The organism is Pantoea sp. At-9b (genome assembly GCF_000175935.2).
Lineage (GTDB): Bacteria > Pseudomonadota > Gammaproteobacteria > Enterobacterales > Enterobacteriaceae > Pantoea.
Genome location: NC_014837.1, coordinates 3507329 through 3738014, shown reverse-complemented (window position 1 = coordinate 3738014; position 230686 = coordinate 3507329). Strand labels below are relative to the sequence as shown.

The 230686-nt window shown below is 54.9% G+C and carries 201 protein-coding genes, 1 tRNA gene, 1 other RNA gene, 1 pseudogene and 1 riboswitch (2 of these 205 cut by a window edge); of the genes and pseudogenes, 119 read left to right on the top strand and 85 right to left on the bottom strand.

Features of this window, described 5'->3' with window-relative positions:
* The 3 genes in view from PAT9B_RS17110 to hldE are tightly spaced (at most 54 nt apart) and all read left to right on the top strand, a layout consistent with a single transcriptional unit that may run on beyond the window.
* Window positions 1–877, top strand: the 3' portion of a protein-coding gene (locus tag PAT9B_RS17110; protein WP_013510538.1) for an inorganic triphosphatase. The gene continues 434 nt to the left of window position 1, outside the view; only the last 877 of its 1311 coding nucleotides appear in the window; its start codon lies off the left edge, out of view; the stop codon is at window positions 875–877.
* Between the two features lie 31 nt (window positions 878–908).
* Entirely contained in the window at window positions 909–3767 is a 2859-nt protein-coding gene (gene glnE / locus PAT9B_RS17105; protein WP_013510537.1) for a bifunctional [glutamate--ammonia ligase]-adenylyl-L-tyrosine phosphorylase/[glutamate--ammonia-ligase] adenylyltransferase, read from the top strand.
* Between the two features lie 54 nt (window positions 3768–3821).
* Window positions 3822–5246 carry a bifunctional D-glycero-beta-D-manno-heptose-7-phosphate kinase/D-glycero-beta-D-manno-heptose 1-phosphate adenylyltransferase HldE gene (gene hldE / locus PAT9B_RS17100; RefSeq protein ID WP_013510536.1) on the top strand — a complete coding sequence of 475 codons (1425 nt, stop codon included), beginning with the start codon at window positions 3822–3824 and terminating at the stop codon, window positions 5244–5246.
* Window positions 5247–5286: 40 nt separating this feature from the next.
* Here the strand turns inward: hldE and PAT9B_RS17095 are convergent, their stop codons facing one another.
* Window positions 5287–5571: an accessory factor UbiK family protein gene (locus PAT9B_RS17095; RefSeq protein ID WP_013510535.1), complete on the bottom strand. Its 285-nt coding sequence runs from the start codon at window positions 5569–5571 to the stop codon at window positions 5287–5289.
* A 171-nt stretch (window positions 5572–5742) separates the two neighbouring features.
* A riboswitch (FMN riboswitch) is annotated at window positions 5743–5892 on the top strand.
* A 108-nt stretch (window positions 5893–6000) separates the two neighbouring features.
* On the opposite strand from PAT9B_RS17095, the gene ribB reads away from it, so the two are divergent.
* Together ribB and ygiD are read left to right on the top strand one after the other, a co-directional pair.
* A complete protein-coding gene (gene ribB / locus PAT9B_RS17090) occupies window positions 6001–6657 on the top strand; it encodes a 3,4-dihydroxy-2-butanone-4-phosphate synthase (protein WP_013510534.1) in 657 nt (218 codons plus the stop codon).
* A gap of 155 nt (window positions 6658–6812) precedes the next feature.
* Entirely contained in the window at window positions 6813–7598 is a 786-nt protein-coding gene (gene ygiD / locus PAT9B_RS17085; RefSeq protein ID WP_013510533.1) for a 4,5-DOPA dioxygenase extradiol, read from the top strand.
* 42 nt (window positions 7599–7640) lie between these two features.
* Here ygiD and PAT9B_RS17080 read toward each other — a convergent pair whose 3' ends face one another.
* The 3 genes from PAT9B_RS17080 to tolC all read right to left on the bottom strand — a co-directional run bounded on the left by PAT9B_RS17080 (window position 7641) and on the right by tolC (window position 11087).
* Window positions 7641–8804, bottom strand: coding sequence for a glutathionylspermidine synthase family protein (locus PAT9B_RS17080; protein WP_013510532.1), 1164 nt, complete (start codon window positions 8802–8804; stop codon window positions 7641–7643).
* A gap of 8 nt (window positions 8805–8812) precedes the next feature.
* Window positions 8813–9472 carry a DUF1190 family protein gene (locus tag PAT9B_RS17075; RefSeq protein ID WP_013510531.1) on the bottom strand — a complete coding sequence of 220 codons (660 nt, stop codon included), beginning with the start codon at window positions 9470–9472 and terminating at the stop codon, window positions 8813–8815.
* Between the two features lie 142 nt (window positions 9473–9614).
* Complete coding sequence (gene tolC / locus PAT9B_RS17070; protein WP_013510530.1) at window positions 9615–11087, bottom strand: outer membrane channel protein TolC; 1473 nt, start codon at window positions 11085–11087, stop codon at window positions 9615–9617.
* A 213-nt stretch (window positions 11088–11300) separates the two neighbouring features.
* On the opposite strand from tolC, the gene nudF reads away from it, so the two are divergent.
* Genes nudF through PAT9B_RS17035 form a run of 6 tightly spaced genes read left to right on the top strand, consistent with a single transcriptional unit; the run spans window position 11301 to window position 16712 of the window.
* The gene (nudF, locus tag PAT9B_RS17060) at window positions 11301–11936 is read left to right on the top strand and encodes an ADP-ribose diphosphatase (RefSeq protein ID WP_013510529.1); all 636 of its coding nucleotides are present in this window, start codon (window positions 11301–11303) and stop codon (window positions 11934–11936) included.
* Entirely contained in the window at window positions 11933–12358 is a 426-nt protein-coding gene (locus tag PAT9B_RS17055; RefSeq protein WP_013510528.1) for a DUF1249 family protein, read from the top strand. The genes nudF and PAT9B_RS17055 overlap by 4 nt, the downstream gene beginning before the upstream one ends.
* A 43-nt stretch (window positions 12359–12401) precedes the next feature.
* The gene (gene cpdA, locus PAT9B_RS17050) at window positions 12402–13229 is read left to right on the top strand and encodes a 3',5'-cyclic-AMP phosphodiesterase (RefSeq protein ID WP_013510527.1); all 828 of its coding nucleotides are present in this window, start codon (window positions 12402–12404) and stop codon (window positions 13227–13229) included.
* Between the two features lie 3 nt (window positions 13230–13232).
* Complete coding sequence (yqiA, locus tag PAT9B_RS17045) at window positions 13233–13814, top strand: esterase YqiA (RefSeq protein ID WP_013510526.1); 582 nt, start codon at window positions 13233–13235, stop codon at window positions 13812–13814.
* 47 nt (window positions 13815–13861) lie between these two features.
* A complete protein-coding gene (gene parE / locus PAT9B_RS17040; protein WP_013510525.1) occupies window positions 13862–15757 on the top strand; it encodes a DNA topoisomerase IV subunit B in 1896 nt (631 codons plus the stop codon).
* 55 nt (window positions 15758–15812) lie between these two features.
* Entirely contained in the window at window positions 15813–16712 is a 900-nt protein-coding gene (locus tag PAT9B_RS17035) for a LysR substrate-binding domain-containing protein (RefSeq protein ID WP_013510524.1), read from the top strand.
* A gap of 96 nt (window positions 16713–16808) precedes the next feature.
* Here PAT9B_RS17035 and PAT9B_RS17030 read toward each other — a convergent pair whose 3' ends face one another.
* Together PAT9B_RS17030 and PAT9B_RS17025 are read right to left on the bottom strand one after the other, a co-directional pair.
* Window positions 16809–17120 (bottom strand): putative quinol monooxygenase, encoded by a 312-nt coding sequence (locus tag PAT9B_RS17030; RefSeq protein ID WP_013510523.1) that lies wholly within the window; start codon window positions 17118–17120, stop codon window positions 16809–16811.
* A 31-nt stretch (window positions 17121–17151) separates the two neighbouring features.
* A complete protein-coding gene (locus PAT9B_RS17025; protein ID WP_013510522.1) occupies window positions 17152–17733 on the bottom strand; it encodes an NAD(P)H-dependent oxidoreductase in 582 nt (193 codons plus the stop codon).
* A 153-nt stretch (window positions 17734–17886) separates the two neighbouring features.
* On the opposite strand from PAT9B_RS17025, the gene PAT9B_RS17020 reads away from it, so the two are divergent.
* Window positions 17887–18654, top strand: coding sequence for a transporter substrate-binding domain-containing protein (locus tag PAT9B_RS17020; RefSeq protein ID WP_013510521.1), 768 nt, complete (start codon window positions 17887–17889; stop codon window positions 18652–18654).
* A gap of 65 nt (window positions 18655–18719) precedes the next feature.
* On the opposite strand, the gene PAT9B_RS17015 is transcribed toward PAT9B_RS17020, so the two are convergent.
* From PAT9B_RS17015 to PAT9B_RS16990, 6 genes are all read right to left on the bottom strand, one after another.
* Complete coding sequence (locus tag PAT9B_RS17015; protein WP_013510520.1) at window positions 18720–19583, bottom strand: ketose-bisphosphate aldolase; 864 nt, start codon at window positions 19581–19583, stop codon at window positions 18720–18722.
* Between the two features lie 133 nt (window positions 19584–19716).
* Window positions 19717–20568, bottom strand: coding sequence for a class II fructose-bisphosphate aldolase (locus PAT9B_RS17010; protein WP_013510519.1), 852 nt, complete (start codon window positions 20566–20568; stop codon window positions 19717–19719).
* A 9-nt stretch (window positions 20569–20577) separates the two neighbouring features.
* Window positions 20578–21669 carry a PTS fructose transporter subunit IIC gene (locus tag PAT9B_RS17005; protein ID WP_013510518.1) on the bottom strand — a complete coding sequence of 364 codons (1092 nt, stop codon included), beginning with the start codon at window positions 21667–21669 and terminating at the stop codon, window positions 20578–20580.
* Between the two features lie 11 nt (window positions 21670–21680).
* On the bottom strand, window positions 21681–21995 hold the full coding sequence (locus PAT9B_RS17000; protein WP_013510517.1) for a PTS fructose transporter subunit IIB: 315 nt from the start codon (window positions 21993–21995) through the stop codon (window positions 21681–21683).
* 22 nt (window positions 21996–22017) lie between these two features.
* Window positions 22018–22488, bottom strand: a complete 471-nt coding sequence (locus PAT9B_RS16995) for a PTS sugar transporter subunit IIA (protein ID WP_013510516.1) — start codon at window positions 22486–22488, stop codon at window positions 22018–22020.
* Window positions 22489–22506: 18 nt separating this feature from the next.
* Window positions 22507–24066: a transcription antiterminator gene (locus PAT9B_RS16990; protein WP_013510515.1), complete on the bottom strand. Its 1560-nt coding sequence runs from the start codon at window positions 24064–24066 to the stop codon at window positions 22507–22509.
* A 411-nt stretch (window positions 24067–24477) separates the two neighbouring features.
* Between PAT9B_RS16990 and parC the strand changes: the two genes are divergently transcribed.
* The 3 genes from parC to ftsP all read left to right on the top strand — a co-directional run bounded on the left by parC (window position 24478) and on the right by ftsP (window position 29087).
* The gene (gene parC / locus PAT9B_RS16985; protein ID WP_013510514.1) at window positions 24478–26748 is read left to right on the top strand and encodes a DNA topoisomerase IV subunit A; all 2271 of its coding nucleotides are present in this window, start codon (window positions 24478–24480) and stop codon (window positions 26746–26748) included.
* Between the two features lie 49 nt (window positions 26749–26797).
* On the top strand, window positions 26798–27535 hold the full coding sequence (locus PAT9B_RS16980; RefSeq protein ID WP_013510513.1) for a 1-acylglycerol-3-phosphate O-acyltransferase: 738 nt from the start codon (window positions 26798–26800) through the stop codon (window positions 27533–27535).
* Between the two features lie 121 nt (window positions 27536–27656).
* The gene (gene ftsP / locus PAT9B_RS16975) at window positions 27657–29087 is read left to right on the top strand and encodes a cell division protein FtsP (RefSeq protein WP_013510512.1); all 1431 of its coding nucleotides are present in this window, start codon (window positions 27657–27659) and stop codon (window positions 29085–29087) included.
* A gap of 168 nt (window positions 29088–29255) precedes the next feature.
* Here ftsP and dkgA read toward each other — a convergent pair whose 3' ends face one another.
* Window positions 29256–30083, bottom strand: a complete 828-nt coding sequence (dkgA, locus tag PAT9B_RS16970; protein ID WP_013510511.1) for a 2,5-didehydrogluconate reductase DkgA — start codon at window positions 30081–30083, stop codon at window positions 29256–29258.
* Between the two features lie 204 nt (window positions 30084–30287).
* Here dkgA and PAT9B_RS16965 point away from each other — a divergent pair, with 204 nt between their 5' ends.
* A complete protein-coding gene (locus PAT9B_RS16965) occupies window positions 30288–31214 on the top strand; it encodes an AraC family transcriptional regulator (RefSeq protein WP_013510510.1) in 927 nt (308 codons plus the stop codon).
* Here PAT9B_RS16965 and PAT9B_RS16960 read toward each other — a convergent pair.
* From PAT9B_RS16960 to PAT9B_RS16940, 5 genes are all read right to left on the bottom strand, one after another.
* Window positions 31209–31871 (bottom strand): DedA family protein, encoded by a 663-nt coding sequence (locus tag PAT9B_RS16960; protein WP_013510509.1) that lies wholly within the window; start codon window positions 31869–31871, stop codon window positions 31209–31211. The two genes, PAT9B_RS16965 and PAT9B_RS16960, sit on opposite strands and share 6 nt — an antisense overlap.
* 106 nt (window positions 31872–31977) lie before the next feature.
* Window positions 31978–33168 carry a cystathionine beta-lyase gene (gene metC / locus PAT9B_RS16955; RefSeq protein WP_013510508.1) on the bottom strand — a complete coding sequence of 397 codons (1191 nt, stop codon included), beginning with the start codon at window positions 33166–33168 and terminating at the stop codon, window positions 31978–31980.
* 197 nt (window positions 33169–33365) lie between these two features.
* The gene (locus PAT9B_RS16950; protein ID WP_013510507.1) at window positions 33366–34652 is read right to left on the bottom strand and encodes a TRAP transporter large permease; all 1287 of its coding nucleotides are present in this window, start codon (window positions 34650–34652) and stop codon (window positions 33366–33368) included.
* A 15-nt stretch (window positions 34653–34667) separates the two neighbouring features.
* Window positions 34668–35174 carry a TRAP transporter small permease gene (locus PAT9B_RS16945; protein WP_013510506.1) on the bottom strand — a complete coding sequence of 169 codons (507 nt, stop codon included), beginning with the start codon at window positions 35172–35174 and terminating at the stop codon, window positions 34668–34670.
* A gap of 46 nt (window positions 35175–35220) precedes the next feature.
* Window positions 35221–36198 carry a TRAP transporter substrate-binding protein gene (locus PAT9B_RS16940; RefSeq protein WP_013510505.1) on the bottom strand — a complete coding sequence of 326 codons (978 nt, stop codon included), beginning with the start codon at window positions 36196–36198 and terminating at the stop codon, window positions 35221–35223.
* 344 nt (window positions 36199–36542) lie between these two features.
* On the opposite strand from PAT9B_RS16940, the gene exbB reads away from it, so the two are divergent.
* From exbB to PAT9B_RS16925, 3 genes are all read left to right on the top strand, one after another.
* Entirely contained in the window at window positions 36543–37268 is a 726-nt protein-coding gene (exbB, locus tag PAT9B_RS16935; protein ID WP_190274670.1) for a tol-pal system-associated acyl-CoA thioesterase, read from the top strand.
* A 5-nt stretch (window positions 37269–37273) separates the two neighbouring features.
* Window positions 37274–37696, top strand: coding sequence for a TonB system transport protein ExbD (gene exbD / locus PAT9B_RS16930; protein WP_013510503.1), 423 nt, complete (start codon window positions 37274–37276; stop codon window positions 37694–37696).
* A gap of 243 nt (window positions 37697–37939) precedes the next feature.
* Window positions 37940–39256, top strand: a complete 1317-nt coding sequence (locus tag PAT9B_RS16925) for an MFS transporter (protein ID WP_013510502.1) — start codon at window positions 37940–37942, stop codon at window positions 39254–39256.
* Window positions 39257–39305: 49 nt separating this feature from the next.
* On the opposite strand, the gene PAT9B_RS16920 is transcribed toward PAT9B_RS16925, so the two are convergent.
* From PAT9B_RS16920 to PAT9B_RS16900, 5 genes are read right to left on the bottom strand one after another with little or no spacing between them, the layout of a single operon-like run.
* The gene (locus tag PAT9B_RS16920; RefSeq protein WP_013510501.1) at window positions 39306–40283 is read right to left on the bottom strand and encodes a spore coat protein U domain-containing protein; all 978 of its coding nucleotides are present in this window, start codon (window positions 40281–40283) and stop codon (window positions 39306–39308) included.
* The gene (locus PAT9B_RS16915; RefSeq protein WP_190274669.1) at window positions 40280–42721 is read right to left on the bottom strand and encodes a fimbria/pilus outer membrane usher protein; all 2442 of its coding nucleotides are present in this window, start codon (window positions 42719–42721) and stop codon (window positions 40280–40282) included. The genes PAT9B_RS16920 and PAT9B_RS16915 overlap by 4 nt, the downstream gene beginning before the upstream one ends.
* A complete protein-coding gene (locus PAT9B_RS16910; protein WP_013510499.1) occupies window positions 42718–43407 on the bottom strand; it encodes a molecular chaperone in 690 nt (229 codons plus the stop codon). Before PAT9B_RS16910 ends, PAT9B_RS16915 begins: the two co-directional genes overlap by 4 nt.
* 25 nt (window positions 43408–43432) lie before the next feature.
* Window positions 43433–43942 carry a spore coat U domain-containing protein gene (locus PAT9B_RS16905; protein ID WP_013510498.1) on the bottom strand — a complete coding sequence of 170 codons (510 nt, stop codon included), beginning with the start codon at window positions 43940–43942 and terminating at the stop codon, window positions 43433–43435.
* Between the two features lie 29 nt (window positions 43943–43971).
* Window positions 43972–44541, bottom strand: a complete 570-nt coding sequence (locus PAT9B_RS16900; protein WP_013510497.1) for a spore coat protein U domain-containing protein — start codon at window positions 44539–44541, stop codon at window positions 43972–43974.
* A 545-nt stretch (window positions 44542–45086) separates the two neighbouring features.
* On the opposite strand from PAT9B_RS16900, the gene PAT9B_RS16895 reads away from it, so the two are divergent.
* From PAT9B_RS16895 to PAT9B_RS16885, 3 genes are all read left to right on the top strand, one after another.
* Window positions 45087–47186: a bifunctional diguanylate cyclase/phosphodiesterase gene (locus tag PAT9B_RS16895; protein ID WP_013510496.1), complete on the top strand. Its 2100-nt coding sequence runs from the start codon at window positions 45087–45089 to the stop codon at window positions 47184–47186.
* 155 nt (window positions 47187–47341) lie between these two features.
* Entirely contained in the window at window positions 47342–49432 is a 2091-nt protein-coding gene (locus PAT9B_RS16890) for a bifunctional diguanylate cyclase/phosphodiesterase (RefSeq protein WP_013510495.1), read from the top strand.
* A gap of 63 nt (window positions 49433–49495) precedes the next feature.
* Window positions 49496–50908: a PLP-dependent aminotransferase family protein gene (locus PAT9B_RS16885; protein WP_013510494.1), complete on the top strand. Its 1413-nt coding sequence runs from the start codon at window positions 49496–49498 to the stop codon at window positions 50906–50908.
* A 98-nt stretch (window positions 50909–51006) separates the two neighbouring features.
* On the opposite strand, the gene PAT9B_RS16880 is transcribed toward PAT9B_RS16885, so the two are convergent.
* Window positions 51007–51489 (bottom strand): YlaC family protein, encoded by a 483-nt coding sequence (locus PAT9B_RS16880; RefSeq protein ID WP_013510493.1) that lies wholly within the window; start codon window positions 51487–51489, stop codon window positions 51007–51009.
* A gap of 261 nt (window positions 51490–51750) precedes the next feature.
* Here PAT9B_RS16880 and PAT9B_RS16870 point away from each other — a divergent pair, with 261 nt between their 5' ends.
* The 10 genes from PAT9B_RS16870 to PAT9B_RS16825 all read left to right on the top strand — a co-directional run bounded on the left by PAT9B_RS16870 (window position 51751) and on the right by PAT9B_RS16825 (window position 65179).
* A complete protein-coding gene (locus PAT9B_RS16870) occupies window positions 51751–52371 on the top strand; it encodes a hypothetical protein (RefSeq protein ID WP_013510491.1) in 621 nt (206 codons plus the stop codon).
* Window positions 52372–52495: 124 nt separating this feature from the next.
* Window positions 52496–53935 carry a circularly permuted type 2 ATP-grasp protein gene (locus PAT9B_RS16865; protein ID WP_013510490.1) on the top strand — a complete coding sequence of 480 codons (1440 nt, stop codon included), beginning with the start codon at window positions 52496–52498 and terminating at the stop codon, window positions 53933–53935.
* On the top strand, window positions 53929–54858 hold the full coding sequence (locus PAT9B_RS16860; RefSeq protein WP_013510489.1) for an alpha-E domain-containing protein: 930 nt from the start codon (window positions 53929–53931) through the stop codon (window positions 54856–54858). Before PAT9B_RS16865 ends, PAT9B_RS16860 begins: the two co-directional genes overlap by 7 nt.
* On the top strand, window positions 54855–55655 hold the full coding sequence (locus PAT9B_RS16855) for a transglutaminase family protein (protein WP_013510488.1): 801 nt from the start codon (window positions 54855–54857) through the stop codon (window positions 55653–55655). Before PAT9B_RS16860 ends, PAT9B_RS16855 begins: the two co-directional genes overlap by 4 nt.
* Before the next feature lie 20 nt (window positions 55656–55675).
* A complete protein-coding gene (locus PAT9B_RS16850) occupies window positions 55676–56380 on the top strand; it encodes a proteasome-type protease (RefSeq protein ID WP_013510487.1) in 705 nt (234 codons plus the stop codon).
* A 140-nt stretch (window positions 56381–56520) separates the two neighbouring features.
* Window positions 56521–58242 carry a lysophospholipid acyltransferase family protein gene (locus PAT9B_RS16845; protein WP_013510486.1) on the top strand — a complete coding sequence of 574 codons (1722 nt, stop codon included), beginning with the start codon at window positions 56521–56523 and terminating at the stop codon, window positions 58240–58242.
* 71 nt (window positions 58243–58313) lie between these two features.
* Window positions 58314–59381 carry an ABC transporter ATP-binding protein gene (locus tag PAT9B_RS16840; RefSeq protein ID WP_013510485.1) on the top strand — a complete coding sequence of 356 codons (1068 nt, stop codon included), beginning with the start codon at window positions 58314–58316 and terminating at the stop codon, window positions 59379–59381.
* Between the two features lie 6 nt (window positions 59382–59387).
* Entirely contained in the window at window positions 59388–60389 is a 1002-nt protein-coding gene (locus PAT9B_RS16835) for an ABC transporter substrate-binding protein (RefSeq protein ID WP_190274640.1), read from the top strand.
* Window positions 60390–60391: 2 nt separating this feature from the next.
* Window positions 60392–62134 carry an iron ABC transporter permease gene (locus tag PAT9B_RS16830; protein WP_013510483.1) on the top strand — a complete coding sequence of 581 codons (1743 nt, stop codon included), beginning with the start codon at window positions 60392–60394 and terminating at the stop codon, window positions 62132–62134.
* A gap of 195 nt (window positions 62135–62329) precedes the next feature.
* A complete protein-coding gene (locus tag PAT9B_RS16825) occupies window positions 62330–65179 on the top strand; it encodes an EAL domain-containing protein (protein WP_013510482.1) in 2850 nt (949 codons plus the stop codon).
* A 32-nt stretch (window positions 65180–65211) separates the two neighbouring features.
* Here the strand turns inward: PAT9B_RS16825 and ftnA are convergent, their stop codons facing one another.
* The gene (gene ftnA / locus PAT9B_RS16820; protein ID WP_013510481.1) at window positions 65212–65718 is read right to left on the bottom strand and encodes a non-heme ferritin; all 507 of its coding nucleotides are present in this window, start codon (window positions 65716–65718) and stop codon (window positions 65212–65214) included.
* Between the two features lie 502 nt (window positions 65719–66220).
* Between ftnA and PAT9B_RS16815 the strand changes: the two genes are divergently transcribed.
* The 13 genes from PAT9B_RS16815 (at window position 66221) to mrdA (ending at window position 80333) form a co-directional block, all read left to right on the top strand.
* Window positions 66221–66853 (top strand): nucleoside recognition domain-containing protein, encoded by a 633-nt coding sequence (locus tag PAT9B_RS16815; protein ID WP_369700785.1) that lies wholly within the window; start codon window positions 66221–66223, stop codon window positions 66851–66853.
* A complete protein-coding gene (locus PAT9B_RS16810; protein WP_013510479.1) occupies window positions 66843–67316 on the top strand; it encodes a YjiG family protein in 474 nt (157 codons plus the stop codon). Before PAT9B_RS16815 ends, PAT9B_RS16810 begins: the two co-directional genes overlap by 11 nt.
* 10 nt (window positions 67317–67326) lie before the next feature.
* Entirely contained in the window at window positions 67327–68430 is a 1104-nt protein-coding gene (locus PAT9B_RS16805; RefSeq protein ID WP_013510478.1) for an amidohydrolase, read from the top strand.
* 301 nt (window positions 68431–68731) lie between these two features.
* Window positions 68732–70321 (top strand): peptide chain release factor 3, encoded by a 1590-nt coding sequence (prfC, locus tag PAT9B_RS16800; RefSeq protein WP_013510477.1) that lies wholly within the window; start codon window positions 68732–68734, stop codon window positions 70319–70321.
* Between the two features lie 258 nt (window positions 70322–70579).
* Window positions 70580–71194 (top strand): molecular chaperone OsmY, encoded by a 615-nt coding sequence (gene osmY / locus PAT9B_RS16795; RefSeq protein ID WP_013510476.1) that lies wholly within the window; start codon window positions 70580–70582, stop codon window positions 71192–71194.
* A gap of 113 nt (window positions 71195–71307) precedes the next feature.
* The gene (locus PAT9B_RS29765; RefSeq protein WP_013510475.1) at window positions 71308–71469 is read left to right on the top strand and encodes a DUF1328 domain-containing protein; all 162 of its coding nucleotides are present in this window, start codon (window positions 71308–71310) and stop codon (window positions 71467–71469) included.
* Between the two features lie 142 nt (window positions 71470–71611).
* Window positions 71612–72664 carry a patatin family protein gene (locus PAT9B_RS16790; protein WP_013510474.1) on the top strand — a complete coding sequence of 351 codons (1053 nt, stop codon included), beginning with the start codon at window positions 71612–71614 and terminating at the stop codon, window positions 72662–72664.
* Window positions 72661–73437 (top strand): metal-dependent hydrolase, encoded by a 777-nt coding sequence (locus PAT9B_RS16785; protein ID WP_013510473.1) that lies wholly within the window; start codon window positions 72661–72663, stop codon window positions 73435–73437. The genes PAT9B_RS16790 and PAT9B_RS16785 overlap by 4 nt, the downstream gene beginning before the upstream one ends.
* A 280-nt stretch (window positions 73438–73717) precedes the next feature.
* The gene (gene deoC / locus PAT9B_RS16780; RefSeq protein ID WP_013510472.1) at window positions 73718–74497 is read left to right on the top strand and encodes a deoxyribose-phosphate aldolase; all 780 of its coding nucleotides are present in this window, start codon (window positions 73718–73720) and stop codon (window positions 74495–74497) included.
* 34 nt (window positions 74498–74531) lie between these two features.
* Window positions 74532–75854 carry a thymidine phosphorylase gene (deoA, locus tag PAT9B_RS16775; RefSeq protein ID WP_013510471.1) on the top strand — a complete coding sequence of 441 codons (1323 nt, stop codon included), beginning with the start codon at window positions 74532–74534 and terminating at the stop codon, window positions 75852–75854.
* Between the two features lie 95 nt (window positions 75855–75949).
* Window positions 75950–77173: a phosphopentomutase gene (gene deoB / locus PAT9B_RS30650; RefSeq protein WP_013510470.1), complete on the top strand. Its 1224-nt coding sequence runs from the start codon at window positions 75950–75952 to the stop codon at window positions 77171–77173.
* A 33-nt stretch (window positions 77174–77206) separates the two neighbouring features.
* Complete coding sequence (gene deoD / locus PAT9B_RS30645; protein WP_013510469.1) at window positions 77207–77920, top strand: purine-nucleoside phosphorylase; 714 nt, start codon at window positions 77207–77209, stop codon at window positions 77918–77920.
* A gap of 520 nt (window positions 77921–78440) precedes the next feature.
* Complete coding sequence (mrdA, locus tag PAT9B_RS16760; RefSeq protein WP_013510468.1) at window positions 78441–80333, top strand: penicillin-binding protein 2; 1893 nt, start codon at window positions 78441–78443, stop codon at window positions 80331–80333.
* Here the strand turns inward: mrdA and PAT9B_RS16755 are convergent.
* The 5 genes from PAT9B_RS16755 to PAT9B_RS31360 all read right to left on the bottom strand — a co-directional run bounded on the left by PAT9B_RS16755 (window position 80330) and on the right by PAT9B_RS31360 (window position 84631).
* Window positions 80330–81040 (bottom strand): GGDEF domain-containing protein, encoded by a 711-nt coding sequence (locus tag PAT9B_RS16755; protein WP_013510467.1) that lies wholly within the window; start codon window positions 81038–81040, stop codon window positions 80330–80332. The two genes, mrdA and PAT9B_RS16755, sit on opposite strands and share 4 nt — an antisense overlap.
* Window positions 81037–81423 carry a DUF1987 domain-containing protein gene (locus PAT9B_RS16750; protein WP_013510466.1) on the bottom strand — a complete coding sequence of 129 codons (387 nt, stop codon included), beginning with the start codon at window positions 81421–81423 and terminating at the stop codon, window positions 81037–81039. The genes PAT9B_RS16755 and PAT9B_RS16750 overlap by 4 nt, the downstream gene beginning before the upstream one ends.
* A gap of 7 nt (window positions 81424–81430) precedes the next feature.
* The gene (locus PAT9B_RS16745; protein ID WP_013510465.1) at window positions 81431–81982 is read right to left on the bottom strand and encodes a SiaB family protein kinase; all 552 of its coding nucleotides are present in this window, start codon (window positions 81980–81982) and stop codon (window positions 81431–81433) included.
* A gap of 16 nt (window positions 81983–81998) precedes the next feature.
* On the bottom strand, window positions 81999–83222 hold the full coding sequence (locus tag PAT9B_RS16740) for a SpoIIE family protein phosphatase (protein WP_041525854.1): 1224 nt from the start codon (window positions 83220–83222) through the stop codon (window positions 81999–82001).
* 86 nt (window positions 83223–83308) lie between these two features.
* Window positions 83309–84631, bottom strand: coding sequence for a PAS domain-containing methyl-accepting chemotaxis protein (locus PAT9B_RS31360; RefSeq protein WP_013510463.1), 1323 nt, complete (start codon window positions 84629–84631; stop codon window positions 83309–83311).
* 194 nt (window positions 84632–84825) lie between these two features.
* Between PAT9B_RS31360 and PAT9B_RS16730 the strand changes: the two genes are divergently transcribed.
* Window positions 84826–84901, top strand: a tRNA-Phe gene (locus tag PAT9B_RS16730).
* 515 nt (window positions 84902–85416) lie between these two features.
* On the opposite strand, the pseudogene PAT9B_RS30290 reads toward PAT9B_RS16730, so the two are convergent.
* The 3 genes and pseudogenes from PAT9B_RS30290 to PAT9B_RS16715 all read right to left on the bottom strand — a co-directional run.
* Window positions 85417–85848, bottom strand: a pseudogene (locus PAT9B_RS30290) (IS3 family transposase); the annotation flags it as partial.
* Window positions 85849–86036: 188 nt separating this feature from the next.
* Complete coding sequence (locus PAT9B_RS16720) at window positions 86037–86882, bottom strand: NotI family restriction endonuclease (RefSeq protein WP_013510462.1); 846 nt, start codon at window positions 86880–86882, stop codon at window positions 86037–86039.
* Complete coding sequence (locus PAT9B_RS16715; protein WP_150105798.1) at window positions 86879–88000, bottom strand: site-specific DNA-methyltransferase; 1122 nt, start codon at window positions 87998–88000, stop codon at window positions 86879–86881. The genes PAT9B_RS16720 and PAT9B_RS16715 overlap by 4 nt, the downstream gene beginning before the upstream one ends.
* Before the next feature lie 961 nt (window positions 88001–88961).
* Between PAT9B_RS16715 and PAT9B_RS16710 the strand changes: the two genes are divergently transcribed.
* The 4 genes from PAT9B_RS16710 (at window position 88962) to PAT9B_RS16695 (ending at window position 92373) form a co-directional block, all read left to right on the top strand.
* Window positions 88962–89573, top strand: a complete 612-nt coding sequence (locus PAT9B_RS16710) for a helix-turn-helix transcriptional regulator (protein WP_013510460.1) — start codon at window positions 88962–88964, stop codon at window positions 89571–89573.
* A gap of 31 nt (window positions 89574–89604) precedes the next feature.
* Window positions 89605–90459, top strand: coding sequence for a queuosine precursor transporter (locus PAT9B_RS16705; protein ID WP_013510459.1), 855 nt, complete (start codon window positions 89605–89607; stop codon window positions 90457–90459).
* Between the two features lie 11 nt (window positions 90460–90470).
* Entirely contained in the window at window positions 90471–91307 is an 837-nt protein-coding gene (gene queF / locus PAT9B_RS16700; RefSeq protein ID WP_369700784.1) for an NADPH-dependent 7-cyano-7-deazaguanine reductase QueF, read from the top strand.
* A gap of 466 nt (window positions 91308–91773) precedes the next feature.
* Window positions 91774–92373: an N-acetyltransferase gene (locus PAT9B_RS16695; RefSeq protein WP_150105797.1), complete on the top strand. Its 600-nt coding sequence runs from the start codon at window positions 91774–91776 to the stop codon at window positions 92371–92373.
* 55 nt (window positions 92374–92428) lie between these two features.
* Here the strand turns inward: PAT9B_RS16695 and PAT9B_RS16690 are convergent, their stop codons facing one another.
* On the bottom strand, window positions 92429–93175 hold the full coding sequence (locus PAT9B_RS16690; RefSeq protein WP_071883923.1) for a LuxR family transcriptional regulator: 747 nt from the start codon (window positions 93173–93175) through the stop codon (window positions 92429–92431).
* A gap of 515 nt (window positions 93176–93690) precedes the next feature.
* Here PAT9B_RS16690 and PAT9B_RS16685 point away from each other — a divergent pair.
* Window positions 93691–95238: a lytic polysaccharide monooxygenase gene (locus PAT9B_RS16685; protein ID WP_013510455.1), complete on the top strand. Its 1548-nt coding sequence runs from the start codon at window positions 93691–93693 to the stop codon at window positions 95236–95238.
* A 148-nt stretch (window positions 95239–95386) separates the two neighbouring features.
* On the opposite strand, the gene PAT9B_RS16680 is transcribed toward PAT9B_RS16685, so the two are convergent.
* Window positions 95387–96100 (bottom strand): hypothetical protein, encoded by a 714-nt coding sequence (locus PAT9B_RS16680; protein ID WP_041525850.1) that lies wholly within the window; start codon window positions 96098–96100, stop codon window positions 95387–95389.
* A gap of 137 nt (window positions 96101–96237) precedes the next feature.
* A complete protein-coding gene (locus PAT9B_RS16675; protein ID WP_013510453.1) occupies window positions 96238–97911 on the bottom strand; it encodes a M60 family metallopeptidase in 1674 nt (557 codons plus the stop codon).
* A gap of 491 nt (window positions 97912–98402) precedes the next feature.
* Here PAT9B_RS16675 and PAT9B_RS16670 point away from each other — a divergent pair, with 491 nt between their 5' ends.
* From PAT9B_RS16670 to PAT9B_RS16615, 12 genes are all read left to right on the top strand, one after another.
* The gene (locus PAT9B_RS16670; protein ID WP_013510451.1) at window positions 98403–99311 is read left to right on the top strand and encodes a proline dehydrogenase family protein; all 909 of its coding nucleotides are present in this window, start codon (window positions 98403–98405) and stop codon (window positions 99309–99311) included.
* A 341-nt stretch (window positions 99312–99652) separates the two neighbouring features.
* Window positions 99653–100222, top strand: a complete 570-nt coding sequence (locus tag PAT9B_RS16665) for a YfiR family protein (protein ID WP_013510450.1) — start codon at window positions 99653–99655, stop codon at window positions 100220–100222.
* A gap of 1 nt (window position 100223) precedes the next feature.
* A complete protein-coding gene (locus PAT9B_RS16660; protein ID WP_013510449.1) occupies window positions 100224–101438 on the top strand; it encodes a diguanylate cyclase domain-containing protein in 1215 nt (404 codons plus the stop codon).
* Window positions 101435–101908, top strand: coding sequence for an OmpA family protein (locus PAT9B_RS16655; RefSeq protein WP_013510448.1), 474 nt, complete (start codon window positions 101435–101437; stop codon window positions 101906–101908). The genes PAT9B_RS16660 and PAT9B_RS16655 overlap by 4 nt, the downstream gene beginning before the upstream one ends.
* Before the next feature lie 81 nt (window positions 101909–101989).
* Window positions 101990–102943: a LysR family transcriptional regulator gene (locus PAT9B_RS16650; RefSeq protein WP_013510447.1), complete on the top strand. Its 954-nt coding sequence runs from the start codon at window positions 101990–101992 to the stop codon at window positions 102941–102943.
* 233 nt (window positions 102944–103176) lie between these two features.
* A complete protein-coding gene (locus PAT9B_RS16645; protein ID WP_013510446.1) occupies window positions 103177–104637 on the top strand; it encodes an NAD(P)-binding domain-containing protein in 1461 nt (486 codons plus the stop codon).
* Window positions 104634–105116: a CMD domain-containing protein gene (locus tag PAT9B_RS16640; protein ID WP_013510445.1), complete on the top strand. Its 483-nt coding sequence runs from the start codon at window positions 104634–104636 to the stop codon at window positions 105114–105116. The genes PAT9B_RS16645 and PAT9B_RS16640 overlap by 4 nt, the downstream gene beginning before the upstream one ends.
* Window positions 105113–105679 carry a peroxidase-related enzyme gene (locus PAT9B_RS16635; RefSeq protein ID WP_013510444.1) on the top strand — a complete coding sequence of 189 codons (567 nt, stop codon included), beginning with the start codon at window positions 105113–105115 and terminating at the stop codon, window positions 105677–105679. The genes PAT9B_RS16640 and PAT9B_RS16635 overlap by 4 nt, the downstream gene beginning before the upstream one ends.
* Before the next feature lie 31 nt (window positions 105680–105710).
* Window positions 105711–106448: an amino acid ABC transporter ATP-binding protein gene (locus PAT9B_RS16630; protein WP_013510443.1), complete on the top strand. Its 738-nt coding sequence runs from the start codon at window positions 105711–105713 to the stop codon at window positions 106446–106448.
* Window positions 106449–106468: 20 nt separating this feature from the next.
* Window positions 106469–107287: a transporter substrate-binding domain-containing protein gene (locus tag PAT9B_RS16625; protein WP_013510442.1), complete on the top strand. Its 819-nt coding sequence runs from the start codon at window positions 106469–106471 to the stop codon at window positions 107285–107287.
* A 124-nt stretch (window positions 107288–107411) separates the two neighbouring features.
* Entirely contained in the window at window positions 107412–108104 is a 693-nt protein-coding gene (locus tag PAT9B_RS16620; RefSeq protein ID WP_223300487.1) for an amino acid ABC transporter permease, read from the top strand.
* A gap of 19 nt (window positions 108105–108123) precedes the next feature.
* Window positions 108124–108816 carry an amino acid ABC transporter permease gene (locus tag PAT9B_RS16615; RefSeq protein WP_013510440.1) on the top strand — a complete coding sequence of 231 codons (693 nt, stop codon included), beginning with the start codon at window positions 108124–108126 and terminating at the stop codon, window positions 108814–108816.
* A 45-nt stretch (window positions 108817–108861) separates the two neighbouring features.
* On the opposite strand, the gene PAT9B_RS16610 is transcribed toward PAT9B_RS16615, so the two are convergent.
* Both PAT9B_RS16610 and PAT9B_RS16605 read right to left on the bottom strand, forming a co-directional pair.
* Window positions 108862–110106, bottom strand: coding sequence for an LVIVD repeat-containing protein (locus tag PAT9B_RS16610; protein ID WP_013510439.1), 1245 nt, complete (start codon window positions 110104–110106; stop codon window positions 108862–108864).
* Window positions 110107–110114: 8 nt separating this feature from the next.
* Complete coding sequence (locus tag PAT9B_RS16605; RefSeq protein ID WP_013510438.1) at window positions 110115–111179, bottom strand: sugar ABC transporter substrate-binding protein; 1065 nt, start codon at window positions 111177–111179, stop codon at window positions 110115–110117.
* A gap of 203 nt (window positions 111180–111382) precedes the next feature.
* Between PAT9B_RS16605 and PAT9B_RS16600 the strand changes: the two genes are divergently transcribed.
* Window positions 111383–112468 (top strand): oxidoreductase, encoded by a 1086-nt coding sequence (locus tag PAT9B_RS16600; RefSeq protein ID WP_013510437.1) that lies wholly within the window; start codon window positions 111383–111385, stop codon window positions 112466–112468.
* 81 nt (window positions 112469–112549) lie between these two features.
* Here the strand turns inward: PAT9B_RS16600 and uxuA are convergent, their stop codons facing one another.
* Window positions 112550–113614, bottom strand: a complete 1065-nt coding sequence (gene uxuA, locus PAT9B_RS16595) for a mannonate dehydratase (protein ID WP_013510436.1) — start codon at window positions 113612–113614, stop codon at window positions 112550–112552.
* A 370-nt stretch (window positions 113615–113984) separates the two neighbouring features.
* Between uxuA and PAT9B_RS16590 the strand changes: the two genes are divergently transcribed.
* Window positions 113985–114932: a sensor domain-containing diguanylate cyclase gene (locus PAT9B_RS16590; protein WP_013510435.1), complete on the top strand. Its 948-nt coding sequence runs from the start codon at window positions 113985–113987 to the stop codon at window positions 114930–114932.
* Window positions 114933–114978: 46 nt separating this feature from the next.
* Here the strand turns inward: PAT9B_RS16590 and PAT9B_RS16585 are convergent, their stop codons facing one another.
* On the bottom strand, window positions 114979–116847 hold the full coding sequence (locus PAT9B_RS16585) for an amidohydrolase (RefSeq protein WP_013510434.1): 1869 nt from the start codon (window positions 116845–116847) through the stop codon (window positions 114979–114981).
* Window positions 116848–116865: 18 nt separating this feature from the next.
* Window positions 116866–117426 carry an antibiotic biosynthesis monooxygenase gene (locus PAT9B_RS16580; RefSeq protein ID WP_013510433.1) on the bottom strand — a complete coding sequence of 187 codons (561 nt, stop codon included), beginning with the start codon at window positions 117424–117426 and terminating at the stop codon, window positions 116866–116868.
* A 122-nt stretch (window positions 117427–117548) separates the two neighbouring features.
* Between PAT9B_RS16580 and PAT9B_RS16575 the strand changes: the two genes are divergently transcribed.
* The gene (locus tag PAT9B_RS16575) at window positions 117549–118457 is read left to right on the top strand and encodes a LysR family transcriptional regulator (RefSeq protein ID WP_013510432.1); all 909 of its coding nucleotides are present in this window, start codon (window positions 117549–117551) and stop codon (window positions 118455–118457) included.
* A 2-nt stretch (window positions 118458–118459) separates the two neighbouring features.
* Here PAT9B_RS16575 and PAT9B_RS16570 read toward each other — a convergent pair whose 3' ends face one another.
* Window positions 118460–120049, bottom strand: a complete 1590-nt coding sequence (locus PAT9B_RS16570; RefSeq protein ID WP_013510431.1) for an MFS transporter — start codon at window positions 120047–120049, stop codon at window positions 118460–118462.
* A gap of 218 nt (window positions 120050–120267) precedes the next feature.
* Between PAT9B_RS16570 and PAT9B_RS16565 the strand changes: the two genes are divergently transcribed.
* Window positions 120268–121089: an alpha/beta fold hydrolase gene (locus PAT9B_RS16565; RefSeq protein WP_013510430.1), complete on the top strand. Its 822-nt coding sequence runs from the start codon at window positions 120268–120270 to the stop codon at window positions 121087–121089.
* Window positions 121090–121190: 101 nt separating this feature from the next.
* Here the strand turns inward: PAT9B_RS16565 and treF are convergent, their stop codons facing one another.
* The 4 genes from treF to PAT9B_RS16545 all read right to left on the bottom strand — a co-directional run bounded on the left by treF (window position 121191) and on the right by PAT9B_RS16545 (window position 125790).
* Complete coding sequence (gene treF, locus PAT9B_RS16560) at window positions 121191–122849, bottom strand: alpha,alpha-trehalase TreF (RefSeq protein ID WP_013510429.1); 1659 nt, start codon at window positions 122847–122849, stop codon at window positions 121191–121193.
* Between the two features lie 375 nt (window positions 122850–123224).
* Window positions 123225–124328 carry an NADH:flavin oxidoreductase/NADH oxidase gene (locus tag PAT9B_RS16555; protein ID WP_013510428.1) on the bottom strand — a complete coding sequence of 368 codons (1104 nt, stop codon included), beginning with the start codon at window positions 124326–124328 and terminating at the stop codon, window positions 123225–123227.
* Window positions 124329–124346: 18 nt separating this feature from the next.
* Entirely contained in the window at window positions 124347–125297 is a 951-nt protein-coding gene (locus tag PAT9B_RS16550) for an alcohol dehydrogenase catalytic domain-containing protein (protein WP_013510427.1), read from the bottom strand.
* Window positions 125290–125790 carry a lactoylglutathione lyase family protein gene (locus PAT9B_RS16545; protein ID WP_013510426.1) on the bottom strand — a complete coding sequence of 167 codons (501 nt, stop codon included), beginning with the start codon at window positions 125788–125790 and terminating at the stop codon, window positions 125290–125292. Before PAT9B_RS16545 ends, PAT9B_RS16550 begins: the two co-directional genes overlap by 8 nt.
* Before the next feature lie 94 nt (window positions 125791–125884).
* Between PAT9B_RS16545 and PAT9B_RS16540 the strand changes: the two genes are divergently transcribed.
* Window positions 125885–126751, top strand: a complete 867-nt coding sequence (locus tag PAT9B_RS16540; RefSeq protein WP_013510425.1) for a LysR family transcriptional regulator — start codon at window positions 125885–125887, stop codon at window positions 126749–126751.
* Window positions 126752–127007: 256 nt separating this feature from the next.
* Here PAT9B_RS16540 and PAT9B_RS16535 read toward each other — a convergent pair whose 3' ends face one another.
* A complete protein-coding gene (locus PAT9B_RS16535; protein WP_013510423.1) occupies window positions 127008–127862 on the bottom strand; it encodes an SDR family oxidoreductase in 855 nt (284 codons plus the stop codon).
* A 101-nt stretch (window positions 127863–127963) separates the two neighbouring features.
* On the opposite strand from PAT9B_RS16535, the gene PAT9B_RS16530 reads away from it, so the two are divergent.
* Window positions 127964–128335, top strand: a complete 372-nt coding sequence (locus tag PAT9B_RS16530; protein WP_013510422.1) for a helix-turn-helix domain-containing protein — start codon at window positions 127964–127966, stop codon at window positions 128333–128335.
* A gap of 92 nt (window positions 128336–128427) precedes the next feature.
* On the opposite strand, the gene yghX is transcribed toward PAT9B_RS16530, so the two are convergent.
* A complete protein-coding gene (gene yghX, locus PAT9B_RS16525) occupies window positions 128428–129318 on the bottom strand; it encodes a YghX family hydrolase (protein WP_013510421.1) in 891 nt (296 codons plus the stop codon).
* Window positions 129319–129546: 228 nt separating this feature from the next.
* Between yghX and PAT9B_RS16520 the strand changes: the two genes are divergently transcribed.
* From PAT9B_RS16520 to PAT9B_RS16505, 5 genes are all read left to right on the top strand, one after another.
* Entirely contained in the window at window positions 129547–130962 is a 1416-nt protein-coding gene (locus PAT9B_RS16520; protein ID WP_013510420.1) for a cytochrome ubiquinol oxidase subunit I, read from the top strand.
* A complete protein-coding gene (gene cydB, locus PAT9B_RS16515) occupies window positions 130959–131963 on the top strand; it encodes a cytochrome d ubiquinol oxidase subunit II (protein WP_013510419.1) in 1005 nt (334 codons plus the stop codon). The genes PAT9B_RS16520 and cydB overlap by 4 nt, the downstream gene beginning before the upstream one ends.
* 1 nt (window position 131964) lies before the next feature.
* Entirely contained in the window at window positions 131965–132111 is a 147-nt protein-coding gene (locus tag PAT9B_RS29740; RefSeq protein WP_013510418.1) for a DUF2474 domain-containing protein, read from the top strand.
* Window positions 132112–132362: 251 nt separating this feature from the next.
* Window positions 132363–133229, top strand: a complete 867-nt coding sequence (locus PAT9B_RS16510; protein ID WP_013510417.1) for a helix-turn-helix domain-containing protein — start codon at window positions 132363–132365, stop codon at window positions 133227–133229.
* Between the two features lie 177 nt (window positions 133230–133406).
* Complete coding sequence (locus tag PAT9B_RS16505; protein WP_013510416.1) at window positions 133407–133616, top strand: hypothetical protein; 210 nt, start codon at window positions 133407–133409, stop codon at window positions 133614–133616.
* Here PAT9B_RS16505 and PAT9B_RS16500 read toward each other — a convergent pair.
* Genes PAT9B_RS16500 through PAT9B_RS16485 form a run of 4 tightly spaced genes read right to left on the bottom strand, consistent with a single transcriptional unit; the run spans window position 133613 to window position 137037 of the window.
* Window positions 133613–134455 carry a metal ABC transporter permease gene (locus PAT9B_RS16500; RefSeq protein WP_013510415.1) on the bottom strand — a complete coding sequence of 281 codons (843 nt, stop codon included), beginning with the start codon at window positions 134453–134455 and terminating at the stop codon, window positions 133613–133615. The genes PAT9B_RS16505 and PAT9B_RS16500 overlap by 4 nt on opposite strands.
* The gene (sitC, locus tag PAT9B_RS16495; protein WP_013510414.1) at window positions 134436–135308 is read right to left on the bottom strand and encodes an iron/manganese ABC transporter permease subunit SitC; all 873 of its coding nucleotides are present in this window, start codon (window positions 135306–135308) and stop codon (window positions 134436–134438) included. The genes PAT9B_RS16500 and sitC overlap by 20 nt, the downstream gene beginning before the upstream one ends.
* A 2-nt stretch (window positions 135309–135310) precedes the next feature.
* Window positions 135311–136132, bottom strand: coding sequence for a manganese/iron ABC transporter ATP-binding protein (locus PAT9B_RS16490; protein WP_013510413.1), 822 nt, complete (start codon window positions 136130–136132; stop codon window positions 135311–135313).
* A 2-nt stretch (window positions 136133–136134) separates the two neighbouring features.
* Window positions 136135–137037 carry a metal ABC transporter substrate-binding protein gene (locus PAT9B_RS16485; protein WP_013510412.1) on the bottom strand — a complete coding sequence of 301 codons (903 nt, stop codon included), beginning with the start codon at window positions 137035–137037 and terminating at the stop codon, window positions 136135–136137.
* A 373-nt stretch (window positions 137038–137410) separates the two neighbouring features.
* On the opposite strand from PAT9B_RS16485, the gene PAT9B_RS16480 reads away from it, so the two are divergent.
* The 8 genes from PAT9B_RS16480 (at window position 137411) to PAT9B_RS16445 (ending at window position 143977) form a co-directional block, all read left to right on the top strand.
* Window positions 137411–137854 (top strand): heme-binding protein, encoded by a 444-nt coding sequence (locus PAT9B_RS16480; protein WP_013510411.1) that lies wholly within the window; start codon window positions 137411–137413, stop codon window positions 137852–137854.
* Between the two features lie 10 nt (window positions 137855–137864).
* The gene (locus PAT9B_RS16475; RefSeq protein ID WP_013510410.1) at window positions 137865–138590 is read left to right on the top strand and encodes an SDR family NAD(P)-dependent oxidoreductase; all 726 of its coding nucleotides are present in this window, start codon (window positions 137865–137867) and stop codon (window positions 138588–138590) included.
* 20 nt (window positions 138591–138610) lie between these two features.
* Complete coding sequence (locus tag PAT9B_RS16470; RefSeq protein WP_013510409.1) at window positions 138611–139399, top strand: siderophore-interacting protein; 789 nt, start codon at window positions 138611–138613, stop codon at window positions 139397–139399.
* A 92-nt stretch (window positions 139400–139491) separates the two neighbouring features.
* Window positions 139492–140031 carry a PadR family transcriptional regulator gene (locus PAT9B_RS16465; protein WP_013510408.1) on the top strand — a complete coding sequence of 180 codons (540 nt, stop codon included), beginning with the start codon at window positions 139492–139494 and terminating at the stop codon, window positions 140029–140031.
* Between the two features lie 196 nt (window positions 140032–140227).
* Entirely contained in the window at window positions 140228–141709 is a 1482-nt protein-coding gene (locus PAT9B_RS16460) for a UbiD family decarboxylase (protein WP_013510407.1), read from the top strand.
* Between the two features lie 11 nt (window positions 141710–141720).
* Window positions 141721–142299, top strand: coding sequence for a UbiX family flavin prenyltransferase (locus PAT9B_RS16455; protein WP_013510406.1), 579 nt, complete (start codon window positions 141721–141723; stop codon window positions 142297–142299).
* 10 nt (window positions 142300–142309) lie between these two features.
* The gene (locus tag PAT9B_RS16450; RefSeq protein ID WP_013510405.1) at window positions 142310–143032 is read left to right on the top strand and encodes a DUF554 domain-containing protein; all 723 of its coding nucleotides are present in this window, start codon (window positions 142310–142312) and stop codon (window positions 143030–143032) included.
* A 69-nt stretch (window positions 143033–143101) separates the two neighbouring features.
* A complete protein-coding gene (locus PAT9B_RS16445; protein WP_013510404.1) occupies window positions 143102–143977 on the top strand; it encodes a LysR family transcriptional regulator in 876 nt (291 codons plus the stop codon).
* Between the two features lie 41 nt (window positions 143978–144018).
* Here the strand turns inward: PAT9B_RS16445 and PAT9B_RS16440 are convergent, their stop codons facing one another.
* On the bottom strand, window positions 144019–144306 hold the full coding sequence (locus PAT9B_RS16440; RefSeq protein ID WP_021186382.1) for a SelT/SelW/SelH family protein: 288 nt from the start codon (window positions 144304–144306) through the stop codon (window positions 144019–144021).
* Between the two features lie 397 nt (window positions 144307–144703).
* On the opposite strand from PAT9B_RS16440, the gene PAT9B_RS16435 reads away from it, so the two are divergent.
* From PAT9B_RS16435 to PAT9B_RS16415, 5 genes are read left to right on the top strand one after another with little or no spacing between them, the layout of a single operon-like run.
* A complete protein-coding gene (locus tag PAT9B_RS16435) occupies window positions 144704–146953 on the top strand; it encodes a TonB-dependent receptor domain-containing protein (RefSeq protein WP_083810319.1) in 2250 nt (749 codons plus the stop codon).
* A gap of 52 nt (window positions 146954–147005) precedes the next feature.
* Window positions 147006–148037: a hemin-degrading factor gene (locus PAT9B_RS16430; RefSeq protein WP_013510401.1), complete on the top strand. Its 1032-nt coding sequence runs from the start codon at window positions 147006–147008 to the stop codon at window positions 148035–148037.
* Window positions 148034–148858 (top strand): hemin ABC transporter substrate-binding protein, encoded by an 825-nt coding sequence (locus tag PAT9B_RS16425; RefSeq protein ID WP_013510400.1) that lies wholly within the window; start codon window positions 148034–148036, stop codon window positions 148856–148858. Before PAT9B_RS16430 ends, PAT9B_RS16425 begins: the two co-directional genes overlap by 4 nt.
* Window positions 148851–149852 carry an iron ABC transporter permease gene (locus PAT9B_RS16420; RefSeq protein ID WP_041525847.1) on the top strand — a complete coding sequence of 334 codons (1002 nt, stop codon included), beginning with the start codon at window positions 148851–148853 and terminating at the stop codon, window positions 149850–149852. The genes PAT9B_RS16425 and PAT9B_RS16420 overlap by 8 nt, the downstream gene beginning before the upstream one ends.
* Window positions 149845–150624, top strand: coding sequence for a heme ABC transporter ATP-binding protein (locus PAT9B_RS16415; RefSeq protein ID WP_013510398.1), 780 nt, complete (start codon window positions 149845–149847; stop codon window positions 150622–150624). The genes PAT9B_RS16420 and PAT9B_RS16415 overlap by 8 nt, the downstream gene beginning before the upstream one ends.
* 85 nt (window positions 150625–150709) lie before the next feature.
* Here PAT9B_RS16415 and PAT9B_RS16410 read toward each other — a convergent pair whose 3' ends face one another.
* Window positions 150710–151693, bottom strand: a complete 984-nt coding sequence (locus tag PAT9B_RS16410) for an MDR family oxidoreductase (protein ID WP_013510397.1) — start codon at window positions 151691–151693, stop codon at window positions 150710–150712.
* Window positions 151694–151939: 246 nt separating this feature from the next.
* On the opposite strand from PAT9B_RS16410, the gene PAT9B_RS16405 reads away from it, so the two are divergent.
* Window positions 151940–152845, top strand: coding sequence for an Rpn family recombination-promoting nuclease/putative transposase (locus tag PAT9B_RS16405; protein WP_013510396.1), 906 nt, complete (start codon window positions 151940–151942; stop codon window positions 152843–152845).
* Window positions 152846–152969: 124 nt separating this feature from the next.
* Here the strand turns inward: PAT9B_RS16405 and PAT9B_RS16400 are convergent, their stop codons facing one another.
* Genes PAT9B_RS16400 through PAT9B_RS16380 form a run of 5 tightly spaced genes read right to left on the bottom strand, consistent with a single transcriptional unit; the run spans window position 152970 to window position 157409 of the window.
* Window positions 152970–154280 carry an FAD-binding oxidoreductase gene (locus PAT9B_RS16400; protein WP_013510395.1) on the bottom strand — a complete coding sequence of 437 codons (1311 nt, stop codon included), beginning with the start codon at window positions 154278–154280 and terminating at the stop codon, window positions 152970–152972.
* A 17-nt stretch (window positions 154281–154297) separates the two neighbouring features.
* Window positions 154298–155047 carry an amino acid ABC transporter ATP-binding protein gene (locus PAT9B_RS16395; RefSeq protein ID WP_013510394.1) on the bottom strand — a complete coding sequence of 250 codons (750 nt, stop codon included), beginning with the start codon at window positions 155045–155047 and terminating at the stop codon, window positions 154298–154300.
* Window positions 155044–155853 carry an amino acid ABC transporter permease gene (locus tag PAT9B_RS16390; RefSeq protein ID WP_013510393.1) on the bottom strand — a complete coding sequence of 270 codons (810 nt, stop codon included), beginning with the start codon at window positions 155851–155853 and terminating at the stop codon, window positions 155044–155046. Before PAT9B_RS16390 ends, PAT9B_RS16395 begins: the two co-directional genes overlap by 4 nt.
* Window positions 155854–155856: 3 nt before the next feature.
* Complete coding sequence (locus PAT9B_RS16385; protein WP_013510392.1) at window positions 155857–156567, bottom strand: amino acid ABC transporter permease; 711 nt, start codon at window positions 156565–156567, stop codon at window positions 155857–155859.
* A gap of 17 nt (window positions 156568–156584) precedes the next feature.
* On the bottom strand, window positions 156585–157409 hold the full coding sequence (locus PAT9B_RS16380) for a transporter substrate-binding domain-containing protein (protein ID WP_013510391.1): 825 nt from the start codon (window positions 157407–157409) through the stop codon (window positions 156585–156587).
* 191 nt (window positions 157410–157600) lie between these two features.
* On the opposite strand from PAT9B_RS16380, the gene PAT9B_RS16375 reads away from it, so the two are divergent.
* From PAT9B_RS16375 to PAT9B_RS16360, 4 genes are all read left to right on the top strand, one after another.
* Window positions 157601–158401: an IclR family transcriptional regulator gene (locus PAT9B_RS16375; RefSeq protein ID WP_013510390.1), complete on the top strand. Its 801-nt coding sequence runs from the start codon at window positions 157601–157603 to the stop codon at window positions 158399–158401.
* Between the two features lie 93 nt (window positions 158402–158494).
* The gene (locus tag PAT9B_RS16370) at window positions 158495–159199 is read left to right on the top strand and encodes an SDR family NAD(P)-dependent oxidoreductase (RefSeq protein WP_013510389.1); all 705 of its coding nucleotides are present in this window, start codon (window positions 158495–158497) and stop codon (window positions 159197–159199) included.
* 28 nt (window positions 159200–159227) lie between these two features.
* Window positions 159228–160556: an FAD-binding oxidoreductase gene (locus PAT9B_RS16365; protein WP_013510388.1), complete on the top strand. Its 1329-nt coding sequence runs from the start codon at window positions 159228–159230 to the stop codon at window positions 160554–160556.
* A 493-nt stretch (window positions 160557–161049) separates the two neighbouring features.
* Entirely contained in the window at window positions 161050–163197 is a 2148-nt protein-coding gene (locus PAT9B_RS16360) for an ornithine decarboxylase (protein ID WP_013510387.1), read from the top strand.
* Between the two features lie 163 nt (window positions 163198–163360).
* Here the strand turns inward: PAT9B_RS16360 and mltC are convergent, their stop codons facing one another.
* From mltC to mutY, 3 genes are read right to left on the bottom strand one after another with little or no spacing between them, the layout of a single operon-like run.
* Entirely contained in the window at window positions 163361–164440 is a 1080-nt protein-coding gene (gene mltC, locus PAT9B_RS16355) for a membrane-bound lytic murein transglycosylase MltC (RefSeq protein ID WP_013510386.1), read from the bottom strand.
* Window positions 164441–164491: 51 nt separating this feature from the next.
* Window positions 164492–164764 carry an oxidative damage protection protein gene (locus PAT9B_RS16350; protein ID WP_013510385.1) on the bottom strand — a complete coding sequence of 91 codons (273 nt, stop codon included), beginning with the start codon at window positions 164762–164764 and terminating at the stop codon, window positions 164492–164494.
* On the bottom strand, window positions 164764–165849 hold the full coding sequence (gene mutY / locus PAT9B_RS16345) for an A/G-specific adenine glycosylase (protein WP_013510384.1): 1086 nt from the start codon (window positions 165847–165849) through the stop codon (window positions 164764–164766). The genes PAT9B_RS16350 and mutY overlap by 1 nt, the downstream gene beginning before the upstream one ends.
* 155 nt (window positions 165850–166004) lie before the next feature.
* On the opposite strand from mutY, the gene trmB reads away from it, so the two are divergent.
* From trmB to PAT9B_RS16330, 3 genes are all read left to right on the top strand, one after another.
* The gene (gene trmB / locus PAT9B_RS16340) at window positions 166005–166724 is read left to right on the top strand and encodes a tRNA (guanosine(46)-N7)-methyltransferase TrmB (RefSeq protein WP_013510383.1); all 720 of its coding nucleotides are present in this window, start codon (window positions 166005–166007) and stop codon (window positions 166722–166724) included.
* The gene (locus tag PAT9B_RS16335; protein WP_013510382.1) at window positions 166724–167050 is read left to right on the top strand and encodes a YggL family protein; all 327 of its coding nucleotides are present in this window, start codon (window positions 166724–166726) and stop codon (window positions 167048–167050) included. The genes trmB and PAT9B_RS16335 overlap by 1 nt, the downstream gene beginning before the upstream one ends.
* Before the next feature lie 132 nt (window positions 167051–167182).
* Window positions 167183–167899 carry a DUF2884 domain-containing protein gene (locus PAT9B_RS16330; RefSeq protein WP_013510381.1) on the top strand — a complete coding sequence of 239 codons (717 nt, stop codon included), beginning with the start codon at window positions 167183–167185 and terminating at the stop codon, window positions 167897–167899.
* A gap of 92 nt (window positions 167900–167991) precedes the next feature.
* Here the strand turns inward: PAT9B_RS16330 and PAT9B_RS16325 are convergent, their stop codons facing one another.
* From PAT9B_RS16325 to tkt (PAT9B_RS16310), 4 genes are all read right to left on the bottom strand, one after another.
* Complete coding sequence (locus PAT9B_RS16325) at window positions 167992–169368, bottom strand: PTS ascorbate transporter subunit IIC (protein ID WP_013510380.1); 1377 nt, start codon at window positions 169366–169368, stop codon at window positions 167992–167994.
* A gap of 86 nt (window positions 169369–169454) precedes the next feature.
* Entirely contained in the window at window positions 169455–169727 is a 273-nt protein-coding gene (locus PAT9B_RS16320) for a PTS sugar transporter subunit IIB (RefSeq protein WP_013510379.1), read from the bottom strand.
* A 35-nt stretch (window positions 169728–169762) separates the two neighbouring features.
* The gene (locus tag PAT9B_RS16315) at window positions 169763–170224 is read right to left on the bottom strand and encodes a PTS sugar transporter subunit IIA (RefSeq protein WP_013510378.1); all 462 of its coding nucleotides are present in this window, start codon (window positions 170222–170224) and stop codon (window positions 169763–169765) included.
* 33 nt (window positions 170225–170257) lie between these two features.
* On the bottom strand, window positions 170258–172252 hold the full coding sequence (gene tkt, locus PAT9B_RS16310; RefSeq protein WP_013510377.1) for a transketolase: 1995 nt from the start codon (window positions 172250–172252) through the stop codon (window positions 170258–170260).
* Between the two features lie 512 nt (window positions 172253–172764).
* Here tkt (PAT9B_RS16310) and PAT9B_RS16305 point away from each other — a divergent pair.
* Window positions 172765–173499, top strand: a complete 735-nt coding sequence (locus PAT9B_RS16305) for a GntR family transcriptional regulator (RefSeq protein WP_013510376.1) — start codon at window positions 172765–172767, stop codon at window positions 173497–173499.
* Window positions 173500–173540: 41 nt separating this feature from the next.
* Here PAT9B_RS16305 and hemW read toward each other — a convergent pair whose 3' ends face one another.
* Genes hemW through PAT9B_RS16285 form a run of 4 tightly spaced genes read right to left on the bottom strand, consistent with a single transcriptional unit; the run spans window position 173541 to window position 176561 of the window.
* Entirely contained in the window at window positions 173541–174680 is a 1140-nt protein-coding gene (hemW, locus tag PAT9B_RS16300; RefSeq protein ID WP_013510375.1) for a radical SAM family heme chaperone HemW, read from the bottom strand.
* The gene (locus PAT9B_RS16295; protein WP_013510374.1) at window positions 174673–175266 is read right to left on the bottom strand and encodes an XTP/dITP diphosphatase; all 594 of its coding nucleotides are present in this window, start codon (window positions 175264–175266) and stop codon (window positions 174673–174675) included. The genes hemW and PAT9B_RS16295 overlap by 8 nt, the downstream gene beginning before the upstream one ends.
* Before the next feature lie 20 nt (window positions 175267–175286).
* Window positions 175287–175841, bottom strand: a complete 555-nt coding sequence (locus PAT9B_RS16290) for a YggT family protein (RefSeq protein ID WP_013510373.1) — start codon at window positions 175839–175841, stop codon at window positions 175287–175289.
* A 12-nt stretch (window positions 175842–175853) separates the two neighbouring features.
* Entirely contained in the window at window positions 175854–176561 is a 708-nt protein-coding gene (locus PAT9B_RS16285; RefSeq protein ID WP_013510372.1) for a YggS family pyridoxal phosphate-dependent enzyme, read from the bottom strand.
* Between the two features lie 16 nt (window positions 176562–176577).
* Here PAT9B_RS16285 and PAT9B_RS16280 point away from each other — a divergent pair, with 16 nt between their 5' ends.
* On the top strand, window positions 176578–177570 hold the full coding sequence (locus tag PAT9B_RS16280; protein WP_013510371.1) for a type IV pilus twitching motility protein PilT: 993 nt from the start codon (window positions 176578–176580) through the stop codon (window positions 177568–177570).
* Window positions 177571–177574: 4 nt separating this feature from the next.
* Here PAT9B_RS16280 and ruvX read toward each other — a convergent pair whose 3' ends face one another.
* The 8 genes from ruvX to metK form a co-directional block, all read right to left on the bottom strand.
* Window positions 177575–177991, bottom strand: coding sequence for a Holliday junction resolvase RuvX (gene ruvX, locus PAT9B_RS16275; protein ID WP_013510370.1), 417 nt, complete (start codon window positions 177989–177991; stop codon window positions 177575–177577).
* Complete coding sequence (locus PAT9B_RS16270; protein WP_013510369.1) at window positions 177991–178554, bottom strand: YqgE/AlgH family protein; 564 nt, start codon at window positions 178552–178554, stop codon at window positions 177991–177993. Before PAT9B_RS16270 ends, ruvX begins: the two co-directional genes overlap by 1 nt.
* 88 nt (window positions 178555–178642) lie before the next feature.
* Window positions 178643–179587 carry a glutathione synthase gene (gshB, locus tag PAT9B_RS16265; protein WP_013510368.1) on the bottom strand — a complete coding sequence of 315 codons (945 nt, stop codon included), beginning with the start codon at window positions 179585–179587 and terminating at the stop codon, window positions 178643–178645.
* Between the two features lie 90 nt (window positions 179588–179677).
* Window positions 179678–180409 carry a 16S rRNA (uracil(1498)-N(3))-methyltransferase gene (gene rsmE / locus PAT9B_RS16260; RefSeq protein ID WP_013510367.1) on the bottom strand — a complete coding sequence of 244 codons (732 nt, stop codon included), beginning with the start codon at window positions 180407–180409 and terminating at the stop codon, window positions 179678–179680.
* A 74-nt stretch (window positions 180410–180483) separates the two neighbouring features.
* Window positions 180484–181191 (bottom strand): deoxyribonuclease I, encoded by a 708-nt coding sequence (gene endA, locus PAT9B_RS16255; RefSeq protein ID WP_013510366.1) that lies wholly within the window; start codon window positions 181189–181191, stop codon window positions 180484–180486.
* Window positions 181192–181266: 75 nt separating this feature from the next.
* A complete protein-coding gene (locus PAT9B_RS16250; RefSeq protein ID WP_083810336.1) occupies window positions 181267–181779 on the bottom strand; it encodes a SprT family zinc-dependent metalloprotease in 513 nt (170 codons plus the stop codon).
* Window positions 181780–181879: 100 nt separating this feature from the next.
* A complete protein-coding gene (locus PAT9B_RS16245; protein ID WP_013510364.1) occupies window positions 181880–183274 on the bottom strand; it encodes a sugar porter family MFS transporter in 1395 nt (464 codons plus the stop codon).
* Between the two features lie 408 nt (window positions 183275–183682).
* Entirely contained in the window at window positions 183683–184834 is a 1152-nt protein-coding gene (metK, locus tag PAT9B_RS16240; RefSeq protein WP_013510363.1) for a methionine adenosyltransferase, read from the bottom strand.
* Between the two features lie 163 nt (window positions 184835–184997).
* Here metK and PAT9B_RS16235 point away from each other — a divergent pair, with 163 nt between their 5' ends.
* The 9 genes from PAT9B_RS16235 to PAT9B_RS16190 all read left to right on the top strand — a co-directional run bounded on the left by PAT9B_RS16235 (window position 184998) and on the right by PAT9B_RS16190 (window position 210658).
* Entirely contained in the window at window positions 184998–185411 is a 414-nt protein-coding gene (locus PAT9B_RS16235; protein ID WP_013510362.1) for a hypothetical protein, read from the top strand.
* Window positions 185412–185652: 241 nt separating this feature from the next.
* Window positions 185653–187629: a biosynthetic arginine decarboxylase gene (gene speA, locus PAT9B_RS16230; protein ID WP_013510361.1), complete on the top strand. Its 1977-nt coding sequence runs from the start codon at window positions 185653–185655 to the stop codon at window positions 187627–187629.
* Between the two features lie 713 nt (window positions 187630–188342).
* On the top strand, window positions 188343–189104 hold the full coding sequence (locus PAT9B_RS16225) for an EAL domain-containing protein (RefSeq protein ID WP_013510360.1): 762 nt from the start codon (window positions 188343–188345) through the stop codon (window positions 189102–189104).
* Between the two features lie 236 nt (window positions 189105–189340).
* Entirely contained in the window at window positions 189341–204226 is a 14886-nt protein-coding gene (locus PAT9B_RS16215) for an Ig-like domain repeat protein (protein ID WP_013510359.1), read from the top strand.
* A gap of 167 nt (window positions 204227–204393) precedes the next feature.
* Window positions 204394–205752, top strand: a complete 1359-nt coding sequence (locus PAT9B_RS16210; RefSeq protein ID WP_223300486.1) for a TolC family outer membrane protein — start codon at window positions 204394–204396, stop codon at window positions 205750–205752.
* Window positions 205749–207929, top strand: a complete 2181-nt coding sequence (locus PAT9B_RS16205; protein ID WP_013510357.1) for a type I secretion system permease/ATPase — start codon at window positions 205749–205751, stop codon at window positions 207927–207929. The genes PAT9B_RS16210 and PAT9B_RS16205 overlap by 4 nt, the downstream gene beginning before the upstream one ends.
* On the top strand, window positions 207926–209146 hold the full coding sequence (locus tag PAT9B_RS16200) for an HlyD family type I secretion periplasmic adaptor subunit (protein ID WP_013510356.1): 1221 nt from the start codon (window positions 207926–207928) through the stop codon (window positions 209144–209146). The genes PAT9B_RS16205 and PAT9B_RS16200 overlap by 4 nt, the downstream gene beginning before the upstream one ends.
* A gap of 145 nt (window positions 209147–209291) precedes the next feature.
* Window positions 209292–210212, top strand: coding sequence for an agmatinase (speB, locus tag PAT9B_RS16195; RefSeq protein ID WP_013510355.1), 921 nt, complete (start codon window positions 209292–209294; stop codon window positions 210210–210212).
* A 35-nt stretch (window positions 210213–210247) separates the two neighbouring features.
* Window positions 210248–210658 carry a YidB family protein gene (locus PAT9B_RS16190; protein ID WP_013510354.1) on the top strand — a complete coding sequence of 137 codons (411 nt, stop codon included), beginning with the start codon at window positions 210248–210250 and terminating at the stop codon, window positions 210656–210658.
* Window positions 210659–210745: 87 nt separating this feature from the next.
* Here the strand turns inward: PAT9B_RS16190 and PAT9B_RS16185 are convergent, their stop codons facing one another.
* On the bottom strand, window positions 210746–211501 hold the full coding sequence (locus PAT9B_RS16185) for a M48 family metallopeptidase (protein ID WP_013510353.1): 756 nt from the start codon (window positions 211499–211501) through the stop codon (window positions 210746–210748).
* Window positions 211502–211775: 274 nt separating this feature from the next.
* On the opposite strand from PAT9B_RS16185, the gene tkt (PAT9B_RS16180) reads away from it, so the two are divergent.
* The 6 genes from tkt (PAT9B_RS16180) to argO all read left to right on the top strand — a co-directional run bounded on the left by tkt (PAT9B_RS16180) (window position 211776) and on the right by argO (window position 219331).
* Complete coding sequence (gene tkt, locus PAT9B_RS16180; protein ID WP_013510352.1) at window positions 211776–213767, top strand: transketolase; 1992 nt, start codon at window positions 211776–211778, stop codon at window positions 213765–213767.
* A 267-nt stretch (window positions 213768–214034) separates the two neighbouring features.
* Entirely contained in the window at window positions 214035–215054 is a 1020-nt protein-coding gene (gene epd / locus PAT9B_RS16175) for an erythrose-4-phosphate dehydrogenase (protein ID WP_013510351.1), read from the top strand.
* A 51-nt stretch (window positions 215055–215105) separates the two neighbouring features.
* Complete coding sequence (gene pgk, locus PAT9B_RS16170) at window positions 215106–216269, top strand: phosphoglycerate kinase (RefSeq protein WP_013510350.1); 1164 nt, start codon at window positions 215106–215108, stop codon at window positions 216267–216269.
* A gap of 113 nt (window positions 216270–216382) precedes the next feature.
* A complete protein-coding gene (gene fbaA, locus PAT9B_RS16165) occupies window positions 216383–217462 on the top strand; it encodes a class II fructose-bisphosphate aldolase (RefSeq protein ID WP_013510349.1) in 1080 nt (359 codons plus the stop codon).
* Window positions 217463–217650: 188 nt separating this feature from the next.
* Window positions 217651–218526, top strand: coding sequence for a small-conductance mechanosensitive channel MscS (mscS, locus tag PAT9B_RS16160; protein WP_013510348.1), 876 nt, complete (start codon window positions 217651–217653; stop codon window positions 218524–218526).
* A 181-nt stretch (window positions 218527–218707) separates the two neighbouring features.
* Window positions 218708–219331, top strand: coding sequence for an arginine exporter ArgO (gene argO, locus PAT9B_RS16155; RefSeq protein WP_013510347.1), 624 nt, complete (start codon window positions 218708–218710; stop codon window positions 219329–219331).
* On the opposite strand, the gene PAT9B_RS16150 is transcribed toward argO, so the two are convergent.
* Entirely contained in the window at window positions 219310–221586 is a 2277-nt protein-coding gene (locus PAT9B_RS16150; RefSeq protein ID WP_041525844.1) for an FAD-dependent oxidoreductase, read from the bottom strand. The genes argO and PAT9B_RS16150 overlap by 22 nt on opposite strands.
* 59 nt (window positions 221587–221645) lie before the next feature.
* Here PAT9B_RS16150 and PAT9B_RS16145 point away from each other — a divergent pair, with 59 nt between their 5' ends.
* Entirely contained in the window at window positions 221646–222344 is a 699-nt protein-coding gene (locus PAT9B_RS16145; RefSeq protein ID WP_013510345.1) for an IclR family transcriptional regulator, read from the top strand.
* Here PAT9B_RS16145 and PAT9B_RS16140 read toward each other — a convergent pair.
* Window positions 222331–223638 (bottom strand): MFS transporter, encoded by a 1308-nt coding sequence (locus PAT9B_RS16140; protein WP_013510344.1) that lies wholly within the window; start codon window positions 223636–223638, stop codon window positions 222331–222333. The two genes, PAT9B_RS16145 and PAT9B_RS16140, sit on opposite strands and share 14 nt — an antisense overlap.
* A 218-nt stretch (window positions 223639–223856) precedes the next feature.
* Here PAT9B_RS16140 and PAT9B_RS16135 point away from each other — a divergent pair, with 218 nt between their 5' ends.
* The gene (locus PAT9B_RS16135) at window positions 223857–224585 is read left to right on the top strand and encodes an oxidative stress defense protein (RefSeq protein WP_013510343.1); all 729 of its coding nucleotides are present in this window, start codon (window positions 223857–223859) and stop codon (window positions 224583–224585) included.
* Between the two features lie 50 nt (window positions 224586–224635).
* Here the strand turns inward: PAT9B_RS16135 and PAT9B_RS16130 are convergent, their stop codons facing one another.
* Window positions 224636–225541: a LysR family transcriptional regulator ArgP gene (locus tag PAT9B_RS16130; protein ID WP_013510342.1), complete on the bottom strand. Its 906-nt coding sequence runs from the start codon at window positions 225539–225541 to the stop codon at window positions 224636–224638.
* Window positions 225542–225700: 159 nt separating this feature from the next.
* Here PAT9B_RS16130 and rpiA point away from each other — a divergent pair, with 159 nt between their 5' ends.
* From rpiA to serA, 3 genes are all read left to right on the top strand, one after another.
* Window positions 225701–226360: a ribose-5-phosphate isomerase RpiA gene (rpiA, locus tag PAT9B_RS16125; RefSeq protein WP_013510341.1), complete on the top strand. Its 660-nt coding sequence runs from the start codon at window positions 225701–225703 to the stop codon at window positions 226358–226360.
* A 71-nt stretch (window positions 226361–226431) separates the two neighbouring features.
* Window positions 226432–226626, top strand: coding sequence for a hypothetical protein (locus PAT9B_RS30640; RefSeq protein WP_150105794.1), 195 nt, complete (start codon window positions 226432–226434; stop codon window positions 226624–226626).
* Between the two features lie 13 nt (window positions 226627–226639).
* On the top strand, window positions 226640–227878 hold the full coding sequence (gene serA / locus PAT9B_RS16120; RefSeq protein ID WP_013510340.1) for a phosphoglycerate dehydrogenase: 1239 nt from the start codon (window positions 226640–226642) through the stop codon (window positions 227876–227878).
* Between the two features lie 67 nt (window positions 227879–227945).
* Here the strand turns inward: serA and PAT9B_RS16115 are convergent, their stop codons facing one another.
* The 3 genes from PAT9B_RS16115 to zapA form a co-directional block, all read right to left on the bottom strand.
* A complete protein-coding gene (locus PAT9B_RS16115) occupies window positions 227946–228536 on the bottom strand; it encodes a 5-formyltetrahydrofolate cyclo-ligase (protein WP_013510339.1) in 591 nt (196 codons plus the stop codon).
* Window positions 228537–228612: 76 nt separating this feature from the next.
* Window positions 228613–228796: non-coding RNA, 6S RNA (gene ssrS / locus PAT9B_RS29730), on the bottom strand.
* 39 nt (window positions 228797–228835) lie between these two features.
* On the bottom strand, window positions 228836–229165 hold the full coding sequence (gene zapA / locus PAT9B_RS16110) for a cell division protein ZapA (RefSeq protein WP_013510338.1): 330 nt from the start codon (window positions 229163–229165) through the stop codon (window positions 228836–228838).
* Window positions 229166–229335: 170 nt separating this feature from the next.
* Here zapA and PAT9B_RS16105 point away from each other — a divergent pair, with 170 nt between their 5' ends.
* Together PAT9B_RS16105 and pepP are read left to right on the top strand one after the other, a co-directional pair.
* Window positions 229336–229917, top strand: coding sequence for a YecA family protein (locus PAT9B_RS16105; protein ID WP_013510337.1), 582 nt, complete (start codon window positions 229336–229338; stop codon window positions 229915–229917).
* A 51-nt stretch (window positions 229918–229968) separates the two neighbouring features.
* On the top strand, window positions 229969–230686 hold the 5' portion of the coding sequence (gene pepP, locus PAT9B_RS16100; protein WP_013510336.1) for a Xaa-Pro aminopeptidase. 605 nt of this gene lie beyond the right edge of the window; the window shows 718 of its 1323 coding nt (coding positions 1–718); its start codon is at window positions 229969–229971; its stop codon lies off the right edge, out of view.

The window sequence follows — 230686 nt, the reverse complement described above, 5'->3', positions numbered from 1 at the left end:
ATCCGTGGCTGCCGGTGAATTCAGCGAACCGCTCTACGAAGTGGAACTGGAGTTGAAACAAGGTAGCCGCACGGATTTGCTGAATTTTGCCGCCAGTCTGATCGAGATGGGAGGATTGCGTCTTGGTAGTCTGAGCAAAGCCGCCCGCGGTTACCAGCTGGCACAAGGTAATCCGCCACGTCCACTGCGCACCTTCCCGCTGCTAAAGATCCCGGCGAAAGCTACGGTAGAGCAGGGGATGATCAATGCCTTATCAGCGGGGTTGAACCACTGGCAATACCATGAAGAAGTCTGGCTGCGGGGTAATCCGGCAGCGAGAGCTACAGTACAGGAAGCGCTGGAAACGTTGCGTCAGGCGTTCTCGCTGTTTGGCGCATTGGTGCCACGCAAGGCCAGCAGCGATTTGCGCCAGAAATTAACGCGCATTGAAGAGCTGCTGGCAAACCCGGATCAGGACGCGCAGAGCTTGTGCTTTTCTCTGGCCTCCGTTGAAGCCCAGTTGGCGCTGACGCACTGGTTAGTCGAAACCCAGTGGCAAAACTGGCTGGATGACAAGAGTAAAAACAAATTGCAGGGTTCCTTCAAGCGTTTCAGCGACATCATGCTGAGCCGTATCAATGCTGACCTGAAAGATACCTTTGCGGATGTACAGTTGTTTAATGAGTTCCAGGATAAAGCAACCCGCCTGAACCGCCAACTTCTGGCGGTCCATCTGCTGGCGGGAGCGTATCCGGCTGAAGAGGTTAACAACTGGCTGTCAGCCTGGCAGACATTGCAGCACGCGATCTATATCCAGCAGGAGCGTGGTTTGAATACGTTGGTCAATCAGGCTATTAAGCAGGTGCCATTCTGGCTCACCAGCGGCGTTTCGCGTTAACGCGAAGCAGACAATCATTCAGGGAGGGGAGATGTTGTTACCGTTATCAGCGTTGATGCAGGCGCAACTGAACAGTGCGGCCGAAAAATTACAGGTATCGCCAGACGCGCTAACCCCTGAACAGGCGGGCGCGATCGCATTCAGTGACTTTATTGTCGACAACCTGCAACAGCACCCTGAGTGGTGGCAGCAGTTGCAACAACAGGCTCCCCAACCTGATGAGTGGCAGCATTATGCCAGCTGGCTAAACGACGCGCTGGCAGGCATCGACAGTGAAAATGGCCTGATGCGTGAGTTGCGCCTGTTTCGCCGTCATATGCTGGTACGCATTGCGTGGATGCAGTGTCTGCACCAGGCCACCACCACTGAAAGCCTGCAACAGCTGAGCGTGCTGGCAGAAACCCTGATTGCCGCCGCGCGAGACTGGGTGTGGCAGGATTGCTGCCGCGACTTCGGCACTCCCTGCAATGCGGCGGGTGAAGCGCAGCCGATGTTAATTCTCGGTATGGGTAAGCTGGGCGGCAATGAACTCAACTTTTCCTCAGATATCGACCTGATTTTTGCCTGGCCTGAGAATGGCGTGACGCGCGGTGGTCGACGCGAACTGGATAATGCCCAGTTCTTTACCCGCATGGGCCAGCGTTTGATTAAAGTGCTCGATCAACCCACGGTGGATGGTTTTGTCTATCGTGTGGATATGCGTCTGCGTCCGTTTGGTGACAGCGGTCCGCTGGTGCTGAGTTTTGCGGCGCTGGAGGATTACTATCAGGAACAGGGGCGTGACTGGGAACGCTATGCCATGGTCAAAGCGCGCCTGATGGGTGATGACCAGGGACGTTGGAGCCAGGAGTTGCAGCAGATGCTGCGACCTTTTGTCTATCGTCGCTATATCGATTTCAGCGTCATTCAGTCGCTGCGGAACATGAAAGGGATGATCGCACGCGAAGTACGTCGCCGCGGTCTGAAAGACAATATCAAGCTGGGTGCGGGTGGTATCCGTGAAACTGAATTTATTGTCCAGGTATTCCAGCTAATTCGTGGTGGACGTGAGCGCTCACTTCAGTTGCGTTCTCTGCTGCCAACGCTGTCGGCGATTGGTGAGCTGGGATTACTGACCGCCCAGCAGGTTGAGCACTTACGTGAAGCCTATCTGTTTTTACGCCGCCTGGAAAACCTGCTGCAAAGTCTGAATGATGAACAGACGCAGACCCTGCCGGAAAATGCGCTGGACCGCCAGCGTCTGGCCTGGGGTATGGGGATGACGGATTGGCCAACGCTAATCACCCAACTTGAACAACATATGGCGGGTGTGCGTGCCATTTTCGATGAACTGATTGGTGACGATACCCCCGATATCGACGATCAGCGTGAACTGGCGGAATTCGCGGTGTTATGGCAGGACTCGCTGGAAGAGAGCGAACTGGCTGCGCTGGTGCCGCAGTTGGACGAGGCGCAGCGGCAGGTATTGTACGACGCGTTGAACGCTTTCCGTCTGGATGTGGGCCGCCGTACTATTGGGCCGCGCGGTCGCCAGGCGCTCGATCAACTGATGCCGCGTTTACTCAGCGAGGTGTGCCCGCGCAACGATGCGGCGGTCATCCTCAACCGCCTGACCCCACTATTGCTGGGTGTGTTAACGCGCAGTACCTATCTTGAGCTGCTGACGGAATATCATGGTGCTCTGCGCCATCTGATTCGCCTGTGCGCGGCTTCGCCAATGGTCGCCAGCCAGTTGGCTCGTTATCCCTTGTTGCTCGATGAGCTGCTCGACCCGGCGACGCTGTATCAACCGACCGCGACGGATGCCTACCGTGATGAACTGCGTCAGTACCTGATGCGTATTCCCACGGATGATGAAGAACAGCAACTGGAAGCATTGCGTCAGTTTAAGCAGGCACAGCATCTACGTATCGCTGCTGCGGATATTGCCGAAACGCTGCCGGTGATGAAAGTGAGTGATCACTTAACCTGGCTGGCAGAAGCGATCATTGAATCGGTGGTCCAGCAAGCGTGGAACATGATGGTGCAGCGCTATGGCCGCCCGTCGCATCTGACCCGCGACGACGAACGCGGCTTCGCCGTTGTTGGCTATGGCAAGCTGGGTGGCTGGGAACTGGGCTACAGTTCAGATCTGGACCTGGTTTTTCTGCATGATTGCCCGGACGATGCGGTTACCGATGGCGAGCGATCGATTGATGGTCGCCAGTTCTATCTGCGTCTGGCGCAGCGGGTGATGCATTTGTTCAGTACCCGGACCTCGTCGGGCATTTTGTATGAAGTGGATGCACGTCTGCGCCCATCCGGTGCAGCCGGGATGCTGGTCAGCACTTTCGCGGCCTTCGATGATTATCAACGTAACGAAGCCTGGACCTGGGAACATCAGGCGCTGGTTCGGGCGCGCATTGTGTTTGGTGAAGCGGCGCTGTGCGAGCAATTTAATCAAATCCGCCGTGGTATTCTTTGCCTGCCGCGCGATGCCAATACCCTGCAGAAAGACGTGCGCGAGATGCGCGAAAAAATGCGCGCCCATTTGAGCAACAAACACAAAGGGCGTTGGGAAATTAAAACCGATGAAGGTGGTATCACCGATATTGAATTCATCGCCCAATATCTTGTCTTAGGCTACGCCGCTCAACAGCCAGCGTTAACGCGCTGGTCAGATAATGTGCGCATTTTTGAGCTGATGGCGCAGCACGACATTATGCCGGATGAGGAAGCGCGTGCGCTGACACATGCATATGTCACGCTGCGCGATGCCTTGCATCATCTGGCGTTGCAGGAACTGCCTGGTCATGTGGAGCCGGAAGCCTTCGCGGCAGAACGTGCTACGGTCAATGCCAGTTGGCAACGCTGGCTGGCTGGGGCTGAATCTGACAGCGCGGAACACTAAGCCATATGTGCTATTATCCGCGCACTATTTTTATCGCAGTCTGGAGTCTCTGGAATGAAAGTAACACTGCCCGCATTTAACCAGGCCGCTGTGCTGGTTGTCGGTGATGTGATGTTAGACCGCTACTGGTATGGCCCCACCAGCCGTATCTCGCCTGAAGCACCGGTACCGGTGGTGAAAGTGGATACTGTGGAGGAGCGTCCAGGCGGCGCAGCCAACGTGGCGATGAACATTGCAGCACTGGGCGCGGCTTCACGTCTGATTGGCCTGACTGGCGAAGATGATGCGGCTCGTGTGCTGAGTAACACGTTGCAGCAGGTGAAAGTGGACTGCGATTTTGTGGCGGTAAAAAGCCATCCAACCATCACCAAACTGCGCGTTCTGTCACGCAATCAGCAGCTGATCCGTCTCGATTTTGAAGAGGGATTTGACCAGGTTGATCCTGAGCCGATCCATCAACGTCTGCGTCAGTCACTGGCACAGGCGGGGGCGTTGGTGCTATCTGACTACGCCAAAGGGGCACTGAACAGCGTGCAGACCATGATTCAGTTAGCGCGCGAAGCCAAAGTGCCGGTGTTGATTGATCCGAAGGGCACCGACTTTGCCCGCTATCGTGGTGCCACGCTGCTGACTCCGAACCTGTCAGAATTTGAAGCGGTGGTGGGTAAGTGCAAAAGCGAAGAAGAGATCGTCAGCCGTGGTATGCAGCTGGTGGCGGATTACGATCTCTCCGCGTTACTGGTGACTCGTTCCGAAAACGGTATGACGCTGTTGCAGCCGGGTAAAGCGCCGCTGCACCTGCCTACGCAAGCGCAGGAAGTGTATGACGTTACCGGTGCCGGTGATACGGTGATTGGCGTACTGGCTGCGGTGTTGGCAGCCGGTGAAAGCCTCGAAGATGCCTGTTTCCTCGCGAATGCGGCGGCTGGCGTCGTGGTGGGCAAACTGGGTACTTCAACCGTGAGCACGGTCGAACTGGAAAACGCCATTCACGCCCGCCCGGATAGTGGCTTTGGCGTGATGGACGAAGAGCAGTTAAAAGCGGCGGTGGCTCAGGCGCGCCAGCGCGGTGAAAAAGTGGTGATGACCAACGGTGTATTCGACATTTTGCATGCCGGGCACGTTTCTTATCTGGCCAATGCCCGCAAGCTCGGCGATCGCCTGATTGTGGCCGTCAACAGTGATGCCTCAACCAAACGCCTGAAAGGCGAAACGCGACCGGTTAACCCGCTGGAAAATCGTATGATCGTACTGGGTGCACTTGAAGCCGTGGATTGGGTGGTGTCGTTTGAAGAAGATACGCCACAGCGCCTGATTGCTGAGGTGTTGCCGGACCTGCTGGTGAAAGGCGGTGACTACAAGCCGGAAGATATCGCGGGCAGTAAAGAAGTGTGGGCCAACGGCGGTGACGTGCGGGTGCTCAACTTTGAAGATGGTATCTCTACCACCAATATCATCAAAACCATTCGCAGCCACTAAGCTGCACGAAAAAACGGGAGCCTGAGGCTCCCGTTTTTCATTATTTCGCTTCTTCGCTCTTAACTACATCGGCAGCGGGCGGTACGCTACGGCTTTCCAACTGTGCCAGACGTTGTTCCAGCGCGGCCAGTTTCTCCCGGGTGCGCAGTAGCACCTGAGTCTGCACATCAAACTCTTCACGATTAACCAGATCCATACGGGTTAATTGCGCCTGCAACACCTGACGAATTTTCTTTTCGACATCGTCGCCAAATTCGCGAATGCCTTTCGGCATGGCTTCATGCACCTGGCGAGCCAGTTGTTCAATTTTTTTCGTGTCGATCATGATAATTTCCTGGTTACGGGGGCCGATGACAGCGCGTATTCGGTCTTAATAAGCATTAAGTGTAATGCCAGAAACGAAAAGGTTAAACCTGAAATCTGCACAGCAGGAAATGCAAAAGCATTTGCGCTTTTGTTGATTGCCCGACCAGGTGATCGGCGTTATAGTGATCTTGCTTATTCTCAGGGCGGGGCGAAATTCCCCACCGGCGGTAAATCAGCTTCGGCTGAAAGCCCGCGAGCGCTTTCGCTGCAAAGTGAAAGGTCAGCAGATCCGGTGTAATTCCGGGGCCGACGGTTAAAGTCCGGATGGGAGAGGGTAACGACATCAATCGGGCTATGCCCGTGTCACGTTATTGCCATGTGTTTTAAACGCACTCCTAAGCTCGCCCTGATTCTGGTAACTCATATTTTTAAATAAAGGCTTTTTACCATGAATCAGACGCTACTTTCTGAATTTGGCACGCCGGAACAGCGTGTAGAACGTGCTATCGAGGCACTGCGTAATGGTCGCGGTGTGATGGTACTGGACGATGAAAACCGTGAAAACGAAGGCGACATGATCTTCGCCGCCGAAACCATGACCGTTGAACAGATGGCGCTGACAATTCGCCACGGCAGCGGGATTGTGTGCCTCTGCCTCACCGAAGAACGCCGTCAGCAGCTTGACCTGCCGATGATGGTGGACAACAACACCAGCTCATTCGGCACCGGCTTTACGGTAACCATTGAAGCCGCTCAGGGCGTAACAACCGGTGTTTCCGCCAAAGACCGCATCACCACCATCCGTACCGCTATCGCTGATGGCGCAAAACCGAGTGATCTGAACCGTCCGGGCCACGTGTTCCCGCTGCGCGCTCGTGAAGGCGGCGTGCTGGCTCGCGGTGGTCATACTGAAGCGACCATCGATCTGGTGACGCTGGCCGGTTTCAAACCTGCTGGTGTGCTGTGCGAACTGACCAACGATGATGGCAGCATGGCGCATGCGCCGGAAGCCGTGGTGTTTGCGAAGCAGCATGATATGCCCGTGGTGACGATTGAAGATCTGGTGGCCTATCGCCGTCAGCACGAAACACGTCACGCCAGCTAAGTTACCGCTTAGTGAGAAAAGGCCGGATCGATGATCTGGCCTTTTTTTTATTCAAATTCTCTGATGAAGATCATCATAGTTATCAGCGTTAATCCTGACGCAAATCGGCGTATCTTAACGATTAATAAATCGACACTTCTGTCAGAGGATTAATCATGAGCAACACCCGCATGCCAGCCCTGTTTCTTGGTCACGGCAGCCCGATGAACGTACTGGAAGATAACCGTTATACCCAGGCCTGGCAGCAATTGGGGGCGACATTACCGCGTCCACGCGCCATCCTGGCGGTCTCGGCGCATTGGTACACCCGTGGCACTGCGGTGACGGCGATGAACAATCCACGCACTATTCACGACTTCGGTGGCTTTCCGCAGGCGCTGTTTGATGTGCGTTACCCGGCACCCGGTTCGCCGCAGCTGGCGCAGGAAGTGGCAGAGTTGCTGTCACCGGTAATGGTCCACCTCGATCAGGAATGGGGGTTTGACCATGGTTCATGGGGGGTGTTGGCAAAAATGTATCCGGATGCGGATATCCCGGTGGTACAACTGAGTGTCGATGGGACGAAACCGCCTGCCTGGCACTTTGAGCTGGGCCGCAAGCTGGCCGCATTGCGTGATAGCGGCGTGATGATTGTTGCCAGCGGCAACGTGGTGCACAACCTGCGGATGTTACGTTGGGAAGGCGCAACCGAAGCCTATCCGTGGGCGGAGAGTTTCAACCAATATGTGCTGGATAACCTGAATTATCAGGGCGATATCGCGTCGCATCCGCTGGTGAACTATCTACAGCATGAAGGCGCGAAGCTGTCGAATCCAACGCCGGACCACTATCTGCCGCTGTTGTATGTGCTGGGTGCGCGTAGCGAAGATGAAGCGATCGCTATTCCGGTGGACGGAATGGAGATGGGGGCAATCAGTATGCTGTCGGTGCAGGTGGGATAAGACATTTTCCGTCGCGGCACGATGTTTCGTGCCGCAACGTATTTACTCAATAAAGGTGTGCGGATAGAAGCGTGACAGATCCTGGGTGATCAGCGCGCGATCTTCGCGGATGCCGATCCCGGCAGGTTGATCGTCTATCAGCCAGCTACCGATCAGGGTGTAGCTATCGCCAAATTTTGGCAGCGGATGGAACTGCTGCACAATCATACCCTCTTCGCCATAAGGGCCATCCGCACGTGCGATCTCCTGCCCATGTTCAATGATGCGGATATTGGCACCTTCACGTGAAAACAGCGGTTTCACCACATATTTGTCCATCTGCGGCACATTGGCGGCATCGGCAAAATACGCAGGCAGCAAATTAGGATGGTTGGGGAACATCTCCCACAGCAGCGGCAATAGCGCTTTATTGGAGATGATACTTTTCCATGCCGGTTCCAGCCAGCGTACACCTGCATCCGCCAACTTGGTGGAGAACACCTCACGCAGCATAAACTCCCACGGATAGAGCTTGAACAGGTTACTGATTACCTGATCGTTGACGTCCGTAAACTGCCCCTTTTCACCCAGACCAATTTCGTCGATGTACAGGAATTCACTCGGCAGTCCGGCTTCGGTCGCGCAATCCTGCAAATACTGCACGGTGGCGCGATCTTCTTCGGTGTCACGACAGCAGGCAAAGTGCAGCCAGTTAAAACCATGCTGTTGGTGCAGCGCGGCAAAACGCTCAATCAGTTTCTCTTGCAGGCTATTAAACTGGTCGCTGCCCTGCGGCAGGTTGCCGGCATTGAGCTGATCTTCGAGCCAGATCCATTGGAAAAAAGCCGCTTCATACAACGAGGTTGGCGTATCGGCGTTGTTCTCCAACAACTTAGCGTTGCCCTTGCCATCCCAGGCAAGATCGAGACGTGAATAGAGCGACGGCTGGCGTAATTTCCAGGAATCACGCACAAAATCCCAGGTATGTTTTGGAATGCAAAAGCGGGTGAGCAGCGCCTCGCTGTTCACCACGTTATCGACCACTTGCAGGCACATTTGATGCAGCTCTGCGGTGGTTTCTTCCAGTTGTTCAACCTGCGCCAGCGTGAACTGGTAATACGCCTCTTCACACCAGTAGGGCTCGCCGTGCATGGTATGAAACTGAAAACCATACTCGGTGGCCTTGGCGCGCCAGTCCGGGCGCTCGGTAATGGCAATACGTTGCATGGTGCGGCTTAGCCTCCCAGCGAGCGAGTCGTGGTGCCGGTGGCACTGCTACGCTGCATGGTATTTTGTTTGGCGACGGTTTCACCAAAGCCGCCACGGGTGATGGTCGAGGTGGTCGCGGGTTTGGGAGCCATGGCGGTTTTCGGTACGGTCATGGTGCGGCCAGAGGTCGCGGAACCGTAGTTCTTGCCGGATGCATCGACAAACTGGCCGTTAGCCGGACTGTTGGGTGTTTTCGGCGAGAACAGCGGTTGCTGTGCAAACCCGGCTCCACCGCCCATCATACGCCCCATCATATAACCGGCCATCAGCGGCATCCAGAAGCTGCCACTCTGTTGGGCTTCAGCATTGGTACCCGCCTGAGCTGGAGCCTGCTGGCACTGGTTTTCACCAAATTCCGCGACACAATCTTCACGCGTCGCGTACTTCGGCGCGGTACGTTCCGCTTCTTTCAGCGCGTTGTTGTACGCGGTGGTGCATTGCGCGCTCTGGCTCGGATTGGCCTTGCTGCAATCATCTGCATTCTGGTAGAGCGAAACTGTTTCATCACTCTGTTCGCAACCCGCCAGCATAAACACGGCAGTGACCGCGAGTGCGACGGGCGTCAAATGGCGAGCTTGCCAGCTTTTACGAAAAGCGGCATGTCTAATGTTTTTAGTCCGTTTCATTTGTTTTCATCCTGTGCCCAAAGGTGACGCTTAGGATAGGGGATGAGTGGTGGAAAATGAAGCGACAGGCCGGGCTGGAAGGGGATCTTTACGTAGCTATACGTTTGAATGAGAAAGGGGCCGCTTACGGCCCCTACAAGGCTTAGTTACTGAAAGGATTGCTGGTGTTACGTGCCGCTGCCGGACGCGCTTTAGCGGCGGCAGACGCGGAAGAGGCTTTCGGACCATTGTCCACGCGGGAAGCCTGCTGTGTGTTTTCCGGCGCGACGGTTTCCGGCGAGGTAGAGGTCTCTTTACCCAGCTGAGCGTTCAACAGTTGCAGATCCTGCTCATTAAGTGTACCCAGCGCATATTTGATGTTGAGCTGGTTAATCATGTAGTTATAACGCGCATCCGCTAACTGCTGCTTCGCGTTATACAGCGTAGTGGTGGCATCCAGCACATCAACAATGGTACGGGTACCAACCTGATAACCGGCTTCCATCGCATCCAGTGAACTTTGCGATGACACAACGGCCTGTTTGTAGGCATCGATGCTGCTGATTGACGCGTTCACGTTGTTGAAGGAGGAACGCACGGTCTGAATCGCGCTGCGATGCGCGCTTTCCAGCTGTTCGCTGGCGCTGACAAAGCTGTACTGCGCCTGTTTCACCTGTGAGGTCACCGAACCACCGCTGTACAGCGGCAGCGAGAAGCTCAGACCCACCTGGTTAGAACCGGTGATCGAGTCAGAGGTGCTGGAGCTTTGATTCGCACGGCTACCACCGTATTTGCTGTTTGACAGACCGGTTGAGGCAGTCAGATCCAGTGTAGGCATATGGCCAGTTTCAGCGGAACGGATTTGCTCACGCGCCAGATCCTGACTCAGACGGGCTGACAACAGGCTGAGGTTACGGCTTTCAGCCTCTTTCAGCAGCGAGCTGACGGCATCCGGACGAGTCGTTTTGAAGCGATCAATGTTCAGTTCCGCCAGCGACAGGTAATCCATGCCGGTGATCTGACGTAAGGCTTCGACAGCGTTATCGAGGGTGTTACGTGCGGTCACTTCGCTCGCCAGTACGCTATCGTACTGCGCGCGGGCGTTCTGCACGTCGGTGATGGCAACCAGGCCGACGTTAAAGCGTTGCGTGGTCTGATCCAGTTCACGATAAATCGACTGTTTCTGCGCTTCGGTGTAAGACAGGGTATCAATGGCGTTCAACACGTTGAAGTACGCGGTTGCGGTGTTCAGAATCAGATCCTGTTGGGCGATCTGATAGGTGACATCCTGAATACCGGCGGTTTTTTCCTGCAACGTCAACGCACGCCATTTCGACATATCGAAAATCGTTTGTGTTAATTGCAGTGAGCCGCTGGTCGTGTTGGAATGAAGGCCGCTGCTGTCGCGGAAACCGTTGTTATAGGTATAATCTGCACCCAAGCCTAATTGTGGCAGTAACGGGCTGCGCGCTTCATTTATTTTCTCAAATGCGGCATCGCGGTCGGCGGCAGAGGCACGCAGGGTCGGGTTACTTAAACGCGCCTGCTGATAAACCTGCAGCAGGTTCTCTGCCTGGCTGGCAAGGCTGAAACCGCCCAGGCTCAGTCCAATAAAAAGTGGGAGCAGTCTTTTCATTTGCATTCCTTTTGTTGCAGCAAATTGCACTGGTAGCGCTGCAGGTAAGCCAAAAAATAATCGCCGATTCTAGCAGAGACGGCGCGACAGATAAGTTGGCTGAACGTGCCTTCTTCCCCTAATTTACGTAAATAATTCAGAAAGAACCACTCGGACGGAGCACAAGGGTTGGCTTTTCTTCGCTCCATCCCAATCTGCATAAGGAGCCAGAAGATGGCGGATGAAAAAAAATCCCCTGTGACTTTCACAAAAAACGATGTAGAAATTATTGCACGCGAAACACTTTACGACGGTTTTTTTTCTATTGTTCGTTATCGCTTCCGCCATCGTCTGTTTAATGGCGAAATGAGCGGTGAAGTGCAGCGTGAAGTTTTTGAACGTGGCCATGCTGCCGTACTGCTACCCTATGATCCCCTGCGTGATGAAGTTGTGCTGATCGAACAGATCCGCATCCCGGCGCTTGACTCCAGCACCACGCCCTGGCTGCTGGAGATGGTGGCTGGCATCATCGAACCGGGGGAAACCACGGAGCAGGTAGCGCGTCGGGAAGCCGTCGAAGAAGCAGGCCTCAAGGTTGGGCGCACCAAACCGATAGTGAGTTACCTTGCCAGTCCGGGCGGCACCTCAGAACGCCTGTCGATCCTGGTGGGAGAAGTGGATGCCAGCCAGGCAGAGGGAAATCACGGGCTGGAGGAAGAGAATGAGGATATTCTTGTCCATGTGGTCAGCCGCGAGCAGGCATACCGCTGGGTGGAAGAGGGGATTATCGATAACGCAGCGTCTGTCATCGCCTTGCAATGGCTGGCGTTGCACCATGAAAAACTAAGAGAAGAGTGGAAGCCAAAATGAGACAGCGCTACACCCCTGACTTTCCCGAAATGATGCGCCTGTGCGAAACCAATTTCGCTCAGTTACGCCGCCTGCTGCCGAAAAGCGATGAGGCAGGTGCTTCGGTGACCTATCAGGTGAATGGCGCCAGTTATCAGCTGACCATTGAGGAATCAACCCGTTACACTACGTTGGTGGAGATCCGCCAGGTTGCGCCGGCGGTGAGTTACTGGAGCCTGCCGTCGATGTCGGTACGGCTCTACCATGATGCGATGGTCGCTGAAGTGTGTTCCACTCAGCAGATCTATCGTTTTAAAGCGCGCTATGATTATCCTAATAAAAAGTTGCATCAGCGCGATGAAAAACATCAGATAAACCAGTTCCTTGCGGATTGGTTACGCTATTGTCTGGCGCACGGTGCTGTGGCACTGCCCGTCTGCTGATAGCGTATAATGCGCGCAATGGCGTGGAGATTAAGGAAACGCTTTGGATAGCCTGCTAACTCTTTCTGCGGCAAGTGGGGCCGATATCAGGATTTTACAAATCACGGATACCCATCTTTTCGCGGGAAAACACCAATCGCTGCTTGGGGTGAACACCTGGTCGAGTTTTGATGCGGTGCTGGACGCCATTGAGGCACAGCAGCGCGAGTATGACCTGATTATCGCCACGGGCGATCTTGCTCAGGACCATTCGGTCGAAGCGTATCAGCATTTTGTGTCCGGTATTGCGCGGTTGCCGAAGCCCTGTGTCTGGTTACCGGGGAATCACGACTTCCAGCCCGCCATGGTCAATACGCTGGCCGATGCCGGGATTGCGGCAGACAAGCATGTGCTGCTGGGAGAACACTGGCAACTGGTGTTGCTGGATAGCCAGGTGTTTGGCGTTCCCCATGGCATGCTGAGCGAGTATCAGCTGGAGTGGCTGGAAAAAACGCTGGCGAAGTTCCCGGATCGTCATACGCTGGTGCTGTTGCATCACCATCCGCTGGCCTCCGGTTGTACCTGGCTGGATCAGCACAGCCTGCGTAATCCGCATCAGTTAGAAGCGGTGCTGCAAAACTTCCCGCGCGCACGCAATCTGGTGTGTGGTCACATTCATCAGGAGCTGGATCTCGACTGGCATGGCCGCCGGGTGCTGGCGACGCCCTCGACCTGCGTGCAGTTCAAACCGCACTGCACCAATTTCACCATTGATACCGTGGCGCCAGGCTGGCGTTGGTTTACGCTCAAGCCGGATGGCACTTTGCACACTGAAGTGAACCGTCTGCAAAGTGATGCATTCCGGCCTGATCTTGACTCCGAGGGCTACTAAACGATGGCGGCACTGATTTATCTGCACGGATTCAACAGTTCACCGCTTTCGGCAAAAGCCACGCAGCTACAACTTTGGATGCAGCAACACCATCCGACCGTCGAGGTGATTGTCCCACAATTGCCGCCGTTCCCGGCGGATGCCGCCCTGATGCTTGAAGAGCTGGTGCTACAGCACTCGGGTGAGACGCTGGGGTTAGTCGGCTCGTCGCTCGGAGGCTATCTGGCGACCTGGTTGTCACAATGTTTTATGCTGCCAGCGGTGGTGGTCAATCCTGCCGTCCGGCCCTTTGAACTGCTGGTGGATTATCTGGGTGAAAACCGGAATCCCTACACCGGTCAGCAATATGTGTTAGAGTCACGCCACATTTACGATCTGAAAGTGATGCAGATTGACCCTCTGGAAGCGCCCGATCTAATCTGGCTGCTGCAACAGACCGGCGATGAAGTGCTCGATTACCGTCAGGCGCTGGACTATTACAGCGCATGTCGTCAGACGGTCGAAGAGGGCGGCAATCATACCTTTATCGGATTCGAACGCCATTTTACGCAGATTGTTGATTTTCTTGGGCTAAATCACCCTTAATCACTGCGTAGTGTGCCAATATTCATATTGCTAATCAGACAGTTACGATGAGCCAATCAAGTTATAATGCCGATGCCATTGAGGTCCTGACCGGCCTTGAACCTGTACGTCGTCGTCCTGGCATGTACACCGACACCACGCGTCCGAACCACCTCGGCCAGGAAGTGATCGATAACAGCGTTGATGAAGCGCTGGCCGGGCACGCCAAACGGGTTGAAGTGATTCTGCATGCTGACCAGTCACTGGAAGTCATTGATGACGGCCGTGGCATGCCGGTTGATATCCACCCGGAAGAAGGGGTGCCGGCGGTTGAGCTGATCCTTTGCCGTCTGCATGCGGGCGGCAAGTTCTCCAATAAAAACTATCAGTTCTCCGGTGGCCTGCACGGCGTGGGGATCTCGGTGGTTAACGCCCTGTCAAAACGTGTGGAAGTCACGGTACGTCGCAACGGCGAAGTCTATGACATCGCGTTTGAAAACGGCGAAAAAGTGCAGGATCTGCACGTTACCGGTACTGTGGCGAAGCGCAACACCGGGACCAGCGTGCACTTCTGGCCGGATGAAAGCTTCTTCGACAGTCCACGTTTCTCTGTTTCCCGTCTCAGCCATCTGCTGAAAGCCAAGGCGGTACTTTGCCCGGGCGTCGAAATTGTCTTCAAAGATCAGGTGAACAACACCGAGCAGCGTTGGTGCTATCAGGATGGCCTGACCGACTACCTGTGTGAAGCGGTGAATGGCCTGCCGACCCTGCCGGAAAAACCGTTTGTTGGCAGCTTTGCCGGTGAAGTGGAAGCGGTTGACTGGGCGCTGCTGTGGCTGCCGGAAGGCGGCGAACTGCTGACAGAAAGCTACGTCAACCTGATCCCCACCATGCAGGGCGGTACGCATGTCAACGGCCTGCGTCAGGGGCTGCTGGATGCGATGCGTGAATTCTGTGAATTCCGCAATATCCTGCCGCGTGGCGTGAAACTCTCGGCGGAAGATATCTGGGATCGCTGCGCCTATGTGTTGTCGGTGAAAATGCAGGACCCGCAATTCGCCGGGCAGACCAAAGAACGTTTGTCATCGCGCCAGTGTGCGGCCTTTGTTTCCGCAGTGGTGAAAGATGCCTTCAGCCTGTGGCTGAACCAGAACGTCCAGGCCGCAGAACAGTTGGCGGAGCTGGCCATCTCCAGCGCGCAGCGTCGTATGCGTGCGGCGAAAAAAGTGGTGCGTAAAAAACTCACCAGCGGTCCGGCACTGCCGGGCAAGCTGGCAGACTGCACCGCGCAGGATCTGAACAAAACCGAACTGTTCCTCGTCGAGGGGGACTCGGCAGGCGGATCGGCCAAGCAAGCGCGCGATCGTGAGTACCAGGCGATCATGCCGTTGAAAGGTAAGATCCTGAATACCTGGGAAGTCTCCTCGGATGAAGTGCTGGCCTCGCAGGAAGTGCACGATATCTCCGTCGCGATCGGTATCGATCCCGACAGTGACGATCTCAGCCAACTGCGTTACGGCAAGATCTGCATCCTTGCCGATGCGGATTCCGATGGTCTGCACATCGCTACCTTGCTGTGTGCGCTGTTTGTGAGGCACTTCCGTACTCTGGTGCAGAATGGCCATGTGTATGTGGCGATGCCGCCGCTGTACCGTATCGATCTCGGCAAAGAAGTGTATTACGCACTGGATGAAGACGAGAAAGAGGGCGTGCTGGAGCAACTGAAGCGCAAGAAAGGCAAGCCGAACGTGCAGCGCTTTAAAGGTTTGGGTGAGATGAACCCGCTGCAACTGCGTGAAACCACGCTCGATCCGAACACCCGTCGTCTGGTCCAGCTCACCGTCAGTGATGACGATGTGGAGCAGACACTACGCGTGATGGACATGTTGCTGGCGAAGAAACGTTCCGAAGATCGTCGCAACTGGCTCCAGGAAAAAGGCGATTTAGCCGACATCGAAGTTTAAGAAATCAGGGCGCGAAGGCGCCCTTTTTTATCGGCACCGCTGAAGGAAACCAAGAGTGAAGATCACGCTGGAAGAGTTACGTGCCTGGGTCACGGTGGTGGATACCGGTTCGATAACCAGCGCCGCCGAGCAACTGGAACAAACCAGTTCCGGCATCAGCCGGGCGCTGAGCCGTCTTGAAAGCAAACTCGAAACCACGCTGTTGCATCGCACCACGCGTCGCCTGGCGCTGACGGAAGAGGGACAGATCTTCCTCGAACACGCGCGGCAAATTCTGGCATCGGTAGAACTGGCAGAAGAACAAATCGCCCAGCGACGTGATGTGCCTGCCGGACGTTTACGTGTTAATGCCGCTGCACCCTTTATGTTGCATGTGATTGTGCCGCTGGTGGACGCGTTTCGGCAGCGTTTCCCACAAATCCAGCTGGAATTGAATACTGACGATATCGTGATTGACCTGCTGGAGCAGCAAACCGATATCGCGATTCGTGTCGGCGAATTACGTGACTCTTCACTGCGTGCCAGGGTCCTCGGCAGCAGTGCTATCCGCCTGCTGGCCAGCCCGGCTTATCTGGCAAAACACGGTATGCCGCAGACGGTAGCCAGTCTGCACGATCACCAACTGTTGGGATTCAGCCAGTTAGAGGCGCACAACGTCTGGCCGGTGTGGCAGCAGGAAGGGGAGTTTTTGCGCGTCAAACCCACGCTGTCGGCTTCGAGTGGTGAAACCCTGCGTCAGCTGGCGCTGGCGGGTCAGGGCATCGTGCGGTTATCCGATTTTGTCAGTCGTGGCGACCGCGTCAGCGGCAGGTTAGTGCAGGTGCTGGAAACGGAGACGCGTGAACTGCGACTGCCGATTCACGCGGTGTATTACCGCAATCAGTCGCTGGCCTCACGGATTAGCTGTTTTCTGGATTTTTTGCGCGAGCAAATCGAAGAAAAAGGCTTGTTGTAGCGGCGCGATTTATCACGCGGGGTTGGTGCGGTTTGACTCCCTCATCCCGGCCTTCTCCCGCAAGCGGGAGAAGGAGATAAGCAGCAGTCGGCGCTGTTATTTTTCCGCCGCTTCCAGCACCAGAATCTTCACATCGACCACATCATCTTTGATGATAGCGCGGTGCGCATCCATATGCGGCATCTGCTGATGTTGCTCCAGATGACGCAGCGAATCCCACTGCTCCAGCATAAAAATCGAATCCGGGGAATTGTGCTTCCACGGCACCTGCGCCTGATGATCCACCAGCGCGTCATATTGGTGACAACCCTCTTCCTGCAACACGGTGGGGATCAGGCGATGAATCGCCTCCAGTACTGCGGCACGACGTCCTGGTTTGATACAAATTTCTGCAACGACAGTCAGCATGAGATGTCCTTTTTTCCTGTGGTGTTTACAGTTAAGCAAAAATTTGGCTGAGATGAGTCCGATAACGTGCGATGTCGCGTGGCACATCTGGTTGTTTAATCACGTCATTACAAATAAAGGTCGGCAGTCCGGTCATACCGAGGAACTGATTGGCCTTATGGAAATGCAGATACACACCATCAACGCCAACCCCTTCGAAGAACTGCTCAGGATCGGTAAAGGCTTCCAGTGGCGCATTCCAGGTCAGCGACAGCATATATTTTTTACCCTGGATCAAACCGCCGGAGCCGTATTGTTTGCTGGCGTCTGAGCGGCTACGGCCATCGCTGGCGTAGAGTGCGCCATGACCTTCGGTAAACACGTCATCGATATATTTTTTCACCGTCCAGGGTTCACCCATCCACCAGCCCGGCATTTGATAAATCACCACATCGCTGGCGAGATATTTTTGGACTTCATCGGCCACCACGTAGTGGCTATCCGCCACCGTGATATCGACTTCATGGCCCAAATCGCGCAGCAGGCTGGCTGCCACCTCGGTTAGCGTATGGTTCAGTTCCCCTTTCGAATGGGCGAAGGTTTTACCACCGTCGATAATCAAAATTTTGCTCATGCTGCATGCGCTCCTTATGAGAAATTAACGCTCACTCTACGCGCGCGGACCACGCAGAAAAATGCGTGTCAGATCACAAGACTTTTGCTTTTAACGCAATAATGCGTCAGCGTGTGGAACAATTGGTATGCAAACACAAAACAGAGAAGAAAAATGAAAACCATGTTATTCAGTGCGTTACTTCTGGTCAGCGGCGTCGCTCAGGCGCAATCTCACCTTGATCAGGTACGCGAAAGCAAAACGCTCAGAGTCTGTACCACCGGGGATTACAAGCCGTATAGCTATCTGCGCAGTGACGGGCAGTATGAAGGGTTAGATATCAGCATGGCGCAGTCGCTGGCGGAAAGCCTCGGTGCCAAAGTGCAGTGGGTACCCACCACATGGAAAACCCTCAGCGAAGATTTTGTCGCGCAGCATTGCGATATCGCGCTGGGTGGCGTGTCAGTCACCCTGAAGCGCCAGCAAATTGCCTGGTTCGCTCAACCACTGGGCGTGGATGGCAAAATCCCGTTGGTGCGTTGCGCTGATAAAGCGAAGTATCAAACCATTGAACAAATCAACCAGCCGCAGGTGAGGGTGATTGAACCGGCAGGTGGCACCAATGAAGCCTTTGTGCACAGCCATCTGCCCAATGCTTCGCTGACGCTGTTCCACGATAACGTCACCATTTTTCAGCAGTTGGTGGATAACAAAGCCGATGTGATGATCACTGATGCGTCGGAAGCCTTGTTCCAGCAGAAACACTATCCGCAGCTCTGTGCACTTAACCCGGATCAACCGATGCAGTATGGCGAGAAGGCGTACATGATCCCGCGTGATGATATGAGCTGGAAACAATACGTTGATCAGTGGCTGCATCTCAGCACCGCCACCGGCGATTATGCGCGGATCGCCGAGCAGTGGTTGGGTGTGATCAAATAACCAAACCGCGCGATAAATCGCGCCGCTACCCTGCAAAATCTGTAGCGGCGCAATTTATTGCGCAATTAACGATACAAACTGGCTTTACCCAATCCACCAAACAGGTTCATCTTGTAGCGAATCACCGCTTTTGCTGCGGCAATCGCATCCGGGTAGATGACATTCGGGTCCCACCAGGTTTCGCGTGCGAGGATCTCGCGAACTTTCTGGAAGTAGGCAAACTTCATGTCACTGGAGATATTGATTTTTCCCACCCCCAGCGTCACCGCTTCGGCAATTTCCGCATCCGGGTTTGCGGAGCCGCCATGCAGCACTAACGGGATGCTCAGACGCTGCGAAATGTCCCTGAGAATATGCATCTGCAACTCCGGCTTCATATCTTTGGGATAGATGCCGTGCGCGGTGCCAATCGCTACCGCCAGGGTGTCGACGCCGGTACGCTGGACAAAATCCTCGGCCTGCGCCGGTTCGGTGTAGATCACCTTACTGACGCCACCTTCCACCGTGGTGCCGGTATCGCCGATGGTGCCCAGTTCGCCCTCGACGGAGACGCCGACCGCATGCGCCAGTTTCACCACCTCTTTGGTCAGCGCCACATTCTCTTCATACGGCAGCAGTGAACCGTCGATCATCACCGAGGTAAAGCCGCACTGGATGGCACGCAGCACCTGAGCGATGGACGCGCCGTGGTCAAGGTGCAGGGTGAAGGGAACGGTGCTTTTCAGCGTGCGTTCACGGACGTAGCCAAAGAACGCATCGGTAACGAATTCCAGCTCGCTGGGGTGAATGGAGATGATCGCCGGGGTTTGTGTCGCCTCGGCTTCCTCCACCACCGCGCGGATAAAGCAGCTATCTGCGACGTTAAATGCGCCGATGGCGAAACGGTTTTCACGGGTGGGTTCCAACATCTCTTTCATAGAAATCAACATGTTATGTTTTCCTTAAGGTGATGTTTAGTCAGGGTCGACGGCAACGCCGGCCCGATGATGAATAAAATTGGGAAAATTTCTGTCTTCCGTTATCCGCGCGATAAATCGCGCCGCTACGGTGTCATACCCGGTCTTAAACCCGGTTGGCCGAACCCGACCAGCTCAGATACTCGGCCACCACTTCGCGGCAGGCGGATTCCATCAACCCGAGCAAATCCGCCAGCTCGGCATGGGGATGCTGTTTGAGCGCCTGTTGCAACGCGTGCTTACCGGCATCAAATACCGCCGCACCCACGTTGATCTTCGCGACCCCAAACTGGCTGACGCGACGCAGATCCTCGGCTGGGGTGCCCGATCCTCCATGCAATGCCAGCGGCAATGGCGACACGGCGTGCAGTTCCTGCAAGCGCTGGAAGTCGATCTTCGGTTTGACGCCCGCCGGGTACAGTCCATGCGCGGTACCCACCGACACCGCCAGCAGGTCAATGTGTGTCTGCTCAACGAACGGCAGCACATCGTCGACCTGGGTCATCTTCACCGCCGCATCGGCCAGCTCGTAGGTTGGGGCATCGGCGATATGGCCCAGCTCGCCCTCGACACATACCCCGGCGGTGTGTGCCATCTTCACCACCTGCGCCGTTTGACGAATGTTCTCCGCCAGTGGCTCGGAGGAGGCATCGATCATCAGGCCGGTAAACCCGGCGCGAAACGCCTGACCGATCAGTGGGAACGCTTTACCGTGGTCGAGGGCCAGTGCCACCGGCACCGTCGCGCTCTCAGCCAATGCCCGCACCAGCGGTACCGCCACTGGCGGGGGAAAATGCGCGCTATGTCCCTGATAAACATTAAGGATCAATGGCGCGCGCTGCTGTTCGGCAGCCTGAATCGCTGCGCGCGTGGTCTCCAGGTTGAAACAGTTAATGGCCAGCACCGCGTATTGCTGCTGTGCGGCGGCCTGAATCAGGTCATTCATCATGGCAAACATGGTGGCTCCTTATTCCAGTGTGAATTTGATCTCTTCATCGCGGACGCCGGGCGCTTCCACATCGTCGAACTCTTCATCCGCCTGGGTCACGGTTTTCTTCATCAGCGACAGCATCACGCCGCACACCACGGTGCCAATGCCGAGTGCCAGACAGAACAGCCAGGGCTTGGTAAACAGCGGCACCACAAACATCCCGCCGTGTGGCACCGGTGCCTCCACGCCCCACACCATAATCAGCCCGCCAGCAATCGCCGAGGCGACGACACAGCTGGCCACCACGCGCAGCAGGTCACGGGCCGCAATCGGGATCACCCCTTCGGTAATCATGCAGATGCCCATCGGGAAGGCGGCTTTCAGCGCCTCTTTCTCCGCTTTGGTGTACTTATGTCGGGTCAGCAGGAAGGAGAGGGTGATGCCAAACGGTGGGATGATCGAGCCGACAAACTTCACAGCTTCTGGCCCGTAGATACCATCCACCAACATGCCGTCGGCGAACAGCGACATGGTTTTATTGATCGGCCCGCCAAAGTCGAAGGTGGCCATCGCGCCGAGAATGGCACCCATGACAAACTTCGACCCTCCCTGCATCGATTCCAGCAGATGAATCAGCGTCTTCTGCAACCAGACAATCGGCTGGCCGATAAAGGTCATCATCAACAGCCCGGCGATGATGGTACTGAGCAGCGGCAGCACCATAATCGGCATCAGTCCCTGCATCGACTGCGGCAGCTTGATGGTGCGGCGTAACAGCAACACGGTATAACCAACGAGGAAGCCACCGAGAATGCCGCCGATAAAGCCGGTGCCGATCTGGCCGCAGATAAAGCCGACGATCAGACCCGGGGCAAAGCCGGGACGATCGGCGATCGAATACGCGATCGCCGCGCTAATCAGTGGCACGATCAACCCCATCCCCCAGCCGCCAATCTGGTTCAACATCCAGGCGAGGGTACCGGTCTGTTTCCCGACGTCCGGGCCACCAATCACCTGGCCGAGGGCGATGCAGATCCCGGCGGCGACGATCAGCGGGATCATCCAGGAAATGCCGGTGAGCAGGTGGCCTTTGATCTCTTGGCCGTACTGACGTTTGTTATCACTCATGATGGATCTCCTCAGGCGCGCGCCAGTGAATCCGCCACTTTTTCGAGGAATTTCACCGGTGATTTGATCACCACTTCGGTTTTGACCCTCACAATAGGTTTGCCCTGAAAGCGCTCCTCGCCCTTGATCTTGACGTCAACGGCGAGGATCACCACATCGGCTGCGGCGATCGCTTCACGCGTCAGCTCCGTCTCAGTGCCAATGGTGCCCTGGGTTTCGACGTGGATGGTGTGGCCCAGTGCATGGGCGCCCTTAATCAGTTTTTCGCGCGCAATGTAGGTATGCGCGATGCCTGCCGTGCAGGCCGCTACACAGACAATGTTCATGTGTCACCTCAGAAGAGTAGGGTTAACAGAGGTCGGTTTCGGCGTACTGACTAAACAGCCGGATGATATTGCTGGGGTCGTTTTCCGCCAGCAGTTGGGCAATCACCTCATCATCGGCCAGCGCACTGGCCACCTGCGACAACAGGCGAATATGGGTAGTGTTCTGATCCTCCAGTCGCACCGCGAACAGGATGATGCAGCGCACCTGGCTGCCATCGAGCGTTTCCCACGGAATATCCTGTTGGGTGCGGCCAATGGCTAAGGTGGTTTGCCGCACGGCGGCGGATTTGCCGTGCGGGATGGCGATATGGTTTTCAAATCCGGTCGAGCCTTCTGCTTCACGCAGCCAGACGTCGGCGATAAACGCTTCACGATCGCTGATGGCACCCTCCTGATACAGCAACTCGGTCAGCTCATTAATCACTTCTTCTTTGCTGGTGGCAGTCAGGGCCAGATTGACGCGGCGCGGCGTCAGAATGCGGGAAATATCCATCTGTCAGACCTCATTCAATTAATGTTCAGCCAGGACGCAACTCGTCCCCTGTGGCAGCTGGCTGCCAATCATGGCGTCGGTAACCCGCCGGATATCGTCATCGTTAAAAAATGCACTGACATACACGCTGGGGATGGCACCGCAGGTGAGGTGAATGGTGGTAATCACCAAATCCACCGTTTCGCGCTGGCAAAATGCCGCGTGATTGCTGGCTGACACCACGCCCGCGATTTCCCAGTCCGGAAAGGCCCGCAGAATGCGACTTTTCAGCAGATGCGATGTACCCACTCCGCTGGAGCACACCACCAGAATGCGTTTATGGGCGATTTGTCGTTCCAGCGCGGCCTGAAAATGGACGCAAAGGTAACCAATTTCGTCATCGGCGACCGGTGAGAGATCGAAAGTGCGCGCTGTCAGCTGCATGGCTTGTTGCGTCAGTGAAAATATTTCTTTCATTTCTTGCTGAATATCTTCCAGCAACGGATTGCGAATATGGATGTGATATTTAAGGCGATTTAATAACGGCTTAATATGCACCAGCAGTCCGTCAAATAATAAACGGTCCTGAGATAAATCTTGCTGAATAAAAGCCGAGAAGCGATCAATTAATTCACAGGTTATTTTGACGGATTCAGCAGTAGAAAATTGATTATGCAGCGGTGCGTGATCGCCGCGTTCCTCCACCACAATGCCGGAGGAGACGATATATTGATAAATAAACCCGACCTCGTCGGCAGGAAGTGCACAGCCGATGCGAGCCTCAATCTGCGTAACCATCTGCTGGGCGATGGTCAGGATGCGTTTATCCAGATCCTGCGCCGCCAGCAGCGTCTGCAACGCCAGCACGTTTCCCTGCGCCATGCGGTGCATCATGATCAATATGTGGGTACAAAGATTGAGATACCAGGCATCGCCCAGCGGGTAGCTCAGTTGCTGCTCCATCTGTTGCAGCAGCGCCTGGACAAAGGCCACATCCTCATCACCGAAGTAATGCACCAGCGCCTGATGGCTGCCGGGATCGAGCCGTGGCAATAGCGGTGTGCCGGCTACGTTTTGCTGCATCACATCATTAATCAGCGACACCATCGCCTGGCGCAGCGTCTGTTCATTCCCCTCGATATGCGTGCCGCCCGGGCCGCGCGCCAGGGTTAATCCCAGCGGTTGCAACCACTCCTCAATCACTTTCAGGTCATTCACAATGGAGGCATGGCTAATAAAATAGCGTTCGGACAACTTGCTGATTGAGGTTTCGCGCGGGGCATCACTCAGCAACTGGGAGGCAATTTTTACCCGACGGTTGTTGTGGCTCAGCGCTTCGCTGTTGTCATCACCATTCAGCTGCTGCTCCAGTTGCAGGCGTTGCTGAACATCATCAACCCGCAAGCGCACGCCACGGCCAGGGGTTTTCTCCAGCACCATCGCCCAGTTGCTCAGCCAGTTTTCCAGCCATTGTAGGTCGCGGTAGATGGTTTTTTCGGATACGCCGAGTTGCTGCGCCAGTTGCTTGAGCGGCTGCGGTGCGGCCTGCTGCAACAGCAGTTTTACTAATCGGTGTTGTCGCGAAGTCAGTATTTGCATTCGTTCACCTTTATTTTGGCAAAACAGTGTCCCGTCAGGTTGTTTTTTATATTTTCCAGATGCCAGAAATCAGGAGCGCAAAAAATCTTTCTTATGGAGTATGAATTTAGAAAAGGACGGGGAAAGCAACAATACTAAATGTTGTCCTCAGAAGAGGACAGGATTAATACGAATCGGATTATCTGAAAATTAATTGAGATCATGATCACAGAGTGCCGGAAATATTCATTGTGATCCTGATCCCATTCTATTTTGTTTTTTTAATCCGCCTCACATTTATTTTCCGACAATGATTCCTGAGGGGGGCGATGGCTTCCCCTGTGACTAAGCCACGGGAATAAGGTACTATCCTCGCCAAACGACCGCCGGATGTCCCGCCGCCGTGGGCCACGAAGTGAGGATGCAAGCTTAATGAGCGAATTGACGCAGGATGGTGCAGAGCGTCTTGCCCTGCACAAATTTACAGAGAACGCGTACCTGAACTATTCCATGTACGTGATCATGGACCGTGCGCTGCCGTATATCGGTGACGGCCTCAAGCCGGTACAGCGCCGCATTGTGTATGCGATGTCAGAGCTGGGCCTTAACGCCAGCGCCAAATTTAAGAAATCCGCACGTACCGTCGGTGACGTGTTGGGTAAATATCATCCGCATGGAGACAGCGCCTGCTATGAAGCGATGGTGCTGATGGCGCAGCCGTTCTCCTACCGCTACCCGCTGGTCGATGGCCAGGGGAACTGGGGGGCGCCGGATGATCCGAAATCCTTCGCTGCGATGCGTTATACCGAATCGCGCCTGTCCAAATATGCCGAAATTCTGCTGAGCGAGCTTGGTCAGGGCACGGTGGATTACATCCCCAACTTTGACGGCACCTTGCAGGAACCGAAGATGTTACCGGCGCGTTTGCCGAACATCCTGCTGAACGGCACCACCGGTATCGCCGTAGGTATGGCGACCGATATCCCACCGCATAACATTCGCGAAGTGGCACAGGCGGCGATCACCCTGATCGAGAAGCCAAACACCACGCTGGATGAACTGCTGGATATCGTGCACGGACCGGATTTCCCGACTGAAGCTGAGATCATCACCCCGCGTGATGAGATTCGTAAGATTTATCAGAACGGTCGCGGCTCCATCCGCCAGCGCGCGGTGTGGAAAAAAGAAGATGGCGAAGTGGTGATCACCGCGCTGCCGCACCAGGTTTCCGGTGCGCGCGTGCTGGAGCAGATTGCGGCACAGATGCGCAATAAAAAGCTGCCGATGGTGGAGGATCTGCGTGACGAATCTGATCACGAAAACCCGACCCGTCTGGTGATCGTGCCGCGCTCTAACCGTGTCGATCTGGAACAGGTCATGAACCACCTGTTTGCCACCACCGATCTGGAAAAAAGCTACCGCGTTAACCTCAACATGATCGGGCTGGATAACCGTCCGGCGGTGAAAAACCTGCTGGAAATTATCTCAGAATGGTTGGTGTATCGTCGCGACACCGTGACCCGCCGTCTGAACTACCGCCTGGACCGCGTGTTGCGCCGTCTGCATATCCTCGAAGGTTTGCTGGTGGCGTTCCTCAATATCGATGAAGTGATTCACATCATCCGTACCGAGGACGAGCCAAAAGCCGTGCTGATGTCACGTTTTGAGATCAGCGAGACACAGGCCGAAGCGATTCTGGAATTAAAACTGCGCCACCTCGCTAAACTCGAAGAGATGAAAATTCGTGGTGAGCAGGCGGAGCTGGAGAAAGAGCGTGATCAGTTACAGGCAATCCTTGCCTCTGATCGCAAGATGAGCAACCTGCTGAAGAAAGAGTTGCAGGCCGACAGCCAGACCTACGGCGACGATCGTCGTTCACCGTTGCGCGAGCGCGAAGAAGCCAAAGCACTGAGCGAAACGGATCTGGTGAGCGCTGAGCCGGTCACCATTGTGCTGTCGCAGATGGGCTGGGTGCGTAGCGCCAAAGGCCACGATATCGACCCGGCGGGCCTCAGCTACAAAGCAGGGGACAACTATCTCGCCGCGGCGCGGGGTAAGAGCAATCAACCGGTGGCGTTTATTGATTCCACCGGCCGCAGTTATACCCTTGACCCGACATCGCTGCCATCGGCACGTGGTCAGGGTGAACCGCTGACCGGCAAACTGACCCTTCCACCGGGTGCGGTGATGGAGCAGGTGTTGATGGAGCCGGATGAGCAGAAACTGCTGATGGCTTCCGACGCGGGTTATGGTTTTATCTGTACCTTTGCCGATTTAGTCTCGCGCAACCGCTCCGGTAAAGCACTGCTGACGTTGCCGGAAAATGCCAAAGTGATGACGCCAATGGCGGTGAATCACGAGGATGACATGCTGCTGGCGATCACCCAGGCGGGACGTATGCTGATGTTCCCGGTAGGGGAACTGCCGCAAATGTCGAAGGGCAAGGGCAACAAGATCATCTCGATTCCGTCCGCCGAAGCGGCGGCAGGCAGCGATAAGCTGGTGTGGCTGCTGATCCTGCCAACCGGCAGTGCCATCACTTTGCACGTGGGCAAGCGCAAGCTGGTGCTGCGTAGCGAAGAGTTGCAGAAGTTCCGCGCCGATCGTGGTCGTCGTGGTACGTTGTTACCGCGCGGTTTGCAACGTATCGATCGTGTTGAGCTGGATGCCCCAACACGCCGCAGCGAAGCGAGTGAAGAATAACCCTGCAAAAAAATAAAGCAGGCAAGGGTATGCCACTATTGAGGAAGCTATGTTACTAATTTTACGGGCTATTTTTGTAATCATCTATTCGATTCTGGTCTGTGTGTTTGGTTGTATCTGGTGCCTGTTTTCACCGCGCAATCCGCGCCATGTGGCCACATTCGGTCACATGTTTGGTCGCTTATCGACGGTGTTTGGTGTCAAAGTGGAACTGCGTAAACCGGCCGATGCTGACAGCTATGGCAACGCCATTTATATCGCTAACCACCAGAACAACTTCGATATGATCACCGCCGCCAAAATTGTGCAGCCCACCACGGTGACCGTTGGCAAAAAAAGCCTGTTGTGGATACCGTTTTTTGGCCAGTTGTACTGGCTGGCTGGCAACCTGCTGATTGATCGGGATAACCGTGCCAAAGCGCATGGCACCATCGGTGAGCTGATTGATCAGTTTAAAAAGAAGCGTATTTCGTTCTGGATGTTCCCGGAAGGGACACGCAGCCGTGGACGTGGTCTGCTGCCGTTTAAGACCGGGGCGTTTCATGCCGCCATGGCCGCCGGTGTGCCGATCATCCCGGTAGTGGTCTCTAATACCCACGACAAAATCAAACTCAGCCGCTGGAACAACGGTTTGGTGATTGTTGAGATGTTACCGCCGGTGGACACCGCCGCGTTTGCCGACAGTTCGGTACGCAAACTGGCGACCCACTGCCGTGAATTAATGTCGGCTAAGTTAGAAGAATTGAACGCCGAAGTCGCCGAGCGCGAAAAAAACGGTAAAATCTGACCGTTCTCACGGGGCAGGCAATCTGCCCCGTGTCATTTCCCCCCTTGGGGAACAGCACAGCAATAGCAATTAGAAAAAATGGACGGCGTCCTCACGCCACGCTCAAAGGGTCTGAAGTTTTATGTCTTGCAGCAGACGTCAGTTTATTCAGCTTTCTGCCGGTGTTGCGCTGGCTTCCAGTGCCATGCCTTTCGCCGCCCGTGCCGCTTCCGCACCCGCTGGCGATACACCCCTGCCGGTTCCGCCGTTGATTGAATCACGCCGCGGCCAGCCGCTCTTTCTTACGCTTCAGCGTAGCCACTGGTCATTCAATGGCGACAGCAACAAAGTCCCGGTATGGGGCATTAACGGCATGTATCTTGGCCCGACGGTGCGCGTGTACAGCGGCGACGACGTGAAGTTGATTTACAGCAATCGCCTCAATGAACCGGTAGCGATGACGGTGAGCGGTCTCCAGGTGCCGGGGGCATTGATGGGTGGCGCACCGCGCATGATGTCGGCAGGTGTTGACTGGGCACCGGTGCTGCCGATTCGTCAGGGGGCGGCGACCTTGTGGTATCACGCCAATACGCCCAACCGCATGGCTCCGCATGTTTACAACGGTCTGGCCGGGATGTGGCTGATTGAGGATGACGTCAGCAAAGCGTTGCCACTGCCGAAGCATTACGGCGTGGATGACTTCCCGCTGGTGATTCAGGATAAGCGCCTCGACAACTTTGCGACGCCGGTCTATGACCCGCCGCAGGATGGCGGCTTCCTCGGCGATACCCTGCTGGTCAACGGCGTACAAAATCCCTATGTGGAGGTGTCGCGTGGTTGGGTGCGTTTGCGCCTGCTGAACGCGTCTAACTCGCGTCGCTACGATTTGGCATTCTCCGATAACCGTCCTTTTACGGTGATCGCCAGCGACCAGGGTTTTTTACCTGCGCCGGTCGCGGTACAACGCTTGTCGCTCGCGCCGGGTGAACGACGTGAAGTGCTGGTGGATATGTCACAGGGCGATCAGGTGTCGATCACCGCAGGCACCGCTGCGGGCCTGATGGATCGTTTACGCGGCTTATTTGAGCCTTCGTCGATCCTCGCTAATACGCTGGTGCTGTCGCTGCGTCCGACCGGTTTGTTGCCGCTGGTGACGGACAATCTGCCGATGCGTTTGCTGGCGGATCAGATTCTTGATGGCGCGGCAGTACGCACGCGTGAATTCCGCATCGGCGACAGCATGCCGGGTATCAATGGCGCGATGTGGAATATGGGGCGTATCGACACCACGGCGCAGCAGGGCAGTTTTGAACGCTGGATCTTGCATGCCGACCGCCCGCAGTCACTGCATATTCAGGGCGTGATGTTCCTGATTAAAAGCGTCAACGGTGCACAGCCAATGGGCGAAGATCGCGGCTGGAAAGATACGGTGTGGGTTGATGGTGATGTGGAGCTGCTGGTGAACTTTACGCAGAGTTCGTCGGATCACTTCCCGTTTGTGTATTACAGCCAGACCCTGGAACTGGCCGATCGCGGTACCGCGGGGCAGTTGTTAGTTAATCCATCGGTGTAATCTCTTACCCTCACCCTAACCCTCTCCCGCAAGCGGGAGAGGGGATTGATAGGTGCACGAGCCTGCAAGCGGGAAAGGGGGATTGATAGGTGCACGAGCTGACATTTTGCACCCTCTCCCTCTCCCGCTTGCGGGAGAGGGCCGGGGTGAGGGCAATCGCGCGCGCACCTAACCGCCAAACTTCTCCGGATCTGGACCCAGACGCTTGCCAATATCCAGCGTGGTGATATCGCTGATTTCCGGTTTCTCCAGCCGGAAGTCAAACACCTTAAAGTTCTCCTCAATACGCGCCGGGGTGACTGACTTCGGAATCACCACCAGCCCGCTGTCCAGATGCCAGCGAATGACGATCTGCGCCGGGGTTTTGCCATATTTCTTCGCCAGCGTTTTAATCACCTCCTGATCAAACACGCCTGCGCCGCCCTGTGCCAGCGGGCTCCAGGACTCGGTCTGGATTTGGTGCATGGCGTTCCAGGCGTGCAAAGTCCGTTGCTGTAGCATGGGGTGCAGCTCAATCTGATTCACCACCGGCGATACCCCGGTTTCATCCATCAGACGTTTCAGATGCGCTTCGTTGAAATTACACACCCCAATGCTTTTGGTCAGCCCCTGCTGCTGCAATTTGATCATCTGTTCCCAGGCGCTCAGGTACAGATCTTTAAACGGACAGGGCCAGTGCATCAGGTAAAGATCCACCTGATCTAACTTAAGTTTTTCCAGACTGGTTTCCAGCGCCTGCTGCGCGTTTTTCTGGTCATCATTCCACAGCTTGGTGGTGACGAAAATCTGCTTACGCGGTACGTCCGTTTCCTGCAACGCCTGACCAATTGCCTCCTCGTTTTTGTAGGCGGAGGCGGTATCGATAGAGCGATAACCCACCTCAAGCGCTTTCAATACCGCTTTACGCGCCTCATCAATGCTTGCCTGCCAGACACCCAGCCCAAGCTGAGGCATCATATTGCCGTCGTGCAGTTTAATCAGTGGTTGGTCTGCCATAGTTGCTCCTTATTTGTCGCAGTGACTCACCGGAAACACTGAGGTTAAGTCTAGTCAACAAACCTTAGCCCCGGATTCATTGTGGCAACTCTGCGGCATTTTTGTGCTGTCTGTTTCTGCCGGAATCTTGCCTGATTCTCCAGTCGACTGGAGCTTTCGCCCGCAGTGCGGCACACTGCATTTTTTGCTGCGTGAGAAAATGCCATGCCTTATGACTCTCTTTGCCGCCAACTGGCCCGGCAAGTGATTGCGCTGATGAAACCCGGTAGCCAGCCGCTATGCCAGCTGGATAATGTGCGCCTTATCTACGCCGATGAGCCGTTGCCGCGCACGCCGATGATGTATCAGCCGGGTATTGTCATCCTGTTCCAGGGGCGTAAAACCGGTTATCTCGGCAGCACGGTGTTTCACTACGACGCCACCAAATATTTGATGCTTACCGTACCGTTGCCGGTGGAGTGTGAAACCGAAGCCACGCCTGAAGAACCGCTGGCGGGGATGTGCCTGACCGTCGATAACGCCAGCCTACAGGATTTGTTGATGGAGATTGGCGACGATGAGGATTTCCAGCCCCAGCCACAAACGTCCGGTATTCATTCCGCTTTTCTCAGTGAAGAGATGCTCTGCGCCGCAGAACGTTTGCTGGATGTGATGCGAAAACCGCGCGATGCGCGCGTGCTCGGGCCGCAAATCGTGCGCGAAATTATCTACTACGTGCTGACCGGGCCGTGCGGTGGGGCGTTGCTGTCATTGATTAGCCGTCAGACGCAGTTCAGCCAGATCGCCCGCGCGTTACGCCGTATCGAGAGTCATTTCAGTGAGAACCTCAGCGTGGAGACGCTGGCGGCAGAGGTGAACATGAGTGTATCGGCGTTCCACCACAACTTTAAAGCCGTGACGCAAACCTCGCCGTTGCAGTATCTGAAGCGCTATCGCCTGCATCAGGCGCGCCTGCTGATGTTACAGGATGGGATGCGTGCCAGCGCAGCGGCGGTACGTGTCGGTTATGAAAGCCCTTCGCAGTTTTCCCGCGAGTTTAAACGCTATTTCGGCGTGACGCCGGGAGAGGAGGCGAGCCGCGTGCGTCAGACGGTGTTTGACTCTCCCGCTGACGCCGCGCAGCTGCTATGACGCCTTCGGGCGTCTTTTTTTCCAGATCACCAGGATGCTGCCCGCCAGGCCAACGAACAACAACACCACCGGCAACAGCATCAGAATCGCCATCACCTGATCTTCATGGCGTTTGATAAACGGTACCTGACTGATGCCATAACCGAACGCCACCACGATACAGACCCACAACCAGCCACTCAGCCAGTTAAAAAACTGAAAGCGACCATTCTGTAAACCCGAAATGCCCGCCATGGTTGGCAGCAGGGTACGAACAAACGCCAGAAAACGCCCCACCAGCAATGCCATCAAACCGTGACGGTTAAACAGCTGCCAGGCGCGCTGGTGATATTGTGCGGGCAGATGCATCAGCCAGCTTTTTACAATCTTGGTGTTACCCAGCCAGCGCCCCTGAAGGTAGCTCAGCCAGCAGCCGAGGCTGGCGGCAGTGGTCAGAATTAACATGGTCGGGACAAAATCCATCACACCTTTGGCAACCATCGCCCCGGCCAACAGCAGCAGGCTGTCACCCGGCAGGAAAGAGGCGGGTAATAAACCATTTTCCAGAAACAGCGTCACAAACATCACGCCGTAGACAATCCAAACTACGTCTGGATTGGCCAGCGCGGCAAAATCCTGGTGCCAGAGCGCTTGGACAATCTCATGTAAAACACCCATCTGCTATTCCATCAAGTCACAAGGATTTTATTTTAACGGCGCGCGTAGCAGCAGACGTTGATCTCCGCCACGCGGCACCCGGTTTGTTGAGGTTCTGTTGAGGATTTCAGCTTTTCAGACGCTCAAATCCGGCTTGCAGGTCCTCAATCAGGTCGGCAACGTGTTCCAGACCAATATGTACCCGCACCAGCGTACCGGTAAAATCGACACCGCCCGCCGGGCGAATCTCCGCCAACTCTTCCGGCTGATTGGCGAGGATCAGCGATTCATATCCCCCCCACGAGTACGCCATGCTGAAGTGGTGAAAACCATCGAGATAGTGCGCCAGCTGCTCGCTGCTGAGTTTCTCGTGCAGAATGAACGAAAACAGGCCGCTGCTGCCGGTAAAATCACGCTGCCAGAATTCGTGGCCTTTACTCTGCGCCAACGCCGGATGGTTGACGCGTGCCACTTCCGGGCGTGCTGCCAGCCACTCTGCCACCTGTAAGCCGCTCTCTTCATGCTGACGTAAACGCGTGCCCAGCGTGCGCAGGCCACGACTGGCCATATAGGCGGTATCGGCGTCGACCATCTGGCCCATCAGGTAAGAGTTTTCACGCAACTGGTCCCAGCAGCGCGCGTTGGCAACAGCGGTGCCAATCATCGCATCGCTGTGACCAATCAGATATTTAGTACCTGCCTGAATCGAAATATCGATGCCATGCTCCAGAGCGTTAAACAAAACGCCTGCTGCCCAGGTATTATCGATCATGATGATGGCATCCGGTGCGGTGCTGCGTACCGCTGCAACAATCGCCGGGATGTCCTGCACTTCCATGGTGATGGAGGCCGGGGATTCAAGAAACACCACGCGGGTGTTGGGTTGCACCAGCGCACGGATTTCGCTGCCCATGCAATGATCGAAAAAGGTGGTGGCAACCTGAAGTTTGCTGAGGATTTTGGTGCAAAAATCCTGCGTCGGTTCGTAGACTGCGCCGCTCATCAGCACATGATCGCCGGCTTCGACAAAAGACAGAATCGCGTTGGCAACTGCCGCCGCACCACAGGGATAGAGCACACAACCGGCACCGCCTTCCAGTTCGGTCATCGCATCCTGGAGGGAAAAGTGCGTCAGGGTGCCCCGACGGCCATAAAACAGTTCGCCTTTCGCCCGTCCGGCGGTGGCGCGTTTTTTATCGGCTACGCTGTCAAAAACCAGCGATGAGGCTCGCTGAATAACGCTGTTGACTGAACCCTGGGTGTAACGTTTGCTGCGTCCCGCGCTGACCAGCGTGGTGTCTATTTTTTTCGTTGCCATCACTGCTTTTCCTGCCGCATTCCACAAAACAACCACGTTAACACGAATCGGCCCTGTGCGTTGCCCCTGATTATGGAATATCAGACAGTCACCTTCATTGGACGAAGCTTGAACTGTAGCGGCGCGATTTATCGCGCATTCCCGTGCGCAATGCAGGAAAAAACCGCGCGATAAATCGCGCCGCTACGGGCGTACCGTTACATCACCCCCATCATATGCGGCAACCACAGCGACAGCGCCGGGATATAGGTGATCAGCATCAGTACCAGAAACAGCATGCAGTAGAACGGCAGCATCGCCCCCACCACCTGTTCAATCTTCTGTTTACTCACCGCGCTGGCAACAAACAGGACGGTGCCGACCGGCGGGGTGATCAGGCCGATACCGAGATTGGTCATCATGATCATGCCGAAATGTACCGGATCAACCCCCAGTGCGGTGGCGACGGGGAGTAGCACCGGCGTCAGGATCAGAATGATCGGTGCCATATCCATCAGCGTACCGATCACCAGCAGCAGGATGTTGATACACATCAGGATCACATACTTGTTGTCCGACAGGCTGGTAAAGGCTGCGGTGATCGCCGTGGGGAGTTGCATAAAGGTCATCACTGCGCCAAAACCCGCCGCAAAGGCGATCAAAACCATCACGATGGTGACGGTTTTGATGGTGCGAAACAGCAGGATATGTAGCTGGTTCCATTTAAAGTCACGATAGATGAACATGGTGACGAAGAATGCCCACAGACAGGCAATCGCCGCTGACTCCGAGGCGGTGAAAATCCCAGACAGAATGCCGCCAAGAATAATGACGATGGTGAACAGCCCCCAGAAGGCATCAAAGAAGATCTTCAACGCCTGGCGAAACGGGATCGCTTCGCCCTTGGGATAACCGCGTTTCCGTGCGAAGCCAAGGCACATCACCATCAGACAAGCACCGAGCAGCAGGCCGGGAAAAATACCGGCCACAAACAACGAGGAAATGGTCACTACGCCGCCGGTTGCCAGCGAGTAAATCACCGAGTTATGGCTGGGGGGCGTCAGTACCGCTTGCACCGAACCGCTGGCGGTCACCGCTGCGGCGAAATCACGCGGATAACCTTTCTCCTCCATTTGCGGGATCATCACCGAGCCTATCGAGGCGGTATCCGCCACTGAAGAACCCGAAATGGCCCCGAAGAACGTTGAGGCGACGATATTCACCAGCGATAAACCGCCACGAATAAAGCCGACGAAGATGTAGGCAAAATTCACCAGCCGTCGCGCAATGCCGCCTTCAGCCATGATCGCACCCGCCAGGATGAAGAACGGGATGGTAAGTAACGAAAACTTATTGATGCCGTTGGTCACCTGAATCACCACCGCTTCAAGCGGCAGATCGATCCACCAGGCACCGATAAAAGCGCTAAACCCGACCGCGAAAGCGACCGGAAAGCCGACTAACAGCAACAGAATCAGACTGCCAATCAGGATGAATGCGTCCATCACGATGCTCCGAAGTTAGTGTGTGCCACCCAGGGTGACAATCGGGCGCTGGCTCTGGTCGCCGTGTAACAGGCGCTCCAGGGCAAACAGCAGGGTAAAAGCGGTGCCTATGGGGATCGGTAAATACATTTCGCCATAAGTGACATTGGGCAGTGAGGCCAGCGGTTGAATCCACATCGCTTCACACAAGTTGTAACTGGCGCGGAACAGCACCACACATAAGACGATCAACAGCAGGTTACACAGCAGCAGCGCCCATTTTTGCCCGCCGGGCGATAAACGATCGGTGACCATCGAGACACAAATGTGGGTGCCTGCGCGCAGGCCAACTGGCGCACCGACAAAGGTAAAAATGATCATGCAGATAATGGCGACCGGTTCGGGCCACGAGAGCGCGCTGTTCAATACATAGCGCGCAAAGATACCAACGGGAATCACCGCAACCATGATCATCAGTGCCGCCGCCGCTACCCACATACACAGCAGGTACAGCCGATCCATCCACCGGGAATATGCGTTCATAATTGGATCCTGAGAAAAACGCCACGCCTGAGCGCAGCGTGGGGGGTTATTTCACCTCGGCGATCTGCGTCATCAGATCCTGATATTTTCCACCAAACTGATCGCGTACCGGTTGAGTGGCTTTGACAAAATAGTCGCGATCGATCTGCTGGAAAGTGACGCCTCCGGCCTTCATTTTCTCAATGGATTGCCGGGTATAGCTGGCCCACAGCTGGCGCTCTTCATCCTGGGCTTCTTTGCCCAGCTTTTTCAGCAACGCCTGATCATCAGCGGAAAGGCGATCCCACGCCGGTTTGGAGAACAGGATCATCTCTGGCTGAATAAAGTGACCGGTGAGGGTGTAGTATTTCGCCACGGGCAGGTAGTTATGGGCGACGAAGGTGGGGGGGTTGTTCTCCGTGCCGTCGACCACGCCAGTTTGCATGGCGCTAAACACCTCACTGACGCCCATGGCCACCGGGTTAGCGCCCATCGCTTTCAGTGTGGCGAGTGAGATGGCGCTGTTCTGCACGCGGATTTTCATGCCTTGCAGATCTTCCGGTTTGGCCAGCGGTTGTTTGGTGATCATGTTGCGCGTTCCGGCATCGGTCCAGCCGAGAAACACCATGCGGGTGTTGGGATCGTTATTGAATTTATTGACGATCTGCTCACCGACGCTGCCATCCAGTACTTTGTGCATATGATCTTCATCGCGGAAGATAAAGGGCAGGGTCAGCACGCTGGTTTCTGGCGCGATGGTGGTGACCGGAGCCAGCGAAACGCGGATCATATCGATCGCGCCCAGTTGTACCTGTTGCAGGGTCTGATCTTCATCACCCAGCACGCCACCGGCATACACCCTCATCTCCAGACGGCCATCAGTGGCCTGTTTGATTTTCTCCCCCATATGTTCCAGTGCGACCACCGTGGGATAACCGGCGGGCTGCACTTCCGCCACTTTAAGGACTTTTGCCTGCGCACCCGCAGCCAACAGGGCGATCATGGAGGACAACGAAACGGCGAGCAGTCGTTTTTTCAGTGTCATGTTTTGCTCCAGCAAAGAGGTATTGAAATCGGACAGTGCAACGGCACCGTTAAAAGGCAGGGCTGGCTCAGAATAGTGAAAAAATGATGGCGAAAAAGTGGGCAGATGTTGATTGAATGAAATGCATCACATTTTGAAACGATGTTTTAATAATTTTATACAGTCCGTCACATTTATAAAACCTCTCCACAATGGGAAGAAACTGTGGTGGAAAAACGCACTTTTCGTTTGTAAATAGTAATGAGAACTACTATCAATTCGGTCTGCTAATTTGTTATGATCCGGCGCTCGATCGTGAACTGTGCAATTGAAGTTGGAGATGCAGCGTGGTAGCCAGTGATTTGATGCAGACGGATCTCTCCGTTTGGGGTATGTATCATCATGCCGATATCGTGGTAAAGGTGGTAATGATTGGCCTGTTGTTGGCCTCTGTGGTCACCTGGGCAATCTTCTTTGGTAAGTTTGCTGAGTTGAGTTCAGCCAAACGCCGTCTGAAACGTGAGCATCTGGCCCTGAGCGATGCGCGATCGTTAGATGACGCCGCCAGCACCGCCGCCAGCTTCAAAGGTAACAGCCACAGCGCCGTGTTACTCAACGATGCACAGAACGAGCTGGAACTGTCTGCCGGTGTGGAAGACACCGATGGCATTAAAGAGCGCACCAGCTTCCGCCTGGAACGTCGTGTTGCGGCTTTCAGCCGTCATGCCGGTCGCGGCAATGGTTTCCTCGCCACTATTGGTTCGGTGGCGCCGTTTATCGGCCTGTTCGGTACGGTATGGGGCATCATGAACAGCTTTATTGGTATCGCGCAAACGCAAACCACTAACCTCGCCGTGGTTGCACCGGGGATTGCAGAAGCGCTGTTGGCTACCGCTATTGGTCTGGTTGCTGCGATTCCTGCCGTCGTTATCTACAACGTGTTTGCCCGCATGATCGCTGGCTACAAAGCCTCGCTCGGTGACGTCGCCGCGCAGGTGTTGCTGCTGCAAAGCCGTGACCTCGATCTGGGTAATGTGACCAACGAAGTGGCGCGTCCGGCGTCTGCCGCACAGAAACTGCGCGTAGGGTAATAGCGATGGCGATGCGTTTAAACGACGACCTGGAAAGCGATGGCGAAATGCATGAAATCAACGTGACGCCGTTTATCGACGTGATGTTGGTTCTGCTGATCATCTTTATGGTGGCTGCGCCGTTGGCAACCGTTGATGTACGCGTCAATTTGCCCGCTTCCACCAGTGCGCCGCAGCCGCGTCCGGAAAAACCGGTCTATTTGTCGATTAAAGAAGATAATCAGGTCTATATCGGCAACGATCAGGTCACCAAAGAGACGCTGGTCAATGCGCTGACGGCGCAGACGGAAGGCAACAAAGATACCACTATCTTCTTCCAGGCCGACAAATCAGTCAGTTATGAAACCCTGATGTCGGTGATGGACCAACTACGTGAAGCCGGATATCTCAAGATTGGCTTGATGGGTATGGAATCGGTGAAGAAGTAATCTCACTGAAAGTTATGAGGGCGCCCCAATGGGCGCCCTTTTTGTTATGGTCGTTGCGGCCAGCCAAACAGGAACAGCGCCAATCGGGAAGATAAACGGGCAATTGTGCTGTGGAAAAACTTTGTTAATGTTTGGTTACGTATAACCGTACTTTTGTAAAGTGCAATGGTGAAGATGATCACATTCACCAGCCGGGCGTCAGGATAAAAGGGACTTTCCGCATGGAAGACACTGGAAAATTCTATGAGCTCACCTTCTTCTTTACAAAAGTCATCGCAGAGCGGTGCCAAAACCATCTTTAGCGTAACCAGCGGCAACTTCCTTGAAATGTACGATTTCATGGTGTTCGGTTATTACGCTACCGCGATTGCGAAAACCTTTTTCCCGGGTGATGACCCGTTCGCGTCATTGATGCTGACGCTGATGACCTTTGGTGCAGGTTTCCTGATGCGTCCGTTAGGGGCGATTGTGCTCGGTGCTTATATTGACCACCACGGTCGCCGCAAAGGGTTGTTGTTAACCCTCGGCATTATGGCGCTGGGTACGCTGACGATTGCCGTGGTGCCGGGTTATGCCACCCTCGGGGCGGCGGCACCGGTGTTGATTCTTATCGGTCGTTTATTGCAGGGCTTCTCCGCCGGGGTGGAATTGGGCGGGGTATCTGTTTATCTGGCTGAAGTGGCACCGAAAGGACGTAAAGGCTTCTATGTCAGTTGGCAATCCGGCAGCCAACAGGTAGCGGTGATCTTCGCGGCGTTGTTGGGGCTGGGACTGAATCATTTGTTGGAAAAAGAGGCGGTGACGGATTGGGGCTGGCGTATCCCGTTTGTTATTGGCTGTTTGATTGTGCCATTCCTGTTCTGGATTCGCCGTATGCTGGAAGAGACCGAAGCTTTCAGCCAGCGTAAACATCATCCGACCATGCGCCAGATTATGCGTTCGGTGGGACAAAACTGGGCGCTGGTGTTAGCCGGTATGCTGATGGTGGTGACCACCACGGTGATGTTCTACATGATTACCGCGTTTACCCCGACATTTGGTAAAACGGTACTGATGATGAGCGACAAGGACAGCTTCCTGGTGACGCTGTTTGTCGGCCTCTCCAACCTGTTCTGGTTACCGGTGATGGGATCGCTGTCGGACCGTATCGGCCGCCGTCCGTTGCTGATTTTCTTTACCATCCTGATGATCCTCACCGCCTGGCCGGTATTGCACTGGCTGGTGGGCTCGCCGACCTTCGGTCATCTGGTGGTGGCTGAACTCTGGTTATCCTTCCTCTACGCCAGCTATAACGGGGCGATGGTGGTGTATCTGGCGGAAATCATGCCTGCTGAAGTGCGCGCGTCCGGTTTCTCTCTGGCTTACAGCCTGGCGACGGCGCTGTTTGGTGGCTTTACGCCGGCGGTCTCCAGCTATCTGATTCACGCTACCGGTGATAAAGCGATGCCTGGCGTATGGCTGTCGTTCGCCGCGGTGTGTGGTTTGGTCGGGACGTTGCTGATTAGCCGCATGGTGAAACAATACCGCACGCGCCACAGTGCGACGGCGGTGAATGCCTGATTTGCCCCCAGCCGTCGCGGTGCCAGCTATTGCGCCGCGACGGACATATCTAAAACGACAAATCCACCACCACGTTATCGGTGTAATTCCCGGCCGCCGGGGTATTCTGCGTAGTGAGAATCTGCGCGGTGTAGGTGTAGCCGCGTGTCAGGCCATCGGTACTGACAGTGGTTGAGGCACTGCTGCTCCAGCGATCGGTACCGGTTGGTCCCCAGCGCGTGGTGGTGGTCGTTCCCCGATAGATGTCATAACTCAACCGGTTGGTGCCGCTCGCCATATTGCGCACGCCATTAGCTGCGTAGCTGCCATTACTCAATCCCACCGTATAGGTGCTGCCTTTGCTGCACACCACGCTAATGGTCTGCTGCACGGTGGAAAAGCTGCTGACTAACGGCGCGCTACCAAAGCTGACATTGGGGGCGGTGATGGTGGTGCAATCATTCGATATCACCATCGTCACCGTAATCGGGATGGTGCCGGTCCCGGTCTGTGGTGTCAGGCACAGGCCGCCCACGCCAAGGCTGGTACAGATGTTATAGGTGACGTAAAGATTGAGCGTCACGGTATAAGTGCCTGCCGCCACCGTTTGCCCGGTTACCGTCTTCAGATACACGGGTAAGGCGAAGTTCAGGCTACCGAACAGGCCGGCAAGGTTTGCCAGTACCGATTGTGAAAAGGTATAGGTCGATCCCCCCACCGTCAGCTCAGTGGCACAGGCGCTGTCCATACACAGGCGTACCGGAATGTTATCGCTGCCGCTGCTGCCGCTGATGATCATGGCACCGCGTGTACCGTTGACGCTGGAGGCGCTGGCGAGCTGAAACGTGATTTGGTTAGTGCCTAACAAGGTCAATGCTGAACCCGCGCCACAGTTCACATTGGCGGTGGTCGATGTGGAGCTGATGGTTGAATTGACCACAAAGGTGGTGACCGAACCAAAGCTGGCGGTGGAAGCGGGCAGGCTACAGGCAGCTTGCGCCAGACCGGGCAGGAGTAGCAAGGTGAGCAGGACCAGCATTTTTTTCATGGCGATATGCCTGTAGTGGAGTTTTCGTTATTCGGAAGCGCAGCACCTGGCGGCGGCGGGGGGAGCGCGCAGGTGAGCGGACCATAGGTTTTCAGCGCCATGGGTTGACCATTGGCGATCGTGAGTTCGGTTTGGCAACGGCGACCGTCCGGCGTGATGACCTGAATGGGATTGCTGGCCTCCAGGTTTTCCATCCAGGTGATACCATCCCAGCCGACATACTCAGTGGCTTGTCCTGCGCGCAGCACCTGGCTGGAGACCGGTAGCGGCTTGCCGTCGCTGTCATGCAGAATGACACTGGCGGAACGCAGTTTCTCCACCGGGAAATTCAGCAGATAGCCGCTCTGGCGCTTCACAGCGAAACGCTGCTCGACGCGCGGTGAGGTCATATCGGCGGGCAGGTCCAGCGTATCGATATCGTATTTTGCCGCGTAATAGCTGCTGATGGATGGCACCAGCAAATAGCCTTCTTTGTCGGTGCGCCCCATTGACTGATTTTCGTAGCGGATGTTCACATCGGGGTAATTGGTTTTCACCAGCACAAAGGCGTCGTTGATTTGATTGGCGACAAACAGGCGGTTATCCATCAGCACCAGCGCGCCACTGAAATCAGCCCACTGGGTGGTATTATCATCGTCGCCATAAAAGCCCGCCGAGGTATCCACCTTGTTGTTGCGATAGCGCAGGCTGCCCTGGCGATAATCGCCGCTGTTGCCGCCCTGATTGGCCCAGGAGGCATCCCAGGAATAGCCGCCGTCGCTGGGCATGGCCCGCGACAGATAGATCCGCTGGTTATTTTCGCCCTGCTGGTCGCGTTCCATGCTGACCGAGGCACTACCCTGTTCGCCGAAAGGGATCACCAACGAGATGGCACCACTCCATTCCCCTTGTTGCTGATCGCGACTGGCCGAGATATACAGGCTGCTGTTACCCCAAAGGTTTTTACTCCACGACAGGTTCCACAGCCGTGTGCGTTCGCCATTACCGCTATTGATGTCAAGATACGCCAGCCCGAGACTACCGTACTGATTCATCGACACGCTGGCGGTGTATTGCGCACTGCGCCGCGCCAGGGAATAGGTGGTATCTTCCGAGTCGCTGCGATTGCCGACCAGCGCCAGATTGCCAAAATCCACGGTGCGCAGCGTGTGTTGGGTACCGAGGCTGAGCCAGCTGTTGTTGTACTGATAACCCCAGCTGTATTGTGTGCCCGGTTTGCTGCTCATCTGGCTCTGCGCCAGCGCGCCGTTGATCACCCCCCAACTGCCCAGTCTCACCTGGCCACCGGCACCCCCCATAGCGACCTCATCGCTGCCCTCCGCGTGGGTTTCCAGCGTCAGCCAGTCAGTCAGGCCGTAGCGGTAGGAACCGCTGGCCGCGGCTGCGCCATAGTCGACGTTTTTGATGCCATAGTTTTCACGCATCGCCCCGGCTGAAAAGGAGTAATCAGACAAGCCTTGTTTCAGCAGATTGCTGGAGACGTAGAACGGTAGCGTGGTGGTGACCTGGCGGCCTACCGCGTCGGTGGTGGTGATGACGGCATCGCCCGCACCGTTAACAAAGGGCACATTGGTGAGCGACCACGGGCCGGGCTGCACGTTAGCCTGGCTGGAACGATAGCCGTTGATAAACAGATCGACGGTGGAAGGTACGGCGGCCTGGCCGGAAAATTGTGGCAACGGGTAGGTGATGAGGTCAGGGCGCACGCTGAAATCACGACCAATCTGCACACCGCCCAGACGCACGCTGTTGGTCCAGGAGAGAGAATCGGTGACGAGATCCCCGGCACGCCAACTGAGTACGGCCTGTTCGTTTTCGTTACTCCACCAAGTGTCATAACGAATATAACCGTCCTGCTGCTGCGGCGCGCTGCCTTCTAATTGCTGCTGCAACACGCCATTGCTGGAGAACTGTCCGGCGGCACCAAACAAACGCAACTCATTCCAGGTGGCGAGTCGCGTACCACTGTGATCGGTACGGGTGGCATAGAAGTCGTAATTGAGTAGCGCGCCGGTACTGGTACGACCGGGATAGCGTGGGCCATTGTGCGACTGACCAATCACCTGACCCGGTAACCATGCCGGAGGAACCGTCAGCAGCAGACGTTGACGTTGATTGTCATAAGCGACTTTCACGCTGTTCAGTTGGTTGATATTAATCTGCTGGCCTTGCAATTTATCCGCCGGGATACCGGCCCGTTCTAAATCGCCACGCCGCAGCCAGAAATCGCCGTTCTTTTGTTCTACCGGCACGATATTGCCCTGTTCCCCTTGGTTGATGATCAGCTCCAGCATGTACTGCTGCCCCGCGGCGTTGTTTTGCAGCGCAGGAGGCGGCGGCAGCTCGGAGAAGGTCTCCGCGCTACTCATCAGGGGTGTCAGACAACACAGGGCGCTGGTCACCGCCAGCGCGCAGGGATGGAGCGGAAATCGCATCAGCGCAGGGCTGCGCTACGCCAGTGGCCTTTGTTCATCTCGGCCTCCAGCTCTCCGCTGACGTTGCCCGCCAGTGGCCAGCGGTTGCTGCTGTTTGCCAGCACGTAGCCAAACAGGCCATCACCCAGTTTGCGCCCGCCGATGGTGACATTGCTCAGGCGCGCATGGCCGGTGCCGTGGTTAGTCAGTAGGAGCCAGCGTCGGCCGCCGCTGTTTTCCACCTGCCAGCTCAGGTCGGGTTTGGCGCTGTCGAACGTCAGCCCGTTACCATAAACGAAGAGCGGCACCGAATAGCGCATCTGGAACGTCAATCCGGCCTGATTGGTTCCGGGGGTACGTGGGGTAGGGATCTCATCCAGCACCACGCGGTAGGCCATTTCCTTGCCAGCGGCGGGCGGCGTTTGTTTGATTAAACGCACCAGCTGTTTTTGCCCCGGCTCGATGCGTACCAGCGGTGGGCTGGCGACCACGTCGGTCTGTGTCTGATACTGCTCCCGCTGGTTGACTTGCTGCCAGGTGAAAATGCGGACCTGCATTAAGGTGGTTGCATCGCCACGGTTCTCCAGCCACAGCTCACTGGCTTTGTCGTCGGGATTGATGGCAGGATCGATCGGCCAGATCATCAGCGAGTTGGCGGCATGGCTAAGGGCGCTGAACGTGAGCAGCCATACCAGCAGCAGGTTTTTCATGCGTTATTCCTTCTTCGTTGTTCCTTCACCAGCTCAGGGTGACGGTTAAAGTATCGGTATAAACCCCGGCGCGCGTCGGCCCCGGTAGCTGCAACACGCCGTAAATCGGCAACGTGATGTTGTTGGCGTTGCTATAGCTGAGGGTAACCGGAGAATTCACCCCAATCGCGGTGGTGTGGCTGGCGTTGCTGTACAGGCTGTAGGCCACGGTATTGGTGAAACTGGCCAGTTTCAGGTTGCGGGTGGTGGTGTAGTTGCTGCCGCCGTTAATCGACATGCTGACAGTGGTGCCTGGCGTGCAGGCAAGGCTGATGGTGGAACTCTGGACAAAGGTGGCACTGACACTGCTGCTGGCGACGCCGGACTGGGTGCCAAAATCAAGCGTGCCAAAAACGCCGGGATTTGTACCGGAGACCACGCAGCCAGCCACCACTGAAGCAGAGACCTGGAAGGTTGCGGTTGGCAACCCCCAGGCATTGACACTCCCTATCAGCAGGGCCAGACCGCCAGCAATGCGCGTCCACCCATTTACCACACTCACCCTGTTTAACCGAAATGCGCGCCTCAGTAATTGACGGCAACGTTAATGGTATCGGTGTAAGTCCCCGCCGGAATCAACGGGTTGAAGCCACCACCGACGACACGACCATAGATGGCGTAGTTCGTCCCCAGAGTGGGGTCGGTGGTGCCGCTTGGGGCGATATTGGTGTTATTGGCGATGGCGGTGGTAAAGGCCGCATCACTGTACAAGGTGTAGGCGATGCCTTGCGTGTTGTTGGAGCCGAGGATCAGATAGCGTGGCTGTCCGCTCACGGTGCCATAAATGGTGGCCGGTGCGGCATTACTGCTGGTCACTTGTACGTTAAAGGTTTGGCCGGTGGTGCAGCGCACGTAGATACCATTGCCGGAAGCCCCAACCAGGGTGGCATTCAGGGTATCGAAAGTGGCAGCGCTGCTTCCGAAGTTCAAGGTACCGAAGTTCACCCCGGTCGTAGCGGATTGACCATTCACCAGGCAGCCGGTGGTCAGGGTAAGCGTAGCGTTAATGGTTCCCGTTGTGGTGGCGGCGAAAGCAGCATACGGCGGGAAGGTAGCGCTCAGGCTGGCGGCCAAAAGAAAAAGCTTGAGTTTCATAATCATTCCTTACTGATTATCCAAGGTCAGTGCTTTTTCACCTGATGATGTATTTATGAAATCAACCGAAAAATAACAAGAAGCCGGATTAGGCGGTACAGCAAAACCCCTGCTGTCTAAGAAAGTTCTTATGCGGCAGGGAAATGATTTATATCAGTTTTCTTTACTATAGTTCAGCAAAGCGAAGCCTGTCAGGTCCACCAATGATTTTTCCCTAATCAATTTGTTCAACTCGCCGATAATTCAGTGATAGCAAGGGATTCCGGCAGGCAAAAAAAACTAAACAAGGAATTATTACTCCCTCTACCGCGATGCAAGGTTCAGTGTTATGTTCATACATTAATCAGACATAATAACGATTCTCCACTCAGCGATAGATAATGAACATAAAAAAGTCCCAGTGCGCTAGTCCCCAGACCCTACTGGCACGATTAGCGGCTGAATCGCTTTTAAAAAGTTAACTGACCGTTTATGCATGCTTTTTAATCTTTGTTCCTGTTCGATAATTCAGCACCTGCTCGCTAGCGGGTTAGTGAGGAGCGCTCATGTTGCTGATTACCTGGGATAGCGTTCTGGTGACGAGTTCATTGATCGTCGCTTTTATCGCCTCATTTACGGCACTGGATACGGCCGGACGCGTAGCGGTATCACGTGGCTGCATCGCCCGCTTATGGCTGATCGCCGGGGGTACGGCGATGGGCATTGGTGTCTGGGCGATGCATTTCATCGGTATGCTCGCCATGATGCTACCTATGACCATGCGTTACGATGTGCCGCTCACCTCGTGGTCGCTGGCGGTGGCGATCATTGCTGCCATCTTTTCGTTTGCGCAGGTGGTACGCGGGAGTCATCTGACCTTACGCCGCCTGGTGCGGGGCACGTTAATCCTCGGCAGTGGCGTGGTGGCGATGCATTATCTCGGCATGAACGCGCTGATGATCGAACCGGCTATTCACTGGAATCTGCAGCTGGTTGCCTTGTCGGTAGTCATTGCGTATGCCGCCTCCGGTGCGGCTTTGTGGCTGGCATTTCATTTACGCCAGGGCGATGGACTGTTGTTGATGCGCGGCTGTGCCTCGCTGGTGATGGGTGCGGCCGTTGCCGGCATGCATTATGTCGGGATGGCGGCTGCGCAGTTCAACAATGCCAGCAGCATGATGGAACATGGGGTCAGCGATCAGGGGCTGGCGGTGTGGGTCACCATCATCACCCTGACCATCCTTGGCATCACGCTGTTGTTGTCGATGCTGGATGCGCAGCTGCGCGCCGCACGACTGGCGGCAAAACTAAAGCATGCCAACAACGAATTGCGCCAACTGGCCATGCACGACAATCTCACCACCTTACCTAACCGGGTGCTGCTGGAACAGCAACTCGATGCTGCTGTTAAACACGCCACGCTCAACGACCAAACCTTTGCGCTGATGTTTATGGATCTCGACGGCTTTAAGGCGGTCAACGATACCTGGGGACATCATGTTGGTGACTGCTTACTTGTGGCAGTGGCCGCGCGTCTGCGTAATCAGTTACGCGAGGATGTGATTCTGGCGCGTCTGGGCGGGGATGAATTTGTGCTGTTAAGCCCCGACAGCGATGGCTTACAGGCCGCCACCATCGCCCAGCGTCTGGTCAATACCATCGATGCCCCGTTTGAACTCGACCGTTATTCGCTGCGGGTGTCGTTAAGTGTGGGCATCGTCATCTTCCCGCTGCATGGCCGCAGCAAGCAGGAGATGATGTTCAACGCCGATTCAGCGATGTATCACACCAAACACAGCGGACGTAATGGCTGGTGCCTGTTTGAACCGGCGATGAGTACGGTTGCGCAGCATCAACTGGCGCTGGCCAATGATCTGTGGCACGCGCTGGAGCATCAGGAAATGCGTCTGTTCTACCAACCGAAGTTTCGTGCCGGTGGGACGCTGCTGATGGGCTTTGAAGCGCTGCTGCGCTGGCAACATCCGCGTCGTGGATTGCTGATGCCAGACATGTTCCTGCCGCGTGCGGAAAAAACCGGGCAGATTATCGCGCTGGGCAATTGGGTGATCAATGAAGCCTGCCGTCAGCTACGCCAGTGGCATGAAGAGGGCAATAGCCACTGGAGCGTCTCCGTTAACCTCTCGGCGCTGCAATTCCACCAGCGCGACTTGATCGACAGCTTACGTGAGATTCTGCAACGGCACAGCTTGCCGGAAGGCGCGCTGATGTTAGAAATTACCGAAACCATTGCCATGCGTGACCCGCAGTTCAGTCAGCAACGTATTGCTGAATTGCATCAGTTGGGCGTGAAGGTGGCGATTGATAATTTTGGTATCGGTTATGCCAACCTGCTCCATCTGAAACATCTGGAGGCGACGGAGTTGAAAATCGATCGCAGCTTCATCAACAGCCTGCGTGCTGACAGCGAAGATGCCACCGTCGTCAGTGCGATGATTACCCTGGCGCAGAGCCTGAATTTACGTATGGTGGCCGAGGGCGTTGAAACGGAAGAACAGCAGCGCTTATTAACCGGGTTGGGTTTCGATACCCTTCAGGGCTACTTACTGGGTAAACCGACACCGGCAGATCGTATCAGCGAATTCACTGTGGCAGTGACTGCCCCTCTTGTTATCCCCGATAACATCGCACCTTTGGCGGGTGCGTGACGAGTAATTTTTATTTTCTGAATCGTAATCTTTCATCGTTCAACGACCAATAACGGCAGCATGACTGCCGATAGATAATACAATAATATTTATATATTTTACGTTTTATTAACAACACCACGGCTGTTAATTCAGCCCTGACTTGGGAACTCACTATGTTAGTGACTTCATATGATTGGTATACCGTCATCGTCTCGGTGTTGGTGGCGATGTTGGCCTCCTTCACCGCACTCGATATGGCGGGACGGGTGGCAACCGCCAGTGGCAAATCGGCGCTGGTGTGGCTATTAGGCGGCGGCTTTGCCATGGGCGTGGGCATCTGGGCGATGCACTTTATCGGCATGCTGTCGATGAGCCTCGATATGGTGATGAGCTATGATCCGCTGCTCACCGCAACATCAATGGTGATTGCGATACTGGCATCGATCTTTGCCTTGTGGCTGGTGTGTGCGGGCGAACTGCCGTGGACGCGACTCTGCGGCGGAGCACTGGTCTTAGGTTTTGGTGTCGTCGCGATGCACTACACCGGCATGGCGGCGCTGATGTTTGCGCCCGGTATCGTCTGGAACGGCTATTGGGTTGCGGCATCGGTGGTCATTGCGCTGGTGGCATCGGGGGTGGCGCTGTGGCTGGCGTTTACCCTGCGTGAAGGAACGGGCCGTGTCACCCTGTTGCGCCTTGGCGCATCGGTGGTCATGGGCTGCGCCATCGCGGGGATGCATTACACCGGGATGGCGGCTGCCAACTTCCCCATGCAGAGCCATGCCACCCATATGGGCGTCAACAGCAACTGGCTGGCGATGCTGGTGACGGTGGTGACGCTCGCTATCCTCGGTATTACCTTGTTGGTCTCGATGCTCGACGCCCGGATGCAGGCGCGCACCTCGATCCTTGCCCGCTCACTGGCGGAGGCCAATCGGGAACTGGCGCAGTTGGCGCTGCATGACAACCTGACGCGTCTGCCCAATCGTATTTTGCTGGAAGACCGCCTCGATCAGGCCATCAATAAAGCCGACCGTGAACAGTCCCATTTTGCCTTGATGTTTATGGATCTGGATGGCTTCAAAGCGGTCAATGACGCGTTTGGTCATCACGTTGGCGACAATCTGCTGATTGCGGTCACTGAGCGTATGACCGGGCAGATGAAAGGACATTACACGCTGGCGCGGATGGGCGGAGACGAGTTTGTCCTGTTGATCGAAATTGATGACCCTAATGATGCGGCGGCAGCGGCCGATGCACTGGTGAAGGCGATTGAAAAGCCGTTCAGCATCTCACGTTACGAGTTAGTGGTGTCCTTAAGTATTGGCATTGCGGTTTATCCGGGCGACGGGGTGGACGAACGTGAGTTGATGTTCAACGCGGATGCCGCGATGTACCACACCAAAAACAACGGGCGCAACGGCTACAACTTCTTCCAGCCCTCGATGAACACCCTGGCGCAAAGCCAGCTGCAACTGAACAACGATTTGTGGCAGGCGCTGGATAACGACGAGCTACGCCTGTTCTACCAGCCCAAATATTGTGCCCCGCGCGGCCCTATCATTGGTTTTGAAGCCTTACTGCGTTGGCAGCATCCGACGCGAGGCTTGCTGACGCCGGACAAATTCCTGCCGATGGCAGAGAAGACTGGGATGATCGTCAATATTGGCAACTGGGTGATCAATGAAGCCTGTCGTCAGCTGCATAGCTGGCATTTGCAGGGGCATCCGCACTGGTCAGTTGCCGTGAACCTGTCGGCGTTGCAGTTCGAGCAATGCAATCTGGTGGAAACCGTCACCTCGGCGTTGGATCAGCACCAGATTCCGGCAGAACTGCTGACGCTGGAAGTCACGGAAACCACGGCGATGCGTGACCCGGAAGAGAGCGTGCGCATCCTGACCGAGTTGACCAATATGGGGGTGAAAGCCTCCATTGACGACTTCGGCACCGGTTACTCCAGCCTGTTGTATCTCAAGCGCTTACCAGCCAGCGAGTTGAAAATTGACCGCGCATTTGTCAATGAGCTACAGGCGAAATCAGAAGATGCCACCATTGTCTCGGCGATTGTGGCGCTGGCGCAATCACTGGATTTAAAAGTGGTGGCTGAAGGGGTGGAAACTGAGGAACAACAAGCGTTTCTGACCGGGCTGGGATGTAATTCGTTGCAGGGATATCTGCTGGGCCGACCCTTGCCGCCAGATCGCATTGGCGAACTGCCGGAGTTTGTCGCCTCGGTGGAAGAACTGGAAACTGCCGCGAAATAATGGCTGGCGGGATAGGGGCAGGGTGAGGGAGAATCCTCGCATAGCATTCTGACGGAGATTCAGGTGGCGAAATACCAGCAGTTGGTCGATCAACTGCGTGAACAAATCGAAGCTAACATCTGGCAGCCCGGCGAAAAATTGCCGTCACTGCGTCAGCAGGCTGATCAATCGGGCCTCAGCCTGATGACGGTGATGCACGCGTATGAGGTGCTGGAGAGTCAGGGCTGGATCTTGTCAAAACCGCAATCCGGCTACTACATCGCGCCACGCGCGGCGGCTGCGCGGACGCGGCTGGCGACACAAACGGTGGAACGCCCGGAGCAAACTGATACCAACAGCTTCGTTTTCGATGTTCTCCAGGCGACGCGCGACCCGGCGATTATGCCGTTTGGTTCGGCTTTCCCGGATCCGGAACTGTTTCCGCAGCGCCAGTTGATGCGTTCGCTGGTCAAAGTTTCGCACAATCTGAAACCGACTGATGCGCTCAACAATTTGCCACCGGGTAACCCTGAGCTACGCAAAATCCTTGCGCAACGTTACGCGCAGCAGGGGATCACCATCTCGCCCGATGACATCGTTATCACCAATGGTGCCATGGAAGCCCTCAACCTGAGTTTGCAGGCGGTGACGGAGCCGGGGGATTGGGTGGTGATCGAAAATCCCTCGTTCTACGGTGCATTACAGGCAATTGAACGCCTGAAGCTGAACGCGATCGCCATTGCCAGCGATGTTGAGCAGGGCATGGATTTTGATGAACTGGAACAGGCACTGCAACGCTGGCCGGTGAAAGCCTGCTGGCTGATGACCAACCGGCAAAATCCGCTGGGTTTTACCCTCAGCAACACGCGCAAAGAACAACTGGTAGCGCTGTTGGCGCGCTATGACGTGGCGTTGATTGAAGACGACGTTTACAGCGAGCTGTGGATTGGCGATGAAAAACCACTACCGGCGAAAGCCTTCGATCGCACTGGCGATGTGATGCATTGCGGCAGTTTTTCGAAGAACCTGGTGGCGGGTTTTCGTATCGGCTGGGTGGCTGCGGGCCGGCATGCGCAGCGCGTCCAGCGCATTCAGCTGATGAGTACACTTTCCACCAGTGCGCCGATGCAACTGGCGCTGGCGGATTTTCTCTCTACCCGTAGCTATGACAGCCACCTGAAACGGTTGCGCCAAACACTGGCCAAACGCAAACAGCTGGCACGGGCCGCGTTGCGTCAGGTGTTACCGGCAGAAGCCAGCATCAGTGATACGCCGGGAGGCTACTTTTTGTGGGTGACCTTACCCCAGGGCATCAACACCACGCAGCTATACCATCTGGCGTTAGAGCAGGGGATCAGTATCGCGCCGGGGCAGCTATTTTCCAGCAGTGAAGACTTCCGTCACTGCTTTCGCTTCAATACTGCCTGGCCGTGGGATGCGCGCGCCGAGGCGGCGGTAGAAAAATTAGGTCAGTTAATCAAACAACTGCACCCGTAGCGGCGCGATTTATCGCGCAGTCTTCTGCGGCCTGACTCCCTCATCCCGACCTTCTCCCGCTAGCGGGAGAAGGTCGGGATGAGGGAGCCAGGTTGAATTTAAACCTGTGCCGCCTGTTGATGTCCCCAGGTCAGGTAATACACATCGTAAAAATCGACTTCGCCCTTCTGCTGCATCAGACGATGAATCCCGCTGCGGACGCGATCTGGCGTGCCGGGGTTATCCAGAATCTTGCTGATACCCTGCGATGATACTGGCTGAATGTAATACCACTCGCCGTTGTAGCAAACGCGCAGATCCAATGCATCGATATCTTCAAAGCGGTATTTAGGGTTGATATCCAGCAGCATTAAAAAGCTCATCACCAGCACGAATACCGTGGCAAACCAAAACGCGGGCCAACCAAGCATGTCGGTTGAGAAAATCAGCGCCACGCACAGCCCGTAGCACAGGTACATCACCGCCCACAGACCCGGGTGCGTTTTCAGAAACGAAAAGCTAAAACGCGGCAAATTATCGCGACGTTCTTCACGGTTCAGGGTGGCGATTTCATCAAGCAGGATTTGTTTTATGGCGTCCATTGTTCACCTCTCTTTAACTGCCTGCCAGTAAAGCACGTAACAGTGAAGAGCGGCAGACACAGATCAGTGCAGAATTTTTATAACAGTTGCGTAGAAAATCGCAGGCGACCGCCGTTGCGCCCGAAATGTTAAAGAGGTTAATCATTAATTTGGCTTTAGTTAGCAAAATCATGCTTTTATGTGAATTTTGCGGACCTGAGCACATTGTATTGTCATCCGTTTTTGCCACACTTAAGCAACGTGGCTAACCGGAGAAAGAGTATGACTGCCTACCCATCCAGCCTGCTGTTACTGATGTCTTTCGCCGCTGGCACCTTTTCCGCAGGGGCTTCCAGTAACCCGCAGCATCTGATGTTATCTATCCCGTCTGGCGGGGTGCCGAATAATCCGTTGCCACTGATCATCTGGCCGGGGGTCGCCCCCGACAATGACAGCGATGACGAGGAAAATCAGGACACCGCGATTTGGTTTGAAGAGACCTTTGCCCGCAACGGCTGGCCCGTGGCGTGGCGTTCACCTATCTTCCCGTATACCCATTACCACCCGAACACCCATGAAGTGCTCGGCGTTGGCGCGGGTTGGGCGGAAGTGTTATTCGGTGGTGACAGTGGCCGCATGGTGACGCTGCGGGAAGGAGATGCGGTGCTCATTCCGGCAGGAGTGGGTCATAAACAGATCCACGCCAGTGAGGATTTCTTCACCGTTGGCGCCTATCCTGAAGGTATATCGCCGGAAACGCTACGCGATGAACCGCGTTTTCTGAGAACCGCTCAGGCGCAGATTCAGCGCGTACCCATGCCGAAGCGCGATCCTTTCACCGGCGGGGAGGGGGCAATGACGGAAATCTGGTTACCGGTCGCGCAGCAGCTTTTGCACCAATAAGGTGCGTTGCACTTATTTCCGGCGTTAACTCACTGATAAGGTGCGCGTGCGGTGCAGTCCGCACGCGCCTGGCACAGTTTGTGCAGCAGTGGAATCAGGTCCTCTGACAAGCGCCGGGTAAATCATGAAAGAAAGCTACCAGATAGCATCACACTTCTATGATGAGATGTTGCTGAGCGACGGCCAACACCGCGCTCACTATCAGCACTACTGGGAATGGTTGCAAGCGGCGGACAAAGAGGCAGTGGCGCGTAAACGCGAAGAGGCGGAACTTTTGTTTCATCGCGTTGGCATCACCTTCAACGTCTATGGTGAGGACGGTGGCGCAGAGCGCCTGATTCCGTTCGACAGCGTGCCGCGCATTATTCCTGCCAGCGAATGGGCAATGCTCGATCGCGGTATTCGACAACGGGTGCAAGCCCTCAACGCCTTCCTGCACGATATCTACCATCAACAGCACATCCTGAAGGCGGGCATCATTCCTGCCGAACAGGTGCTGGTCAACGATCAGTACCAACCTTGTATGCAAGGTGTTGATCTACATCGTAATATCTATGCGCATATCGTCGGCGTGGATATGGTGCGCAATAACGATGGCGAATATTACGTACTGGAAGATAACCTGCGCACGCCGTCTGGCGTCTCCTATATGTTGGAGAACCGTAAGATGATGATGCGCCTCTACCCGGAGTTATTTGCCGAGCAACATGTCGCGCCGGTGGAGCGTTATCCGTCGCATCTGTTGCAGACGTTACGTGAAAGCTCGCCGGTGAACGATCCGGTGGTGGTGGTGCTGACGCCAGGCCGTTTCAACAGCGCCTATTTCGAACACAGCTTCCTGGCGCAGCAGATGGGTGTCGAGCTGGTGGAGAGCGCCGATCTGTTTGTCAAAGATGGCGCGGTGATGATGCGCACCACCGCCGGGCCATGCAAGGTGGATGTGATCTATCGGCGAGTGGATGATGCCTTCCTCGATCCGCTGGCGTTCCGTCCGGACTCAATGCTTGGCGTGCCGGGATTGCTGTCGGTGTACCGCGCCGGGAATGTGGTGCTGGCGAATGCCATCGGCACCGGGGTGGCGGATGACAAATCGATCTACCCTTATGTGCCGGATATGATCCGGTTTTACCTCGACGAAGATCCGATCCTCAACAACGTGCCCACATGGCAATGCCGTAACCCCAAAGATCTCTCCTACGTGCTGGCCAACCTCGATCAAATGGTGGTGAAAGAGGTGCACGGCGCAGGTGGCTACGGCATGTTAATTGGCCCGGTGGCGAGCCAGCAGGAGCTGAGCGACTTCCGTGCCCGTCTCCAGGCAAGGCCGGATAATTACATTGCGCAGAATACCCTATCGCTGTCGACCTGCCCGACCTTTATCGATAACGGCCTCGCGCCGCGCCATATCGACCTGCGCCCGTTTGCGTTGTGTGGGGCGGATATCCGTCTGGTGCCGGGCGGCTTAACCCGTGTGGCGCTGACCGAAGGTTCGCTGGTGGTGAACTCATCGCAGGGCGGTGGCACCAAGGATACCTGGGTTCTGGAGGATGACGCATCATGCTAAGCCGCACGGCCAGTGGCCTCTATTGGATGGCGCGCTATCTGGAGCGCGCGGAACAACTCGCCAGGGTATTGGATGTGACGAACCGGCTGTCGCTGATGCCGGTGCGTAACAGTCACGGTGATGAGCTGCTGTTGCCGCTCAACCTCACGGGCACGCGTCAGCTGTTTGAAACCCTTAACGGGCGTTTCACCATGCCGCAGTTGTTTAACTTTTTTGCCCTTGACGAGCGCAACCCCAGCAGCATTTTCAGCTGCTGGCAATCAGCGTGGAACAACGCCCACGCGGTGCGCGGTAGCCTCTCCTCAGAGGTATGGGAAAGCATCAACTCGACTTGGATCGAGATGCGCAAAATGCGTCGTCGCGGGATCACCAGCGCCAATGCCGACAGCTTTTTCGACTGGGTAAAAGAACGTTCTCACCTGTTTCGCGGGGCGATGTTTGGCACCCTGCTGCGTGGCGATGCCATGAGCTTTATCCGTCTCGGCACGCTGATGGAACGCGCTGACGGCAGTACCCGTCTGCTGAGCGTCAATCAGCAATTGCTGGAGCAGCACCCCGATTCGGTGCGTGAATATTATTGCCTCGACACCCTGCTGCGCGCGGTGTCCGCGCGCGAGGCGTATAACGCGATTTTCAAACAACAACTGATGCCGGATCTGGTCAATGAAATGCTGATTCTGCGCAGCGAAAGCCCACGATCCTTGCACTCCTGCATCGAGGAGATCGCTAACCAACTGGAGCAGATCGGCAGCAGCGGCGAAGATCGTCCGCGCTATCTCGCCACAGTACTGCTGGCTGAGATGCGCTTCAGCACCTGGGAGAGCCTGACGCGTGACGGCCTGAACCACTGGCTGAACCATTTCCTTGAGAACATCAACGCCTTGGCAGACAGCATCAATCACACGTATTTGGAGGCAAAATGAGACTGAATATCGAGCATAAAACCTGGTATGCCTATGAGCAGCAGGTCAAACTCAGCACCCAGTATCTGCGCCTGACGCCGCAAAACTCGGTGCATCAGAAAGTGCTGTCGTGGGAGCTGGCGCTGCCCTGTGATGCCACCCGTACCGTCGATGCTTACGGCAACGTGATGCATGTGCTGACGCTGGACACCCCGCATCAGATGCTGGAGATTGCCGCGCGTGGCGTGGTGGATATCCTGGATGAAGGTGAACTGGCGGCCGATCCCGATTCAACGCTGTCGCCGCTGATTTTCCTGCGTGGCACGCCGCTGACCCAGCCGGATAGCGCTATCCGCGATTTTGCTCTGCGTTACTGGCGACCTGAAGCGCCGCTCGCCAGCCTGGAAAAACTGATGGGAGAACTGCTGCTGAAAATGCCTTATCGGCCCGGCAGCACGCAGGTGAGTGATACCGCCGCGAAAGTATTTGCCGCCGGCTCTGGCGTTTGCCAGGATCACAGCCACGTGTTTCTTGCCTGCTGTCGCAGTCTGGGGATTCCGGCGCGTTATGTCAGCGGTTATCTCTATACTGACAATGTCGAACACGTTGCCACCCATGCCTGGGTTGAGGCCTGGCTGGATGGCAGTTGGCACAGCTTTGATATCACCAACAATACCCGCAGCACCCGGCAGCACTTGCGACTGGCGGTGGGCGTGGATTATCTCGATGCCTGTCCGGTACGCGGCATGCGTTTGGGCGGCGGGGGTGAAGATATGCTGGCGGTGGCTGCGGTGCAACAGGTGCACTCGCAGCAGTAATTCTCTTTGCAGGCGTGACTATGACTTATTGTGTGGCAATGCGTTTATCATCAGGGATGATTTTTGTTTCCGACTCACGCACCAACGCGGGCGTCGATCATATTTCGTCGTTTCGTAAGTTGCATGTGTTTCAGGTGGATGATGAACGCACGCTGGTGTTGCAAAGCGCTGGCAATCTCGCCACCACGCAAAGCGTGATGAGCCTACTGCGACGCGGTAATGATGACCACGACCAACCCAATCTGTTGAACGGGAAATCGTTGTACGACATTGCGTTACTGGTGGGCGAGACGCTGCGCGAAGTGATTAAGCGCGATGGTGAAGAGTTTGGCGGTACGCTGTTACTCGGCGGACAGATCCGTGGCGAGGAGCCACGGCTGTTTCAAATCTACCCGCAGGGGAATTTTATTGAAGCCAGCGTCGATACCCCGTATTTCCAGATTGGTGAAAGCAAATACGGCAAACCCATTATCGACCGGGTGCTGCGCTACGAAACACCGCTCAGCCAGGCGATGCAGTGCGCGCTGATTTCGATGGATTCCACCCTGGCGAGTAATATCTCGGTCGGGTTGCCGCTGGATGTGATGATTTATCACAGCGACACTTTTAGCGATAACGAGCAGTACCATATTACCGACCAGCACCCCTATTTTTCGCAGATTCGCCAGCTGTGGAGTAAAGGGCTGCTGAGCGTGTTCTCGCAGTTACCGCCGCTGAAATTGTAAAACGTGATAAACCGCGCCGCGACCCACCGTTGCGGCGCAAATTATTGCGTGTCTTTTCAAACCACCCCCTCACGTCATAAATCTGAAAACAAGCCGTTTTACCTTCGGGGCGATAACCGCTCCATACAAGAAGGTGAACTATGTTTTCTGTTGATCAGGTTCTCAATACTTACTGGCCAGGCTTTCAACCGGCGGGATGGCAAAAAAGCCTGTTGAAATGGGCACTGCGTGAAAACGAATTTCAACAATTTGCCGCGCGCTACCGCCACCTGCAAGGGGTGGATATGGTGGAGCAGGTGCTGGAACACCTTGATGTACGCTGCGAGTTAAGCGAGCGCGATCTGGAACAAATCCCCTCGCATGGCCCGGTGGTGATTGTCGCTAACCACCCGCTTGGTGCGCTGGATGGTCTGGCACTGCTGGCTGCCGTGTCGCAGGTGCGACGTGATGTGAAAATCGTTGCTAACCGCATGCTGATGATGCTGGAACCGCTGAATAATCTGATGCTGCCGGTGGATAACATGGGCAACCGCACCAGCCGTGAACAGCTGACGCGTATGCAACAGCATCTCGATAATCAGGGCGCACTGATCATTTTCCCGGCAGGCGAAGTATCGCGTCTGACCACCCGTGGGGTGCGCGATCGCCGCTGGCATCACAGTTTCCTGCGCCTCGCGGCGCGTGCGCGTGCACCGCTGGTGCCGGTACACGTGGTGGGACGCAACAGCGCGGCTTTTTATGCCGCTACCCAGATTGCCCCGCCACTGGCCTTGCTGATGCTGGTGCGCGAGATGTTTCGCCAGCGCGGTTCGCGTATCAAGCTGCATATCGGCGAGCAGATCCCGTTTGCGCACTGGCACGATGGCCATACGCCAGGTAAAGAGCTGGCGAAACGCCTGCGGAAGCATCTGTACCGTGTCGGTCAGGGGCGGCGCGGCCTGTTTCAAACCGAAGCGGCGATTGCCCGCCCGGAAGATCGTGCCGAGCTGAAAAAAGCCCTGCTGGAGAGCGAGCAACTCGGCACCTTGCCGGATGGCAAGCAGATCTACCTGTGGCGGCGTAATGGCGCAAGCTGGGTGCCGTTGCTGCGTGAGCTGGGAAGGCTGCGTGAAATTGCCTTCCGCGCGGTAGGCGAGGGCAGTGGCCGACGTCGTGACCTGGATAAGTACGATGATGATTATTATCACCTGATTTTGTGGGATGACGCCGAGCTGGAGATTGTCGGCGCGTACCGTTTTATTCCGGGTGGAGAACAGCTGGAGCGGCGCGGCCTGGAAGGGATCTACAGCGACAGCCTGTTCCATTATGACGAACGGATGTTGCCAATCATCCGCCAGGGGCTGGAGCTGGGGCGCAGCTTTATCCAGCCGGCCTACTGGGGCAAACGCGGGCTGGATTACCTGTGGATGGGGATTGGTGCCTATATCGCGCGTTACCCGGAAACCCGTTATTTGTTTGGCCCGGTGTCGATCTCCGGCGGGATGCCGCTGGCTGCCCGCGACTTGCTGGTGGCGTTTTATCGTCTCTATTTCCCGACGGAGTTGCCGCTGGCGACATCACGTCGTCCCTATCCGGCTTCATTACCGGAAGTGTTGGCACAGTTTACCGGTGACAATTACCAGGAAGATCTGCGCCGGTTGAAGCATCTGCTTGCCAACCTCGGCACCGCCATTCCGACGCTGTACAAGCAATACTCGGAGCTGTGCGAGCCGGGTGGCGTGCAGTTTATTGATTTCGGTAGCGATCCCGACTTTAACCACTGCATCGATGGTCTGGTGTTGGTTGACCTGACGCGGGTCAAAGCCGCGCGGTACGAGCGCTATATCGCGATGCATCTGACGGAATCTGGCACGGAAACGTAAACCCAATGTCACGGCGCTGTCATCTGATTGTCGTAGGGTCTTAGCCAAATTGTCAGATAAAGGCCCAATTGATGGCGGCGATTACCCTTCGCGGACTGTGCAAATCTTTCGCGGCACAGCCGGTCCTGCATGACATCTCCCTGCATATCGCGCAGGGAGAATTTATCGCCGTACTTGGCCCTTCCGGCTGCGGCAAAACCACCCTGTTACGTCTGCTGGCGGGCTTTGAAACCGCCGATGCCGGTGAGATCCACGTCGGCGATCGCTGCTTTGCTGCTGCGGGCGTCCATCTGCCGCCCGAGGAGCGCCAACTCGGCGTGGTGTTTCAGAGCTATGCCTTGTGGCCGCATATGACGGTGGCGGAAAACGTTGCCTACAGCCTGAAGGTCAACGGCGTGGCACGTCACCAACGTGAGCAGCGCACCCAGCAGGCGCTGGCGCTGGTTGGGCTGCAAGCCTTTGCCGGGCGTCGTCCGGCCGATCTCTCCGGTGGACAGCGGCAGCGCGTCGCGCTGGCACGTTGTTTGGTGGCTCAGCCCTCGTTGGTGCTGCTGGATGAACCGCTCGCCAATCTGGATGTGCATCTGCGCGCCACCATGGAGGAGGAGTTCCGGCGCTTCCACCGACATAGCCACGCCACGCTGCTGTACATCACCCATGATCAACATGAAGCCATGGCATTGGCCGATCGTATCGTGGTGATGGATGGCGGCCGCGTGATGCAGTTCGCCACTCCGCAAACCCTGTGGCGTGAACCGGCTAACCAGATGGTCGCTACCTTTATTGACGATGGCAAAGTGCTGCCCGTCAGCGATATCGAACCGGTTGGCGAGGGGCGGGCATTCGCCACCTTGTGCGGGTTGCGCGTGTCGTTGCGCTGCGCACCGCAGCAGCAACCCTGTCCACAAGGCAAAGCCAGTTTTCATGCGGTCGATTTCGCGCTGGCGGGACCGCGCGAAGCACAATTTGCCGCGCGCGTGCAGCGCGTGATTTATCGCGGCGGCCACCATCAGCTGAACCTGATGCCTCTGGATGCGCCCGAAAGCAGCCTGACGCTGATGCTGGCGGATGGCCCGCTACCCGTTGTCGCTGCCACCGTCGGTGTGGCAGTCCGCGACGGCTGGATTCTTCCTTCATAACAACTCATGGAAAAGGCTATGCGCACTTCGTTAAATGTTTTGCTGTTATCCAGTGGATTATTGCTCGCAGCGGCCAGCCACGCTGCCGACACACCCTCAGGCAAACTGGTGGTATACACCTCACAGGCTCCCGAAATCGCGCAACAAACCATTGATGCTTTCAAAGCCGCTTACCCTAACGTGGAGGTGGAGTGGACGCGCAATGGCACTACCCAACTGATGAACGTGTTGCGTACTGAGATGATGAGCGGCCAGGCAAAACCCGACGTGCTGCTGATTGCCGATGCCATCAACCTCGGCGCACTGAAAAAAGAGAACCAGTTATATAGCTACCAGGATGCGCCGGTCAGCCATATCAATGCGTCGTTCTACGACAAAGATAAAACCTTCTTTGGCACCAAAATTATTTCCACGGTGATTGCGTATAACACCCAGCATGCGAAACCGATCGACAGCTGGAACGCGTTGGCGGTGGCCGCAAATAAAGGTCAAATCGCGATGCCCAGCCCGCTGTACTCCGGGGCCGCGCTGTACAAGCTGCATACCGATATCAACACGCCCGATATTGGCTGGGATTTCTACAAAAAACTGGCGGCGATTGGCGTGGCTCCGCAGGGCGGCAACGGCCCGGCATTGAAGGCGGTAGCCAGTGGCCTGGATAAATATGGTGTGATCACCGATGCCGATGTGATCCTGGCAAAGAAAAAGGGATCGCCGGTGGACCTGGTCTATCCGAAAGAGGGCGTCTCTTATGTCACGGAGCCGGTGGCGATCATGAAGACGGTGCATAACCTGCCAGCGGCCAAAGCCTTCGTCGATTTTATGCTGTCGGAGCAAGGACAAAAACTGGTGGTCGAGCAGGGCAATCGCCCGGTGGATGATCGCGTGGCGGCCCCGGCAGGCTTTACCCCCATCAGCCAGATCAAGTTGTTGACGCCGGATGTGGCAAAAGCCATCAACGAGGATGCTGAGGTGCGCGACCAGTTCACTCAGCTATTTGGCGGCTGACGATGAGCGTGCTGAGCAACGAATGGCGGAATGCGGCACGCGGCGGTCAACGCTGGCGGCTGCGCAGTGAAGGGGTCGTGCTGGTGCTGATGGTGCTGCTGATTGCGTCACTGTCGGTGGCACCGTTGCTGCGGCTGGTGTGGACCGCGCTGGCACCGCAGGGTGTACCGGATATGGCGCGGCTGCTGCGCTTGCTGGGCAGCGAGCGGGTGCTGGTTGCGACCAGCAACACGCTGCTGATCGCCCTGAGTTCAACCGCCCTGTCTTTGTTGCTCGGCACCTTTGCCGCCTGGCTGGTGGCGCTCACCGATTTACGGGCAAAAACCGCCTGGGTGTTTGCCTTTATCCTGCCATTGATGATCCCACCACAGGTGACGGCGCTGGCCTGGTTGCAAGCGTTAGCGCCTTCCAGTCCGCTGGCGCTGCTGTTTGCCGCGCTGGGGCTGCCGTGGTTCCCCCCCGGCGAGCAACCGTTGTATTCGATGACGGGAATCGTACTGCTGTTGGGCATGCACAATGCGCCGCTGGTGTTTCTAACCGTGCGTGCCGGGCTGCGGCGTTTGCCTGCCGACCTGGTGGAAGCTGCGCAGGTGAGCGGGGCGTCGCGTTGGCGGGTGCTGTTCACCATTATCCTGCCGTTGGCGCGCCCGGCCATTTTTGCCAGCGCAGCGCTGACGTTTGTCGCTGCTGCGGGCAATTTCGGTATCCAGGCGATGCTGGGTATTCCGGCGCGTGTACCGACGCTGATCACCCTGGTGTATCAGCAACTGAACGGTATTGGACCTGGCGCGTTACCCAATACGGCAGTGTATGCGCTGTTGATCGCCCTGATTACGCTGGCGGGTATGGGGCTGAGTGCCTGGCTGGGCGGTCGCCATGATGTTCGTGTCAGCGGGGCACCTCGTCTGTGGCGGCAACCGTTGGGCCGCTCACGTTATGTCGTCGAGGCCTGCGTATGGTTATGGATGGTGTTGACCTTACTTCTGCCGGTCAGCGCATTGCTGATCACCGCGCTGACGCACGGCTACGGCCAGGCGCTGACCTGGCAGACCCTGACGCTGGAAAACTTCCGTGCTGCTTTGTGGGGCTATCCGGCGGTGCGTCAGGCGTTTCTCACCAGCCTTGGCCTCACCAGCCTGGCGGCGATTATCCTCACCGTGATGGCGCTGTTTTTGGCGTATTTCCTCAGTTGGCGGCGCACGCGACTGGTACGGGGGTTATGGTTGGCCAGCGAACTGACCTATGCGTTGCCGGGGATTGTCACCGGCGTGGCGGCGTTGTTGTTTTTTCTGCGTCCCTTGCCGCTGATTGAGGTGTCGCTATATGGCACGGTCTGGATCATCCTTGCCGCCTATCTGGCAAACTTCCTTGCACTGGTGCTGCGTCCGACGTTGGCCGGATTCGCCCAACTGGAACCGGCGCTGGATGAAGCCGCGCGGTTGTGTGGGGCCGGTTTCCTGCGGCGTATGCGCGATATTTTGCTACCGCTGGCCGCCCCTTCGACGCTGGCTGGGACGGTGCTGGTGTTCCTGACGGCGCTGAATGAGATCCAGGTGTCGGTGCTGCTGGTGACGTCACAAACACAGACCATCGGGCCAACCATTGTCTTTCTCGACGAAGGCGGTTCGGCGTCACTGGCGGCGGCGGTCGGATGTCTGATGATTGTGGTGGTTTGCCTGCTGATGGCACTGGCTACCCGCCTGACACGCCGTCTGCCGCACGGTGTTTTACCCTGGCAAGCCTGAGCACCGTCAACACTGCATAATTGATTGAGTATCCCACTGAACAATTTCTCGCCATTGCCGATAACCAAACTACCAACTTTCGCCTGTCGGCTGATAGCGCTTGTCAACGCTGCGTATTTGCTATTAAGTCTGCAGAGCAATTAAGAATTTTCCTGGGTAACCAGGTGACATCAGGCCAGCAATAGGCAACTAACAATGGATAATAATTCTGACGTCATGTACCGGCTGCTTGTACAGAGTGTGCTTGATTACGCCATCTACATGCTCAAGCCAGACGGTACGGTGGCGAGCTGGAATGCCGGTGCACAACGCGCCAAAGGCTATACCGCTGAAGAAATTGTCGGTAAGAATTTCGCGCTGTTTTACAGCGAAGACGATCGTAAAAACGGTGCACCGCTGCGTGGCTTAGCCAATGCCACCGCCACCGGACGCTTTGAGACCGAAGGCTGGCGTTATCGCAAAGACGGTAGCGCCTTCTCGGCGCATGTGATTATTGATGCCATCCGCGATCAATATGGTGAACTGCTCGGCTTTGCCAAAATCACCCGTGACTGTACCCAGCAGCAGGAGCAGCAACGCAGACAGCGTGAGCAGGAAGAACGGTTTCGTTTGCTGGTGGAAGGTGTCACCGATTACGCCATCTACATGCTGGATCTGGACGGCAACGTCGAAAATTGGAATGCCGGGGCACAACGCGCCAAAGGTTATGTCGCGGAAGAGATCGTCGGACAGCACTTCTCGCGTTTTTATAGCGCGCAGGATCGGCTTAACCACATCCCGGAGAAGAACCTCGGTATCGCCTTTAAAACCGGGCGCTTTGAAGATGAAGGTTGGCGCTATCGTAAGGATGGCAGCGCCTTTTGGGCCCATGTCATCATCGATGCCATCCGTGATGATACCGGTAAGTTGATTGGTTACGCCAAAATCACCCGCGACTGTACTGAACAGCAGGCGTTATTACGTGCCCAGCGTGAGCAGGAAAAAACCTTCCGCCTGCTGGTGACCGGAGTGCGGGATTACGCCATTTACATGCTGGATGTGCAGGGGCGAGTGGTGAACTGGAACGCCGGGGCGCAGCGCGCGAAAGGCTATCGCTCCGAAGAGATTGTCGGCCAGCATTTTTCGGTGTTCTACGGCGCACAGGAGCGTCAGTCGAAAGCGCCGGATGCCAATCTCGGTATCGCGTTGAAAACCGGGCGCTTCGAAGATGAGGGCTGGCGCTACCGCAAGGACGGCTCGGCCTTCTGGGCGCATGTGGTGATCGATGCCATCCATAACGAAGAAGGCCGCCTGATTGGCTTTGCGAAAATTACCCGCGATGTGACTGAGCGCCGGGAGCATGAGCAGCAGTTGCTACGTGCACGGGATCTGGCCGAAGCGCAGAGCGCCAAAGCGTCTGAGCTGTCAAAATTCCTCGATACCATCATCACCCATATCCCATCCTGCGTCATTGTCGAAGACGCCATCACGCGTGAAATTCTGATGGTCAATGACAAAGCCGAGCAGCTGTTTGGTATCAATAAGCTGTTGATCATGCATAAACGGCCACACGAATGCATGTCGGCGGAGCTGAGTGATTACTTCAACAGTCTGGCGGATATTGCCCTGCGTAGTGAAGGTATCCATACCCGTGAACAGCTGTTGCTGACCGCAGGCGGCGAACGCATTTTGCATACCCGCGCGACCACCATCGCCGGGAAAGATTTGCGGCAGAATTTTGTGATGCTGATTGTGGAAGACGTGACCGATCAGCGCGAAGCCGATGCCCGCATTCACCACATGGCGCACCACGATAACCTGACCAGCCTGCCGAATCGCATTCTGTTCCGCCAGAAGTTAAGTGAGGCACTGCGCGCGGATACGCAGGGCGGGTATATCACCGCCACGCTGTGTCTCGATCTTGATAACTTCAAAAACGTCAACGATGCGCTGGGCCATCAGATTGGTGATGACCTGTTGCGAACAGTGGCGAAGCGTTTACGTAACGTGTTACGTGACCATGACACCCTGGCGCGTATTGGCGGTGATGAGTTTGCGATTGTGTTGCCCAACATCCGTAACGCCGATGAGGCTGCGGTGGTGGCGCAGCGGCTGATTGAGGCAATTCGTCCTCCGGTCAATCTGGAGGGACATAATCTGTCTGTCGGGCTGAGTGTCGGGATCGCACTGAGTTCGCAGGCGGCCAACACGCCGGAGCACATGCTACGCTGCGCCGATATGGCGCTGTACGAAGCCAAACGCAACGGGCGTAATCGTTATGAGCATTTCACGCTGGAGATGGATGATCTGGCGCGTAGCCGTCGGGTGATCGAGAACGATCTGCGCGATGCGATCAGTGGACGTCAGCTCAAGCTCTACTATCAGCCGATCACCGACGGGAATGAGAAGGGGATCATTGGTTATGAAGCGCTGATGCGCTGGCATCATCCGATCAAAGGACTGATCATGCCGAATGATTTTATCCCGATCGCCGAAGAGACGGGCCTGATCCACCTGCTGGGGGCTTATGCGCTGTATGAAGCCTGTCGTGAAGCGGCAAGCTGGGAAGGGGAACAATCGGTGTCGGTTAACCTGTCGCCGTTGCAGTTCAAAAACAGCTCGTTGATTTCGGTGGTCGAAGGCGCATTGCGCGAGTCCGGGTTGGCACCGCATCGCCTTGAAGTGGAGATCACCGAGTCGGTGCTGCTGGATGATGCCCTCGGTAATATCCGTACCCTGCAAAACCTGAAAGCGCTGGGGGTGCAAATTGCGCTGGACGATTTCGGCACCGGTTATTCTTCACTCAGCTATCTGCGATCCTTCCCGTTCGACAAAATCAAAATCGACAAGTCGTTTATCAACGATATGGGCGACAGTCGTGAAGCGTTGGCGATTATTCGCGCGATCACCGGGATGAGCCGGAGTCTGGATATTCAGATTACCGCAGAAGGAGTGGAGAGCAGCGAGCAGTTTGCGCGCTTACGTGAGGAGGGATGTACCCTGTTCCAGGGCTACCTGTTTGGTCGCCCACAGCCCTCAGAGCTGCGCTTAAAAACGCTGGGATAAAAAAATCGGCCCGCCATGCGGGCCGCTTCATCTTATGCGCCGTGACTTTCGGTGTTCATGCGGCCCAGATCTTTGTCGATCAGGAACAGGCCTTCACCTTTGCTACCCACCAACGCCAGTTTATCCAGTACCGTTTTGAACAGCTTCTCTTCTTCATGCTGCTCGGCTACGTACCATTGCAGGAAGTTGAAGGTGGAATAATCCTGCGTGGTCATTGCTGCATGAGCCAGTTCATTGATTTTGCTGGTGATCAGCTTTTCGTGGTTCAGCGTTTCTTCGAACAGTTCCGCGAGGGAGTTCCAGCTAACCGGCGGCGCGGCAATGCTGCCCAGCAGCGGCAGCGAACCGGCATCGCTCAGGTAGTCGAACAGGCGCTGCATGTGTTCCATCTCTTCGCGTGAGTGCATTTTCAGGAAGGCGGCAGCGCCTTCAAAACCTTTGTCACTGCACCAGGCACTCATTTGCAGGTAGAGGTTGGCAGAGAAGAATTCCAGATTCAGTTGATCATTCAGACGCGCAGTCATTTCAGCAGTTAACATGGCTGATTCCTTTTTAAATTTTTCAGGTGAGTGCGGCGAATTATGCATCAATGTTCACTTTTTTGTGAAGTGATTTTCGTCAAAAAGTTGAATTTATCTTATTGATTATAAATGGAATTATTCAGGTTTTTGAATGCGACGGATTCTCATTTTTGTCTTCTTTCCATTAACGGCGCTTGCACCATGATGGTGCGTAGCGGTTGCCTGATGTGTGTGCACCTGCGTGCAATTGATTTTATTTTCAGCAATCTGGTTACCGGGGGGAAATATTTATCCGGGGAAATAACCTCCCCAAAGATTAATATCTTTGCCCGGAAGGATTGATATTCCGATGATTTAATTGTTACTGAACAAAATTAGCGCTTTCGCAATTAAAGAAAATAACAGCTGGCATAAATCCTGCTTAGAACTTAGTTCCATATATTGCAACTGACTGGTTAAAAAATAACACCAGCAGGAGGGTTTGATATCTGAAGAAAAAATCATTGCCACACCGGAACGGGTGACGGCAGGTATCGGCAGTTATGTCGCGTTGATATTGGCCATTCTGTTTTTCTCCGGCTTATTTTATAAGGTTGAAGGTTTTAGCTGGCTGGGGGCGTTTGATTTCACCACTCTGGGCGGCAGTTTCGGCACCATGAAAGAATCAACCAGTACCTTCCTCGGTTCTGGTGGCCTGAGCGCCAAAGCGGGCTTTTTGTTTGCGCTGTCGCTGGCCCCAACGGTGATGCTGGCGCTGGGCGTGCTGGAAATCTTTACCCATTACGGCGCGATTCGTGCCGCGCACCGGCTGTTGACTCCGCTGTTGAAACCATTGATGGGCTTGCCGGGGCGCTGTGGCCTGGCGTTAATTACCGATCTGCAAAGTACCGATGCCGGAGCGGCATTAACCAAAGAGATGTATGACCAACAGCAGGTCAGCAAAAAAGAGATCGTGGTGATGTCCGCCTGGCAATATTCCGGTGCCGGTTTAATCAATAACTATTTTGCCATCGGTTCAGCGCTGTTTGCGTCGATGACGGTGCCAATCATCATTCCGCTGGTATTAATGTTTGTTCTCAAATTCGTCGGTGCGGCTTTTGTCCGTTTCATGTTAAATAGTGTGTATAAAAAGGACTTTGCTGATGTCAAATAACGCGCCAGCCCGGGTGAATAATAACCCCTTCGATATTTTTATCGTGGGGGCGCGTAAAGGCTTCCATATTGCGATCCATAACCTGATGCCCAATGTGGTGATGGCTTATGTGCTGGCGGAAGTGTTGAATCTGTTGGGCATCATGCAATTCCTCGGGCACCTCTTCGCACCGGTGATGGGGCTGTTTGGCCTGCCGGGTGAAGCCATCACCGTACTGCTGACGGCTTGGTTATCCTCCTCCGCGGCGGTGGGGGTGGCGGTCAGTCTGCTGACCAAAGGCACCCTGAGCGGCGCAGATATCACGATCCTTGCCCCGGCGATTTTCCTGATGGGGTCACAGTTGCAATACATGGGCCGCCTGCTGGGTGTTGCCGATGTACCGAAAAAATATTGGCCGCTGTTGATGCTGACCAGCATCATCAATGCGGTCATCGCCATGCTTGTGATGCGTTTTTTTGTTTAGGAGCTAACCGGTGTCCAACGTCTTAGAACATTATCATTTTCTGCATGAAATCCCGGAACTGGGCTTTCAGGAGTTTAAAACCTCAGCCTATATCGCCGACCAGTTGGAACAGGCAGGGATCAAGGTCACTCGCGGCATTAACCACACTACCGGAATCGTGGCGGAAATTGATAGCGGTGTCCCCGGCCCGGTGCTGGCATTGCGTGCGGATATGGATGCGCTGGGGCATGTGATCGAGGGTGTCGCTTGCGCGCGCCATACCTGCGGCCATGATGGTCACTCCTCGGTGGTGTTGACCGCCGCGCAGGAGCTGTTACAAGAGGGAGCGATCAAAAAAGGTCGTCTTAAACTGCTGTTTCAACCTGCCGAAGAACTGGGAGCGGGTGCGCTGTCGATGATTGAAGGCGGTGCGATGGCGGATGTTGAGATGATCCTTGGTTTCCATGTGCGTCCGCTGGAGGAGTGCCATGTGGGACAGGCGACGCCTGCGGTGATCTATTCCGCCTGTAGCACGCTGGAAGCGACCATCAAAGGTGTGCCGGCGCATGCGGCCCGCCCACATCTTGGCGTCAATGCGCTGGATGCGGCAGTACAAGCGGTGCAGGCGGTGAACAGCATTCACCTGTCGCCAGGGTTGAACTGGAGTGTCAAAGCAACACGTTTTCTCTGTGATGCCGGAGTGACTAACTCGGTGCCGGATGAAGCCCGCGTGGTGTGGGATCTGCGTTCACAGGAAAATGAACCGATGGATATCCTCAAGCAGAAAGTGACGCAGGCAGTCATCAATAGTGTCGCTGCGTTGGGGGCAAGTGCCGAAGTCGTGGTGCTGAAGGAGATGCCAGCGGCAGAGATCCATGAGGAAGCGACCGCCGTGATCCGTGCTGCGATTGTTGATGTGCTGGGCGAAGAGGGGCTGCTGGGTGCGAAAACCACGCCAGGTAGCGAGGATTTCTTCTATTACCCGGTGAAATGCCCAACGGTGAAAGCCGGGTTCTGGGGATTAGGCACCAATCTGGTACCGGGCCTGCATCATCCGGATATGCATTTTGAACTGAGTTCGCTGGAGATTGGGGTGAAAATCTTCAAAGCCGCCGTAACACGGGTGCTGGGTTAGTTTTTCCTTGCCCTCACCCTCACCCTAACCCTCTCCCGCTGGCGGGAGAGGGGACCGATCGAGCATATAGCACACTTCATTCTCTCGCTGGCGGGAGAGGGGACCGATCGAGCATATAGCACGCCTCCTTCTCCTGCTGGCGGGAGAAGGCTGGGATGAGGGGGCAGCGTGCACCCAACATTCCCCACCTCACCGAAATATTGTATGCTATGCCGCCTGAATAACCGCTGGCTCTGCCCCGGTCACCCTGATTTTTTCGCAACGCGCGGCTCGTGCGTTGCCCTTTGAGAAGATTTCACTCATGTCTAATGCTCCCTTTTTACAAGAGGTGGCGCGCCGCCGTACCTTCGCGATCATTTCGCACCCGGACGCCGGTAAAACCACCATCACCGAGAAAGTTCTGCTGTTCGGACAGGCGATCCAAACCGCCGGTACGGTAAAAGGCCGTGGCTCAAACCAGCACGCCAAATCCGACTGGATGGAAATGGAGAAACAACGTGGTATCTCGATCACCACCTCGGTGATGCAGTTCCCTTATCGCGACAGCCTGGTGAACCTGCTGGACACCCCCGGGCACGAGGACTTCTCGGAAGATACCTACCGTACTCTGACGGCGGTGGACTGCTGTCTGATGGTGATCGATGCCGCTAAAGGTGTTGAAGATCGTACCCGTAAGCTGATGGAAGTGACCCGTCTGCGTGACACGCCGATCATCACCTTTATGAACAAACTTGACCGTGATATCCGTGACCCGATGGAGCTGCTGGATGAAGTCGAGAACGAGCTGAAGATCGCCTGTGCGCCGATCACCTGGCCGATCGGCTGCGGCAAACTGTTTAAAGGCGTGTATCACCTCTATAACGATGAAACCTACCTGTACCAGACGGGTCAGGGGCACACCATTCAGGAAGTGCGTATCGTTAAAGGGCTGAACAATCCGGACCTCGATAAAGCGGTGGGTGAAGATCTGGCACAGCAGCTGCGCGACGAGCTGGAGCTGGTGCAGGGTGCCTCCAACGAATTTGATGAAGAGTTGTTCCTGAGCGGCGAAATCACCCCGGTGTTTTTCGGCACCGCACTGGGTAACTTTGGCGTCGATCATATGCTGGATGGCCTGGTTTCCTGGGCTCCGGCACCGATGCCGCGTCAGAGCGACACCCGTACCGTGGAAGCCAAAGAAGAGAAGTTCAGCGGCTTTGTGTTTAAGATTCAGGCCAACATGGACCCGAAACACCGTGACCGCGTCGCCTTTATGCGCGTGGTGTCCGGTAAATATGAAAAGGGCATGAAGCTGCGTCAGGTACGTATCGGCAAGGATGTGGTGATCTCCGATGCGCTGACCTTTATGGCGGGTGACCGTTCGCACGTGGAAGAAGCCTATCCGGGCGATATCATCGGTCTGCACAACCACGGCACCATTCAGATTGGTGACACCTTTACCCAGGGCGAGAACATGAAGTTCACCGGCATCCCGAACTTCGCCCCGGAACTGTTCCGTCGTATTCGCCTGCGCGATCCCCTGAAGCAGAAACAATTGCTGAAAGGGTTGGTGCAGCTGTCGGAAGAGGGCGCCGTGCAGGTATTCCGTCCGGTGCATAACAATGATTTGATCGTCGGCGCAGTGGGTGTGTTGCAGTTTGACGTGGTCGTTGCGCGTCTGAAAAGCGAATACAACGTTGAGGCGATTTACGAATCGGTCAACGTGGCAACTGCGCGTTGGGTTGAATGTGCTGACGTGAAGAAATTCGATGAATTTCAACGCAAAAACGAGATCAACCTTGCGCTTGATGGCGGCGATAACCTCACGTATATCGCGCCGACCATGGTCAATCTCAATATCACTCAGGAGCGTTATCCTGATGTGACTTTCCGTAAAACGCGCGAGCATTAATCGTCGTTTTTCTCAGGGCCTGTGGTTTCCGCTGGCCCTGTTTTTCCCTTCCAGACTCCTCTTAAAAACGCTGCTTTTTTCGCTTTTTGGCGAGATATCAACCACAAAACCCGGCAAAGCCCTCAGTCCCGTCTATGATTATTCTGTCGGACGAGAAAAGAAACTCCTGGTTTCATTACGTCCATTATCGCAGCAACGCCGTTTGTTGCTGGCGCATCCGCAGGTGCGGATGAGTTAACTGATAGAAGGATGATATCGATGATTAAGACTAAGATTGCCAAAACCCTGATTGCTGCTCTGGCCGGTTCGGCCCTGATGAGTGGCGCAGCACTGGCCGACGACTCTCTGACGCAAAAAGCGCAGACAACTGCCGACAGTGCCGGGGCGAAAATCGATAGTTCTATGAAAAAAGTCGGTGGGTACATGGACGACAGCGGCATCACCGCCAAAGCCAAAGCGGCACTGGTGGATGATGAAGCGATAAAAAGCACGGATATCTCAGTGAAAACGCATCAGGGCGTGGTGACGTTAAGCGGTTTTGTCACTTCCCAGGAGCAGGCGGAAACAGCCGTTGCCGTGGTGCAGAAAGTTGAAGGGGTGAAATCCGTCAGTGACAAACTGCATGTTAAAGACAGCAAAACCACATCACTGAAAGGTTATGCCGGGGATGCGGCAACCACCAGTGAAATCAAAGCTAAACTTTTAGCGGATGACATTGTGCCATCGCGTAACGTGAAGGTGGAAACCACGGATGGCGTGGTGCAGTTGTCCGGTACGGTGGCGAATAAGGCGCAATCGGACCGCGCCGAGCAAATCGCCAAAGCCATTGAAGGCGTGAAAAGTGTCAAGAATGACCTGACGGTCAAATCTTAACCCTGGGCGCTGCGGCCGCCTTATCAGCCGCAGCGTAATAACAACATCTATCTGCACAACCCACATTGGGATGAACTAAGCAGTTCGATTTTCACGATGGTAAGGAGAGGCTTATGTTTCGTTGGGGCATTATCTTTTTGGTGATCGCACTGATTGCTGCAGCATTAGGATTTGGCGGTCTGGCAGGTACGGCAGCATGGGCAGCTAAAATTGTCTTTATTGTCGGTATTATTCTGTTCCTCATCAGCCTGTTTACCGGGCGTAAACGACCCTGACGCTGTGTCATAGTTCGCTCACCCGGCAGTAGCCTGAAGCGGAGACCAGTCAGGGCATAATAATGACTGGTTCTCCGGGTTGCGGGCGGTGGCGATTCTGCGCTTTAGCACCCTCAGAGAAAGAACCGCTGAGGGACATATCTTGGGTATACGCATCCCTGTGACGCTGGGAACCATCGAACCCTTAGCGCTCACGCCATTCAAATCCAACAAAATTGCACTGGTGTGCGAAGGCGGCGGCCAACGCGGTATCTTTACCGCCGGTGTGCTGGATGAGTTTCAGCGCGCAGGTTTCAATCCTTTTGACCTGATGCTCGGCACTTCCGCAGGGGCGCAAAACCTCTCGGCATTTGTCTGCGCTCAACCGGGTTATGCGCGGCGGGTGATCACCCGTTACACCACCAGCAAACTGTTCTTTGATCCGGTGCGGTTTGTACGCGGCGGCAACCTGATCGATCTGGACTGGCTGGTGGATATCACCCGTCAGGAACTGCCGCTGGCGATGAGCACCGCAGAGGGGCTGTTTGCCAAAGGCAGTGAGTTTTATATGTGTGCCTGCCGCAGTGATGATTACAGCGCGCATTACTTCAGCCCGACCCGCAATACCTGGCTTGATATCATCAGGGCCTCCAGCGCCATTCCCGGTTTCTATCGCAGCGGTGTGCAGATGGATGGCATCAGCTATCTTGACGGTGGCATCAGCGATGCCATCCCGGTGCGTGAAGCGGCCCGCCGTGGTGCGGATACCATTGTGGTGATCCGCACTGTCCCGTCGCAGATGTCCTACACGCCAAAGTGGATCAAGCGGATGGAACGCTGGCTCAGCGACAGCGCCTTACAGCCGATGATCAACATCCTGCATCAGCACGAAGAGAGCTATCGCGATATTCAGCAATTTATCGAACAGCCGCCGGATGATCTGCGCATCATTGAGATCTTTCCACCTAAACCGCTGGCCAGTAACGCGCTGGGGAGTCGAATCGCCGCGCTGAATCAGGATTATCATCTGGGGCGGCGCTGCGGACGCTATTTTCTCGCCACGCTCGGCCAGTGGCTGAGTGATGCCGAGCCGTTTGTACGGCATACTGTCGTCACGCCACCCGCTGCGGTGGCGAATGCGCCGGATAACCGCGAGGTTAACACCCCAGACGTGGCCGGTAATGATGCTGATTATGATGCAGGCTCGCTGGCATGAGATTTATCGATACCCACTGTCATTTTGACTTCCCGCCCTTTGTCGACGCGGCAGAAGCGAGCATTGCGCAGGCAGCGCAGGCAGGGGTAGAACGGATTATTGTGCCGAGCGTGGATGCCAGCCGCTTTGCGCGGGTCAGCCAGTTGGCACAGCAACATGCTGCGCTATATGCCGCGCTGGGACTACATCCGATTCAGATCGCGGTGCATCAGGATACGCACCTCGATCAACTGGCGGAATGCCTGGACACCCCGGATGCCAAACGTGTGGCGCTGGGGGAGATCGGCCTCGATCTGTATATGGACGATCCCCAGTTCGACAAACAAACCCGGCTGCTGGATGGGCAGCTGAAACTGGCAAAACGCTACGATCTGCCGGTGATCCTGCATTCACGCCGTACCCACGATCAGCTGGCGTTGCATTTGCGCCGTCACGATCTGCCGCGCCGGGGCGTGGTGCACGGCTTTGCCGGCAGCCTGCAACAGGCACAGCGCTTTATCCAACTTGGCTATGCGATTGGCGTCGGCGGCACCATTACCTATGAACGCGCCAGTAAAACCCGCAACACCATCGCAGCGCTGCCGCTGGATTCCTTGTTACTGGAGACAGATGCGCCTGATATGCCGCTGAACGGTTATCAGGGCGAGCCCAACCGTCCGGAGCGGGCGCGTCTGGTCTTTGAGGTGTTGTGCCAGCTGCGCCACGAATCCCCGGATGTCATCGCTGATGCGCTATGGCAAAACAGCCTGCGCGTCTTCCATCTCCCGCACTGAGCCGGGTTGCTCCCTGCGCGCTGCTCTGAATTGACTACATTTACAGGGCGGTAGCGACACAATTCCTGCAATTCATGTGATAATAATCACATCCCGTGCACCTGCGTATGCGGGCGGCATGCCGGGCTTTTTGTGATTTTTATCACTAATTAAATGTATTATCTGCGCAGTTTTCTTTTTTCATGTGATGGATGATCGAATATTTCGTCACTTACGTTGTTAGAATTCTCACACTCTCTGGCGGGCCGATTCCGTCAGGCTGACTTTTTTGGAGAGCACCATGACTGATTTCACCGCAGCCGCGCAGCGCGCACTGCAACTGATGGATTTGACCACGCTGAACGATGACGATACCGATGAGAAAGTCATTGCGCTGTGCCGCCAGGCCAAGTCACCCGCCGGTAACACGGCGGCCATCTGTATCTACCCGCGCTTTATCCCGGTAGCACGCAAAGCGCTGCGCGAGCAGGGCACCCCGGACATTCGTATCGCCACCGTGACCAACTTCCCGCATGGCAACGATGATCTCGACATCGCGCTGGCGGAAACCCGCGCGGCGATCGCTTACGGTGCGGATGAAGTAGACGTGGTGTTCCCGTATCGCGCGCTGCTGGCGGGCAATCGTCAGATCGGTTTTGATCTGGTGAAAGCCTGTAAAGATGCCTGTGCGGCAGCGAATGTGCTGCTGAAGGTGATCATTGAAAGCGGTGAACTGAAAGATGCGGCGTTGATCCGCGCCGCGTCCGAAATCGCCATTGATGCCGGTGCCGACTTTATCAAAACCTCCACCGGTAAGGTGCCGGTCAATGCCACGCCGGAAACCGCCGCCATCATGCTGAGTGTCATCCGTGATAAAGGCGTGCAGCAGCAGGTGGGCTTTAAACCGGCGGGTGGTGTGCGCAGTGCAGCAGACGCCGCCCATTACCTGCAACTGGCTGATGATATCCTCGGCGCGGGTTGGGCCGATGCGCGCCACTTCCGCTTTGGTGCTTCCAGCCTGTTGGCGAGCCTGCTCAATACGCTGGGCCATGCCACCACCGCCAGCAAAGCGGGTTATTAATCGATACATTTTCTGCGTTCCAGGGGAGGCAACCTTGTTCCTGCCACAAGAAATTATTCGCAAAAAACGCGATGGTCGTGAATTGAGTGAAGCGGAGATCCGTTTCTTTATCAATGGCGTGCGTGATAACAGCGTATCTGAGGGACAAATCGCCGCGCTGGCGATGACCATCTGGTTCCACGATATGTCGCTGGCCGAACGCGTGGCGCTGACCATGGCGATGCGTGATTCCGGCACTGTGCTGAACTGGCAGGCGCTGAACCTCAACGGTCCGATTGTAGATAAACACTCGACCGGTGGCGTGGGCGATGTGACGTCGCTGATGCTTGGCCCAATGATTGCTGCCTGCGGAGGTTATGTGCCGATGATCTCCGGCCGTGGCTTGGGTCACACCGGCGGTACACTGGATAAGCTGGAAGCGATCCCTGGTTTTGACATCTTCCCGAGCGACGATCGCTTCCGTGAGATCATCAAAGAAAATGGCGTGGCGATCATCGGCCAGACCAACTCGCTGGCACCGGCTGACAAACGTTTTTACGCCACACGCGATATTACCGCCACGGTCGATTCGATCCCGCTGATCACGGCATCGATCCTGGCGAAAAAGCTGGCGGAAGGGCTGGATGCGCTGGTGATGGATGTCAAAGTGGGCAGCGGCGCCTTTATGCCGACCTTCGAGGCTTCCGAAAATCTGGCGCAGGCCATTGTGGGCGTAGCCAATGGTGCAGGCTGTAAAACCACGGCGCTCCTGACTGACATGAATCAGGTGCTGGCTTCCAGCGCGGGCAACGCACTGGAAGTGCGGGAAGCGGTGCAGTTCCTGACCGGAGAAGCGCGTAATCCACGCCTGCTGGAGGTGACGCTGGCGCTGTGCAGTGAAATGCTGATGTCTGGCAAGCTGGCGGCAAACGATGCCGAGGCCCGCCAGCAGCTGCAACGGGTGCTGGATAACGGCCAGGCGGCAGAGGTATTTGGCCGTATGGTGGCGGCACAACGTGGGCCGACAGACTTTGTCCAGCGTATGGATCACTACCTGCCCGCCGCGATGCTGAGCAAAGCGGTGTATGCCGACCAGCCAGGTATCGTCAGCGCAATGGATACCCGTGCGCTTGGAATGGCTGTGGTGGCACTGGGAGGCGGTCGTCAACGCGCCAGCGACACCATTGATTACAGCGTTGGCTTCAGCGAAATGATCACCCTCGGCGCGCAGGCCGATGCGCAGCGCCCGCTGGCGGTGATCCACGCCACAACCGAAGCGCAGTGGCAGCAGGCTGCCGCTGCGGTCAAAGCGGCCATCACCCTGAGCGACAGCGCACCGCCGGAAACGCCGGTGGTTTATCGTCGCATCAGCGAATAGTTGCCGCCGTTGCGTGCCAGGCCGGGGCCATTCGGGTATACTGATCTGATCGCTTTTTTTTGACTTGTCATCGCGCAGTTGCGCAGGAGACTTGCATGAAACGTGCTTTTATTATGGTGCTCGACTCCTTTGGGATCGGCTCCAGCAAAGACGCCGCTAAGTTCGGCGATGAAGGATCGGATACGCTCGGCCATATCGCCGAAGCGTGCTTTGCAGGCCAGGCTAATCAAGGCCGTGAAGGGCCGCTGCACTTGCCCAACCTCACCGCATTGGGTCTGGGTAAAGCGGCTGAACTCTCCACCGGGCGCTTCCCGCCAGGGTTAGATCCGCGTGCGGAAATTATCGGTGCTTACGCCTATGCCAGCGAACTCTCCTCCGGTAAAGATACGCCGTCAGGCCACTGGGAAATCGCCGGTGTGCCGGTGCTGTTCGACTGGGGCTACTTCAGCGATAAAGAGAACAGCTTCCCGCAGGAACTGCTGGATAAACTGGTACAACGCGCCGATCTGCCGGGTTACCTCGGCAACTGCCACTCGTCCGGGACGGTGATCCTCGATCAGCTCGGCGAGGAGCACATGAAAACCGGCAAGCCGATTTTCTACACCTCGGCGGACTCGGTGTTCCAGATTGCCTGTCACGAAGAGACCTTTGGATTAGAACGGCTGTACGAGCTGTGCGAAATCGCCCGTGAAGAACTGACCGAAGGCGGCTACAACATTGGCCGTGTGATTGCGCGTCCGTTTGTGGGCGACAAGGCGGGTCATTTCCAGCGTACCGGCAACCGTCACGATCTCGCGGTTGAACCGCCGTCACCGACCATGCTGAAAAAGCTGGTGGATGAGAAGGGCGGTGAAGTGATTTCCGTCGGCAAAATTGCGGATATCTATGCCCAGCAGGGCATCACGCAAAAAGTGAAAGCCACCGGTCTGGATGAATTGTTCGACGCCACGATCGCGCAAATGAAGAAAGCGCCGGATCAGTCGATTGTGTTCACCAACTTCGTCGATTTTGACTCAACATGGGGGCATCGTCGCGATATCGCCGGTTATGCTGGCGGTCTGGAACTGTTTGACCGTCGCCTGCCAGAGCTGATGGAACTGGTGAAAGAGGATGATATTCTGATCCTGACTGCCGACCACGGCTGTGACCCGAGCTGGCACGGTACCGAACACACGCGTGAACACATTCCGGTGCTGATCTACGGGCCGAAAGTGACACCCGGTTCCCTCGGCTATCGTGATACCTTTGCCGATATCGGCCAGACAATTGCGCACTATTTTGGCCTGTCCAGCATGGACTACGGCAAAAGCATGCTGTAAAACAGCGACCAATTTTTAATAAGGAAAATAACGATGGCAACGCCTCATATTAATGCAGAAATGGGTGATTTCGCGGACGTGGTATTGATGCCGGGCGATCCGCTGCGTGCGAAGCACATTGCAGAAACCTTCCTCGAAAATGCGGTTGAAGTGAACAATGTACGCGGCATGTTAGGCTACACCGGGACGTACAAAGGTCGCAAAATTTCGGTGATGGGCCACGGTATGGGCATCCCATCTTGCTCGATCTACGCCAAAGAATTGATCACCGAGTTTGGCGTGAAGAAGATTATCCGTGTGGGTTCCTGCGGCGCGGTGCGTGCTGACGTGAAACTGCGTGATATCGTGATTGGCATGGGTGCCAGTACCGATTCTAAAGTGAACCGTATGCGCTTCAAAGATCACGATTTCGCGGCAATTGCCGATTTCGATATGGTGCGTAATGCGGTTGATGCGGCTAAAGCGCTGGGCGTTGACGCGCGCGTGGGTAACATCTTCTCTGCTGACCTGTTCTACACGCCGGACCCGCAGATGTTCGACGTGATGGAAAAGTACGGCATCCTCGGTGTTGAGATGGAAGCGGCCGGTATTTACGGTGTGGCAGCGGAGTTTGGTGCGAAAGCGCTGGCGATCTGTACCGTATCGGACCATATCCGTACCCACGAGCAGACCACGGCGGCTGAACGTCAGACCACCTTCAACGATATGATTAAGATCGCGCTGGAGTCGGTGCTGCTGGGGGATTAATTCCTCTGCGCTTGGTTACCCTCACCCCGGCCCTCTCCCATGAGGGAGAGGGAGATGTGCCATATGCTCGATCGATTCCCTCTCCCGCTTGCGGGAGATGTGCCATATGCTCGATCGGTTCTCTCTCCCGCTTGCGGGAGAGGTGCCATATGCTCGATCGATTCCCTCTCCCGCTTGCGGGAGAGGTGCCATATGCTCGATCGATTCCCTCTCCCGCTAGCGGGAGATGTGCCATATGCTCGATCGATTTCCTCTCCCGCTAGCGGGAGATGTGCCATATGCTCGATCGATTCCCTCTCCCGCTAGCGGGAGATGTGCCATATGCTCGATCGGTTCTCTCTCCCGCTTGCGGGAGATGTGCCATATGCTCGATCGGTTCCCTCTCCCGCTTGCGGGAGAGGGTTAGGGTGAGGGGTGAAACCATCTGTCACACTTTTACCCAAGCTTGTGCATCTTCCTGCTGGCTCTGAGGCGAGAACTCCCTATCATTAGCGGGCTAACGATGAGATAAAGCCCCCCGATGAATTTCCGTAATTTCGAAGCCGAAGAGAAACTGTTTGTCCGCCGCGCGATCGTGGCCTTTGCGTTGGTGGTGATCTGTTTCACTATCCTCGGTGTGAATCTCTACCATTTGCAGGTAGATGAGAACAGCTATTACGCGACGCGTTCCAACGAAAACGACATCAAAATGATCCCCATCGCGCCGACGCGTGGGTTGATCTACGATCGCAACGGCATTCCGCTGGTGCGTAATGTCACCTGGTACGACATCCTGCTGACCCCTTACAAAATCGATGATATGAAGGCGACCATTGCGGCGCTCACCCCGATTGTCGATTTAACGCCGGAAGAGATCGATACCTTCTGGAAAAACCTCAAGCAAAACAGCCGCTACAAACCGGTGGTGTTGAAAGAAGAACTGACTGACGAGCAGGTGGCACGTTTTGCGGTCAATCAATTCCGCTTCACGGGCGTGAGCATTGATACCTATCAGGATCGCCAATACCCCTATGGTGCTGACCTGGCGCATGTGGTCGGCTATGTGTCAAAGATCAACGATAACGACTACAAACGCCTGAACGAAGCGGGGGTCGGTGAGAACTATGCCGCTGACCACAACATCGGTAAGCAGGGCATTGAAGGCTATTACGAATCGATTCTGCACGGCAAAACGGGTTATCAGGAAGTGGAGGTCGATAACCACGGCCGCATCGTGCGCGTGCTGAAAGAAGTGCCGCCTGTGGCCGGGAAAAATATCTATCTGACGCTGGACCTGCATTTACAACAGTATGTCGAGAGCCAACTGGTGGGGCAGCGCGCCGCCGTGCTGATTGAAGATCCCCATGATGGCAGCGTACTGGCGATGGTCTCCAGCCCCAGCTATGACCCAAACCCGTTTGTGAAAGGGATCAGCTATCAGGCGTACAAAACCCTGTTGCAGGATAAGAATCTGCCGCTGATTAACCGTGTCACCCAGGGGCTTTATCCGCCAGCTTCGACGGTGAAACCCTATATGGCGATGTCAGCGTTGTTAACCGGTGTCATCACCCCGCAAACCACCTTCTTTGGCGCACCAACCTGGACGTTGCCGGGCACCGATCGTAAATACCGTGACTGGAAAAAAAGCGGTCACGGCATGCTGGATGTGACGCGCGCGATTGAGGAGTCAGCCGATACCTTCTTTTATCAGGTGGCGTTTATGATGGGCATTGATCGTATCCATCATATGCTTAGCCAGTTTGGCTATGGCAAACCGACCGGAATCGATCTTAACGAAGAGTACGCCGGACTGCTGCCGAGCCGTGAATGGAAGCAAAAAGTCCATAAAAAAGGATGGTATCAGGGCGATACGGTATCGGTAGGGATTGGGCAAGGCTACTGGATTGCGACGCCGATTCAGATGGTGAAAGCGCTGGTGGCGTTGCTGAATAATGGCCGGGTGATTAATCCGCATCTGTTGGGCAAAGTGCAGCTTGGCACCACTCAGCAGCCTTATGAAGCAAAAGATCCGCAGCCGCAAATTGGCGACCCGAAATCACCTTACTGGTCGCTGGTGCGTCATGCGATGTTTGGCATGGCGAATGCGCCGAACGGCACCGGTTACAAATATTTCCACACCGCGCCTTATGGCATTGCGGCAAAAAGCGGAACTTCTCAGGTATTTAGCCTACGGCAGAACCAGGTGTATAACGCGAAGATGATCCCGACGCGCCTGCGTGACCATATCTTCTACACTGCCTTCGCACCTTTTAACGATCCCAAAGTGGCCGTGGCGTTGATTTTGGAGAATGGGGGAAATGAAGGGATTACCGCTGCGCCGGTGATGCGTAACATCCTCGACCATATCTTCCTGCCACCGCCAGCCGTGCCGGTGGAGACCGCGAATATCGCTAACGCGCCAGCGGCCCGCTAACGGAAAAACACCCGGTTACGGCCATGGTTTTTCGCATCGTACAGGGCGGCGTCAGCGTTGTTGTAGAGCGTTTCAAAGTCAGAGCCGGGTTTGCCATAGCTGACGCCGAGGCTGGCGGTCACGAGCTGGCCCGGCAGCACCGCCAGCGGTGAGGCATTGAGCGAAGCGTGAATGGCACCGGCGACAATCACCGCGTCTGACAGCCGAAAATGGGGCAGCAGCACGGTGAACTCTTCTCCGCCGATACGCCCGATGTTGGCTTCCGCCGGGCAATGTGCCTGCACGCGTGAAACCAGCTCGCAAATCACTTTATCGCCCATCGGATGACCAAACTCATCGTTGATTTTCTTGAAGTGGTCGATATCAAGAATGATCAGCGCCGCCGGACCATGCGCCAGGGTCAGCATAATACGTTGAATAATGGCGCTGCGGTTCCAGACGGCGGTCAGCGGATCGTGCGTGGCCTTATATTCCAGTTCCTGCGCCAGTTGGTTGAGCTGCTCATTGACGCGGTTCAGTTCGCGCTCGGCGCGGTCGCTGCGCGAAATCAGACGATAGGTTTCGCGCATCAGACGTTGATAGTGGCGATTGAGCCTGAGCAACGCGTTGCGGTAATCCTCAGCGCTGAGCGAGGACTGTGCGGCCACATCCTGCGAGCGATGCAGCACCTCGCTCTCCTCGCGGAACAGCTCATTAAGATCGATCATGAGGCCATTTCCGCCCGCAGCTTCACCTGGAGATCGGTGAAGTCCAGCGCCAGCTCCTGACCAAACTCTTCAGAGACATCATCTTCTTCATCATAAAACCAGTTCAGTTCCACCGTCAGTCCCGCCTGCGCGCGCTGGTTAAACAGATCAAACAAGCTAAACAGCATTTTGGTGCTGGAACTATTGAAGTAGCGCAGGGCGATATTGACCGTAAGCGGGCGTGGGTCTTGCGGTGCCCAGCTTTCCAGTGCATCCAGCAGCGGGCGATAAAACGCCGCCGCATTCTCCGGCCAGGATTCACCACGCAGGGAGAAGAGATGATCGGCAAAATTGAAGTCCACATCGGGGGTGCTGTCGGTCGCGGCGATAACGAGGTTTTGCATAACAAAATCAATCCTGGTGGATGGTGGCTTTCAGCCAAAAGGTTGCGAAGCCGCTGGTTTCCAACGGGCGCAGTTCATACTCCAGCGGTTCGCTGACATCACGTGCCAGCGTCAATAAGCCGATATTCGCCCCTTTGCTGGTGGCAGGGCTTTCGCTACGCAGGCCAACACGGTATGCCTGCTTAATCTCTTCATTGCTCATGGTGCGCAACATATCCAGCCAGTAACGTAACTGGTCGCATGCCGCCTGATCGACAAGGTTGCTGCTCTCCAGTACGTAGTTATCTCCGTCGATGCGTAAACACACGGTACCGAAGCGGAAATCCTGCTCCTCGTGGTTTAAGGCGCGACTGTCCTGCGAGTAACGCAGAATGTTCTGCACGATCTCGACGAAGCTGGAAAACAGGCGGCGGCGCACCTTCACCGGTGCCTGCTGGTTTTCGAGAAAAACTTTAATCACCTCGCCCATCGCCGTGATGTTCTGGGGCGAAAAAAAGCCGGTGTAGTGCAGTGCCACCTGCTCAGGCAGTGTGACGCTGACGTGCGACTCGATATTCATGATGTTTACGGCTCAGTTAATAACGAAAGCCAAACCAGGTGACGTCATCGCGTCGTGGCTGGTTGCCTTGCCAGTGGAGAAAATCCTGTTGAAACGCCTGGGAAAGCTCGCTCATTGGCAGGGTCTGATAGCGGCTGACCAGCGCCTGAATGCGTTTCTTACCAAACATAATCTGCCGATCCCCGCCAGGCTGATCGGTAACGCCATCGGTCATCACCAACAACATATCGCCCGGGGTGAGCGTGCGTTGGTGTTGTTGCCACACATAATCCAGCGGCGTATCGGTATACCCTACGCCAGTACGGTCAGCGGCCAGTGCCTCGGCTGGACCGACGGTGGGTTGCAGTAAGGCATGCAGACGCGCACTGGACCAACTGAGTTGATGTTGCCGGGTATCCAGCCGCAGGGCGATGGCATCGCAGCCGTCGTTGGAGTGCGAAGTTTGTTGTGACGCACTGAGCTGCCCGAGCGTCTGTTTGATATGACGATTCAACGCCTGCAAAAGCTCTGAAGGCGAACGCCGATTTTGTTGCAGCGCATTTTCCAGTGCGGACTGCACGATTACCGTCATAAAGGCCCCGGGAATACCGTGTCCGGTGCAATCGGCAATCAATGCCAGCCAGCCCTGTTCATCCTGATGAAAGGCGTAATAGTCGCCGCCCACACCGTCGCGCGGTTGCCAGTGCAGGCACCAGTCGTGTAACTGCAATGCCATTTGTTGGCTGGAGCGCTCAAGCATCGCGTCCTGAATCACACGGGCATAATCGATGCTTTGCAGAATCTGTTGGTGCTGCTGCGCCTGTAAATCGGAGACGGTACGAATCAGGTCGATACCCAGGCCAATGCCGATGTAGCGGTCAGCCTCCGTAAGGATAAAGCCGTCAGTTACGGATTTATCGCCGCTGGCGACCACCTGTTGAGCCACCTGGTCGAGCGGGGTGTCGGCATCGATCACCAGTGGATGCTTATCCATAAAGGCGATGCAGCTTTTGCGGTCATACAACTCACGAAAGAACGGACGCGCCATTTGTGACAGAAAGATGTGGCGGTTAATCATGCCGAAGGGTTTACCCTCCTCAACCACCGGCAGACCAATCAAATCTTTGTGATCGGTAAACAACGCCATAACAGCGAGGTTATCGCTGGCGGGTGTGACGAAGGGTACCGCAATGCAGAGCGAACGTGCGCGGTAACGGCTCGACAGGGCGGCAAGGCCTGCGCGTAAATCGGGCAACTGCATAGCGGAGATCTGGCATGATATTAAGAATAATCTGAGGGTACGACACCGCGATGACAGTTTTATGTCAGCGGTGTCGTGGCGAGGCATTACTCGCCTTTTAATGTGTCGGAAACATGGCTAATGGCGCGTACCACATCATCAGCGCTGTCGCGGATTTCAGTCATCACGCCACCGGCCTGTTGTGCCAGTGCCACGCCCTGATCGGCACGTTTCAGGTTAGATTCGATGCCTTGCAGCGCCTTGTCTGCCAGCAGGTGGTTTTGCTGCACTTTGCTTTCAATTTCGCTGGTGGCACGGTTAATGTTGGCGGCCAGGGTTCGTACCTCGTTGGCGACCACCGCGAAGCTGCGGCCATGTTCACCGGCCCGCGCCGCTTCAATGGCGGCGTTCAGTGCCAGCAGGTTGGTTTGATTCGCGATGCTACGAATATCTTCGACAATCGCGCCGATACGGTCGGATGAATTGCTCAGGTTATTGATATCGCCGGAAATCCCCTGAAGATCGCTGGCAAGGTCATGCATGGTTTGTACGCTGTTCTCAATCACCGTGGCACCCAGACGAGTGTTGGCGGTGGTTTGCTGTGCGGTTTGATATGCCTGCTGTGCTGCCTTGCGTTCCTGCTGATTTTTCTCAACCTGCGTCGTGACATCAGTGGCGAATTTCACCACTTTGTATAGCTCGCCACTTTCGCTAAAGATCGGGTTATAGGTGGCGCGTAACCAGACGGTGTCACCCTGTTTGTTCACGCGCTGAAACTGGCCGGAGATAAATTCGCCACGATTCAGTTTCTGCCAAAACTGCTGGTATTCCGGGCTGTTACGTAACTCGACGGTGCAGAATTGGCTGTGATGGTGACCGATGATCTCGCTGGCTTGATAATGCATAGTATTGAGGAAATTGGCGTTGGCTTGCAGTACCTCACCCTTCAGGTTAAAGGCGATGACCGCCATCGAACGCTCAATGGCGGCGGTCATCGCGCGCTGTTCCTGAGCATCAACAATGTGCCCGGTGATATCCGTCGCCAGTTTGATGATTTTGATCACCCGACCACTGCGATCCTGTACTGGTACATAATTGGCTTCCAGCCAGATTGGTCGGCTGTGTTTAGCCACGCGCAGGAATTTATCGCTGAAGGCCTCGCCACGATTCAGTCGTCGCCAGAAATCAGCATATTGCGGTGACTGGATGAGATCGCTGGTACAGAACAGGCTGTGATGCTGGCCGACGATTTCCGCCAATGTATATCCCATGCACGTGAGAAACAGGTCATTGGCGGTCAGGATGCGTCCTTCCGGGGTGAACTCAATAATGGCGATAGCATCATGCAACGCGTTAAGCGTGGCTGCACGATGGCTACGCCGCTGCCACGCAAGGCGTGACAGAATTCCTGATGTGATGGTGGTAAACATGGTGAACCTTATTTTATTGGTATGGTATCAGTTCGGTTATCGGCAGGGGTGATTAAAAATTCACCGAAAAAAGCGTGGCCGGGCACGATTTTTTACCATTCAGTCCATTGGTTGCTGCAAAAGACGGCAGTCAGTCGCTTTTCACTGAAAAGCGTTTGACGGTGCGGGCTGGTTAGGGTTTAATGCGCCCCGTTGCCCGAATAGCTCAGTCGGTAGAGCAGGGGATTGAAAATCCCCGTGTCCCTGGTTCGATTCCGGGTTCGGGCACCACTAATCGAAGCACGCTGGTCAGAGTGAGAAACTGACGGGCGGTTAGAGAGGGTGGAAATTGCTGATGTTGATTCTCACATCATGTACACATCGGTGATGTAACTCTCAAGAAAGAGAGCTTGTTAGCGCAAGCTCTCTTTTTTCGTTGCTGCAAATAATTACTATCTTATCAGATACTGTCAACCCTACTGCCATTTACTCACTTTTTTCGCTGACTAAGAGAGTGAAGCCAGAAATATGATAAACGTGGCTTAATACAATGGCGGGAGAATTGGTTCCAGAAAATGTTTGGTTATTGCGGAGACCTACGTATCAGCCCTCCGCTTTTAAACTTTAGATACCGACCTGCTCACTAACCCACTTTCTGGCTTTTTTCACCGTCTCTAAAGGTGGTGCCTTCTCTGGATCCTGTTCGGCTTCGATGATAATCCAGCCTTCATATGCTGAATTTTTCAGGAAGTTGATCACCGGAGCGTAGTCAACGATTCCATCCCCATGACTTGCCCCCAGTATTCAATGCGGTAAACCCGCTTGTGATTAACGCAAAGACCTTCACGCCGCAGAAGCTGCCAGATACGCCGGTAACCATAGCGCCGACGTTCAGGCACCAGCTCTGTGATGCGGACAGATAACTGCGTGTCAGCAGCCGGTCGCTGAGCCGCATAACGGCAGGTAGACAGGCAAACCTGCCAGCCTGCAGGCACGACGTTGCGACAGACATGCGGCCTCACACATGACTTCCACTGCTTCCCGCTTCTGGTCTGTCGTTAGAACTTTCGGCCCAGAGCCACCTGAAGCGTCTCCTTATCCAGCATGGCTTCGGCGAGCAGCTTCTTGAGACGGGCGTTCTCTTCTTCAAGCGACTTAAGGCGTTTTACTTCAGGTACTTCCATACCACCAAACTTCTTACGCCAGGTGTAGAAGGTCGCGTCAGAAAAACGCTTCTTCGCGGGGATGTCCTCAGGTTGCTGATGAAGACATTACTAACATCGTGGTGTGTTAATCAACAGGGAGCAGGTCACTCCCTCAAAATGATAAGCGGTGGCAGCGGTGAGTATTCTTGCAAGGTGATGTAATTATATCAGCCGAATTTAAAGGCGTTAGATAAAAACGGCCCCTTCACGTGGGGCCACTACTAGAACATTCTGAACAATGTTCCTGAACCTACTTTCCTTTCAAGGAGCATTATTATCTGCTCTAACTCAACACGCGCCTCAGCTTGAAGACCCAGACATTGAGAAATACCGTCATCATCGGTACTAAGCCTTGCATTCATGCTGATTCTGTATTCTTCATTAATTCTGTTCATGCTATATGAGTGAAAGTGAAGAGAGTCACCAAGGCTTGCTGGTTGATTCAAATGGGCAAAATTAAATTCACCGGCCATATAATTTAGTAAATGGTTCTGAACCACTAACACAAGCTTCTTATTTATATGTTCAAAAGTCTTCACTTTATGGTGCATCTGAACCAAAATCGTTTTGGCCGTCATCTTCCAGTTCATACCATATGAACTTCCTAAGAATTCAGCCTCATCATTTCGAGCAACGTTAACCTCTCTCAGAAAACGTTGTCTTTCAGGCCAAACAGTCCCTGTCGTATCCATAGTTTGTAATTCAATACCAACAAAATCTCTTACTCTGTCATTCCTTACAGAAACCAAAAAGAAGTCTACACTACCACCGGGAATTCTAACTTCCGGAACTACATGTAGTTCATTCCCAGGTTCATGGTTGGTCAGCAAATGTAAGCAATCTGCAAAAATCTGACCTCTCTCCAACAGTCTCGCAGGACAAATCATGACTGGCTGAGGATCCCTGCCATATAGGACAGTACATGTACCAATTGCGAGGCCAGGATCTGATTTTCTGGTTTTGAAACACACCCTTTGTCTAAAAGGGCAATGTTGCTCCTGAATCACACGCTCCCAATTTTGAGCTGAGTGCGTACCTAACCCAAATATTTCTATGATTTTGCTCATTTTAATAACTTGAACCTTTCCGTAGTAAGTTTTAAATATCTTTCAGATATATCAATTCCCACAGATTTGCGACCCAGCTCATATGCAGCAATCAATGTTGAACCAGTGCCGGAAAATGGGTCCAATGCTATCCCATTTTCTGGACAAGTAGCTAGAATCGGAATTCTACAAAGATCCAATGGGTATGCTGCAAAGTGGGATTTCCTCTTTTGAGTATCCTCAGGAAGAATATCCCAAACATCAGCGGGCTTACTGCCCTTAGGGTGGTAACGCAGAAAATAAAACCCCTTATCCCTGAGTTCTTTTGCCCTTCCAGATACCTTCTCACTTTCTGAATGAGTGGTCCTTTGTTGTCCACGAATGACCATTCTGAAATCAGAAAACTTTCCAGCTGAAATATCATCAAGCATACAATTCAATGCTGACAGAGCATTCACTTTCTCTTGTGGTGTTAATGTCGTGGATAGTTCTATTTGTCTTTTATATCTGACACCAGAGACACCGGTCGCTGATACCACGGAACCATTAACTACTTTGGCATCCCTGGGTTTAGTACGAATTGCGTCAGCGTTGTAGTAGTAACCTTTATTTTTCTTAACGAAATGGAATATATTTTCGTGCACATTACCGAGACGGTCAGCACTATTATCCATGCCGCCTTTCAACTTGTTCCAAATGACACTATTCCTTAGAATCCATCCTTGGTTATCCGTTAGCTCAAAAGCTACACGCCAAGGTAATCCTAATAAAGCTTTATCTTTATATGTGTCTCCAAGATTCAACCAAAACGATCCTGTTGGCTTCAAGACTCTCTTTATCTGTAAACAAATTTCAGCCAAATTTCTTACAAAGTCCATAGGATCAACTTCTAATCCGATTCCTCCATTCTCATACTCTCGTTTGCCCCAGTATGGAGGAGAAGTCATGATGAAATCGATAGAATCAGAGGGGAGCTGTGCCAGAACGTCTAGAGCGTCGCCGCACATCAAAAGCGGGGAGCATCCTTCCGCATGTTTGTAAATAGTCAAAGCCTCAGAGAAAGAATCATGAACACACGTTGTATTTTTCTCATAACCTTCTGTTACTGTGTGATTTTCAAATTCTAAGTTCTTTTCCATCTGGCGACACCGTACGACATTCATAAGGGAGTTGATTGCCTTAAAGAATACCATTTTCCAGCTCAGATTTCTGTCTTCACTCGCTACAAAGCCTTGAGTAGAGCTGATGTTGCCATATAGTAAAGAACAGCGGTAGATTCGGAATCGAAGCGTGCAGGTAACTTGCTGTTGTTCGGTGATTTTATTGTTCAGGAAACGAATCTCTGGTTCGATTCCGGGTTCGGGCACCAAAATTCTGCATCAATCCACGCTGGTTAAGAGGTTCAAGTCTTAACGGGCGGATAATACGGAATCGACTTATCAAATAGTGGTTAAGCAAAATTTTACCATTACGACGTTGTAAGTTGATTCCTTCAGAAAGGACGCATGCGCTTAAACGCATGCGTCCTTTTTTGATCGCGGGCAAGGTTCACAGTGAATTATCCCTGCGTCAGGCTTCGAACTCTTATATCTGTAGTTATGCAGGCGTATTCCTGCCACTTCTACAGCCATTTCAATGTAATAGACATAATGGTACGCAAAACCTGATACTTCAATATGTTATCGAAGTCTAAGGTGTCAGCTACAGATAATTGACAACTCTTTGTTATCTATTTTTGGTTTGATTTAATTTAGCCAGGGTACATATTAATCTGTAATTAAAAATCAGAGAAAAAACCCTGAAAAACAGAGAAATAATCAAATAAATCTTTTAAATTTGATCGTTTCTGATACGAATGAAATTATCTACAGAAAATCATCAAGTCAACATAAAAGGATGCAAAATGACCACTGAAGTGTATTTATTTTGTTGATATCATTTATAACAATATGATTTTAATCTGTTTTTAAAGTTTTGCAAAACGTGCATAAAATCATGTGAAAAGCACTTTTTTATGTTACCTTTTGCTTAAAGCTATCATTCAGGAATTAAGCTTCACTTATGGATTATGGGTGCAGTTCATGACAAGGATGCTCTTTAGTGAAAACATCTGGATTACAAAGAAAAGATAATATAATTAACAACATAGATTATCTTATTAAGAGCCGTGGTGAAACTAAGGCTTCTTTCGCGAATCGTACTGGTGTGACACGAGCGACGTTATATAAAATTCTGGAAGGTAAGGTTAGTAATGTTCAGCAGTCAACGATAACTCGTATTGCTGATTTTTTTGGTGTTTCCTGTGAGATCATAGAAAATTGTGATCTAAAGCATATTGAGTTTATTGAGAGTACCTTGTCGCCAGATGGTGATAAAAATCCAGCCGCAATACCCGTTGTCCCGCAATCAGAATTTGTATCCCATATGGAAAAAAGGGTTGGGCATCTTGTTACTCAGTATCCTCTTACCTGGTATTTCGGCGATGTATCAAACATGATTGCTATGCGCGTGGAAAAGAACATTGGAAATATGTTTTTTTCTGGGGATGTATTAATTATTAGAAGACACCACCCACCAAAGAAAAAACAAATTGCCATATTCTACTCACAAGTAGGAGATATCTTTTTGAAAAATTGCAATGATTCTCTGAGTGATATTCGTTCATCAGGTGGATTGTTGCTCGGAGCAATAGTCGAAGAGAGAGTACTTTAACTTCTCAGTAATATTTAAGGATGAATATTATATGCAGTCTAACAAAAAGTATAAACTTACTGGATTTGAACGATCTGATAATATAAGGGCAAATGTAATGGTCATCGCAACGGGGAAGTCGATGACTATTGGATTATCGGAACTCGAAAGTAGCACAATAACTGATGATTTTAACAGAAATGAGTTAAAAGCACTCTATCGCCGTTTGTATAGTGATACCGATACGATAACTTCTTATGAATTGGCTGACAGGCATGAACGGTCCTGGTATGCGTATTTGATTATCAGTCTCATATTAACCGTTGTTTATATTCTTTGCACTGTAAGTGGTGTGAAGCCCGTACATCTTCCAGTATTTAACTTCGTTATCCCTCCAGCGATATTCTTTTATCCAATATCATTCATACTGGTCGATATTCTAAATGAGTTTTATGGCCTGAGAATGGCCAGAAGAACAATTTTCATATCTTTTATCGCAAATATTTTTTTTGTTTCCGGCTTATGGCTTACCTCTCGAATACCGGCATTGCCTGAGTGGGGACTGGCAGCATCTTACACTTCTTTCGTAAATAGTATTGTTTCTGTGCTATTTGCGTCATCAGTTTCTTATCTTATTTCTGAAAACATAAATTCATTTTTATTATGCAAGATAAAAGAGTTTACTGATTCAAAGTATCTTTTTATTCGGGTTATTACCAGTACGGTAATGGCATCGGCAATTGATAGTGCTATATTTTGTATGCTGGCATTTTACGATGTGCTTAGTATTGATGTTATAAAAACAATGATAGCTTCTCAATTCATTATAAAATTAGTTTATGCCGTTGTTGGTGTTGCCCCCATCTATGCTACGCGCGAATTATTCAGGCGCTACATTAACACATAAAATAGAAAGGAATTCGTATGAATCTCAATGATGAAATCACATTGCTGGGTAGCAAAACAGTATATGTACAAGAATATTCTCCTGAATTACTTGAAGCATTGCCACGATCAAGAAACCGGGGGGAGTTAAATATTAAATCCGATAACTTACCATTTTCTGGTTTTGACTTATGGACAGGTTTCGAGTTGTCATGGTTGAATGATAGGGGTAAACCGATCGTTGCCATTGCAGAATTCATTATACCTGCAACAAGTAGCAATCTTATCGAGTCAAAGTCGTTCAAGCTTTATCTCAATAGTTTTAATCAATCAAAATTTAGTTCGACTGAAGACGTTGTTTCAACTTTGGTTAACGATCTGTCGTTGGCGGCAGAGGGTGAAGTTACTGTGAGGGTTTTTCCTGAGCCTGATCTTTATCCACAGGCTATTGCCAGGTTGCCGGGGCAATGCATTGACCATCAGAATATCACTATTGATAACTATGAATTCAAACCTGAATACTTGATCGATGCAATCGATAATGAAAACGTGTCTGAGACACTCTCCTCCAATCTGTTAAAATCAAACTGCTTAGTCACCAATCAGCCAGACTGGGGGAGTGTGATAATAACTTATGAAGGGAAGAAAATTAACCAGGAGAAATTACTCCGATATATTATATCATTCAGAATGCATAATGAGTTTCATGAGCAATGTGTCGAACGTATTTTTAGTGACATCAATCGATACTGCAAACCATCAAAATTAAGTGTCTTCGCCAGATACACCCGTAGAGGTGGATTAGATATCAATCCATTTCGAAGTAACTATGAAGAATTTCCCAATGTGCCACGTTTGGTCAGACAATAATAAATAGCCTACTAATAACTTATACTCCTGGCGACGCCGGGGGTATCTGTGTTTGGTGACTTCGTCTAAAAAAGGGGACTATCCCATGGAGGATAATGCCCTCATGAGAATAAAACTCCCGGTATGTTCAATGTTGGATCCGGTGCATTACACCCTCTGCTAGCGGGAGTGGAGAAATACCTGGCAGTTTTTTAAATCAACATAATTGCTGACACTCTTCTGGATGCGATGAAAAAACACAGCCATTTGCAAGTCCAGTGACGACGGTGAGGCATTCAACGTTTAGCTTCATTAAATATTCTCATTTTCAGAATATAATCAGAATTGATGAATATTATGCTGGTTGATCATTAAAAAAGAAGGCGGAAAATCAGGGTAAAACATTGAACTTCAAAGCCTCTGAAAGGAAAATAAAGGCAGTTGCATAATGGCCCGAATTAAGAATAAGGACATGACAATGAAATGCATGCAAGCTAAGGATTCAGATCTGGATAATATATGTGATCTTTTGGCGGCCGAGTTCTTCGACGATCCAATATATAGATTTGTTTTCACTAATCGGATAGGCCGTATTGACAGGTTGTCGCGTTTTTTTCGTATCTACGTTGAACTTGCTGGCAAATATGGTGGGATATTGTTGCTTGAAAACTTTGCGGGGGTTCAGGTTTATTTTCGCCCAGAATTTATGGCGGTAAGCAGGGAATCTCTTGATATTGATCACCGACTTCGTCAGGCATGTGGGACAGACTATTCAACCGTTGCTGCATGGATGAATGGCGCTGATAGTTATCATCCCCGAACCCCGCCACACTATTATTTATTTCTCACGGCTGTAGAGAAAACGCATCGCGGTCATGACGGAGCAAAAGCGATGAAAACTTTATTCACAGAACTTAGTGTCATACTTGATAGCGCGGAATTTCCTTGCTATTCAGAATGCACAAGGTCAGGTGGCAGAGGTGTGGCCAGGCCATTTGGTTTTCGCGATTTAGGCCCTGCCAAGTATGTTGCAGGCTTTCCTGAGTTTTATCAAATTTGGCGTGAACCTCAGAAATCGGTGATATAAACGTTTTGGGGTTATTTTTTATCTCTAATAGAGAGTCAGGTGATCGCCTGAGCGATCACCTTTTATGTGGTAATTGTTGTGAAGAGTTATGTACAGAGTCGGGAATAAGATTGAGTTCGCTTGCCAGACTGATAGCATGTTTAGCATTTTTAACGCCAAGTTTTTTGACTGTTTTTCCCATATGAAATTTAATTGTACTCACGGTAAGTTGCAGCATCTCAGCCACTTCAGCATAGGTCTTCCCGGTACTGCTCCAGTAGAGAATTTCGGCCTCTCGGGTAGATAAAAGCGTATTGGCAGCAGCCACCTCTTCTGATTTTCTGTAGACCTGAAGCAGCATTTCATGAATATCAAGTAAAATTCCCTGAAAATCATTCTTATGTGTTTCTATCATATCACCAACATCGGCCATTAAGTATTTATCATAGTACAGGGATAAGGTGGCCATATTATTATGATAATCATGTAGAACAAAAGTATGCCCACACAAAAAACTATATGATTTCCAGATGAACACTTTATCCATGGGCCAATGTGAATTTATTTTTAAGTTGGCATCCCAGATAAAAGATGTAACGCGATTCAATGCAGTGATAACAACAGGGTCGATATTTTGATATTTATTCTCAAGATACTCATTGGCGAACTCATCTGATATATTATTAATAACCAATATATTATCTGTGTTCTTTTTATCCATTACCGCATAAGCATGGCTAATTTTACCGAACTTCTCAATCCGTCTCTCTAAATTTTCCTTTATATAGCTGTTTTTTTCACTATCTGAAAAATAATTGTTCATGCGCCAAATCTCTTTTATATGTATGTTATGCATCAGTAACATTATACGCCTGACCTGAATGTAGATATCAATTAAAAGATCACTTTTTAGCGACAATCTGATCATCAGCATTGTCAAACAGGCAATGACAGGAATGACCGTTTCTTAACACCAACACGGTGATACAAGCAGCAACCCAACGAGTTGATTTTAAAAGGTTCCTACTCGATGCTGACGTAATACTGTCATCCCCGCGTGCACATCGGATGAGCCGCCTGCAGACCAGCCTACTGGCAGTCAGCACCTGGCAGTATCGCGTGAATACACGTACAGTTTACCGGTAGTAGCATTTCTTCTGTCCGCAGCGCTAAATACCTGGAAAGCTGAACGGCAGGGCAATACCAGCAGAACAGCCATTTCTTAGTAAGATTTATCAAAATCGCATCTCAACATAAACCTTCCTTAAATCGGTTTGATTTGTATCTTCATAAAATAATTCCCTTTGATTTAACCCACCTTAACTTCTGGATTAACAAATGGAATTACGTAGAACACTATTGGCGACATCGTTGTCACTGCTTTTCCCCGCTGTGTTACTGGCACCCTCATTAGCACAGGCACATGGACATATTTCAGCCCCCAAATCACGCCATCTGATGTGCCGGGATCAGGGAACGGCGACTGAAGGTTGTAAAGCCTATCAAAGCGAGGGGAATCCAGGTATTTATGAAGCAGGAGGACATACCGGGAAAGGAGGGCGTGATTACCTTAACGCCACCCCGCAGGGGCAGATTTGTAGTACCAATTATGGCGCGGCTAATCGTGGTATTAACGTTCTGGTGAAAAACGGTGATTGGCCGGTGACGGCGATGACGGCCCATAATGGTGAAGTCGACCTGGAATATAATTTTACTGCTTATCATGGTACAGACCATGTCGCTTTTTATATTACCAAGCAAAATTACGATCCTGGCAAAACCCTGTCAGTAAATGATTTTGAATTGCTGTGTCGTGAAGATGGTGAATTACCGCCAGATAATGGTGGTCGTTCCGGGACTCGTAAATTTAGCCATTGCAAATTGCCCTCTAACCAGTCCGGACGTCATCTGATATGGGCGACATGGCCGGTCTCTGCGCAGCACGGCACGGGGGAAGTCTTTACCAACTGTGCTGATGTGGTGATTAACAACGATCAAAATACCAATCCCGGTTCTGGCTGGGAAACGGTCAATCCTGACGGTGTTAATGCCAACGAGGATCTGAAAACGGGTGCAACAGCGACTTTCCGTTTATTTGACTCTGCGCGCAACGGTATTATTGCTTATGAGAAAACGATCACCGCGGCAACCAATATGGCTAAAGCTCAGTGGCTGTATCAACTGGCAAATACGGTCAATGGTGACACCAATCTGGTGCGCGTCGGTGCGCTGGTAAATAACGATATTACGCTGCCAACCGGTAAAACCCACTATGATGTTTTTAGTAAAAATGGCAAAAAATATGGTACTGCCATCGTAATAGAGAATAATAATGTTGAAGAACCCGGCAACGGTGGCGGTGAAACAGAGAAGTTGCCGCCAGTGATTCAACTGAAATCGCAACATATCACCGTTGATCAGCAGGGCGAAAATGCGGGCTACGCTATGGACGCCTCGCAAACGCTGTATGCCGGGAAATATCGCTGGGAGATCATTGCAGGTGACAATACTTTCCAGTTGCAGAAAACCGCAGGCGGTCCCACTTATTATGCAACGCCGCTCGAAGGTGAAGATTTACACACCGTTCGTGCATGGGTAAAAGGTGGTTCAACGGGTACGGCTACCTATCGTCTGACCGTCACCAATGACTACGGCAAAGCTTCGAAGGATATTACCGTCACGGTGAACGCTGCCAACGCGGGCGGTGGCAAGGGCATTCCAGCCTGGAAAGCCACCAACTATCCAACAAAGTGCACCAAGGTTTCGCATAAAGGCCAAGTCTGGCAAAACCAGTGGTGGGCAGGTGCCGGTGAAGAACCCGGTCCAATCGGGCAATGGGGTATAACCTGGCAGCCGATTGGCGCAGCAGGCAATCAGTGCAAATAAGTTGATTTATCAAGTACAGCAACCCTCCGGGGTTGCTTTTTTTTGGTTGCCAGTTAGATGATTTTCCCTTGCAGGCACCCCCAATACAAAACGAGCTGCCTCGATGTTCGGGGCAGCTCGTTTATTTATTGCTGATTATCCGTAGCGATTAATGGTATTTCCACGCCTGAGTCCAGCTTATTCCCTTACCGGGTTCATAATGCAGTTGTGACCATTCACCTGTCTGGCTGCACCAACTGGCAACGGTACACTCAAAAAGTTTACCGTTATGTTTTACAACATCCCCTCTGGCATAAGAGGTGCCATAAACCCAGTCAGGATAAGCATTACCCCCGGAGGTAGCGGCTGAAACCGTGATTTCCTGTTCCAGGTCACGGCTATGGTTTCCTGCGGTAACCGTGACTTTAACTGTCAGTTTTTGTGGCTGAGAGGTTTTGGTCACCGAGAAACTCTGACTGGCCCAACCGTTGTTGCCGCCGATGGCACCTGTGGGCAACGTCCAGCGATAAGTTGGAATGCTGGTTGCAGCGATGCTTGCGGAGACGCCACCATCAAAGGTCATGTTTTCTCCTTTATCGCTGGAGTTCATCTCCAGTTTTATGGCTGCGAGAAATGCCTGGTCGTTATTCTGCTCCGGTGCCGCTACGGTCAGAGAATGTGTCTGTGTTGCGGTACGCGCTCCTGCCGCGCTGGTCGCTATTACCTTCACGGTATAGTTGCCTGCTGCTAACCCTGATTTGATCTGTCCCTGCTGATCAATACCGCCAGTGACCAACTGATTACCTTGTAACAGCGACCAATCAAATCTGTCCTGCTCAAAGTTGGCCTGCGCCTGCATTTGTCCCGGGGCCGCGGAATCCATGTTTATTGGCCCTGTAATTTCTACCTGAGGGGCAATGGCTGAGACGGTCAGAATCTTTTTGTCTTCCCCGAACTGACCAGTGGCAGTGACTTCAAAACGTGTCGTGACGTTGGCGACATTTTTGGGAATCACCACTTCTACGGTCGGGCTATTGGTAGTTTTGGTGTAAATGCGTCATCACCATCCATACGCTTCCATTGATAGTTAACATCATTCTGATCGCTGCTGGCTGTGACTTGATAACCGTAACCATAGTTATTCGTCGCGACAGCGATAATCTTGTCGCGACTCAGGCTGATTTGCGGTGCTTGTTCTGCACCGGGTTGCGGTAACTGCAGTTCCGCGACTTTCTCTCCAGCCTGAGTGCTGAAATTCAGCCCCCACTGGGTGAAGTATTGACGTAAATCCTGCCCGGCAGCCTGGCTGTAGGCCACTACACTGAAGTCAATAACCTTCTGCTTTGAACCAATCACGTAATCGGTCTTTTCTGCAATGGTATTGCCCGGAGCCTGCTGAATGGTTTTCAGACGCGCCTGATTCACTTTAGGAAAGAAATCTTCACCATAGGAAAAGCGCAGACGCGAAAAGAAGTTAAGCTGCTTCCATAAGTTATTAATGGTGCTGTAGTCTGGGTAGTACATGCCCGAAGCAATAAAATTAGCGACAGCCTGTTTTTCCCAAATACCCTCTTCAGGCGAAATATCCACATGGCATTTATTCAGGGGGATTTCTCGCCCCATAAACATCTGACAGGCTTCAATAGAATAGCGATTGACCTGAATCTCAGAGAACAGATTAAAATTCTCTTTCATTGGTTCGTAGGTATGACCTAATTCATGCCAGACGCCCCAGTTATCACCTTTTTTATCATTCATCGTGTTAGCGTGGAAACCAACACCAATATAACCATTACGATAATCGGCAAAACAGCAGTTATCGTAATTCGTGAACATCGAACCCATTGGCGATGTAAACAAATACTCAGAACCATCCATACCATTAATTTTTTCGTACAAAGCCACAACGCGGAGGTTATCGCCTAATACTTTGCCGATCATTTCATCCGTGTGTTGTGCAATGCGTGTGGGAACGACAGTATTTGCGTGTCCGTCATACAATAGCGCAAAGCCAAATTTATCGGCAATGGTTTTACTGGCAGCCCAGTCGCTTTGGGTATTTTGTCCCAAAATAAACAAATGGCTGTTGCCGCCCCCGGTTATTTTAAAGGGAACAAATTCGCCAGGTTGTTGTTTATCTGGATCGCCACAGCCTAATAACAAAACACCCGTTTTCTTAAAGGTGTACGAGTTATCACTTTTCGCGGTTAATTGTTGTTGATCCAGATACATGGCATCTTTATCCGCAAACTCACGCCCTGTCGCCGCGTAGCACTTTGCTCCGGCGGGAATATTACCGACGCTAACCGTTACGTTTTGTCCGGCTTCGCCAAATGTACGGGTAAAGAAGAATATGCCCCGGCCCACAGTCGCATAAGGGGTGTTAACCCAATCTTTGGTTTCATGATGGGCAACCGGCATATTGTAACGGTCAGGGAAGCCGGGAGGATACATTTCCATGGTGCGTTTCAGCCAGAAAAGCGGGGTACGGCTATCGACAGAGTCACGCAGGCCTTGCTCCGTCTCCTGGCGCAACGCTTCAAGACTGGTACCGATATGTGGCAGCGCCTCAAGAAAGCCAGGATTACTGCTAAATTCTTCCCACCATGGGGAGCTGTTGGCGTTTGCATTACCTGCAAGCAGCAACGGGGAAAGTGCCAGGGTAATGCCCATAGCTAACTGATTTAATTTCACGATATTTCATTCCATTGAGATGTAGTCTGGGTATTTTTCTTTCTGTAGAAATATTTTGAAATCAGATTATAGAAATGAGAGATAAGAAAATTCTGAGCGCGATTATGATTCGTCTCATTAAGAGAAGATGAATTCCTGGTTAAAGGAGGGTGGGCCAATGCAATCCGGGGAGCCGCCTTTGTACTTAACCGATGCGCAATGCCAGCTACCGGGCAAGGCAAATGCTTGCCACCAGCACTTCCTTGACAGTTCCCTTAAAAGTACGCAATCTGTTGAACTAACGTGTTTAAACCATTGATTGGAAACATCACACCGTGAATGCTGCTGCCTGGCCTCCTCTGACAACTGCACACCTCTGAGCCTCGCGCGTAACGCGCGGTCATCGCTTATCTAATGCGTGACCGATGCTTAAAGCATCGGGAAATACGCCTGTGCCCGGATTCTGCGCATGCTGCGCTGAATCAGGTAATCTATTGTCTGAGAACCAGAAAATGCATTTCATTGATGTGTTAGTTGCCCGTAGTCTGCCTTTTATTCCACGCGCTATCGTTAAGCGTCTTTCCACACGTTATCTGGCCGGTTCCACCCTGGAAGAGGCGTTGCAGGTCATTCACAACCTGAATCGTGCCGGGTTTGGCGTGACGCTGGATGTGCTGGGCGAATCTGCCACTTCTGCGGCTGAAGCTGATGCCATGAACGCCGCCTATGCCACAGCGATTGCCGCAATTGCTGCCAATAATCTTGATGCTGAATTGTCGATTAAACCTTCGGCGTTAGGGTTACTGAATGATGAAGCGCAGTGCGAAGCGCGCATTCGGCAGATCCTGGCGCAGGCGACACAGGTAGCGAAAACTGCCACATTGGATATGGAAGATCTGCAATGTACGCAGAAAGAGCTGGATCTGTTGAGTCGTTTGCAGCCGCACTATCCCGATCTGGGGATTGCCGTCCAGGCGTATTTGCAGCGCAGCTATGCGGATATCAATCAGTTAATGGCCACACGCAGCCGATTACGTATCTGCAAAGGAATTTATCAGGAAAACCCTCAGTTCCTGGTGGCAGAAGCGAGTCGGGACCGCTCGGCGATCAACCCCCATTTTCTCGCTCACGTTAAGCGCTGCTTCGCTGAAGGGCTGTTTGTCAGTGTCGCGACGCATGACGAAGCGTTGATTGAAGCGGTGGTAGCCTTGTCAAAACAGCATCATGTTGCGCCTGATGCTTTTGAATTTCAGATGCTGCTGGGGGTATGTGAACCCCTGCGTGACAAAGTGCGTGCCCTCGGTTTTGCTGTGCGGGTGTATGTGCCCTACGGTGCCGACTGGTATGGTTACAGCACCCGGCGTTTGCAGGAGAATCCGCGCATCGCCGGCTACATATTGCGAGCATTGATTAAGCGCTAACGACAGGACCGCCAGTCACTTGTGACTGGCGGTTTTCGTTGGTGAGACAGAAAAATCCGATAAAATCGCAGGAAACGGTACTTTTCGGCATTTCTCTATTTATAAATGGATCTGTTTTTATAATTAACTCTATGAAAAATAGTTTTTTTAATATTTTAATCGATCCATTTAATCATCATGTTTTTGTTTGCGGTCAGGACCAATAATTACCAAACCTTCGTCACAATACCCGGTACAATTTGCCTCAGTTCTGCGCTATTTCTCAGAGGGGAATGGCCGGGATCTATTCATATTTAGACGACAATGGTAAAATTTTACTCATAACCTTCAGGGATGGATGTATGCCAATAAAACAAGAAAAACCTAGCATCCTGAGTGGAGTAAACGCCTTTATATCGGTCATCGCCGTGACCAGGATGTTTATTATCGCTCTCCCTTGCCTCTTTCTTTTTATTTCAATGCCTTTACGTGCCGTAGCAGCACAAGACGATGCTGCGAATCGTATTGTCAGTGGCATTATCAGTTTTACGCATTGGCCGGGACTGGTGCATCCGCCTTTGCTGTGTGTGCTGCCCTCGTCACGGCACCTCTCTGTGCCTGCAACTGCTGTTGGCACCGCTTATCGCGTGGATTACCTCGCCAGCGAGAATGATCTGTTAACCCGGCAATGCGATGCCGTGTATTTTGGTGAACAGTCCCCTCAGCAGCAGGTGCAGCTGCTGGAGCAAATCAACAACAGACCCGTGCTGACTATCGCGGAAAATAACCCGGAATGTACCATTGGTGCGTCTTTTTGCCTTATTTTTCATCAAGATAAAACAGTGTTTTCTGTCAATCTCGACTCACTGGCGAGAAGCGGCGTGAAAGTAAATCCAGAAGTATTGTTACTGTCCCGCAAAGGAAGCCAGTAAGATGAAATTCGAAAATATAAAAACAGAAAAATCATCTATACGAAATAAGTTACGTAAAATCAGTACCATCAATGCTGCCGTTATTTTACTGCTGTGTTGGTTATTACTTTTTTCAACTTCAATGTTGTTTATTAAAAGCTATGAAAAAAGAAATCTTGAACTGATTGCGAATACGCTCAGCACCAGCCTGACGGCGGCCACCGTATTTGAAGACAGCTATGATGCGAAGAAAAAAGTGCTGTTGCTCGGATCGCAGGGCATGTTTTCTGCGGCAAAGCTGACTTCGTCAGAACAAACGGTATTAGTCGATTGGCAGGATAACACCAACGATGACAGCAGATTCCAGCGCACGCTCCGCCACTGGATCTATGCCGAGCCATTAACGGTGAATGTTACCCATGAAGATGCCGTTGTGGGGACGCTGACACTGTCGGGCACCGTGACTAATGTGGCTGACTTTATTGAATATTCAGTGATTATTCTGTCCTGTAGCATGATCTTCGTTTTTATCGTTTCGTTTCTGGTCAGCGAGCTGTTACACCGTGGCATTCTTGCCTCCTTCAGAAACATCACCAGTACCATCCATTACGTGATTCGTTCCGGGGATTTTTCCCCGCGTATCTCTGGCAGTTCCACCAAAGAGTTTCAGGTGTTCTCCGAAGACCTCAACTCGTTGCTGGCAGAGGTGCAAACCCTGAAGGCCTCGCTGTTAAGGGATAACAAGTCACTGGCCGCCAAAGCGTTGAAAGATCCGCTCACCGGGCTGGCCAACCGCGCAGCCTTTATCAGCAAACTCAGCCAGCTATTGGATCAACAACTGGCGCAGGAGAATTTTGTCCTGTTATTCCTCGATGGTGACCGCTTTAAAAGCATTAACGACACTTGGGGACATGCCGCCGGTGATGAGGTGCTGCAAAGCATCGCCACCCGACTTTCTGGACTGGTGACGAAGAGTGATCTCGTCGCGCGTCTGGGCGGTGATGAATTTGCTATTTTAATCACCAGCATGACCAGTGAAGAAGCGTTGCAGCAACTCACCGCGCGGATTGAGGCCAGCATTACGCAAAAGATCGCCATTTCTGCAGGCGTCAATATCACTACATCCGTGACAATTGGCTACGCCTGGTCGCAACATGGTGATTCGGTGACCTCCATTCTTGAGCGTGCGGATATGCACATGTATAAAAACAAAGGGATTACAAAGGTATCAGGATGAAAATTAAAGCTTTCCTTCTCTTATGCATCATTGCCTGTGTCGGATGCCAGTCGAAAAGAACCTTTACCGACGAGCAGATTGCGGCCATGCGTCAGGAGGGCTTCAGCCCGAATGCGGAAGGCTGGGGGCTGGGCATGTCTGACAAAATTCTATTCGGTATCAATGAGTCAGAACTGACGCCGGAAAGTAAAACCACCATTAACCGTATGGCGACCAATCTGGCGGCGACCGGTATTGAACATTTGCGTATTGATGGCCACACCGACAATTACGGCACTGACAGTTACAACGAACAGCTGTCGCTGAAACGTGCTAACGCAGTGGCGGCACAGTGGGCGGAAGGGGCATCACTGCCGCGCAGTAATATCGAAACGCGTGGCTTAGGGAAGAAATATCCGGTCACCAGCAACAACAGCGCACAGGGCCGTGCCCAGAACCGGCGTGTGGCGGTGGTGATTACCGCGCCATAGCGTATTGCGCCGAGTCTCTCTATGATGTGAGGTTTTCCCCTGCGATTGTCGCAGGGGATCAAGGTCTTAGGGACTAACCCCATGTTACATGATCTGGATTTACGTCAGCTGGAAGCCTTTGCGGCGGTGATCTCTGCGGGTAGCGTCACGGCTGCGGCAAAAGCGCTGAATCGCTCACAGCCTGCCGTGTCACGCCTGATTCAGGAACTGGAACAGGCGTTGGGTTATCCGCTGTTTATCCGCAATGGGCCGCGTATTCATCCCTCTGAAGAAGCGCTGCAATTGCATCAGTATGTGCAGAAGGCGCTGCTGTCATTGCAGCAAATCCGTTTGCGCGCACAGGAAATTGGTCAGCAGCAGCATCGCCCATTGAGCATTGCCGCCACGCCCGCGCTCGCCGCTGGATTACTGCCCGAGGCGCTCGCCAGTCTAAATCTCCAGAACAAAGTCCAGATTATCAGTGAATCCGCTGAGCAGACGGCGCATGCGGTGATCACCGCAGAGGCAGATATCGGTCTGAGCAGCCTGCCGCTGGAGCACCACGCTGTCGACCTGCACTGGATTGGTCAGTCGCGCTGTGTCGTGGCGCTACCACAGCACGACCCGTTGGCGGCGCAGCAGCAACTGACGCTGGCTTGTCTGGCCGGGCGGCGTCTGATTGCCCCCTGGAGTCCGCAACGTCTGCGCGGACGCTACGATAAAGCACTGAAAAAACTCAAAGTCCCGCCACACGAAACCATCGAAACTAACTCGTCTGCCAATATTCTCGCCTGTGTACGTGCCGGGTTAGGTGTCGCGATACTGGAACCGGTGACCGCCTGGGGAATGCCGCTGGAAGGGGTAGTAATACGCCCGTTGGAAGAGGATATTCCTTACTTCTTTGGTGTGATAACCCCGCAGGGCCGCCAGATTTCTTCCGCTGCGCAGGCACTGGTGGAGGCGCTGGAGCAGGCAGCACAGAAGCTGTTACCCGGTTTTCAGCGCTTACCTGCCAGCGAACACCCGCAGATTATGCGCCTGATTAATCAGGATTAAATCCCGCCAGTCAGTTTCTTAGAACATTTTCAACTTTAGATATAAGAAATCCATTGGTTACGAAGTGAGCATGTCGCTTGACACATTTCGGGGCCAGAGGGATTATGCGAAACCTTAGTTGTTACTATGCGTATTTTTAATTATTAATCGTTAATTATGCGATATCAGGATAATGAAATGCGCCTTTTCAAACCTGCGGTTGCGGGTTTATGCCCATGCCAGGGAATAACATCATGACGATAACAGCCCAGCCCGGTGGTCTTGCCGTACTTGAAGCGCAGTTGCAGCAGGACCTCGAATTCCTTGAATTACCCGCCAAAGCCTGGGTGCCCACGCGTACCCATAATGGCTCGCCAGTGCGTGATGTGGTGGTGATTGGTGGCGGGATGTGTGGGCTGGCGGCGACGGCAAAATTACTGCTGACCGGCATCAACAACGTGGTGGCTTATGATGCCGCGCCTGCCGGTCTGGAAGGACCATGGGTGACGTTTGCTCGCATGGAGACGTTGCGTTCCCCGAAAAGCTTGCACGGCCCGTCGCTCGGCCTGCCACAGCTGACATTTCGTGCCTGGTATAGCGCGCAATGGGGTATTGAAGCCTGGCAGGCGCTGGACAAAATCCCGAAAGATGTGTGGATGGATTACCTCGTCTGGTATCGCAAGGTGCTCAACCTGCCGGTGCACAACAATGTACGCATGACGGCGATCGCCGCTGAAGGTGATCTGATCGCGCTGGATCTGACGGGCGCGGAGACTGGCCGCGTCTATACCCGCCGCCTGGTGTTGGCGACCGGGCGATCTGGCCTTGGCGGTTTTGCTGTACCGGACTTTTTGCAGGGGATTGATCGTCAATTCTGGGCGCACTCTGCAGATGACATTGATTTTGCTGCGCTACAGGGCAAGCGTGTGGCGGTGATTGGTGCCGGTGCCTCCTCAATGGATAACGCCGCCACCGCGCTGGAAAGCGGGGCGGGTGCGGTAGATCTGCTGATTCGTCGCCAACAGATGCCGCGCATCAACAAGATGACGGGCATTGGCAGCCAGGGTGTGGTGCATGGTATGCACCAGTTACCTGACGCGTGGAAGTGGAAATTTGTCGATTACACCGCATCAACACAAACGCCACCCCCACGCTCCTCGACGCTACGGGTGTCGCGTCACGCCAACGCGCGTTTCTTCCTCGACTGTGGCATCAACGCGGTCAGCCAGGAAGCGGACGGCCTGCTGATTGATACCACGCAAGGGCCGCTGCGTTACGACTACCTGATTGCCGCCACCGGTTTTACCAATGATTTTAATGGCCGACCGGAGTTTGCCGCCATCGCGCCGTATATCCGTAGCTGGTCAGATGGCCGCTATCAGCCGGAGATGGGCGCAGCGCGTGCCAGCATGCTGGATGCGCCTGATTTGGGACCCGCCTTCGAGTTTCGTGAGCGTGAGCCGGGCAGTTGCCCGATGCTGGCGCATATCCACTGTTTTAACGATGCGGCGATGCTGACGCATGGCAAGGTGTCTGGCGATATTCCGGCAGTGAGCGCCGGTGCCGACCGCCTGGTGCGCGGCATCGCCGCATCGCTCTTTGCCGAAGATGTGGAGACACATTTCGACAGCCTGATGGCTTTTGACACCCCTGAATTACAGGGCGATGAATGGGTGGATGCCACACCCTTACTCAAACAGGAGAAAGCGTTGTGATCGACGCCATTGATCAGTCCGCCGGACTGACACCAGAGGATGAGCTGTACCGTGCCCGCCGTTTCCGTCCGGAGTTTGTTGACGGTGCTGAGGAGTGCCGCCAGTCGGTACTGCATCCACAACAGGATCAGGGGCTGGCCGCCGACCTGCGCGTGGCGCTGGCTCAGCGCATGGCGGCCCTGAATGGCGATGCGCACCTGCTGGCTGACTATTCCGCGCAGTTAGCGCAACTGTCCCCCTCCGCTGAGTTACTGGCGCTGGCAAACGGGGAAACGGCGCTAGCTGAACCGCTGGCGACAATTGCCCGTCATGCCGACATGGTCACCCGCACCCCGTTTGATGCACAGGAGAGCCATATTCGTCTGCTGGAGCAGGCCGGACTGACCAACCCACAAATCGTGGCGCTGTCTGAACTGATTGCCTTCGTTAATTTCCAGACCCGTGTGGTGTCCGGTTTACGCCTGATGAGGTCCGTATGATTCCGTTAGTCAGCCTTAAGCCACTGCACTGGCATCCCTATATCACGCCGGTTGAGGTTGCCACGGCGACACCTGAACAGCTCGATGCGATGAAGGTGACACCGTCGAATAAAAAGGTCTCCGATTATGTACGGACCCTGGCGCACGATCCCGAGAGCTACACCGCACGGACCCTGTTGTTTAACGCCATTATGTATGTCGAAGGCGGGCTGGATCGTGCCGACCGAGAGCTAGGCGCATTGGGGGCTTCCATCGTGAATGGTTGCAAATATTGCGCGGTGGTTCATGCCCGGCGTCATGCCCAGCTGACCAAAAGCGATGCGGTGGTGAGTGCACTCTACTTCGACAAAGCCGACACGCTCAGCCCGCGCGATGCGGCGATTTATCGCTTTGCCCGTCGTCTGTCGGTTACGCCGTCAGAAGCCAGCAGGGAAGACGTTGCCGCGTTGCGTGAGCAGGGGATGAATGATCAGGAGATTATCGATCTGATTCACGCCATCGCTATCTTTGGCTGGGCTAACCGTCTGATGCATGTGCTGGGTCATGCCAGCATCGAGAAATAACCGTCTTTCACCCGCAAGGACATGAACACAAATGCTTGAACTTAAAGATATTAAGCTGTCTTACGGGAGCGCACAGATCCTCAAAGGGGTCGATCTCTCGGTAAAGCGTGGTGATGTGGTCTCGATTATCGGCCCAAGCGGCACCGGTAAAACCACGTTGCTGCGCTGCATTAACTACCTGGCGAAACCGACGTCAGGCAGCATTACCTTTGACCAGATTGCGATGGACTACCAGACGCCGGATAAAGCCGCGATTCAGGCCATCCGTTTGCGTACCGCAATGGTGTTCCAGCAGTTCAATGTGTTCAAAAACATGACGGTGATTGAAAACGTGATGGACCCACTGATCGCCGTGCAACGCAAATCCAAACAAGAAGCACGTGCGATCGCGGTACAAGAGCTGGAGCGTGTTGGCCTCGGCGGCAAGCAGGATCACTATCCTTCACAGCTTTCTGGTGGCCAGTTACAACGAACCGGCATTGCGCGTGCATTGGCGCTCCGCCCGGATGTGATGTTGTTTGATGAACCGACTTCATCGCTCGATCCCGAGTTGGTGGGGGAAGTGCTGAAGGTCATTAAAGACGTGACCTCCTCCGGCATTACATCGCTGCTGGTGACGCACGAAATGCAGTTTGCCAAAAGTATCTCTAACCGCATTGTGTTTATGGATCAGGGTGTTGTCGCGGCACAGGGTAGCCCGACAGAGATTTTTGATAACCCGACCCTGCCGCGCCTTGCACAGTTCCTCAATTCAGAACGCGTACTCTAATAATAAAAGGAATCAAAGACATGCCTGCAATCAAAACAACATTACGCCGCCTGGCGCTGCCAGGAATCGTGACGCTCGCGTTATTCAGCGCCGCCACCAGCTATGCGGATGCGGTCCGCACCATCAAAATCGCGACGGCAGCCGAATCCAAGCCGCTGTCATGGGGGGCGATCGGCCACGAGCCGCAAGGCTATGAGCCGGACGTGCTGAAAGCCATCAACGCGAAGCTGCCGCAGTATAAATTTGTCATGGAAGGTGCGGCGGATATCGCCCAGGAAACCGGGCTGGCAACCGGCAAATATGATATGGCCACCGGGGGTTACTACAAGGCTCCGGCGCGCAGCAAACAGTTCCTGATCCCGGACAATCCCATCGGGGCCAGCCTGATGAAGATCTATAGCCGTGCAGACAGCAATATCAATGGGATGAAAGATCTGGTCGGTAAAAACATCGTTCCGGTTACTGCCGGTGGCGGCGTTTACAAGTTTGTTATGCAGTGGCAGCAGGACAACCCGAACGACAAGATTGACATTAAAGCCTCAAGTGCTGGTGTGCCATACCCGGACCGCCTGAAAGAAGTGCAGAACGGTAAATATGACGCCCTGGTACTGCCTTCCAACCTCGGCGAACAAACGGTGATTGATAACCAGAAGCTGGCGATCAAAGCCAGTGAGCCGGTGTCTATCAACAACACTTACGTGCTGATCCACCGTTCTGACGAAAACAAAAAACTCAATGATGATGTTAACGAGGCGCTGAAAGAACTGAAAGCCGACGGCACCCTCGATAAGTTGTCACAGAAGTGGTTTGGCGAAGATATCGTCAAATACATGAAATAATCGGTTCACCTGAAACCCTGGTTTTAGGCACAAATCGGATCGTGGCGCGCTAAAAGGGCGCTGCGACCGATGCGTGCAACGCTGATATTTTTTTCAGGAGTGTTTCACTGTGAATCTCTCGACCATGATTCCCGAGCTACTGTCGGCGCTGCCGCTCACGCTCGCCATTATGTTTGTTGCGATGATTGTCGGGTTCTGCCTGGCACTGATTACCACCACTTTTCGCGTGCGGCGTATCCCGCTGATCAGCCAACTGGCGGATCTCTATGTCTCTTACGCGCGCAGTGTTCCCGTCGTGCTGCAACTGTTTGTGGCGTTTTACGGCCTGCCGTTGGTGCTGGAGTCGTTCGGGGTGGGGGATTTTATGTCGGCGACAGTGGCATCGATGGTCGGGTTAAGCCTGTACCACGGCGGCTATCTGTCCGAGGTCATGCGCCCGGCGTTTCTTGCCGTGGAGCGCGGTCAGCACGATGCCGCCGACAGCATGGGCTACAGCTTCCGTCACAAGATGCTACGTATCGTCGGCCCCCAGGCGCTGCACATTGGGCTGCCGGGCTATGGCAACGCCATTATTTACCTGATTCATAACGTTGCATTGGTGATGTACATCGGTGCGGCGGATGTGATGGCGACGGCACACCTGATCATGGAACGTGACTATAACCAGTATCAGTTCGGCACCTATCTGGTGTTAGCGGTGCTTTATTCGCTGCTGTGTCTGGTGGCCTGGCTGATTGTGCGTTACTTCGAGCGGCGGCATGCGAAGTACAACTCGAAAACGGCAGCCAGCCACGCGAAGCTGACTGCCAGCGTCTGACAGAGAGAGAAAATCGATTATGTTTGATATCGAGGTGTTACTGCCGGATTTCTGGAGCATTCTTGACGCAGTACCGGTCACGCTGGCGATGGCAATCACCGTATTTATCTGTTCCACGCTGATCGGCGGCTTGTTTGCTTATGTGGAACATCAGCGCCTGCCGGTGCTGCGTCAGCTGGTGCTGGCGTACAAAATTGCCTTTAAGGGCGTGCCGATGGTGGTGGTGATTTTCCTCGCCTACTACGGCTTGCCTCCTGCGCTGCATTTTGTTGCCACGTTGTTTGGCATTGAAGTGAATGCTCACTCGTTACCGAACTGGGTGATTATCATTGTGGCGCTCAGTGCCTGTGTCGCTGCGTTCCAGGCAGAAGTGTGGAAAGGGGCGCTGAACTCGTTTGACAGCGGACAGTCCGATGCGGCGCAATCGCTGGGATACACCAATGGCCAGTTGTTCCGTCGGGTCATGTTTCCGCAGATTATCGTGGCGGCAATCCCGGATCTGGCAAACGCCTTTATGGTGATTATGAAAGCGCTGTCGCTGGCGTTCGCCATTGAAGTGGTGGATATCTTCGCCCAGGCGCAGCTGACTGCCGCACTGAACTTCTACTATCTGGAAGCGTTCCTGATCGCGGTGGTGTTCTATATGGTGATTGCCTGGCTGGTGACAAAGATCGCCGATATCATCGAAGCCAAACTGCGCTTGCGCAGCTGATACCATGCCTGCGTGATTGATCGCGCAGGCATGGTCACCCTTTTTCTACCCCAAATACTCAATAATCGACAGGCCGCCGTTGTAATCGGTGCTGTAGATTATCCCCTGTGCATCAACAAACACATCGCAACTCTGAATCACCGGTGGGCGATCGGGCCGGGTATCCATCATGCGCGCAGGTGCCGCAGGCACCAGCGCACCGGTCTCTTTGGGTTGATACGGATTGGAAATGTCATAAGCGCGCACCCCGGCATTCTGGTACGTCGCGAAAATCAGCGTGTCACTGACAAAACTGCCTGGGCGGTTTTCATGCAAGTTATGTGGGCCAAAATGTGCGCCTTTCGCTACATAATCGCGCTCACCGGGTTGCGGGAAGGTGGCGATACTCACCGGATTGGCCGGTTCGCGGATATCAAACAGCCAGATCAGCTTCTCGCCATCCTGCTGGTTATCCAGCACCGCTTCGTCCAGCACCACCAGCAGATCGCGTGCCGGTAACGGTAGTGCGGTATGCGTGCCACCACCAAACGGTGGGCTCCAGTTGCGATGGCTGATCAATTGCGGCGCACGACGATCGCTGACGTCCAGCAGCGTGAGTCCGCCATCGCGCCAGCAACCATAGGCGGTATCACCGCTGATAATCGCATGGTGCAGCGCATAACGTTTTCCTTCCGGCCAGTCAGGTGTTTCACCGCCCGCAGTGTGCATACCCGGTAGCCACCAGCGCCCGGCAACGGTGGGGCGTTGTGGATCGGCTAAATCAATGGTCAGCAAAATATAATCGCTAAAACCTTCAATCAGCGCGGAAACATAGGCCCAGCGCCCGCCAACATACCAGATACGATGGATACCAATACCGTCGAGTGACAGGAAGGCGATTTCACGGGGTTGTGCCGGGGATGAGATATCAAAAATCCGCAGTCCGGATTGCCAGCTTTTCTCCTGAATATCTGCCGTGGTTTGACCGACTGCGCGGGTGTAGTACACCTTCTCATCGGCGAAACGTACATCGGCAAACAGATCGCGCGCGTTGATTACCAGCAGCAGATCGTCATGGGCCTGCAAATGCACGTTCCAGGTGCCGGGTGGGGCCGCGACATAATTGACGGTTTTGGGCCGACGCGCATCACGCACGTCAATCACGCTAAAGCCCTGCGACACCATATGGCCGACGTAAGCAAAGCCGCGATGTACCATCACCTGCACACCATCCGGGCGTCCGCCCTGATCGCTGTGACCAATCAGTCGCATATTGCGGCTGTATTCCGGGGTGGGGAGTAAGGTTGTCATGGCTGGCCTCAATGCGCTTTGGCGGCCAGCGTGGCGAACCACGGCGCGACAAAATCATTGCTCTGGCCCCAGCCGGGGATCACGTTTTGTAACGCGGCGACGTTAGCTGCACCAGGCTGACCGGTGACCAGCGCTTGCGGGATAGCCGCCGCTTTAAAGTCATAGCTGGCTGGGGTGGCTTCGCCTGCCAGCTTATAGGCAATCAGGCGCATATTGATGGCCCCGATCAGTTTAGGATCGACCGCTACGCTGACCTTCCACGGACTGTTTTTCTCACGCATCAGTTGCAAATCACCGTTGGAAATATCGATGCTGTACAGTTTGATTTCGGTACGGCCATTCTCCTGCAAGGCTTTATAAGCTCCCTGACTGAAGGCATCCCAGGTGCCCCAGATCGCGTCGATTTTTCCTTTCGGATATTTCGCCAGCAACGCGCCGACTTTGTTGGCGGTATCGCCCTGCACGTCGGCAGACACCGCGCCGACGGATTCCAGTTCATGAATGCCCGGATTGGCCTTCTTGATCTCTTCCCAGGCGGCCTGGCGACGCTCCATTGGCGGGAAACCGGCCACCCATAATTTGATGATATTGGCCTTACCGTTGAAGTCTTTGATCAACGGTTGCAGCGACTGTTGTGTCAGTGACGCGTCATCCTGTTGCGTCACGGTGACACCGGCTGGCGTGTTATCCACCGCAGTATCAAAAACGGACAGCGCAATACCACTGTCATGAATACGTTTCACCAGCTCGGTGGAGTAGGGCGCTCGGCCTTGCGACAGGATGATGCCATCATATTTTTGACTGATCGCCTGATTCACAAAGTCCTGGAAACGCGCATCGTCGCCCTGGCTCAGAAAAGTACTCACTTTAAAGCCCAGCTGTTTACCCTGCTGGATGGCACCGGCAACAAACTGGGTGGTGTTATCGTCGGAACCCAGATTGCGGATCACCGCGATCCGAATCGGCCCCTGATGATTTGCCAACGCAGCAGGCAGTGGAGCCAGCGTCTGCGCGGCACTGACAACGCTGCTGAGCAGGCTCAGCGATAACAACGTAATGGCCAATGATTTCATGCAATTTCCCCGAATAGTGGTGAATGATAAGCAGGTGGCGCGCCGCCGATTTTTATTGTGGTAAGCGGGCGATCTGAGCGGATTTTTCATCCTCCGCGTAAGGTTGGCAATCAAGGAAAAGGCATAAGCAATGCCAGATAAATCATTAGCATTGCGCGCGGCAGAGGATAACGATAACGGTTTCTTTTTCAGGGAACCGCATCATGAGCGAGCATCATATTCAGGTCGTGCCTGGCCCGGCCAACTACTATTCACATCCCGGGGCGATAGCCCGGCTGCGTGATTACTACAGCGAAGAACAATTGCGTCATGCCATCTGGGTTGGGGGGCGTCAGGCGCTGACGGCGGCACAGCACTGGCTGGCACCATTGACGCTGCCGGGGGCGATTGTTGATATCTTTGGCGGCCATTGCAGCGAGCATGAAGTCGCGCGCCTGGCGCAACGGGCAGGCAACGATCGCCAGGTGGTGATTGGCGTCGGTGGCGGTACGGTGCTGGATACCGCCAAAGCGCTGGCGCATCGGTTACGTCTGCCGGTGGTAACCATCCCGACCATCGCTGCGACCTGTGCGGCCTGGACGCCGCTTTCCGTTTGGTACAACGAGGCGGGCGAAGCGCTGCATTTTGAAATTTTCCCACAGGCTAACCACCTGTTGCTGCTGGAACCGGAGATCATTTTGCAGGCACCTGCGCGTTATTTGCAGGCTGGCATCGGTGACACGCTGGCGAAGTGGTATGAGGCGGTGGTGCTGGCACCACAGCCAGAAACGCTGCCACTGACCGTGCGGCTTGGGCTGGATGTGGCGCGGACGCTACGTGATGTTTTGCTGGAAAAAAGCGAAGCTGCCCTCAGCGATCAACGCGCGCGTCAGTTGACGCTGGCATTTCGCGATGTGGTCGATGCCATCATTGCCGGTGGCGGGATGGTCGGCGGGCTTGGGGAACGTTACACGCGCATTGCGGCGGCCCATGCGGTGCATAATGGTTTGACCACGCTGCCGCAAACGGCGCAGTTCCTGCACGGCACCAAAGTCGCGTATGGGATTCTGGTGCAGAGCGCACTGCTGGGCCAGCACGAGGTCACACGCCAACTGATTGCCGCGTATAAACGTTTTGATCTCCCCACTACGCTGGCGCAGCTGGATGTGGATATCCGTCAGCGTGACCAGGTTGAGCGGGTCATTCAGCATACGCTGCGCCCGGTGGAATCGATTCATTATTTGCCGGTGACCTTGACGCCTGAGACGCTATGGGCGGCCATTGAGCAGGTTGAGGCGCTGGGCGTTTAAACAAAACTGCGCGATAAATCGCACCGCTACTGATCGACATATTCCGTAGCGGCGCGATTTATCGCGCAAGTCATGGAAGGATCAACGCTTACTCAGCGCTTCCCACAGTCCCAACAAATAAGTCGTACCCAGTGCGCGGTCATACAATCCATAACCCGGGCGACCAGTTTCACCCCAGATAAAGCGACCATGATCGGAACGGATATAGCCGTCGAAACCATTGTCGTACATCGCCTTCAGCACCTGATACATGTCCAGCGAACCGTATTCGGTGGGGTGCGCACATTCGTAGAAATCTTTGTCCTGAATGATCTTGATGTTGCGTACATGGGCGAATGGGATACGCTTGCGGCGTGAGAATTCGGCCAGAATCGCATAGACATCATTCTGCGGATCTTCCGCGATGGAGCCAGTGCACAAGGTAATACAGTTGGCCGGGGAATCGACCACGTTACAGATCCAGTCAAGATCGTCGCGGTTTTTAACCACACGCGGCAGACCGAAGATCGAGTACGGCGGATCATCCGGGTGGATGGCCATCTTCACACCCACTTCTTCACACACCGGGATCACAGCTTTGAGGAAATACGCCAGATTTTCCCGCAGTTTGGCGTCATCTACCCCTTCATATTTGGCAAACAACTCCTGCACTTTTGCCAGGCGTTCCGGCTCCCAGCCCGGCAGCACAAAACCGTTTGAGCTGGCCAACACCTCTTGCACCACCTCGTCGAGACTCTTATCGATGCCTTTCTTCTCGAACGCCATGGTAATGGACCCGTCCGGCAGCACGTAATTCATCTCGGTCTTCATCCAGTCGAACACTGGCATAAAGTTGTAGCAAATGACCTTCACGCCAACTTCGGCCAGATTGCGGATGCTTTGCTTATAGTTTTCAATATATTGGTCGCGACTCGGCAGGCCGATTTTGATGTCGTCATGAATGTTAACGCTTTCGATCACTTCAACGGTCAGACCTGCCGCATGTGCCTGATCGACCAACGCTTTAACCTTATCCTTCGGCCAGGTTTCACCCACGGGTACATCGTAGAGCGCGCCAACGATGCCGCGCACGCCCGGCACCTGGCGAATATATTCCAGCGAAACTTTATCTTCTTTCGGACCAAACCAACGCATTGTCAGCTGCATAATGTCATCCACCGTCATCGTGTTTCTGTGATAACTGCTAAGCTACCATTCTAGTATTCATGATGACAGCGCTGCACAACCTATAACCCTTGATCCGTGTCACAGAACACAATTTATCCGTTGTTATCGTACAGATGACCACGGATAAAACGCCGCACCACGAAATACAATCCTAATCCACGCGGGGAAATGTCTTATCCACTACCAGATTTAGTGAAAAACAGCGTGCCTTGCTGCTATTTGGTGGTGATGGCGGTATAACATCTGATTTTCTAACGTTTTAACGCCACTGATCGGCTTTTCCATTGGGCCATTTACAGAATATTCCTGGCAGGCACAATAAACCTTATTTGCTTTCCCTCCGTGAACCATGGCCGATGAAGCGCTGCTCCAGCAGATTCAGAACCTGAAAAAGCACAATGCGCGGCTCAAGCGTATAGCGCATGACGCCCGCAATAAGCTGAGCGCCGCGCTGGACGGTACCGGGCTGTGCCTGTGGCAACTGGATATTCCCAGCGGCAAACTGGTGATTTTCAACCGACGCTGGGGAGCGATGTTGGGCTTCCAGCCGAAAGAGTTGAACGCTAAGTTTGAAGTCTGGCGAGAACACCTGCATCCCGAAGATGCGGATGAGGTGTTGAAAGCCTTCTACGACCACATCGAAGGTCGTGCCCCTTACTACGAAGCGCTCCACCGCATGGTGGCGAAAAACGGCACCATCACCTGGGTGCTGGATCGAGGACGTGTCAGCGAATGGGACGAGCAGGGTAACCCGTTAAAGGTGACGGGGACGCATATCGACATGACCAAAGAGAAGAATTATGAAGCGCAGCTATCGACGCTGGCGAATCACGATCCTCTTACCGGTCTCACCAACCGTCATTCGCTGCAAACCCACTTTAGCCAGATGAAAAAGCAGGGGCCGTTGTGCCTCGCCTATATTGACCTGGATAACTTTAAGCACGTCAACGATACCCTCGGACACCGTAGTGGCGATGAGGTGTTGATGCAGCTCAGTCAGCGCATGCGTGATGCGGTGCTGTCCTCGGTGGTGATTGGCCGTATCGGCGGCGATGAGTTTGTACTGTTGATGCCTTTTCTGATCGACTTTCCCAAGGTCAGAATTATGGCCCAGGCGGTACTGGACGCGGCACTCGCGCCGTTCGAACTGGGCAACGGCATGGCGCAGATTGGCGCATCGATTGGTATTGCCCAAGTGCAGGAGCGTGATGGCTTCAATGACGCGCTAACGCGCGCCGATGAAGCCATGTACAGCATTAAAAAGAACGGCAAACAGGGGTTTGGCCTGGTGCCCTAACTGCGCGATAAATCGCGCCGCTACGTCTCAAAACAGCGCATCAGCGTTAAAACGCAAAGCAGGAACAGCCCAGCGCACCCCAGAAGGCGTTGTTATCGGACACGGGCACTGATGACTGACGCGCAACATCATGGGCATGGCTGTGCACGCCGCACGGCCCGCTGCATTGATGCACTTTCGGCATCATCGCGGCACGACCCGCAGCCTGCGGTGGCGCGCTACGGTAATGACCCGGCACGGTCACCACCGGCGACCACTCTGGCAACACCGGCACCGGTGGGGGAGCCAGCGGGGTAAAGCGACCTGCCGCATACACCACATTGCCATCGACGAGGGTCAGCACCGATTCAATCCCTTTGATCTCCTCTTCCGCCACGCTGAAGAAATCTTTCGACAGCAGCACCAAATCTGCCAGTTGGCCGACTTTTATCTCTCCTTTGGCATGTTGTTCACTGGAGAACCAGGCGCTGCCTTTGGTCCACAGCATCAGCGCGGTTTCACGGTCGAGACGGGCGTTATCATCATACAGCTGCATGCCGCCGACGGTACGGCCAGAGACCAGCCAGTAAAGCGCAGTCCACGGGTTGTAGCTGGCGACTCGGGTGGCATCGGTGCCCAGCCCCACCGGGACCTCCGCATCCAGCATCCGCGCTACCGGCGGCGTCTGTTTGGCGGCTTGCTTGCCATAGCGATCGACAAAATACTCCCCCTGGAAGGCCATGCGGTGCTGCACCGCGATGCCGCCGCCTAACGCTTTGACGCGCTCAATATTGGCTTCGGTGATGGTTTCGGCGTGATCGAAGAACCAGTGCAGGCCATTAAACGGAATGTCGCGGTTCACTTTCTCGAACACATCCAGCATGCGGCTGATCGATTCGTTATAGGTGGCGTGCAGACGGAACGGCCAGCGATGCTCCACCAGATGCCGTACCACGCGTTCCAGCTCATCTTCCATCCCGGGGGCCAGATCCGGGCGCGGTTCGAGGAAGTCTTCAAAATCGGCCGCCGAGAACACCAACATTTCGCCCGCACCGTTGTGCCGCAGGAAATTGGTGCCCTGGCCGGGCTTCAGCATATCGGTCCATTTTTCAAAGTCTTCCAGCTCATGACCGGGGCGCTGGGTAAACAGGTTATAAGCGATACGCACCGTCAGCTGCTTTTTGGCGTGCAGCTCAGAAATCACATCATAATCATCCGGGTAGTTCTGGAAGCCACCGCCAGCGTCAATGGCGCTGGTCAGGCCAAGACGATTCAGCTCGCGCATAAACTGGCGGGTGGAGTTGACCTGCTGCTCCAGCGGCAGTTTCGGGCCTTTCGCCAGGGTTGCGTACAGCAGCATGGCGTTAGGGCGGGCGATCAGCATGCCGGTCGGATTACCGTTGCTGTCGCGCTGGATTTCGCCACCCGGCGGGTTGGGCGTGTCTTTGGTGTATCCCACCACTTTCAGTGCCGCGCGATTCAGTAATGCGCGATCGTACAGATGCAGGATAAACACCGGTGTGTCCGGTGCGGCCGCATTGATTTCATCCAGCGTCGGCATGCGACGTTCGGCAAACTGGAATTCGGTCCAGCCGCCCACCACGCGCACCCACTGCGGTGAAGGTGTGCGCAACGCCTGCTCACGCAACATCCGTAGCGCATCCGCCAGTGACGGCACGCCTTCCCAGCGCAGTTCGAGATTGTAGTTCAGACCGCCGCGAATCAGGTGCAGGTGCGAGTCATTCAGGCCCGGGATGCCGGTATGGCCTTTGGCATCGATGATTTGTGTGTCGTTACCGGCAAAGCGCATTACCTCGGCTTCGCTGCCTACGGCAAGGAATTTACCGTCTTTAATCGCCACAGCGGTTGCCAGCGGATTGGCGCGGTCAACGGTGTGAAACTTACCGTTGGTCAAAATCAGTGAAGCGGTCGTCATGTTCCTTCTCCTGTCAGATTATGCGTTGCGGCCAATCAGCCACTGTTTTAACACGCGGGTCAGCAGTGGCATCCACAGGAAAACCACTAAAGCCACGACGCTGGCATTATCGAGAAAATTCCCCCACAGCGTGCCGTGGCTCACCGGCAACACCGTATTCCAAAACCAGGGGACCAGATTGGCTGAGGGAAAAATCACCCCCAGCGTGAGTAAGTATTGTTTCCATTTGGCCGGTTTGACCTGGCCTTTTTGCGTCGGGGTAAACCAGAAAGCGGCACCGGGGCGAACTTCAATATGTTCCGGCTGTGCCAGGATGGCCGGGAGTTCCCTGACCAGTTCCTGACGGGCAGGCGATTTCAGCCAGGCGTACAGCTCATCCATACCCACAAAGCGAATCAGTACGGTGTAGGCGTTGTCGCCGTGCACCGGACGCAGCACGTTCACGCCGAGATGTCCCGGAAAGCTGGCCGCCTGCGGCATGATGGTTTCCAGCCACTTTTCATAGTCGGCCTGTTTTTCCGGCTGGATGCTGTGTGTAATCACCAGCGTGACGTGATGAGCCTGTTGTGGGTAATTCATGATTGATTCCTCGCTGGTGAAAGTACTTGCGTCGTTGAGGAAAAAAATACGAAATGAGAGCGTTTATTGATAACGGATTGTTTTTGGGTTGTTGTTCAACAAATTTTGGGGAGGCGGTTGGAATGCGTTTAAACCTCGAGGCGCTGCTGATTCTGGATGCGCTCGATCGTCATGGCACCTTTGCGGCTGCGGCGGCACGGCTATTTAAAACCGCGTCGGCGCTGAGCTATACCGTGCAGAAGATGGAGAGTGATCTCAAAATCACGCTGTTGGATCGCTCTGGTCATCGCGCCACCTTTACACCAACCGGGCGTCTGATGCTGGAAAAAGGCCGGACGCTGCTGCGTGCGGTAAATGAGCTGGAGCAACAGGCACGCTACGTGGAGAGCGGTTGGGAGAGTCAATTGGTGATCAGCGTAGATGCCTCGGTGCCGTTTAGCCTGCTGACGCCGCTGATTGATGAGTTTTATCAGCAGCATTCGCATACCCAGCTGCAATTCCGTCATGACGTGCTGGCGGGGTGCTGGGAAGCGCTGCATTACGGCGAGGCGGATATCGTGTTTGGCGCGGTACAGGAACCGGCCACGCGAAAAGAGATTGGCTGTCAGGCGCTGGGCTGGCTGGAATACGTGTTTGCCGTCGCGCCAGAGCATCCACTGGCTGCCGCGCCGGAACCGCTGTTGCGCGAGCAAATCCGCCAGTATCGCGCGGTGACGGTGCATGATTCATCACGCCATGGGGCGGGGATGGATTTGCGCGTGCTGGATGAGCAGAAGACCCTGAGCGTGCATGATTTTCCGTCTAAGTTACAGGCACAGCTCGCCGGTTTAGGCTGCGGCTACCTGCCGCGTTACCTGGCGGAACCGCATCTGCGCAGCGGGGCGCTGGTGGAACGTCAGCTCGACAGTGAGTGCCGACGCGACATGGCCTATCTGGCGTGGAATGAAAGCGCCAACGGTAATGCCGCCAGCTGGTGGCGTGAGCGCTTACTCACGCTACCGGGGCTGCACGACATTTACCTGCCAGCCTGAGATTAGATAGAAATATGGTGGCTGACCTGTGGCGGTTCGTCACCCTGATGATATTGCAGCACCGCCTGTTGCAGCGCCACATCGGCACGCGAGACGCGCTGGTGTTGGCGCAGGTGTTCTTGCCATGACTCCACCAGGAACCACTCCAGCAGCGCGGTGGGGTCATCGCTCTGTTCCATCAATCCCCAGGCATAGGCCCCATCACGACGGCGCGCGGCGGCCAGTTTGCGCATGGCGCGTTTGAAGTCGGCACGATCGGACTGCGGCACCTGGTAGCGCACCTGAATCATTACCGGGCCGCGATGGCCATTCATCTCACCGCTGACCTCCGGGTCAGCCCAATGTTGTGCCGGTTGCAGATCCGCTTCACCGGCAGGCAGCACCAGACGTTTCAGCAGCAGGGCGGTGATCAGCAGCAAGCCACCGGCCAGCAACAGCGCCTGGGCCAGCCCGATATGCTGGGCAATTAAGCCCCATGCCAGGCTACCACCTGCCAGCGTCCCGTTGAACACCATCAGATAGACCGCCAGGCCACGTCCACGTACCCAATCCGGCAACACCGCCTGTGCCACACCGTTCAGGGTGGTGAGGGCGATGATCCAGCCAATGCCGAGCAACACCATCAGCAGCAGTGCCAGCCACTGTGCCGGACTGATTGCCAGCGCCAGCATCACGCCAGCACTGAGCACGGCGGAGAGCAGCAACAGGCCATCATTGCCCATCTGCCGACGCAGACGTGGCAACAGCAACGCGCCGCCTATCGCCCCGACACCGACCGCGCCGAGCAGCAGACCGTAGAACCCGGCAGTACCTTGCAACATATTACGCGCGACCAGCGGCAGCAGCGCCCACACGGCGCTGGCGAAGGCGAAGTACAGCGCTGCGCGCAGCAGAACGCGGTGTAAATCGCGGCTGGCACGCACATAACGCAGCCCGGCACGGAAGGCACCAAAGAAGTGTTCATTGAGCTCGGTTTTCGCTTTCGCCGGACGTTTCCAGTACAGCAGCGCGGCGACCACGAAGAAGTAACTGGCGACATCTGCGCCGTAGGCCGCCATCGCGCCAAAGCTCGCCAGCAGCAAACCGCCGGTGGCCGGCCCAATAGCGCGGGCGATATTGATACCGAGGGAGTTAAGTGCCACGGCGTTTTTCAATTCGTGGCGCGGCACCAGCTCCGGCACAATCGCCTGCCATGCCGGGCCAAACAGCGCGGCCCCGATGCCGCCCATAAAGGTCAGACCGATCAGCCATTCAGTGGTCAGCCAGTTGTTGTGTGACAGCACCAGCAGGGTGCCACTGACGCTCGCCATCAATATCTGCACAGCAATCAACAGGCGACGACGGTCAACAATATCGGACAGCACGCCAGCAGGCAGTGCCAGCAGAAACACCGGCAGCGTGGCGGCAGTTTGCATCAGGGCGACGGCGGCAGGGTTATCCGACAGCCCGGTCACCAGCCAGGCGCTGGCGACATCACGGATAAAGCTGCCGGTGTTACCCAATACCGAGGCGGTCCAGATCAGGGCAAATAGCCCGTAGGCAAAGGGGGAAAAAGCACTGTTGCGCACGGGGGCGGTTGGGGGCTGGCTCATGGTCATTCTCCAATGAAGGTTGCGATGTCTGCACCTTACGAACCCAGAGCGTAGGTTGATAGCGGAAAAAATCGGCCATCTTGTCCAGGCTTTTTTGACAGCTTAGAAGCGCAAAAAAGTTTGAACAAGTCGTCAAAATCTCTGCTTTAGGTTTTTCCCACCTCACAGGGTAGTTTGATTAGCGAGACACAACATCACTCACCTGACGGAGAAAAATTATGAGCACTTTCAAGACTAAAGACGGCGTAAACCTGTACTACAAAGATTGGGGCAAAGGTCAACCGGTGCTGTTCAGCCACGGCTGGCCGCTGGATGCTGACATGTGGGACAGTCAGATGAATTTCCTGGCGGAACGTGGCTACCGGGTGATTGCGTTTGACCGCCGTGGCTTTGGTCGCTCTGAACAACCGTGGGAAGGTTATGACTACGACACCTTCGCCGACGATATTCATGGCCTGATTGAGCATCTGCAACTCAGCGATGTCACGCTGGTGGGCTTCTCCATGGGCGGAGGTGATGTATCGCGTTACCTTGGCCGCTATGGTAGCGCGAAGGTGAAAGGATTGGTGCTGCTGGGCGCGGTCACCCCTATTTTTGGCAAAACCAGCGATCATCCGGAAGGGGTGGAAAGTGCGGTATTTGACGGCATTAAAGCGGGATTACGTCAGGATCGTGCGCAATTTATTAAAGATTTCGCGGTGCCTTTTTATGGGACCAATGCCGGACAGACGGTGTCTGATGGCGTCATGATCCAGACACTGAATATCGCGCTGCTGGCCTCACTGAAAGGTACGTTGGATTGTGTTACGGCGTTTTCCGAGACCGATTTCCGCGCCGATATCGCCAAAGTGGATGTGCCGACACTGGTGATCCACGGTAGCAATGACCAAATCGTGCCGTTCGAAGCCACCGGTAAGCTGGTGCACGAGATGATTAAAGGGTCTGAGCTGAAGGTGTATGAGAATGGCCCGCACGGCTTTGCGGTGACGCATCAGGATCAGCTGAATGCGGATCTGCTGGCGTTTTTACAACGCAACTAAAACCCGCGCGATGAATCGCTAAAAACTTGCGCGATGAATCGCGCCGCTACGGGGATCCTGCAAACATCGTGTAGCGGCGCGGTTTACCGCGTTTATAGATATCAATCTGCCAGCAAATGCCCGTACATCGCCATCAGGCGACGGGTGACACCGTTAGTCCAGCCAAAACCATCCTGTAACGGATACTCACCACCGCCCCCCGGACGGGCGCGATCGCCGCTGATGTCATACTTCTCCACCAGCTTATGATGCAGTGCATAGAAGTTTTTCACCGTGGTTAGCCAGTTCACCGCAATCTCGGTTGCCAGCGTCTCTTCACCGTAATTGTTCAGGCCGACAATCGCCATCCATTGCAGCGGCGCCCAGCCGTTAGGTTTGTCCCACTGCTCGCCGCTTTCCACCATCGAGGTGACCAGGCCACCCTGGGTCAGCAGCAATTGACGCAGCGCCACCGCCTGCAAATGTGCCTGTTCCGGTGTGGACAGGCCGAGGAACAGCGGCACTACCGCAGCGGCGGTGAAGGCACCAAACCGTTGGCGACGCCAGTCGTAATCACGATACACCCCAGCGGTTTTATCCCACAGATAGCGGTGGATCGCGCGTTTACGTATCTCGGCTTTCTTCTGCCACGCCAGCGCCGTCAGCTCCTCGCCTTTAGCGTGTGACAAGGTGGAGATCATCAACTCCAGTTTGTAGAGAAACGCGTTCAGATCAACCGGGATGAACTGCGTGGTGCGAATACTCGCCAGGCGATGGGGATCGCGCAGCCAGCGCGATGAGTAATCCCAGCCGGACGCGGCACCGGCACGCAAATCGCGATAGACCTCATTGGCCGGACGGCGTGATTTGCTGGCGGTTTCCACATCTTCAATCCAGGACTCATCGCGCGGCGTGTCGCGGTCGTCCCAGTAGCGGTTGAGCAGCGAACCATCGGGCATACGCACCACATGGCGGTACGCCTGATCGGGCATCAGCGAACCGGCCCCGTCCATCCAGAACTGGTACTCCTTCATCAGATGGTCGAGATAGCGTTTCGCACCGCGAATGCCGTCTTCCTCAAACAACTCCACCATCAACGCAAACACCGGCGGCTGCGAACGGCTGAGATAATAGGTGCGGTTACCGTTCGGTACGTGACCGTAGTTATCAATCAGCCACGCGAAGTTATCCGCCATATCACGCAGTAAATCGTCACGACCGCTCTCCGCCAGGCCGAGCATGGTGAAATAAGAATCCCAATAGTAAGTCTCACCAAAGCGGCCGCCCGGTACCACGTAGGGTTTTGGCAGCGGCAGCAGCGACGAGTGCGGCATATGTTGCTGCGGCATTTTAGTTAACACCGGCCACAGCTCATCAATATGTTCTGTCAGGGTTTTATCCGGGTTCGACACATAAAAACTTTCATGGTGCTGCGGCAGATAAAAATGATCATGTACGAACGTAGCGAGATCGAATTCGGCCGCGCGTTTCCGGCGGCGATAGCGGATTAATATATCCAGCGGATCATATTTTGGCGCGCAATCAGGAAAGGTTTTGCTGTCGGCAAATATACGCGACATCTGTACATGCTCGAAAAGCTCCAGATAACGATCGGCAGGCGTCAGCGCATCCGGGGCGGGCAGGCCTTCAATCAGCTCTGGCTCCGGCTCCGAATCCTCCATGCCTTCAAGTATTAACTCGTGAGGATCGTATTGATACTCCAGTTCAGCATCAGTACGTTTTTCCTCGAACGCATTATTTTGCTGGTGGTTAGTATTAATAGCGGCCTCCTGAAAAGTCCGGTTTGCACAAAGTCCAAATTATAGATCTCTCATCCCTCAGGGCAACAATGCGAAATATCTATGAACGTAATAAATCATGTCGATTGATCGGCTATTTTGACGATTTTTCAGCGATAACAACGCTCTATATTTCAGGAAATGAAAGCAGTATCTGAAATGAAGCTATAAATAAGCGGGCAGAATTATCTGTAAATAAGAAAATCGCTACGGGCAGGCAAAATCAGGTGGAAAATATTGATCAAATGATGGCAAACGCAGCGGCAAACCCGTAGCGGCGCGATTTATCGCGCAGTTCCGCGCGCTGTGCCGGAAAAAACGCGCGATAAATCGCGCCGCTACGGTTGGTGTTAAAACTTAATCTTCACTGACCCTGTAGCGCTCCAGCCAGTGTGCATAAGGTGCCGGTAGTACCCACGACGGCGCATCTTTACCCAGCGCCAGCGCAGCATGATACGGCCAGTGCGGGTTTTTCAGGTGGGCACGCCCCACCATCACCAGATCCAGCTGACCTTGTTCAATGGTGGCATTGGCGATGTGCGGGGTATCAATCCCCCAGGCGGATGCGACCGGAATAGCGGCTTCGCGGCGCACACGTGCAGCAATCGGGGCCATAAACGGACTGCCCCAGGGAATATTGGCATCCGGGGTAGAGAAGCCCATGCTGACGCTCAATAGATCCAACCCGTTGCTGCGCCAATATTGGGTCAGAGTAATGGCTTCCTGCATCGTCTCTTCGTCGCGGCCATCAAACTCCAGCACGCCAAAACGCGCGGTCAGCGGCAGGTTTTCCGGCCACACCTCACGCACCGCATCAAAGGTTTCGCGCAGGAAACGGCTACGGCCAACGGCATCGCCGCCATATTCGTCGCTGCGCTGATTGGCGTGAACCGAGAAGAAGCTCTGTGCCAGATAGCCGTGGGCGAAGTGCAACTCCAGCCATTCGAAACCGGCGTCACGCGCACGTTTGGCGGCGCTGACGAAATCATCACGCACGCGTTTGATGTCATCCAGCGTCATGGCTTTCGGCACGCGCGGCAGGTTGTTACCAAAGGCGATGGCCGACGGCGAGAGGGTTTCCCAGCCGTTGGCATCATGTTCCGCGATATGATCGTCACCTTCCCACGGCTTATTAGCGCTGGCTTTACGGCCGGCATGACCAATCTGGATGCCCGGCACCGCACCTGCGGCTTTAATCTCCCGGGCGATACGCGCCAGTTTTTCGGCCTGAGTGTCGTTCCAGATGCCCAGACAGGCCGGAGTAATGCGGCCTTCCGGCGAGACTGCGGTGGCCTCAACAATCACCAGACCGGCTCCGCCGCGTGCCTGGCTGCTGTAATGGACGTAGTGCCACTCGTTACTCAGGCCATCAATGGCGCTGTACTGACACATCGGTGGTATCGCGATACGGTTACGCAGCGTCACGTCTTTGAGCGTGAACGGAGAAAATAACCCTGACATAACAACCCCTTAATTTGGTTAAAGCACAATAATCTGTTTGCCGCTGAAGTTACGATGCTGTAACGCCTGCAACTGGGCCGGGAGCTGGTCGTAAGGAAAATGCAGCAGTAACTCGCTGTGTAAGGTTCCCTGTGCGATTTGCGCCAGCATCCGTTCACCTTGCTGCGTTAACGCGTGCCATTGCGCCGCGTCACCATGCTGATGCAACGCGCCCAGCGCCACTTCGTGCAGCGATAACGCGCGCCCGAACGGCGAGCAAGGCCACTGCTCGACCCGGCCCTGAATGCACACCAGATGGCCGTTCGCCAGCAACAGATCGGCCAGGCTTGCAGCGTGTTCCGGGCTGATGGCATCAATCACGGCATAGAAGCGCGCTGCATTGTGCCGGGGATCGCTCACCGTGCACTTCGCCCCCAGTGCTTGCAGCCGTGAAAAGTGGCGCTCGCTGCTCTGTGTTGTCACCGCAAAACCGCGAGCCTGTGCCAGTTGCACCAGAAAATGCCCGACGGAACCGCCGGCACCGGCAATCAACAACGGTGCACCGGGTTGTGTGGGCACTTTCTCAATCGCCTGCCAGGCGGTGAGCGCCGGGCAGGGGAAGGCGGCGGCGGTGGCGAAATCGATGGCGTCCGGGATACGCAGCAACACCTGGGCGGCGATCGGCGTGAATTCGGCAAAGCTACCGGGACGTTGCAGGCTCTGGTGATAAGCCACGCGCGCGCCAAGCCAGCGTTGATCGACTTCGGGGCCAATTGCCACCACGGTGCCTGCACCATCTACGCCAGGTACCTGGCCGATCTGGCTGTCGAGCACCTTCCAGTCCACCGGATTGAGGCCAATCGCCGCGTTCTGTACCAGCACATCGCCGGGTGCTAAGGATTCAGTCGCCAGATAGCGATCCTGCAAGTCATTTGGCGTGTTGCCACCCTGCCATACCCAACCGCGCCAGTCCTCTGGCACATTAAACATAGGCACCTGCCGAGTAGGTCAGCTCATAGCTGTGGCTGTAGATCTCAATGATGTTGCCGAACGGATCTTCCATATACACCATGCGGTACGGCTTCTCGCCGGGGAAATATTCACGCACCGGCATACGCTGTTTGCCGCCAGCGGCGACGATTTTCGCAGCCAGACCCTCGACATCCGGATCCTGGACGCAGAAATGGAACACGCCGGTTTTCCAGTACTCGAAATTGTTCTCAGGTTTTTCTGCCGCTTTGAACTCAAAGATTTCCACGCCAACACGGTCGCCGGTGGAGAGATGCGCGATGCGGAATTTCTCCCAGCCACCGCCAAATACATCACTGCACATCACGCCAATGGCGGAATCATCTTCCTGAATTTCGGTCGGCGGCATAATCAGATACCAGCCCATCACTTCGGTGTAAAACTTGACGGCAGCGTCGAGATCGGTGACCGACAGGCCGATATGAGAAAAGGTACGTGGGTAAGGAGCAGTCATCTGCGTTCTCCATTTGTCGAAAAGATCTACAGGCTACTGCGCAATATGTATAATGAAAACAGTGATTCGGTTATAGGTTTTATAAAATTTCATTATGTTCAATCCACAATGGTTAAAATCCTTCGCTATGCTGGCGGAGCTGGGAAGTTTTACGGACAGCGCAGATCGGCTGGGGATTACCCAGGCGGCGGTGAGCCAGCATATCCGCCATCTGGAGCAGCAACTGGGGCCACTCATCCTGCGCAGCAAACGGCCGCTGGAGCTGACACCCGCCGGGCTGGCGCTGCTGGATTATTGCCAGGAAGTGGATCGCGCCCAGCGCCATCTGACGCTGCGTTTAAGCGAGGAAGACGTGACCTGTGGCGAAGTCAGCCTGATTTCGCCGGGCAGCATTGGCTTGCGCCTCTACCCGCTGCTGCTGGAACTACAGCAGCAGCACCCGGATCTCAGTATTCGCCATCGTTTTGCACCGGATAGCGAGGTCATTGATGCGGTGCTGCATAACCGCTACGAGATGGGACTGGTGACGCAAAAGCCGGATGACAAGCGGCTGGTGGCGGAGAAATTTGCCGAGGAGCCACTGGAGTTGGTGGTGCCTGCCGGGGTGAAGATCCACAGTTGGGCGGATCTGGACACGCTGGGCTATATCGATCACCCCGATGGTCAGGCGATGGCGACACGTTTGCTGAGCCGCCGTTTTCCCGGCAATCCGGGAGTGCGGAATCTACCGCAACGTGGTTTCAGCAATCAGATCAGTTTGATCCTTGAACCGGTGGCGCGCGGCCTGGGTTTTGCGGTGCTCCCGCAGTCGGCACGGCTGGCGTTTGCCCGGCAAGCGCATATTCAGGTGGAGAGTTGCGGCGTGTCGCTGGTGGATACCATCTGGTTGATCCATCGCGCCGAGTGGCCGCTGTCGGGACGTGCGCAGCAGGCACTGCGCTGGCTGGAGGGCAAGGTGTGATGGCCCTCACCCTAACCCTCTCCCGCAAGCGGGAGAGGGGATACATTGGCATATTGCACATTTCCTTCTCCCGCAAGCGGGGGAGGGGATACATTGGCATATTGCACATTTCCTTCTCCCGCAAGCGGGGGAGGGGATAGATTGGCATATTGCACATTTCCTTCTCCCGCAAGCGGGAGAAGGGATAGATTGGCATATTGCACATCTCCTTCTCCCGCTTGCGGGAGAAGGCCGGGATGAGGGCAACAGCCAGCACTTATTTCGCTAACGCAGCCTTGATGACTTCCGCGTAACCGGTCGTCGGACGACCAATCAGCGTGCTCAGGGTTTTACTGTTATCAAACAACCCGCCCTGCGCAGCACCGGCATCAGAATCCGCCAGCATCTCGGCCAGTCCGTCCGGTAAACCTGCGCCTTTCAGCGCCGCTGCGAAGTCTGCCTGCGGCAGGTTGACATAATCCACCTTCTCGCCGGACTGTTTAGCAATCTCTGCCGCGAATTCTGCCAGCGAATAGCTGTCGTCACCCGCCAGTTCATAGATTTTACCTGCCTGATCGTCACGGCTGATCACTTCCGCCGCCGCTGCCGCATAGTCAGCTCGCGCCGCCGAGGCGATGCGGCCTTCACCGACCGAACCGATAAACGCATGGTGCGCCAGTGCCGGAGCGATGCTGGCAGCATAGTTTTCGGTGTACCAGCCGTTGCGCAGCAGCGCGAAGGGAATGCCGGAAGCTTTTAGCTGCGCTTCAGTGGCACGATGCTCGACACCAAGACCGAGCGGCGTGGTATCCGCATGTAGCAGGCTGGTGTAAGCAATAAAACCCACGCCTGCCGCTTTGGCCGCGTCAATCACCGCTTTATGCTGCGCTTCACGCTGGCCCACTTCGCTGGAGGAAATCAGCAGCAGTTTGTCCACACCAGCAAAGGCCGTTTTCAACGTCTCTGGCTGGCTGTAATCCGCGGTACGCAGCGTCACGCCCAGCGCCGCCAAATCGGCAGCCTTCTCTGGCGAGCGAACGGCGGCAATCACTTCACTGGCCGGGACTTTTTTCAGTAACGCGTTAATCACTAAACGGCCAAGCTGACCGGTGGCACCTGTAATCGCAATCATGTTGTTCTCCTTCAGTTTGAACTGGTATGTCATCAGGTTAGGAGATAAACTAACTTTTAGTAAGTACTTACAGATTTGTTAGTTTGGCGAGATAACGTTAAATGTCTGAAAACCTGAGTGAAAAATTTAGTCGCGGTGAGTTGCTTAACGTTAACTGTCCGTCACGCGAAGTGCTGAAGCGCATTACCAGCCGCTGGAGTGTGCTGGTGCTGCTGGCGCTGCGCGAGGAAACCCTGCGTTTTAGCGAACTGCGGCGCAAGATTGGCGGCGTCAGCGAGCGTATGCTGGCGCAGACGCTGCGCTATATGGAAGAAGATGGATTTGTGCAACGCATCGCTTATGACGTGGTGCCGCCCCATGTGGAATATCACCTCACTGAGCTGGGGCGAGAGGTGGAAGGGCAGGTGGTGGGTCTGGCTGACTGGCTGGAGAGCAACCTGCACCGGATTCTGGATGTGCGTGACAATATCTGATGAGCGTAGCGGCGCGATTTATCGCGCAGTTCCGGGTGCGGTGCCAGAAAATCCGCGCGATAAATCGCGCCGCTACGCCAGTGCGGAATGGGTTAACCGTGCAAATACTTTTCAAACCAGCCTAATGTGCGGCTCCACGCCAGTTCGGCTGCTGCTTTGTCGTAACGCGGTGTCGAATCATTGTGGAAACCGTGGTTTACCCCAGGATAAATATACGCCTCATACACTTTATGATTGGCTTTCAGCGCCGCTTCATACGCAGGCCAGCCCTCATTGATGCCTTTATCCAGTTCGGCATAATGCAGCAGGAGCGGAGCCTGAATACGTGGGACATCTTCCGCCTTCGGCTGGCGGCCATAAAACGGCACCGCGCAGGCCAATTCCGGAAAGGCCACGGCAGCCGCATTGGCCACCCCGCCGCCGTAACAAAAACCGGTGATCCCGACTTTGCCGGTCCCGGCTTCGTGATGCATCAGAAAATCCACCGCCGCGAAGAAGTCGTTCATCAGTTTGACCGGGTCGATCTTCGCCTGCATGGCTTTGCCTTCTTCATCGTTACCCGGATAGCCCCCCACTGAACTCAGCCCATCCGGCGCCAGGGCGATATAGCCTGCTTTAGCCACGCGGCGTGCCACGTCTTCAATATAGGGATTCAGGCCGCGATTCTCATGCACCACCACCACGGCTGGCACCTTGCCACTGACTTTGGCCGGACGCACCAGATAACCGCGCACGTCGCCGTGGCCTTGCGGCGAGGGGTAGTGGATGTACTCCGGGACGATATCGGGGTCGGTGAATTCTACCTGCTGCGCCAGGGCATAATTCGGGCTCATCGCGCTGAGCAGCGCCGCACCCGTCATCCCGGCGATGGTGAACTTTGCGGCCAGCGCGATGAACTCGCGTTTGCTGATTTTGCCGTGGGCGTAATAGTCGTAAAGCTCCAGCAGTTCCTGCGGAAAATCCTGTGCGGTAAGACGTGTCATAATCTCTCCTTCGCTGATTAACCAGATGGTATTGCCGCTCTAACAAAGCACAGCTTTTAACCTCTGGCAAATCGCATGCCGCAGAGGGTTAATAACCTTTTACCCTGCTGGCAAAGTTGAATAAGCCTGCTTTGTTATAGTTTTATCGACCCCCACTGTTTATTTCTGTTTTCACTACTTCCTTTTACAGTTGTGTTCCCTTTCTCTGTTCTGGTGAAGAAGTAAGCAATGTTTGGATTAGATGCCTTTCACCTGGCGAGGATACAGTTCGCGTTTACTGTCTCCTTTCATATCATTTTCCCGGCCATCACCATCGGTCTCGCCAGCTTCCTGGCGGTGCTGGAAGGTCTATGGCTAAAATCCCGTAATGAGACCTATCGCGATCTCTACCATTTCTGGTCCAAAGTCTTTGCCGTCAATTTCGGCATGGGCGTAGTTTCTGGTCTGGTGATGGCGTATCAGTTTGGCACCAACTGGAGTGGCTTCTCGCAGTTCGCGGGCAGTATCACCGGTCCACTGTTGACCTATGAAGTCCTGACCGCCTTCTTCCTCGAAGCCGGTTTCCTTGGTGTGATGTTATTTGGCTGGAACCGCGTTGGGCCGGGCCTGCACTTTTTTGCCACCTGCATGGTTGCGCTGGGCACCATCATCTCTACCTTCTGGATTCTGGCGTCCAACAGCTGGATGCACACCCCGCAGGGTTACATCATTCAGAACGGTATCGTGGTGCCACAGGATTGGCTGAAAATCATTTTCAACCCCTCGTTTCCGTACCGCTTGCTGCATATGTCGACCGCGGCGTTCCTTGCCAGCGCCTTTTTTGTTGGTGCCTCAGCGGCCTGGCATCTGTTAAAAGGCAATGACAATCCGGCCATTCGTAAGATGTTTTCCATGGCGCTGTGGATGGCGCTGATCGTTTCGCCGATTCAGGCGATGATCGGTGACGCACATGGCCTGAACACCCTTGAACATCAGCCCGCGAAAATCGCGGCGATTGAAGGGCACTGGGAAAACCCGCCAGGTGAAGCCACGCCGCTGATTCTGTTTGGCATCCCGGATATGGAGCAGGAGCGCACCAAATACGCGCTGGAGATCCCTTACCTCGGCAGCCTGATTCTGACCCATAGCCTCGACAAACAGGTTCCGGCGCTGAAGTCCTTCCCGAAAGAAGACCGCCCGAATTCCACCGTGGTGTTCTGGTCGTTCCGCGTGATGGTGGCGCTGGGCCTGCTGATGATTACCCTCGGTATGGTCAGCCTGTGGTTGCGCTTCAAAGGGCGGCTGTATCAGTCACGTCCGTTCCTGTGGTTTGCGCTGTTGATGGGACCTTCGGGCCTGCTGGCGATTCTGGCGGGCTGGTTTACCACGGAAATTGGTCGTCAGCCGTGGGTGGTGTATGGCGTGCAGCGCACCATAGATGCGGTATCCGCGCATGGCGATCTGCATATGAGCATTAGCCTGCTGGCGTTTATCCTGGTGTACTGCTCCGTGTTCGGTGTGGGGTATGTCTACATGATGCGTCTGATCAAGCAGGGGCCAAAAGTGGGGGAAGGTCACGATGTGAACCCGGGAGGCCCGGGCCAGAGCAACACCCCGGCACGTCCACTTTCTGCGGTTTCTCATCAGGAAGGAGGCCTTAAATGATCGACTTTTCAATCATTTGGTTTGCGATCATCGTTTTCGCCATTCTGATGTATATCGTGATGGATGGCTTTGATCTTGGTATCGGCCTGTTGTTCCCGTTCAACAAAGATGCGGTTGAGCGCGACATCATGGTTAACACCGTTGCGCCGGTCTGGGACGGCAACGAAACCTGGCTGATCCTCGGGGGCGCCGGGCTGTACGGGGCGTTCCCGCTGGCCTATTCGGTGATTGCCGATGCGTTGACCATCCCGCTGACGGTGATGCTGATTGGCCTGATATTCCGTGGTGTGGCGTTCGAGTTTCGCTTTAAAGCCACCGAATCGCACCGTCCATTCTGGGATAAAGCCTTTATTGGCGGTTCGATTCTCGCCACCTTCAGCCAGGGAGTGTCGGTGGGGGCCATTATCAACGGTTTCCCGGTCAGTGGCCGTACCTTCGCCGGTGGCCCCATGGACTGGCTGGCACCGTTCCCGCTGTTCTGCGGTGTCGGTCTGGTGGTGGCGTATGCGCTGCTCGGCTGTACCTGGTTGATTATGAAAACCGAACATGACCTGCATCGTAAGATGTCCGCGCTGGCAACGCCGCTGGTGATCGCGCTGCTGGTGATCGTCGGCATTATCAGCCTGTGGACGCCGTTCAGCCATGAAGCCATTGCCCAACGTTGGTTCACCCGTCCAAACCTGTTCTGGTTCCTGCCGGTTCCGGTGCTGGTACTGGTGTGTGCATGGGGCATTGTGCGCGGCATCAAACGCGAAGCGCATTACAGTCCGTTCCTGCTGACTTTGCTGCTGATTTTCCTCGGCTTTTCCGGCCTGGGGATTAGCGTATGGCCCTACATCATTCCCCCTTCCATCACTATCTGGCAGGCGGCGTCTCCGGCAATCAGCCAGGCGTTTATGCTGGTGGGCGGGTTGCTGATTATCCCGGTGATCCTGGTGTACACCTTCTGGAGTTACTACGTCTTCCGGGGAAAAGTGAAAGCCAACGAGGGATATCACTGATATGTCAGGACACACTGAAGTGAAAGCGCCACTCTGGAAGCGGGTGATGTGGCTGGTGATTATTTACGGCGCAAGCGTGCTGGCACTCGGTGTGGTGGCATCGCTGTTTCGTATGATGATGACGGCCGCAGGGATGCGATCGCATTGATGAAAAACGTAGCGGCGCGATTTATCGCGCGTTTTTTTCTGACATCGCGCGCGAAATTGTGCGATAAATCGCGCCGCTACGTGATCTGTGTCAGCATTCATTGCTGGCGAAAATATTAGCGAACTAAGCAATTAATGCTTTTCCCGTTACGCTTTCTTTACTCTTCCTTACATTCATAATACGTTTTTGTTATATTTATGTGACCGATAACGCAAATTCTGCGTCCCCTTTCCTTTCGATCATCACAGAAAATGCTCAGCCTGACTCTGAAAAAACAGTACATCAACGATTTGGTGGACTGGATTGAAGCGAACCTGACCGACGAACTCAATATCGATCTGATTAGCCTGAAATCCGGTTATTCCAAATGGCACATGCAACGCATGTTCAAAGAAATGACCGGACAAACGCTGGCGTCATACACCCGTAAGCGTCGTCTGACCATGTCAGCGATGGCGCTGCGTCTGACACGTATGCCGCTGATTGATATCGCCGTGCGTTTTGGTTTTGATAACCAGCAGAATTTCACTCGCGTGTTCAAAAACCATTTCTCGCTGACGCCGGGGGCATATCGCCGCATTCCGGAGCTGCAGTTAAAAGATTTCCACAGTCGCATTCCCACGCAGCATCGCTGGGTTGACGTGCGGCTGGCGGAGAAGCCTGAACTGCGCCTGTGTGGTGAAGTGATTGAATGGGAATGTCGCTTTGGTGAATACATCCACGATCATGGCGACGTAGTCGCCCAACACGCGCGCGATTTCGTGGCCTTTGCCGGACAGCACGTCAACAAAGGCTGGCTGGGCTTTCAGTTCAGTCCGGGGGAAGGTTCCGCCGATCAGCAACATATCAGCCTGTTTCAGGCGCTGGAAAGTCAGCATGGCGATGTGCTGCCGAGCAATGTGGTGAACTGGACCGGCGAAAGCGGTCTGTATGCGGAAATTGACTGGCAGGGGGCACCGGAACAGATCAACGCCTTTACCGCCGATATGTACTACATCCATCTGCCCGCATTGGGTGTCGCCCGGCGAGAAGGTAAAGATCTGCTGCGTCTCGATCTGCAAAACAGCACCCCGGATTTATTAACCGGCACCTTCTTCATCCCGGTGACTGCCGGATAATGCATAAATCGTGCGGTTATCTGTGATAAACCGCACGATTTTATAAAATACTTCCCCTGAGCGGCGTAAAATTCTCCATCGAAACCTGATCCCCCGCGTAAAACCCTGACGCCCCTGAATCAGGCTGAATAATCACCTGCATTCCTGGTCCAGCCCGGACCACTAAAGAGAAGAAAAATGATGCGACTTATACCGTTGTTCCTTGTGACAGCGCTGACCGCGTTTTCGGCTATTGCTGGCGCTCAGCTCTCCGAACCGTTCTCACCGCCAGCCGGTTTGCACCCGCACCAGACTTGCCAGCAGCATGAAATTTCGGGGGATAACCCGTTACCGCAGAACAATGGCGGCATGCTGGAGTGTGGTCACAACGACGCGCTGCAAAACTAAGTTTGCAGCGTTTGCCGTTCAGCGCGCCGCGCCAGCAGGCTGGCACGGATAAACGCGACGATAAACACCAGGGCAAATAACACCACAATGGTCGGCGCAGGTGCGCTATCCAGATAAAACGACAGATACACGCCGCTGAGCGAAACCAGCACCGCTATCGTCACCGCCACCAGCAACGCGTGTGAAAAGCGTTGGGTCAGCAACAGCGCAATCGCCCCTGGCGCAATCAACAGTGATACCGACAGAATAATGCCCACCGCCTTCATGGTGGCGACGATGGTTAACGCGACCATACACAGCAGGCCGTAATGCAACCAGCCGGTGCGTAATCCGCTGGCCTGGGCTTGTTGTGGATCGAAGCAGAACAGCAAAAAATCCCGCCATTTCACTGCCATGATCAGCAGAATCACCGCCGCGATAAGCGTGGTTTGCACCATGTCTGCGAGGGTAATACCCAACATATCGCCAAACAGGATGTGATCCAGATGCACCTCCGGTTTGGCGGCAATATACAAAATCAGCCCGACCGCGAACATGCCGGAGAAGACAATGCCCATCACCGTATCCTGCTTGATGCGACTGTTGTCCTTCAGATAACCACTGGCGACGGCACAAAATACCCCGGCAACAAACGCCCCCAGTGCCAGCGGCAGGCCGAGTATCCACGCCAGCACAATCCCGGGAAACACCGCATGGCTCATGGCATCGCCCATCAAGGCCCAGCCTTTCAGCACCAGAAATACCGATAACAACGCGCAGGGAATCGCCACCACCAGCGCAATCAACAAGGCCTGGTTCATAAAAGCAAACTGGAAAGGTTCAAGCAGCAACGTCAGCATCGACATCCTCCTGATGGCTGCGTGCGCGTCGGCGTTGCGCCAGCAGACCCTGTTGCGGGGCGAAGATAAACGCCAGTAAAAACAACAGCGTTTGCGCCACTACGATGATACCGCCCGTGGCGCCGTCAAGGTAATAGCTGGCCCAGGCACCCAGAAAGCTGGTGACGCTACCGATGGTAACGGCGATAGCCAGCAGACGCGGGAAACGATCGGTCAGCAGCCACGCAGTCGCTCCCGGCGTGACCACCAGGCAAATCACCAGAAATGCACCGACAGTTTGCAGCGCTGCGACGGTAGAGAGTGCCAGCAGGGTGAAAAACAACAGTTTCAGCCGCTGCGGATGCAGCCCGATGGCGCGCGCATGGTTCTCATCAAAAAAGGTCACCAGCAGATCTTTCCATTTGAAAAACAACACACTAATGGAGACTGCGCCAATCAACGTCAGTTGCAGGATATCGGCGGGGGCGATGGCGAGAATGTTGCCTAATACAATGGTTTGGATATTCACCGCGGTTGGGTTAAGCGACACCATAAATAGCCCGAGGCCGAAGAACGAGGAAAAAATCAGGCCGATAATGGCGTCTTCTTTCAGGCGGGTTCGTTGGTTGAGGAACAACATACTGCCTGCCGCCAACCCTCCCGAGAGAAAGGCACCGAGAGCAAAGGGTAAACCGAGCATATAGGCACCGGCGACGCCGGGCACGATGGAATGCGACAGCGCATCACCAATCAGCGACCAGCCTTTCAGCATCAAATAGCAGGAGAGAAAGGCGCACAAGCCGCCGACCAGCGCCGACACCCACATGGCGTTCAGCATATATTGGTAGCTGAAGGGTTCCAGTAGCCATTGCATCGTCAGACCCTCTCGCTGCCCGGTGGCAGAGGTGACACAAACGGGCGCTCATCATCGGTGATAATACGGTCTTCTGAACCGTTCAGCACCACATGGCGCAGCACTCCGCTGAAGGCGCGCTCAAGATTTTCCGCCGTAAAGGTGGTGGCGGTGGGGCCGCTTGCCAGCACCGTGCCTTTCACCATTACGGTGTAATCACAAAACTCAGTGACGGAACCGAGGTTATGGGTTGATACCAGCATGGTTTTGCCCTCGTCACGCAGCTCACCCAGCAGGCTGATGATCTTCGCCTCGGTCTGCACATCGACCCCGGTGAAAGGCTCATCCAGCAGGATGACTTCTCCTTGCTGCGCAATGGCTCGTGCCAAAAACACGCGTTTTTTCTGACCACCGGATAGCTCGCCAATCTGGCGCTGACGGAAGGCCAGCATATCAACCCGTTCCAGGGCGGCATTGACGATAGCGTGATCGCGCGCTTTGGCGATGCGCAGCGTCCCCATATGGCCATACCGTCCCATCATTACCACGTCTTCAACCAGCACTGGAAAGGACCAGTCAACTTCTTCGGCTTGTGGCACGTAAGCGACCAGATTGCGCCGCAACGCCTGGCGCGTGGGCATGCCGAGAATGCGGATCTCCCCCTGTGCCAGACGCACAAAGCCCATCACCGCCTTAAACAACGTCGATTTACCGGAACCGTTAACCCCGACCAGCGCGGCGATCGAGCCGCCAGGCACGCTGAAATTGGCTTCACGTAGCGCGGTATGCCCGTTACGGTAAGTGACGCTGACCGCAGCAGCGGTAATCGCTGGCACCTGTGTCATGACTACTCCTTGATACCGTCTTGGATACCCTGCACCAGGGTGCGGGTGGTGACGTTGAGCAGGTCGATATAGGTCGGTACCGGGCCATCAGGGCCGCTCAGCGAATCGACATACAACACGCCACCGTAATGCGCGCCCGTCTCGCGAGCCACCTGACGCGCGGGTTTGTCTGATACCGTGCTTTCACTGAACACCGCAGGGATGTGTTCCGCACGCACGCGGTCAATCACCCGACGTACCTGCTGCGGTGTGCCTTGCTGATCGGCATTGATGGGCCATAGATAGAGTTCTTTCAGCCCTAAATCGCGCGCCAGATAGGAAAATGCGCCTTCGCTCGATACCAGCCAGCGTTTATTTTCTGGCAGCTGTGCCACCTGCTGACGCAGCGGTTGCAGCGTATCAGTGATTTTTTGTTTGTAAGCGGCGGAGTTGCGCTGATAGATCGCCGCATTGTCTGGATCGTATTTCACCAGCGCGTCGCGAATATTATCGACGTAAATCAGCGCATTATCGGGTGACATCCAGGCATGAGGATTGGGTTTACCGTTGTACGGGCCTTCGGTGATGCCCATTGGCGTCACGCCCTGGGTGACGATAACTTCGGGCACATCTTTTAAGTGCTGATAAAAACGACGGAACCACAATTCAAGGTTCATACCGTTAGCGAGAATCAGTTGGGCACCCTGGGCGCGTTTAATATCGCCCGGCGTCGGCTGATATTCATGAATTTCTGCTCCCGGTTTGGTGATCGAACTGACCTCAGCGGCATCCCCGGCGACATTTTTCGCCATATCGGCGATCACGGTGAAGGTGGTGATGACCTTTAGTTTTTCGCTGGCCATCGCGCCCGGGGTGAACAACGTACTCAGCAGCGTGCCAAGCACTATTCCTCTCATCATTTTCATACCGTCAGTCCTGAAGTGATTGAAAAACGCTCTAATATAGCAACTGCTATACTTTATAGCAGTTGCTATTGAAATGAGAAAGGTCTGCTGTGTAAAGCTGTGTATGCGCGGGCGTTGTGAAGTAAACAGGTTGCACTTCTCCTTCTCCCGCTGGCGGGACAAGGCCGGGATGAGGGAATCAGTCTGCACGAAATTCCGCGCGATAAAACGCGCCGCTACGAATGCCCGGATATATCTTCTTACGCGGAATAGCATTTTTCGGCATTGCGCTTAAGATATATCATAACTATTCTGACGGCGTCAGATGAGAATGAGTTTCGCTTTCATATTTGATTCATGCGTGGGCCTCTGACGCCCGACGCGAGGCAAAATAATGGAAAAAAAACCTGAATCGACCAGCGCAGTGCTGGCCCAGACGTATCACTCGATTTCGCTGGCGGCGGCGCGCACCGTTATCTCGGCAGCGCTGGCAACCGCCGCACAACATGGCTGGCATATCAGTGTGGCAGTGGTGGACCGCGCCGGTGAGTTGGTCAGTCTTGACCGCAGCGATGCGGCAATTGGTATCAGCCCCAGTGTCGCACAGGGTAAAGCGCGCACCGCCGCATTGCTGCGCGCCCCCTCGAAAGAGTTTGAGAGTTTTATCAACAGCGGCAGCCCCAGCTTTCTCGCGACACCAGGCGTGACGCCGCTGGAAGGGGGCATTCCGCTGTGGCTGCATGGTGAAGTGATCGGTGCGGTCGGTGTGAGCGGAGCACACGGTGCGAACGACTCGCTGGTGGCTGAACTGGCGGCTGAAGCGCTGGCCGCCTTCTAAGGAGTAGGGAATGGCATCATTACAGGGCAAACATCTGGTGGTGATTGGCGGCAGCTCCGGCATCGGCTTGCAGGTGGCGCAACGGGCGGCAGAGCAGGGCGCGCAACTGACGATTCTCGGACGTAACGCTGAGCGTCTGGCACAGGCGCAAGCCACGCTGACACAGCAGGGCGCTGAGGTGGCGACGCTAACCGTCGATGCGCATGATCATGACGCACTGCGCAGTGCGTTTAAACAGCTTGCTGACTTCGACCATCTGGTCTCGATGGTTGGCGATGCCATGGGCGGCGGTTTCCTCAGCGCCGACATGGCGCTGATTGAGAAAGTGATTTACTCGAAATTCCTCACCAATGTGCTGATTGGCAAACTGGCGGCAGAAAAAGTGCGGGCGGGCGGTTCTCTGACCTTTACTGCCGGTACGGGTGGTCGCGCCCAGGATGCCTGCGCCAGCTATGTCGGGAATCAGGGCATTGTGTCACTGGCACAAGGACTGGCGGTGGAACTGGCACCCAAAGCACGGGTGAATTGTGTTGCGCCCACCTGGACGGTGACACCGTTCTGGCGGCAGCAAGCGGCGGAACAGGTGGAACAGACCCGCCAGCATTTTGCTGAAATTATTCCACTGGGCCGTACCGCAGAAATTGGCGAACTCGCCAGCGCTTATCTGTTCTTAATACAAAACGATTTTATTACCGGACAACAAATCGCGGTGGACGGCGGCATTATGCTCCGCTGATCCTCGCAGGGAGATATGACTTGAGAAAACAGACCTCTACGGACAACCCGCGCGCGCCCCGTCGCGTGCGTAATGAACTGCGTTTCCGCCACATTACCGTGGCAAGTAAAACCCGTATCGCTGGGCAATTTTGGCGCATCGTCTTCACCGGCAGCGATCTGGCCGGTTTCAACTCGCCTTCTTATGACGACCACATCAAAGTGTTCTTCCCGGAACCGGGCAGCGTGCTGGCACTGCCAACCATGACCGACGAGGGCGTGGTATGGCCTGCGGGTGTGCGTCCGGCCGCGCGTGATTACACGCCACTGGCGTTTAACGGTGTCGATACGCTGACCCTCGACTTCTATATTCACGATGGCGGTGTCGCCAGTAGTTGGGCTAACGACGCGCAGCCGGGCGACCAGCTGGCGATGGGTGGCCCACGCGGTTCCTGTGTGGTGCCGGTTGATTATGGCTGCCAAATCTATGTCTTTGACGAGACGGGCTTGCCAGCGATTAAACGCCGTTTGGCTGAAGTGGCAGCGCAGGAGGTGCACCTGCTGGCGTTTGTCGATGAAGCCACTGGCCGTGATTATCTGGGCGACCTCGACGGCGTCAATATTAGCTGGTTGGGTAGCGGCACCATGCAGAGCGATAATCTCGGTGCGCTCATTGCGAAGCTGGATAAGATTTCGATCCCCAGCGAGGAGTACTTTATCTGGCTGACCGGGGAAGGCGAGGCGGTGAAACTGCTGAGCGATTACTTCACCCAGCGCCGTGGTGCGGATACCGATTTTGTACGCGCCGTCGCCTACTGGCATCAGAAATAACCGACTCTTGCCTGTCCGGTTGCCGCCTGTGTTGAATTTTGCCAGGCGGCAGACTACTATCAACCTCCCTTAACCGACCCCTCAGGCAGGCAATGAAACAGCATCGCGATTCTCCCTGGCACGGCGACCACGCACAGCGTGCATTTTGTGCGGGCGCACGCAAAAAGCGTCGAGAACGTATGCTTGATGCCAGCGATATTCGCCTGTTAATGCTGCACTTCCTCGCTCAGAGCGACGCTCACGGCTATGAGTTGATCAAATCGGTTGAAGAGCTCTCCAAAGGGGAATATTCCCCCAGTCCTGGTATTATCTATCCCAATCTGACGCTGCTGGAAGAGACCGACGCTATTCGCGTGGTGGATGCGCAAGAGTCGCGTAAGGCTTACACGCTGAACGACAGCGGTCGGGCGCTGCTGGCAGAAAACCGTGAAAATGTGGACACCATTATTGGGCGGTTAACCTCGCTGGCGATTCTGGTGAATAATCGCAGCATCCCGGCGGTGGAACAGGCAATTCACAATATTAAATTCACCCTGAATCATCGCCTGGCGCAGGAAAATATTTCTGAAGAAGCTCTCGATATTGTGATTGCGGCGCTGAATGAAGCTGCGGAAAAAATCGCAAAGAGTTGATCTTCATCTCTTTTTACCCCCTATTTTGTTGCAATATTGTTTAATTAAAATAAACAAATAAAAACAAAGATGTTGCATAAATATCATCCAAACCGAAAAGGTTTGGGTGATAAATATAAACGGTAGTTTTTCCCGCCATTATTCAGCGCTACTTTTCCCTCATCGCATTCACTCTGAAGCGTTAAGGGAGAAGAATATGTCTGAAACAAAAAAACAGCCGGTACATGACCTACGTTCGGCGATCGCATTGCTGCAAAGCCTGAAAGGCGAATTCGTCAGTACTGATACCGAAGTCGATCCGCATGCGGAACTCTCTGGCGTGTATCGCTATGTCGGTGCCGGTGGGACTTGTGAACGTCCGACGCGCAAAGGCCCGGCGATGATGTTCAACAAGGTCAAAGGTTTTCCTGATGTACGCGTGGTCACCGGTTTGATGTCTACCCGTGAACGTGTGGGGCATCTGCTGGATTGTGCGCCGGAAAAACTCGGTTTTCTGCTGAAAGATTCCGTCCATCACGCGGTTGCGCCCGTGGTGACCAGCGAGAAACCGCTGTGCCAGGAAGTGGTGCATTACGCGGAAGACCCGAATTTCGATCTGCGTACCCTGTTGCCCGCGCCGACCAATACCGAAGAGGATGCCGGCCCTTACTTCACCATGGGGATGTGCTACGCCTCCGATCCGGAAACTCACGAGTCGGACATCACCATCCACCGTCTGTGTATCCAGAGCCGCGACGAACTTTCGATGTGGCTGACCCCTGGCCGCCATATCGATGCCTTCCGTGAGAAAGCCGAAAAAGCCGGTAAACCCTTGCCGATCTCCATCAGTATCGGTGTTGATCCGGCGATCGAAATTGCTGCCTGCTTTGAGCCGCCAACAACCCCGCTGGGCTTTAACGAGCTGAGCATTGCCGGTGCCTTACGTGGCAAACCGGTGGAACTGGCCCCCTGTGTCAGCATCAACGAGAAAGCCATTGCACACGCTGAAATCGTGATTGAAGGCGAACTGCTGCCGAACGTGCGGGTGCGTGAAGATCAGAACACCAACACCGGCAAAGCGATGCCAGAATTCCCGGGTTACACCGGCGAAGCGAAAGCCGAGCTGCCGGTCATCAAGGTGAAAGCGGTAACCCACCGTAAACACCCCATTCTGCAAACCACCCTTGGCCCAAGCGGCGAGCACGTCAGCATGGCGGGTATCCCGACCGAAGCCAGTATTCTCGATATGCTGGAACGTGCGATGCCAGGCCGGGTCGTCAACGTCAATGCGCACACTTCGGGTGGCGGCAAACTGCTGGCGGTGATCCAGTTTAGAAAATCCTCGCCGGTGGATGAAGGTCGTCAGCGCCAGGCTGCCCTGATCGCTTTTGCCGCGTTCTCTGAACTGAAGCACGTCATTCTGGTGGATGACGACGTGGATGTGTTCGACACCGACGACATCCTGTGGGCGATGCAGACGCGTTTCCAGGGCGATGTTGATATCGCCACCATCGCCGGAGTGCGTTGCCATCCGCTTGATCCATCACAAGATCCGGCCTACAGCGCCAGCATCACCCAACAAGGCATGACCACCAAAACCATCTTTGACTGCACCGTTCCGTGGCATCTGAAAGCCCACTTCGAGCGTTCTAAGTTCAAAAAAGTAGATGTAAAACGTTTCCTTCCCGATTTTGAGTAAGTGAGGTTGTAGTGAGCAGAAGGCGCATTATCGTCGGCATTAGTGGTGCATCCGGTTTTCAGTACGGCATGAAGGCGCTGCAATTGCTACGCGATCAGGATATTGAGGTGCATCTGGTCGTGACCAAGGGCGCAGAGGTGACGCGTTCGATGGAAACGGCATGGCAGCGGCAGGAGATCACCGATTTGGCCGATGAGGTGCATAGCATCAGCAACCTCGGTGCCTCGATCTCCAGCGGCTCGTTCAAAACCCTTGGCATGCTGATTGCGCCCTGCTCAATGAACTCGCTGGCGTCCATCGCGCATGGGCTGACCGGCAATCTGCTGACTCGTGCAGCGGATGTGATCCTGAAAGAGCGGCGTCGGCTGGTGCTGATGGTACGTGAGACGCCGCTCAATCTGGTGCACATCCGTAATATGGCGGCAGTGACGGAAATGGGCGGGATCGTGTACCCGCCGGTTCCGGCCTTTTACCAGAAGCCACAATCCGTGGATGAAATGGTACATCACAGTGTATCGCGCGCCCTCGATCTGTTTGATCTCGACGTCGGCAACCTGAAACGCTGGGGTGAAAAACATAATGAAGCCTAAGGAGTAAATTATGGTAGTGGGACCCTTTGTCAACGGCAGCGCCGTGCTGATTGGTGGGCTGGCTGGCGCTTTTCTCGGCACCAAAGTGCCGGAACGCCTACGCGTAGCACTGCCGATGACCTTCGGCCTGTCGTCGATGGGCCTCGGGATTGTGTTGATTGGTAAGATTCACAGTTTACCGGCGGTAATTCTGGCGCTGATTATCGGTGCTGCCCTCGGTGAACTGGTGTTTCTGGAAGAGAAAATTGGCCGCCTTGGTAATCTGGCAAAAGGGCTGGTTGGGCGTTTCCAGGGCGAACAAACCGAAACCGGTCTGACAGGTGCGGCCTTTACCGAGAAGTACGTGGCGATTATGGTGTTGTTCTGCGCCAGTGGTACCGGCATTATCGGGGCGATGACCGAAGGGATGACGCACGATCCTAATATCCTGTTTGTTAAATCAATTATGGATATCTTCACCGCAGCGATTTTTGCTACCTTGCTGGGCTACGCGGTCGCAGTGATTGCAGTGCCGCAGCTGATCATCCAGCTGGTACTGGCGTCAGCCGCCGTGCTGATTATGCCGCACACCACGGCAACCATGATGAGTGACTTTACCGCAGCGGGTGGGTTTATCATGTTAGCGGCGGGTTTCCGTATCGCCGGAATTAAATCATTCCCGGTGGCGAATATGCTGCCAGCGCTGGTGCTGGTGATGCCGATCAGCCATTTGTGGACGATGTTTATCCATTAAGCAGTATGTCAGCCGCGGTTGGATCGTGGTTAGCCATGTCGGATCAGGCGCGAGGAGGCGCGGAACATCATGGATCTCAAACGATTGCATTACTTTTGCACAATAGCGGAACAGGGCTCGATCAGTAAAGCCGCGAAGCTATTGAACATCGCACAACCGCCGCTGGGTAAGCGTTTACAGGAACTGGAAGAGGAAATTGGTTCGCCGCTGTTTACCCGCACCCCGCGCCGCATGGTGCTGACTGAGGCCGGAACCTTTCTCTATCGTCAGGCGTGTGACATCCTGAGTCGGGTCAATCAACTGAAACGCCAGACCATCACCATTGCCACACGCAAGCAGCGCCGGGTGAATATCGGCATCTCCTACCTGTATCTACGCTATTTCAACACCATACTGATGGATTACTACCGCAACCGCCCCGATTGGGATATTAACGTTATCGTCTCCGACTCCAGCCATCTGGAAGCGATGCTGCTGGATAACACGGTAGATATTGCGTTGATGCAAACCCCTGGCGACCAGCAGGCATGGTTTGTGCGTGAGCTGGAACCGATCGATACCATTGCGGTGATATCCATGCACTATGCCCCGATGCTGGCAGGCAAAGCCTTACAGTTCGCCGATCTTAGCGGCATTCCGCTGATTCTGCTGCATCGTATCGGTGGGGAAGGGACTTATGAAGTGCTGCGCAGTAAGCTGTTCAGTAGCCTCGATCAGGTGAATATCAGCATCAAGGTTTCAGAACCGCGTCTGGTGCTGGAGATGATGGAGCAGGGGTTTGATGGCGCGGCATTTTTACCGCGCTCGGAGTTTATCCCCAGCGCGCAGGGCAAATATATGGTGTGCCCGCTGGCGGAACCATTCGCGATTTACCGTCCGGCCATTGTTGCGTTGAGCACCGCGCAAGATCGTCTGCTGTGGCCGCTGGAACATGAAGTGGCATAACGTAAATTGCGCGATAAATCGCGCCGCTACGATTCGGCTCGCTAGTTTTTTTTCTTATCCACATGGCCCAACTCACGATCCGGGAAGCAATAATCCCGCACCCGCTGTTTTAACGCCGCCGCATCGGGAAAGCCGCCTTCCTGCTTGCGCTCCCAAATCACGTTGCCATCGATGGTGATCTCAAACACGCCACCCGTACCGGGCTGCAACGTCACTGAGGCCAAATCATCCGCAAAGGTATGCAGCAACTCCTGCGCCATCCATGCCGATCGCAGCAACCAATTGCACTGCGTGCAGTAATGAATATTCACCGCCGGTTTTTGTGCCATGTCATCGCCCATCTTAATTAATTGATTAGTAGTAAGTTAATTGTGGTTAACAAATTGTGCTGTCTAAGATACATCTTAGTGTAAATGCTATTGATAATGATTACCACTTACATTACATTCCTGACGAAATCATTTATAACATAAAAAAAGTCTGTAACTTTTTACGGTTTTATATACAAAACCTGTGGTTTTCTGGCAGCAAGCAAGTGAGCGAATACTAACAATTAACCAGGTATTTCGCGTCTATGTCCTCTCTATTTTCGGGGTTAACTCACCAGCGTCTTTTCAAAACGGCGATCTTAGCGTCAGCGATTCATGCGGCGTGTGGCTATGCAGCGACCAGCGATAATCAAGATCTGACCATTTCAGGCAAAAAACCACCACCAATGAACCGGTGATGACCGTTACTGCACCGAAACAACCGTTGGTTGCCGGCAGCCGTAACACCATCTCAGCTGAAGAAATGCAGAAGCAGGGTGGTAATGATTTCGGTTCAATTATGCGTTATCAGCCGCTGGTTAGCGCGCCGGGTGCCGCAGGCGGTAGCAACACCGGCAAAAGTGGCTACACCGGCGACCGTGGTGGTTACACCGGTTATAACATCCGTGGCCTGGAAGATAACCGCGTCTCTATTGACGTAGACGGCATTGAACAACCTTTCGCGACCGGACGTAGCTCCGTAGGCCGCGCCGGTTCCGGCACCTTCGGGATTGGCCGTGACTATATCGATCCGTACATGTATGGCTCAGTCGGCATTGTTTCCGGTGCGACTGATGTTTCCTACAAGAACAACGCCCTCGGTGGCTCGGTTTCCTTCCGTCCCAAATCGCCGGATGATTACCTGTCGCCAACGAAGCAAACCTACTTCGGTTATCAGAGCGACTACGACTCTTCTAACCGTAGCTGGCACAACGGTATCACCGCAGCAGCAGGTGACGAAACCCTGCGCGGTATCGTGGTGATTAGCCGTCGTGACGGCCAGGAAACCCGCAACAATAGCGGCACTATTGATGCCTACCCGGCTAACTGGCACTCGGATGCGATTGCTGCCACCGGTATCTGGCAGCCAAACAGTGAGCATCAGTTCAGCGCCACGCTGGACTACTACCACAAAACCAATCACACCAACTTCGACTACTGGGGTACGGGCACCACCACCATTTATGGCCGTGCCGATCAGAGCAGCCAGACGCGCCGCTGGAGTGGCATGCTGAAAGATCTCTGGACGCCAGATAACAACCTGCTGGTGGATAGCCTGGAAAGCAGTATCTATTACCAGGAAACCCAGGCGCATGATGACACTGCGGTACCCGTTGCCGGTACAGTTGCAGCGCACAATATCTATTCAGACTACAACACCAAAACCTTTGGCTTTGAAACTAAAGGTGAAAAGAGCTGGTTGTTTAACAACATCAGCTATGGTCTGAACGCCAGCATTGCGAAAACTGAGCGTCCATACTGGCTGGATCCGGCACAGACCTCTTACAACGATATCACTCCGCCAGAAGCCAACAGCCGTAGCTGGACATTCGGTGCCTTCGTTGAAGACACCATGAGCTGGGATCTGAACGGCCACACCTTCTCGGTGATTCCGGGTGTGCGTTATGCTTACCAGAATACCAAACCGCAGAACCTTTCCAGCCTGGCGGGTGGCGATGCCGATCTTTCCACAGACGACGTGTCGACGTTGTATAACAAGAGCTTTAGTGATGGTCAGATCCTGCCGTCAATCGCCTTCCAGTACAACCTGACGCCGAAGATGATGGCTTATCTGCAATACAAGCGTGGCGCACAGTTCCCGAACCCAAGCCAGCTGTATGGCTCATGGAACCTGTCCTCTAACTATGCTTCCGCTTACGGTGCACAGTATGCCCTGTTGGGTAACACCGACCTGAAAACCGAAACCAGCAACAACTTCGAGTTTGGTCTGAAAGGCGAAGCGGTGGAAGGGATCACCTTCTCTGCGGCGACCTTCTACAACAGCTACAAAAACTTTATCGACTACACCCGTTATAGCCGTAGCACCAACCCGTCAGTCTTTACCAACATTCCGAGTAATATCGATATCGCTTACCGTGCGGAAAACCGTGACAAAGCCTATATCTACGGTGCGGAATTCGGTAGCAAGTTCAATATCGGGACATGGGTGCCAGAAGTTGATGGTCTGAGTGCACGTCTGGCATTTGGTTATGCTCAGGGCGCGTCTAAGTCCAGCTACCTGGGTGATAAATACGTGCCGTTGGAGAGTGTGCCGCCGATGCGTCTGATCACCGGTGTGGCGTATGACGATCCGGATCAGCGTTACGGTGCCGCCGTGACCGCTACCTTTAACCACGGTAAGCGTGCGACTTATACCCAACGTCAGAGCTACACCAACACCGGTAGCTCGATTGGTACTACCAGCAATACTTACTACCAAAACATCCCTGGCTACGCGCTGGTGGATCTGACGGCTTACTACCGCGTCACCAAAAACGTCAAGATCAGTGGCGGTGTCTACAACCTGACGGACCGCAAATACTGGGACTACCTCAGCAGCCGCGATCTGGAATCCACCACCAGCAAAACCGATCAAAACTACTATGATTCACAGCTTGCTGTGATGCCGGGACGCACCTTCCAGTTGGGTGTGAACGTCGATTTCTAATAAATCACTTCGCCCTGCGGCAACGCAGGGCATTTTCATGGGAGCATGCGCAATGAACGAACGTTACGAACACTATCTGGCCCTGAAAGGCGAACATCCGAAAAAATACGCGCGCGATTTGGCGGCACTGATGGGCATTGGCGAAGCGCAGCTGTGCGAAGCGCGCGTCGGTCAGGATGCAAAAGCCCTGAAAACCGATTTCCCGGCGCTGCTTGCTGCCCTTGAAGCGGCAGGTGAAACCAAAAGCATCACCCGTAACGAATACGCCGTGCATGAGCAGGTCGGAAAATATGAAAACCTGCACCTCGGCGAACATGCCGGATTGATCCTCAACCCACGCGCGCTGGATCAGCGTCTGTTTCCCCAGCAGTGGCACAGCGCCTTTTTCCTGCAAGAAATGACGGCGCGTGGTGAACGTCAAAGCATCCAGATTTTTGACAGGCATGGTGACGCGGTACTGAAAATCTACACCACCGACAACACGGACATCGCCGCCTGGGATGCGTTGATTGCCCAGTTCACTACCGCTGAGCACGTCCCACTGGAACTCACACCTGCCAGCAGCCCGCAGCACAGCACGACCGTTGATGCCAGCACCATCGAGGCCGAATGGCGTGCCATGACCGATGTGCACCAATTCTTCGGTTTGCTGAAGCGTCATAACATTTCGCGCCAGCAGGCATTCCGCGCGGTAGCGGACGATTTGGCCTGGCAAGTCAGCAATGACGCGCTGGCACAGCTGCTCAATCAGGCACAGCAGGATGGCAACGAAATCATGATTTTTGTTGGCAACCGTGGCTGCACCCAGATCTTTACCGGTGCGATAGAAAAACTAATGCCGATGGACAACTGGGTCAACATCTTCAACCCTGCATTCACGCTGCATCTGATGGCGGATCACATCAGCGAAAGTTGGGTGACGCGTAAGCAGAGCGGCGATGGCTTCGTCACCAGCCTTGAGCTGTTCGCCGCTGACGGTACGCAAATCGCGCAACTGTACGGCCAGCGCAGTGAAGGTACGCCGGAACAGGCGCGCTGGCGTGAACAGCTGGCGTTGCTCACTACCCCAGGAGCTACCGCATGAAACGTCTGACCCTGTTGTTGCTGACCGCGCTGGCGCTGCCGACGCTGGCGGCAGAACGCGTGGTTTCCATTGGTGGAGACGTCACGCAAATCGTATACGCGCTGGACGCCCAGCAGGATCTGGTGGCGCGCGACAGCACCAGCCAGCAGCCTGCTCAGGTAAATAAGCTGCCGAACATTGGTTATATGCGTCAGCTGAATGCGGAAGGCATTCTGGCGCTGAAGCCGACGCTGGTACTGAGTAGCGAACTGGCAAAACCGTCGCTGGTGCTGCAACAGGTGGAGCAGGCAGGGGTGAAGGTGGTGGAAGTCACCGGCAAAAATAGCCTCGAAGCGATCCCGGAAAAAATCGCGACCATTGGCAAGGCGCTGCATCGTGAAGACGCCGCCAAAGCACTGACTGAGAAAGTCCAGAAACAACTGGCACAACTGCCGGGTCAACCGCTGTCGGTGAAGGTACTGTTTATCATGGCGCACAGCGGCATGAATACCCTGGCGGCAGGATCGCAGACCGGGGCTGATGGTGCGATTCGCAGTGCTGGCCTGGTAAATGCGATGGGAGCCGTACCGCATTATCAACCGCTGTCGCCGGAAGGTGTGGTGGCTGCCGCACCGGATCTGGTGGTGGTGGGTCAGGATGGACTGCGTACCCTCGGCGGTGAAGAGAAGGTGTGGTCGCTGCCGGGTCTGGCGCTGACGCCAGCCGGGCAGCATCACGCGCTGTTGGTGGTGGATGAGATGGCGCTGCTGAGTTTTGGTCTCGACACACCGGACGCCATCGTCAAACTGCGTCATGCAGCCGAAGCGGCAAAACATGACTAGCGTTGCAGTGCTGCGCTGGCTCGGCCTGATGGCCATCAGCATGGTGATTTGTATGCTGATGGCCGCCAATTTTGGCGCGATGCCGCTGTCAATCCGCACCCTGTGGCACGCACCGCTCAGCGATATGGTGTGGCAGATTTGGCTGAATATCCGTCTGCCGCGCGTGCTGTTAGCGGTGCTGCTTGGCATGGCGTTGGCAGTGTCTGGTGCAGTGATGCAGGGGCTGTTCCGTAACCCGCTGGCCGATCCCGGTTTGCTGGGGATCAGCAGCGGTGCCGGTCTGGCCGTGGCGCTGGCGATTATCGTGCCGGTGGCGTTGCCGCCGATCCTCGCCCTGTGGTTACCGATGCTGGCGGCCTTTGTCGGCAGCCTGGTGGTGACGTTGCTGATCTTCAGCTTCAGCCGCCTGGCACTGGGCAACCTGTCGCGTTTGCTGCTGGTAGGCATTGCCATCAATGCGTTGTGCGGCGCGGCGGTAGGGGTGTTGTCGTGGATCAGTAATGATCAACAACTGCGCCAGCTGGCATTGTGGGGTATGGGCAGCCTCAGTTCGGCACAGTGGCCGAGCCTAACGGTGTGCGCGTTGCTGATTTTACCCGCGTTGATCGCCATCCAGACCCGTGCACGGCGTCTGAACCTGCTGCAACTCGGTGAAGAAGATGCACATTACATGGGGATCGATGTGAAACGTACCCAGCGTCAGTTACTGGTGCTGAGCGCGTTACTGGTCGGCACGGCGGTGTCGGTGAGTGGAATTATTGGTTTTGTCGGGCTGGTGGTGCCACACGTGATGCGCTTCTGTCTTGGCAGCGATCATCGCTGGATGTTACCGGGATCGGCGCTGGCAGGGGCGATCCTGTTGTTGCTGGCAGATACGCTGGCGCGCACCCTGGTGATCCCGGCAGAAATGCCGGTGGGTCTGTTAACCAGCCTGATTGGTGGTCCGTGGTTTCTCTGGCTGATCCTGCGCCAGCAGAGGGGGATAAATGAGTGATCGGATGCAGGCGCGCGGTCTGTGCTTTAGCCATGGTGCACGGGCGTTGATTGATAATGTTTCGGTGACGCTGGAGCCAGGCGAAATGGTCGCGTTGATCGGCCCGAACGGTGCCGGTAAATCTACACTACTGCGCCTGCTGACTGGTTTTCTCACCCCGGCAGCCGGTGATTGCTGGTTGGGTGATAGCCCGCTGGCAGATTGGCCGCGTGAACCACTGGCCCAGCGCCGTGCGGTGATGCGTCAGCAAAACAGCATGACCTTCCCGATGCCAGCGGAAGATGTGGTGGCGATGGGGCGTGCGCCCTGGCCGACTGCGGGATCAAAAGCGGTGATTGAGGAAGTGATGCATATCACCGGTAGCCTGGAACTGGCGCGACGTGATTATCGTTCGCTGTCTGGCGGTGAGCAGCAACGTGTGCAACTGGCGCGTGTGCTGGCACAGCTGTGGCATGAGGATGGCCCGCGTGGGTGGCTGTTCCTTGATGAACCCACCTCGGCGCTGGATCTGTTCTGGCAGCAGCACAGCCTGCGTTTGCTGCATCGCTTAACGCGTAATGGACGGTTTAGCGTGTGTACCGTCTTGCACGATCTCAATCTGGCATCACTGTGGTCGGACCGTATCCTATTGTTGCATCAGGGTAAACTGGTGGCAGAGGGCGCGCCACATGAGGTGATGACCGAACAGACGCTGACACGTTGGTATCAGGCAGAATTGGATGTGGTGCGGCAGGCGGAGCAGGGCAGGCCGCAGATTCAGTTACGCGCCTGAATAACATCAGCGCGATAAATCGCGCCGCTACAGTATGTGCAATTTTTCGTAGCGGGGCGATTTATCGCGCTTTTTTTGGCAGATGTTACCGGCAATCGACGATCAGACGTCCACGCACTTCACCCGCCAGCAGTTGTTCTGCCCCTTCACGCGCTGCACTCAGCGGGATTACGCGGGTGAGTTTTTGCAGCTGTGCGCCGTCCACCAGTTCCGCCAGGCGTTGCCATGCCTGCTGACGCAGCGGTTGTGGGCACATCACACTGTCCACGCCTGCCAGAATCACGCCGCGCAGAATAAAGGGGGCAACGCTGGTTGGCAGATCCAATCCCTGCGCCATACCGCAAGCGGCAACGACGCCATCCCGTTTGATGCCAGCCAGCACATTACTGAGTGTATGGCTGCCAACGCTATCGATAGCGGCGGCCCAACGCTCTTTTGCCAGCGGTTTGCCGGGTTGGCTGAGTTCGTGGCGATCAATGACGGATGTCGCTCCAAGGGTGCCGATTAAGTAGTCGCTGTCACTGGCACGACCGCTGGAAGCCACCACTTCATAGCCGAGACGCGCCAGCAGGCTGACGGCAAAACTGCCTACACCACCGCTGGCACCGGTGACCAGCACCGGACCGTGCTGCGGCGTAATGCCTTGTTTTTCCAATGCGAGCACGCACAACATGGCGGTAAACCCGGCAGTCCCGATCGCCATGGTTTGCAGTGGGCTGAGCGCGGAGGGGACTTTGACCAACCAGTCACCGGAGACGCTGGCCTTCTGCGCCAGGCCACCCCAATATTTCTCACCGACGCCCCAGCCTGTCAGCAATGCAACATCATCCTGCTGCCAGTGCGGGTGGCGACTATTGATCACCCGGCCAACAAAATCGATACCCGGTACCATCGGGAACTGGCGCACGATTGGGCCTTTGTTGCAGATAGCGAGGGCGTCTTTGTAGTTAAGGGTGGAGTAGCTAACTTCGAGGGTGACATCCTGATCCGGTAGTTGTTTTTCTTCCAGATCTTTCAGGGTGGTGCGGTATCCCTGTTCGTCATTATCAATGACCAGTGCCTTAAACATGCAGCCTCCGGCTGGTTGAGGAAAGTGGGGTCATGGTACTCCTCAAATCAGGCTGCTTCTAGTGAGCCAAATCAAGGGCACGTCATTCGTTGTTCCGGTCCGAAACACCGCTGTCATTCCTGAATATTTCCTGAAGGCGATCTGAATCCCTTAAATCGCTGTGAGAATCTTACCCTCTGTATTTCAGTGCGTTAAGTACGATGTTAATGTCCTGGCACTTTTACCGGATTGACAGGTGTTGCGTTTATGAGTGTCATCTCGGCTCCGCATGATGCGTTGTTCAAAAGGTTTCTTAGCCATCCGCCGATTGCCAGGCAGTTCCTCGAAATTCATCTGCCACCATCCATACGTCAGCATTGCGATCTGGACACTCTGCAACTGGTTACCACCACCTTTATTGAACGGGATCTACGTGCGTTATATTCCGATGTACTGCTGTCGATGAAGACCGACTGTGGTGAGGGGTATATTTATGCCTTGATTGAGCATCAAAGCTCTCCAGATAAGAATATGACCCTACGCATGATGCGTTATGCCATTGCCGCCATGCAACGCCACCTCGATGAGGGGCATACTGAATTGCCGATTGTCGTACCCATGTTGTTCTATCAGGGAAAAACCAGCCCTTATCCCTACTCGATGAATTGGCTGGCGTCATTCCGCGACCCGGATCTGGCTGAGCAGATTTTTTGTCATCCCTTTCCGCTGATTGATGTCACAGTCATCCCTGATGAAGAGATCATGACGCATCGCGCGGTGGCACGACTGGAAATGGCGCATAAGATCATACGTCTGTGTGACATGTTGGAGAATATCGACCCGATGGCAACGTTGCTGTCTGTGGATTACAATGATGATCTCTCTATCGACGTGATCTTCTACCTGCTACAACATGGGGATACGGATGACCGGGAAAAACTCGTTGAGATATTGATGCAGACCAAACCTCAACTAAAGGAGCAGATTATGACGGTTGAACAACAATGGCGGCAGGAGTCGCGCCTGGAAGGACGACAGGAAGGACGACAGGAAGGACGGCAGGAACTGGCACAGGAAATGGCACGCCGCATGCTGGCCAAACAGCTGGATCTGGCAACGATTATCGAACTGACTGGCCTGAGTGAAGGTGAGTTACAACAACTGCGTGCCTGAATCACGGACTTAACGGTAGCGGCGCGATTTATCGCGCAGATCCGTGTGCGATGAATCGCGCAAATCCGTGCGCGGTGTCGGAAAAAACTGCGCGATAAATCGCGCCGCCACAAGGGACGAGACTTCAATCCCGTGCCTTATCCACCGCATCGCGAAAACGGTACCAGCCAGTCACCAGGGGTAAAAACCACGGTTTCCCCCCATACAGCGGGATCGGTTTAAAAGTGTTGCGCTCAAACGACAATGGACGCGGTTCGGTGCCGAGCAGCTTTTGTGCGGCGCGATAACCGAGCCAGCTCATCAGCGCCACGCCGTTACCATTGCAGCCAACTGCAAAACGCGCGTTATCCATTTCACCGGCATAAGCGGTTTTATCCCACGTCATACCCACATAACCACTCCAGGCATGGCTAATGCGATACGGTGCCAGTTCCGGCCAGATCGCCAGCATACGTTGACGAATGCGGATCGCAGCCGTTTTATCGTCGCAATCCATAATGCCGGGACGCGAGCCAAACAGCAGACGCGTGCCGTCCGGCGACGGGCGGGTGTAGATCAGATCGCGACGGCTGTCGGTGATCATGCGGCCACCGGGAATCAGCTTCGCCATCAACGCGGGCGGCAGCGGTTCGGTAGCGATCTGATAACTTTTCACCGGCACGATGCGTTTTGCCAGATTGGGAGAGGCCTGAGCATCGGTGTAGCCGTTGGTGAGGAAAATCACCTGACGCGCGCGCACGGTGCCACGTTCGGTGTAAACCACTTTGCTGCCGCCTTCTGTTTCCACGCCAGTCACGCGGGCATGGGAAAAAAGTTGTGCCCCCAGTTTACGTGCCAGGTCGCGTAACGCCCGGTTGTATTTACCTGGATGTACGCCACCGTATTCATCCACCAAAATGCCGCCGTGATAGAAGTCGGAGCCGATGATCGGTGCCTGAGTCGCGCGATCGATCTTATGCACCGTAACGCCGGTAACGCGATGCAGGATATCGCCCATCTGATATAAACCGGCGAGTTGCTTTTGCGTGTGTGCACCAAAATAGCGGCCACCAATAAACAGATCCGCGTCCAATTGCTCCTCGCGCACCAGATCCTGAATAAAGGCAAAGGAGGCAATCGAGTCGGCGATCATGCGTTGAAACAGCTCCGGCGCGATGCCTTTGATGGCACCGCCAACCACCAGTTTCTGCCCGCTGCTGATCATTCCGCCGGTGCGGGTACTGCCGCCGCTGCCCAGCGCGTTAGCCTCCAGCACCACCACTTTTTTGCCGTGGCGGGCCAGCTCGATCGCTGCATTCAGCCCGGCGAAACCGGAACCCACGATCACGATCTCGGTTTCTGCCGGGAGCGGATCACGGCAGGTTTCCGGCGGTGCGGCTTCCCACCAGTACGGGCTGGTTTTGAAATCTTCAGTAAAAATTGCCTGATCTGACATGATGTCTCTCAACTCCGTTACAACACCTGGCCGAGGAACTCGCGCGTGCGCGCATCCTGCGGATCGTCAAAGAGCTGCGCCGGTGGCGCCATCTCCACAATTTTGCCTTTGTCGGTAAAGCACACCCGATGCGAGACCTCGCGTGCAAAGCGCATTTCATGGGTCACCAACAGGCAGGTCAGGCCGTCATCTACCAACTCACGAATGGTGTTCAGCACTTCTTTCACCGTTTCCGGGTCCAGCGCGGCGGTGACTTCATCAAACAGGATGATTTCCGGCTGCATCGCCAGTGCGCGGGCAATGGCGACGCGCTGCTGCTGGCCACCGGAGAGTTCGCCCGGGTAGCGTCCCTCTTTTCCTTCCAGCCGCACTTTTTTCAGCAAACGCAGTGCGCGCTCGTGCACCACGTCGCGTTGATGCTTCAGTACCTGCATTGGTGCCATCATCACGTTGTCGAGCACCGTGCGATGCGGGAACAGGTTGTATTGCTGGAACACCATCGCCACCTGGTGGCGCAGCGGACGCATCGCTTTTTCGCTTTCAATCTCATGCACGCGATGTTCACCGACGCGGATAAAGCCATCGTCGATCGGCAACAGGCCATTGATGCAGCGCAAAATGGTGGATTTACCTGAACCTGAAGGCCCGATAATGCACACCGCTTCGCCTTTGGTGACTTCCAGCGAAATGCCTTTCAACACCTCGGTGTTGCCGAAAGATTTGTGAATATTGTCCAGCTCGATCAGGGACGGAGTGCGAGTGATCATATGGCATCCCCTTTGGTTTGGTTTTCCAGCCGACGCGCCAGCAAGGCAATCGGATAGCAGTAACAGAAGAACATCAGCAGCACGGTGACGTAGAAATAGATCAGCGAGCCTTCGCTTTCGGTTGCCAGCGTGGTGCGCAGCAACGTCACCACCTCCTGCACACCGGTCACGGTCGCCAGTGCAGTAGAGATAGCCAACAGCGCATACAGGTTCATCCAGCCAGGAATAATGCGACGCAGCGCCTGTGGCAGGATCACGATGCGATAGATTTGCCACGGGCTGTAGCCCAGCGAACGGGCCGATTCCCACTGGCCGCTATGCACCGAATTCACCGCACCGCGAATCACTTCGGCGAAGTTGGCGGCGGTCGGCAGACTCAGACCGACAATCGCTTTAAACAGCGGCGACAGCGTGAACTGCACACCCAGCAGCTCCACGCGGTAGGGCAGCAGATACAACATCGAGAACAGCAGTACCAGCCATGGGGCATTACGCAGAAAGTTCATCACGGCGCGTGCCGGAATACTCAACCAGCGACGCTTTGCCAGCATCAGTAAGCCGAGAAACAGCCCGAGTACCGTGGCAATCACCATGCTGGCAATGCCGATAAAGATGTTGAGGATAAAACCGCCGTTGAGCGGCCAGCCGTGCATGGAACCGGTCAGCAGCAGTGGCAGTTTTTCCCATACCTGACGCCACTCGCCGCTGCGATCGGTCACCATGCTGCACAGCAGGATCAGCAGGCCAATAAACAGAAAGGCGTGACGCGTCTGCTTTTTACGTTTCAGATAGAGAATGTCGCTCATGGATCAGGCTCCGTAACCAGGATAGGCGAGGGCACGCTGTACCCAGCCAATCAGCCACACCACCAGGCTTACCAGCACCACGTAGATCACCAGGATCAGCAGCATCACTTCCAGCGTGCGGAAGGTGTCGTTGTAGATCTGCCCGGCGGCATACATCAGTTCCGGGACGGTGATCACTGACGCCTGCGAAGTGGTTTTGAACAGGTTGGTCAGCACGTTGGTCAGGGGCGGCAGGCAGATACGCGCGGCAATCGGCACCTGCACATGACGGAACAATCCCCAGCGCGTGTAGCCCAGCGAGCGCGCCGCTTCCAGCGTGGCTTTCGGCACCGCATCGAAGCCAGAACGAAACGCTTCGATGCACAGCGCGCCGCCGAACAGGCTGAGCGACACGGTGGCCGACATAAAGGCGCTAATCAGCGGCACCTGTAAGCCGGTCACCGGGTCTTCACGGGTAAAACCAATCTGCGTTAGCGTGAAGTAGAAGAACAACATTTGCAGCAGGGGCGGCGTGTTGCGAAACAGCTCGACGAACAGCTCGATACTGGCATCCAGCCACGCGAGACGGAACGTCAGGCAGAAAGCGCCCAACAGGCCGATAACAATGGCGAACGCCGAAGAGAGCGCCGCCAGTTCCAGCGTTTGCAGCACGCCCTGTAGCAACCACTGCTGATACGTGGGGTCAAGTAGCCAGGAGAAATCGAGTCCGAACATATGTCGCTCCTGACGGCTTACTTGGCCGCAGCGCGCGCCGCTTCCGCACGTTTGGCGATGTACGGCGACGCAGGCATCGCAAACTCTTTTTCCCAGCCAATCAGCTTGTCTTCGCCTTCAGCTTTGACAATGGCTTTATCAACGGCGGCGCGGAAGGCATCGTCACCTTTACGCAAGCCACCGGCCATCGGCAGGTATTCATAGGGTTTCACCGCGATTTTGTAATCGCTCCAGCCCGGTTCTTTCAGTTTGTTTTGCAGCGACATGTCATCAAACACCATCGCCACACAGCGGTTGTCCTGTAACGCACGATACGCTTCCGGCAACGCGGTGAAATTCACCAGTTGCAGGCCATATTTTTCAGTCACGGTTTTATTGAAATAAGAGCCTTGGATGCCGCAAATTTTCTGGCCTTTCAGTTGCTCCCACTGGGTAAATTTCACCGCTTTGCGCGCCAGGATCGACGGACCCGCAGCGGAAACGTACTCATCGGTAAAATCGATCTGTTTGGCACGATCCGGCGTGACGCCAAGGGTCGCCATGATGATGTCGATCTGCCCGGAGTTGAGGAATTGCATGCGGTTAGAGGCGTTCACTGGCACCAGTTTGATTTTGTCTGGCGAGCCGAGCAGTTCGTTGGCGATGTAGCGCGCCAGGCTGATCTCGAAGCCGACGGTGTTGCCGTTGTTGTCCATGTAGCCGTAAGGCGGGTAGTCATTTTTCACCCCGACCGTTAATACGCCGCGGGCCTTGATATCGGACAGGGTGTCCGCGTGGGTAATTACCGGGGCAGCCAACAGCAACATCGAGGCAGCCAGAATACGCATGCGATGGTTTTTCATAGATATTTCCTCTGTCGGGGTGAATCTGCAGGTGTTGTAAATTTTGTTATGTGAGCGACTTTTTTTGTTGAAACGCGCTGCTCACTTGTCAACCGAATATGAAATCTGCTAGAAAATTAGTCAACAAAAAACCATATACTGAAATCTTATGATTTAAAGTTTCATAATGTGGAACTTTAACGGTGAGGCTGATGAGCGAAAATTCGGGGAAAAATGGGGTACAACTGCTGGATCGTGCCGTGATGTTGCTCGATCTGGTGGCTGATGCGGGCAGTGAAGGGGCGACGCTAAAAGCGCTGTGTGACCTTTCCGGTCTCAACAAAGTCACCTGCCATCGCATTCTCAATTCGCTGGTGGAACATCAGCTGTTGCAGAAGGTGCAAAGTGACAAATGTTACCGGTTGGGCACCAAGCTGCTGGTGTTTGGTGCCAAAGCGGCACGCGGGCCAGGCCTGCGCCGTCAGTTCCAGCCTGCGCTGGAGCGGTTACGGCAGCAGACCGGGGAAACGGCGATGTTGATGGCGCGCGATCGTGATGATTCGGTGTGTATTGACCGCTACGACAGCGAATACCAAATGCAGACACTGACCGGATCGGTCGGTGGTGCCGTGCCGCTGGGCCTCGGGCCGGGCAGCCTGGCGATCCTGGCGTTTCTGGAAGAGGAGCAGCAGCAGGCGATTCTGGCGCGCAATCGGGCACGGCTCGACAGTTGGCCGCAGCTAACGGCGCAAGCCTTGCAGCACAAACTTGAGCAGACGCAGCAACAGGGTTTTGCCATCGATCCTGGGGAGCTGATTCCGGGGATCGCCGGGATCGCCGTACCGATCATGGTATCCGGTGCTGGCGTGGTGGGATCGCTGGGGTTGACCTTCCTCTCACCCCGTCTGAACCCCGAGGTGCAGCAGCGTTATGTGGCGTTGTTGAAAGAGGAAGTCGCGGCGATTGCGCCACTGATCAGCCCGCTGGATACGCGGTTGCGGGCATCGCTTTAGCGGTGAGGCACAAATTAGCCTATTGCACATCTCCCTCTCCCTTATGGAAGAGGGCCGGGGTCAGGGTAACAACACGCACAATCTGGAGATTCCATGAGCAAATCAACACGTAAAGTCGCGTTAATCAGCGGTGCCAGCCGCGGTATTGGGGCGGCGATTGCCGCCAATCTGCTGGCAAACGGTTGGGCGGTGAGTCTTGGCTGCCGTTCACCCGCGGATGTGGTCGTCAGCGACGGCGAAAATCAGCTGGTGTGCCGTTTTGATGCCTTTGATGCGGCCACCGAACAGGCATGGGTGGATGCCACCCTCGCGAAATTTGGCCGTATCGATGCGGTGGTGCATAACGCCGGCATGATGTTACCGCTGTCGATCCTTGAAGCCACTGACGACGAGTTTGATCGCACCTTTGACGTCAACGTCAAATCGCCGATGCGCCTGAGCCGTCTGACATGGCCGCATTTGCAGGCCAGCGGTGCCGGCCGCATCGTGATGCTGGTTTCGCTCTCCGGTAAACGCGTCAAAGCGGAACGCTCCAGTCTGTATGCCATGAGCAAGTATGCCGCGCTGGCGCTGGCCCACGGGCTACGCAAAATCGGCGACGCCGATGGCATTCGCTGTACCGCCATCTGCCCCGGCTTTGTCGCCACCGATATGGGGACCGCATTGACCGAAGTGCCCGCAGAAAAGATGACGCAGCCGGAAGATCTGGCGCACCTGATCCGCACGGTTCTGGAATTACCCACCACTACCAGCATTGCCGAAATTCCGGTGAACTGGACGGTGGAAGATAACTATTGATGCCCTTTTACCTGACGAGGAAATAATCATGGGTCCCAGCGTGGATGCAGTTCCCTCTTCGGCAACGTTTCCGACGAGCGCCGATGTGGTGGTGATTGGTGGTGGGATTATCGGCGTGGCGACCGCGTTGTCGCTGGTGCAGCGTGGTATCAGCACCGTGCTGCTGGAGAAGGGCACGGTGGCGGCGGAGCAATCAAGCCGTAACTGGGGCTGGTGTCGCCGCACCGGGCGCGATCTGCGCGAGCTGCCGCTGATCAACCTCAGCATGCAGTTGTGGGAGGGGATGAATGCGCGTTTGAACCGCGAGACGGGTTTTCGTCGCAATGGCATCGTTTACGCCTCACGCACTGAGCAGCAGCGCGAGCGTCATCAGCGCTGGGTCAATGAAGCGCAACACTACGGCATTCACAGTGAGATGTTGACGCCGCAACAGCTGAGCCAGCATCTGCCGCAGCTCCAGGGCCGCTATCCCGGTGGGTTATATACCGCGCTGGACGGGCGTGCCGAGCCACAGCAAGCAGCACCCGCGATGGTGGCTGCCGCGATGGAGCAGGGGCTGAATCTTCAGCAGCATTGCGCGGTGCGCACCATCGAACGCACCAATGGCCGCGTCAGCGAAGTGGTCACCGAGCACGGTGCTATCCGTTGTCAGCAAGTGGTGGTGGCGGGTGGTGCCTGGTCCCGCCTGTTGTTACAGGGGTTGGGCGTGACGCTGCCGCAGCTGAAGGTGCTGTCGACCGTATTGCGTACCCGTCCGGTGGATTTCGATCCCGGCGTCTGCGCCAGTTTTGGCAGCGTCGCGTTACGCAAACGGCTGGATGGCGGTCTGACAGTGGCCAGTTCAGCCACCAATACCGCAGATATCACGCTGGATTCGTTACGATTTAGCCCGCGTTTTATGCCAGCATTTTGGGTGGAGCGTAAATCGTTGCAGCTGCGTCTTGGCAAACGTTTTGTCGATGAGGCACTGCGCTGGAAGCCCGGTCAGGCGGATAAACGATCGATCTATGAAGTGCTGCGCGTGCTCGATCCGCTGATTAATCCCTTGATCGTACAGCGCATGCGTCACAGTCTGGCTGAGTTGCTGCCGCCGTTGCGCGATCTGCCGCTGGCGCAGTGCTGGGGCGGGCTGATCGACACCATGCCGGATGCCATTCCCGTGATCTCCGGCATTGATCAGGTGGCCGGGTTGTATCTTGCCACCGGCTTTTCCGGTCACGGATTTGGTATTGCGCCAGGTGCCGGCCAACTGATGGCGGACTTGGTGCTGAACAGCACACCGTCGGTAGATGCCCATCCGTTCCGCTTCAGCCGTTTTAGCGATGGTGAAAAGATTCGCGCACAACACTGGTTGTAATGCTTTGTTATCAATATCCGCACCTTGCATAATTTTGCATAAGGTGCGGATAATTAAGCACTTTTAAATTTACCGACTGATAAAAATCAATATATATCAATAAGTTGTCCATGCGCAAAAATTGCCAGTAGCGGGTTGTTCCGACAAAAAAAAGATGACATTATTGCGCCCCTGATAGTTATCAACCCCCTTTATCACTGAGGACGCCGCCATGGTCGGTACAATGCGCATTTGCACTTGTTCCCGTTCGCTTCGCTGCAAGCGTTCCTCCGTCATCTGTTGTTCGCATTTCTCGCTCACCATGCGGTGAGGCCAGCTTCGCGCTCGCTGTTGGACATGAGTAAAGACAGACGCTTTCTGGCTTTACTGATGTCTATCGGTTGCGGCTGTGAACTCTTTTTGCACCGATCCGTCTGACGTTATTCGCCGGGGAATCTTCCTCATTGCTGTGCCACTGGCACCCACTCATCCTTGACCTCTGGGGATTTGTGTTATGACACCACTAAAAATTGCTGCCAGCGCTGCTGTAGCGCCGAACCTGAGCCTGAACACCATGCGCGACGTGGTGACGCTGGACAACACTGACTTTACCGATGTGGCGGCTGTTGTCGTCTCTTTGGCGGATACGCGCAGTGGCGTGTTGGCGCTGTTGCGCCAGACCGGCTTCAACCTGCCGGTATTCGTTGCCAATGCCTTTGACGAAGAGGTGCTGCGACTGCCGGGCGTGGTTGCTGAAATCAACGGCGCACCGGAGGAGTGGGAGGCGTTAGAAGAGGCCGCGCAGGCTTATGAAGCGGAACTGCTGCCACCGTTCTTTGACACCCTGACGCGCTATGTCGATATGCAAAACAGCACCTTTGCCTGTCCGGGACATCAGGGCGGTGCCTTTTTCAAAAAGCATCCGGCCGGTCGTCAGTTCTATGAATTCTATGGCGAAAACGTCTTCCGTTCCGATATGTGCAACGCGGATGTCAAACTGGGCGATTTGCTGATCCACGAAGGTTCGGCTAAAGATGCGCAGAAGTATGCGGCCAAAGTGTTTAACGCTGACAAAACCTATTTCGTGTTGAACGGGACTTCCAGCGCTAACAAAGTGGTGACCAACGCGCTGCTGACACGTGGTGATTTGGTGCTGTTCGACCGCAACAACCATAAATCTAACCATCATGGTGCGCTGATTCAGGCGGGAGCCACGCCGGTGTATCTCGAAGCGGCGCGTAACCCGTTCGGCTTTATTGGCGGCATTGATGCGCATTGCTTTGATGAAGGCTATCTGCGTGAGCAGGTCAAGAAAGTCGCGCCGAAGCGCGCTAAAGATCAGCGTCCGTTCCGTCTGGCGATCATTCAGCTCGGTACCTACGACGGCACGGTGTATAACGCGCGCCAGGTGGTGGATCGCATCGGCCATCTGTGTGATTACATCCTGTTTGATTCCGCCTGGCTGGGTTACGAGCAATTTATCCCGCTGATGGAGGGGTGCTCGCCGTTAACGCTGGAGCTGAATGAGAACGATCCGGGAATTTTTGTCACCCAGTCGGTGCATAAGCAGCTGGCCGGATTCTCACAGACTTCTCAGATTCACAAGAAAGATAACCATCTGCGCGGGCAGAAACGCTTTTGTCCGCATAAGCGCCTGAACAACGCCTTTATGCTGCACGCGTCCACCAGCCCGTTCTACCCGTTGTTCGCGGCGTTGGATATTAACGCACGGATGCATCAGGGCGAGGCGGGTCGTAGCATGTGGCACGAATGCGTCACGCTGGGCATTGATGCGCGTAAAGCGATTCTGGAACGCTGTGAGATGATTCTGCCATTCCTGCCGGAACAGGTGCATGGTCAACCGTGGCAGGCAGCAGAAACCGAGACGATCGCCGCCGATCCTGCTTACTTCAGCTTCGAACCTGGGGCGAAATGGCACGGTTTTGCCGGTTATGCCAGTGAGCAATATCTGGTTGACCCTTGCAAACTGCTGCTCACTACGCCAGGCATTGATGCCGCCAGCGGGGAGTACACCGAGTTCGGCATTCCGGCCACCATTCTGGCCAATTACCTGCGCGAAAACGGTATTGTGCCGGAAAAATGCGACCTCAACTCAATCCTGTTCCTGCTGACGCCAGCGGAAAGCGCGGAGAAGATGGCGCATCTGGTGGCGATGCTGGAGCAGTTCGAACAGCACGTGAAAGAAGACGCGCTGCTGGCGGAGGTGCTGCCGAGTGTGTATCGCAAAAATATGGCGCGTTATCAAGGCTATACCCTGCGTCGCCTGTGCCAGGAAATGCATGATTTGTACGTCAGCTATGGTGTGAAAGATCTGCAAAAAGCCATGTTCCGCGAAGCCTGCTTCCCGCCGGTTAAGGTAAACCCGCAGGATGCACATCAGGCGTATATTCGCGGTGACGTCGAGCTGGTGCCGATTGCCAAAGCGGAAGGGCGCATCGCCGCAGAAGGTGCATTACCTTACCCTCCTGGCGTGCTGTGCGTGGTGCCGGGCGAAGTCTGGGGTGGCGCGGTGCAGCGCTATTTCCTCGCGCTGGAAGAGGGGATCAACCTGCTGCCGGGCTTCTCGCCGGAGTTGCAGGGGGTTTACACCGAAGAGGATGACAGCGGACGTAAGCATTTAGTGGCGAATATGATGGTTTAATTGTGCTTGCTGTTACCCTCATCCCGGCCTTCTCCCGCAAGCGGGAGAAGGAGATGTGCAATATGCTGAATCTGCTCCCTCTCCCGTAAGCGGAAGAGGTCTGCTCGATCTGCTCCCTCTCCCGTCTTGCGGGAGAGGGCTGGGGTGAGGGAACTGACCGCACTTAATAACGGTGATAACTGCGCTGGGCGCTGTTCACCTTGTACAGATAGCGACGTGATTCTGCGGATGGATGGTTGGTGGTCAGAGTCTGATAGACCTGCCCCGGCGACATGCCATTAATCATCGCAAACGCGCGATCTTTATCGCTGGAGAACACGCGCAACACGCTGCCCGCACCGCCGTTATAGGCAGTAATCACCGCATAACGTCGTGATACCGGGTCCTGGATTCCGCCCAGATAGGTGTTCTGCAATAACGACAAATAGGCCGTACCGGCATCGATGTTATTCTCCGGATCAAGCAGATAACTGCGGCTTGGTTTGCCCCATTTCCCCTTCATGCGGAAGACATCAACCCCTGCGGTATGCTGCACGACCTGCATCAGCCCCAGTGCATCCGAGTTGCTCACCGCATAGGGGTTGAAGCTCGACTCGGTCTGCATAATCGCCAGAATCAACGACGCATCCACGCCATACTCTTCAGCGGCTTTACGCACCATGGGCAGGTATTTATGCGCACGTTTATCGAGATGGTTTGGCACCATCGGAATGGTCACAGACCAGATAACATGCAGGCCCGAGGTGCGTTTTTGCAGTTTGTTCTGAATCAGGTAATCAGCAAAGCTGCCAGCACGTCCCTGCCAGCGAATCGCCTGACCGGTGTTGTCCAACACCTGGCCGTACAGCATCGGCTCTTTACTGATCTGAATATCGTTGGCGTCTGAATAGAGATCGACATTACCCGGTTCGTCACCCATTAACAGCGTGGTGATGATCGCCTGGCGCAGGCTCGCCATCGGATCGGTGCCGGAAATGGTTTCAACGGTAATGCTACCGCTATCAAAGTTGATATGGCTGCGGGTGTAATAGTTATCGCTATATTTGACGTAATCTTTTGGGCCAGCGATCAGAACTTCATTGATTCCCCAGATATTTTCAATGTTATGGGCGAACTGACCCATCAGAATGTCGAAACCGTTGGTGTCCTTAACCCACTCTTCGTGATATTGCCCTTGTTTGTGTCCGGAGCAGGAAACCAACAACGGTGCGATTGCCAGCAGGGCGATCAATTTTTTATTCATTGTTAATGCAAGCCTGACCTGAAAAGGGCCTCAAGGTGAGGCCCAGAAAGTTTATTTTTCCGGCGGTGTGTAACCTTCAATGTGCACATCTTTGCCTTCAAACAGGAAATTCACCATCTCCTGTTCCAGCACTTTGCGATCGCCCGGGTTCATCATGTTGAGCTTTTTCTCGTTGATCAGCATGGTTTGCTTGGTCATCCATTGCTGCCAGGCTTCTTTGGAGATTTCGTTGTAGATGCGCTTACCCAGCTCGCCAGGATACAGCTGAAAGTCCTGACCTTCAGCGTCGCGTTGCAGATAAGTACAAAAAATGGTGCGGCTCATTACTCTTCCTCTTCGGTCACTCGCGTATGCAGTGCCAGTTGCTGGGGATGTCGCAGTTCATGCAACAGGCGCTCGACCGGCGCAGCCAGACCCACTGACGGTGGTTGCGCTAAGTTATACCAGAGACCGCCTGCTTCATCCATCAGCGACCCGGACGAAGGCCATGCCAGCCACATAGGCACAATATCCAGATGGAAATGGCTGAAGGTATGGCGGAAGGCGGTGAGCTGCTGTGGTCTGGCGTGAATGCCGCGTTCCGCCAGCCAGTCGGTCATGGCCTGTTCGGTGGTGAATTGCGGGAAGCAAAACAGGCCGCCCCACAGGCCCACTGGGGGACGTTGCTCCAGCCAGACATCATCACCGTGCTGCATCATCAAAAACCAGCCACTGCGTTCAGGCAGCGTTTGCTTGGGTTTCTTGCCGGGATAGTTGGCCCAACTGGTGTTGGCATAGGCGACGCAGCCGCTGTTGAGCGGGCAAATCTCACACTTCGGACGTGAGCGGGTACACACTAACGCACCGAGATCCATCATCGCCTGGTTAAACTGGCTGACGCCCTGCGCAGGGGTGACCTCTTCGCTGATTTGCCATAGCCGCTTTTCGACTTCTTTTTTCCCCGGCCAGCCAGCCACGGCGTAGCAACGCGCTAACACACGTTTGACGTTGCCATCGAGGATCGGGAAGTGCAGGCCCAGCGATAGAGACAATATTGCCCCCGCTGTCGAGCGGCCCACGCCCGGCAGTGCTGCCACGTCATCAAAGTTACGCGGAAACTCGCCAGCGTGTTTATCCACCACCTGTTTTGCCGCTTTATGCAGGTTGCGCGCCCGGGCGTAATAACCGAGACCGGTCCACAGATGCAGCACTTCATCCAGTGGTGCCGCGGCCAGATCGGCAACCGTGGGGAAACGCGCCATAAAGCGTTCAAAATAGGGAATGACGGTGGCAACCTGGGTCTGCTGCAACATCACTTCGGAGAGCCATACTTTGTAAGGCGTTTTCTCCTGCTGCCAGGGCAGGGTTTTGCGACCAAAGCGCTGATACCAGTCCAGCACCTGTTGCGCGAACTGCGGCGCTTGCATCATAAGAAGGTAATTTTTCCGTGGTTACTCTACACTCAGGCAGGAATTCCAGCACAGAGACATCAGGGTGTAAACCGGAAGATTGCAAAGGCTTGCTTCTGCTATTGAACTTTGCATAATGCGCGTTTCCCTGAACACGCTAATCAACAGGCTTTGACATGATTAATGACGTCATCACCCCAGAATTTGATGAGAACGGGCGGCCATTACGCCGTATCCGCAGTTTTGTGCGCCGCCAGGGGCGCTTAACCAAAGGGCAGCAGCTGGCACTCGATCAATACTGGCCGGAGATGGGCGTCGAGTATCAGCCGCAACCGCTGGATTTGACCGCGCTGTTTGGCCGCGATGCACCCCTGGTGCTGGAGATTGGTTTTGGTATGGGCGCATCGTTAGTGACGATGGCGAAAAATAATCCACACCAGAACTTTCTCGGCATTGAAGTGCATGCGCCTGGAGTCGGCGCGTGTTTGGGGTCAGCCAAAGAAGCGGGCGTGGAAAACCTGCGCGTGATGTGTCACGACGCAGTTGAAGTGCTGGAGAAGATGATCCCGGATAATTCGCTGCGGATGGTGCAGCTGTTTTTCCCGGACCCCTGGCATAAAGTACGGCATAACAAACGCCGTATCGTACAGGTGCCGTTTGCCGAGCTGGTGATGCGTAAGCTGAAGCTGGGTGGCGTCTTCCATATGGCGACTGACTGGGAAGCCTATGCTCAACACATGCTGGAAGTGATGAGCAGCATCCAGGGTTATCAAAACCTGTCAGGAAGCCATGATTACGTGCCGCGTCCGGAAACGCGTCCGTTAACCAAATTTGAGCAACGCGGGCAGCGACTGGGCCATGGCGTTTGGGATCTGATGTTTGAGAGGGTGAAATAATGGCCACACAGCGCAGCCGTCGTTTACGTAAAAAATTGCATATTGATGAGTTTCAGGAACTGGGTTTCTCCGTTGCCTGGCGTTTTGCCGAAGGCACCAGTGAGGAGCAGATTGACAGCACCCTGGATGCGTTTATCAACGAAGTGATCGATCCCAATGGTCTGGCCTACGATGGTAGCGGCTACCTGGTATGGGAAGGGCTGGTATGCCTGCAACAGACCGGCAAATGCACCGATGAACATCGTGAACTGGTTCGCAAATGGTTACAGGATCGTAGCCTGGCAGATGTGCAGGTGACTGAACTCTTTGATGTGTGGTGGGACTAAGCATCACATAAACGGTGCTTAGCAGCACATCCCGTAGCGGCGCGATTTATCGCGCGTTTTTTCCCGCATCGCGCACGGCACTGCGCGATAAATCGCGCCGCTACGGATCCGCAAATGGATGCAGGAGATTTCATGGTTCGTAAAACGCTTCTCGCCGCGTTGTTGCTGGCGGCGACTCAGGCCCAGGCTGCGTATGAATGCAGCGTTAAGCCACAAGATGATGTGATTATTAAGCCGCAGAGCGTGCAGGTGGTGGGAGAAAACGGCAACCTCGAAATCTCGCCGCAGGGTGATGTGCAGTTCAATGGGCAGAGAGTGAGTGTCGATAACGCCACACGCCAGAAAGCGATCGACTATCAAAACGCACTGCGCCGTGACTTACCCTGGATCGATCAGGGTGCGAATTCCCGTCTGGAGCGCAGTCGTGTTGCCCTGGATCAGGTGATTGTCGAAAAGCTGGGGCCAAACAGCAACGTGCGTAATCGCCTCAGCAAACTGGATGGTCAGCTGAAGCAGCAGATGAACCGGATTATTGAGCATCGTAGCGATGGCCTGACTTTCCATCATCAGGCAATTGATCAGGTACGTGCCGACGGTGAAAAACTGGTGCAAAGCACCATGGGCGGTATCCTGCAGGACAGCCTGAACGAGATGGGCAGCCAGCAGTCTGGCGGCGGTAGCAACCCGTTGCAGGCGTTGATGGGTAATCTCGGGGGGTTACAGCAGTCGATTCAAACGGAATGGAACAAGCAGGAGCAGGATTTCCAGAATTTTGGTCATGAGGTGTGTAACCGCGTGACGGACCTTGAAGGGCAGCGTAAAGGCCTGGTGCAAAGCTTCAAAGGTTAATTTCGTAGCGGCGCGATTTATCGCGCGGTTTTTTCCGACACCGCGCACCGAACCGCGCGATAAATCGCGCCGCTACTTTTCAGTGATACGTTTTATTCGCCTTTCACTTCTTTTGCCACGCCTTTATTACTGGTGGCAAAGTTATAAATAACCAGCAGAGCGAAAATCCCGGTAATCACCATGGTAATGGTGCCCTTGTCCATATATCGGGCCATATTACCCAGGATGATCCCGGTGACACCAAAGTCGGTATCTGAGAAGGTGGTGTTAGTTAATCCCAGAGCGCCCAATACCGGCAACAGCGCTACTGGCAGGAAGGTAATTAACACACCATGGGCGAATGCACCGAGCATTGCACCACGTTTACCGCCGGTCGCATTGCCAAATACCCCAGCAGTAGCGCCGCAGAAGAAGTGTGGCACGACACCTGGTAAAATTAATACCCATTTCAATTGGCCGAGAATAAATAATCCGACCAGGCCACCGACGAAGCTGGAAATAAAGCCAACCAGTACCGCATTCGGCGCATAAGGGAATACAATCGGACAGTCGAGTGCCGGACGGGCATTCGGTACCAGCTTTTCAGAGAAGCCGGTGAACGCCGGTACGATCTCTGCCAGAATTAAACGTACACCTTGCAGAATAATAAATACGCCAGCTGCGAAGGTGATGGCCTGTACGAATGAATAGACCAGATAGTTCTGACCATGACTGAAATGTGTTTCCACATATTCTTTGCCCGCCGAAGCAGACAAAATAAAGTAGATAATCATCATGGTCAGTGAAATAGAGATGGTACTGTCACGCAAAAAACTCAGGTTTTTTGGCATGTTCATCTCTTCGGTAGATTTCGAACCTTTACCGACTAATGAACCAATCCAGCCTGACAGCACATAACCAACGGTCCCGGTATGGGCTAATGCGACCTGGTCATGTCCAACAATTTTACGCATATGCGGTTGCGCCAGCGCCGGGAAAAATGCCATCAACATGCCGAGTGCCAGCGAGCCGGTATAAATAAGCTGGACGCCTTCGAAACCGGCAACCGACAGAATAATGGCCACCATACAGGCCATATAAAATGTCACATGACCAGAAAGGTAGATATATTTCAGGCGGGTAAAGCGAGCAACGATAATATTCGCCACCATACCAAACGCCATGATCAGCGTGGTGGGCGCACCGTATTTTTCCAGCGCAATGGAAACCATCGCTTCGTTGTTAGGAATAATGCCTTGAACATCAAATGCCTGCTTGAAGATATCACCGAGTGGAGTCAGTGAACCGACCAATACAGAGGCACCACCTGCCAGCACTAAAAAACCCAGAATCGTTTTTACCGTACCTTTAATGACATCCGGGAACGGTTTTCTTTGCGCGACCAGACCAAATAAAGCCACTAATCCTACCAGGATTGAAGGCACTTTCAGCACGTCGACAACTACCAATAAAAGGTTTTGGATAAACATATTAACCTCAGCGGTAAGCGTTCTATTTTTTCAGGTTGCATATACCCTGGCTGCAACCTGAATTATTAAGGGTAGAAAGGATTGAGTCAGACTTTATTAAAATATTCGCGAATCTTTTGCTCAAGTTCTTTGATGTCGATAATGTTATTGATGATGATGACTTTGTCTTCAGGCAAGTTAGCGCTGTAGGCAATGTCTTTACCCATCACAAAAACATCAGCAACATCAGGGGTAACTGAACCCAGATCAGAATGTTCCACATCCGCAGTGATCTCGATGGCTTTAAGAACTTTTTTAATGTTCATTTCCATCATGAAACTGCTTCCCAGGCCTGAGCCACAAACCGCCATAATTTTCATACCATACCTCTTGGTTCATATTCTAAATGGGTTACTTAATTAACTGCCTTGTCTGCCAGTAAAATGGCGCTCAATTCTTCTTTACTACGTGAGTTGAATAATCGCCCCATCGTCTCGTCATCGGAGAGGACTTCAGCCAGTTGAGAAATCATTTCAATATGGCTGTTGCTGTCCGGTGCTGAGAACATAAAAATAGCATCAACCGGATCATTTTCATCAGCATCAAATTTGACGGCCTGGCCCAGTTTGACAATCGATAACCCGAGTTTGTGCGCTCCCTGCTCTGGGCGCGCATGGGGCATGGCGATGCGTGGCGCGATAACAAAATAGGGGCCAATATCCTGTTTTTGCTGAATGATGACATCAATATACTGTTGAGAAATCGCGCCTTCATTCAGTAACGGGCGTCCGGCAACCTGAATTGCTTCTTTCCAGTCGGAGACGCTTGTCAGATACTGGATTTTTTCTTCATTCAGCCACTTTGACAGATTCGACATAGTTATTTCCTGAATTAAAATCGTGTTCGCTACTTACTTCAGCAAGCTACGTGCGGTTTCGAGTACATTTTCCACCGTAAAGCCAAAATGCCTGAACAGGACGTTGGCGGGTGCTGACTCGCCGAATGATTTCATGCCAATCACTTTCCCATCCAGGCCGGTGTAACGCTGCCAGAATCCTTCAATGCTGGCCTCCACCGCCAGACGTTGGCGCACATCTTTCGGCAGCACCGCTTCTTTATATTGCTCTTCCTGCTGATCGAAACGTTCGGTACAGGGCAGGGAAACCACTCGCACTTTACGGCCTTCCTGATGCAGCACTTTGGCCGCAGCCACCACCAGCTCGATTTCCGAACCGGATGAGATCAGCAACAGTTCGGGTTTGCCATCGCAATCGAGGAGGACATAGCCGCCACGGGCGATATCCGCCACCTGCGCCGTTGAACGAGGCTGTTGCTCAAGCGGTTGTCGGGTGAGGATCAACGCGGTTGGCCCGTTCTGACGTTCAATGGCCTGACGCCATGCCACTGCGACTTCGACCTGATCGCAGCCGCGCCAGGTTTCCATATTCGGTGTCAGTCGCAGCGAGGCGAGCTGCTCAACCGGCTGATGGGTTGGACCATCCTCGCCGAGGCCGATGGTGTCATGGCTATAGACGAAGATTGAACGGATTTTCATCAGTGCGGCCATACGCACCGCATTGCGGGCGTACTCCATAAACATCAGGAAGGTACCGCCGTAGGGGATAAAACCGCCATGCAGTGCCAGGCCATTCATCATCGCGGACATGCCGAATTCACGCACGCCCCAGGAGATGTAATTGCCCGCCGGATTTTCAGCACTGAAATCGACAGAGGTTTGTTGGCGGGTCAGGTTTGACGGCGACAAATCCGCCGAACCGCCCATCAATTCTGGCAGCAAATCGGCAAAATGATTCAGGCACTTCTGGCTGACCTGGCGGGTAGCAAGGTTAGCTGGCGCAGCCTGCAAGGCGGCGATGTAGTTATCCATGTCCGCTGCCCAGTTGGCGGGCAGTTCACCCTGCATACGACGGCTAAATTCAGCCGCCAGCTCCGGCCAGCGTTGTTGATAAGTGGCAAACAGGTGATCCCACTCTTGTTGATTTTTGGCCCCTTGTTCGGTTGCATCCCAGGCCTGATAGATCGCGTCAGGGATCTCGAAGGGCGCATGCGGCCAGTTCAGCGCTTCGCGCACCAGGGCAACTTCTGCGGTGCCGAGGGCTGAACCGTGGCAATCGTGGCTGTTGGCCTTGTTCGGCGAGCCAAAACCGATGATGGTTTTACAACATAACAGGCTGGGTTTATCGGTGACGGCTTTGGCTTCACGTACTGCAGCATCCACTGCCGCTGCATCATGCCCGTCAACACCTTCAATCACATGCCAGCCATACGCACGGAAGCGGGCGGCGGTATCTTCCGAGAACCAGCCTTCCACATGACCATCAATCGAGATGCCATTGTCATCCCAGACGGCGATCAGTTTGCCCAGTTGCAGGGTGCCAGCCAGACCACATGCCTCATGGGAGATCCCTTCCATCAGGCAGCCATCACCTAAAAACAGCCAGGTATAGTGATCGACCAATGCGAAATCCGGTTTATTGAACTGCGCGGCCAGCGCTTTTTCGGCAATCGCCATCCCGACGGCATTTGCCACACCCTGGCCAAGCGGGCCGGTGGTGGTTTCTACGCCTGGCGTATAACCGTATTCGGGGTGCCCTGGGGTGCGGGAATGTAACTGGCGAAACTGGCGGATGTCCTCAAGGGTCACATCATAGCCAGTCAGATGCAGCAAGGAATAAAGCAGCATGGAACCATGTCCGTTGGACTGAACATAGCGGTCACGATTGAACCACTGCGGGTTCTTTGGGTTGTGGCGTAAGTGATGACGCCACACCACTTCGGCAATATCCGCCATTCCCATCGGCGCACCAGGATGCCCTGAATTGGCTTGCTGGATCGCATCAATGCTCAGAAATCGAATCGCGTTTGCTAACTCTCTATTTACCATGAACTGATCTCGCTTTAGCGCTGTTTTATGCAGAAACCCGGACTGGCATCGGTGAATCGATGGTGAAAGATGTCCAGTCATTTACCCGGTGGCTGCCCCTGGTGTGGCACCTTGTTATGCCGTGAAGATCCCTGCTCACGCCTGAAAAATTGCTGAGTTTTCAGGATGGATAACTCACGTCATATCAATAAATAGTATTAAATATCATTATGTTGATTGATTTTATTGATTCGAACACACTGATTTTTATTTTTTAGCAATCAGGTTTTACAGTTGCCTGATTAAGTCTATACATGTTTAATGTGTCTAGTCATCTTGATGATGCACCTGGACGTGTACAGATACAATATGTAAGATTGAAATCTGGCTGGACACCCTGAGCTGGAGTGCAAATTCGTTAACTGGATCACATCCTCATACGGTCAGGCTGGTGCGAAGAAAATAAACTCAGGCATACATGTGCATTTATGGCTCGTTGTAGTCGGGTCTTACACTTATCGGGAAGAACGTTGATGGTCGATGGCATTACTGAGAAGCAGAAAGAGGTTGTCGATTACATCCTCCGTAAAATCAAAGAGGATGGGCTTCTGCCTGGCGATAAGCTCGACACCGAAATTGCGATAGCCAAGAACATCGGTATTACCCGAGCGACGGTGCGCGAAGCGACAAGGATTTTGATTGAACAGCAGCGCATTTACCGGGTGAAAGGATCCGGCCTGTTTGTTGGCTCGATCGGCAAAAGTAACCATTCTGGCCGTTTTCATGCGCTGTCACCGTTTGATTATCAGGCGCAGAAAAAAGGCTATAAAGGCATCAGGAAAGTTATCACCGTCAGCATTATGAAGGTGCCAACGCCGGATATGGCGCAGTCGTTACGTATTAAGAACAGCGATCAGGTGTATAAAATCGTCCGTCTGATGTGCTTTGATGATATTCCGGTGGCGCTCGAACATATCCATCTGCCGGTGACCATGTTTAGCAGCATGGAATTCAGCAAGCTGGAGATATCCAAATACTCTTATATTGAACAGCTTACCGGGAAGAAGGTTCAGCGCAGGGACCAGAATTTAAGTGCCATCAATTTAACGGATAGCGAACAGCTTAATCTTCTGAATTTGCGAGAAAATGATGCGGTGCTGGAGATCAGTGAAACGGTTTATCTGGATGACGGCACGCCATGCGAAGTGAATATCGCGCTGATTAATACCAATCTGCTGCAGCTGCGACAAAATACCGAGAGAAGTTGATTCTGTCGCGGCGCGATTGATCGCGCCGCGACGATCAAGATTTATTCTTCCACCAGAAACAATTCCAGCAGCGAGTTAAGGAACAATTTTCCTTTCTCCGTAATCTGCCAATGTTGTTCCGTTTCCAGCACATAACCCGCTGCAATTGCCGCATCAATCTGTGGACGGATTACGGCTTCTTCCAGCCCGGTGTAGCGGCAGAAATCGGCGCGCGGTGCGGCCTCCAGCAGACGGAAACGGTTCATAAAGAACTCGAACGGTTTATCCGCATCCGCGACATCATGCTGCTTATCGAGGTAATTGCCCTTCATAAAACCACGTGGGTGACGGGTTTTGACGGTGCGTACAATGCGGCCATCAGGCTGCGTCAGTTTGCCATGGGCACCACAACCAATGCCGAGGTAATCACCGAAGCGCCAGTAATTGAGGTTATGCTCACAGCGATAGCCAGGCTTCGCATAGGCCGAGGTTTCATACTGTTGATAACCGGCGGCGGTCAGCAATTGATGGCCTTGTTCGAAGATATCCCACAGCGCGTCATCATCCGGCAGCACCGGCGGACGTGAACCAAACAACGTATTTGGCTCAATCGTCAGCTGATACCACGACAGATGCGGCGGATGCAACGCAATCGCCTGGCGCAGATCGTCGAGTGCTTCCTCCAGCGACTGGTCCGGCAGGCCGTGCATCAAATCGAGGTTAAAGCTGCGTAATCCAAGACCAGCGGCAAGATGCGCCGCGCGTTGTGCTTCTTCCGGTCCATGAATACGCCCGAGACGTTCCAGCTTTTGCGGGCTGAAGCTCTGCACGCCAATCGAAATGCGGTTAATCCCGGCTTGCTGATAACCACTGAAGCGATCGGCTTCTACCGTGCCGGGGTTGGCTTCCATGGTGATTTCGGCATCGGCTGCCAGCGGTAGCCGTGCTCGGACACCATCCATCAACATTTGCATCGCATTGCTGCTTAACAGACTTGGCGTACCACCACCAATAAAGATGGTGCGGACTTCGCGCCCGCTGGTGAGAGGTAAATCCTGCTCAAGATCGTGCAACAGGTGCTGCACATACTCGATGTGCGGCACCTCGCCTTTCAATGCGTGTGAGTTGAAATCACAGTAGGGACACTTCTGCACACACCACGGAATATGGATGTACAGGCTTAACGGTGGTAAATCAGGCATTGCGCATCGCATCCAATAATAGCGTCAATGCTTTGCCACGGTGAGAAACGGCGCGCTTTTCATCTTTACTCAGCTCAGCCGCCGTTTTGCCTAATTCAGGGACATAGAAAATGGGATCATAGCCAAAACCGCCTTCACCCGCGGCTGCGCGAGTGATTTCACCGGCCCAACTGCCGTGGAACACCAGTGGCGTAGGATCGGCAGCGTGACGCACGTAAACCAGCACGCAGTGGAACTGCGCCTGGCGTTCGCCCTCGGGCACGTTTTCCAGCGCGATCAGCAATTTGTCGAGGTTCTGCTGATCGCTGGCATCAAGACCGGCGTACCGGGCGGAGTAGATGCCCGGCGCGCCGCCGAGCGCATCGACCGCCAGACCAGAGTCATCAGCAATCGCGGGCAGACCGGTGATCTGTGCGGCATGACGTGCTTTGAGAATGGCGTTTTCAATAAACGTCAGGCCGGTTTCTTCCGCTGACTCCACGCCCAACTCGGTTTGCGCCACGATATCAAGACCAAAGGCCGCCAGCAGGTCGGCGAGTTCACGGACTTTGCCCGGATTGCCGGTGGCGAGAACAACTTTTTGCATAACAGTTCCAGATTAACGAATTACAGCAAATACCAGAGACCCGGGAACAGGTCCATGCCGAGGAAATTCAGTGCATACAGCACCAGAATCACAATCATGGCAGAAAAATCGATACCCCCCATCGCCGGCAGAATACGGCGAATCGGTGCCATCAGCGGCTCGGTCAGTTGGATCAGCACATAATCAATCGGGCCACGGCCCTGGCTGATCCAGCTCATCAGTGAACGGATAATAATCACCCAGAACACCAGATAACCGGCTGACTTCAGCAGTGATAACAGGCCAACCAGCAGGTTGGTCGGATCGACCGAGAACACCCCCACCTGAATCAACAACAGAATCGGGTATTTCAGGGTGGTCAGCACAAATGCCAGCACTAATGAGGCGGTATCAATCGGCCCCAAGGCTGGCAGCACCCGGCGCAGTGGTTTGATGATTGGCTGGGTAATCTTCACGACAAACTGTGACAACGGGTTGTAGAAGTCACAGCGTGACCACTGCATCCAGATACGCAGTAGCAATACCATCACGTACAGGTCGATCAGCGTTTTGACTAAAAACGTCATTGTTAACATGAGGTTCCTCAATTATTGTTGTGAAGTGCGCGCATAATCCCGCGCGCCAAATACGGCGGTGCCGATGCGCACCATAGTACTGCCAGCGGCGATGGCCGCTTCCATGTCGTCGCTCATTCCCAGAGAAAGCGTATCGACGTCAGGGTAATCCTGTTGCAAGGCACGAAACGCGGCGGCCATTTGCTGGCAGACCGCCAATTGGCGATCATAATCCTGTTCGGGTGCCGGAATCGCCATCAGACCTCGCAAACATAGCTGTGGTAAGGCAGAAATCTCCTGTGCCAATGCCGGCAGCGCCTCCAGCATGATGCCAGATTTGCTGTTCTCGTCACTGATATTTACCTGAATTAACACATTAAGTGGCGGCAGGTGCGCCGGGCGTTGGTCATTGAGACGCTGCGCGATGCGTTGACGATCCACGGTATGGCACCAGCCAAAATGCTCCGCTACCAGACGACTTTTATTCGACTGTAATGGCCCAATGAAGTGCCATTGCAGATCAGGATGTGCGGCCAGCGTGGTGACTTTTTCAACCCCTTCCTGCACGTAATTTTCGCCAAACGCCCGTTGTCCGGCAGCAATAGCTTCTTCGACCGCACTCACAGGTTTGGTTTTACTCACTGCAAGCAGCGTGATTTCTTCTGGAGCGCGTCCGCAACGCGCGGCAGCAGCGGCGATACGCTCGCGTACTTGCTGTAAGTTGTGCTCAATGGAAGTCATAGTCAGGAGAGTTTCTATGGATTTGGATAAAGTTGTGGCCCTTAGTGTAAAGCATAACGCTGCTGATCTGCACCTTTGCAGCGGACATTTGCCACACTGGCGGCGGCAGGGGGTGCTGGAGCCCATCCCGGAGCAAGCCGCGCTGGAACCGGCCTGGCTGGAAGCCTTTATGATGCAGTGGCTGGATACTGCGCAACAAGCGGCGCTGGAAGCTGAAGGGCACGTCGATTTTGCCATCACGATGGGCAGTGGTGTGCGATTACGCGCGAATCTGTTTTTGCAACGCCAGGGGTTATCACTGGCGCTGCGGTTGATTGCCAGCGAAGTCCCCACGCTCGCCAGTCTGGATTTACCGTCGGTGGTTGAGCAACTGCTTTTGCTGGAAGAGGGGTTAATCCTCATTACCGGCGCGACCGGTAGCGGCAAATCCACCACCCTTGCGGCGTTGGTCGATAGCCTGAACCGCGAACAGTCACGCCATATTCTGACGCTGGAAGATCCTATCGAGTTTGTCCATCACAGCCAGCGTTCGCTGATTCAGCAGCGGGAAGTGGGCGCGCACTGTGCTTCGTTTCGCCACGGGCTGAAAGCGGCACTGCGCGAAGACCCGGATGTCATTCTGCTGGGGGAACTGCGTGATAGCGAAACGATTCGTCTGGCATTAACGGCCGCTGAGACCGGCCATCTGGTGCTGGCTACCCTGCATACGCGTGGCGCAACGAAGGCCGTGGATCGGCTGGTGGATGTGTTTCCCGCCGAAGAGAAAAATCTGGTGCGCAGCCAACTGGCCGGAAGCCTGAAAGCGGTGCTGGCGCAACGGCTGGTGCCCGCGAAGCAAGGAGGGCGGGTGGGGTTGTTTGAGGTGCTGGTGGCCACGCCTGCGGTGGCGAACCTGATTCGCGAAGGGAAAATGCATCAGTTGCCAGGAGTGCTGCAAACCGGCGCGCAGGCCGGGATGCAAACATTCGCCCAGAGCGAACAGGCGCGACAACAGGCAGGGGAGATCTGAACGATCAGTGGGTATCGAACCAATCTTCCAGAATGATGACCGCCGACTGCGAATCGACCGCGCCTTTTTGCAGCGCGCGGTAGCCGCCACGTTCGAATAAACCGGCACGGGCTTCGACCGTACTGAGGCGTTCATCCTGCAACTCAACACGCACACCAAAACGGCCATGCAGACGGTTGGCAAACTTACGTGCACGTGCGGTCAGTTCCTGTTCGCTGCCATCCATATTGAGTGGCAGACCCACGACCACGTAGTCAGGTTGCCACTCTTTCAGCAGCCGCTCGATCTGGCCCCAGTCTGGTGTGCCATCCTGCGCTTTGAGCGCGGTGAGTGCACGTGCGGTGCCCGTCAGCTGCTGCCCGACGGCAACGCCGATACTTTTGGTGCCGAAATCAAAGCCCAGCAACGTTTCACTGGCCATCAGGCGTGCCCTGCATCATTGGTCATATTATGGATATCCACGCCCAGACATTTTGCCGCTTCACGCCAGCGTTCCGCGATCGGCGTCTGGAACAGAATGGTGCTGGAGGCTGGCGTGGTGAGCCAGGCGTTTTCCAGCAATTCGTTTTCCAGCTGATCTTTCTCCCACGCGCAGTAACCCAGCGCGACCAGCACGTGCTCGGGCTGTGCGCTGCTGCCAATCGCTTCCAGCACATCTCTGGACGTCGTGATGACGGTGGTGTCGGAAATTCGAATACTGGAGGAGTAGACGCGCTGAGCAGAATGCAGAATAAAGCCGCGGTCCTCCGCCAGCGGGCCGCCAGCGAATACCGGTTTATCCAGCCTGATGGCCGGATCGCGATCTGATGGGCTGATTTTAAGCTTTTTAAGGATGCCTTCGACCGTCAGATTCTCCATCGGCTTGTTGATAATCAAGCCCATAGCGCCATCTTCATTGTGCTCGCAAATGTATACGACCGAGCGCTTGAAGAAGGGATCTTGCAGGGATGGCATCGCAATCAAAAAATGATGCTGTAAATTCATTCTCACTCGTATACCAAAAATAACCGGTATTGCTGCGGCAATACCGGTATTGGAGAGATTCACGGAGCGGCTGGCTCCGACGGCATCCTTAGCCCAGACGTTTCTCAATGGCATCCATCAGCATACCGGTGATGGAGATTGGGAAGGCGGCTTCAATTTCACGCACGCAGGTCGGGCTGGTTACGTTCACTTCCGTCAGTTTATCACCGATGATGTCGAGACCGACAAAAATCAGCCCTTTTGCTTTGAGCGTGGGGCCAACGCGGCGCGCAATCTCCCAGTCGCTGTCACTCAGCGGACGTGCTTCACCACGGCCACCGGCTGCGAGGTTACCACGGGTTTCACCGCCCTGCGGAATACGCGCCAGGCAGTAAGGCACCGGTTCACCGTCAACCACCAGCACGCGTTTGTCACCGTCTTTAATCGCGGGCAGGTAGTTTTGTGCCATGCAGAAGTTTTGCCCGTGATTGGTCAGGGTTTCAGTGATAACGCCGAAGTTTGGATCATCCTGCTTCACTCGGAAGATCGATGCGCCACCCATACCGTCCAACGGTTTCAGGATGACATCGCCATGTTCCTGCCAGAAGGCGCGCAGTTTCTCTTTGCTGCGTGTCACCAGGGTGTCTGGCGTGAGGTCGGCAAACCACGCGGTGTAGAGTTTTTCGTTGCAGTCACGCAGGCTCTGCGGCTTGTTGACGATCAACGTGCCTTGTTCTTCAGCGCGTTCCAGCAGATAAGTCGCGTAGATAAATTCAGTATCAAATGGCGGATCTTTACGCATCAGCACCACATTGAGATCGGCCAGTTTGATCTCCTGCTCGCTGCCAAATTCATACCATTTATCGTAATTTTGCTCGACGCTGAGCAGACGCGTGCGGGCATAAGTCACGCCACCACGCAGGGAGAGATCGTTCATCTCCATGTAATGAATTTCGTAACCACGACGCTGTGCTTCCAGCAACATGGCGAAGCTGGTGTCTTTTTTAATGTTGATGGACGAAATCGGGTCCATAACGATGCCAAGCTTAATCATTATTCTCTCCTCAAGGGGGGAATTCACTGCCCCTGCTTAGTCTGGACGCCATTCTCAAACTGGCGACTTATTACAACCCGAAAGTATCCCTTAACCGAGGTCGCCAAACCTCACCTGAAGTGCCGTAATGGCGGTGAGGGCGGTGGTTTCGGTGCGTAACACGCGCGGTCCTAACAGAATATCAGTGAAACCGTGCTGTGCCGTCATGGCAATCTCCTCTGTCGACAGACCGCCTTCGGGACCAATCAGCAGGCGAATGCGTTCAACAGGTTGCGGCAGCGTATTGATACTGTGGCTGGCACGCGGATGTAAATTCAGTTTTAGCCCGTCAGCGGCTTCAGCGCACCAGGCTTCCAGCGTCATCGCTTCACGAATCTCCGGCACGCGATTACGGCCGCACTGTTCACAGGCGGCAATTGCAATTTTCTGCCATTGCTGAATTTTCTTCGCCAGACGCTCGGCATCCAGCTTTACGCCGCAGCGCTCAGAAAACAAGGGCGTAATGACGTTGACGCCAAGTTCGATGGATTTCTGGATGGTGAATTCCATTTTTTCGCCGCGCGACATCACCTGCCCAAGGTGCAGATGAAGCGGTGATTCACGATCATCCTGTTGACTGTCAAGGACTCTTACTTTTACACGCTTTTTATCAGCCTGGGTGATTTCGGCGGCAAAAGTCAGATTACTGCCATCAAACAGCTCAAGCCGTTGACCAGCGCTCATACGCAGCACGCGTCCGACGTGATTGGCGGCGTCTTCATCGAGGAAGACCTCGCTGTTCACAGCAAGGGGTTCGGGGTGAAAAATGCGAGGTATACGCATGCGGTTCCTGCCAGCGTTAATGCCGTGCCAGCGGCACGGCTCAATCGGAAAACAGCTAGTGTAGGGTAGCGGTTTTAGCGCTGGCAAGCCTGAAGCACATAAGGATTATGATTGCCCTGCACTTTGGCGATGCGATTGTCGCGTTCGCACTCCCACGGCGTGACCGGATATTGCTTATCCCATGCGGTAAACAACTGCGTTTGCTGGCGTGACAGGCTCAGTTTGTATTGGTCGCGCATATAGAAGTAGGTACGGGCAATGGCACCCCGTGCGCGTTCTGGCGGTTGCGCCAGCTTCTGTTTGAAATCAATCTTCATACTGCACTGGCCGTAGGGTTGCTCCCCGCCGTTCCACTGGCTGTACTGAAAGTTGCCACGATCGCCATTTACTTCACCTATGGCAGGTTCGAGGTTATGCAGGTCGCTTTCAATGCGGCGGTAATCGGCATCTTTGCTGCAATTCTTGCGCCCGCCGTTTTGCCAGCACTGACGCTGATGACCGAACTCCCAGGCTGGCATCACATGTTCCCATTCGATGCGCGCTGCACGGTTAGCATTTTTGCGCACGCTGTAGCCACAACTGCTGAGATCCGGCACCCCTTTTTTACCCTGCCAGTTGATTTTGCAACCGCAGTAGAAACTGCCGGGCGCATCGGCATTGATGTAGGCCGCGTATTCTTTGGCCTGCTGGAAGTTGTTCTGATGATAATTATTGAGGTTGAGGCTCCAGGCGCTCAGCGGGGCGGCTAATAAGGTGAGGGCGATAATAATTTTGCGAGACATATTCCAAACTTAACCTGATGCGAAAAAAGGCGGCAGGTTAGCAGAATGCGGGCGGTGACGAAATCAGATTAGCGACTAACTTGCTGAAAATTCACCGGGTTGCAAGAGGGTGCCGCAATGTACGCAGCGATATTCGCTTTCACCGCGCAGCACGCGATTGTGACGGCGCACGGTGAGTTGATGTTGCTGGCAACGACAACGGTAGGCAAAGGTGCGACTTCGCACTGAGTCGATTTCGAACTGGTGCGTGCGGCGTGCGGCAACGCCCAGTACTTCTTCCATCATCCATTTCCACTCTTTGCCGTGGGGGGCCACGCGGCCAAAGGTTTTCCACACCAGCAGATGGGCCAGTTCGTGTGGCACCACTTCGTCGATAAATGCCTGCTGATTCTCCAGCAACAACACCGGGTTAAGGCGAATTTCCCACTTCTCCAGCCAGGCGGTGCCCGCCGCCGTGCCGCGTTGTTGATAGACAAGCTTCGGTTCGGGATAGCTGCGTTCCAGCCGCTCATTTGCCAGTTGCAGGAACTGGCGCAGTGAGCGCATCACAGCTTGTTGTATGGCGATGGGCAGGCGGGGCGTTTTCATGGCAGAGAGCATAAGGCGTTGCGCTGGGGAACTCAACTGCTGCGGGATGCGCCAGAAAAAAGGGCCGCCCGCAGGCAGCCCTTGTTTGCTACGTTTGCGATCATTCCTGACCGATTTCACGCAGTTTTTTACCTGACAGCAGGTTGCGCTCGATGTGCTCCAGTGAGACGTTTTTGGTCTCCGGAATCAGCACCAGGGTCAACAGGATGAAGAACACGTTGAGTCCAGCGTAGACCCAGAAGGTCGGCGCGTTGCCCAGCGAGTTCAGCATGGTCAGGAAGGTGGCACCAACAATCATGTTGGCGATCCAGTTGGTCGCAGTAGAGACGGTGATACCAAAGTCACGGCCTTTCAGCGGCTGGATTTCAGAGCACAGTACCCAAATCAGCGGACCGGCGCTCATGGCAAAGCCCACGATAAACATCAGCAGCATAGCCACTGCGAAGTACTGCGCACCGGCGGAGTTAATCCCCACGTGCAGCATGGTGCCGAGGATACCCATACCGGCGGCCATGACCAGGAAGCCCAGCACCAGCGTCGGTTTACGGCCCCAGCGATCCACCAGCCCGATAGCGATAAAGGTCGCCAGCACGTTCACCAGACCGACAATTACCGTGCCCCACATTTGCTGCGTGGTATTGGCGAAACCCGCAATTTCAAAGATTTTCGGTGCGTAGTACATGATGACGTTCATACCGGTGAACTGCTGCATCACCTGCAACAACACGCCGAGGAACACCGCGCGGCGGAAGTTGCTGTTGCTCTGGAACAGCTGCCAGCCGGATTGCTTAATCTTCAGACTTTCACGGATTTCATCCAGCTCGCGTTTCGCCTGCTCGCTGGTGTCGCGCAGACGGTCCAGCACACGCTGAGCATCACGGAAGTTGCCTTTCGCCGCCAGCCAGCGCGGGCTGTTGGGCAGGAACACCACACCAACCAACAGCAGGATTGCCGGGATGGTGATCACGCCCAGCATCCAGCGCCATGCGCCCGCATCGCTGAACGCGGTGTCGGACAGGTAAGCTGCCAGGATACCGATGGTGATCATCAGCTGATACAGAGAAATCATACTACCGCGGATTTTTTCCGGTGCGATTTCAGACAGATACAGCGGTGCAGTATAAGACGCCACACCCACGGCCAGGCCGAGAACCACACGCGCAACAATCAGCATTTCCGGGTTAGATGCAAAGGCTGACCACAGGGAGCCAATCACAAACAGAATGGCACCGGCCATCAGGCTTTTTTTACGGCCCAGTTGTGACGACATCCAACCGCTGCCGATTGCACCCACTGCGGCACCAAACATCATTGAGCTAACGATCCACTCCTGCTGGTGGGCAGTAACGTTAAAGTCTTTAGCGATAAAGGGCAGGGCACCAGCGATAACGCCGATATCCAGGCCGAACAGCAGGCCGGCCAGAGCCGCGAGAAAGCAGACAAACAAGGTCATAGCCTTATTTGAGGTTCTGCTTTTATGAGTATTGCCAGGCATATTGCCTCCAAATTTATCTATCGTTGTTTTTATCAATGTTAAGGAACCTGCTTGCGGGAAAAAGTGAGGACGATCACATGAATGTAATCGGTTACACTCGCTGAATCCCTGTCATTCAGCATTTTTCGCCCAAAATGGTTCTGTAACCAGTAAGGTATAGCACCCGTTAAGTTTCTGACATCATTCTAAATATCGGCTATCAGACGACGCTGAAAATAACGCATTTTTACAGGAATAACTACGCTGCAAAATTCCTAAATCACAGATATTTAAAGCGTTTCAAAATGTAATCGTTAACATTTTGTTGTAAGCGGGATGGTGTAAGCGTAGCAGGTGGGGATTTTTGCGGTTGAAAACAAACAGGGAGGCCAAATGGCCTCCCTGATGAGGTACTGCAGGGCTAAAAACTTACAGACCAGCCGCTTCGCGCAGCTGTGCAGCTTTGTCGGTTTTTTCCCATGGGAAGTGTTCGCGACCAAAGTGACCGTAAGCAGCGGTTTCTTTGTAGATAGGTTTCAGCAGGTCCATCATCTGAATCAGACCATACGGACGCAGGTCGAAGAACTCGCGCACCAGCAGGGTCAGTTGTTCGGTTGCCACTTTCTCAGTGCCGAAGGTTTCCACCATGATAGAGGTCGGCTCAGCCACGCCGATGGCGTAGGAAACCTGAATCTCACAGCGGTCAGCCAGACCAGCCGCAACGATGTTTTTGGCTACGTAGCGTGCTGCGTAAGCCGCAGAGCGGTCAACTTTTGATGGATCTTTACCGGAGAAAGCACCGCCGCCGTGACGCGCCATACCGCCGTAGGTATCCACGATGATTTTACGACCGGTCAGACCGCAGTCACCCATCGGGCCACCGATTACGAAACGGCCAGTCGGGTTGATGTGGTATTTGGTGCTGGCATTGATCCACTCAGTCGGCAGAACCGGCTTGATGATCTCTTCCATCACCGCTTCACGCAGGTCAGCCTGGGAAATCTCTTCCGCATGCTGAGTCGACAGAACCACGGCATCGATACCGACAATTTTGCCGCCATCGTACTGGAAGGTGATCTGGCTTTTTGCATCCGGACGCAGCCACGGCAGGGTGCCGTTTTTACGGACTTCAGCCTGACGCTGAACCAGACGGTGCGCATAAGTCACTGGCGCTGGCATCAGGACATCAGTTTCGTTGGTGGCGTAGCCAAACATCAGGCCCTGGTCACCGGCACCTTGCTCCAGCGGATCGGTACGGTCAACACCCTGGTTGATGTCCGGAGATTGCTTACCAATGGCGCTCAGTACTGCACAGGAGTTGGCATCGAAGCCCATATCGGAATGAACATAGCCAATTTCACGAACGGTATTACGGGTGATCTCTTCGATATCAACCCAGGCGCTGGTGGTGATTTCACCGCCGACCAGTACCATACCGGTTTTCACGTAAGTTTCGCAGGCCACGCGTGCTTTCGGATCCTGTTCAAGGATGGCGTCGAGCACGGCGTCAGAAATTTGGTCAGCGATTTTATCAGGATGTCCTTCTGATACGGACTCAGACGTAAAAAGGTGTTTAGCCATTCTGTTCTTTACCTTACAAATGGTTTGAATTCGACTGCATAGCGTAAGCGAGGCCATGCCAAGCTCGACGCCCCTTTAGGCAAAGCCGCGAGCAGTAAGAAGTGAATGCGCAGAGCGCTTGCACAGCCTGGATGTTAACCAGTTTAGATGTATGAGCATCTGGATGGCTATTCTAGGTTACTCACTGAGCGAATTACCAGCCCTTTTTCTGTTTCCGCATTTTACGCAACAGTCAAACTGGAAAATTTTCCTGACACGGATCACCGTATTGATCTGGGGAGCGGCTGGTCTGGCAAAAGCTTTTGCAATTTTATGCGTCAGGCTGTATAAATCGCCGCTGCTGTCGACCACAGCCCAAAAGGATGACGCCACCGTGCGTCGCGCCCGTCAGATATCCCGGTATCTGGCTTTCACCCAGGCCGTTTCCCGCATGTTTTCCCCATGCGTTGGAGGTGATAAAAGTAATGAACCAACCTTTCTCTTTTTACGGTTCACTGCGCTCAACGTGCGCGTTGGCAATCCTTTCCATTTCCACTTCTGTTTTTCACTCCAGTCGAAGTTTTGTTCGTTGCGGTAATTATCCCGACACGAGCGCCGGCTAACTTGTTCCCACATTCCTGGTGATTTTTCTCACGCTTGGGTGATGATGGCACTCCTGGCTATTTTTGGCCTGGTTGCACGCATCCTGGCCTGGTGTTTTACACTTAACGTCAGCAGTTCTTGAGGATAAGCAGGCAAAATGGGGCATTTTTATCCCGGCGTATTAACGACAAAACCCGGCAACTTTTTCATATTTCAACGGAAAATTGAGGTTCGTGATGTCTGACGACATGAAGAATATCAAGGGTTCGTCAGCTGGCGAACAGGGTGTACTCCGCTCCATGCAGGAGGTGGCGATGAATGATCAGGAAGCGAGCCGAATGCTGCGCACCTACAATATTGCCTGGTGGGGCAATAACTACTATGACGTCAACGAATTAGGCCACATCAGCGTGTGCCCGGACCCGGACATGCCGGAAGTGCGCGTCGACCTCGCTAAGCTGGTGAAGGAGCGTGAAGCGGACGGCCAGCGCCTGCCCGCGCTGTTCTGCTTCCCGCAGATTTTGCAACATCGCCTGCGTTCGATTAATGGTGCCTTTAAACGCGCCCGAGAATCCTACGGCTATAAAGGTGACTACTTCCTGGTGTATCCCATCAAGGTCAACCAGCACAAACGTGTGATTGAGTCGCTGGTCAACTCCGGCGAACCGCTGGGGCTGGAAGCCGGTTCGAAGGCGGAACTGATGGCGGTACTGGCGCACGCGGGTAAGACTCGCACGGTTATTGTTTGTAACGGCTACAAAGATCGCGAATACATTCGTCTGGCACTGATTGGTGAGAAACTCGGCCACAAGGTGTACCTGGTTATCGAGAAGATGACAGAGGTACGCATGGTGCTGGAAGAGGCCGAACGCCTGAATGTGGTGCCACGCCTCGGCATTCGTGCGCGTCTGGCGTCACAGGGGTCTGGCAAGTGGCAGTCGAGCGGCGGTGAGAAATCTAAATTCGGTCTGGCAGCATCACAGGTGTTGCAGCTGGTTGAGATTATGCGTAAAGCAGGGCGTATCGAAAGCCTGCAACTGCTGCATTTCCATCTCGGTTCGCAGATGGCAAATATTCGCGATATCGCGACCGGGGTGCGTGAATCTGCCCGCTTCTATGTGGAGCTGGCGAAGCTTGGCGTCAACATCAAATGCTTTGACGTTGGCGGCGGCCTCGGTGTGGATTACGAAGGGACGCGTTCACAGTCGGACTGCTCAGTGAACTATGGCCTGAATGAATACGCCAATAACGTGATTTGGGCGATTGGTGATGCCTGTGATGAACACGGTCTTGAACATCCTACGGTGATCACTGAATCGGGCCGTGCGGTGACCGCGCATCATACTGTTCTGGTTTCCAATATCATTGGTGTAGAGCGCAACGAATTCAGTAATCCGGAAGCGCCGGATGTTGATGCCCCCCGTCCGATCCAGAGTATGTGGGACACCTGGCAGGAGATGCACGAGCCAAACGTTCGTCGCTCGCTGCGTGAATGGCTGCACGACAGCCAGATGGATCTGTTCGACATCCATACGGGTTACTCCTCTGGCACTTATGATCTGCGTCAGCGTGCCTGGGCGGAGCAGCTGTATCTCAGCATCTGTCATTACATCCAGCAGCATCTTGATCCAAGCAACCGCGCGCATCGCCCGATCATTGATGAGTTGCAGGAGCGCATGGCTGACAAGATTTACGTTAACTTCTCCTTGTTCCAGTCGATGCCGGATGCCTGGGGTATCGATCAACTGTTCCCGGTACTGCCGCTGGAAGGGTTGAACAAAATGCCGCAACGCCGTGCGGTGCTGCTCGACATTACTTGTGATTCCGATGGCACCATCGATCACTATGTGGATGGCGACGGCATTGCCACTACCATGCCGATGCCGGAATATGATATCGACAACCCGCCGATGCTGGGCTTCTTTATGGTGGGCGCGTATCAGGAAATTCTCGGCAACATGCATAACCTGTTTGGCGATACTGAAGCGGTTGATGTGTTCGCTTTCCAGGATGGCAGCGTAGAAGTGCAGCTGTCGGATGAAGGCGATACCGTGGCGGATATGCTGGAGTACGTGCAGCTCAATCCGGCAGAACTGATGACGCTGTTCCGCAATCAGGTGAAGCAAACCGATATTGATGAAGATCTGCGCGCGCAGTTCCTCGAAGAGTTTGAGAGCGGTTTGTACGGTTATACCTATCTTGAAGACGAATAATTAAGCCTCTCTTCACCGAGCCACGTTTGTGGCTCGGTCCATCTATTTTTCCGCTATTTTTTTTACCCGCATCTTTTTATTAAAATTGCGATCGCGATCACCGTGATAATTTCACTCGTCATTTAAAGAAGTAATGAAAAAGAAGTGGTGGCGCTATCTTATTCATTTATTTAAAAAAGCGAAGCCGCAATTCCTTCTACGCTGACAACACCCCTGCTGATGGTAGGGTTATCAGACTTGATAAGACAGCTTTCCTGTTATGTTATATTTTTATGCATAATTAAAATTTGATCATTGGTGATGAAATAATAACCCTGCATGACTAACCCCATTATTGACGCTTTTCGGAAAAAATTTTCTCGTACAGAATCTGTAACTTTCAGGAAGAAACAAGAAAACTGACCAAATATTCATGAATAATCCTTATTTATTAGTTGGTTATCATATTCCTGGTTGTGTCAAGGCTGGAAAAAACAATATTTTTTCCAGGAATTGTCTGAAACCTTGATTATGATTTCACTACCGATAAGGACAAAATCAATATGTCATCCCTATCGAAAATCACCAATGGCTTGGCTTAACCTATTTCTCAAACTGTAAGTTATACGTTAACCTTTAGTTAAGGTGTTAAGTTTTACCAATGTTTTCCATGCGTTTAACATGAGAAATTCTGACATTAAAGGCGTGTCAGATCGTGGCGAAAGGGCGCGTTGATGAGTAATCCGCAACAATACACTTTCATACTGGAACCTGTTTACGGATTATCCGGCAAGCTCATTGCCTGGGAGTTACTGACGCGCTTTGCAGATGATGCAGATATTAAGCATGAGAGAAATCCGGCAAGAGAAGCGGGTTTTTTCAGCCAGTTACCGGCTCAGGAAAAATGGCAACTATTCCTGCGACAAATTGATCACCTGGAGCGACTTTATCAGAAGGGATTCCAGCAGATCATAAGCGTGAACATTAACAGGGATATTGTTTCCAGCCTCTTTTCTGATGAAAAGACTCAACAAAGATTGGATCTATTGCCTTTCTTCCGCTTCGAAATCTCAGCCTTTTTCATTGCCCGCTTCACTCGTGCAGATCTATTAATTTTAAAGGGGTTAGCAAAGATTGCGCCTCTATGGCTGGATGATTTTGGTCCGGGATATTCCAGCCTGACAATGATGAGTAGCGGAATATTTGAATGTGTCAAGATTGATAAGGCGTTTTTTTGGCAATATGGCGAAAGCCATATATTTGACCTCCTGTTAGGTCACCTCAACGATTTATGCAGTGGTGTGATCGTTGAGGGTGTCGAGAATCAACGCCATATCGAGACGCTGGCGCACAAAGCGATATACGGTATGCAGGGCTATCATTGGGATGGCGTGTATCTTGATGATTTAATTAATAAATCATGGGGCGATCCCAATGCCTCCGATCTGTGCGGAACACACCTGTGCCAAAAAAAGAATTTAAGGAGTTTCATGTAGTTCACGCAGTGCCATTAGATAAAAACGATATTTTCCCCGTTGTTATTTTAAGAAATAAAACGTCCCCATTACCAGGATGGCGGCTTAACAAGGCTCAGTACGACTTCATCATCAGCATGTATGAGGTCGTCAAAGAGAAAGAGTGAATATCCAACGTTTATTCACTGGTGAGACCGGGATCTGCGGATTTCGGGCGTTTTTATGGATTCTAATAACCTCGGTGGAATATAGAGAAAATGAATAATATCTCAGTAACGCCTAAAGGAGGCACGATTGCCTCGCTGACTAATGGCAGCGAAGTGACGTTAGCGACTCCGAGCTTGGTTAAACTCAATCTGAATCAATCAGATATTAAATCTTACACACGCAATGGTAACGACCTGATTGTTACAACGAAGTCGGGTGAACATCTTGTTATTCATAATTTTTACGGCCCGAATGGCGAAAGTGACCTTGTGCTACAAGACGACAAGGGAGCTTTGTGGTGGGTGGAGAATCCCGGTGAAGATGGTTTCCAGTATGTTTCTATCGACAGCACCGATGGTCTGTTAGCAGAAAATACCACCCATGATGGCGCTATTGCCGCCTTTGGTATGGGAGGTGCGCTGCTGGCGGGGCTTGGCGCGATGTTTGCGGGTTCCACTGGCAGCGGCGGTTCCGAAGGGGGCAGCAATAACGCGGGCGGCGGCGATAACGGCGGTGGCGGCACCAATCCTGGTGGTGGCGGCACCAATCCCGGCGGCGGTGGTACCAATCCCGGCGGTGGCGGCGATACCACCGCACCCGGCACGGCCAGTAACCTTGTTCTGACCGATAATGTTGGCTCCATTCAGGGAGCGATTACCAGTGGCACCAGCACTGATGACAACACGCCGACCTTAAGCGGAACCGCTGAAGCAGGCAGCACCGTTAGCATTTACGACGGGTCGACCTTGCTGGGCACCGTAGTGGTCGGCGCAGATGGTACCTGGAGCTTTACCACACCAACCCTGGCGGATGGTTCTCATAGTCTCACCACGACGGTAACTGATGCTGCGGGTAACACCAGTGCCGCATCCGATCCGATCAATTTCACCGTCGATACCGTGCCTCCGGTGGCGGCCAGCGATGTGGTGGTGAGCGATAACGTCGGTGGCGTCCAGGGGCCACTCACCTCCGGTTCCTCTACCGATGACAACACGCCAACGTTAAGCGGTAAGGCGGAAGCGGGTTCTACGGTCAGTATTTACGATGGCACCACGCTGTTAGGTACGGTCACCGTTGGCAGCAATGGTGAGTGGACCTTCACTACACCGGTACTCAGCAATGGCAGCCACAGTTTAACGGTGACAGTGACGGATGCTGCGGGTAACGTCAGCGCCGCAACACCGCCGTTTAACCTGACGGTGGACGCTATTGCCCCGGCCACGACCACTTTGCAGATTACTGACGACAGTGGCAATACGCCCAAGTCGCTGGGCGATGGTGCCAGCACTCACGACACGACACCTGTCCTGAGCGGCCTGGCTACCGCGAATGCCGTTGTCATCTTGTATGACGGTACGACCGTCCTCGGCAGTGTGGTCGCTGGTAGCAATGGTCAGTGGACCTTTACCCCAACGGCGTTGGCCGATGGCTCGCATTCCTTCCATGCCACCATCACCGACGTTAACGGGAATGTCACCAACTCCAACATCATTCACATCACCATCGATACGGTTGCCCCAGAAAGCGCCGGTGATATCCAACTGAGCAACGATAATGGCAGCACCATTGTGCCGATCGTCTCGGGAGGAACGACAAACGATACCACCCCATTGCTGAGCGGCACGGCCGAACCGGGTAGCACAGTAACGATCTCCGATGGTGGCACGGTGTTGGGCACGGCAATCGTCGGTTCTGATGGTCACTGGAGCTTTAGCACGCCGACGTTGGGCGAGGGCAGCCATAGCCTGACCACCACGGTCACCGATGCGGCCGGTAATACCAGTTCTTCCTCCGCGCCTATCGATTTCACTGTGGATACGACGGCACCCGCAGCGGCCAGCGGACTGACCGTCACCGATAACGTCGGCGATAGTCAGGGACCGTTGACGTCAGGTGAACCAACGGATGACAACACGCCGACCCTGAGTGGACAAGCTGAACCGAATAGTCTGATCAGCGTGTACGACGGTACCACGCTGTTGGGACAGGCCATTACCGATGTGGATGGCAACTGGAGCTTCACCACCCCGGCGCTGACCAACGGTAACCACAGCCTGACCGTGACAGTGACCGATGCCGCAGGCAACGTCAGCCCGGCGACACCGGCGTTTGTTGTCAATGTGGATGCGGGTGTACCGCCTGCGACCAGCTCGCTGGAGGTGACTGACAACAATGGCACCACCTATGTGCAGTTGAGCAATGGTGCCAGCACCAACGACAATACGCCGGTTCTCAGCGGTCTCGCCACGGCGAACGCCATCATCACGTTGTATGACGGTAATACGCTCCTGGGCAGTGTGACGGCTGGTAGTGATGGTCAATGGAGTTTTACACCGGGTGTTCTGGACGATGGCTCCCATGCTTTCCATGCCCAGGTGGCAAATATCAATGGCAACATTACCGACACCGGCACCATCAATATCACCATTGATACGGTGGCTCCGGCAGCGGCAGGTGATTTGCAGCTGAACAACAACGACGGCAGCACCCTGGTGCCGGTGGCAGCGGGTGGCACCACCAACGACAGCTCGCCACAGTTGAGCGGCACCGCAGAACCGGGCAGCACCGTGACCATTTCGGATGGCAATACCGTGCTGGGTACGGCGACGGTCGGCCCTGATGGCAACTGGAGCTTCACCACCCCGGGCTTGACCGATGGCAGCCACAGCCTGACGACGACCGTGACGGATGCGGCGGGCAATAGCAGCCCGGCCTCCGATCCCATCAGCTTTACCATCGATACCGTACCGCCCGCAGCGGCCACTGGCCTGGTGGTAACCGACAACGTGGGTGACAGCCAGGGCGCGTTGACGTCCGGTGAGTCCACCGACGACAACACCCCGACGCTGAGCGGCCAGGCAGAACCCGGCAGTTTTGTCAGCGTCTATGACGGTAGCACGCTGCTGGGAACCGCAGCGGTCGGTGGCGATGGTAGCTGGAGTTTTACCACTTCTGCCCTGACTAATGGCAACCACAGCCTGACGGTCACGGTAACCGACGAAGCGGGTAACGTCAGTCTGGCCACCACGCCGTTCAATGTGAACGTTGAAGCCGGCATACCGCCTGCCACCAGCTCACTGGAGGTGACCGATGACAGTGGCAGCTCCCTTGTACAGCTGAGTGATGGTGCCAGCACGCACGACAATACACCTGTGCTGAGTGGCCTTGCCGGTGCGAATAACCTGATCACGCTGTATGACGGCACCACCGTGCTGGGCAGCGTCACCGCAGACAGCAATGGTCAGTGGAGCTTCACGCCGTCCACCCTGACCGATGGGGCGCATGCGTTCCATGCGGGGGTAACGGATAGCAATGGCAACACCACCGATACTGGCACCATCAATATCACCATCGATACCGTGGCGCCGGGAGCCGCAACTGACATCCAGCTGAGTAATGATGAAAGCGGTACCCCGGTTCCGATTGAACCGGGCAGTTCAACCAATGACAGCACGCCGGTAGTGAGCGGCGTCGCGGAGCCGGGCAGTACGGTTACGGTCTCTGATGGCTCAACGGTGCTTGGCACTGCCACGGCAGACGGTGACGGTAACTGGAGTTTCACCACGCCAACCTTGACTGATGGCAGCCATAGCCTGACCACCACCGTGACTGACCCGGCCGGGAATACCGGTCCGGCGTCCTCACCGATTGCGGTAACGGTTGATACCACTCCGCCAGCGGCTGCGGGTAATGTGCAGCTCAGCAATGACAGCAGCGGTACGCCAGTACCGATTGCCAATGGTGGCGCAACGAATGACACCACCCCGGTACTGAGCGGCACCGCAGAACCGGGCAGCACGGTGACGGTTTCTGACGGCAACACCGTGCTGGGTACGGCGACGGTGGATAGTAATGGCAATTGGAGTTACACCACCCCGACATTGGATCAGGGTAGCCATAGCCTGACCACCACGGTCACCGATCCGGCAGGTAACACCGGCTTGGCGTCGGCACCGGTGACTGTCACCGTTGATACCACGCCACCCGCAGCGGCCAGCGATCTGCAACTCAGCAATGATCTGAGCGGAACGCCAGTGCCGATTGCCGAGGGCGGCGTCACTAATGACACCACGCCGGTACTGAGCGGTAGCGGTGAGCCGGGCAGCACCGTGACCGTTTCTGACGGCAGCACGGTGCTGGGTACCGCGACAGTGGGCAGCGATGGTAACTGGAGTTTCACCACCACACCGTTGGCGGAAGGTGACCACAGCCTGACCACGACCGTGACCGACCCGGCGGGCAATACCGGTCCGGTATCCGATCCGGTAACCGTCACCATTGATACTACCGCTCCGGCGGTGGCGGGTGATGTGCAGCTCAGCAATGACAGCAGCGGTACGCCTGAGCCGATTGCCTCCGGTAGCGCCACCAATGACACGACACCGGTGCTGAGTGGCACGGCGGAAGTGGGCAGCATCATCACCGTTTCGGATGGCAACACGGTGTTGGGTTCCACAACCACCGATGGCGACGGTAACTGGAGTTTCACCACGCCGGAACTGGGTGATGGCGATCATAGCCTGACGGCGACAGCCACCGACCCGGCGGGTAACACCAGCCCGCCATCCCCGGCGATTGACTTCACTGTTGACACCGCGCCACCGGCGGCGGCGGCCGACTTGCAGCTCAGTAACGATGAAAGCGGCACGTCTGTCCCGATTGCTGCGGGCGGCACGACCAACGACACCACCCCGGTGTTAAGTGGTACGGCAGAGCCTGGTAGCACAGTCACCGTCTCTGATGGCGACACTGTGCTGGGCAGCACCACGGTCGGCAGCGACGGCAGCTGGAGCTTCACCACCCCGGCACTGGATGAAGGCGATCACAGCCTGACCACCACGGTCACCGATCCGGCAGGCAACACCGGTCCGGTATCCGATCCGGTTGCAGTCACCATTGATACCACCGCGCCGGCAGTGGCGGAGGATTTGCAGCTCAGCAACGACAGCAGCGGTACGGCAGTCCCGATTCCATCAGGCGGTGCCACCAACGACACCACGCCGGTATTGAGCGGTACGGCGGAAGCGGGCAGCACCGTGACCATCACCGATGGCAACACCGTGCTGGGAACCGCCACTGTCGATAACGATGGCAACTGGAGCTTCACCACGCCGGAACTGGGCCAGGGCGATCACAGCCTGACCACCACGGTCACCGATCCGGCAGGCAACACCGGTCCGGCATCGGATCCGATCGCGTTCTCGATTGATACGCAGCCTCCGGTGGCAGCAGCTGACCTGCAACTTAGCAATGACAGCAGCGGTACGCCTGTACCGATTGCGGCAGGGGGTGTCACCAACGACACCACGCCGGTTCTGAGTGGTACGGCGGAACCGGGTAGCACGGTCACCGTAGCGGATGGCAACACGGTACTGGGTAGTGCATTGGTAGACGGCGATGGTAACTGGAGCTTCACCACGCCAGCACTGGATGACGGCACGTATAACCTGACCACCACCGTCACCGATCCTGCGGGCAATAGCAGCCCGGCATCGGATCCGATTGCGATCACCATCGACACCTCGGCCCCGGCGATAGCAGAGGATATTCAGCTCAGTAACGACAACAGCGGCACCCTGGTGCCGGTCACCTCGGGTTCCACCAACGACACCACGCCAGTATTGAGTGGTACGGCCGAGCCGGGCAGCACCGTCACCGTGTCAGATGGTGATACGGTACTGGGTACCGCCATTGTCGGCACCGATGGCAACTGGAGCTTTACCACCCCGACGCTGGATGAGGGCGATCATAGCCTGACCACCACCGTCACCGATGCCGCAGGCAACACCGGCCTGGCCTCCGATCCGATCGACTTCACTGTAGATACCAGCGCGCCCAATCCGGTCACCAACCTGACGGCGCAAAACGACGATGGCGATACGCTCAACGGCCTGACCAATGACAGCACCCCGATTCTGAGCGGTACGGCGGAAGCGGGCAGCATCATCACCATTTACGACAATATGGCGGTGATTGGTACGGCACAGGCGGATGCGGTGACCGGCATCTGGAGCTACACCACGCCGACGCTGACCGATGGCGACCATAACCTGATGGTGACCGAGACCGATGCGGCAGGTAACGTCAGTGCGCCGAGTAATATGGTGGCGCTGACGGTGGATACCACCGCACCGGAAGCGGCCAGTTTTGCCCTCAACAACAATAACGGTACGAGTGATGTGCCGATTGCCAATGGCGGCATTACCAATGACAACTCGCCGGAGCTGAGTGGTACGGCAGAGCCGAATAGCGTGATCACCATTTACGATGGCGAGGATGCGATTGGCAGCGTAATCACTGATGGCAGTGGCAACTGGAATTACATCACCACGCCATTGCTGGATGGCAGCCATGCGCTGAGTATCACGGTGACCGATGCGGCAGGTAACACTGGCCCATCATCGACGGTGGTGAATTTCGAGATCGACACCGTTGCGCCGGATCCGGTAACGGATCTGGCTGTTAATAACAACGAGGGCAGCACGCTGGTGCCGATCACCGAAGGCACCCTCACCAATGATGCGACGCCAGAACTGACCGGCACCGCAGATGCGGGCAGCATTATCAACGTCTATGACGGCAACACCCTGCTGGGTTCGACTTCCGTGGGAGCCGACGGCAGTTGGTCATTTACGACGCCTGATCTTGGTCAAGGCGGACACAGCCTGAGTGTCACCGTGAGCGATGTCGCAGGTAACACCAGCGCTAACTCAACGACGATCGATTTCACGGTCGACAGCGTAGCGCCAGATGCCGCACAGGATCTGCAACTGACCAATGACGCCACCGACACCCCGATCGCAGCGGGCGGTGCCACCAATGACACCACGCCGGTCCTGAGTGGTATCGCGGAAGCGAACGGTATCATCACCGTCTCAGATGGCGACAACGTGCTCGGTACCGCCCTCGTGGATAGCGACGGTAACTGGAGCTTCACCACACCGGCACTGACCGATGGCGTGCACAGCCTGAGCGTGACCGTCACCGATCTGGCGGGTAACGTCAGTGTGGCGAGCGATCCGGTGACGGTGACCATCGATACTGTCGCACCGACGGTGGGGAGTCTCGCCCTGAGCAACGATGCGGGCAGCACGCCGGAAACCATCCCGGATGGCGGCCTGACCAACGACAGGACACCGGTGCTGAGCGGTAGCGGGGAAGAGGGTGATGTGATCACCATTTCCGACGAGAATGGCGTATTGGGTTCTCTGACAGTTGGCGCAAGCGGAACCTGGAGCTTCACCTCGGCCGTTCTGGCCGATGGCACGCATACCTTTAGCGTCACGGCGATGGATACCGCTGGCAACGTCAGCGCCCCTGTCACCATCGGCGTAGTGGTGGACGCCAGCGCACCGGCCGAAGCCAGCGATGTTACGCTCAGCAATGACAACGGTGCGACGCCGGTTGCTATCGCGGATGGCGGCATTACCAACGACACTACACCGTTCCTCAGCGGCAATGCGGAACCCGGCAGCATCGTGACCATTCTGGATGGCACCACGGTGCTGGGGAGTGCTGCGGTTAACGGTAGCGGGCAGTGGGGCTTTAGCGTTCCGGCGCTCAGTAATAGCGAGCACAGCCTGACGGTGACCGTGACCGATGCGGCGGGTAACACCAGCCCGGCGACGGCCCCGATCACCTTTACCGTGGACAACCAGGCACCGGAACCGTCTTCACTGGTGGTAAGCAACGACAACGGCAGCACACCGGTTCCGTTGCCGGATAATGCGATCACCAACGACAACACGCCGTTGCTGACCGGGGTAGCGGAAGCGGACAGCCTCATCACCCTGTACGACGGCACCACGGCGATTGGTTCTGTCCGGGCTGACGGCGACGGCAACTGGAGTTTCAACTCTCCAACGCTGACCGATGGCACCCATATCCTGACCGCCACCGCTACCGATGTGGCGGGCAACGTGAGCACGGCATCCACCGCCGTGACCATTCAGGTGGATGCGACGGCACCAGAACCGGTCAGCAATCTGTTGTTGCAAAACAACAACAGCGACCCAGCGGTCACCATCGCCGATGGAGGCACTACCAACGACAATACCCCGGAACTCAGCGGTACGGCAGAACCGGGCAGCACCGTGAGCATCTATGATGGCACGACACTGCTCGGGACGGCGCCGGTGGATGGCGATGGTAACTGGAGCTACACCACCACCACGCTGTCGAATGCCAGCCATACGCTGAATGTCACCGTCACCGATGACGCCGGTAACGTCAGTTCAACCTCGTCCGTTACCGTCACCATCAACACCGTGGCACCGGACCCGGTCGGCAGTTTCGCCATTTACGACAACGACGGCACCACGCCAGTGCTGATTGCCAACAATGGCTCCACCAACGACGACACACCGGTGTTGCGCGGAACGGCCACGGCGGGCGACACGGTCAATATCTATCAGGATGATGTGTTAATCGGCAGTGCGACGGTAGGCAGTAACGGCGTGTGGCGCTTCGAGACCTCCAGCCTGACGGATGCTTCGTATAACTTCACGGTGACAGTGAGCGATGCGGCGGGGAATACCAGTGCTCCGTCGGCGGTCTACACCGTCACAATCGACACTGTCGCGCCAGACGCGGTGAGCGATCTGGTGGTCACTGACAATGTGGGCGCCAGCACTGGCCCGCTGACCAGTGGTGAAGTCACCGACGACAACACACCAACCTTGAGCGGCAGTGCTAATACCGGCGAAGTGGTGTCGATCTATGACGGCACCACCCTGCTCGGCACGGTGACGGCGGTAGACAATGCGTGGAGCTTCACACCGGATGCGCTGAGTAATGGCCCCCATAACTTCACCGTCACCGTGACGGATGCGGCTGGGAACGTCAGTGCTGCGGCACCTTCTCCGGCGTTTAGTCTCGATATCGAAGCCGGTATGCCGCCTGCCAGCAGTACGCTGGAGATCACCGATGATAGTGGTGCCATGCTGGTGCAACTGTCTGACGGGGCGGATACCAAGGACAATACGCCGGTGCTGAGTGGTCTGGCGGCCCAGGGCGATACCATTACCATCCATGATGGCGCGACCATCCTTGGATCGGTGGTGGTCACGGACGCCAGCGGCCAGTGGACCTTCACACCGTCACCGGCACTGACTGATGGACAACATGCGCTGTTTATCACCACGCTTGATGCCTCAGACAATCCGGGGGCGACGTCGGCCACCATCAATATCACCGTGGATACATCGGCTCCGGCCGCAGTGACAGACATGGTGGTCAGCAACGACAACGGCACCACGCCGGTTGAGATCCCGAATGGGGGTACGACTAACGACAGCACACCGCTGTTGACGGGTACGGCAGAGGCCAATGCGGTGGTCACCATCTACGATGGCACTACCGTGGTGGGGTCGACCACCGTCAATGCCTCGGGTGACTGGAGTTACAACACGCCAACCCTGAGCAACGGTACGCATACGTTGAGCGTCACGGTGAAAGACGCGGCGGGCAACGTCAGTACGGCGTCCTCTACTGTTACGGTGTCGGTGGATACGCATGCGCCAGCGGCTTCAACGCTGACCATCACCAACGATAACGCCACACCAAACGTGACGATACCGAACGGGGGATCGACCAACGACAATACGCCAGTGCTGAGCGGTACAGCCGAAGTGGGCAGCCGGGTCACCATCTCTGATGGCGGCACGGTGCTGGGCACCGTGATTGTCGGTGCCGGTGGCACCTGGAGCTATACCACCACCACCCTGATCGATGGCACGCATCCACTGAGCGTCACCGTGACGGACACTGCGGGGAACGTCAGCGGCACCACCTCGGCCACGGTGATTGTCGATACCGTGGCCCCGGCAGCGGTGAGCGGGCTGGCCGCCAGCAACAACAACGGCAGCACGCCGGTGGCGATTGCCAACAACGGCAGCACCAACGACAACACCCCGGCGGTAAGCGGTACGGCGGAAGCGGGCAGCAAAGTCTCGATTTACGATGGTACGACGTTGCTGGGCACCGTGACGGCAGGCAGTAACGGGGCATGGACCTTTACCACCTCAACGCTGGCGGACGGTCCTCATACCCTGAACGTGACGGCCACCGATGCGGCAGGCAACGTCAGCCCAACCGCGTCAGTCACACTGACAGTGGATACCGTCGCACCGACAGCGGTGACCAACCTTACGGTTAGTGACAACGTGGGTGCCAGTCAGGGTGCACTGACCAATGGGGCGGTGACGGATGACAACACACCGACCCTGAGCGGTACGGCAGAGGCGGGTACGGTAGTCACCATCTACGATGGCAGCACGGTACTGGGTTCAGTGACCGCCGGAACCGGCGGTGCCTGGAGCTTCACCACCAGCGCGCTGAGTGAAGGTACGCATCCGTTGAGCGTGACGGTGAAAGATGCGGCGGGTAACGTCAGCCCGTCATCCTCAACCTTCACCATCACGGTGGATACGGTGGCACCAGCGGCTTCAACGCTGACCATCACCAATGATAACGCCACACCAAACGTGACGATACCGAACGGGGGATCGACCAACGACAATACGCCAGTGCTGAGCGGTACAGCCGAAGTGGGCAGCCGGGTCACCATCTCTGATGGCGGCACGGTGCTGGGCACCGTGATTGTCGGTGCCGGTGGCACCTGGAGCTATACCACCACCACCCTGAGCGATGGCACGCATCCACTGAGCGTCACCGTGACGGACACTGCGGGGAACGTCAGCGGCACCACCTCGGCCACGGTGATTGTCGATACCGTGGCCCCGGCAGCGGTGAGCGGGCTGGCCGCCAGCAACAACAACGGCAGCACGCCGGTGGCGATTGCCAACAATGGCAGCACCAACGACAACACCCCGGCGGTAAGCGGTACGGCGGAAGCGGGCAGCAAAGTCTCGATTTACGATGGTACGACGTTGCTGGGCACCGTGACGGCAGGCAGTAACGGGGCATGGACCTTTACCACCTCGACGCTGGCGGACGGTCCTCATACCCTGAACGTGACGGCCACCGATGCGGCAGGCAACGTCAGCCCAACCGCGTCAGTCACACTGACAGTGGATACCGTCGTGCCGACAGCATCGTCGCTGGTGGTCACTGCCGATAACGTGACGCCAAACGTCACCATACCGAGCGGTGGCTCTACCAACGACAACACGCCAACGCTGAGCGGTACGGCAGAGGCGGGTGCGGTAGTCACCATCTACGATGGCAGCACGGTACTGGGTTCAGTGACCGCCGGAACGGGCGGTGCCTGGAGCTATACCACCAGCACCCTGAGCAACGGCACCCATCCGCTGAGCGTGACGGTGAAAGATGCGGCGGGCAACGTCAGCCCGGCATCAGCCACTGTCTCGGTGATTGTCGATACGGTGGCACCAGCGGCTTCAACGCTGACCATCACCAACGATAACGCCACACCAAACGTGACGATACCGAACGGGGGATCAACCAACGACAATACGCCAGTGCTGAGCGGTACAGCCGAAGTGGGCAGCCGGGTCACCATCTCTGATGGCGGCACGGTGCTGGGCACCGTGATTGTCGGTGCCGGTGGCACCTGGAGCTATACCACCACCACCCTGAGCGATGGCACGCATCCACTGAGCGTCACCGTGACGGACACTGCGGGGAACGTCAGCGGCACCACCTCGGCCACGGTGATTGTCGATACCGTGGCCCCGGCAGCGGTGAGCGGGCTGGCCGCCAGCAACAACAACGGCAGCACGCCGGTGGCGATTGCCAACAATGGCAGCACCAACGACAACACCCCGGCGGTAAGTGGTACGGCGGAAGCGGGCAGCAAAGTCTCGATTTACGATGGTACGACGTTGCTGGGCACCGTGCCGGCAGGCAGTAACGGGGCATGGACCTTTACCACCTCGACGCTGGCGGATGGTCTCCATACCCTGAATGTCACCGCCACCGATGCGGCAGGCAACGTCAGCCCGACCGCTTCGGTCACCCTGACGGTGGATACGGCGGCACCGGCGGCATCGACGCTGACCATCACTGCGGATAACGTCACGCCGAACGTGACGGTGCCGAGCGGTGGTTCCACCAACGACAACACGCCAACCCTGAGCGGTACGGCGGAAGTGGGTGCTGTGGTCACCATCTCCGATGGCAGCACGGTGTTGGGTTCCGTCACCGTGGGGGCAGGCGGTAGCTGGAGCTTCACCACCAGCACTCTGAGCAATGGCACCCATCCGCTGAGCGTAACGGTGAAAGACACCGCCGGTAACGTCAGCGGTACCACCTCGGCCACCATCACGGTGGATACCGTGGCACCAGCGGCGTCAACGCTGGTGATCACCAACGATGTCACCAACACGGTGGTGCCGAGCGGCGGTTCGACCAACGACACCACGCCTACCCTGAGCGGTACGGCGGAGGTCGGCAGCAAAGTCACCATCTATGACGGCAGCACGGTACTGGGCACGCTGACGGTTGGCGGCGCAGGCACCTGGAGCTTCACCACCGCCACCCTCAGCAACGGTACGCATCCGCTGAGCGTGACGGTGACCGATGCGGCAGGTAACGTCAGCGGCACCACCTCGGCCAGCGTGATCATCGATACCGTCGCGCCTGCGGCCGTGGCCGGACTGACCGCCAGCAATAACAACGGCAGTTCGCCGGTCGCCATCGCCAACAACGGCATCACCAACGACAGCACGCCGTTGCTGAGTGGTACGGCGGAAGCCGGGGCGAAAATCAGCATCTACGATGGATCGACCTTGCTGGGCACCACCACGGCAGGCAGCAACGGGGCGTGGAGTTTCGTTACGTCAACCTTGAGTAACGCGACGCATACCCTGAACGTCACCGCGACCGATGCGGCGGGCAACGTCAGCCCGACTGCGTCAGTCACCATCACCGTGGACACCGTGGCACCCACGGCCTCGACGCTGACCATCACCAACGACTCGGTCACGCCAAACGTCACCGTGCCGAATGGTGGCTCGACCAAAGACAACACCCCGGTGTTGAGCGGTACGGCAGAAGTGGGCAGTCGTGTCACCATCTACGATGGCGCGACGATTCTGGGCAGTCTCACGGTGGGAGCCTCCGGTAGCTGGAGTTTCACCACCGCCACCCTGACCGATGGCTCACATCCGTTAAGCGTGACGGTCACTGACACCGCAGGGAACGTCAGTGCCACCACCTCTGCGACGGTGATTATTGATACCGTCGCACCGGTCGCGCCAACCGGTCTGGCGGTGAACGATGCGGGCACGACGCTAACCGGTACGGGTGAAGCAGGCGATACCGTCACGGTGAAAGATGCAGGGGGTAACACCATCGGCACGGGCACCGTCGCCAGCAATGGTAGCTTCTCCATCACCTTGACCACGGCGCAGACCACCGGTGCAACGCTGTCGGTCATCCAGACCGATCTCGCCGGTAACACCTCGCCGACCGCTACCGTGTTGGGTGCAATCAAAGTGGTGGCAGTGAACGATGTCACCGAGCTGGATTACTCCACCACCACCGGTACCGTCACTAACGCAACCGGAACCTATAACACCGGTAATGCGTTGTTGAGTGTTAACCTGGGAAGTTTGCTGGGTGTCGGTGTGCTGAGTAGCTCCAACGCCTACATCTTTAACGTAGGTTCGGGCGATACCCGCACCGTGACGTTGAAGGCGTCGGAAACCAGCCTGATTTCCCTGATCGGTACTTACTCGCTGTATTTGTATCAGCAGCAGTCGGACGGTTCGTGGAAGGTGGTGTCCACCACGACGAACTACATCTCCACCACGATCCTGTCGTTGCTGACGCAAACCGGTGGCAACATCACCTATAGCAACCTGGGAAGTGGGACTTACGCCGTGGTGTTGGGTGCCAGCAGTGGTATCAGCGTATTGCCATCGACCAGCGTGACCACCATCTCGGATATCACCACCATCGCGGCGACCGTGGCAGCGACGGTCACCGGTAACCTGCTCACCAACGATACCAGTTCGGTGGCCGGTACGGTGCCGGCAGGTACGGCAGTGACGTCAGTGTCCGGGCATACGGTGACCAGCAGTACCACCACGTCCATCACGACGGCCTACGGTACGCTGACCATCGATTCGCACGGGAACTACACCTATACGCTGAAAGCGGGACTGGATGCAGGCACGTTGCCCGCATCGGACACCTTCAGCTATTCGGTGACAGACTCCCACGGCACTGTGACCACCGCCACGCTGACGGTTGATCTGGCGCATGCCAGCACCGCGTCGTTGCTGTCCGTCAACAGCCTGTTCGCGGAAACCACCACCACGACCGAGAGTGATCATTCGGTGACCGGCAGCATCTGGGCCGACAGCACGACCAGCCACACCGGTACGCTGACCATCATCAATGAACACGGTGATTCCACGACTGTGAGCAGCAGTGGTAACACCCTGGTGACTGGCGATTACGGTACGTTGAGCATCGCCGCCAACGGTAGCTACACCTATGCGTTGAGTGCTGACATTAACGTGCAGGACATCACGCATAAGGAGGTCTTTAGCTATAGCCTGGCGTCGACCGACGGCACCATTACCACCAACTCGTTCACCATTGAATTGCATCCGACCATTACCGGCACTTCAGGTTCGGATTCAATCACCAGTAGCGCCTATGACGACACCATCACCTCGGGTGCCGGAACTGACACGCTGGTCTACCACTTGTTGAACGCGGCGGATGCCACCGGGGGTAACGGACACGATACCTGGACTGATTTCTCGGTCGCAAATGGCGACAAGATTGACGTCAGTAACCTGCTTATTGGTTGGAATGATGACACAAGTAACGTTAATGATTTCGTGAAAGTGGATCATACCGCTGATGGCAGCACCGTGGTTTCAATTGACCGTGACGGTACTGGAACGGCCTACAGCAGCACCCAGTTGGTGACACTGGAAGGCACTAACGCATCACTGGAGGAGTTGCTGCAACAACCGCACCAGAATCACACGGCGTAACCCTTGTTATCTAAGGCAGGATGCACTCAGGGCACAGGATGTGCCCCTTTCTCTTAATGACTGGTGGAGTATCGATGGACCTGATGCAATCAAGCGCAATATATCGCCGTTCCTGGAAGCTCAGCGTTTTCTGTGCTGGCATCGCTTTTTTCTCTCAATCACAATCAATGGCGGCTGACGACGCGCTAACTAAAGCCGGTCGCATTACCACCCAAGGTCTGTCACAACAGCAGGATCTGCCCTCATTAACCGGCGAAGTTGCCGAACCCGCACTGAACCATATTCCCGACACCCTGACGCTCAATCAGGCGGTACAACGCGCGGTGCACTGGCATCCGGATATCGCTGAAGCCGTGGGAAAATTGCTGGAGCAAGCCAATCAGGTCGATGTGGCGAAGGCAAAATATTATCCACAGGTGAGTGCCGGGATGAATAACGGCTACTCCAATACCTATACCGAAAAGGGCTACAGTCCCTCGTTTGTCCTGTCGGTATCCCAGATGCTGTATGACTTCGGTAAGGTCAGCAGCTCGGTGAGATCGGCGGAAGCCGGTGTCGCTGAAGAGCAGGCCAACGTGCTGGTCAGCATTGATACGGTGGCGCATGACACGGCAGCCGCGCTCATCGAAGTACAGGGTTTTCAGCAACTGGTGATCATCGCGCAACAACAACTGGCTTCGCTGAATAAAATTGGTGATTTAGCCAGGCAGCGCAATGATGAAGGGGCGGCGTCCCTTTCTGATGCTACGCAAACCGATGCCCGTATTGAAGGTGCGCGCAGCACCCTGACGCAGTATCAGGCCAATCTGGATCGCTGGCGTGCCACGCTGGCAACCTATCTTGGCTGGCCAACGGTCAATAAAGTCAGTGATGATTTCCCGGCCAAATTGATGCGTTCCTGCCAGTCGTCTCAGGCCGAAGATCGTCTGATTCCGGCAGTGCTGTCCGCCTGGGCTGCGGCCAATCAGGCGCAGGCCAAACTGGATAACGCCAATGCGCAGATGCTGCCAACCATCTCACTCGAACCTGAAGTGACGCATTATCTCAACAATCACTATGCCAGCAGCGAAACGCTGGATCGCACCCAGTATTCCGCCTGGGTGAAGGTCGAGATGCCGATCTATCAGGGCGGGGGAATGAGCGCCAGTCGTGATGCCGCGGCCAATGCTCTCAGCGCGGCCAATGCGGCAGTGAACTCGGCACGGCTTAAAGCGCGCCAGCAGTTGAGTGAATCGCAGAATACCTCGCAAAGCCTGGCGCTGAGCCTCAACATTTTGGGACGACAGCAGCAGCTGACGGAGAAAACGCAGCAACTCTACCAGGACCAATATTTGCAGCTTGGCACGCGCCCGCTGCTTGACGTGCTGAACGCCGAACAGGAGGTCTACCAGACCCGTTTTACGCTTCAGCAAACCATCAGTCAGTTACGCTCACTGCAGCTCGATTGCCTCTACAGCACCGGGCATATGCGGTCGGCGTTTGCTCTGAATAATCAGCGCATCCAGTCCGTGGAGATCCAGCCATGACGCAACTGCAGATTCCCGAAACCCCCGGTGCCAAACCCGACCATGCGGAAGGCGGTGTGCCGTTACAGGGATGGGCGACGGCGATCATCCAGATCGCCACCCATTATCGTTTACCCTGCTCGCCGGGCATGATCCTGGCCTCCAGCGAATGGCAGGGCAAACAGACGCGCGATAAGGCGCTGCGCCATCTGGCGCGACAGGCGGGCTTGTCGTTGCAATTATACGACGGTGAGAAATGGGAAGTGACCCACTGGCGATTGCCGTTGGCGGTCGAACTGAATGATGGTCAGGTCGGGGTGATTACGTCCTTCGATGGCGAAGACGAAGTGCGGGTGCACTTTGCCGGTGACGAACAGCCAACGCCGCTTTCCCTGCTGGCGTTGCTGGCGGAGGTCCGTTTTGCCGCGGCGTTTCGCCCGCTGGCACCCGCCAAAGACAGTCGGGTCGATCGTTATCTGGAAACCATCAAGCCGGACTGGCTGCGTCGTCTGGTACTGAAAGATCTGCGCCCTTACGGCTATGTGATGCTGGGATCTTTCCTGATCAACCTGCTGGCACTGGTCGGCATTATCTTCTCAATGCAGGTGTATGACCGGGTGATTCCGGCGCAATCCTATCCGACATTGTATGTCCTCTATATCGGCGTGATGATTTCGGTGGTGTTCACCTACATCCTGCGCGTCGGGCGTGACCATGTTACCGATCTGCTCGGGAAGCGTGCGGATATGCGCGTGTCAGACCGGGTGTTTGGTCATGCGTTGCGTCTGCGCAACAGCGCGGTACCGCGTTCGACCGGCACCTTTATCTCGCAGTTACGTGAACTGGAGGCGATTCGTGAAATGGTCACCTCCACCACGGTAACGGCGATTGTGGATATGCCGTTCTTCCTGCTGTTTTTACTGGTGATGGCGATCATTGCGCCGCAGTTGGCGTGGATCGCCCCGGTGGCGGTGATCCTGATGGTACTGCCGGGCCTGTTTATGCAGAAAAAACTGTCGAAACTGGCGCAGCAGGCGTTGAAAGAGTCGACGCTCCGCAACGCGGTACTGGTGGAGAGCGTGCAGGGGCTGGAGGACATCAAACTGATGCAGGCGGAAGATCGCTTCCTGCAACAGTGGAACAGCTACATCCGCATCACCGCGCAGTCCGGGGTCGAGACCCGTAAGGCGATGCACTCGCTGATTAGCTGGGGAGTCACTATCCAGGGGATGGTGTACGCCACGGTGATTGTGATTGGCGCTCCCATGGTGATTGATGGCGATATCACGACCGGTGCGATTGTGGCGGCGTCGTTGCTGTCATCGCGCATGATCGCGCCGATGGCAACGTTGTGCGGCGTGCTGGCGCGCTGGCAGCAGGTCAAAGCGGCGAAAACCAGCCTCGATGGTCTGATGTCGCTGCCAGTGGAAAACAGTACCGACGAAACCCGCATTCATTGCCCGGTGCTGTTTGGCAACTATCAGTTCAACGAGGCGATGTTCCGTTACTACAGCGATACGCTTACCGTCGCACTGCGCATTAACCGCCTGACGATCAAACAGGGGGAACGCATAGCGATACTGGGACGCAACGGGGCCGGTAAATCGACCATGTTGCAGGCGATGATCGGCGGTGTGGAGCTGATTGGTGGGGAATTGCTGCTGGATAACCTCAGCTTGCCGCATATCGATCTGGCGGATGTGCGGCGTAACGTCGGTCTGATGACGCAGAATGCGCGCTTGTTCCACGGCACCCTGCGGGAAAACCTGACCATGGGTGCTGCCCACGCTACCGATGACGCCATTTTTGCCGCGCTGGTGGTCAGCGGCGGGGCTGATTTTATCCATCGATTACCGCTCGGCCTCGATCATCCGGTAATGGAAGGGGGAGTCGGGTTATCGGGTGGACAGCGCCAGTCAGTGCTGCTGGCGCGCATGCTGTTGCGCGATCCTAATATCGTATTGCTGGATGAGCCAACCGCTTCGCTGGACGATCACACCGAAAAAGAGTTTATCGAACGGCTCGGGCTGTGGCTGAATGGCCGCACGCTGGTGGTTGCCACCCATCGGGCGGCGATCCTCGCGTTGGTGGATCGCATCCTGGTGCTGAAGGAGGGACAACTGGTGATGGATAGCCCGAAAGAGAATGCGCTGCCGCCACCGCGTGCTAACAATGCACGTCCGGAGGCCAACCCATGAAACAGTTACCTGGAAAATTGCGCCTGGTCGCGGCAGAAGGGGACTCCTCTGACGATCTGGCGGGCGATCTGCAATCGGAAACGCATTATTCCGGTGCCGTGCGGCTGATTGTCATCAGCGCTTTGTTATTGCTGGTCACCTGCGTGTGGGCATATTTTGGCGTGCTGGATGAAGTCTCCACCGGCACCGGCAAAGTGATCCCCAGTTCCCATGATCAGGTACTGCAATCGCTGGAAGGCGGCATCCTTGACGAAATCTATGTGCATGAGGGCAGCCACGTTGAAGCCGGTCAGGTGGTGGCAAAACTTGACCCGATCCGCTCGGAGTCGAGCGTCGGCGAAAGTGCGGCGCGCTATCGTGCGGCACTGGCGGCCAGTGCCCGTCTTAATGCTGAGGTCAACGATCTGCCGCTCAGCTTCCCGGCAGAGTTGAACAAGTTTCCTGACCTGATTGCGTCAGAAACCCGGTTGTACAAAACCCGCCGTGCGCAGTTGAAGGACTCAACCGCCCAGATCCAGCAATCGCTCAACCTCGCTAACCGCGAGCTGGCGATTACCGAACGCCTGGCGAAAACCGGCGCGGCCAGTAGCGTCGAAGTGTTGCGATTGCAGCGTGATAAATCTGACCTTGAGCTAAAAATGACCGATATGCGCTCGCAATATTACGTCCAGGCGCGTGAGGATTTGGCGAAAGCCACGGCTGAGGCGGATAGCTTGTTGCAGACGGTGAGAGGGCGTGAAGACACTGTCAGCCGCCTGACCATCCGTGCGCCGATGCGTGGCGTAGTGAAAGATATCAAGGTCACCACAGTGGGAGGCGTGATCCCGCCCAATGGTGAGCTGATGAACATTGTACCAATGGATGATCATCTGCTGATCGAGGCGCGCCTGTCACCACGCGATATCGCCTTTATTCACCCGGATCAGAAAGCGCTGGTGAAAATCTCCGCTTATGATTACTCGATCTATGGCGGTCTGGAAGGGGTCGTGGAGAGCATTTCACCGGATACCATTCAGGATGAGGTGAAGCCGGAAATTTACTACTACCGTGTGTATATCCGCACCGATCACGATTTTGTGCAGAACAAAGCCGGTAAACGTTTCTCGATCAGCCCCGGGATGGTTGCGACGGTTGATATCAAAACTGGCGAGAAGACCGTGATGGATTATCTGATTAAACCGTTTAACCGCGCCAAAGAAGCTCTGCGCGAACGTTAATTGCAGACAACGACAATCCTGGCGATAATCAGCAGCATCAAATCCCTTCCTCGTCGGGTTTAACGACGCGGAAGGGATTTTTTTTGGTCATATTTCACCTATAAACTTAATGTCACGCAGATTCAGGATATAAAGAGGACGATTTATGTATAACACCCTCGGCAATCAGTACGATAACTCACTGGTTTCGAACGCCTTCGGTTTCATGCGTTTCCCGGTTAATTTCCAGCCTTACGACAGCGACGCGGAGTGGGTGATCACTGGCGTACCTTTCGATGCCGCGACGTCGGGTCGTCCGGGCAGCCGTTTAGGGCCGGGTGCCATCCGTCAGATCTCCACTAACCTCGCCTGGGAAGGCTGCCGCTGGCCGTGGGACTTCGATCTGCGTCAGCGCCTCAACGTGGTGGATTGCGGCGATCTGGTGTACGCCTTCGGTGACTCTCAGGATCTGTCTGATAAATTGCAGGCCCATGCCGAGAAACTGCTGGCGAACGGCAAGCGTATGCTGACCTTTGGCGGTGATCATTACGTCACGCTGCCGTTGCTGCGTGCCCATGCCAAACACTTCGGCAAAATGGCGCTGGTGCATTTCGATGCGCACACCGACACCTACTCCAACGGCCCGACCTTTGACCACGGCACCATGTTCTTCACCGCGCCGAAAGAAGGTCTGATCGATCCGCAGCATTCCGTACAGATCGGTATCCGTACCGAGTTTGATAAGAGCCTCGGCTTTAACGTGCTGGATGCGGCGCAGGTCAACGATCGCAGCGTCGATGACATCCTGGCTGAAGTGAAGCGCACCGTGGGCGACCTGCCGGTGTATCTGACCTTTGATATCGACTGCCTTGATCCGGCCCATGCGCCTGGCACCGGCACGCCGGTGATTGGCGGTCTGACCACCGATAAAGCCACCAAGCTGATTCGTGGCCTGCAAGGGATGAACATCGTTGGGATGGACCTGGTGGAAGTCGCACCGGGTTACGATCACGCCGATCTCACCTCGCTGGCGGCGGCGACGCTGGCGCTGGATATGCTGCACGTGCAGGCGGCGAATAAGGGCTAAACTTACTGACGGTCAATTAATCTTCGGAGGTCACTATGGGCTTACTGGATGATTTAGTCGGATCGTTGGAAGGCGGCCAGGGGCAGGGCAGTCAACTGGGCCAGTTGCAGGCTATCTGGAGCTGGGTGCAGGAGCAGGGCGGTATTGAAGCGCTGCTGCATAAGTTTCAGCAGGGTGGGCTGGGCGACGTACTGGGTTCGTGGATTGGCACCGGCAACAATCAGCCGGTGGACAGTGGCGATATGCAGTCGGCGTTTGGTCAGCCGGAGTTGCAATCACTGGCGGATAAGCTCGGTACCGATGTACAGGGCGCGTCCGGCACCCTGGCGCTGCTGCTGCCGCAACTGATTGATAAAATGTCGCCGCAGGGTCAACTGGACGATCAGAGTTTGCATGATAATCAGTTGGATTTGGGGTCGATGGTCGATCAGCTGTTCAAGCGTTAGGTCAGTTCCCGTAGCGGCGCGATTTATCGCGCAATGCCGTGCATCGTGCCGGAAAAGACGCGCGATAAATCGCGCCGCTACGGTGCGTTATTTCCCGTCGGCAGCAATCCGGTCACGAATATGCTGCGCGCGCGCTGCGGAATCGGGGTGCGAATCCAACATCGAGCTTTGACGTCCCTGTTCCAGTTGCGCCAACTTTTCGAAGCTGGTCGCCAGCCCCATTGGATTGATGCCGCGCTTCTTCAGCAAATCATACGAATAATCATCCGCTTCTGATTCCTGCGTTTGTGAGAACTGCGCATTCACCAACTGCTCGCCCAGTTCCCCCAGTTGCGATTGGGATAACGAACCGATAACGCCTCCCATTGATGTTGCCGCGGTACGCGCCGCTGTGGTCGCGAAGGCCACCTGCATCGCTTTACGCGTATGACCCAGGGCGACATGGCCCATCTCATGACCCAACACCCCCTCGACCTCGTTATCGGTCATCATATCCATCAGGCCGCTGTAGACGCGGATGCAGCCATTCGCCATCGCCCAGGCATTCACATCTTTGGTCAGATAGACCTTATAGTTAGCTGGCACACCGTTGATGTTGTCACCCAGCGCTGCGCCGATTTTATTCAGGCGTTGCTGGTACTCACTGTTCGCCGGGGCGAGCTGATTATCCTTATCCATCTGCGCACAGGATTGATCGCTCAGCTGCTTCACCTGGTCGTCACTTAACGCATAAGCCTGATACGCCTGCGCGCCGGATTGCAGCAACGCATTGTTGTCGAATCCTTCACAGCCGCTCAACAAGGCAGCTATCCCAAAGGCAATGATGGTCGTTTGGATCTTCATTCCAGAATCCTCAGAGTAACAAGGTAGTAAAAACAAACACCTGAACTTGATGCCGGTGTTTAAACGCTTTGTTTATAGCCTGCAAGCGCTTTGCTGGCTAGCAGACAGCAGCTGAATTGCAACCTCTGACCACCAGATTTAGCACCCCGTAGCATGTACTTTTGCCCCGTTTTTCATGTACATTGATGTGCGACTTTTTCCTTGCTTCGCCTGATAGCTGATTAATTACAATAAGTTAGGAGCGGCGAAGTATTAATCCGACCTGGAGTAGAAAATGCCCTCTCGTAAAGAGCTTGCCAACGCCATTCGCGCGTTAAGTATGGATGCAGTACAGAAAGCCAAATCGGGACACCCTGGTGCGCCGATGGGCATGGCGGACATTGCCGAAGTGCTGTGGCGTGACTTCCTGAACCATAACCCGACCAACCCGCAATGGGCGGCACGCGACCGCTTTGTGCTGTCTAACGGCCACGGCTCGATGCTGATTTACAGCCTGCTGCACCTCACCGGTTACGATCTGCCGATGAGCGAGCTGCAGAACTTCCGTCAGCTGCATTCCAAAACTCCAGGTCACCCGGAATACGGCTACACCGCTGGCGTCGAAACCACCACCGGCCCGCTGGGTCAGGGCATTGCGAATGCCGTGGGCTTCGCGATCGCTGAGCGCACCCTTGCTGCGCAGTTCAACCGTCCGGGCCACGACATCGTGGACCACAACACTTACGTGTTTATGGGCGACGGCTGCATGATGGAAGGTATCTCACACGAGGTGTGCTCCATCGCTGGTACGCTGAAGCTGGGCAAACTGGTTGCCTTCTATGACGATAACGGCATCTCCATCGACGGTCACGTGGATGGCTGGTTCACCGACGACACCGCAAAACGCTTTGAAGCCTACGGCTGGCACGTGGTGCGCGGCGTGGACGGTCACGACGCCGACGCCATCAAAAAAGCGGTGGAAGAAGCCAAAGCCGTTACTGACAAGCCATCCCTGCTGATGTGCAAAACCATCATCGGTTTCGGTTCTCCGAACAAAGCCGGTACCCACGACTCCCACGGCGCACCGCTGGGCGACGCCGAAGTGGCGCTGACCCGCAAACAGCTGGGCTGGGACTACGCACCGTTCGAGATCCCGGCAGACATCTATGCGCAGTGGGATGCCAAAGAAGCAGGCAAAGCGAAAGAAGCGGCATGGGACGAGAAATTCGCCGCCTACGCTGCTGCGCACCCGGAACTGGCTGCCGAATTCAAACGTCGTATGAACAACGAACTGCCGGCCAACTGGGCAGAAGAGTCACAGAAATTTGTTGAGCAGTTGCAGGCCAATCCGGCGAAAATCGCCAGCCGTAAAGCCTCACAGAATGCCATCGAAGCCTTCGGCAAAATCCTGCCGGAATACCTCGGCGGTTCTGCGGACCTGGCACCGAGCAACCTGACCATGTGGTCCGGCTCGAAGCCGATCAACGAAGATGCAGCCGGTAACTACATCCACTACGGCGTGCGTGAATTCGGTATGACCGCGATTGCCAACGGTATCGCCCTGCACGGCGGTTTCCTGCCGTACACCGCTACCTTCCTGATGTTTGTGGAATACGCGCGTAACGCGGCACGTATGGCGGCGCTGATGAAGATCCGTCAAATCATGGTCTACACCCATGACTCCATCGGTCTGGGCGAAGACGGCCCGACGCACCAGCCGGTTGAGCAGATGGCCAGCCTGCGCACCACCCCGAACATGAGCCTGTGGCGTCCGTGTGACCAGGTGGAATCCGCCGTGGCGTGGAAATACGCCATCGAGCGCAAAGATGGCCCGAGCGCGCTGATCTTCTCCCGTCAGAACCTGGCGCAGCAGGATCGTAGCGCCGAGCAGCTGGCTAACGTGGCACGCGGTGGTTATGTGCTGAAGGATTGTGCCGGTCAGCCGGAACTGATCCTGATTGCCACCGGTTCAGAAGTGGAACTGGCGGTCGGTGCTTACGACCAGCTGACCACCGAAGGCCGCAAGGTACGCGTGGTTTCCATGCCGTCGACCGATGCGTTCGACAAACAGGATGCGGCTTACCGTGAATCCGTACTGCCGAAAGCGGTTGCTGCACGTGTGGCAATCGAAGCCGGTATCGCGGACTACTGGTTCAAATACACCGGCCTGAACGGTGCAATCGTCGGCATGACCAGCTTCGGTGAGTCAGCTCCGGCCGAGAAGCTGTTCGAAGAGTTTGGTTTCACCGTGGCCAATGTGGTCGCGACTGCGAAATCCATTCTGTAAGACCTGTGGGCGGCCTGGTGGCCGCCCAATTATTCCTCCAGTAATAATCTTAAATTGGCTGATTTTGTGACGTAGATCCAATAATCAGCAGCGCAGTTGATCACAATCATTCCTGTTATTCCTTCCTTGCTTTATCCTAGCTGAACCGTTTCAGTTGTGACGATATTGTCTCTTCCCGCTATCAGCAACGGGCAAGAATTCCCTGTACAAAATGGGATGAAACGCTCAGGCTATCGGCACGTTTTTTCAGGTGTGGTTGAAGGAAAGATGACCGTTCGCATAGCTATAAATGGTTTTGGTCGTATCGGGCGTAATGTGCTGCGTGCGCTCTATGAAACAGGGCGCAGAGCGGAAATCACCGTGGTAGCGATTAACGAACTGGCAGAAGCCGTCGGGATGGCGCATCTGCTTAAGTACGATACCAGCCACGGACGTTTTGCCTTTGACGTGCGCCAGGAACGCGACCTGCTGTTTGTCGGTGACGATACCATTCGTATCCTGCACCAGGCCGATATCGCCACCCTGCCGTGGCAGGAACTGAATGTCGATATCGTGCTGGATTGTACCGGTGTTTACGGTAGCCGTGCCGATGGCGAAGCCCATTTGCAGGCGGGCGCGAAGAAGGTGTTGTTCTCGCATCCGGGCGGTAACGATCTGGATGCCACCGTTGTGTTCGGCGTGAACGAACAGGCTCTTAAACAAACTGACCGCATTGTCTCCAACGCATCCTGCACCACCAACTGTATTATTCCGGTGATAAAGTTGCTGGATGACGCGTTTGGCATTGAATCGGGCACTGTCACCACGATTCACTCGGCGATGCACGATCAGCAGGTGATCGATGCGTATCACAGCGACCTGCGCCGTACCCGTGCTGCCAGCCAATCGATCATTCCGGTGGATACGCGTCTGGCGGCGGGCATCACGCGCATTTTTCCGAAATTTAACGATCGCTTTGAAGCTATCGCGGTACGTGTGCCAACCATCAATGTGACAGCCATTGATTTGAGCGTTTCAGTCCGTCAGGCGGTGAAGGCATGCGAGGTCAATGCCTTGCTGCAAAACGCATCAGAAGGGGCATTTCGTGGTATAGTTGACTATACGGAATTACCGTTAGTCTCAGTAGATTTTAACCATGATCCGCACAGTGCCATTGTGGATGGCACGCAAACGCGGGTCAGCGGTCACCACCTTATCAAAACCCTGGTTTGGTGTGACAACGAATGGGGCTTTGCTAACCGCATGCTCGATACAACGTTAGCAATGGCCGCACGCGGTTTCAGGTAAGACGCGGTCTGCGTCTGGCAAAACTTATGAGAATCAACGAGAGGGTTCACCATGTCTGTAATTAAGATGACCGATCTGGATCTTGCTGGAAAACGTGTTCTGATCCGTGCCGATCTCAACGTACCAGTGAAAGAAGGGAAAGTGACGTCTGATGCACGTATCCGTGCTTCTCTGCCCACCATCGAAGCGGCGTTGAAACAGGGCGCGAAAGTGATGGTTACCTCTCACCTGGGTCGTCCGACCGAAGGTGAATACAACGAAGAGTTCTCCCTGCTGCCGGTTGTTAACTATCTGAAAGACAAACTGAACGGCACCACAGTTACCCTGGCTAAAGATTACCTCGACGGCGTTGAAGTCGGTGCAGGTGAGCTGGTTGTGCTGGAAAACGTGCGCTTCAACAAAGGCGAAAAGAAAGACGACGAAGCCCTGTCCAAAAAATACGCTGCCCTGTGTGACGTGTTTGTGATGGATGCTTTCGGTACTGCGCACCGTGCGCAGGCATCAACACACGGCGTGGGTAAATTCGCCCCGATCGCCTGTGCCGGCCCGCTGCTCTCTGCTGAGCTGGAAGCGCTGGGCAAAGTGATGAGCAACCCGCAGCGTCCGCTGGTGGCTGTCGTTGGTGGTTCTAAAGTCTCTACCAAATTCGACGTGCTGCAATCGCTGGTGAAAATCGCTGACACCGTCATTGTCGGTGGCGGTATCGCTAACACCTTCGTGGCTATCGACAACAACGTCGGTAAATCCCTGTACGAGCCAGACTTCGTTGAAGCGGCTAAAGGTCTGCGTGACCAGTACGGTATCCCGGTTCCGACCGACTCCCGTGTAGGCACAGAATTCTCTGAAACCGCACCGGCAACCGTGAAAAAGGTTTCCGAAGTTGCGGATAACGAAGAAATTATGGACTTCGGTGACGAAACCGCACTGGCCATGGCGAAACTGCTGAAAGACGCCAAAACCATTATGTGGAACGGTCCGGTTGGCGTGTTCGAATTCCCGAACTTCCGCAAAGGCACCGAAATCATCGCTAACGCTATCGCTGATAGCGAAGCGTTCTCCGTCGCGGGCGGCGGTGACACCCTGGCTGCGATTGATCTGTTCGGTATCGAAGACAAGATCTCCTACATCTCTACCGGTGGTGGCGCATTCCTCGAGTTCGTGGAAGGTAAAAAACTGCCAGCCGTAGCCATGCTGGAAGAGCGCGCGAAGCAGTAATCATTTGGGGGCGGCGCTTTGGCGTCGCCTGAAGACTTGCCCTGACGCTATGGGGCATAAAATCCAGTCCCCCTCGATTCGGGGATGAACGGTAAACGAAACAGGACACAACCATGTCTAAAATTTTTGATTTCGTAAAACCCGGCGTTGTCACTGGTGATGACGTTCAGAAAATCTTTAAAGTGGCGAAAGAGAACAAATTCGCCCTGCCAGCAGTAAACTGCGTCGGCACAGATTCCATCAACGCAGTACTGGAAGCGGCAGCGAAAGTGAAATCGCCGGTCATCGTTCAGTTCTCTAATGGTGGTGCTGCTTTCATCGCGGGTAAAGGTTACAAAACCGACAAACCGCAGGGCGCGGCGATTGCCGGCGCTATCGCGGGTGCGCACCATGTGCATCTGATGGCTGAGCTGTATGGTGTGCCGGTTATTCTGCACACTGACCACTGCGCGAAAAAACTGCTGCCGTGGATCGACGGTCTGCTGGACGCGGGTGAAGCCCACTTCGCCAAAACCGGTAAGCCGCTGTTCTCTTCTCACATGATTGACCTGTCTGAAGAGTCACTGGAAGAAAACATCGAGATCTCCAGCAAATATCTGACGCGTATGGCGAAACTGGATATGACCCTGGAAATCGAACTGGGCTGCACCGGCGGCGAAGAAGACGGTGTGGACAACAGCCACATGGACGCTTCTGCCCTGTACACCCAGCCGGAAGACGTGGATTACGCTTACACCGAACTGAGCAAAATCAGCCCGCGTTTCACTATCGCGGCATCCTTCGGTAACGTTCACGGCGTCTACAAACCGGGTAACGTGAAGCTGACCCCGACCATCCTGCGTGATTCTCAGGAATACGTTTCGAAGAAACACAACCTGCCGCACAACGCGCTGGATTTCGTGTTCCATGGTGGTTCCGGTTCTTCTGCTGCGGAAATCGAAGAGTCTATCAGCTACGGCGTGATCAAGATGAACATCGATACCGACACCCAATGGGCGACCTGGGACGGTATTCTGCAGTACTACAAAAAGAACGAAGACTATCTGCAAGGCCAGTTGGGTAACCCGAACGGCGTGGATAGCCCGAACAAGAAATACTACGATCCGCGTGTCTGGCTGCGTTCTGCCCAGGCATCAATGGTGGTTCGTCTGGAACAGGCTTTCAAAGAGCTTAACGCTATCGACGTGCTGTAATTTTTCCTTACAGTACAAAAAAGGCCCGAAAGGGCCTTTTTTTATGCATTATTTTCGGATTATTCAGTAAATTCTGACCATCTTTGGCGCTGGCTCCCATTATTGTTTACCCTTGTACGCGGGAGTGTCGGATTCTTTCTGGCAGTTTTGGTTCTTTCCTGCGGGAAACTCAACAACAGGGCTAACAAATGGAAGATTTAAATGTCGTTGACGGCATTCATAACGCGGGTGGATGGCTGGTACGTAATCAGGAACTGATCCTGAGCTATGCCGTGAATATTGTGGCAGCGATTGCCATCATTATCATCGGCATGTTGGTGGCACGTATTATCTCCAATGCGGTTAACCGCGTGCTGGTGGCGCGCCATATCGATGCTACCGTGGCTGACTTCCTGTCAGCGCTGGTACGTTACGGGATTATCGCCTTTACCATTATCGCTGCGCTGGGACGCGTGGGCGTACAGACCGCATCGGTCATCGCCGTGCTGGGTGCCGCAGGTCTGGCCGTGGGTCTGGCCTTGCAGGGTTCACTTTCTAACCTCGCCGCTGGCGTGTTGCTGGTGACCTTCCGCCCGTTCCGTACCGGTGAGTTCGTCGATCTCGGCGGGGTGACGGGTACAGTGCAGAACGTGCAGATTTTCTCCACCACCATGAAAAGCGCCGATGGCAAAATTGTGGTGGTGCCGAACGGTAAAATCATTGCCGGTAATATCGTGAACTACTCCCGTGAACCGATTCGTCGTAACGAATTTATTATCGGCGTAGCCTACGATGCGGATGTGGACCAGGTGATTAGTTTGCTGAGAGAGGTGACCGAAGCAGACGATCGTGTGTTGAAGGATATGGGTATCCAGATTGGTCTGAACGAACTGGCGGCCTCTTCGCTCAACTTCGTCGTGCGTTGCTGGAGCAAAAGCAGCGACCTGCAAAACGTCTACTGGGACCTGCTGAAAAACTATAAGCGCACGCTGGACGCGCACGGCATCGGTATCCCTTATCCGCAGATGGATGTGCATTTCCATCCGGTGAAAAACGAGGCAGCGGTGGCTGAACGCGCAGAATAATCCCCAAACGTAGCGGCGCGATTTATCGCGCGGTTTTTTCCGGCACCGCGCACGGAATTGCGCGATAAATTGCGCCGCTACGCTATCATTATCACTAATACCCCATTAATTTTTTCCATTTCCTCTAATAATTTCACGCCTTTATACTTCACGCCATCACCTATGTTGATGGAAAATTCCCGTGTTATCTGTTTATTTACAAGGGCTTGCTCTTGGGGCCTCGCTTATTCTGCCGCTGGGTCCGCAAAACGCATTCGTTATGAACCAGGGCATCAAGCGTCATTATCATCTGATGACTGCGGCACTCTGCACCTTGAGTGATATTGCTTTGATTTGTGGCGGTATTTTTGGCGGTAGCGCCTTGCTCAATCAGTCCCCGTTGCTGCTGATGATCATCACCTGGACCGGCGTGGCTTTTCTGAGCTGGTATGGCTGGGGCGCACTGCGTAACGCCTGGCAGGGGGATGTGTCGCTGGCATCCGCAGAGGTGATGAAACAGGGGCGCTGGCGCATTATCGCCACCATGCTGGCGGTGACCTGGCTCAATCCGCACGTTTATATCGATACTTTTGTGGTACTGGGTAGCCTCGGCGGTCAGCTGCCGTCGGAGGCCGCGCGCCGATGGTTTGCGTTGGGCAGCGTCAGTGCCTCGGTGATCTGGTTCTTTGGTCTGGCGCTGTTGGCCGCATGGCTATCACCCCGGCTGCGCACCTTACGGGCGCAGCGCATTATCAACCTGCTGGTGGGCACGGTAATGTGGGTGATTGCGTTCCAGCTGGCGCGTCAGGGCATTGCCAACGGGTGATGCAGATGCAAACCGTAAACGGCGGGCAGAGCGCCCGCCGTGGCAAGCAGTTCAAGCCGTATTTGGCGAAAACTCACCCCTTGGGGTAATGCATGATGGCGGAGTGAATGGTGGTTATCGTTCACCTCGATCAACAACACCTCATCCAGCCATAGACGGTAATGGGTGGTGCAATGCGGCGTTACCGCCTGGGCATGGCCCATCTGTACCGTCTCCATCGCATGGTCAAAATCGTTATCAAATAACAAGGTGAGCTGACTGGCCTGCTGCGGTTGTGACCATTGCCAACTGACCACCGGCGCGCTGTCGTCGGGTGCCGGAACCCAGCAATGAGTATGGCTTTCCGGGCGCAATTTGCCGTTCAGTAGAGCGTCGCGGTGCCACAGTTGCAGCGGAGCCTCAAGGGCAAAAGCGATGAGTGTTTGTTGTGGTGCGCGACGCGGTAGCCAGAAATCAAACTCATCGACACCATAATCGCCGTCATTGATTTGGCGAGTACGTTTTGCCACCCGTGGGTTCAGGCTGTTAAACACCATCATGATGCCCGGCAGACGCTGGCGGGTCAGGGCAATCTCAATCGCCGGATTCTCGTCGAAGGCGATCATCAGGTAACGATCACAGTCGGCGCGATACGCAAAATCCAGCCGATATTCGCCCTGATCGCTCACCTTCAGCGTTTGGCTGGCCAGATGTCGGTCGCCACAGGTATTGGCCGTGTTGTCGCTGGTCAGCAGCGCTACTTGCAACACCTGTTGCGGTGCTGCCCGCAGAGACACCTGCAAGGCGGGCAAACGCTCTCCGGCTTTCACGGGCAGCAGTAACGCACAACGTGATGCCAGTGGCTGCCAGCCGCCATCAGCGGGCAGGGCGCGGAGTTGCAGCGTGCTGCTGACGTGGACCTGCGGCGTGCCACACGGGTCGATCAGGCGTTGGCGCGGAATATAAGCCCCGTGACGCAGCAAATGCTGCTGTAACTGCCCGATACGCTCAGCCGCCGCCAGTTGCGCCGGGATAAGGTGCTGTTGCTGGCATAACGCGGCGGCGCGTCCCACCACTTCACCAAGTACGCCGCAAGTACACATCACGCGTGCGCTACCAAAGGCCACATGGGTCGCGGAGATCAGCCGACCCGTCAGCAGCAGGTTATCCAGCGACTGGCTGTACAAGGCGCGAAACGGGATGGTGTAGGTGCCTTTGCTGTGAAACTGACGGCAACCATCATGTTCGCTGTAGACGCCATCGGCGGGATGCAGATCAATCGACCAGCCGCCATAGGCCACAGCGTCATAATGATCGCGTTGTTCGACGATATCCTGCTGACACAACAGCGTATCGCCGAGAAAACGGCGGCTTTCGCGTTTGCCGGGGATGAGGCCAACCCATTCGATCGTCAGGTTTTCCGCATCAGGAAACTCACCGGAATTCTTGATGTAATCCCACACGCCCCAGACGATTTTCCACAGTTCCCATTTGATGGTTTCACTCTCATGCACGGTATCAAGTCGTCCCCCCCATTCCAGCCACCACAGATCGCAACCGTTCAGTTCTGACGTCAGACGTTTATAGCGCGGGATGGCCTGGATATCTTTCAGGGCAAAGCCCGGGGGGATAAAGCGCACCGGCTCTGCGGTACGTTTGGTGTAGAAGTAGATGGAGTGGCCGAGTTTGTGGCCGAAATGCTCGCCAGGGGCCATCTTCTCGCCGAACTCCTCGACGGATTCCGCGCCGACACGATGCGCAGCACCCGCCAGATAACCCAGTACCCCATCCCCACTGGCATCGATAAACTGTTGGGCCGTTACCCGATAGCGTGTCTGGTTGATGGCGTTAAAAGCGTGCACCGCCTGCAACTGGCGGCCTGATTTCTCGATGTCATTGACGGTGGTGTTCAGCAGCAGCGTCAGGCCGGATTGTGCCTGAACGAGATCCAGCAGCACCAGATCAAACAGCACCGGGTTGCCTTCTTTGTTGCGCCACAGGTTCTCCTCCATAATCTCGCCCATGATGCCGCCTTCGCGCGCCCAGCGATTGTTGTTCCCCATGTGCGAGGTGGCACCATTGGCCCACAAGCGGACTTCACTGGAGGCATTACCGCCCAGCACCGGACGATCCTGAATCAACACCACCTTCATACCATCCCGCGCGGCGGCCAGTGCTGCGCAGACACCGGCCAGACCGCCACCGGCGATCAACACATCGGCCTGTAAAGGTTGCAGGGGAAACTGGCGTGTGTCCTGAGAAGAGAAAATTTGCATCATTTCATTCCTGTAACTCTGACGCTAAGATTAAATTTTTGACCGCCACAGGGTGACGTATGTCTTCTCAACCCAATCAAAGCCTGATTGACGGTATTCGCTGCCTGCAATATTTGGTCTCCAGTGGCAAAGCCGTTGGCTGCCGCGAACTGGCACGCCAGATGGGGATGAACAGCACGCGGGTCAACCGTCTGCTGATGACCATGGCCTCGATTGGTCTGACGATGCAGGATGAGCATCGCCGCTATCTGCCAGGGCCGGGGGTCCATGCGTTGGCGGCGCAGGCGATACGCGGATCGTCGCTGTTTGCGCAGGCGCTGCCGCAGCTGGAAGCCAACGCACCGCGCGATATCGTGGTGGCGTTGGGCGTGTTGTGGGAGGACCAGGTGATCTATATCTGGCACTCGGAGCCGGGTGAACGCACCAGCACCAGCCAGGCGTTGGCGGGCTACCATATGCTGCCTGCCTGGCAATCGGTCATTGGTGTCTCGCTGCTGGCTGCGGAAAGCGATGACGCTCTGCGGCCGCGTTTCACTGACGAACAATGGGCGCAAATTGCGCCGCTGCTGGCGCGTAAACGCACGAAGGACACCCTGATCTGGCATCGTGAGGATGGCGAAGTCAGCATGGCGCAGCCGATTAATAACAATCGTGCGGCGCTGGCGTTTGCCAAAATCTGGCAGGCGGATGAGCCGCACCTCCAGCAGCGACTGACGCAGTTGCAGGCGCTGGCACAGCGCATGACTATGGCGCGCTGACATGGTCGATTTTCCCGACGATAAACAAATAGCTGGCGATGCCGATGCTGGCCAGCACGGCGATAAAGGCCAGCGCTGGCGCGAAATTATCACCATCGATCAATGCGCCAATGGCAATCGGTACCACTATTGAAGAGAGCGCGCCGGTGAAGTTAAACACGCCACCGGCCAGCCCAATCAAATGACGCGGTGCCAGCGCCGTGACGAATACCCAGGTAATGGTCGCCAGGCCGTTGCCAAAGAAGGCGATCGACATAAACAGGATGATCAACGCGGAGTTGTCGGTGTAATTGGCCCCGAGGATAAACAACGTCAGAGAAAGCCCGAGAATCACCGGCAGTTTGCGTGCCACGCTGGCTGACACGCCGCGGCGTATCATGCGGTCCGAGGCAAAACCCGCCAGCAGCACACCGCAGAAAGCGGCAAAGTAAGGCAGTGACGCCACATAACCGCTCTTGATAAACGCCATATGACGGTATTGCACCAGATAGGTCGGAAACCAGGTCAGGAAGAACCAAAAGGTGGCGGAGATGGTGAACTGACCCATGTAGATACCCACCAACTTACGGCTGCGGAACATCTGCGCCAGATCCTGCCAGCGCGCGCGTGGCTGCTGTAGGTTTTGATGGCTATCTGTCAGTGCGCCATTGCTGCGCAGATAATTCAGCTCAGCCTGTGAAACCCCTTGGTGCTCGGTGGGTTCGCGGTACAGGCGATACCACACCAGCGCCCAAATCATGCCTGCGAAACCGGTAATCAAAAACAAACCGCGCCAGCCAAACGCATCCTGCACATGGAATAGCAACGGGGTCATACAGGCGAGACCGACAAACTGCGCCGAAGAATAAATACCGATGGCGCTGGCGCGTTCCTGTTCCGGGAACCAACTGGAGATCACCCGGTTATTGGCGGGCATCACCGGGGCTTCAAAGGCACCGACGCCGAGGCGCAGGCCAAATAGCGCGAGGAAGCTACCGGCGAACGCGTGCAATGCCGTCACCAGCGACCAGACAAACAACCCGATGCCATACACCAACCGTGCGCCCAGACGATCGATCAGAAAACCGCCGGGGATCTGCAACGCGGCATAAATCCAGCCAAACGCGGAGAAGATCAGCCCCATCTCAAGGGGGGTAAAGCGCAGTTCTCCGGCGATGGCGGTGGCCGCGACCGACAGGTTGGTACGGTCCATGTAATTAATGATGATGTTAATAAACACCAGGCCAAGCATCAGAAAGCGTGTGCGCCCGGCACGGACACACACCTGGGTTTGGGTTATCGGCTGCTCTGTCATCGTGGAACGCTCCCGGAGGTCAGAGTGTTTCTTTAATAGAAACATCAGTGGGCAAATTCAGCGAATAAGGGTTGGTTATTTTGTGATCGCGGAGACGATAAAACAGCAGAGTGCCCGAACTTTTCGCTGAATCAAAACTCAGACCATCACGCATGGTAATGTGTAGCAGGCTTCGCCATAGTGGCGACCTCAGAATTGAATCTTCAAGGAGGACTTTCGTGAAACTCAAAGCACTGGCGCTGGCCGCCGTAATGAGCGCGGGCGCATTGCCTGCGATGGTTCAGGCCGACGAACTGCCGAATGGCCCGCATGTGGTCACTTCAGGACAGGCAAGTGTCGAGGCGCGTCCGGATATTGCTACGCTCTCGATTGTGGTGAATGTTTCGTCGAAAGACGCGGCGGATGCCAAAAAGCAGGCTGACAGTCGTGTTGCACAATACTTTGATTTCCTGCAAAAAAATGGCATCGAGAAGAAAGATATTGATGCTGCTAACCTCAGCACGCAGCCGGAGTACGATTACACCAAAGAGGGGAAATCGGTGCTGAAAGGCTACCGTGCAGTGCGCCAGGTGCAGGTTACACTGCGCCAGTTGGACAAGCTGAATGAACTGCTGGATGGCGCGCTGAAAACCGGTCTGAATGAGATTCGTGCGGTGGATCTTGGTGTGGCAAATCCACAGACCTATAAGGATCAGGCGCGTAAAGCGGCGATCGCCAATGCGACTCAGCAGGCGACGGCACTGGCCGAAGGTTTTAACGCCAAACTCGGCCCGGTGTATAGCATCCGCTATCACGTGGCTAACTATCAGCCGATGCCGATGGCACGCATGTTCAAAGCGGCGGCTCCTGAGGCGGATACCTCAGCGCAGCAGACCTACGAGCAGCAGACCATTCACTTTGACGATCAGGTGGATGTGGTATTCGATATCAAACCGAATACACCGTGATATTTTCGTAGCGGCGCGCAGTCGCGCGTCGCTACGCATGCGTGCGGCTGTCAGGCCGCTAAATCATCCTGACGCAATACGCGGTGCCCATGGGCAATCAACGCATCGGTAACGCGGCGCATCAAACGGCTTTCCGGAGCAAAGCGGTGCCAGTACAGCATCCGGCGCTGGTACAAGCCAGGCGTTAAATCCACCAGTTCTCCATTCGCCAGTTCGCGCTCAATCTGCAAATGCGGAATCATACAGCAGGTCGAACCCTGACGAGCCAGTTGGACGAAGGCTTCTGACGAGTTAACGATATGGCAGGGCACGCTACCCGGTGACAAATCGAAATTCTGTTGCAGAAACGCCTGATGCATATCATCCAGATGATCAAAGGCGATGGCCGGGGCTTTCAGCAGCGCCGAACGCGTCACACCATTCGGGAAGTAGCGATTGGCAAACTCAGGTGAAGCCACAAACAGATAATCAAGCGCACCCAGTTGATCCACCAGGCAGCTCGGCAACGGCTGCGGCTGGATACTCACCGCGCCCACCACTTCACCCCGGCGCAAACGCTCCTGGGTGCGGGTTTCGTCTTCGACCTGAATGTTGAGGCGTACCGGGGAGTCAGCCAGCACATCTTTCAACGCGGGCAGCAGCCAGGTGGCCAGACTGTCGGCGTTGACCGCCAGCGACAGCAGCAGCGGCGTGGTGCCGCCATTTTCATCACCCAGCCACTCTTCTTCCAGCAGCTCCACCTGATGCAACAACGCCAGCAACTTCTGCCCCTGTTCTGTCGGGCGTGGCGGCACGGTACGCACCAGCAGCGGCTGGCCGAATAAATTTTCCAGCTGTTTAATACGCTGCGACACCGCAGACTGCGTAATACAAAGTTTTTGCGCGGCGCGCTCAAAGCCGCGTTCACGAATCACAGCATCCAGCGCCTGAAGCGTTCGATAATCCGGGCGTTTCATTGTTGTTCTCTCTCGTTCAGGATGGAGGGTACTATGCCACAAAAAATCAAAAGATGGTTTTTGTGGGCTGAGTTACAAAGCCTTTAACAGCCGCGCTTTTTTACGCCGCCTTGTTTTATACTACGCGCACCTCGTTGTCGCACAGGTTTTAAACATACCATGACCCAGGATGAACTGAAAAAAGCGGTAGGTTGGGCAGCACTGCAATATGTGCAGCCGGGCACCATTGTTGGCGTTGGCACCGGTTCAACCGCTGCTCATTTTATTGATGCGTTAGGTTCGATTAAGCATCAAATTGAGGGCGCGGTCTCCAGCTCAGAAGCCTCGACGCAGAAACTGAAGTCCCTCGGCATTCACGTGTTTGATCTCAATGAAGTGGATTCGCTGTCGGTGTATGTCGACGGTGCAGATGAGATCAACCCGCACATGCAGATGATCAAAGGTGGCGGCGCGGCGCTGACGCGTGAGAAAATTGTCTCCGCCGTGGCAGAGAAATTTATCTGTATTGCCGATGCCTCAAAAGAAGTGGATGTGTTGGGCCATTTTCCGCTGCCGGTAGAAGTGATCCCGATGGCGCGTTCCTATGTGGCACGTGAACTGGTGAAGCTGGGCGGTCTGCCGGAATACCGTCAGAACGTGGTGACCGATAACGGCAACATTATTCTCGACGTGCATAATCTGCGCATCCTGGACCCGATCGCGCTGGAAAAAGCCATCAATGCGCTGCCGGGTGTGGTAACGGTGGGGCTTTTTGCCGCACGCGGTGCTGATGTAGCGTTGATCGGCACGGCCGATGGCGTAAAAACCATTACCAAATGATCTGTCCGGCGCGGTTACCGCGCCGCTTATTTCCATACGCAAAACATCTTTTCTTCGTATGCTGAAATTCGGTGACTTATGTCACAAAATGGTCATCAACAGCAGGTTCATTCTTCGCCCTGGACGCATATCCCGATTTTGTACGGCATTGTGCTGCCGTAGCACTGACGCGTGCTGAGGTTGAAGCAATCGATTGTCTTGCTGCAAACGAATTTTTTGATATTTTGACAGAAGGCTGGCTTATGGCAGCCCTCGTTGAATTCTGAATAGGGTCGGGAAATGGCAGAGTTATCACTGGAAAAAGACAAGATTAAGTTCCTGCTGGTGGAAGGTGTCCATCAGAGTGCGCTGGATAACCTGCGCGCGGCAGGCTACACCAACATCGAATTCCACAAAGGGGCGCTGGATGCGGAGACGCTGAAGTCCTCGGTCCGCGACGCTCACTTCATTGGTATCCGTTCCCGTACCCAATTGACCGAAGAGATTTTCGCTGCGGCTGAGAAACTGGTCGCGGTTGGTTGCTTCTGTATCGGCACCAACCAGGTTGACCTCAATGCGGCGGCAAAACGCGGTGTGCCGGTGTTTAACGCGCCGTTCTCCAACACCCGCTCGGTGGCCGAACTGGTGATTGGTGAGATGCTGCTGATGCTGCGCGGTATTCCAGAAGCGAACGCCAAAGCGCATCGCGGTATCTGGAATAAAGTTGCGGCGGGTTCTTATGAAGCGCGCGGCAAAAAGCTGGGCATCATCGGTTACGGTCATATCGGCATGCAACTCGGTGTGCTGGCGGAAAGCCTTGGCATGCATGTGTTCTTCTATGATATCGAAAACAAGCTGCCACTGGGTAACGCCACGCAGGTGCGTCATCTGTCTGACCTGCTCAACATGAGCGATGTGGTCAGCCTGCACGTGCCGGAAACCCCGTCCACGCAGAATATGATCGGTGCCGCTGAACTGGCGCTGATGAAGCCGGGTGCGCTGCTGATTAACGCCGCACGCGGTACGGTGATTGATATTCCGGCGCTGTGCGATGCGCTGTCGAACAAACATCTGGCGGGTGCGGCGATTGACGTGTTCCCGGTAGAACCGGCGACCAACAGCGATCCGTTCACTTCACCGCTGTGTGAGTTCGATAACGTGATTCTGACGCCGCATATCGGTGGTTCGACCCAGGAAGCGCAGGAAAACATCGGTCTGGAAGTCTCAGGCAAACTGGCGAAGTATTCTGACAACGGTTCTACCCTGTCTGCTGTTAACTTCCCGGAAGTGTCGTTGCCGATGCATGCTGCCAGCGCCAGCCGTCTGCTGCATATCCACGAAAACCGTCCGGGTGTGCTGACCGCCATCAACCAGATTTTTGCTGAACAGGGCATCAACATCGCCGCCCAGTATCTGCAAACCTCGCCGCTGATGGGTTACGTGGTGATCGATATCGATGCACAACAGGATGTGGCGGACAAAGCGCTGCAACTGATGAAAGCGATCCCGGGCACCATTCGCGCGCGTCTGTTGTACTGATTTAATACGCACTTAATCGCGCCGCTACAGCTATCGTAGCGGCGCGATTTATCGCGCAATAACCAGGTTACCACTGCCACAATTTCGACGGTGTCATCACCACCGGCAACGGCACATCCCAGGCTGCTACCGGCAGCGTTGCAACACGCTGGCAATCATGCGCAATCCCCACCGGCAGAAAACCATGCTGCTGCCAGTTTTGCAGTGTGCGATCGTAAAAACCGCCGCCCATCCCCAGTCGCTGACCGCTATGGTCAAACGCCACCAGTGGCACCATGACCACGTCCAGTTGATCGAGGGTTGCCAGTTGGGTGATATCCAGCGGCGGCTCCGGAATGCGTAATTTATTCGGGCTGAGTGGGGTGTCTGGCGTGTAACGCAGGAACAGCAAATTGCCGGGGGCGAAAGGGTGCAGCACCGGCAGATAAACCTGTTTTTTCTGCTGCCAGAGTTTGGCGATCAACGGGCGTGTATTCAGCTCACCATCAACGGAAAGAAACAGCGCGATGCGTTGGGCATTGCTGATTGGGGCAAAATTGATGGCGTGCTCGGCCAGCAAATCGGCAGCCTGTTCCTGCTGTTCAGCCGTGAGATTGCGGCGCAAGTGACGCACGTGTTGACGAATGTCTTGTCGGTCGCGAAATGAGGGTTCAGACATGATATCCCCGGCAAAGTCGGCTGTTGCCAGCCACTATATCATGCGTACCGGGGGATAACAGAAGTGGAACTAAGTGGAGATCTCCGAGATGCCGCCGCAGGCTGTAACCCTTGAACCCTTGGTTCAAGGTGAATGTGTCGTCGCAACTATCAGGCTTCTCGGACGGACCGAGCATGCTCACAAGTTACGGAGCGCCACATTCTGTGGTAATGAAATATCGGCTCAGGGGACTGGCCCGCATGCAAACATCTCAGAGAAAATTTACTTCACCGTTACTGTATCACGATAACCATGAAGTGTTATTCAAACTTTGTGCCCTGGCGATCAGTTATGCGACCTTGCTCAACTAATGCTTGTTCAATGGTCTGTTGCAGCATACGAATACGTTGTTCCATATTGGCTGCATAGTCGCGCGTTTTACCTTTCTCTTGTGCCAGCTCGTGGCAAATGTTTAACGCGGCGATGAACACCAGTTGCTCTGTATTTGTGACTCTAGTGCGAACTTTTAAATCTTGCAACCGTTGATTGAGGTCCTCAGCTGCCGCATTCAGCGCATCTTGCTGTTCAGGCGGACAATTCACTCTCAACGAACGACCAAAAATCTGAATATCTACCGGTTGTGCAGACATGCCACCTTCCTGACTGATTACTTTGCCCGCATCTCCCTTAGCAGTCAATGGCTTGGGAGGAGCGCAACTATATAGACCTGGGTGATAAGTTACAACCCCTTTTCTGGAAACCCTGAGGCACCTGGTGGTAGCATAACACGAACTTATTCTGCCAACGACGACCAAAGCTTATGTCTTTACAGAACGCAACGCCCACTTACAACGCGCTGGCAGCAGCGCTTTCCCAGCAGGGCGTGGGAATGACACCCGCTGAAATGCACGGCCTGATTTGCGGCATTCTGTGCGGCGGCAACCAGGATAACAGCTGGAAGACACTGGTGCACGATCTCACCAACGAAGGCATGGCGTTTTCGCAAAGCCTGTCGCAACCGTTGCAGGCGCTGCATGAAAGCCTGACCAACACCCTTGATGAAGAGGGTTTCCTGTTTCAACTGATGCTGCCTGACGACGATGACATCACGGTGTTTGACCGTGCCGATGCGCTGGCGGGATGGGTCAACCATTTCCTGCTGGGACTCGGTGTGACTCAGCCGAAGCTGGACAAAGTCACCGGCGAAACCGGCGAGGCGATCGATGACCTGCGCACCATCGCGCAACTAGGCTATGACGAAGATGAAGATCAGGAAGAGCTTGAGCAATCACTCGAAGAGGTGATTGAGTATGTGCGTGTTGCCGCGCTGCTGTGTCACGACACCTTCACCCAGCCGCGACCGCCAACAGCACCTGAAGTGCAGAAGCCCACGCTACATTAAGCGCGTCATTCCGGGTACTGCCGTGCCCGCTTTTCAACAGGGAGTGCAAACATGATTACACTGGAAACCTTCCAGCAACGTCGTCAGGCGCTGATTGCCCGTATGGCGCCCGGTAGTGCTGCATTGATTTTTGCTGCGCCGGAAGTGACGCGCAGCAACGACAGCGAGTATCCCTTCCGTCAGAACAGCGATTTCTGGTATTTCACCGGTTTTAACGAGCCGCAGGCGTTGCTGGTGTTGATTAAAAGCGATGAGACCCACAACCACAGCGTGCTGTTCAACCGCGTGCGTGACCTGACGGCCGAAATCTGGTTTGGCCGTCGTCTGGGCCAGGATGCGGCACCGGCTAAACTCGGCGTGGACCGGGCATTGCCGTGGGACGACATCGGCGAGCAGTTGCATCAGTTGTTGAACGGTCTGGATGTGGTGTATCACGCTCAGGGCTTGTATGCCGAAGCGGATAACCTGGTGTTTAGTGCGCTGGATAAACTGCGTCGCGGCTTCCGGCAAAACCTGAGCGCGCCGGATACCCTCACCGACTGGCGTCCGTGGGTGCATGATATGCGTCTGTTCAAGGGGCCAGAAGAGATCGCTATCCTGCGCCGCGCCGGTGAGATCAGCGCGCTGGCGCATACTCGTGCGATGCAAGCTTGCCGTCCGGGGATGTTTGAATATCAACTGGAAGGCGAAATCCAGCATGAATTCAATCGCCACGGTGCGCGTTTTCCGTCTTACAACACCATCGTCGGCGCAGGCGAAAACGGCTGCA

Coding starts and splice junctions, on each gene's coding strand:
- glnE (WP_013510537.1), top strand. CDS start 909: ATGTTGTTACCGTTATCAGCGTTGATGCAGGCGCAACTGAACAGTGCG.
- hldE (WP_013510536.1), top strand. CDS start 3,822: ATGAAAGTAACACTGCCCGCATTTAACCAGGCCGCTGTGCTGGTTGTC.
- PAT9B_RS17095 (WP_013510535.1), bottom strand. CDS start 5,571: ATGATCGACACGAAAAAAATTGAACAACTGGCTCGCCAGGTGCATGAA.
- ribB (WP_013510534.1), top strand. CDS start 6,001: ATGAATCAGACGCTACTTTCTGAATTTGGCACGCCGGAACAGCGTGTA.
- ygiD (WP_013510533.1), top strand. CDS start 6,813: ATGAGCAACACCCGCATGCCAGCCCTGTTTCTTGGTCACGGCAGCCCG.
- PAT9B_RS17080 (WP_013510532.1), bottom strand. CDS start 8,804: ATGCAACGTATTGCCATTACCGAGCGCCCGGACTGGCGCGCCAAGGCC.
- PAT9B_RS17075 (WP_013510531.1), bottom strand. CDS start 9,472: ATGAAACGGACTAAAAACATTAGACATGCCGCTTTTCGTAAAAGCTGG.
- tolC (WP_013510530.1), bottom strand. CDS start 11,087: ATGAAAAGACTGCTCCCACTTTTTATTGGACTGAGCCTGGGCGGTTTC.
- nudF (WP_013510529.1), top strand. CDS start 11,301: ATGGCGGATGAAAAAAAATCCCCTGTGACTTTCACAAAAAACGATGTA.
- PAT9B_RS17055 (WP_013510528.1), top strand. CDS start 11,933: ATGAGACAGCGCTACACCCCTGACTTTCCCGAAATGATGCGCCTGTGC.
- yqiA (WP_013510526.1), top strand. CDS start 13,233: ATGGCGGCACTGATTTATCTGCACGGATTCAACAGTTCACCGCTTTCG.
- parE (WP_013510525.1), top strand. CDS start 13,862: ATGAGCCAATCAAGTTATAATGCCGATGCCATTGAGGTCCTGACCGGC.
- PAT9B_RS17030 (WP_013510523.1), bottom strand. CDS start 17,120: ATGCTGACTGTCGTTGCAGAAATTTGTATCAAACCAGGACGTCGTGCC.
- PAT9B_RS17025 (WP_013510522.1), bottom strand. CDS start 17,733: ATGAGCAAAATTTTGATTATCGACGGTGGTAAAACCTTCGCCCATTCG.
- PAT9B_RS17020 (WP_013510521.1), top strand. CDS start 17,887: ATGAAAACCATGTTATTCAGTGCGTTACTTCTGGTCAGCGGCGTCGCT.
- PAT9B_RS17015 (WP_013510520.1), bottom strand. CDS start 19,583: ATGTTGATTTCTATGAAAGAGATGTTGGAACCCACCCGTGAAAACCGT.
- PAT9B_RS17010 (WP_013510519.1), bottom strand. CDS start 20,568: ATGTTTGCCATGATGAATGACCTGATTCAGGCCGCCGCACAGCAGCAA.
- PAT9B_RS17005 (WP_013510518.1), bottom strand. CDS start 21,669: ATGAGTGATAACAAACGTCAGTACGGCCAAGAGATCAAAGGCCACCTG.
- PAT9B_RS17000 (WP_013510517.1), bottom strand. CDS start 21,995: ATGAACATTGTCTGTGTAGCGGCCTGCACGGCAGGCATCGCGCATACC.
- PAT9B_RS16995 (WP_013510516.1), bottom strand. CDS start 22,488: ATGGATATTTCCCGCATTCTGACGCCGCGCCGCGTCAATCTGGCCCTG.
- PAT9B_RS16990 (WP_013510515.1), bottom strand. CDS start 24,066: ATGCAAATACTGACTTCGCGACAACACCGATTAGTAAAACTGCTGTTG.
- parC (WP_013510514.1), top strand. CDS start 24,478: ATGAGCGAATTGACGCAGGATGGTGCAGAGCGTCTTGCCCTGCACAAA.
- PAT9B_RS16980 (WP_013510513.1), top strand. CDS start 26,798: ATGTTACTAATTTTACGGGCTATTTTTGTAATCATCTATTCGATTCTG.
- ftsP (WP_013510512.1), top strand. CDS start 27,657: ATGTCTTGCAGCAGACGTCAGTTTATTCAGCTTTCTGCCGGTGTTGCG.
- dkgA (WP_013510511.1), bottom strand. CDS start 30,083: ATGGCAGACCAACCACTGATTAAACTGCACGACGGCAATATGATGCCT.
- PAT9B_RS16965 (WP_013510510.1), top strand. CDS start 30,288: ATGCCTTATGACTCTCTTTGCCGCCAACTGGCCCGGCAAGTGATTGCG.
- PAT9B_RS16960 (WP_013510509.1), bottom strand. CDS start 31,871: ATGGGTGTTTTACATGAGATTGTCCAAGCGCTCTGGCACCAGGATTTT.
- metC (WP_013510508.1), bottom strand. CDS start 33,168: ATGGCAACGAAAAAAATAGACACCACGCTGGTCAGCGCGGGACGCAGC.
- PAT9B_RS16950 (WP_013510507.1), bottom strand. CDS start 34,652: ATGGACGCATTCATCCTGATTGGCAGTCTGATTCTGTTGCTGTTAGTC.
- PAT9B_RS16945 (WP_013510506.1), bottom strand. CDS start 35,174: ATGAACGCATATTCCCGGTGGATGGATCGGCTGTACCTGCTGTGTATG.
- PAT9B_RS16940 (WP_013510505.1), bottom strand. CDS start 36,198: ATGACACTGAAAAAACGACTGCTCGCCGTTTCGTTGTCCTCCATGATC.
- exbB (WP_190274670.1), top strand. CDS start 36,543: ATGCAGACGGATCTCTCCGTTTGGGGTATGTATCATCATGCCGATATC.
- exbD (WP_013510503.1), top strand. CDS start 37,274: ATGGCGATGCGTTTAAACGACGACCTGGAAAGCGATGGCGAAATGCAT.
- PAT9B_RS16925 (WP_013510502.1), top strand. CDS start 37,940: ATGAGCTCACCTTCTTCTTTACAAAAGTCATCGCAGAGCGGTGCCAAA.
- PAT9B_RS16920 (WP_013510501.1), bottom strand. CDS start 40,283: ATGAAAAAAATGCTGGTCCTGCTCACCTTGCTACTCCTGCCCGGTCTG.
- PAT9B_RS16910 (WP_013510499.1), bottom strand. CDS start 43,407: ATGAAAAACCTGCTGCTGGTATGGCTGCTCACGTTCAGCGCCCTTAGC.
- PAT9B_RS16900 (WP_013510497.1), bottom strand. CDS start 44,541: ATGAAACTCAAGCTTTTTCTTTTGGCCGCCAGCCTGAGCGCTACCTTC.
- PAT9B_RS16895 (WP_013510496.1), top strand. CDS start 45,087: ATGTTGCTGATTACCTGGGATAGCGTTCTGGTGACGAGTTCATTGATC.
- PAT9B_RS16890 (WP_013510495.1), top strand. CDS start 47,342: ATGTTAGTGACTTCATATGATTGGTATACCGTCATCGTCTCGGTGTTG.
- PAT9B_RS16880 (WP_013510493.1), bottom strand. CDS start 51,489: ATGGACGCCATAAAACAAATCCTGCTTGATGAAATCGCCACCCTGAAC.
- PAT9B_RS16870 (WP_013510491.1), top strand. CDS start 51,751: ATGACTGCCTACCCATCCAGCCTGCTGTTACTGATGTCTTTCGCCGCT.
- PAT9B_RS16865 (WP_013510490.1), top strand. CDS start 52,496: ATGAAAGAAAGCTACCAGATAGCATCACACTTCTATGATGAGATGTTG.
- PAT9B_RS16860 (WP_013510489.1), top strand. CDS start 53,929: ATGCTAAGCCGCACGGCCAGTGGCCTCTATTGGATGGCGCGCTATCTG.
- PAT9B_RS16855 (WP_013510488.1), top strand. CDS start 54,855: ATGAGACTGAATATCGAGCATAAAACCTGGTATGCCTATGAGCAGCAG.
- PAT9B_RS16850 (WP_013510487.1), top strand. CDS start 55,676: ATGACTTATTGTGTGGCAATGCGTTTATCATCAGGGATGATTTTTGTT.
- PAT9B_RS16845 (WP_013510486.1), top strand. CDS start 56,521: ATGTTTTCTGTTGATCAGGTTCTCAATACTTACTGGCCAGGCTTTCAA.
- PAT9B_RS16840 (WP_013510485.1), top strand. CDS start 58,314: ATGGCGGCGATTACCCTTCGCGGACTGTGCAAATCTTTCGCGGCACAG.
- PAT9B_RS16835 (WP_190274640.1), top strand. CDS start 59,388: ATGGAAAAGGCTATGCGCACTTCGTTAAATGTTTTGCTGTTATCCAGT.
- PAT9B_RS16830 (WP_013510483.1), top strand. CDS start 60,392: ATGAGCGTGCTGAGCAACGAATGGCGGAATGCGGCACGCGGCGGTCAA.
- PAT9B_RS16825 (WP_013510482.1), top strand. CDS start 62,330: ATGGATAATAATTCTGACGTCATGTACCGGCTGCTTGTACAGAGTGTG.
- ftnA (WP_013510481.1), bottom strand. CDS start 65,718: ATGTTAACTGCTGAAATGACTGCGCGTCTGAATGATCAACTGAATCTG.
- PAT9B_RS16810 (WP_013510479.1), top strand. CDS start 66,843: ATGTCAAATAACGCGCCAGCCCGGGTGAATAATAACCCCTTCGATATT.
- prfC (WP_013510477.1), top strand. CDS start 68,732: ATGTCTAATGCTCCCTTTTTACAAGAGGTGGCGCGCCGCCGTACCTTC.
- osmY (WP_013510476.1), top strand. CDS start 70,580: ATGATTAAGACTAAGATTGCCAAAACCCTGATTGCTGCTCTGGCCGGT.
- PAT9B_RS29765 (WP_013510475.1), top strand. CDS start 71,308: ATGTTTCGTTGGGGCATTATCTTTTTGGTGATCGCACTGATTGCTGCA.
- PAT9B_RS16785 (WP_013510473.1), top strand. CDS start 72,661: ATGAGATTTATCGATACCCACTGTCATTTTGACTTCCCGCCCTTTGTC.
- deoC (WP_013510472.1), top strand. CDS start 73,718: ATGACTGATTTCACCGCAGCCGCGCAGCGCGCACTGCAACTGATGGAT.
- deoB (WP_013510470.1), top strand. CDS start 75,950: ATGAAACGTGCTTTTATTATGGTGCTCGACTCCTTTGGGATCGGCTCC.
- deoD (WP_013510469.1), top strand. CDS start 77,207: ATGGCAACGCCTCATATTAATGCAGAAATGGGTGATTTCGCGGACGTG.
- mrdA (WP_013510468.1), top strand. CDS start 78,441: ATGAATTTCCGTAATTTCGAAGCCGAAGAGAAACTGTTTGTCCGCCGC.
- PAT9B_RS16755 (WP_013510467.1), bottom strand. CDS start 81,040: ATGATCGATCTTAATGAGCTGTTCCGCGAGGAGAGCGAGGTGCTGCAT.
- PAT9B_RS16750 (WP_013510466.1), bottom strand. CDS start 81,423: ATGCAAAACCTCGTTATCGCCGCGACCGACAGCACCCCCGATGTGGAC.
- PAT9B_RS16745 (WP_013510465.1), bottom strand. CDS start 81,982: ATGAATATCGAGTCGCACGTCAGCGTCACACTGCCTGAGCAGGTGGCA.
- PAT9B_RS16740 (WP_041525854.1), bottom strand. CDS start 83,222: ATGCAGTTGCCCGATTTACGCGCAGGCCTTGCCGCCCTGTCGAGCCGT.
- PAT9B_RS31360 (WP_013510463.1), bottom strand. CDS start 84,631: ATGTTTACCACCATCACATCAGGAATTCTGTCACGCCTTGCGTGGCAG.
- PAT9B_RS16720 (WP_013510462.1), bottom strand. CDS start 86,882: ATGAGCAAAATCATAGAAATATTTGGGTTAGGTACGCACTCAGCTCAA.
- PAT9B_RS16715 (WP_150105798.1), bottom strand. CDS start 88,000: ATGGAAAAGAACTTAGAATTTGAAAATCACACAGTAACAGAAGGTTAT.
- PAT9B_RS16705 (WP_013510459.1), top strand. CDS start 89,605: ATGCAGTCTAACAAAAAGTATAAACTTACTGGATTTGAACGATCTGAT.
- PAT9B_RS16695 (WP_150105797.1), top strand. CDS start 91,774: ATGCAAGCTAAGGATTCAGATCTGGATAATATATGTGATCTTTTGGCG.
- PAT9B_RS16690 (WP_071883923.1), bottom strand. CDS start 93,175: ATGAACAATTATTTTTCAGATAGTGAAAAAAACAGCTATATAAAGGAA.
- PAT9B_RS16685 (WP_013510455.1), top strand. CDS start 93,691: ATGGAATTACGTAGAACACTATTGGCGACATCGTTGTCACTGCTTTTC.
- PAT9B_RS16680 (WP_041525850.1), bottom strand. CDS start 96,100: ATGGATTCCGCGGCCCCGGGACAAATGCAGGCGCAGGCCAACTTTGAG.
- PAT9B_RS16670 (WP_013510451.1), top strand. CDS start 98,403: ATGCATTTCATTGATGTGTTAGTTGCCCGTAGTCTGCCTTTTATTCCA.
- PAT9B_RS16665 (WP_013510450.1), top strand. CDS start 99,653: ATGCCAATAAAACAAGAAAAACCTAGCATCCTGAGTGGAGTAAACGCC.
- PAT9B_RS16660 (WP_013510449.1), top strand. CDS start 100,224: ATGAAATTCGAAAATATAAAAACAGAAAAATCATCTATACGAAATAAG.
- PAT9B_RS16655 (WP_013510448.1), top strand. CDS start 101,435: ATGAAAATTAAAGCTTTCCTTCTCTTATGCATCATTGCCTGTGTCGGA.
- PAT9B_RS16650 (WP_013510447.1), top strand. CDS start 101,990: ATGTTACATGATCTGGATTTACGTCAGCTGGAAGCCTTTGCGGCGGTG.
- PAT9B_RS16645 (WP_013510446.1), top strand. CDS start 103,177: ATGACGATAACAGCCCAGCCCGGTGGTCTTGCCGTACTTGAAGCGCAG.
- PAT9B_RS16635 (WP_013510444.1), top strand. CDS start 105,113: ATGATTCCGTTAGTCAGCCTTAAGCCACTGCACTGGCATCCCTATATC.
- PAT9B_RS16630 (WP_013510443.1), top strand. CDS start 105,711: ATGCTTGAACTTAAAGATATTAAGCTGTCTTACGGGAGCGCACAGATC.
- PAT9B_RS16625 (WP_013510442.1), top strand. CDS start 106,469: ATGCCTGCAATCAAAACAACATTACGCCGCCTGGCGCTGCCAGGAATC.
- PAT9B_RS16620 (WP_223300487.1), top strand. CDS start 107,412: ATGATTCCCGAGCTACTGTCGGCGCTGCCGCTCACGCTCGCCATTATG.
- PAT9B_RS16615 (WP_013510440.1), top strand. CDS start 108,124: ATGTTTGATATCGAGGTGTTACTGCCGGATTTCTGGAGCATTCTTGAC.
- PAT9B_RS16610 (WP_013510439.1), bottom strand. CDS start 110,106: ATGACAACCTTACTCCCCACCCCGGAATACAGCCGCAATATGCGACTG.
- PAT9B_RS16605 (WP_013510438.1), bottom strand. CDS start 111,179: ATGAAATCATTGGCCATTACGTTGTTATCGCTGAGCCTGCTCAGCAGC.
- PAT9B_RS16600 (WP_013510437.1), top strand. CDS start 111,383: ATGAGCGAGCATCATATTCAGGTCGTGCCTGGCCCGGCCAACTACTAT.
- uxuA (WP_013510436.1), bottom strand. CDS start 113,614: ATGCAGCTGACAATGCGTTGGTTTGGTCCGAAAGAAGATAAAGTTTCG.
- PAT9B_RS16590 (WP_013510435.1), top strand. CDS start 113,985: ATGGCCGATGAAGCGCTGCTCCAGCAGATTCAGAACCTGAAAAAGCAC.
- PAT9B_RS16585 (WP_013510434.1), bottom strand. CDS start 116,847: ATGACGACCGCTTCACTGATTTTGACCAACGGTAAGTTTCACACCGTT.
- PAT9B_RS16580 (WP_013510433.1), bottom strand. CDS start 117,426: ATGAATTACCCACAACAGGCTCATCACGTCACGCTGGTGATTACACAC.
- PAT9B_RS16575 (WP_013510432.1), top strand. CDS start 117,549: ATGCGTTTAAACCTCGAGGCGCTGCTGATTCTGGATGCGCTCGATCGT.
- PAT9B_RS16570 (WP_013510431.1), bottom strand. CDS start 120,049: ATGAGCCAGCCCCCAACCGCCCCCGTGCGCAACAGTGCTTTTTCCCCC.
- PAT9B_RS16565 (WP_013510430.1), top strand. CDS start 120,268: ATGAGCACTTTCAAGACTAAAGACGGCGTAAACCTGTACTACAAAGAT.
- PAT9B_RS16555 (WP_013510428.1), bottom strand. CDS start 124,328: ATGTCAGGGTTATTTTCTCCGTTCACGCTCAAAGACGTGACGCTGCGT.
- PAT9B_RS16550 (WP_013510427.1), bottom strand. CDS start 125,297: ATGTTTAATGTGCCAGAGGACTGGCGCGGTTGGGTATGGCAGGGTGGC.
- PAT9B_RS16545 (WP_013510426.1), bottom strand. CDS start 125,790: ATGACTGCTCCTTACCCACGTACCTTTTCTCATATCGGCCTGTCGGTC.
- PAT9B_RS16540 (WP_013510425.1), top strand. CDS start 125,885: ATGTTCAATCCACAATGGTTAAAATCCTTCGCTATGCTGGCGGAGCTG.
- PAT9B_RS16535 (WP_013510423.1), bottom strand. CDS start 127,862: ATGATTGCGATTACAGGTGCCACCGGTCAGCTTGGCCGTTTAGTGATT.
- PAT9B_RS16530 (WP_013510422.1), top strand. CDS start 127,964: ATGTCTGAAAACCTGAGTGAAAAATTTAGTCGCGGTGAGTTGCTTAAC.
- yghX (WP_013510421.1), bottom strand. CDS start 129,318: ATGACACGTCTTACCGCACAGGATTTTCCGCAGGAACTGCTGGAGCTT.
- PAT9B_RS16520 (WP_013510420.1), top strand. CDS start 129,547: ATGTTTGGATTAGATGCCTTTCACCTGGCGAGGATACAGTTCGCGTTT.
- cydB (WP_013510419.1), top strand. CDS start 130,959: ATGATCGACTTTTCAATCATTTGGTTTGCGATCATCGTTTTCGCCATT.
- PAT9B_RS29740 (WP_013510418.1), top strand. CDS start 131,965: ATGTCAGGACACACTGAAGTGAAAGCGCCACTCTGGAAGCGGGTGATG.
- PAT9B_RS16510 (WP_013510417.1), top strand. CDS start 132,363: ATGCTCAGCCTGACTCTGAAAAAACAGTACATCAACGATTTGGTGGAC.
- PAT9B_RS16505 (WP_013510416.1), top strand. CDS start 133,407: ATGATGCGACTTATACCGTTGTTCCTTGTGACAGCGCTGACCGCGTTT.
- PAT9B_RS16500 (WP_013510415.1), bottom strand. CDS start 134,455: ATGCTGACGTTGCTGCTTGAACCTTTCCAGTTTGCTTTTATGAACCAG.
- sitC (WP_013510414.1), bottom strand. CDS start 135,308: ATGCAATGGCTACTGGAACCCTTCAGCTACCAATATATGCTGAACGCC.
- PAT9B_RS16490 (WP_013510413.1), bottom strand. CDS start 136,132: ATGACACAGGTGCCAGCGATTACCGCTGCTGCGGTCAGCGTCACTTAC.
- PAT9B_RS16485 (WP_013510412.1), bottom strand. CDS start 137,037: ATGAAAATGATGAGAGGAATAGTGCTTGGCACGCTGCTGAGTACGTTG.
- PAT9B_RS16480 (WP_013510411.1), top strand. CDS start 137,411: ATGGAAAAAAAACCTGAATCGACCAGCGCAGTGCTGGCCCAGACGTAT.
- PAT9B_RS16475 (WP_013510410.1), top strand. CDS start 137,865: ATGGCATCATTACAGGGCAAACATCTGGTGGTGATTGGCGGCAGCTCC.
- PAT9B_RS16465 (WP_013510408.1), top strand. CDS start 139,492: ATGAAACAGCATCGCGATTCTCCCTGGCACGGCGACCACGCACAGCGT.
- PAT9B_RS16460 (WP_013510407.1), top strand. CDS start 140,228: ATGTCTGAAACAAAAAAACAGCCGGTACATGACCTACGTTCGGCGATC.
- PAT9B_RS16450 (WP_013510405.1), top strand. CDS start 142,310: ATGGTAGTGGGACCCTTTGTCAACGGCAGCGCCGTGCTGATTGGTGGG.
- PAT9B_RS16445 (WP_013510404.1), top strand. CDS start 143,102: ATGGATCTCAAACGATTGCATTACTTTTGCACAATAGCGGAACAGGGC.
- PAT9B_RS16440 (WP_021186382.1), bottom strand. CDS start 144,306: ATGGCACAAAAACCGGCGGTGAATATTCATTACTGCACGCAGTGCAAT.
- PAT9B_RS16435 (WP_083810319.1), top strand. CDS start 144,704: ATGACCGTTACTGCACCGAAACAACCGTTGGTTGCCGGCAGCCGTAAC.
- PAT9B_RS16430 (WP_013510401.1), top strand. CDS start 147,006: ATGAACGAACGTTACGAACACTATCTGGCCCTGAAAGGCGAACATCCG.
- PAT9B_RS16425 (WP_013510400.1), top strand. CDS start 148,034: ATGAAACGTCTGACCCTGTTGTTGCTGACCGCGCTGGCGCTGCCGACG.
- PAT9B_RS16420 (WP_041525847.1), top strand. CDS start 148,851: ATGACTAGCGTTGCAGTGCTGCGCTGGCTCGGCCTGATGGCCATCAGC.
- PAT9B_RS16415 (WP_013510398.1), top strand. CDS start 149,845: ATGAGTGATCGGATGCAGGCGCGCGGTCTGTGCTTTAGCCATGGTGCA.
- PAT9B_RS16410 (WP_013510397.1), bottom strand. CDS start 151,693: ATGTTTAAGGCACTGGTCATTGATAATGACGAACAGGGATACCGCACC.
- PAT9B_RS16405 (WP_013510396.1), top strand. CDS start 151,940: ATGAGTGTCATCTCGGCTCCGCATGATGCGTTGTTCAAAAGGTTTCTT.
- PAT9B_RS16400 (WP_013510395.1), bottom strand. CDS start 154,280: ATGTCAGATCAGGCAATTTTTACTGAAGATTTCAAAACCAGCCCGTAC.
- PAT9B_RS16395 (WP_013510394.1), bottom strand. CDS start 155,047: ATGATCACTCGCACTCCGTCCCTGATCGAGCTGGACAATATTCACAAA.
- PAT9B_RS16390 (WP_013510393.1), bottom strand. CDS start 155,853: ATGAGCGACATTCTCTATCTGAAACGTAAAAAGCAGACGCGTCACGCC.
- PAT9B_RS16385 (WP_013510392.1), bottom strand. CDS start 156,567: ATGTTCGGACTCGATTTCTCCTGGCTACTTGACCCCACGTATCAGCAG.
- PAT9B_RS16380 (WP_013510391.1), bottom strand. CDS start 157,409: ATGAAAAACCATCGCATGCGTATTCTGGCTGCCTCGATGTTGCTGTTG.
- PAT9B_RS16375 (WP_013510390.1), top strand. CDS start 157,601: ATGAGCGAAAATTCGGGGAAAAATGGGGTACAACTGCTGGATCGTGCC.
- PAT9B_RS16370 (WP_013510389.1), top strand. CDS start 158,495: ATGAGCAAATCAACACGTAAAGTCGCGTTAATCAGCGGTGCCAGCCGC.
- PAT9B_RS16365 (WP_013510388.1), top strand. CDS start 159,228: ATGGGTCCCAGCGTGGATGCAGTTCCCTCTTCGGCAACGTTTCCGACG.
- PAT9B_RS16360 (WP_013510387.1), top strand. CDS start 161,050: ATGACACCACTAAAAATTGCTGCCAGCGCTGCTGTAGCGCCGAACCTG.
- mltC (WP_013510386.1), bottom strand. CDS start 164,440: ATGAATAAAAAATTGATCGCCCTGCTGGCAATCGCACCGTTGTTGGTT.
- PAT9B_RS16350 (WP_013510385.1), bottom strand. CDS start 164,764: ATGAGCCGCACCATTTTTTGTACTTATCTGCAACGCGACGCTGAAGGT.
- mutY (WP_013510384.1), bottom strand. CDS start 165,849: ATGATGCAAGCGCCGCAGTTCGCGCAACAGGTGCTGGACTGGTATCAG.
- trmB (WP_013510383.1), top strand. CDS start 166,005: ATGATTAATGACGTCATCACCCCAGAATTTGATGAGAACGGGCGGCCA.
- PAT9B_RS16335 (WP_013510382.1), top strand. CDS start 166,724: ATGGCCACACAGCGCAGCCGTCGTTTACGTAAAAAATTGCATATTGAT.
- PAT9B_RS16330 (WP_013510381.1), top strand. CDS start 167,183: ATGGTTCGTAAAACGCTTCTCGCCGCGTTGTTGCTGGCGGCGACTCAG.
- PAT9B_RS16325 (WP_013510380.1), bottom strand. CDS start 169,368: ATGTTTATCCAAAACCTTTTATTGGTAGTTGTCGACGTGCTGAAAGTG.
- PAT9B_RS16320 (WP_013510379.1), bottom strand. CDS start 169,727: ATGAAAATTATGGCGGTTTGTGGCTCAGGCCTGGGAAGCAGTTTCATG.
- PAT9B_RS16315 (WP_013510378.1), bottom strand. CDS start 170,224: ATGTCGAATCTGTCAAAGTGGCTGAATGAAGAAAAAATCCAGTATCTG.
- tkt (WP_013510377.1), bottom strand. CDS start 172,252: ATGGTAAATAGAGAGTTAGCAAACGCGATTCGATTTCTGAGCATTGAT.
- PAT9B_RS16305 (WP_013510376.1), top strand. CDS start 172,765: ATGGTCGATGGCATTACTGAGAAGCAGAAAGAGGTTGTCGATTACATC.
- hemW (WP_013510375.1), bottom strand. CDS start 174,680: ATGCCTGATTTACCACCGTTAAGCCTGTACATCCATATTCCGTGGTGT.
- PAT9B_RS16295 (WP_013510374.1), bottom strand. CDS start 175,266: ATGCAAAAAGTTGTTCTCGCCACCGGCAATCCGGGCAAAGTCCGTGAA.
- PAT9B_RS16290 (WP_013510373.1), bottom strand. CDS start 175,841: ATGTTAACAATGACGTTTTTAGTCAAAACGCTGATCGACCTGTACGTG.
- PAT9B_RS16285 (WP_013510372.1), bottom strand. CDS start 176,561: ATGACTTCCATTGAGCACAACTTACAGCAAGTACGCGAGCGTATCGCC.
- PAT9B_RS16280 (WP_013510371.1), top strand. CDS start 176,578: ATGGATTTGGATAAAGTTGTGGCCCTTAGTGTAAAGCATAACGCTGCT.
- ruvX (WP_013510370.1), bottom strand. CDS start 177,991: ATGGCCAGTGAAACGTTGCTGGGCTTTGATTTCGGCACCAAAAGTATC.
- PAT9B_RS16270 (WP_013510369.1), bottom strand. CDS start 178,554: ATGAATTTACAGCATCATTTTTTGATTGCGATGCCATCCCTGCAAGAT.
- gshB (WP_013510368.1), bottom strand. CDS start 179,587: ATGATTAAGCTTGGCATCGTTATGGACCCGATTTCGTCCATCAACATT.
- rsmE (WP_013510367.1), bottom strand. CDS start 180,409: ATGCGTATACCTCGCATTTTTCACCCCGAACCCCTTGCTGTGAACAGC.
- endA (WP_013510366.1), bottom strand. CDS start 181,191: ATGTCTCGCAAAATTATTATCGCCCTCACCTTATTAGCCGCCCCGCTG.
- PAT9B_RS16250 (WP_083810336.1), bottom strand. CDS start 181,779: ATGAAAACGCCCCGCCTGCCCATCGCCATACAACAAGCTGTGATGCGC.
- PAT9B_RS16245 (WP_013510364.1), bottom strand. CDS start 183,274: ATGCCTGGCAATACTCATAAAAGCAGAACCTCAAATAAGGCTATGACC.
- metK (WP_013510363.1), bottom strand. CDS start 184,834: ATGGCTAAACACCTTTTTACGTCTGAGTCCGTATCAGAAGGACATCCT.
- PAT9B_RS16235 (WP_013510362.1), top strand. CDS start 184,998: ATGGCTATTCTAGGTTACTCACTGAGCGAATTACCAGCCCTTTTTCTG.
- speA (WP_013510361.1), top strand. CDS start 185,653: ATGTCTGACGACATGAAGAATATCAAGGGTTCGTCAGCTGGCGAACAG.
- PAT9B_RS16225 (WP_013510360.1), top strand. CDS start 188,343: ATGAGTAATCCGCAACAATACACTTTCATACTGGAACCTGTTTACGGA.
- PAT9B_RS16215 (WP_013510359.1), top strand. CDS start 189,341: ATGAATAATATCTCAGTAACGCCTAAAGGAGGCACGATTGCCTCGCTG.
- PAT9B_RS16210 (WP_223300486.1), top strand. CDS start 204,394: ATGGCGGCTGACGACGCGCTAACTAAAGCCGGTCGCATTACCACCCAA.
- PAT9B_RS16205 (WP_013510357.1), top strand. CDS start 205,749: ATGACGCAACTGCAGATTCCCGAAACCCCCGGTGCCAAACCCGACCAT.
- PAT9B_RS16200 (WP_013510356.1), top strand. CDS start 207,926: ATGAAACAGTTACCTGGAAAATTGCGCCTGGTCGCGGCAGAAGGGGAC.
- speB (WP_013510355.1), top strand. CDS start 209,292: ATGTATAACACCCTCGGCAATCAGTACGATAACTCACTGGTTTCGAAC.
- PAT9B_RS16190 (WP_013510354.1), top strand. CDS start 210,248: ATGGGCTTACTGGATGATTTAGTCGGATCGTTGGAAGGCGGCCAGGGG.
- PAT9B_RS16185 (WP_013510353.1), bottom strand. CDS start 211,501: ATGAAGATCCAAACGACCATCATTGCCTTTGGGATAGCTGCCTTGTTG.
- tkt (WP_013510352.1), top strand. CDS start 211,776: ATGCCCTCTCGTAAAGAGCTTGCCAACGCCATTCGCGCGTTAAGTATG.
- epd (WP_013510351.1), top strand. CDS start 214,035: ATGACCGTTCGCATAGCTATAAATGGTTTTGGTCGTATCGGGCGTAAT.
- pgk (WP_013510350.1), top strand. CDS start 215,106: ATGTCTGTAATTAAGATGACCGATCTGGATCTTGCTGGAAAACGTGTT.
- fbaA (WP_013510349.1), top strand. CDS start 216,383: ATGTCTAAAATTTTTGATTTCGTAAAACCCGGCGTTGTCACTGGTGAT.
- mscS (WP_013510348.1), top strand. CDS start 217,651: ATGGAAGATTTAAATGTCGTTGACGGCATTCATAACGCGGGTGGATGG.
- PAT9B_RS16150 (WP_041525844.1), bottom strand. CDS start 221,586: ATGCAAATTTTCTCTTCTCAGGACACACGCCAGTTTCCCCTGCAACCT.
- PAT9B_RS16145 (WP_013510345.1), top strand. CDS start 221,646: ATGTCTTCTCAACCCAATCAAAGCCTGATTGACGGTATTCGCTGCCTG.
- PAT9B_RS16140 (WP_013510344.1), bottom strand. CDS start 223,638: ATGACAGAGCAGCCGATAACCCAAACCCAGGTGTGTGTCCGTGCCGGG.
- PAT9B_RS16130 (WP_013510342.1), bottom strand. CDS start 225,541: ATGAAACGCCCGGATTATCGAACGCTTCAGGCGCTGGATGCTGTGATT.
- rpiA (WP_013510341.1), top strand. CDS start 225,701: ATGACCCAGGATGAACTGAAAAAAGCGGTAGGTTGGGCAGCACTGCAA.
- serA (WP_013510340.1), top strand. CDS start 226,640: ATGGCAGAGTTATCACTGGAAAAAGACAAGATTAAGTTCCTGCTGGTG.
- PAT9B_RS16115 (WP_013510339.1), bottom strand. CDS start 228,536: ATGTCTGAACCCTCATTTCGCGACCGACAAGACATTCGTCAACACGTG.
- zapA (WP_013510338.1), bottom strand. CDS start 229,165: ATGTCTGCACAACCGGTAGATATTCAGATTTTTGGTCGTTCGTTGAGA.
- PAT9B_RS16105 (WP_013510337.1), top strand. CDS start 229,336: ATGTCTTTACAGAACGCAACGCCCACTTACAACGCGCTGGCAGCAGCG.